Annotated in this window: 236 protein-coding genes, 3 other RNA genes, 2 pseudogenes, 7 riboswitches and 2 other annotated features (2 of these 250 only partly in view); of the genes and pseudogenes, 49 read left to right on the top strand and 192 right to left on the bottom strand. The window is 35.2% G+C overall.

Features of this window, described 5'->3' with window-relative positions:
- The 12 genes and pseudogenes from ACQVV1_RS13725 to ACQVV1_RS13670 all read right to left on the bottom strand — a co-directional run.
- A protein-coding gene (locus tag ACQVV1_RS13725; protein WP_000198173.1) for a DUF3964 family protein crosses the window boundary here: on the bottom strand, positions 1–159 show its beginning. The gene continues 177 nt to the left of window position 1, outside the view; the window shows 159 of its 336 coding nt (coding positions 1–159); the start codon lies at positions 157–159; its stop codon lies off the left edge, out of view.
- 49 nt (positions 160–208) lie between these two features.
- Positions 209–1522 carry a flagellar hook protein FlgE gene (gene flgE, locus ACQVV1_RS13720; RefSeq protein ID WP_147808374.1) on the bottom strand — a complete coding sequence of 438 codons (1314 nt, stop codon included), beginning with the start codon at positions 1520–1522 and terminating at the stop codon, positions 209–211.
- A gap of 21 nt (positions 1523–1543) precedes the next feature.
- Complete coding sequence (locus tag ACQVV1_RS13715; RefSeq protein WP_001143481.1) at positions 1544–2116, bottom strand: flagellar hook assembly protein FlgD; 573 nt, start codon at positions 2114–2116, stop codon at positions 1544–1546.
- A 3-nt stretch (positions 2117–2119) separates the two neighbouring features.
- Positions 2120–3235 (bottom strand): flagellar hook-length control protein FliK, encoded by a 1116-nt coding sequence (locus ACQVV1_RS13710; protein WP_309259935.1) that lies wholly within the window; start codon positions 3233–3235, stop codon positions 2120–2122.
- A gap of 10 nt (positions 3236–3245) precedes the next feature.
- The gene (locus ACQVV1_RS13705) at positions 3246–3656 is read right to left on the bottom strand and encodes a cytoplasmic protein (RefSeq protein WP_070168636.1); all 411 of its coding nucleotides are present in this window, start codon (positions 3654–3656) and stop codon (positions 3246–3248) included.
- A gap of 116 nt (positions 3657–3772) precedes the next feature.
- Positions 3773–5077, bottom strand: a complete 1305-nt coding sequence (gene fliI, locus ACQVV1_RS13700) for a flagellar protein export ATPase FliI (protein WP_097949030.1) — start codon at positions 5075–5077, stop codon at positions 3773–3775.
- Positions 5074–5763, bottom strand: coding sequence for a FliH/SctL family protein (locus tag ACQVV1_RS13695; RefSeq protein WP_431168984.1), 690 nt, complete (start codon positions 5761–5763; stop codon positions 5074–5076). The genes fliI and ACQVV1_RS13695 overlap by 4 nt, the downstream gene beginning before the upstream one ends.
- A pseudogene (locus ACQVV1_RS13690) lies at positions 5750–6226 on the bottom strand (FliG C-terminal domain-containing protein); the annotation flags it as partial. The pseudogene ACQVV1_RS13690 and the gene ACQVV1_RS13695, both read right to left, overlap by 14 nt.
- Positions 6227–6329: 103 nt before the next feature.
- The gene (locus tag ACQVV1_RS13685) at positions 6330–7193 is read right to left on the bottom strand and encodes a flagellar hook-associated protein 3 (RefSeq protein WP_001266426.1); all 864 of its coding nucleotides are present in this window, start codon (positions 7191–7193) and stop codon (positions 6330–6332) included.
- Positions 7194–7234: 41 nt separating this feature from the next.
- Positions 7235–8533 carry a flagellar hook-associated protein FlgK gene (gene flgK, locus ACQVV1_RS13680; RefSeq protein WP_431168983.1) on the bottom strand — a complete coding sequence of 433 codons (1299 nt, stop codon included), beginning with the start codon at positions 8531–8533 and terminating at the stop codon, positions 7235–7237.
- A 17-nt stretch (positions 8534–8550) separates the two neighbouring features.
- Complete coding sequence (locus tag ACQVV1_RS13675; RefSeq protein ID WP_431168982.1) at positions 8551–9003, bottom strand: hypothetical protein; 453 nt, start codon at positions 9001–9003, stop codon at positions 8551–8553.
- A gap of 16 nt (positions 9004–9019) precedes the next feature.
- The gene (locus ACQVV1_RS13670) at positions 9020–9484 is read right to left on the bottom strand and encodes a YaaR family protein (protein ID WP_000946323.1); all 465 of its coding nucleotides are present in this window, start codon (positions 9482–9484) and stop codon (positions 9020–9022) included.
- Between the two features lie 143 nt (positions 9485–9627).
- On the opposite strand from ACQVV1_RS13670, the gene ACQVV1_RS13665 reads away from it, so the two are divergent.
- Both ACQVV1_RS13665 and cheR read left to right on the top strand, forming a co-directional pair.
- Positions 9628–10125, top strand: a complete 498-nt coding sequence (locus tag ACQVV1_RS13665) for a flagellar motor switch protein FliG (protein ID WP_098201784.1) — start codon at positions 9628–9630, stop codon at positions 10123–10125.
- A 39-nt stretch (positions 10126–10164) separates the two neighbouring features.
- Entirely contained in the window at positions 10165–10947 is a 783-nt protein-coding gene (cheR, locus tag ACQVV1_RS13660) for a protein-glutamate O-methyltransferase CheR (protein WP_431168981.1), read from the top strand.
- A 33-nt stretch (positions 10948–10980) separates the two neighbouring features.
- Here the strand turns inward: cheR and ACQVV1_RS13655 are convergent, their stop codons facing one another.
- From ACQVV1_RS13655 to ACQVV1_RS13625, 7 genes are all read right to left on the bottom strand, one after another.
- The gene (locus ACQVV1_RS13655) at positions 10981–11697 is read right to left on the bottom strand and encodes a hypothetical protein (RefSeq protein WP_242251272.1); all 717 of its coding nucleotides are present in this window, start codon (positions 11695–11697) and stop codon (positions 10981–10983) included.
- A 27-nt stretch (positions 11698–11724) separates the two neighbouring features.
- Positions 11725–13086, bottom strand: a complete 1362-nt coding sequence (locus ACQVV1_RS13650; RefSeq protein ID WP_431168980.1) for a transglycosylase — start codon at positions 13084–13086, stop codon at positions 11725–11727.
- Positions 13087–13115: 29 nt separating this feature from the next.
- Positions 13116–14759 (bottom strand): flagellar motor switch protein, encoded by a 1644-nt coding sequence (locus ACQVV1_RS13645; protein WP_431168979.1) that lies wholly within the window; start codon positions 14757–14759, stop codon positions 13116–13118.
- A 173-nt stretch (positions 14760–14932) separates the two neighbouring features.
- On the bottom strand, positions 14933–16936 hold the full coding sequence (locus ACQVV1_RS13640; RefSeq protein WP_431168978.1) for a chemotaxis protein CheW: 2004 nt from the start codon (positions 16934–16936) through the stop codon (positions 14933–14935).
- A gap of 129 nt (positions 16937–17065) precedes the next feature.
- Positions 17066–17434 (bottom strand): response regulator, encoded by a 369-nt coding sequence (locus ACQVV1_RS13635; RefSeq protein WP_000940570.1) that lies wholly within the window; start codon positions 17432–17434, stop codon positions 17066–17068.
- Between the two features lie 150 nt (positions 17435–17584).
- Positions 17585–18262, bottom strand: a complete 678-nt coding sequence (locus ACQVV1_RS13630) for an OmpA family protein (protein ID WP_431168977.1) — start codon at positions 18260–18262, stop codon at positions 17585–17587.
- A 22-nt stretch (positions 18263–18284) separates the two neighbouring features.
- A complete protein-coding gene (locus tag ACQVV1_RS13625; protein WP_431168976.1) occupies positions 18285–19118 on the bottom strand; it encodes a flagellar motor protein MotP in 834 nt (277 codons plus the stop codon).
- A 172-nt stretch (positions 19119–19290) separates the two neighbouring features.
- On the opposite strand from ACQVV1_RS13625, the gene ACQVV1_RS13620 reads away from it, so the two are divergent.
- Positions 19291–19893: an HD domain-containing protein gene (locus ACQVV1_RS13620; protein ID WP_309259927.1), complete on the top strand. Its 603-nt coding sequence runs from the start codon at positions 19291–19293 to the stop codon at positions 19891–19893.
- Between the two features lie 27 nt (positions 19894–19920).
- On the opposite strand, the gene hfq is transcribed toward ACQVV1_RS13620, so the two are convergent.
- Together hfq and ACQVV1_RS13610 are read right to left on the bottom strand one after the other, a co-directional pair.
- Complete coding sequence (hfq, locus tag ACQVV1_RS13615) at positions 19921–20109, bottom strand: RNA chaperone Hfq (protein ID WP_000400657.1); 189 nt, start codon at positions 20107–20109, stop codon at positions 19921–19923.
- A gap of 55 nt (positions 20110–20164) precedes the next feature.
- The gene (locus tag ACQVV1_RS13610) at positions 20165–20383 is read right to left on the bottom strand and encodes an aspartyl-phosphate phosphatase Spo0E family protein (protein WP_002096752.1); all 219 of its coding nucleotides are present in this window, start codon (positions 20381–20383) and stop codon (positions 20165–20167) included.
- Positions 20384–20622: 239 nt separating this feature from the next.
- Between ACQVV1_RS13610 and ACQVV1_RS13605 the strand changes: the two genes are divergently transcribed.
- The 6 genes from ACQVV1_RS13605 to ACQVV1_RS13580 all read left to right on the top strand — a co-directional run bounded on the left by ACQVV1_RS13605 (position 20623) and on the right by ACQVV1_RS13580 (position 25268).
- A complete protein-coding gene (locus ACQVV1_RS13605; protein ID WP_000120179.1) occupies positions 20623–20742 on the top strand; it encodes a YjcZ family sporulation protein in 120 nt (39 codons plus the stop codon).
- 166 nt (positions 20743–20908) lie between these two features.
- Complete coding sequence (locus ACQVV1_RS13600) at positions 20909–21376, top strand: VOC family protein (protein WP_431168975.1); 468 nt, start codon at positions 20909–20911, stop codon at positions 21374–21376.
- Positions 21377–21383: 7 nt separating this feature from the next.
- The gene (locus ACQVV1_RS13595; protein WP_431168974.1) at positions 21384–22598 is read left to right on the top strand and encodes an MFS transporter; all 1215 of its coding nucleotides are present in this window, start codon (positions 21384–21386) and stop codon (positions 22596–22598) included.
- A gap of 128 nt (positions 22599–22726) precedes the next feature.
- Positions 22727–23176, top strand: coding sequence for an ArsR/SmtB family transcription factor (locus tag ACQVV1_RS13590; RefSeq protein ID WP_063224090.1), 450 nt, complete (start codon positions 22727–22729; stop codon positions 23174–23176).
- Positions 23177–23195: 19 nt separating this feature from the next.
- Positions 23196–24416, top strand: coding sequence for an MFS transporter (locus ACQVV1_RS13585; protein ID WP_431168973.1), 1221 nt, complete (start codon positions 23196–23198; stop codon positions 24414–24416).
- Positions 24417–24542: 126 nt separating this feature from the next.
- Positions 24543–25268: a sulfite exporter TauE/SafE family protein gene (locus tag ACQVV1_RS13580; RefSeq protein WP_431168972.1), complete on the top strand. Its 726-nt coding sequence runs from the start codon at positions 24543–24545 to the stop codon at positions 25266–25268.
- Between the two features lie 88 nt (positions 25269–25356).
- Here ACQVV1_RS13580 and nfsA read toward each other — a convergent pair whose 3' ends face one another.
- The 3 genes from nfsA to ACQVV1_RS13565 form a co-directional block, all read right to left on the bottom strand.
- Entirely contained in the window at positions 25357–26091 is a 735-nt protein-coding gene (gene nfsA / locus ACQVV1_RS13575; protein ID WP_048561285.1) for an oxygen-insensitive NADPH nitroreductase, read from the bottom strand.
- A 254-nt stretch (positions 26092–26345) separates the two neighbouring features.
- Positions 26346–26663: a magnetosome magnetite crystal formation protein family gene (locus ACQVV1_RS13570; protein ID WP_000678041.1), complete on the bottom strand. Its 318-nt coding sequence runs from the start codon at positions 26661–26663 to the stop codon at positions 26346–26348.
- 149 nt (positions 26664–26812) lie between these two features.
- The gene (locus ACQVV1_RS13565; protein WP_431168971.1) at positions 26813–27391 is read right to left on the bottom strand and encodes a YdcF family protein; all 579 of its coding nucleotides are present in this window, start codon (positions 27389–27391) and stop codon (positions 26813–26815) included.
- Positions 27392–27551: 160 nt separating this feature from the next.
- Between ACQVV1_RS13565 and ACQVV1_RS13560 the strand changes: the two genes are divergently transcribed.
- The gene (locus ACQVV1_RS13560; protein WP_063224094.1) at positions 27552–28217 is read left to right on the top strand and encodes a DUF421 domain-containing protein; all 666 of its coding nucleotides are present in this window, start codon (positions 27552–27554) and stop codon (positions 28215–28217) included.
- 35 nt (positions 28218–28252) lie between these two features.
- Here ACQVV1_RS13560 and ACQVV1_RS13555 read toward each other — a convergent pair whose 3' ends face one another.
- From ACQVV1_RS13555 to ACQVV1_RS13545, 3 genes are all read right to left on the bottom strand, one after another.
- The gene (locus tag ACQVV1_RS13555) at positions 28253–29608 is read right to left on the bottom strand and encodes an MATE family efflux transporter (protein ID WP_431168970.1); all 1356 of its coding nucleotides are present in this window, start codon (positions 29606–29608) and stop codon (positions 28253–28255) included.
- Positions 29609–29746: 138 nt separating this feature from the next.
- Positions 29747–30577 carry a MerR family transcriptional regulator gene (locus ACQVV1_RS13550; protein WP_431168969.1) on the bottom strand — a complete coding sequence of 277 codons (831 nt, stop codon included), beginning with the start codon at positions 30575–30577 and terminating at the stop codon, positions 29747–29749.
- A 97-nt stretch (positions 30578–30674) separates the two neighbouring features.
- Complete coding sequence (locus ACQVV1_RS13545; protein ID WP_431168968.1) at positions 30675–32348, bottom strand: ribonuclease J; 1674 nt, start codon at positions 32346–32348, stop codon at positions 30675–30677.
- Between the two features lie 331 nt (positions 32349–32679).
- Between ACQVV1_RS13545 and ACQVV1_RS13540 the strand changes: the two genes are divergently transcribed.
- A complete protein-coding gene (locus ACQVV1_RS13540; RefSeq protein ID WP_060630255.1) occupies positions 32680–33843 on the top strand; it encodes a cation:proton antiporter in 1164 nt (387 codons plus the stop codon).
- 63 nt (positions 33844–33906) lie between these two features.
- On the opposite strand, the gene ACQVV1_RS13535 is transcribed toward ACQVV1_RS13540, so the two are convergent.
- The 8 genes from ACQVV1_RS13535 to ACQVV1_RS13500 form a co-directional block, all read right to left on the bottom strand.
- Positions 33907–34185, bottom strand: a complete 279-nt coding sequence (locus tag ACQVV1_RS13535) for a DUF3986 family protein (protein WP_431168967.1) — start codon at positions 34183–34185, stop codon at positions 33907–33909.
- 81 nt (positions 34186–34266) lie between these two features.
- A complete protein-coding gene (locus tag ACQVV1_RS13530) occupies positions 34267–35616 on the bottom strand; it encodes an aspartate aminotransferase family protein (protein ID WP_431168966.1) in 1350 nt (449 codons plus the stop codon).
- Between the two features lie 178 nt (positions 35617–35794).
- On the bottom strand, positions 35795–37345 hold the full coding sequence (locus ACQVV1_RS13525; protein WP_217994233.1) for a solute symporter family protein: 1551 nt from the start codon (positions 37343–37345) through the stop codon (positions 35795–35797).
- A gap of 2 nt (positions 37346–37347) precedes the next feature.
- Positions 37348–37689, bottom strand: a complete 342-nt coding sequence (locus ACQVV1_RS13520) for a DUF485 domain-containing protein (RefSeq protein WP_431168965.1) — start codon at positions 37687–37689, stop codon at positions 37348–37350.
- Positions 37690–37935: 246 nt separating this feature from the next.
- The gene (locus ACQVV1_RS13515) at positions 37936–38565 is read right to left on the bottom strand and encodes a sterol desaturase family protein (protein ID WP_242251252.1); all 630 of its coding nucleotides are present in this window, start codon (positions 38563–38565) and stop codon (positions 37936–37938) included.
- Positions 38566–38648: 83 nt separating this feature from the next.
- Entirely contained in the window at positions 38649–38942 is a 294-nt protein-coding gene (locus ACQVV1_RS13510) for a hypothetical protein (protein WP_063224103.1), read from the bottom strand.
- A gap of 19 nt (positions 38943–38961) precedes the next feature.
- Positions 38962–39594 carry a LysE family transporter gene (locus ACQVV1_RS13505; RefSeq protein ID WP_137051569.1) on the bottom strand — a complete coding sequence of 211 codons (633 nt, stop codon included), beginning with the start codon at positions 39592–39594 and terminating at the stop codon, positions 38962–38964.
- Positions 39595–39732: 138 nt separating this feature from the next.
- Positions 39733–40461 (bottom strand): YqcI/YcgG family protein, encoded by a 729-nt coding sequence (locus ACQVV1_RS13500; protein ID WP_431168964.1) that lies wholly within the window; start codon positions 40459–40461, stop codon positions 39733–39735.
- A 261-nt stretch (positions 40462–40722) separates the two neighbouring features.
- Between ACQVV1_RS13500 and cspB the strand changes: the two genes are divergently transcribed.
- Both cspB and ACQVV1_RS13490 read left to right on the top strand, forming a co-directional pair.
- Positions 40723–40920, top strand: a complete 198-nt coding sequence (cspB, locus tag ACQVV1_RS13495; RefSeq protein WP_001161725.1) for a cold shock-like protein CspB — start codon at positions 40723–40725, stop codon at positions 40918–40920.
- A gap of 119 nt (positions 40921–41039) precedes the next feature.
- Positions 41040–41288, top strand: a complete 249-nt coding sequence (locus tag ACQVV1_RS13490) for a DUF2564 family protein (RefSeq protein ID WP_000534400.1) — start codon at positions 41040–41042, stop codon at positions 41286–41288.
- Positions 41289–41322: 34 nt separating this feature from the next.
- Here the strand turns inward: ACQVV1_RS13490 and ACQVV1_RS13485 are convergent, their stop codons facing one another.
- From ACQVV1_RS13485 to ACQVV1_RS13475, 3 genes are all read right to left on the bottom strand, one after another.
- The gene (locus ACQVV1_RS13485) at positions 41323–41499 is read right to left on the bottom strand and encodes a zinc-finger domain-containing protein (RefSeq protein ID WP_000358801.1); all 177 of its coding nucleotides are present in this window, start codon (positions 41497–41499) and stop codon (positions 41323–41325) included.
- 12 nt (positions 41500–41511) lie between these two features.
- Positions 41512–42171, bottom strand: a complete 660-nt coding sequence (locus ACQVV1_RS13480) for a ribonuclease H family protein (protein ID WP_060630245.1) — start codon at positions 42169–42171, stop codon at positions 41512–41514.
- Between the two features lie 151 nt (positions 42172–42322).
- On the bottom strand, positions 42323–42808 hold the full coding sequence (locus ACQVV1_RS13475) for a QueT transporter family protein (RefSeq protein ID WP_063224105.1): 486 nt from the start codon (positions 42806–42808) through the stop codon (positions 42323–42325).
- A gap of 6 nt (positions 42809–42814) precedes the next feature.
- Positions 42815–42859, bottom strand: a riboswitch (PreQ1 riboswitch).
- Between the two features lie 132 nt (positions 42860–42991).
- Between ACQVV1_RS13475 and ACQVV1_RS13470 the strand changes: the two genes are divergently transcribed.
- The 3 genes from ACQVV1_RS13470 to ACQVV1_RS13460 all read left to right on the top strand — a co-directional run bounded on the left by ACQVV1_RS13470 (position 42992) and on the right by ACQVV1_RS13460 (position 45239).
- The gene (locus tag ACQVV1_RS13470) at positions 42992–43864 is read left to right on the top strand and encodes an aldose 1-epimerase family protein (RefSeq protein ID WP_242251249.1); all 873 of its coding nucleotides are present in this window, start codon (positions 42992–42994) and stop codon (positions 43862–43864) included.
- A 69-nt stretch (positions 43865–43933) separates the two neighbouring features.
- A complete protein-coding gene (locus tag ACQVV1_RS13465) occupies positions 43934–44320 on the top strand; it encodes a reverse transcriptase-like protein (RefSeq protein ID WP_431168963.1) in 387 nt (128 codons plus the stop codon).
- A gap of 13 nt (positions 44321–44333) precedes the next feature.
- Entirely contained in the window at positions 44334–45239 is a 906-nt protein-coding gene (locus tag ACQVV1_RS13460; protein WP_431168962.1) for a DMT family transporter, read from the top strand.
- Between the two features lie 2 nt (positions 45240–45241).
- On the opposite strand, the gene ACQVV1_RS13455 is transcribed toward ACQVV1_RS13460, so the two are convergent.
- Entirely contained in the window at positions 45242–45502 is a 261-nt protein-coding gene (locus ACQVV1_RS13455; protein ID WP_063224108.1) for a DUF6123 family protein, read from the bottom strand.
- A 181-nt stretch (positions 45503–45683) separates the two neighbouring features.
- On the opposite strand from ACQVV1_RS13455, the gene ACQVV1_RS13450 reads away from it, so the two are divergent.
- The gene (locus ACQVV1_RS13450; RefSeq protein WP_242251248.1) at positions 45684–46244 is read left to right on the top strand and encodes a cysteine hydrolase family protein; all 561 of its coding nucleotides are present in this window, start codon (positions 45684–45686) and stop codon (positions 46242–46244) included.
- Between the two features lie 34 nt (positions 46245–46278).
- On the opposite strand, the gene ACQVV1_RS13445 is transcribed toward ACQVV1_RS13450, so the two are convergent.
- On the bottom strand, positions 46279–47139 hold the full coding sequence (locus ACQVV1_RS13445) for a GNAT family N-acetyltransferase (RefSeq protein WP_242251247.1): 861 nt from the start codon (positions 47137–47139) through the stop codon (positions 46279–46281).
- 122 nt (positions 47140–47261) lie between these two features.
- Between ACQVV1_RS13445 and ACQVV1_RS13440 the strand changes: the two genes are divergently transcribed.
- On the top strand, positions 47262–62315 hold the full coding sequence (locus ACQVV1_RS13440; RefSeq protein WP_431168961.1) for a DUF7507 domain-containing protein: 15054 nt from the start codon (positions 47262–47264) through the stop codon (positions 62313–62315).
- A 111-nt stretch (positions 62316–62426) separates the two neighbouring features.
- Here ACQVV1_RS13440 and ACQVV1_RS13435 read toward each other — a convergent pair whose 3' ends face one another.
- The 15 genes from ACQVV1_RS13435 to ACQVV1_RS13365 form a co-directional block, all read right to left on the bottom strand.
- Positions 62427–63974 carry a glycoside hydrolase family protein gene (locus ACQVV1_RS13435; RefSeq protein ID WP_142332834.1) on the bottom strand — a complete coding sequence of 516 codons (1548 nt, stop codon included), beginning with the start codon at positions 63972–63974 and terminating at the stop codon, positions 62427–62429.
- Positions 63975–64066: 92 nt separating this feature from the next.
- Complete coding sequence (locus ACQVV1_RS13430) at positions 64067–65119, bottom strand: glycosyltransferase family 4 protein (protein WP_242251245.1); 1053 nt, start codon at positions 65117–65119, stop codon at positions 64067–64069.
- Positions 65116–65916 carry a glycosyltransferase family 2 protein gene (locus tag ACQVV1_RS13425; RefSeq protein WP_242251244.1) on the bottom strand — a complete coding sequence of 267 codons (801 nt, stop codon included), beginning with the start codon at positions 65914–65916 and terminating at the stop codon, positions 65116–65118. The genes ACQVV1_RS13430 and ACQVV1_RS13425 overlap by 4 nt, the downstream gene beginning before the upstream one ends.
- Positions 65891–67093, bottom strand: coding sequence for an O-antigen ligase family protein (locus ACQVV1_RS13420; RefSeq protein WP_431168960.1), 1203 nt, complete (start codon positions 67091–67093; stop codon positions 65891–65893). The genes ACQVV1_RS13425 and ACQVV1_RS13420 overlap by 26 nt, the downstream gene beginning before the upstream one ends.
- Before the next feature lie 3 nt (positions 67094–67096).
- Complete coding sequence (locus ACQVV1_RS13415; protein ID WP_431168959.1) at positions 67097–68533, bottom strand: oligosaccharide flippase family protein; 1437 nt, start codon at positions 68531–68533, stop codon at positions 67097–67099.
- A 38-nt stretch (positions 68534–68571) separates the two neighbouring features.
- Positions 68572–69210 carry a sugar transferase gene (locus tag ACQVV1_RS13410; RefSeq protein WP_098556792.1) on the bottom strand — a complete coding sequence of 213 codons (639 nt, stop codon included), beginning with the start codon at positions 69208–69210 and terminating at the stop codon, positions 68572–68574.
- Positions 69211–69228: 18 nt separating this feature from the next.
- Positions 69229–69849 (bottom strand): CpsD/CapB family tyrosine-protein kinase, encoded by a 621-nt coding sequence (locus ACQVV1_RS13405; RefSeq protein WP_431168958.1) that lies wholly within the window; start codon positions 69847–69849, stop codon positions 69229–69231.
- Complete coding sequence (locus tag ACQVV1_RS13400; RefSeq protein WP_431168957.1) at positions 69836–70579, bottom strand: YveK family protein; 744 nt, start codon at positions 70577–70579, stop codon at positions 69836–69838. Before ACQVV1_RS13400 ends, ACQVV1_RS13405 begins: the two co-directional genes overlap by 14 nt.
- Positions 70580–71773 carry an acyltransferase family protein gene (locus ACQVV1_RS13395; RefSeq protein WP_098556798.1) on the bottom strand — a complete coding sequence of 398 codons (1194 nt, stop codon included), beginning with the start codon at positions 71771–71773 and terminating at the stop codon, positions 70580–70582.
- Positions 71774–72100: 327 nt separating this feature from the next.
- Complete coding sequence (locus ACQVV1_RS13390) at positions 72101–72241, bottom strand: FbpB family small basic protein (RefSeq protein WP_001228048.1); 141 nt, start codon at positions 72239–72241, stop codon at positions 72101–72103.
- Between the two features lie 357 nt (positions 72242–72598).
- Positions 72599–73465 carry a 5'-3' exonuclease gene (locus ACQVV1_RS13385; protein ID WP_060630229.1) on the bottom strand — a complete coding sequence of 289 codons (867 nt, stop codon included), beginning with the start codon at positions 73463–73465 and terminating at the stop codon, positions 72599–72601.
- A 132-nt stretch (positions 73466–73597) separates the two neighbouring features.
- Entirely contained in the window at positions 73598–74323 is a 726-nt protein-coding gene (locus ACQVV1_RS13380; RefSeq protein ID WP_098555657.1) for a P-type ATPase actuator domain-containing protein, read from the bottom strand.
- Between the two features lie 343 nt (positions 74324–74666).
- A riboswitch (M-box (ykoK) riboswitch) is annotated at positions 74667–74832 on the bottom strand.
- Positions 74833–75014: 182 nt separating this feature from the next.
- Complete coding sequence (locus tag ACQVV1_RS13375) at positions 75015–75401, bottom strand: DUF350 domain-containing protein (protein WP_242251236.1); 387 nt, start codon at positions 75399–75401, stop codon at positions 75015–75017.
- The gene (locus ACQVV1_RS13370; protein WP_242251235.1) at positions 75398–76633 is read right to left on the bottom strand and encodes a glutathionylspermidine synthase family protein; all 1236 of its coding nucleotides are present in this window, start codon (positions 76631–76633) and stop codon (positions 75398–75400) included. The genes ACQVV1_RS13375 and ACQVV1_RS13370 overlap by 4 nt, the downstream gene beginning before the upstream one ends.
- Before the next feature lie 3 nt (positions 76634–76636).
- Positions 76637–76948, bottom strand: coding sequence for a hypothetical protein (locus tag ACQVV1_RS13365; protein ID WP_000169030.1), 312 nt, complete (start codon positions 76946–76948; stop codon positions 76637–76639).
- An 83-nt stretch (positions 76949–77031) separates the two neighbouring features.
- On the opposite strand from ACQVV1_RS13365, the gene ACQVV1_RS13360 reads away from it, so the two are divergent.
- On the top strand, positions 77032–77481 hold the full coding sequence (locus tag ACQVV1_RS13360; protein WP_242251234.1) for a hypothetical protein: 450 nt from the start codon (positions 77032–77034) through the stop codon (positions 77479–77481).
- 54 nt (positions 77482–77535) lie between these two features.
- Here ACQVV1_RS13360 and ssrS (ACQVV1_RS13355) read toward each other — a convergent pair.
- The 5 genes from ssrS (ACQVV1_RS13355) to ACQVV1_RS13335 all read right to left on the bottom strand — a co-directional run bounded on the left by ssrS (ACQVV1_RS13355) (position 77536) and on the right by ACQVV1_RS13335 (position 79637).
- A non-coding RNA gene (gene ssrS, locus ACQVV1_RS13355) (6S RNA) lies at positions 77536–77719 on the bottom strand.
- Between the two features lie 21 nt (positions 77720–77740).
- Positions 77741–77923, bottom strand: a non-coding RNA gene (ssrS, locus tag ACQVV1_RS13350) — 6S RNA.
- 116 nt (positions 77924–78039) lie between these two features.
- A complete protein-coding gene (locus tag ACQVV1_RS13345; RefSeq protein WP_242251233.1) occupies positions 78040–78873 on the bottom strand; it encodes a sulfurtransferase in 834 nt (277 codons plus the stop codon).
- A gap of 2 nt (positions 78874–78875) precedes the next feature.
- Positions 78876–79148, bottom strand: coding sequence for a YpbS family protein (locus ACQVV1_RS13340; RefSeq protein ID WP_000451820.1), 273 nt, complete (start codon positions 79146–79148; stop codon positions 78876–78878).
- Positions 79149–79178: 30 nt separating this feature from the next.
- Positions 79179–79637 carry a GNAT family N-acetyltransferase gene (locus ACQVV1_RS13335; protein ID WP_242251232.1) on the bottom strand — a complete coding sequence of 153 codons (459 nt, stop codon included), beginning with the start codon at positions 79635–79637 and terminating at the stop codon, positions 79179–79181.
- Between the two features lie 71 nt (positions 79638–79708).
- On the opposite strand from ACQVV1_RS13335, the gene ACQVV1_RS13330 reads away from it, so the two are divergent.
- Positions 79709–79963: a DUF3931 domain-containing protein gene (locus ACQVV1_RS13330; RefSeq protein WP_000369740.1), complete on the top strand. Its 255-nt coding sequence runs from the start codon at positions 79709–79711 to the stop codon at positions 79961–79963.
- A gap of 3 nt (positions 79964–79966) precedes the next feature.
- Here the strand turns inward: ACQVV1_RS13330 and ACQVV1_RS13325 are convergent, their stop codons facing one another.
- Positions 79967–83626: a dynamin family protein gene (locus ACQVV1_RS13325; RefSeq protein ID WP_431168956.1), complete on the bottom strand. Its 3660-nt coding sequence runs from the start codon at positions 83624–83626 to the stop codon at positions 79967–79969.
- Positions 83627–84174: 548 nt separating this feature from the next.
- Between ACQVV1_RS13325 and ACQVV1_RS13320 the strand changes: the two genes are divergently transcribed.
- Positions 84175–85338: a DUF418 domain-containing protein gene (locus ACQVV1_RS13320; RefSeq protein WP_242251229.1), complete on the top strand. Its 1164-nt coding sequence runs from the start codon at positions 84175–84177 to the stop codon at positions 85336–85338.
- A gap of 379 nt (positions 85339–85717) precedes the next feature.
- On the opposite strand, the gene ACQVV1_RS13315 is transcribed toward ACQVV1_RS13320, so the two are convergent.
- The 14 genes from ACQVV1_RS13315 to ACQVV1_RS13250 form a co-directional block, all read right to left on the bottom strand.
- The gene (locus ACQVV1_RS13315) at positions 85718–86416 is read right to left on the bottom strand and encodes a YwqG family protein (protein WP_431168955.1); all 699 of its coding nucleotides are present in this window, start codon (positions 86414–86416) and stop codon (positions 85718–85720) included.
- A gap of 444 nt (positions 86417–86860) precedes the next feature.
- The gene (pbuX, locus tag ACQVV1_RS13310; RefSeq protein ID WP_242251227.1) at positions 86861–88183 is read right to left on the bottom strand and encodes a xanthine permease PbuX; all 1323 of its coding nucleotides are present in this window, start codon (positions 88181–88183) and stop codon (positions 86861–86863) included.
- A gap of 3 nt (positions 88184–88186) precedes the next feature.
- Positions 88187–88780, bottom strand: a complete 594-nt coding sequence (locus ACQVV1_RS13305) for a xanthine phosphoribosyltransferase (RefSeq protein ID WP_044584263.1) — start codon at positions 88778–88780, stop codon at positions 88187–88189.
- Between the two features lie 108 nt (positions 88781–88888).
- Positions 88889–88990: riboswitch (purine riboswitch) on the bottom strand.
- Between the two features lie 116 nt (positions 88991–89106).
- Entirely contained in the window at positions 89107–89853 is a 747-nt protein-coding gene (locus ACQVV1_RS13300) for a type I methionyl aminopeptidase (protein WP_242251226.1), read from the bottom strand.
- Positions 89854–90002: 149 nt separating this feature from the next.
- Positions 90003–90476 (bottom strand): GNAT family N-acetyltransferase, encoded by a 474-nt coding sequence (locus tag ACQVV1_RS13295; protein WP_431168954.1) that lies wholly within the window; start codon positions 90474–90476, stop codon positions 90003–90005.
- 45 nt (positions 90477–90521) lie between these two features.
- Positions 90522–92039, bottom strand: coding sequence for a carboxypeptidase M32 (gene ypwA / locus ACQVV1_RS13290; RefSeq protein WP_242251224.1), 1518 nt, complete (start codon positions 92037–92039; stop codon positions 90522–90524).
- A 100-nt stretch (positions 92040–92139) separates the two neighbouring features.
- On the bottom strand, positions 92140–94077 hold the full coding sequence (locus ACQVV1_RS13285) for an ATP-dependent DNA helicase (RefSeq protein ID WP_000493699.1): 1938 nt from the start codon (positions 94075–94077) through the stop codon (positions 92140–92142).
- Positions 94078–94215: 138 nt separating this feature from the next.
- The gene (locus ACQVV1_RS13280) at positions 94216–94398 is read right to left on the bottom strand and encodes a DUF3921 family protein (RefSeq protein ID WP_098555647.1); all 183 of its coding nucleotides are present in this window, start codon (positions 94396–94398) and stop codon (positions 94216–94218) included.
- Positions 94399–94459: 61 nt separating this feature from the next.
- Complete coding sequence (locus ACQVV1_RS13275; RefSeq protein ID WP_000521229.1) at positions 94460–95599, bottom strand: THUMP domain-containing class I SAM-dependent RNA methyltransferase; 1140 nt, start codon at positions 95597–95599, stop codon at positions 94460–94462.
- A gap of 180 nt (positions 95600–95779) precedes the next feature.
- An RNA gene (rnpB, locus tag ACQVV1_RS13270) (RNase P RNA component class B) lies at positions 95780–96170 on the bottom strand.
- Positions 96171–96257: 87 nt separating this feature from the next.
- Positions 96258–96593, bottom strand: a complete 336-nt coding sequence (gene gpsB, locus ACQVV1_RS13265) for a cell division regulator GpsB (RefSeq protein ID WP_063224127.1) — start codon at positions 96591–96593, stop codon at positions 96258–96260.
- A gap of 97 nt (positions 96594–96690) precedes the next feature.
- The gene (locus tag ACQVV1_RS13260; RefSeq protein WP_431168953.1) at positions 96691–97245 is read right to left on the bottom strand and encodes an SLOG family protein; all 555 of its coding nucleotides are present in this window, start codon (positions 97243–97245) and stop codon (positions 96691–96693) included.
- 55 nt (positions 97246–97300) lie between these two features.
- Positions 97301–97723, bottom strand: a complete 423-nt coding sequence (locus ACQVV1_RS13255) for a CotD family spore coat protein (protein WP_431168952.1) — start codon at positions 97721–97723, stop codon at positions 97301–97303.
- Positions 97724–97879: 156 nt separating this feature from the next.
- The gene (locus ACQVV1_RS13250; protein WP_242251220.1) at positions 97880–98380 is read right to left on the bottom strand and encodes a YppG family protein; all 501 of its coding nucleotides are present in this window, start codon (positions 98378–98380) and stop codon (positions 97880–97882) included.
- Between the two features lie 177 nt (positions 98381–98557).
- Here ACQVV1_RS13250 and ACQVV1_RS13245 point away from each other — a divergent pair, with 177 nt between their 5' ends.
- Positions 98558–98749 carry a YppF family protein gene (locus ACQVV1_RS13245; protein ID WP_000242661.1) on the top strand — a complete coding sequence of 64 codons (192 nt, stop codon included), beginning with the start codon at positions 98558–98560 and terminating at the stop codon, positions 98747–98749.
- Between the two features lie 26 nt (positions 98750–98775).
- Here the strand turns inward: ACQVV1_RS13245 and ACQVV1_RS13240 are convergent, their stop codons facing one another.
- Positions 98776–99120, bottom strand: coding sequence for a YppE family protein (locus ACQVV1_RS13240; protein WP_097949079.1), 345 nt, complete (start codon positions 99118–99120; stop codon positions 98776–98778).
- A 15-nt stretch (positions 99121–99135) separates the two neighbouring features.
- On the bottom strand, positions 99136–99378 hold the full coding sequence (locus tag ACQVV1_RS13235; protein ID WP_001252039.1) for a hypothetical protein: 243 nt from the start codon (positions 99376–99378) through the stop codon (positions 99136–99138).
- A gap of 85 nt (positions 99379–99463) precedes the next feature.
- Here ACQVV1_RS13235 and ACQVV1_RS13230 point away from each other — a divergent pair, with 85 nt between their 5' ends.
- Positions 99464–99640: a hypothetical protein gene (locus ACQVV1_RS13230; protein WP_002020884.1), complete on the top strand. Its 177-nt coding sequence runs from the start codon at positions 99464–99466 to the stop codon at positions 99638–99640.
- A gap of 205 nt (positions 99641–99845) precedes the next feature.
- Here ACQVV1_RS13230 and ACQVV1_RS13225 read toward each other — a convergent pair whose 3' ends face one another.
- Positions 99846–100871, bottom strand: coding sequence for a DUF2515 domain-containing protein (locus tag ACQVV1_RS13225; protein WP_431168951.1), 1026 nt, complete (start codon positions 100869–100871; stop codon positions 99846–99848).
- Positions 100872–100974: 103 nt separating this feature from the next.
- Between ACQVV1_RS13225 and recU the strand changes: the two genes are divergently transcribed.
- Positions 100975–101577: a Holliday junction resolvase RecU gene (gene recU, locus ACQVV1_RS13220; protein WP_242251218.1), complete on the top strand. Its 603-nt coding sequence runs from the start codon at positions 100975–100977 to the stop codon at positions 101575–101577.
- Positions 101578–101642: 65 nt separating this feature from the next.
- Complete coding sequence (locus ACQVV1_RS13215; RefSeq protein WP_431168950.1) at positions 101643–104369, top strand: PBP1A family penicillin-binding protein; 2727 nt, start codon at positions 101643–101645, stop codon at positions 104367–104369.
- 23 nt (positions 104370–104392) lie between these two features.
- On the opposite strand, the gene ACQVV1_RS13210 is transcribed toward ACQVV1_RS13215, so the two are convergent.
- The 10 genes from ACQVV1_RS13210 to panB form a co-directional block, all read right to left on the bottom strand.
- Positions 104393–104911, bottom strand: a complete 519-nt coding sequence (locus tag ACQVV1_RS13210; RefSeq protein ID WP_063224134.1) for a YpoC family protein — start codon at positions 104909–104911, stop codon at positions 104393–104395.
- 3 nt (positions 104912–104914) lie between these two features.
- Positions 104915–105562 (bottom strand): endonuclease III, encoded by a 648-nt coding sequence (gene nth / locus ACQVV1_RS13205; protein WP_063224135.1) that lies wholly within the window; start codon positions 105560–105562, stop codon positions 104915–104917.
- 15 nt (positions 105563–105577) lie between these two features.
- Entirely contained in the window at positions 105578–106285 is a 708-nt protein-coding gene (dnaD, locus tag ACQVV1_RS13200) for a DNA replication protein DnaD (protein ID WP_060630206.1), read from the bottom strand.
- A gap of 122 nt (positions 106286–106407) precedes the next feature.
- Positions 106408–107595, bottom strand: coding sequence for an aspartate transaminase AspB (aspB, locus tag ACQVV1_RS13195; RefSeq protein WP_431168949.1), 1188 nt, complete (start codon positions 107593–107595; stop codon positions 106408–106410).
- A gap of 18 nt (positions 107596–107613) precedes the next feature.
- The gene (locus ACQVV1_RS13190; RefSeq protein ID WP_242251907.1) at positions 107614–108117 is read right to left on the bottom strand and encodes a cell wall elongation regulator TseB-like domain-containing protein; all 504 of its coding nucleotides are present in this window, start codon (positions 108115–108117) and stop codon (positions 107614–107616) included.
- A gap of 7 nt (positions 108118–108124) precedes the next feature.
- Positions 108125–108295, bottom strand: a complete 171-nt coding sequence (locus tag ACQVV1_RS13185) for a YpmA family protein (protein WP_000358352.1) — start codon at positions 108293–108295, stop codon at positions 108125–108127.
- A gap of 250 nt (positions 108296–108545) precedes the next feature.
- Positions 108546–111350 (bottom strand): ATP-dependent DNA helicase DinG, encoded by a 2805-nt coding sequence (gene dinG / locus ACQVV1_RS13180; protein WP_431168948.1) that lies wholly within the window; start codon positions 111348–111350, stop codon positions 108546–108548.
- Between the two features lie 128 nt (positions 111351–111478).
- A complete protein-coding gene (panD, locus tag ACQVV1_RS13175; protein ID WP_431168947.1) occupies positions 111479–111862 on the bottom strand; it encodes an aspartate 1-decarboxylase in 384 nt (127 codons plus the stop codon).
- 12 nt (positions 111863–111874) lie between these two features.
- Positions 111875–112723, bottom strand: coding sequence for a pantoate--beta-alanine ligase (gene panC, locus ACQVV1_RS13170; RefSeq protein WP_309259916.1), 849 nt, complete (start codon positions 112721–112723; stop codon positions 111875–111877).
- Positions 112723–113559: a 3-methyl-2-oxobutanoate hydroxymethyltransferase gene (panB, locus tag ACQVV1_RS13165; protein ID WP_242251211.1), complete on the bottom strand. Its 837-nt coding sequence runs from the start codon at positions 113557–113559 to the stop codon at positions 112723–112725. The genes panC and panB overlap by 1 nt, the downstream gene beginning before the upstream one ends.
- A gap of 451 nt (positions 113560–114010) precedes the next feature.
- On the opposite strand from panB, the gene ACQVV1_RS13160 reads away from it, so the two are divergent.
- A complete protein-coding gene (locus ACQVV1_RS13160; protein WP_431168946.1) occupies positions 114011–114355 on the top strand; it encodes a cupredoxin domain-containing protein in 345 nt (114 codons plus the stop codon).
- Positions 114356–114458: 103 nt separating this feature from the next.
- Here the strand turns inward: ACQVV1_RS13160 and ACQVV1_RS13155 are convergent, their stop codons facing one another.
- Genes ACQVV1_RS13155 through ACQVV1_RS13125 form a run of 7 tightly spaced genes read right to left on the bottom strand, consistent with a single transcriptional unit; the run spans position 114459 to position 120013 of the window.
- Positions 114459–115439: a biotin--[acetyl-CoA-carboxylase] ligase gene (locus ACQVV1_RS13155; protein ID WP_431168945.1), complete on the bottom strand. Its 981-nt coding sequence runs from the start codon at positions 115437–115439 to the stop codon at positions 114459–114461.
- Entirely contained in the window at positions 115424–116617 is a 1194-nt protein-coding gene (locus ACQVV1_RS13150) for a CCA tRNA nucleotidyltransferase (RefSeq protein WP_431168944.1), read from the bottom strand. The genes ACQVV1_RS13155 and ACQVV1_RS13150 overlap by 16 nt, the downstream gene beginning before the upstream one ends.
- Positions 116604–117749: an N-acetyl-alpha-D-glucosaminyl L-malate synthase BshA gene (gene bshA / locus ACQVV1_RS13145; RefSeq protein ID WP_063224145.1), complete on the bottom strand. Its 1146-nt coding sequence runs from the start codon at positions 117747–117749 to the stop codon at positions 116604–116606. The genes ACQVV1_RS13150 and bshA overlap by 14 nt, the downstream gene beginning before the upstream one ends.
- Positions 117746–118450, bottom strand: a complete 705-nt coding sequence (gene bshB1, locus ACQVV1_RS13140; RefSeq protein WP_063224146.1) for a bacillithiol biosynthesis deacetylase BshB1 — start codon at positions 118448–118450, stop codon at positions 117746–117748. Before bshB1 ends, bshA begins: the two co-directional genes overlap by 4 nt.
- 11 nt (positions 118451–118461) lie before the next feature.
- The gene (gene mgsA, locus ACQVV1_RS13135; RefSeq protein WP_000684766.1) at positions 118462–118857 is read right to left on the bottom strand and encodes a methylglyoxal synthase; all 396 of its coding nucleotides are present in this window, start codon (positions 118855–118857) and stop codon (positions 118462–118464) included.
- 14 nt (positions 118858–118871) lie between these two features.
- Positions 118872–119672, bottom strand: coding sequence for a dihydrodipicolinate reductase (gene dapB, locus ACQVV1_RS13130; protein ID WP_431168943.1), 801 nt, complete (start codon positions 119670–119672; stop codon positions 118872–118874).
- A complete protein-coding gene (locus tag ACQVV1_RS13125) occupies positions 119672–120013 on the bottom strand; it encodes a nucleotide pyrophosphohydrolase (RefSeq protein ID WP_002108639.1) in 342 nt (113 codons plus the stop codon). The genes dapB and ACQVV1_RS13125 overlap by 1 nt, the downstream gene beginning before the upstream one ends.
- Positions 120014–120366: 353 nt before the next feature.
- Here ACQVV1_RS13125 and ACQVV1_RS13120 point away from each other — a divergent pair, with 353 nt between their 5' ends.
- Positions 120367–121248: a YitT family protein gene (locus tag ACQVV1_RS13120; RefSeq protein ID WP_063224148.1), complete on the top strand. Its 882-nt coding sequence runs from the start codon at positions 120367–120369 to the stop codon at positions 121246–121248.
- Between the two features lie 28 nt (positions 121249–121276).
- On the opposite strand, the gene ACQVV1_RS13115 is transcribed toward ACQVV1_RS13120, so the two are convergent.
- The 29 genes from ACQVV1_RS13115 to ACQVV1_RS12975 form a co-directional block, all read right to left on the bottom strand.
- Positions 121277–121918: a uracil-DNA glycosylase gene (locus ACQVV1_RS13115; RefSeq protein ID WP_242251207.1), complete on the bottom strand. Its 642-nt coding sequence runs from the start codon at positions 121916–121918 to the stop codon at positions 121277–121279.
- A 100-nt stretch (positions 121919–122018) separates the two neighbouring features.
- Positions 122019–122699 carry a zinc metallopeptidase gene (locus tag ACQVV1_RS13110; protein ID WP_033659816.1) on the bottom strand — a complete coding sequence of 227 codons (681 nt, stop codon included), beginning with the start codon at positions 122697–122699 and terminating at the stop codon, positions 122019–122021.
- Between the two features lie 112 nt (positions 122700–122811).
- On the bottom strand, positions 122812–123600 hold the full coding sequence (ypjB, locus tag ACQVV1_RS13105) for a sporulation protein YpjB (RefSeq protein ID WP_063224150.1): 789 nt from the start codon (positions 123598–123600) through the stop codon (positions 122812–122814).
- A gap of 108 nt (positions 123601–123708) precedes the next feature.
- Positions 123709–124395 carry a lipoprotein intramolecular transacylase Lit gene (gene lit, locus ACQVV1_RS13100; RefSeq protein ID WP_431168942.1) on the bottom strand — a complete coding sequence of 229 codons (687 nt, stop codon included), beginning with the start codon at positions 124393–124395 and terminating at the stop codon, positions 123709–123711.
- Between the two features lie 25 nt (positions 124396–124420).
- Entirely contained in the window at positions 124421–125011 is a 591-nt protein-coding gene (gene lhaT, locus ACQVV1_RS13095; RefSeq protein WP_242251203.1) for a lipoprotein heptaprenylglyceryl N-acetyltransferase LhaT, read from the bottom strand.
- A gap of 106 nt (positions 125012–125117) precedes the next feature.
- Entirely contained in the window at positions 125118–125885 is a 768-nt protein-coding gene (gene qcrC, locus ACQVV1_RS13090; protein WP_431168941.1) for a menaquinol-cytochrome c reductase cytochrome b/c subunit, read from the bottom strand.
- 43 nt (positions 125886–125928) lie between these two features.
- Positions 125929–126603 (bottom strand): menaquinol-cytochrome c reductase cytochrome b subunit, encoded by a 675-nt coding sequence (gene qcrB, locus ACQVV1_RS13085; RefSeq protein WP_000932700.1) that lies wholly within the window; start codon positions 126601–126603, stop codon positions 125929–125931.
- The gene (gene qcrA / locus ACQVV1_RS13080) at positions 126604–127116 is read right to left on the bottom strand and encodes a menaquinol-cytochrome c reductase iron-sulfur subunit (RefSeq protein ID WP_063224154.1); all 513 of its coding nucleotides are present in this window, start codon (positions 127114–127116) and stop codon (positions 126604–126606) included.
- Positions 127117–127259: 143 nt separating this feature from the next.
- Positions 127260–127733 carry a YpiF family protein gene (locus tag ACQVV1_RS13075; RefSeq protein ID WP_142332904.1) on the bottom strand — a complete coding sequence of 158 codons (474 nt, stop codon included), beginning with the start codon at positions 127731–127733 and terminating at the stop codon, positions 127260–127262.
- Between the two features lie 135 nt (positions 127734–127868).
- Entirely contained in the window at positions 127869–128405 is a 537-nt protein-coding gene (locus ACQVV1_RS13070) for a ReoY family proteolytic degradation factor (protein WP_001095923.1), read from the bottom strand.
- 73 nt (positions 128406–128478) lie between these two features.
- Positions 128479–129741, bottom strand: coding sequence for a tetratricopeptide repeat protein (locus ACQVV1_RS13065; RefSeq protein ID WP_431168940.1), 1263 nt, complete (start codon positions 129739–129741; stop codon positions 128479–128481).
- 448 nt (positions 129742–130189) lie between these two features.
- A complete protein-coding gene (gene hisC, locus ACQVV1_RS13060) occupies positions 130190–131302 on the bottom strand; it encodes a histidinol-phosphate transaminase (protein WP_309259915.1) in 1113 nt (370 codons plus the stop codon).
- Positions 131303–131422: 120 nt separating this feature from the next.
- On the bottom strand, positions 131423–132508 hold the full coding sequence (aroB, locus tag ACQVV1_RS13055; RefSeq protein WP_242251195.1) for a 3-dehydroquinate synthase: 1086 nt from the start codon (positions 132506–132508) through the stop codon (positions 131423–131425).
- The gene (aroC, locus tag ACQVV1_RS13050) at positions 132508–133680 is read right to left on the bottom strand and encodes a chorismate synthase (RefSeq protein WP_242251193.1); all 1173 of its coding nucleotides are present in this window, start codon (positions 133678–133680) and stop codon (positions 132508–132510) included. Before aroC ends, aroB begins: the two co-directional genes overlap by 1 nt.
- Positions 133681–133953: 273 nt before the next feature.
- Positions 133954–134400, bottom strand: coding sequence for a nucleoside-diphosphate kinase (gene ndk / locus ACQVV1_RS13045; protein ID WP_000415885.1), 447 nt, complete (start codon positions 134398–134400; stop codon positions 133954–133956).
- 124 nt (positions 134401–134524) lie between these two features.
- Positions 134525–135487, bottom strand: coding sequence for a heptaprenyl diphosphate synthase component II (hepT, locus tag ACQVV1_RS13040; protein WP_431168939.1), 963 nt, complete (start codon positions 135485–135487; stop codon positions 134525–134527).
- Between the two features lie 38 nt (positions 135488–135525).
- The gene (gene menG / locus ACQVV1_RS13035; RefSeq protein ID WP_098557342.1) at positions 135526–136239 is read right to left on the bottom strand and encodes a 2-heptaprenyl-1,4-naphthoquinone methyltransferase; all 714 of its coding nucleotides are present in this window, start codon (positions 136237–136239) and stop codon (positions 135526–135528) included.
- Positions 136240–136268: 29 nt separating this feature from the next.
- On the bottom strand, positions 136269–137018 hold the full coding sequence (locus tag ACQVV1_RS13030; RefSeq protein WP_431168938.1) for a heptaprenyl diphosphate synthase component 1: 750 nt from the start codon (positions 137016–137018) through the stop codon (positions 136269–136271).
- Between the two features lie 214 nt (positions 137019–137232).
- Positions 137233–137802: a GTP cyclohydrolase I FolE gene (gene folE / locus ACQVV1_RS13025; protein ID WP_001151478.1), complete on the bottom strand. Its 570-nt coding sequence runs from the start codon at positions 137800–137802 to the stop codon at positions 137233–137235.
- Between the two features lie 120 nt (positions 137803–137922).
- Positions 137923–138195: an HU family DNA-binding protein gene (locus tag ACQVV1_RS13020; protein ID WP_001043860.1), complete on the bottom strand. Its 273-nt coding sequence runs from the start codon at positions 138193–138195 to the stop codon at positions 137923–137925.
- Between the two features lie 299 nt (positions 138196–138494).
- Positions 138495–139973, bottom strand: a complete 1479-nt coding sequence (spoIVA, locus tag ACQVV1_RS13015) for a stage IV sporulation protein A (protein WP_000416522.1) — start codon at positions 139971–139973, stop codon at positions 138495–138497.
- A 242-nt stretch (positions 139974–140215) separates the two neighbouring features.
- Positions 140216–140929: a YphF family lipoprotein gene (locus ACQVV1_RS13010; protein ID WP_242251186.1), complete on the bottom strand. Its 714-nt coding sequence runs from the start codon at positions 140927–140929 to the stop codon at positions 140216–140218.
- A gap of 63 nt (positions 140930–140992) precedes the next feature.
- The gene (locus tag ACQVV1_RS13005; RefSeq protein WP_001288995.1) at positions 140993–141196 is read right to left on the bottom strand and encodes a DUF2768 domain-containing protein; all 204 of its coding nucleotides are present in this window, start codon (positions 141194–141196) and stop codon (positions 140993–140995) included.
- A 266-nt stretch (positions 141197–141462) separates the two neighbouring features.
- On the bottom strand, positions 141463–141714 hold the full coding sequence (locus tag ACQVV1_RS13000; protein ID WP_000369753.1) for a stage VI sporulation protein F: 252 nt from the start codon (positions 141712–141714) through the stop codon (positions 141463–141465).
- A gap of 115 nt (positions 141715–141829) precedes the next feature.
- Positions 141830–142852, bottom strand: coding sequence for an NAD(P)H-dependent glycerol-3-phosphate dehydrogenase (locus tag ACQVV1_RS12995; protein WP_063224163.1), 1023 nt, complete (start codon positions 142850–142852; stop codon positions 141830–141832).
- A gap of 18 nt (positions 142853–142870) precedes the next feature.
- A complete protein-coding gene (der, locus tag ACQVV1_RS12990; protein ID WP_060630177.1) occupies positions 142871–144181 on the bottom strand; it encodes a ribosome biogenesis GTPase Der in 1311 nt (436 codons plus the stop codon).
- 124 nt (positions 144182–144305) lie between these two features.
- Positions 144306–144491 (bottom strand): capping complex subunit for YIEGIA, encoded by a 186-nt coding sequence (locus tag ACQVV1_RS12985; protein WP_060630176.1) that lies wholly within the window; start codon positions 144489–144491, stop codon positions 144306–144308.
- Complete coding sequence (locus ACQVV1_RS12980; protein ID WP_063224164.1) at positions 144488–145381, bottom strand: YIEGIA family protein; 894 nt, start codon at positions 145379–145381, stop codon at positions 144488–144490. The genes ACQVV1_RS12985 and ACQVV1_RS12980 overlap by 4 nt, the downstream gene beginning before the upstream one ends.
- Positions 145374–145985, bottom strand: coding sequence for a YphA family membrane protein (locus ACQVV1_RS12975; RefSeq protein WP_309259911.1), 612 nt, complete (start codon positions 145983–145985; stop codon positions 145374–145376). Before ACQVV1_RS12975 ends, ACQVV1_RS12980 begins: the two co-directional genes overlap by 8 nt.
- A 116-nt stretch (positions 145986–146101) precedes the next feature.
- Between ACQVV1_RS12975 and ACQVV1_RS12970 the strand changes: the two genes are divergently transcribed.
- A complete protein-coding gene (locus ACQVV1_RS12970; protein WP_000513900.1) occupies positions 146102–146236 on the top strand; it encodes a YpzI family protein in 135 nt (44 codons plus the stop codon).
- Between the two features lie 330 nt (positions 146237–146566).
- On the opposite strand, the gene ACQVV1_RS12965 is transcribed toward ACQVV1_RS12970, so the two are convergent.
- The 4 genes from ACQVV1_RS12965 to ACQVV1_RS12950 all read right to left on the bottom strand — a co-directional run bounded on the left by ACQVV1_RS12965 (position 146567) and on the right by ACQVV1_RS12950 (position 150091).
- Complete coding sequence (locus tag ACQVV1_RS12965) at positions 146567–147616, bottom strand: type 2 isopentenyl-diphosphate Delta-isomerase (RefSeq protein ID WP_309259910.1); 1050 nt, start codon at positions 147614–147616, stop codon at positions 146567–146569.
- 12 nt (positions 147617–147628) lie between these two features.
- Positions 147629–148777, bottom strand: a complete 1149-nt coding sequence (rpsA, locus tag ACQVV1_RS12960) for a 30S ribosomal protein S1 (protein ID WP_063224167.1) — start codon at positions 148775–148777, stop codon at positions 147629–147631.
- 334 nt (positions 148778–149111) lie between these two features.
- Positions 149112–149789, bottom strand: a complete 678-nt coding sequence (gene cmk / locus ACQVV1_RS12955) for a (d)CMP kinase (RefSeq protein WP_063224168.1) — start codon at positions 149787–149789, stop codon at positions 149112–149114.
- A gap of 128 nt (positions 149790–149917) precedes the next feature.
- A complete protein-coding gene (locus tag ACQVV1_RS12950) occupies positions 149918–150091 on the bottom strand; it encodes a YpfB family protein (protein ID WP_242251183.1) in 174 nt (57 codons plus the stop codon).
- Between the two features lie 180 nt (positions 150092–150271).
- Here ACQVV1_RS12950 and ansA point away from each other — a divergent pair, with 180 nt between their 5' ends.
- Entirely contained in the window at positions 150272–151246 is a 975-nt protein-coding gene (gene ansA, locus ACQVV1_RS12945; RefSeq protein ID WP_080468634.1) for an asparaginase, read from the top strand.
- Between the two features lie 37 nt (positions 151247–151283).
- On the opposite strand, the gene ACQVV1_RS12940 is transcribed toward ansA, so the two are convergent.
- The 12 genes from ACQVV1_RS12940 to ACQVV1_RS12885 form a co-directional block, all read right to left on the bottom strand.
- A complete protein-coding gene (locus ACQVV1_RS12940; RefSeq protein WP_431168937.1) occupies positions 151284–152270 on the bottom strand; it encodes a YpdA family putative bacillithiol disulfide reductase in 987 nt (328 codons plus the stop codon).
- A 108-nt stretch (positions 152271–152378) separates the two neighbouring features.
- Entirely contained in the window at positions 152379–152909 is a 531-nt protein-coding gene (locus tag ACQVV1_RS12935; protein ID WP_001240646.1) for a peptidoglycan recognition protein family protein, read from the bottom strand.
- A gap of 79 nt (positions 152910–152988) precedes the next feature.
- Positions 152989–153225, bottom strand: coding sequence for a DUF3961 domain-containing protein (locus ACQVV1_RS12930; protein WP_001983018.1), 237 nt, complete (start codon positions 153223–153225; stop codon positions 152989–152991).
- A 92-nt stretch (positions 153226–153317) separates the two neighbouring features.
- Positions 153318–153527, bottom strand: coding sequence for a hypothetical protein (locus tag ACQVV1_RS12925; protein WP_431168936.1), 210 nt, complete (start codon positions 153525–153527; stop codon positions 153318–153320).
- Between the two features lie 80 nt (positions 153528–153607).
- Positions 153608–154894 (bottom strand): NAD-specific glutamate dehydrogenase, encoded by a 1287-nt coding sequence (gene gudB, locus ACQVV1_RS12920; RefSeq protein WP_000225171.1) that lies wholly within the window; start codon positions 154892–154894, stop codon positions 153608–153610.
- Between the two features lie 353 nt (positions 154895–155247).
- Positions 155248–155856 (bottom strand): genetic competence negative regulator, encoded by a 609-nt coding sequence (locus ACQVV1_RS12915; protein WP_060630167.1) that lies wholly within the window; start codon positions 155854–155856, stop codon positions 155248–155250.
- 77 nt (positions 155857–155933) lie between these two features.
- The gene (locus ACQVV1_RS12910; protein WP_242251180.1) at positions 155934–156809 is read right to left on the bottom strand and encodes a MerR family transcriptional regulator; all 876 of its coding nucleotides are present in this window, start codon (positions 156807–156809) and stop codon (positions 155934–155936) included.
- On the bottom strand, positions 156809–157585 hold the full coding sequence (locus tag ACQVV1_RS12905) for a metallophosphoesterase (RefSeq protein WP_060630165.1): 777 nt from the start codon (positions 157583–157585) through the stop codon (positions 156809–156811). The genes ACQVV1_RS12910 and ACQVV1_RS12905 overlap by 1 nt, the downstream gene beginning before the upstream one ends.
- Before the next feature lie 58 nt (positions 157586–157643).
- Complete coding sequence (locus ACQVV1_RS12900; protein ID WP_063224172.1) at positions 157644–158123, bottom strand: LysM peptidoglycan-binding domain-containing protein; 480 nt, start codon at positions 158121–158123, stop codon at positions 157644–157646.
- 22 nt (positions 158124–158145) lie between these two features.
- On the bottom strand, positions 158146–158709 hold the full coding sequence (locus ACQVV1_RS12895; protein WP_061677819.1) for a CPBP family intramembrane glutamic endopeptidase: 564 nt from the start codon (positions 158707–158709) through the stop codon (positions 158146–158148).
- A complete protein-coding gene (locus ACQVV1_RS12890; RefSeq protein ID WP_242251178.1) occupies positions 158709–160238 on the bottom strand; it encodes a RecQ family ATP-dependent DNA helicase in 1530 nt (509 codons plus the stop codon). The genes ACQVV1_RS12895 and ACQVV1_RS12890 overlap by 1 nt, the downstream gene beginning before the upstream one ends.
- Entirely contained in the window at positions 160228–161289 is a 1062-nt protein-coding gene (locus tag ACQVV1_RS12885; RefSeq protein ID WP_242251177.1) for a YpbB family protein, read from the bottom strand. The genes ACQVV1_RS12890 and ACQVV1_RS12885 overlap by 11 nt, the downstream gene beginning before the upstream one ends.
- Before the next feature lie 280 nt (positions 161290–161569).
- Here ACQVV1_RS12885 and ACQVV1_RS12880 point away from each other — a divergent pair, with 280 nt between their 5' ends.
- Positions 161570–161818: a ferredoxin gene (locus ACQVV1_RS12880; RefSeq protein ID WP_001151996.1), complete on the top strand. Its 249-nt coding sequence runs from the start codon at positions 161570–161572 to the stop codon at positions 161816–161818.
- 196 nt (positions 161819–162014) lie between these two features.
- Here ACQVV1_RS12880 and ACQVV1_RS12875 read toward each other — a convergent pair whose 3' ends face one another.
- Positions 162015–162593 carry an ECF transporter S component gene (locus ACQVV1_RS12875; protein ID WP_242251176.1) on the bottom strand — a complete coding sequence of 193 codons (579 nt, stop codon included), beginning with the start codon at positions 162591–162593 and terminating at the stop codon, positions 162015–162017.
- A 162-nt stretch (positions 162594–162755) separates the two neighbouring features.
- Positions 162756–162895: riboswitch (FMN riboswitch) on the bottom strand.
- A 245-nt stretch (positions 162896–163140) separates the two neighbouring features.
- Here ACQVV1_RS12875 and ACQVV1_RS12870 point away from each other — a divergent pair.
- Complete coding sequence (locus ACQVV1_RS12870) at positions 163141–163827, top strand: hypothetical protein (RefSeq protein WP_060630159.1); 687 nt, start codon at positions 163141–163143, stop codon at positions 163825–163827.
- A 29-nt stretch (positions 163828–163856) separates the two neighbouring features.
- Here ACQVV1_RS12870 and ACQVV1_RS12865 read toward each other — a convergent pair whose 3' ends face one another.
- The 14 genes from ACQVV1_RS12865 to ACQVV1_RS12800 all read right to left on the bottom strand — a co-directional run bounded on the left by ACQVV1_RS12865 (position 163857) and on the right by ACQVV1_RS12800 (position 176971).
- A complete protein-coding gene (locus tag ACQVV1_RS12865) occupies positions 163857–164471 on the bottom strand; it encodes a peptidoglycan DD-metalloendopeptidase family protein (protein WP_242251175.1) in 615 nt (204 codons plus the stop codon).
- 85 nt (positions 164472–164556) lie between these two features.
- Entirely contained in the window at positions 164557–165138 is a 582-nt protein-coding gene (locus ACQVV1_RS12860) for a cob(I)yrinic acid a,c-diamide adenosyltransferase (protein ID WP_242251174.1), read from the bottom strand.
- A gap of 132 nt (positions 165139–165270) precedes the next feature.
- Positions 165271–167046 (bottom strand): sensor histidine kinase ResE, encoded by a 1776-nt coding sequence (gene resE / locus ACQVV1_RS12855; RefSeq protein WP_080468676.1) that lies wholly within the window; start codon positions 167044–167046, stop codon positions 165271–165273.
- Entirely contained in the window at positions 167046–167762 is a 717-nt protein-coding gene (resD, locus tag ACQVV1_RS12850; RefSeq protein ID WP_002017976.1) for a DNA-binding response regulator ResD, read from the bottom strand. Before resD ends, resE begins: the two co-directional genes overlap by 1 nt.
- Before the next feature lie 302 nt (positions 167763–168064).
- On the bottom strand, positions 168065–169222 hold the full coding sequence (gene resC / locus ACQVV1_RS12845; protein WP_242251173.1) for a cytochrome c biogenesis protein ResC: 1158 nt from the start codon (positions 169220–169222) through the stop codon (positions 168065–168067).
- A 14-nt stretch (positions 169223–169236) separates the two neighbouring features.
- Positions 169237–170862 (bottom strand): cytochrome c biogenesis protein ResB, encoded by a 1626-nt coding sequence (resB, locus tag ACQVV1_RS12840; RefSeq protein ID WP_242251172.1) that lies wholly within the window; start codon positions 170860–170862, stop codon positions 169237–169239.
- A gap of 121 nt (positions 170863–170983) precedes the next feature.
- Entirely contained in the window at positions 170984–171505 is a 522-nt protein-coding gene (gene resA / locus ACQVV1_RS12835) for a thiol-disulfide oxidoreductase ResA (protein ID WP_063224408.1), read from the bottom strand.
- A gap of 93 nt (positions 171506–171598) precedes the next feature.
- The gene (gene rluB / locus ACQVV1_RS12830) at positions 171599–172327 is read right to left on the bottom strand and encodes a 23S rRNA pseudouridine(2605) synthase RluB (protein WP_063224409.1); all 729 of its coding nucleotides are present in this window, start codon (positions 172325–172327) and stop codon (positions 171599–171601) included.
- 289 nt (positions 172328–172616) lie between these two features.
- Entirely contained in the window at positions 172617–173147 is a 531-nt protein-coding gene (gene spmB, locus ACQVV1_RS12825; RefSeq protein WP_098557124.1) for a spore maturation protein SpmB, read from the bottom strand.
- Positions 173144–173740 carry a spore maturation protein SpmA gene (gene spmA, locus ACQVV1_RS12820; protein ID WP_000247806.1) on the bottom strand — a complete coding sequence of 199 codons (597 nt, stop codon included), beginning with the start codon at positions 173738–173740 and terminating at the stop codon, positions 173144–173146. Before spmA ends, spmB begins: the two co-directional genes overlap by 4 nt.
- Entirely contained in the window at positions 173733–174857 is a 1125-nt protein-coding gene (gene dacB, locus ACQVV1_RS12815) for a D-alanyl-D-alanine carboxypeptidase DacB (protein ID WP_063224411.1), read from the bottom strand. Before dacB ends, spmA begins: the two co-directional genes overlap by 8 nt.
- A 190-nt stretch (positions 174858–175047) precedes the next feature.
- On the bottom strand, positions 175048–175962 hold the full coding sequence (locus tag ACQVV1_RS12810; protein ID WP_242251170.1) for a superoxide dismutase: 915 nt from the start codon (positions 175960–175962) through the stop codon (positions 175048–175050).
- A gap of 105 nt (positions 175963–176067) precedes the next feature.
- Positions 176068–176559 (bottom strand): YpuI family protein, encoded by a 492-nt coding sequence (locus ACQVV1_RS12805; RefSeq protein WP_063224413.1) that lies wholly within the window; start codon positions 176557–176559, stop codon positions 176068–176070.
- Positions 176560–176581: 22 nt separating this feature from the next.
- A complete protein-coding gene (locus tag ACQVV1_RS12800; protein WP_063224414.1) occupies positions 176582–176971 on the bottom strand; it encodes a hypothetical protein in 390 nt (129 codons plus the stop codon).
- Positions 176972–177157: 186 nt separating this feature from the next.
- Between ACQVV1_RS12800 and mprF the strand changes: the two genes are divergently transcribed.
- Positions 177158–179743, top strand: coding sequence for a bifunctional lysylphosphatidylglycerol flippase/synthetase MprF (gene mprF / locus ACQVV1_RS12795; protein WP_242251168.1), 2586 nt, complete (start codon positions 177158–177160; stop codon positions 179741–179743).
- A gap of 4 nt (positions 179744–179747) precedes the next feature.
- Here the strand turns inward: mprF and ACQVV1_RS12790 are convergent, their stop codons facing one another.
- A complete protein-coding gene (locus ACQVV1_RS12790) occupies positions 179748–180536 on the bottom strand; it encodes a DUF8832 domain-containing protein (RefSeq protein ID WP_199677584.1) in 789 nt (262 codons plus the stop codon).
- A 175-nt stretch (positions 180537–180711) separates the two neighbouring features.
- Here ACQVV1_RS12790 and deoD point away from each other — a divergent pair, with 175 nt between their 5' ends.
- The 4 genes from deoD (at position 180712) to ACQVV1_RS12770 (ending at position 184339) form a co-directional block, all read left to right on the top strand.
- Positions 180712–181419, top strand: a complete 708-nt coding sequence (gene deoD, locus ACQVV1_RS12785; protein WP_000110707.1) for a purine-nucleoside phosphorylase — start codon at positions 180712–180714, stop codon at positions 181417–181419.
- A gap of 156 nt (positions 181420–181575) precedes the next feature.
- Complete coding sequence (locus ACQVV1_RS12780; RefSeq protein ID WP_063224417.1) at positions 181576–183387, top strand: sensor histidine kinase; 1812 nt, start codon at positions 181576–181578, stop codon at positions 183385–183387.
- Positions 183388–183494: 107 nt separating this feature from the next.
- Positions 183495–184025, top strand: coding sequence for a tyrosine-type recombinase/integrase (locus ACQVV1_RS12775; RefSeq protein ID WP_000806236.1), 531 nt, complete (start codon positions 183495–183497; stop codon positions 184023–184025).
- Between the two features lie 119 nt (positions 184026–184144).
- Entirely contained in the window at positions 184145–184339 is a 195-nt protein-coding gene (locus ACQVV1_RS12770) for a DUF3924 domain-containing protein (RefSeq protein WP_001094861.1), read from the top strand.
- Between the two features lie 293 nt (positions 184340–184632).
- Here ACQVV1_RS12770 and ACQVV1_RS12765 read toward each other — a convergent pair whose 3' ends face one another.
- Positions 184633–185478, bottom strand: coding sequence for a DUF72 domain-containing protein (locus tag ACQVV1_RS12765; protein ID WP_242251167.1), 846 nt, complete (start codon positions 185476–185478; stop codon positions 184633–184635).
- A gap of 160 nt (positions 185479–185638) precedes the next feature.
- On the opposite strand from ACQVV1_RS12765, the gene ACQVV1_RS12760 reads away from it, so the two are divergent.
- The 3 genes and pseudogenes from ACQVV1_RS12760 (at position 185639) to ACQVV1_RS12750 (ending at position 188927) form a co-directional block, all read left to right on the top strand.
- Complete coding sequence (locus ACQVV1_RS12760) at positions 185639–186910, top strand: ATP-binding protein (RefSeq protein WP_242251166.1); 1272 nt, start codon at positions 185639–185641, stop codon at positions 186908–186910.
- A gap of 206 nt (positions 186911–187116) precedes the next feature.
- A pseudogene (locus ACQVV1_RS12755) lies at positions 187117–188303 on the top strand (Gly-Xaa-Xaa repeat protein).
- 195 nt (positions 188304–188498) lie between these two features.
- Positions 188499–188927 carry a hypothetical protein gene (locus ACQVV1_RS12750; RefSeq protein WP_242251164.1) on the top strand — a complete coding sequence of 143 codons (429 nt, stop codon included), beginning with the start codon at positions 188499–188501 and terminating at the stop codon, positions 188925–188927.
- Between the two features lie 124 nt (positions 188928–189051).
- Here ACQVV1_RS12750 and ACQVV1_RS12745 read toward each other — a convergent pair whose 3' ends face one another.
- Positions 189052–191094 (bottom strand): transglycosylase domain-containing protein, encoded by a 2043-nt coding sequence (locus ACQVV1_RS12745; RefSeq protein WP_242251163.1) that lies wholly within the window; start codon positions 191092–191094, stop codon positions 189052–189054.
- Between the two features lie 312 nt (positions 191095–191406).
- Here ACQVV1_RS12745 and ACQVV1_RS12740 point away from each other — a divergent pair, with 312 nt between their 5' ends.
- The 3 genes from ACQVV1_RS12740 (at position 191407) to ACQVV1_RS12730 (ending at position 193955) form a co-directional block, all read left to right on the top strand.
- The gene (locus tag ACQVV1_RS12740) at positions 191407–192027 is read left to right on the top strand and encodes a DUF47 domain-containing protein (protein WP_063224422.1); all 621 of its coding nucleotides are present in this window, start codon (positions 191407–191409) and stop codon (positions 192025–192027) included.
- 11 nt (positions 192028–192038) lie between these two features.
- Positions 192039–193037, top strand: a complete 999-nt coding sequence (locus ACQVV1_RS12735; RefSeq protein WP_063224423.1) for an inorganic phosphate transporter — start codon at positions 192039–192041, stop codon at positions 193035–193037.
- 117 nt (positions 193038–193154) lie between these two features.
- Entirely contained in the window at positions 193155–193955 is an 801-nt protein-coding gene (locus ACQVV1_RS12730; protein WP_060630138.1) for a sulfite exporter TauE/SafE family protein, read from the top strand.
- Between the two features lie 293 nt (positions 193956–194248).
- Here ACQVV1_RS12730 and ACQVV1_RS12725 read toward each other — a convergent pair whose 3' ends face one another.
- Positions 194249–194476, bottom strand: coding sequence for a hypothetical protein (locus ACQVV1_RS12725; RefSeq protein ID WP_000882907.1), 228 nt, complete (start codon positions 194474–194476; stop codon positions 194249–194251).
- Positions 194477–194646: 170 nt separating this feature from the next.
- Between ACQVV1_RS12725 and ACQVV1_RS12720 the strand changes: the two genes are divergently transcribed.
- Positions 194647–195159: a Crp/Fnr family transcriptional regulator gene (locus tag ACQVV1_RS12720; RefSeq protein ID WP_242251162.1), complete on the top strand. Its 513-nt coding sequence runs from the start codon at positions 194647–194649 to the stop codon at positions 195157–195159.
- Between the two features lie 30 nt (positions 195160–195189).
- Here the strand turns inward: ACQVV1_RS12720 and hmpA are convergent, their stop codons facing one another.
- The 3 genes from hmpA to ACQVV1_RS12705 all read right to left on the bottom strand — a co-directional run bounded on the left by hmpA (position 195190) and on the right by ACQVV1_RS12705 (position 198288).
- Positions 195190–196398, bottom strand: a complete 1209-nt coding sequence (hmpA, locus tag ACQVV1_RS12715; RefSeq protein WP_242251161.1) for an NO-inducible flavohemoprotein — start codon at positions 196396–196398, stop codon at positions 195190–195192.
- 159 nt (positions 196399–196557) lie between these two features.
- Complete coding sequence (locus ACQVV1_RS12710; RefSeq protein ID WP_242251160.1) at positions 196558–197076, bottom strand: hypothetical protein; 519 nt, start codon at positions 197074–197076, stop codon at positions 196558–196560.
- Between the two features lie 114 nt (positions 197077–197190).
- Positions 197191–198288 (bottom strand): site-2 protease family protein, encoded by a 1098-nt coding sequence (locus ACQVV1_RS12705; protein ID WP_063224427.1) that lies wholly within the window; start codon positions 198286–198288, stop codon positions 197191–197193.
- A gap of 151 nt (positions 198289–198439) precedes the next feature.
- Between ACQVV1_RS12705 and ACQVV1_RS12700 the strand changes: the two genes are divergently transcribed.
- Positions 198440–198637, top strand: a complete 198-nt coding sequence (locus ACQVV1_RS12700) for a hypothetical protein (protein ID WP_060630134.1) — start codon at positions 198440–198442, stop codon at positions 198635–198637.
- Between the two features lie 104 nt (positions 198638–198741).
- Here ACQVV1_RS12700 and ACQVV1_RS12695 read toward each other — a convergent pair whose 3' ends face one another.
- Positions 198742–199593, bottom strand: a complete 852-nt coding sequence (locus ACQVV1_RS12695; RefSeq protein WP_242251159.1) for a YhfM domain-containing protein — start codon at positions 199591–199593, stop codon at positions 198742–198744.
- A gap of 107 nt (positions 199594–199700) precedes the next feature.
- Between ACQVV1_RS12695 and ACQVV1_RS12690 the strand changes: the two genes are divergently transcribed.
- Positions 199701–200477 carry a class I SAM-dependent methyltransferase gene (locus ACQVV1_RS12690; protein WP_431168935.1) on the top strand — a complete coding sequence of 259 codons (777 nt, stop codon included), beginning with the start codon at positions 199701–199703 and terminating at the stop codon, positions 200475–200477.
- 39 nt (positions 200478–200516) lie between these two features.
- Here ACQVV1_RS12690 and ACQVV1_RS12685 read toward each other — a convergent pair whose 3' ends face one another.
- Complete coding sequence (locus ACQVV1_RS12685) at positions 200517–200726, bottom strand: hypothetical protein (protein WP_000880630.1); 210 nt, start codon at positions 200724–200726, stop codon at positions 200517–200519.
- A gap of 282 nt (positions 200727–201008) precedes the next feature.
- Positions 201009–201267: a binding site (T-box leader), on the top strand.
- Positions 201268–201323: 56 nt separating this feature from the next.
- On the opposite strand from ACQVV1_RS12685, the gene brnQ3 reads away from it, so the two are divergent.
- Complete coding sequence (gene brnQ3, locus ACQVV1_RS12680; protein WP_431168934.1) at positions 201324–202679, top strand: branched-chain amino acid transport system II carrier protein BrnQ3; 1356 nt, start codon at positions 201324–201326, stop codon at positions 202677–202679.
- 24 nt (positions 202680–202703) lie between these two features.
- Here brnQ3 and ACQVV1_RS12675 read toward each other — a convergent pair whose 3' ends face one another.
- From ACQVV1_RS12675 to gltP, 9 genes are all read right to left on the bottom strand, one after another.
- Positions 202704–203042, bottom strand: coding sequence for a DUF3992 domain-containing protein (locus ACQVV1_RS12675; RefSeq protein WP_242251901.1), 339 nt, complete (start codon positions 203040–203042; stop codon positions 202704–202706).
- A 58-nt stretch (positions 203043–203100) separates the two neighbouring features.
- Positions 203101–203733: a response regulator gene (locus ACQVV1_RS12670; RefSeq protein WP_074542367.1), complete on the bottom strand. Its 633-nt coding sequence runs from the start codon at positions 203731–203733 to the stop codon at positions 203101–203103.
- Positions 203730–204785 carry a sensor histidine kinase gene (locus ACQVV1_RS12665; RefSeq protein ID WP_101165975.1) on the bottom strand — a complete coding sequence of 352 codons (1056 nt, stop codon included), beginning with the start codon at positions 204783–204785 and terminating at the stop codon, positions 203730–203732. Before ACQVV1_RS12665 ends, ACQVV1_RS12670 begins: the two co-directional genes overlap by 4 nt.
- Positions 204785–205525 carry a cell wall-active antibiotics response protein LiaF gene (gene liaF / locus ACQVV1_RS12660; RefSeq protein ID WP_060630129.1) on the bottom strand — a complete coding sequence of 247 codons (741 nt, stop codon included), beginning with the start codon at positions 205523–205525 and terminating at the stop codon, positions 204785–204787. Before liaF ends, ACQVV1_RS12665 begins: the two co-directional genes overlap by 1 nt.
- A gap of 106 nt (positions 205526–205631) precedes the next feature.
- Positions 205632–206294, bottom strand: coding sequence for a PspA/IM30 family protein (locus tag ACQVV1_RS12655; RefSeq protein ID WP_242251153.1), 663 nt, complete (start codon positions 206292–206294; stop codon positions 205632–205634).
- Between the two features lie 46 nt (positions 206295–206340).
- Complete coding sequence (locus ACQVV1_RS12650; RefSeq protein ID WP_431168933.1) at positions 206341–206697, bottom strand: lmo0954 family membrane protein; 357 nt, start codon at positions 206695–206697, stop codon at positions 206341–206343.
- A gap of 229 nt (positions 206698–206926) precedes the next feature.
- Complete coding sequence (locus ACQVV1_RS12645) at positions 206927–208243, bottom strand: Na+/H+ antiporter NhaC family protein (RefSeq protein WP_242251151.1); 1317 nt, start codon at positions 208241–208243, stop codon at positions 206927–206929.
- A gap of 95 nt (positions 208244–208338) precedes the next feature.
- A riboswitch (SAM riboswitch) is annotated at positions 208339–208444 on the bottom strand.
- 120 nt (positions 208445–208564) lie between these two features.
- Positions 208565–209083 (bottom strand): ribonuclease FAU-1 family protein, encoded by a 519-nt coding sequence (locus tag ACQVV1_RS12640; protein ID WP_242251149.1) that lies wholly within the window; start codon positions 209081–209083, stop codon positions 208565–208567.
- 66 nt (positions 209084–209149) lie between these two features.
- On the bottom strand, positions 209150–210421 hold the full coding sequence (gltP, locus tag ACQVV1_RS12635; RefSeq protein ID WP_242251147.1) for a glutamate/aspartate:proton symporter GltP: 1272 nt from the start codon (positions 210419–210421) through the stop codon (positions 209150–209152).
- Positions 210422–210915: 494 nt separating this feature from the next.
- On the opposite strand from gltP, the gene ACQVV1_RS12630 reads away from it, so the two are divergent.
- Positions 210916–212196: a murein hydrolase activator EnvC family protein gene (locus ACQVV1_RS12630; RefSeq protein WP_242251145.1), complete on the top strand. Its 1281-nt coding sequence runs from the start codon at positions 210916–210918 to the stop codon at positions 212194–212196.
- A gap of 254 nt (positions 212197–212450) precedes the next feature.
- On the opposite strand, the gene ACQVV1_RS12625 is transcribed toward ACQVV1_RS12630, so the two are convergent.
- The 12 genes from ACQVV1_RS12625 to ACQVV1_RS12570 all read right to left on the bottom strand — a co-directional run bounded on the left by ACQVV1_RS12625 (position 212451) and on the right by ACQVV1_RS12570 (position 223612).
- Positions 212451–213803 (bottom strand): sodium-dependent transporter, encoded by a 1353-nt coding sequence (locus ACQVV1_RS12625; protein ID WP_431168932.1) that lies wholly within the window; start codon positions 213801–213803, stop codon positions 212451–212453.
- 112 nt (positions 213804–213915) lie between these two features.
- Positions 213916–214164, bottom strand: a binding site (T-box leader).
- A gap of 61 nt (positions 214165–214225) precedes the next feature.
- Positions 214226–214843, bottom strand: a complete 618-nt coding sequence (locus tag ACQVV1_RS12620; RefSeq protein WP_431168931.1) for an NAD(P)-binding protein — start codon at positions 214841–214843, stop codon at positions 214226–214228.
- On the bottom strand, positions 214818–215573 hold the full coding sequence (locus ACQVV1_RS12615; RefSeq protein WP_309259890.1) for a sirohydrochlorin chelatase: 756 nt from the start codon (positions 215571–215573) through the stop codon (positions 214818–214820). Before ACQVV1_RS12615 ends, ACQVV1_RS12620 begins: the two co-directional genes overlap by 26 nt.
- Before the next feature lies 1 nt (position 215574).
- Entirely contained in the window at positions 215575–216351 is a 777-nt protein-coding gene (gene cobA / locus ACQVV1_RS12610; RefSeq protein ID WP_309259889.1) for a uroporphyrinogen-III C-methyltransferase, read from the bottom strand.
- A gap of 86 nt (positions 216352–216437) precedes the next feature.
- Positions 216438–216638, bottom strand: coding sequence for a DUF3906 family protein (locus tag ACQVV1_RS12605; RefSeq protein WP_242251140.1), 201 nt, complete (start codon positions 216636–216638; stop codon positions 216438–216440).
- A gap of 10 nt (positions 216639–216648) precedes the next feature.
- Positions 216649–218271 carry a nitrite/sulfite reductase gene (locus ACQVV1_RS12600; protein WP_242251139.1) on the bottom strand — a complete coding sequence of 541 codons (1623 nt, stop codon included), beginning with the start codon at positions 218269–218271 and terminating at the stop codon, positions 216649–216651.
- A 145-nt stretch (positions 218272–218416) separates the two neighbouring features.
- Complete coding sequence (gene cysC, locus ACQVV1_RS12595) at positions 218417–219028, bottom strand: adenylyl-sulfate kinase (RefSeq protein WP_242251137.1); 612 nt, start codon at positions 219026–219028, stop codon at positions 218417–218419.
- A 12-nt stretch (positions 219029–219040) separates the two neighbouring features.
- Complete coding sequence (gene sat / locus ACQVV1_RS12590) at positions 219041–220177, bottom strand: sulfate adenylyltransferase (protein ID WP_242251136.1); 1137 nt, start codon at positions 220175–220177, stop codon at positions 219041–219043.
- 38 nt (positions 220178–220215) lie between these two features.
- Entirely contained in the window at positions 220216–220920 is a 705-nt protein-coding gene (locus tag ACQVV1_RS12585) for a phosphoadenylyl-sulfate reductase (RefSeq protein ID WP_242251135.1), read from the bottom strand.
- A gap of 87 nt (positions 220921–221007) precedes the next feature.
- Positions 221008–221151: a YezD family protein gene (locus ACQVV1_RS12580; protein WP_063224446.1), complete on the bottom strand. Its 144-nt coding sequence runs from the start codon at positions 221149–221151 to the stop codon at positions 221008–221010.
- A 72-nt stretch (positions 221152–221223) separates the two neighbouring features.
- Positions 221224–221332: riboswitch (SAM riboswitch) on the bottom strand.
- A gap of 116 nt (positions 221333–221448) precedes the next feature.
- Entirely contained in the window at positions 221449–222765 is a 1317-nt protein-coding gene (lysA, locus tag ACQVV1_RS12575; protein ID WP_063224447.1) for a diaminopimelate decarboxylase, read from the bottom strand.
- A gap of 180 nt (positions 222766–222945) precedes the next feature.
- Positions 222946–223127, bottom strand: a riboswitch (Lysine riboswitch).
- 89 nt (positions 223128–223216) lie between these two features.
- Entirely contained in the window at positions 223217–223612 is a 396-nt protein-coding gene (locus tag ACQVV1_RS12570) for a DUF3888 domain-containing protein (protein ID WP_431168930.1), read from the bottom strand.
- 254 nt (positions 223613–223866) lie between these two features.
- Here ACQVV1_RS12570 and ACQVV1_RS12565 point away from each other — a divergent pair, with 254 nt between their 5' ends.
- Both ACQVV1_RS12565 and pssA read left to right on the top strand, forming a co-directional pair.
- Complete coding sequence (locus ACQVV1_RS12565) at positions 223867–225753, top strand: LTA synthase family protein (RefSeq protein WP_431168929.1); 1887 nt, start codon at positions 223867–223869, stop codon at positions 225751–225753.
- Between the two features lie 181 nt (positions 225754–225934).
- Complete coding sequence (gene pssA / locus ACQVV1_RS12560; protein WP_000285422.1) at positions 225935–226636, top strand: CDP-diacylglycerol--serine O-phosphatidyltransferase; 702 nt, start codon at positions 225935–225937, stop codon at positions 226634–226636.
- A 30-nt stretch (positions 226637–226666) separates the two neighbouring features.
- On the opposite strand, the gene ACQVV1_RS12555 is transcribed toward pssA, so the two are convergent.
- The 7 genes from ACQVV1_RS12555 to hisA all read right to left on the bottom strand — a co-directional run.
- Positions 226667–227638, bottom strand: a complete 972-nt coding sequence (locus tag ACQVV1_RS12555) for an NAD(P)-dependent oxidoreductase (RefSeq protein WP_431168928.1) — start codon at positions 227636–227638, stop codon at positions 226667–226669.
- A 144-nt stretch (positions 227639–227782) separates the two neighbouring features.
- A complete protein-coding gene (locus ACQVV1_RS12550; protein ID WP_212957325.1) occupies positions 227783–227950 on the bottom strand; it encodes a YozQ family protein in 168 nt (55 codons plus the stop codon).
- A gap of 68 nt (positions 227951–228018) precedes the next feature.
- Entirely contained in the window at positions 228019–229038 is a 1020-nt protein-coding gene (locus ACQVV1_RS12545; protein WP_431168927.1) for a histidinol phosphate phosphatase domain-containing protein, read from the bottom strand.
- Positions 229039–229051: 13 nt separating this feature from the next.
- Entirely contained in the window at positions 229052–229375 is a 324-nt protein-coding gene (hisE, locus tag ACQVV1_RS12540; RefSeq protein ID WP_242251127.1) for a phosphoribosyl-ATP diphosphatase, read from the bottom strand.
- Between the two features lie 10 nt (positions 229376–229385).
- The gene (gene hisI, locus ACQVV1_RS12535) at positions 229386–229691 is read right to left on the bottom strand and encodes a phosphoribosyl-AMP cyclohydrolase (protein ID WP_242251125.1); all 306 of its coding nucleotides are present in this window, start codon (positions 229689–229691) and stop codon (positions 229386–229388) included.
- The gene (gene hisF / locus ACQVV1_RS12530) at positions 229688–230446 is read right to left on the bottom strand and encodes an imidazoleglycerol phosphate synthase cyclase subunit (RefSeq protein ID WP_431168926.1); all 759 of its coding nucleotides are present in this window, start codon (positions 230444–230446) and stop codon (positions 229688–229690) included. Before hisF ends, hisI begins: the two co-directional genes overlap by 4 nt.
- Positions 230440–230686, bottom strand: the end of a protein-coding gene (gene hisA, locus ACQVV1_RS12525) for a 1-(5-phosphoribosyl)-5-[(5-phosphoribosylamino)methylideneamino]imidazole-4-carboxamide isomerase (protein WP_242251121.1). 473 nt of this gene lie beyond the right edge of the window; 247 of the gene's 720 nt are visible here — the last part of the coding sequence; its start codon lies off the right edge, out of view — the gene reads right to left on this strand; it ends in the stop codon at positions 230440–230442. The genes hisF and hisA overlap by 7 nt, the downstream gene beginning before the upstream one ends.

The raw sequence follows: 230686 nt of genomic DNA, 5'->3' as shown, positions 1-230686 counted from the left end.
CGATTGCTTTTCACCAAATGAATATGCAGGTACTTGCTTAATTTCAAATTGATCCGGTAAATATATATGCTCTTCTCGTTCCATTTTTAACACTTGCTCTGCAAGTTCACGTTTATTTTCGAAAAAAGGCAATTGTAAAATTCGTTCTTGTCTTGTCATACGAATAGAAAACCCTTTCTACTACATTACAAATTTTCTTTATTATATATTATCGAATTAAGTTTACAACTTCATTTAATACTTCATCTGACACTTTAATTACTTTCGCATTTCCTTGGAAGCCGCGTTGATAAAGCATTAAATCAACGAATTCTACAGATAAATCTACGTTTGAACTTTCTTTTGCTGACCCTCGTACATTCCCTGCACCATTCTCACCAGCAACACCTACCCCTGGAATACCCGCTGATGGTGTCGCAACATAATTTCCATTCCCAGTTTTCATTAATCCACCTGAATTCGGGAATGTAGCTACAGCTAGTTGTCCTACAACTTTCATACTACCATCCGAATATTTCATCATAACGAAACCACCGTCTGAAATAGAATAGTCATTTGCAATTGCAGCTGGGCGCCCCGTTACTTCTGTGGTAGAAATAGTTTTCCCTGTCGGATAATTTGTTAATCCGCTTAAATCAAGTGTTAAACCACCACCAAAAGGAATTTGAACAGATCCACCTTTAGTAATTTCACCAGTTACTGGATCTTTTTGTACAGCCTCATCTGTCTCCTTTAAATTTCCTAATGTATCAAATTTAAGATTTTTTTCGCCCGTCATACCTTCGACAGGCTTAAATTCTTTTTCGTTTTTAGAATCATTCCTTACAGAAACTGTATATGTATATTCGCCTGGCACTGGCTTTTCAACTTCTTTACCATCTACAGTCTCTTTTGTAGTCTTTTGTTTAATATTTACACGCAACGTTAACGAGTTCCCTTCCGCATCAAAAACTGTGAATTCGTGAGATAATGCATTTTGGTTTCTAGGAAGGTTTCCGCCTATTGTCGCTTTATCTGTTTGAATCCCACCAACAGCTGATCCCATTGGAATATGAATTGGGCTTGGTCGTGAAGAAAAATCTACTTCTTGTGTTCCTGTTTTTACACCATAACCCAGTACATACTGTCCACCTGTATTTGTAACATAGCTATCTTTCGATACACTAAAAGAGCCTTTTCTCGTATACTCTACATTTCCAGCATTACGATCACCAACTAAAAACAAACCGTTTCCTTCTATCGCTGTCTCCATCTTATCACTAGTTAAAGTAATAGAACCATCACTAAAATCTGTAGATGTCCCACTGAACTTTACACCGTTACCAATACTCTTTGGATTCGTACCAGCATAGGCACCATCACCACGTGAACCAACCGTATTATTATATAGCAAATCATCAAAAATAGCCTTTTGCTTTTTATATCCAACTGTTTGTGCATTTGCAATATTATTTGAAGTAACACTTAATGCATTTTGTGCTGCATTCATCCCTGTAATACTTGTATATAACGCTTTAATCATAAACTTTGTACACTCCTTTTATTAATCTGGCTTAACCTCTTCATTTTTTTCTATATCATCTTTCTTCTCATCTTCCGGATTAGTTTCTGTTATCGGTTTATCAGAAACCCTTTCTATGAAACGAAGTGAGACAACTTGATTATCAACAATAAGTTGCACATCGTTATTTTCAGCAAGTCGAACTGTTTCCACTTGACCAGTCACTTGCTTTCCATTATTGCTAACACCTCTAACGTACTTTCCTAAAAACTTCATCCCTCCATCAAGAGCCGTCGAATACATCGTTGATTGCAGTTTATCTACTGCTTTCGTCATATTCTGTACTTGCTCCATAAGCGATAGCTGTGCTGTTTGGTTCATCATTTGGTTCATATCCATCGCATTAAACGGGTCTTGATGTTGAAAGCTTGCTAAGAAAAGTTTCAGGAAATCATCTTTATCCATAATACCGGGTGTTTTTTGAGTACTTGCTGATACTCCGTTTGCTTGTTGAGCTGTCGACTGTGCACCAGTAACAGATGCGTTTTTTGTTTGTGCTCCTGCTTGTAACGGAATATGATTTGTACTCGTTGTATTTAATCCAACTGTTGGCACACTTTATTCCTCCAATAATCCCGCAAATTCTTTTGCATGTTGTTTTTCATGTTTCGTACTTGCTAATTTTTGTTTTTGTCTTTGCTCTTGTTCTCGTTGTTCTTTTCGATTTTCATCTTTATCTGAATAGCTAATTTGAATATTGATTTCTTTTTCTTTTAACTTCAGTCTCAATTCATCGAAAATGATTTCAACACGTTTTTTCGCATCGTGTTTTTCCATTTCCACATGAACATCAATTTGATCTCCATGTTTTTTCATAAACACTGTTAATGTACCAAGTTTTTCTGGATTTAACTGGAACAAAACACGCTCTTGTTTCACTACAAACTTTTGCAGTGCTTCTACTTGTGCTTCCATTTTCTTTCCTAAGTCAGGCAATGAAACTTTCTCAGCGCCACTATTGGATTTTCCTACTTGCTCGGTACTCGTTGCTTTATTTAATAACTCCGCACCCGCAGAACTTGCATCGTTGAATACATCACCTTCTGGCAACTCTACCTTTACATCATCGCCCTCAGCTTTCGGAAGATCTCCATCTAATTCTTTGGACTCTTCTTGTTTCTTTGCAATATTACAAGTTTCTGTTTCTACCACTTTCAATACTTGCATCGTTTGCTCTGGCATCGTCACTTTATCTAACACCATTTGCATTGTATCTTCTAAACATATAGCATTTTTGATATTCATATTTGAAAGGAGCTCTTGTAACTGTTGTAATTCAGCTGCAGGTAATTCGTTAAGTTTTATATTTCCATATTCTTTATACAGCTCTTGTATTTTTTGTATGTATTGATATAACAATTCTGGCTGCACACGTAATTGTTCAATTGCAACCATTTGCTCAGATACAGCTAATAACAACTGTTCTGTCTCTTTTTTTTCTTCTTTCTTTACAATTGGCTCTTCTTTCGTTACTGATTGTTTAGAAAGAATATATTCTTTTTTTTCTTCTTTTGGTGCTTCTTCTTGTTTCATTTTCTCCGTTTTCGGCTGCTTTTTATTTTCCATTCTCATCGTACGATCGAATGAAGAATCTTCACTTTTTGATTGTACTTCTAGCCCTTTTTCTTTTTGCGGAGGTAAACTTTGTTGCACCGGTAATACAGACTGTATCACTATATTCACCTCATCCATTCATACACATTTTCAAATCAAGAAGCATTTTTTCTTCCTGCTTTTCTCGTACTTTAGCAAGCTTTCTACAACCTTCTTGATACATCTCATCAATGACACGTTCTTTTTCTTTTACTTGTTCTAAAAGGCTTTCATTTTTTTGAATAAAATCTTCCGTTTTTTTAATTTTCCGATTCCATTCTTCTATTCTTTCAGGTGAAAACGTATGTGAGGAAAGCATACCTGCCATTATACGTTGCCCAGTTTGTACGACTTTACTACGCGATTTTACTACATATAAATCATATTCTTTTTTTTGTTCTATTTTTCTTTTTTCAGCTGTTAATTCATACACTTCTTTCAAAATCTGTTCTTTTTCTTGATTTATTTGCAATTTTATCGTGTCGTACTGCTGCTTATCCACCTGTTTTAATAGCCCCTTCCTATTATAACGCTCTCTTTTTCTATTATATAGTTTTTTTCCAAAAAAATCTGTGAAATATTAAAAAACAAAAAAATAAGACCTCTTGGGCAGAGGTCTTATACGATATGGTGCATTGCTTCAACAATATCATCAAATTGGAAACTATCAGATCGACCTTGTTTTAAAAACGTATTTATACCTTCTACTTTGTTTTTACATTCAAAAATATAAGCATTTTCTGCATTTTCTTGAATCGTCCCTAATTTAAAATACAATTCATTTTCTTTATAAACAGATAAGATTTTTCTCATTTCATTTGCAAGTTGCCAATGGTTAGATGACACGATTTCTTCCATAATCCTACTTACTGAATCTAACACTGAAATGGCAGGGTAATGACTGAGCGTTGCAAGTTCACGTTTTAATACAATATGTCCATCTAAAATACCACGTGCTAAATCTGGTACAGGGCCGTTTAAATCGTCTCCATCAACGAGTACGGTATAGATACCTGTTATAGATCCCTTTTGCGTTTTCCCGGAGCGCTCTAACAGCTTCTTCATATAACTTTCCATTAAGAGTGTTTTACCACCGATCGGCAACTCTTTAACTGCAATATCAACACTTCTACGTGCATCAGCAAAACGAGTAACAGAGTCCATCATAAGTAGTACGTTATTGCCTTGGTCTCGGAAATATTCAGCAATAGATGTTGCAAGCTTAGCTGCACGAAGTTGCATAAGATGACTTTCATCTGACGTCGCTACAACAACGACGCTTTTCTTCATGCCTTCCTCGCCCAATTCTTTTCGAATAAAGTCCTTTACTTCTCGGCCACGCTCTCCCACTAAACTAATAACGTTTATATCAGCTTTTGCATTTTTAGCAATCATTCCGAGTAAAGTAGATTTACCAACACCTGATCCAGCAAAAATACCAATCTTTTGACCGATACCAATTGTTAGCATAGAATCAATAGATTTAATTCCCGTTTCAAATACGTCAGTAATCTCTTCACGTTCAAATGCATGAATAGGCGGAGCATCTAACTTTATTTTTTGCAATGGCATGTTTTCAGCGTTCTCATTTAACACTTCACCATTTGCGCTTAACACTTTTCCGAGCAAATGATTACCACGAGGTATAACAACATCTTCTGCAATTAATGTAACTGAATCTCCGTAACATACTTTTTCTGTCTGTTCAAATGGGAGTAACATATTGTTTTCTTTTTCAATTGCAATTACTTCACATAAGACGCTATGTTCTCCAACGAGGCAAACATCACCGATTTTCGCCTTTGGTCCTTTCGCTACGAAAAACTGCTCTTGCACACTATGAACTTTACCGACTTTCGTATAAAACGGTGTTTCAATAAATGTATTCCACTTTTGGTTTTCATTCATTAACAGTCGATTCATACATTTTGCCCCTCAAACAACTTCTCTTCTTCCCATTTCTGGCGAAGTTTCGCGAATACGGGTGCAAATTTAAATTCAAAGAACTCTTTCTCTTCTTCTAGAACAAATTCACCAAACTGTAAGGAGAAATCATATTTCCATTCTACTAATTGTAGCAACCAATATTCTTTCGTATTTTCCTTCTCTTCTTGAATACGTTCAAATGTTTCGGGATGTACGGTAATGACTAACTTTTCAAACGAAGTAGGCAACGTTTGAACGATACCAGTTAAAATGGGTAACACATCAAGCAATCGTGAATCTACCGCTTGATTTACAATTTTTTCCGCTAGATGGAAAGATTGATTCCATAATAACTCTGTCCATTCATATGCTGTTTCTTGTTGTTCTTTTTGAAACTGCATACGTGCTGCTTCCATCTGTTCCATTTGTTCATGAATATGCATTTGAAATTTCTCTTTATCTTGCAATAGCTGTTGACGCTCTCTTTCTAGCGTTTGCTGTTCTTTCCTTAGTTGATTCATTTCCATATGTAACGATTCTTGTTGCGCGCGAAGTTCTGCATGATCAACTTGTAATTCTTCCTCTTTTATATGAACTGCGGCTGGCTTTGGGAATTGTAATTCATACGTTTCTTCAGAAAAAGAAACAGAATTCTTCGGAATTCTGTTTTTAAATAAGGACATCATCTTCACCTCTTTGAACGATAATTCTTCCTTCTTTCTCTAGCTTTTTCACTGTACCTGTAATCGTTTGCTGTGCCTTTTCAGCATCCGTCATCTTAAGCGGTCCTAAACCATCTAATTCTTCTAGAATCATCTCTTTACGGTTTGAAGACATACATGTAAATAATTTCTCTTTAATTTCTTCTTTTGCAATTTTAAGTGCTTTCGCAATAACACCGTTATCTGTAATTTCTTCTAATACACGACGAAGTGCAAGAGCTTCAAGTCCGAGTAAGTCTTCAAATACAAACATGTTTTCTTTAATTTTCTCAGATAGCTCATAATCCATTTCATCCAGCTTTTGAAAGACTGTTTTTTCAACACCTCGTGAAACATTATTTAAAATGTTTACTATTGTTTTCAAGCCATCTGTTTTATTAATTGCATTAAATGCCATATTATTTAATTTTGATTTTAATAATTCAACAAAGTTAGAAGTATCGATCATATTATTTCCGAGATTCCAAATCTGTTGTCTACCGCCAATACCTGTTATCGTTCCTGCCATATTTCTCACTCCTTATTCTTTACATGTAGTCTAAAATACTCGTTTTACTCATCGTACTAACCGCTTTAAGCGTAGCTTCATACGTCGCATTAATATACGCTAAGTCAGAAATCGCTACCGCTAAATCAACATCTTCAATTTCTTTACGATTTTCTTGAAGTGCTAGATTTTGTTCACTTAAAATTGTTTTAAACGTCTCCATTGTGTTCATTGTCGAACCAACTTCAGTTGTGCGATTAATGATGCCATCTAAGTTTTTCTTATTTTCTCCTAATAACGGCTGTAATGCTTTTTGGTCACCCTTTTGCATCGCTTCACTCATCTGTTTTAACGTTTTTATAACAGGGGATAATAATGCTTCGCCGTTACGAAATGCTTTTAATTCATAACCGTCATTGAGTTGCCAGTTCACATCATTTTGTCCACCTTGATACGTACCATCTTCTGTAAATGGTGGCTTCTCTGCACTATCACCACCGAAAATATAACGACCTTGCTCTTTCGTATTCGCTAAATATACAACTTGTTTTAAAATTTGATCAATCTCTGCACCGATGGCCTTTAATTCTTTTTCACTATTCGTTCCATTTAACGCTTGTACTGTTAATTGATCTGCTCTTGTTAAAGATTTAAAAACACCTTGTAAAGTATTTTCAGTTTGTGTTAATACATTTTTCGAATCCGCTAAATCTTTTTGCATTTGTTCAATATTCGCCAATGAATGCTGAATCGCAAATGACTTACTTGCTGCAAGTGGATCTTCACTCATAAAAAGGTTTTTCTTCCCTGAAGTTACTTGATTTCGGTGGTATTGTTGTTGCACATTCAAATCCATTAACTGATTCTTTGCCCAGCTTGCATTTTGAAATGTAGATACTCTCATTTCTATCTCCTCCTTATATATTTCCAATCAATTACTATCACTTATCGAATAATCGAAAATAAACTATCAAACACTTCATTCATCGTAGTAATAGCTTTAGAGTTTGCAACGAAATATTTTTGGAAGGCCATTAAATTAACCATTTCCTCTTCCATATTAACGCCTTCAACACCCATCTTTTCTTGCTGAATCCCCTCTAATAAATCTCCATGAATTTTTTGATAAGCATTCACTGCACTTTTATCAGATGCAACACCAACTACGAATTGGTCTAATGCTTGTTTATAAGAAAGACCTTCTTTATAATTCCCATCTGTAATTGCTGCTAGTTTATTTGCTGTTTCAGCTGATATTTTCATTTTCGAAACATCTTTTGCAAATTCAGGGTTTAATTTCATATCTTTCGCTTGATCTCCAACGAAGAAATCTTTCCCCATTACTGTGTTCACTTCATTCTTTACAGAACTCATTAGTTCTTCAAGGTTTTTCTTATAACTAGCAATCTTCGCTTTTGTATCGATCGCTGATTGGATTGCTCCACTAGTTAAAGGAATTTCCGAACCGTAAATTTCAGCAGTCATTGGTTCTTTTTCTTTATTTAATTGAAGTGGATATGTATCTTGTCCATTTACTGTTAAAACACCATTCATTCTAACACTCGCGATATTAGGATTCATAGATTCATAAGACACTTCTATATTTGCATACTTAGACATTTCTGTAATGATACGATCACGTTCATCTAAAAGTTGATTCGGCACTTGTGTACCTGCTTGTCCAATTTTTTTATTCGCTTCCGCTAAACTACCAGCAAGACGATTAAATTCATTGACATGCGCTTCAATATCTTCTGTCGTTTGTGCTTCTGCTGTATCTAAGCCTTTCGCTAGACGATTTACTTGACTTGTAAACTTCCCAGTTTCAGAAATTAATGTATCATAGTAATTTGGTTGTTCTGGATTTTTTGCAACTTCACGAAAGGCATTAAAGAAGCCATCCATTAAACTAGATAATGAATTCTTTCCTGTCGTTCCAACCATAGATTCTACACGTGATAAAGTCGAATTCATGTAGTTATAGTATGAGAGTTGGGATAATTGATCGTTAAACTGTTTCGTCTTCACTTCATCTGTAATACGGTCAACACCTAACGTTTGTACACCGTAACCTATTTTTTGTTCCGGTGAATAGCCATGACTTGCTCCAGCCGATCCGTAATTCACCATTTGACGCACATAACCAGGCGTATGAATGTTAGATAAATTTTGTTTCGTCGTTTGTAATCCCATTTGTGCCGCTAACAAACCCGATAGCGGCGTATTATAATCAGATAGTCTCATTATGTTTCACTTCCCCTTTACAATAGTTCGTTCATAAAGATTTGTGAATTATTGTTTCGCTCTAAATTATATTCAGAAACGGAATCCACAATACTTTCTGTAGTTTTTAATAGTACGTTTAAGTAATATTGATTTTTCAAAAGAATCATTTTTACATTCTCTTCTAATTCAGCTACATTTTTTTGTAATTCTTCCATTTTTCCAATTTCTTCATGAGAAAAATACGAAAATAACGCACTTACGCGAAATGATTCCACGCCCTGTTCTTTACAAAACTGAACAACCATTTCTTCAAATGAACTTGATAACTTTTTTAAACCATCAATATACTGCAATTGCTCTACTTGTAACTTTTGAACTGCATTTACATTTTTATGCTTCAAATTCTCATATATTTGTTCACCGAGCGTTTGAATATTTTCATATGCTTTTTGAATAATAACGAGCTTTTCATATAATTGTATGTACATATAGCTTCCTTCCCTTTTACAAGACTAAATTTACAATTAAACCGTGGATTTCTCCAATCTGATTTAACATTTCTAAATGTCCCGTTTTCGTATTAATTAAATTCATAACATCTTCTAACTCATTTAATCCCATTTCCGCCTGTTTCACAATCGTCATTTTCTGTGAATATCCGTAACGCGGATGACGAGACATAACATCTTTATATTGCAATACATTATCTACGTAAAAATTCAAAAATGATTTTACTGTATTTTTGTATTCCATTACATTATCAAGCGTTAATTCCATTTCAATTTTCTCTTTAATTTCTCCAATGTTATCGACAAATGCTTCCATTTGTTCTAGCAATTTATCTTTTTTCGGATCTGCATGCAAATTATCCGAAAATGCAAGTCCTGTCCTGACATTTGCTTCTTTCGGCATTTGAGTAGCAGGCGGTATATGCGATAAAATTGGATTATGCGAGATCGAACGCAGCATATATATCACCTATTTATTTTTTTATTTCTTCCTAAACTTAATCGTAAAATCCAGTTATTTATAATTATACTCTGAACACTAATATTTTGCAGTTATTTTTTATAAAAGATATGTTACAATTTAGCATGAGGTGGCACAAATCTATGAATATTTTTCTTTGTGGTTCAAATCAATTAACAGCATTAGATCAGGAAGAAATAAAAAAATTTTTAACTGACTATGCTCACAAACATAAAATTTACATATTATGTTATAAATCTATTGAAAATGAGATTCTTCGTTTTTTCATTGAAAACGAAAGGCTCGCTCAAAATTTATGCCTTTACACGCTACAGCCGTTACAAGTATTAACAGATGAATTTCAAGAGGTCGTTGATTACTTAAAAAGACACGGAGCCGAGTATGTCGCTTTTGATCATCCTTCCGACTCCATTTACCGATCAGATTATATGTTTTTTGTAAAACAAATAATCGAAGATACCGATTTAGTTCTCTGTTTTTATAATGGGGACAAGCATACATCTGTCATTCCCGTTGACATTGCAAAAGATGCAGGAATTGATGCTGTTATTTATGATTTACCAGGTTTACATGAAAAACAGATGAAAAAAAACTTTGAACAAAAAATCCGTATGATGTAAAGGGGGAGGCACAATATCGTTATTGTGCCTATTATAAATATGATAATTGAACAAGATTATGATCATTTTATCGCGAGTTTTAAACAACAATTCAATATGGATATCGCTTCATATAAACAAGATAGAATGCGTCGTAGGATCGATGCTTTTATTTCGAGAAAGGGCTTTGTGAACTACACTAGTTTTTTAAATAATTTACGTACCGATCAAAATTTATTTTTAAGTTTTATCGACTATATTACAATTAACGTTTCGGAGTTTTTTAGAAATAAAGAACGTTGGCAAACGTTAGAAACGAAAGCACTACCAAAATTACTCGAACAAAATAACGGAAAATTAAAAGTATGGAGTGCCGCTTGCGCTGCTGGTGAGGAACCATATACACTCTCTTTAATCTTATCGAAACATTTATCTCCATTTCGTTTTGAAATCCAGGCAACAGACCTTGATTTTCACATTTTAGAAACTGCAAAACGCGGTCAATATACAGAACGTTCTTTAAAAGAATTACCTATCGATTTGAAAGAGCGTCATTTCACAAAAGAGAATGAAATATATTCATTACATCAAAACATTAAACAAAACGTGACGTTCAAACAGCACGATCTTTTAATGCAGTCGTTTGATACAAATTATGACTTAATCATTTGTCGTAATGTAATGATTTACTTTACTGAAGAAGCAAGGGTAAAACTTTATGAAAAATTTAGTCGCGCTTTACGAAAAGGCGGCGTATTATTTGTTGGTAGTACTGAACAAATTTTAACACCTGAACGTTATAATCTTCAGCGATTTGATACATTCTTTTACGAAAAAATATAAAAGAGGTCGTCACAATGTAAAGTGACGACCTTTTTATATAACTCGAATTAAAATAATAGCAACAATCCATGCAAAGAGAAAAAGAAACGTCATAGACCATTTATGTTCTTGCATCGTATGTTTCAAAGCCTGTGATAATTGTGTCATATTCATTTCTGCAAGTGCTCTCCATACGCTTACATCCCGCTCTTTAGCAGTGCGATCTGTAACGCTAATTAAAATGGTTTCGTTAGACAATTTCGTTATATAAGCAGTAATAACCGTTACCATTAAATTTATATTTCCTTCTGACGAATCACTTTCTACTCTAGAAATAAGTGCACTTACATCTAATAACGGAATATGTACCTTTCTACCAAATGATAGTTGTACTTCTGCGAAATCATACGTTCCATCTAACAAAGGAAGTTCTTTTATATGCGCTTGCTTAACAAGTCCTTGCAAGCTTCTCATTACTTGTTCAAATATTTTATCTGTTTGCTTTCCTTCTCCAGATAACGTATGTAACTTTTTAAAGAGTTGCAATACTGTATCCATCTCTTTAGAAAGCATTTCCTTCATAACCTTTCCATCACCTAAACTTGCAAGCAAAATACCTATTTCATTATTTTTCGTAATAATTTTAGACTGTCCAGTAAACACTAAATTACTACGCTTTCGTTCTTTCTGAATTTCATGTTCCGAAATAGCTGCAGGCTGTTTTAATGGTTGTAGCGTCTTATCTTCAATTGTCGTACGTTTAATTTCCATTTAAGCGCCTCCACTACTATGAAATACTTAGCCCCATTCTTTATTACTCTTTAAAACTAAAAATAGTACGAATAAACCTGACATGATAGTAAATACATTAGAAGCTTCTATTCCCTGTTCACTTTTTGCTTCCTTCTTCTCTTCTGGCTCTTCTTTTTTTTCTTTCTTTTTAGAAACGACTTGATTGTTATTTTTATTATCTTTATCTTTTTGAGCCTTCGCTTTATTTACTTCCTTGTTTTCTGTGAGAGGCTCTTTTATAAAATAAGTAATTTTATCTTTCTCTATCAATGGTTCTTTTATAAGATCATTTACTTTCTCTTCTTTTTTTGGAATTTGAACAACTGGCGGTTTTTCTTCCAGAAGCGGGATTTCTACTTTCGAGTCTTCCTGCTTCTCAGTTTCTTTCTCATCCGTTTCTTTCTTATCCTCTAATTTATCTTCATTCTCTCGTTCTTCTATCTTTTTATCATCTTCTGTTTTTTGCTCCAAAACAGAAACGATATACTCACTTTCCTCAACCAGTTTATTGCCGGCCGCATCCACTATCTCTACAAGTAATTCGTATGAGCCAATTGGCAACGCATCCGTTATTTCAAATACCTTTTGCCAATCCATATCGCGCTTATTGTAATCTAATAAAAATGTAGTCTCTTTATTTTCTTTCCCCTTTAATGTCACGCGGACCTCTTTCACAACTGTTTCTTTGTCTGCCGCCTTCACTCGCACACGTATAGAATCACCTTGTTTCCGTTCAATTACCTTCTCTTTCGCTTCCTCAATAGTAACTTTATGTAACTTCGGCAATTCTTTATCTATAGTTGGTGTTTCATTATTTATACGAATAAGCGGGACTTTCACTTCATTTTCAGTGAGTTCTTCTTTCTCATTTTCTTTATAGCTTTGAATGATCTGCAAGTTCCAATCACCTTGCAAATCAAAAGTTTCGACCTTGTAGTTAGCAATCCATCGCTTTGTTTCCTCTTCATACTTAAACGCTAGCATTCTTTCTTGTTCATACTGATCGCCGTTTTTTGGCAAGCGCAAAATACCTTTTATACTTTGAACATTTTGCTCTTTCGGCTCTACAATAACCAGCACTTCTTCGCCAACTTTTAATTCCGGCTTATTTACTGTAATAACCCCTTGATCCGTCTCTATCTTTTTTTCGACCTCTTGTTCATTTGCTACTTCTTGTTGTTCCTCTTTACCTTGATTCACTTCCACTTGCTCTGGCCGCTCTTGCACTTCTTTGTTTTCTTCTTGCATATTCACTTCATTTATTTTTTGAGCTGGCTCAATTTGTTCTTCCGCCTGAATTTGCAGAGGGACGAACAGACACATATGTATGAATAACCAGCTCATTAGAAAAAACTTTACGTTTTTCATTTACTAATTCAAACTCCTATTTTAACGACTTATAGCGATTTCGTCACTTTTACTCCGAAAAATCCATCTACATTTACAAGTTCACCATACGCCACTAATACATCATTTACATAAATACGAATTGGTTCGTCAATATCCTCATCTAGTACAACTGCTTCATTCTCTTGTAAACTTAAAATATCTTGAATTGTTTTCACTGTGCTTCCAAATACAAATTTCACGTTCATCTCTACATTTTGTAGGATGGATGTGTCCATATATACTGGTTCCATTTGTTTTACTTCTTTAAATTCAATAGGTTGCACAACAGGTTCTATAATTTTTTCTTCTTCAATTTCTTCCGTAACAATCTCTTCTTCCTCTTCCACCATTGGATATAGAAGTCTTCTTACCATTTCTTTCGCTTCTGAAATCGGTAAAATTTGATACATTTTCGATTGAAGCAGGTCGCCAATTTCAAGGTTGAACGTAATTTGAACGAGTTCGTCCACTTTCATTGACTCTCCCAAATATTCCATTTCTTCTTTTAACGTTACGAATTTAACATTTGGTGGTGTCATGTCCATTTTTTCTTGAAACATTTCTGACATCGCCGTTGCAGCATGTCCCATCATTTGGTTCATGATTTCTTTAATACCGCTCAGTTCTAATTCACTAAGCTCCTTCTCTGGATCAACTTCCCCTGTTCCCATCATCATTAAATCTACCATTGTTAAAGCGACATCTTTCGTAAATACGAATACATTCTCATTCTTTAGTCCTTCAACAAAATCAACATTTAAAATAACAAACGGGACTGGTACTCCGTCATAATGACGAACATTGATTGATTCTACATTGGGCGTACTAATTGTAACTGGCTGATTTAATAGTGTTGACAATACTGTTGAAGCGGAACCAATTGAAATATTTGCAATTTCACCAAGGACATCTTTCTCTTCTTGAGTTAAATGCTCTTTTTCAACTTGTTCTTCTACAATCTCAGTTTCCACTACTTCTGCTGGCTCATCTTTTTCTTCTACTCCACCAGATAATTGCATTAATTTATTTACCATTTGTTTCGCATGTTCAACTGAAACAATTTGCACAAGTTTAGAGTTTACAAGATTATCTATCTTTAAATCAAACGATACTTTAACAATCGTTTGATTCCCATCAATCTCAGAAATTTTCTCCATTTCTTCTGATAACTTTACAACTTTAATTGTCGGCGGAGACATATCTACTGTATCTTGAAAGAATTCTGACATAGATGTAGCTGCGAACCCCATCATTTGATTCATTGCTTCTTGTACAGCACTTAGCTCTAATTCACCAAGTTCTTTTCCGTCTTCCACTTCACCTGTTCCCATCATCATTAAATCAGCAATGGATAATGCAACATCTTGCTTAAGGACAAGAAGGTTTTCCATATCTAATCCTTTTGTAAAATGAATGTTTAATACAACGTGTGGAACTTCGACGTCGCTTGAATCATATAAATCTACCAATTCTATGCGAGGAGCAGTAATGCTTACTTGCCTATTTAAGATTGTTGATAATACAGTCGAAGCTGAACCAAATGATATATTTGCAATTTCGCCAAGAATATCGCATTCTTGAGGCGTTAAATGCTCATTTTCTTTTTCTAGCACAATTGTGCTCGTATCCCCTTTTGTGTGTTGCTCAGGCATTTTCTCTGCCTCCTCATTTCTGTTTTTCTATCAAATGATATAAACTCTCATTTTATTTTAACAAACTTATTATATAAAACGTTAATATGTATTTATTCCCATTTTCAAATTAGTAACGATTAACCAAAAAGCTCCCCAATTGTATACAAGTGGGGAGCTTTCCTTCATTCCTATTATAAACCTTCTGGGTTTAAAATGAGGACCACTCGTCCATCACCGAGAATTGTCGCACCAGAGAAATAATTAGAACTCTCTGCAAAGAAGTCACCTAATGACTTTAGGACTATTTCTCTTTGACCGATAATTGTGTTTACAATAAGTCCATAGCTGCGATGTGTATTACGAACAATTAACACAGGAACCATTTGACCATCATATGACGCAAACGCCTCATCTACTGTTTTCTCACCAAATACAGTACTTAAATGCTTCACTTCAATAATTTGATTACGGTAATTTAACACATCTTTTCCTTGTAAGGATTGGATGTCTTCTCTCTTAATCCGAATTGCTTCAACAATATTACCAAGAGGGAAAGCATAACGTTTATCATTCGTTTGAACAAGCATAGATTGAATAATGGACAACGTTAATGGCAGTTCAATTCTAAATGTACTACCTTTTCCTTCTTCAGAATCAATAATTAAATGTCCACCTAAACTATGAATCGTATGTTTAACTACATCTAATCCAACGCCACGCCCAGAAAGATCTGATACAACTTCAGCTGTACTAAATCCTGGTTGGAAGATTAAATCAAATACTTCACGGTCCGTTAATTTATTTGCCTCAGATTCTGTTACAACACCATTTTTAATCGCTTTTTCTAATACTTTTCCTTTATGAATACCGTTTCCGTCATCCGTAATTTGAATTACGACATGATTTCCACTATGGAACGCTTCTAATTTAATCGTACCTGTCTCATTTTTACCTGCATCACGACGTTGTTCAACAGTCTCAACACCGTGATCAATTGCATTACGGATTAAATGAACGAGTGGATCACCGATTTCATCAATAACAATTTTATCAACTTCAGTATCTTCACCTGTAATTTGTAAATCGATTTTTTTCCCTAAATCTTTCGCTAACATACGTACCATACGTGGGAAACGATTGAAGACCGTTTCAATTGGTACCATACGCATGTTTAGTAGTACATTTTGAATATCTTTTGAAATATCGCCTAATCGATTTAAATGCTCAATTAACTCCTTATTTTGAATCCTTTGTGCCAATTCATCAATGCGCCCACGTTCGATTACACTTTCTTCAAACATATTCATTAATCTTTCGATTTTCTCTAATTGGACACGAATTGAACGATTCTCCACTTTAGCATTTTTCGTCTTCGCATTGCTTTTAGCTGATGTAGCACTAGCAGGTTTCTTCGATATTTCTTTAGTTGATTCCACCTGCGTAGCCACTTGTTTAACTTCTTGTACCACTTCTTGTGTAGCCAACTCTTCCGAAACTACTTCTTTTGATGTATGCCCTTGCTTCACTTCTACTTTCTCAATTTCAGAAACATGAAGCACTACTTGTTTTAATTCTTCTTCACTTTGATCAGTATCCATAAATACTGTGAACTCAAACCCGAAAGCATCTGCTTCAATTTCTTCAATACTTGGAACTGTTTTTTGTACATTACCTACATTTTGCAGTGCTTCAATACACATAATTGCGCGTACTGCTTTTAAAATAGCTTGTTGCTCAACAGTTATATGCACTTCATGTGAAACTGCATCATCATTATTTATAAGTTCTTGCTCAATATATTCCACAGGAGTTTCTACATTGCCATTCAATAATGCTTCTAATTTCTGCTTAGTTGTAATCACATCAATATTGCCCATTCCGCCTTGTTGCACATCTGCAACCATCTTCTCTAAATTATCAATGCACTCAAAAATCACATCAATAATCTCCGCATGTACAACTATATTCCCATGACGAATTTCATCTAAAACGTTTTCCATTTTATGCGTTAAATCCGCCATTTCCGTAAATTCCATACTCGCTGACATACCTTTAAATGTATGGGCTGAACGGAATATTTCTCCCACAACATCCATATCGGCAGGATTTTGTTCTAAAGTTAGCACATTTTCATTTAGCGATTGTAAATGTTCTTCTGATTCCTCAAAAAATATATTTAATAGATCTGTTTGCATTTTAATCCCCTACCTGTCTAACAAACATTTCATTTATGTATAACAATTTAGTGTTTTAAAACAAGAAAAAAGGGGGCCACACGCATATCCGCTATCAATGTTTAGATTCCTTGTGGCACCCCTTCTATATTAGCTGTTTGCTACTTTTGTTAAAGCTTCAATTACTCGATCCGCTTGGAATGGCTTTACAATAAAGTCTTTTGCTCCACCCTTAATTGCATCTAATACCATACCTTGTTGTCCCATTGCAGAACAAATAACAACTTTTGCACTTGAATCAATTTTAATAATTTCTTTTAATGCTTCAAGTCCGTCCATTTCTGGCATAGTAATATCTAATGTTACAATATCTGGTTGAAGTTCTTTAAACTTCTGAATTGCTTCTACTCCATTCTCTGCTTCACCAATAATTTCAAATTCAGAATTACTTTTTAATAAGTTTTTAATCATCGTTCGCATAAACATCGCATCATCTACAACTAAAATTTTATGTGCCATTCTTTTTAATTCTCTCCTTCTATGTATAAGTATATCTTAATATTTCATCTTATCATTCTCACTCATTATACAAAATAAAATGATAAAATTTAATATTTTTTAAAAAGAATTTTCGTATTTTTATTATTTTATTATTAAAATGATAATATACTATTCTTTTATGTAAATGACAACGCGACGGTTTTTCTCCCAATTTTGCGGTGTATCATTTGGTACAACTGGCTTTGTGTCTGCATATCCTACCGCAGCTAGCCTTTTATCATCCACATTATACACTTCGATTAAGTGGTGAATCATATTTGCTGCTCTTGCTGAAGACAACTCCCAGTTAGAAGGGAATTTGTCATTATGAATAGGTCTACTATCTGTATGCCCTTCCACAACAATCGGATTTGGTACGGATTGGAAAAACCCAACTAATTGACTTATTATCTCTTTCGCTTCTGGTTTAACGTTCGCGTCACCCGTATCAAATATTAAATTATCTACTATAACGACGCTTACTCCCGTATCCTCTCGATATACATTCACTTGACTAATACCGTTATTATCTACATATGCTTTTAACTTTTTATATAATTCGTCCATTCTCTTTTTAGAGACCATTTTTTCATCATTTTTTTCATGTGAAATATCTGGTATTGTATTTTCCATTACTTTTGCATCTACTTGCTCCACATCACTAAACTTTTCAAGCATCTTCGACAATTTTACTGCATCCTGCTTTGATGTAGCAACTAGTAATACAAAGAAAGTTAATAATAACATCGTTAAATCTGTAAAAGTTGTCATCCAACGAGGCGATCCCCTTTGCGGTCGTTTTATCATCACCTTACCACTCCTTGAAATATTAGGCTGCTCGTTTTACTTTTTTTATCTTTGTTTCGTATACGTATGTATCCAGTTTTAACTTTAATTTAGAAGGAATTTGTCCACGATACAATTCTGAAATTGCTTCAATAACAAACTTCTTCTCTGTATATAAATCCTCAATACCACGATACACTTTTTCAGCAAGAGGGATTGCAATCATATTTGCAAGTACTGATCCATATAATGTCGTTAACATGGCAACTGCCATCCCTGTACCAATTTGCGATGTATCTTGCAAGTTTTGAAGCATAATGATAAGACCGATTAAAGTCCCTATCATGCCCCAAGCTGGAGCGAAATCGCCAATTTTATCTAATAACACTGCTCCTTTTCTTAACTCATATACTTCTGTTTCAATATCTTTCATTAATACTTCTTTTAATTCATCTTCATCGTAACCACTTAACATTAATCGAATTCCTTTTTGAATAAAAGGATTGTCTACTTGCTCTCCATCAACTTCTAAAGAAAGCAGGCCATGTTTTTTAGACTTTTTCGAAAAATCAACGAACAAATCCGTTAACTGTTCTAAATCTGCTTCTCTTCTATGTAAAACAGTAAAAATACTTTTCGTGTATTTTTTTATTTCTCCAAATCGATATGCCACAACAATTGTCGCTGTTGTTCCCCCTATGACAATTAAAATAGATGAAACATCTAAAAAGTTTTTAAAAGCTTTTATTCCACCGCCACCAATCATAATTGCCGCTATCACTATAGCAAAACCTACTATAATGCCAACTGGGCTAGAAATGTCAAACTTCCTTTTTCTTCTTTGTGGTCTAGCTAATCCTTGATTTTCGTCTCCCATATTCCTGCCCTTCCCTTTTCATTTTTATAAAACATTTTTTTATTTTAATAATGCGTTTTCACATATAATATGTATTATACGCTTATCATCTATTTATCGCAATATACTCATAGAATTGACACATTTTATTTCCATATTAGAATTACAGTATAGAAATATGAGGAGGATCACGATGGAACATAACATTTTACAAGTCATTGCACTAGCAGAAAAACTAAAGTATGAAATGCGACATAGCTGGCTTTCTAATGGCCGTCAAGAAAGTGTTGCTGAACATACGTGGCGCATGTCTCTAATGGCCATTTTAGTTGAGCCTTATTTAGATCAAAAAGTAAATATTGAAAAATTACTTAAAATGGTTATTATTCACGACCTAGTCGAGGCAGAAGCTGGTGATATTCCTGCTTTTGATACAATGAATAGTCATGAACTACAATTACAAAAACAAATAAATGAGCAAGAAGCCATTTTAAATATTAAACGCACATTACAAGGTTCTCTCGGTGAGGAATTATATGATTTATGGATGGAGTTTGAAGCGAAAGAAACGTACGAAGCAAAAGTTGCTAACGCACTTGATAAACTTGAGGTGAAAATTCAGCATAACGAAGCTGATATTGATACGTGGCTACCAATTGAGCATAAAATGACATTCCAAGTAGCAAAGCATACAAACTTTGATTCTTTCCTATCTAAATTACAAAAACTCATCGAGCAAGATGGAGAAAAGAAATTACTAGCTGCCGGCATTGACGTTGAAGCTTGCAAAAGATAATGAAATAAGACACTCAATATGAGTGTCTTATTTCATTATTGTTGATACAGCCTGCTTGTAAATAAGTTGTTGTTTTCCATCAACTAACATTAAAACAGTAAATTTGTCTATCGCAACAATTTCTCCTATTATTCTAACGCCACTCTTTAAAAAGATTGTAACAATACCTTTTTCTTCTTTTATTTGTTTATACAGCTCTTCTTGTAAATGTTCCAAATACTGTTCTCTCCTTCTTTTATGAAATATCTTAATATAAAAAACTACAAATTATTTATTTATGTACTTTATCTTTTACATTCATAAACTTATTAATTAGTATATCTAAATCTCGGCTAAATAACAAAACTTTATCATGATCCAACCCGTGTCTAGCAACAAGTTGAATTAGCTCTTTCTTTTTGTTTTCTATTTTATTATGTAATTTTCCCATCTCCATCTCTTTACTAAAACTCCCTTTTCCCATAATATTACTTGTAAAATTATAGTACAAATCCTCTCATAAAAAAATATAAAAATGGTTTTTTTTACAATTTTTATGTTTTTTTATGAACAAATTGCAAAATATATAACGATTCATTCATACATCCCTAGCTCAATATACACTTAAAATGACCACACAGGCGTTTGTCTAATTACAAAAGAGACTGGCTCCTTTTCCACACAAAAAACATACTGTATACAGTAGTCCATGAATTATATAGATTAACTTATTTAAAAGGAGGAAAACATATGAGCTATGGTGGAAGTTGCGCTGGTTTCGGCGGTGGATTTGCTTTGCTAATCGTACTATTCATCCTTCTAATCATCATCGGATGTAGCTGTTGGGGTGGCGGCGGATACGGATACTAATATATCCTATCCTTAACAAATGAATGAAAAACTATACGAAAACAGCTCAGATTTGAGCTGTTTTTTCATACTTTCGTATGAATTTATATCCCTCTTATTTGTGATTTCAACTAACAAAATATCGTTTACTATGGAATAAGAAACATTTTTATTAAGGAGGATTACCATGATTAAAGGTCTTTACGAAGCGCATTTACCCGTCCGTAACTTAGAGAAATCAATATCTTTTTATGAATCACTTGGACTGAAACTATATAAAAGAGGAGATGATATTGCTTTCTTTTGGATTAAAGAAAATGAAAGTTGGCTCGGTCTTTGGGAAGGCACAGAATACAAAGTGAATTATCACCCCTCTTTACGACACATAGCCTTTCAAGTAAGCTTACATGATTTAGAAAATGCGATACACTGGTTAAATCAAAAAGGAATTTCAGCACGAAAAGACTTTGGAATGGAACCAATTGAACCAATTGTTTTTCCAGAATTAGCACATGCCGCTGTATACTTTAACGATCCTGATGGAAATAGTTTAGAATTGATTACACAATTACCTGTTGGACTTTCTACAGAAGAGAAAGTGTATGTAAGCGAATGGAAAAAACAAGTTCAAGCATCATCATTACATAAAGATTAATCCTTTTATGTCAGTTTCTTATTCCGCACTACTTAAAACAAATAATAACTTCAAAAAACTATTTTACGGTCAAACATTAAGTGTACTTGGGGATTGGTTTCACACGGTAGCTTTATTAACATTCGTCTATAGCATAACGGAATCTCCGTTTATGATCGCACTTACTTTTATAAGTAAAGGTTTACCCCAGCTTCTTCTTAGCTCTTTCATTGGCGGAATTGTAGATCGTTTTTCTAAAAAGAATATTATGATTTTTACCGATATTTTACGAGGCATGCTCGTCCTCACTTACTTATTTGCACCATATAAAATTGAGATTATTTTCATTGCTAATATATGTTTATCTGTACTTTCTTGTTTATTTGAGCCGGCTAAACAAGCAACTTTAAAGAATATCATACACCAAAATCATTTCGTAACTGCGAACTCTCTTTCTAGTACAATGAATGGTTTTATGTCTATTATGGGGGCTTCTTTAGGCGGAATAGTTGCACATTCTTTCCATATTGAGTTTGCTTTTTTAATGAACAGCCTGTCGTACTTTATTTCAGCCTATTTTATTTATAATATGAGTATTCCTGCTCATGATACTTGTAACAAGAACAAAGCATTGTTCACTGATATAAAAGATGGTTATACATACATATTACAAACAAAAATCATTTTAACATTAATTCTTGTCGGCATTTCATGGGGCATTATTGGAGGTGCTTATCAGCTGCTTTTAACAATCTATGCTGAAAAAATTTTCCACACTAACATTGGAGTTTTATATTCGGTTCAGGGGGCGGGGCTTATCATCGGCAGCCTCCTCGTTAATCTTTATATATCTCATAATAAAGAGAAAATGAAAAAAGCATTTGGTTGGGCCTATTTCCTACAGGGAATTTTCTTTCTCGGATTCATTTTATCTGATCAACTTATTATCGGTATCACTACATTGCTCTGTATGCGCATAGCAGGAGGCATCATCGTTCCACTTGATACGACATTACTTCAAACTTACACGCACGAAAATATGATTGGTAAAGTTTTTTCATGTCATTACTCAATTTATGGTTCGCTTATACAGTTATCTATGTTCATTACAGGGTGGCTATTAGAAATCCTTTCTCCTCAAATGATTGGTAGTTTTCTAGCTATATGTTGTATTTTAGTTAGTTTTATATGGCTGTTTTTATTTTATCGCGGGGAATTTAATGAGGAATCTACCTCCAATTAATAGCATGTTTATGTACATGCTATTTTTATTTATGTCGAAATATAAAGGAAAAAGATGATTTATTTCCCTTACGTTCTAATTTTTTAGAATGTACAATAAATTTAGATTATAAGAAAGGGGATGCCATAATGTTTGACGATAGACTTACTATTTCAGCTGAGCAGCAGAAGCTCATTTCTAATGCAACTCGTATTCAAATCCTTCACCTTTTAAAAGACGAAGCACTCACTGCAAAACAAGTAGCTACTAAACTAAACAAAACTGCTGGAAGCGTACATTATCACGTTCAAATTTTATACGATGGAGGGTTGCTTGAATTAGTAGAAACGAAGGAAAAACGAGGGATTATTGAAAAATATTATAAAGCAAAAGCAGCTCACTTCTATATTGAAGAGAGCGGCACAGAAGGAACGAATACAGGTAGTCATATTGTATCTCATCTATTTTTAACTCCGGAGGAATTACAACAGCTGACTTGGGAGATTACACAAGTTTTATTACGCTGGGAAAACAAAACCGCTCGTCAATCAAACTCTGAAGAAGAATATGCTATTTCCTGCAAGATTAAAAAACAATGAAAGAAAGGGCCATTTGTTCATGAAAAATAAATTATTATTATTGTCAGGAACAGGAATTTCTCGTTTAGGTGATTTTATGTATCTTATCGCTCTAAACTTAATAGTGTTAAATAGCACAAACTCCCCTGCTGCTGTAGCAGGATTATGGATTGTAGGTCCAATTGCCACCGTTGTTACAAAAATATGGTCTGGTAGCATAGTAGATCGATTAAACAAACGGGCCATTATGCTCATCACAGATATAATTCGAGCAGCTCTCATTGGGTGTATTCCACTATTTGATTCTATTTGGGCCATTTATATTTTTATCTTTTTGACTCGTATTGCTACATCATTTTTCGATCCAGCTTCATTTTCTTATAAAACAATGCTCATACGAGCTGAAGAACGCGCTCAATTCAACGCTTGGAATAACTTTTGTACAAGCGGGGCTTTTATTATCGGTCCAGCCCTTGCTGGAATACTTCTCACCACGTACTCAGCATCCTTTGTTATTTACTGCAACTCACTTTCCTTTCTACTTTCTACCATTCTCATTTACTTCTTGCCGAACATTACATTACAAACAAAACAAAACGAAGAAGTTGCAAATACTTTCGGACAAACATTACGAAGTGATTGGAAACAAGTTTTTTCATTCGCTCGAACTGAAACTTACATCATTCTCATATTCGTTTTATTTCAAGCGACTATGCTTGTTTCTATGGCGCTCGATTCACAAGAAGTTGTATTCACAAATCAAGTACTGTCTTTATCCGATATGGAATATAGCATGCTTGTTAGTATAACTGGTGCTGCTTATATTTTCGGTTCATTTCTTGTTTCTCTCTTTGCCAAACGATTACCAATTCAACATTGTATCGGACTCGGTATAATTTTCACAGCAATAGGTTATGTAATTTTTTCCTTTTCAAATTCATTTATAGTTGCAGCAGGCGGTTTCATTTTACTTGGCATTTCTTCATCATTTGCTGGTACTGGCTTTATCACATTTTATCAAAATAACATCCCTGTACATATGATAGGACGTATCGATAGCGTGTTTGATTCCATAAAAAATTTCATCCAAATCTTTTTCGTTTTAGCAATTGGGGCATCCGCACAATTTCTTTCTGTTCAAATTACTGTAATAAGTAGCTCGTTACTCATTCTTTTCCTTTCCTGTTTATTAGCACTCCGAGTAATGACTCCTTCACGTGAAAAGTATTTTAAAGCTACAGAATCGTCATTAGAATATTAACTGCAACATAAAAAGCGGCTATTTTGCCGCTTTTTTTCCGTATTAAAGGATAGTAAGCCCCCCACTGATTAAAGTTTCTCTTTATGTTAAAATATGCATTGGATCTGATTATGTAGGAGGGCTATTTTGGAGATTATATTCATTTTTATATGTATTATATTAGTAGCTTCTATTTTACAAACAAGTACAGGTTTTGGCTTTTCTATTATGGCAACCCCTTTCTTACTCATGTTATTTCTACCACAAGAAGCTATACAAATAAATATCATTTTATCATTAATTATTTCCATATCACTCATTTGGGAAATAAGAATGGACATTGATTTTATTCTACTGAAAAGGTTAATTTTCGGAAGTATAGTTGGTGTACCTTTTGGTATTTTCATTTTCATTACCATTAACATCAACACATTTAAATTAGCAATTAGCATCCTGCTCTTACTATTAACGTTGATGCTAATATGCAACCTTAAGATTAAATCAACAAAATCTAGAGATTTCTTAGTGGGCGGATTATCCGGTCTTTTAACGACAAGTATCGGTATGCCAGGACCACCCCTGTTACTGTACTTTACAGGAACCGATACGAAAAAAGAGAAATTGAGAGCAACTACTTTAGCTTTTTATCTATTTATATATTTCATTAGCCTACTAACTCAAATACTCTTTACTGGTACAAACAAAACAATTTGGGAATCAAGTTTTTACGCTATTCCAATCGTATTTCTAGGTTTGTATATAGGCCAAATTATTTTCAAATGGCTTAATCAACGGATTTTCAAAATATTTACGTATATCCTTTTGAGTTGCACAGGTATGTATCTTCTTATTGAAAGTTTGCATTTGTTATAAATAAGTTTTTCAGGATAAAAAGATTAAAGCTTTCTTCATATTTTCTCCTCCAAAAAAGGCAAACCTGCATTCAGGTCTGCCTTTTTACTCATTTCTTATTAAGTCCTTTTTCACTTAAAAACTCTTTCATATGCATTCTTTTTTCTTTGGACATAAATGAGCTCATTGATTCCGTCCATGCTACACTTTTCTTGTTTGATGATCTTTCTTTATAATACGCACTCATCGTTTCATCGTATTCATTTAATAATTCATCATATTTCTTTTCATCATATCCATTTTCATGAAGGATTGCTGCTACTGGTAAACGCGGTTTCACTCCATGATCTTCATCTGGTACACCGACTGTCATTCCGAATACAGGATATACTTTATCTGGTAAATGAAGCAATTCACTCACTTCTCTCGGATTATTACGAATACCACCAATATAACAAATGCCGTATCCTAACGATTCTGCTGCTAACGCTAAGTTTTGCGCAAAGAGTGAAGTATCTACCGTTGCTACGATAAAGTCTTCTACTCCTTCATGCTTTATCTCTGTGCTATGTTTTTCACATGCCATTTCAAGTCGTTTTAAATCTGCACAACAAACAAAGAATGCTGCGCAGTCTTTCACGTGACGATTTCCAGATAGCTCTGCTAATTTAGCCTTTAGGTTTTGATCTGTTACATATATAACAGAATAGGCTTGTACAAAATGTGAGGAAGCCGCATGCTGCGCAGCTTGCACCATTCTTTCTACTACATCTTTCGGAATTGATTCTTCTTTATATTTACGAACTGAAACGTGTTGCTCCATCTTATGTATGATCTCATTCATGAAAATCACTCCTTTTTTCTCTTCATAATGAAAAATTAACACATCTTTTTCAATATTCACAACTTATAAGCACAAAAAGAGCAATTCTTTTTAAATTGCTCTTTTTTAAAACGTTTATCAATACGGTAAATGAAATTATATCAACGGTTCCTTACACTATATCAACGATTTTTCGAATATATCAACGATTCGACAAGGGATATCGACTTACCGACAAATAACGACAGATTCACATCATATTATTTCTTATCTTATTACGCCGTTTTCAAAACTTTAATACCTTTTACGATATTCCAAATAAAGTAGTAAATTCCTACAAGAATGAACACTGCATATGTGATCATCATTCCAATTCCAGCACCGTCAGATTGATTGAATCCTAAACCGTATATTCCTGATATCGCTAATCCTCCGAATAAAATTGCGTACGGGAAAATATGTGACCAAAATGCTTTTTTCGCGTGGTATTTCACTTCATCCTCTGCAACGAAGTACACGATAATTGGAAGTAAAAATGGTGCAAAAAAGATACTAAAGTAACATAGTGAAGATAATATATTATTTCCTTTCATCCGATTCACCTCTAAATAGTTTTTGTTATCTTCATTATGTCAGGAATCTATTCCAGAAACTATCGCTTTACCTTTCATGAACATGACATATGTGTAAGATTTCCCTCAAAAATAATCCCGCCTGGACTTCCAGACGGGATTACTTTTCTCTATATTCGATTCATAAACCAATATTGCGTAATGGCTAAATACTCTCGTATATTCGATGAAATGACAATTCGCCTCGGCGTTTCGGCTGATAGCCCTTCTAATTGTAAACCTTGTTTTGCTGCTATTTTTTTCGCTCTAAACATATGGAAATCGTTTGTTACGATCATTCCTTTTTTCATATTGTCCGGAATTAAAGGTTTTGAGTATTTAATGTTCTCATCTGTACTCGTTGACTTATCTTCCATTATAATGCGTTCTTCTGCAATTTTTAGTTTCATTAATCCATTTTTCATTGCTAATGCTTCTGAAATATCTTCTCCTTTTCCTTTCCCTCCAGACACAATAGCGATTGTTTTCTCATGTGATTTTAAATACTCAGCTGCTTTATCAATACGGTATTGCAATGAGTAAGATGGTTTCGTCCCGTTTACCTTCGAGCCTAACACAATTATATAATCCGCATCGTAGGTGGCATTCATATGCCCATGCTTATAAATGTTATATTGTAAGAATCCCGCATAAACAGCGCAAACCATTATGATTGCTATAATATATTTAATTATTTTCTTCTTTTTCATATCTGTATACTCCTATGTTTTTTGCTTCTTTCATCATAATATCCATTTATTTGTTTGTATACAGACAAATTCCAATTCACCCTAATTTATCCTCTAGAAAGTAATATTTATATTCCTTTCGGGAACAGTAAGTACAACTTTGCACGAAGGAGTGTCCCTATTGCTTCTCTTTTTATGTAACGTATCATTCTTTTTTATCTTATTTTTATTATCACTTAAGATGCTCGGTAAATCTGCTTTAGCACAACTAACTCCTCATGATTTTGGTGCTATTATCTTTTTATCTTATTTAGCTTTTCAAGCCATACCAGTCTCTGGTGCTTTGCAAGCTTTTCTCGGTATGGTCGTTATTACATGTTTGCATTTAATCCTTACAAAATTAAGCCTATTCAACAAACTAAATCGTTTTATTCTTGGACACCCTATCATTTTAATTAAACATGGTGACATTATTTTTGAGAACCTACAAAAAAGTAGATATCCCATTGCTGAACTACTTTCTAACCTTCGCGTTGCAGGATACCCGAGTGTTCACGAAATTGAATATGCTATTTTAGAAGCAAATGGAGCCATTAGTATTTTGCCAAAGCGTGAACTTGTACCATTAACTCCAAAAGATTTGAACATAGATGTTAAATATGCTGGATTACCAATTGCCCTTATCGTTGATTCACAAATTCAATACGATAACTTAAAGTTAATTCATAAGGACAAACAGTGGTTATATAAAGAGTTAAAAGAAAAAGGAATTACAAATATTAAAAACGTTGCCTTTGCTTCTGTTCAAGAAATAGATGGATCTTTTGCAATTAGTTTAAAAGAATAGAAAATCCCCTTAATTGCTTAAGGGGATTTTCTTCATTATATTACTCCCTTCTCTCCCGCCATGTTTAATGGAACAGGATGTTTCATACGATTCATCGTAAATAGAATAATCGCTGTTATTACTTCCGCTACTGGCATAACGAGCCAAATTCCGTTTATCCCAAATACCTTTGGCATAATCCATAACAATGGAATAACAAATAGTAACCCTCGGCTCATTATAATAAGCGCGGATTTTTTCGTTTGTCGCACTGATTGGAAGTACTCTCCATACACAATGTTATAGCCTAAAAATACGTATTGGATAAAGAACAAACTAATACCTGTTAATGTTAACTCCAATAATTCTGGAGATTGGACATCAAATAGACCAATGATATATTTCCCGAAGAATAATCCGACAATTATCGCAACGCCCCCAAGTACAACTGCAATTTTCACAGCAAACTGTAATCCTTCACGCAATCTTTCTGATAAATTTGCACCGTAATGGAAACTAGCAATTGGTTGCAATGCAGCACCTACACCGAAGAATAATAGTAATGTCATCGCATGAATGCTATTGACCATCGCATAGGAAGCTACTCCTACTTCTCCTGCATATTGGACGAATGCTATATTAAAACCAATCGTTACGATTGCCACCGTACTTTCTGTTATAAAGCTCGGAAAACCTATTATCATAATTTGTTTAATCGTATCCCATTCAAAATGGAATTTCGTCCACTTTAAAATACTACTTTTTCTAAAGAAATGAGTTAATAATACAAGGAAACCGATCGCTGCCGAAAGAATAGTTGCTGAAGCAGCACCTGTTACGCCCCATCCAAAAATAAAAATAAAGATATAGTCAAACATTATGTTTAATACAGCCGTTACAACAAGACCTGCCATTGCTAAATTAGGATTTCCATCATTTCGTATAAATGTACTTAAAATATTTTCTAAAACGTATATCATCCCAAATGTTAATAACACGTGTAAATAGTCTAACGCATACGGTAAAATCACTTCATTCGCACCGAATAAGTATGCTAAATCTTCTATTCTCCATAAACAAATCGCTGCTAAAATACCTACGATAATGACTGCTACCGTCATAGATTGAGTAAAAATAGACCTTGCTCTTTCTATTTTATTTTCACCTAGTGCAATAGAATATAACGTTGCCCCGCCCATTCCAATCCATAATGAAATAGAGAAGAAAATTGAAAACGCTGGAATAGCCACGTTTACTCCTGCTAAACCGTTTGCTCCAACTCCCCTACTAATCATAACCGCGTCAATTACAATATTAACTGACATTAATACCATCCCGAGAACAGCTGGTATTAAATAAGAAATAAATAAACTTTTAATTGGTTTTTCTCTTAATTTTTCTGTTACTTCCATACTAGTATGCTCCTTTTTTCAACGCTCTGTTCACAGTTTAAACCTTAAAGTAACTTGAAGGTCAAGAGAGAATTAAAAAATAGGTAACTGAATTATACTAATGAATGTAAATTTGTAATTAGTTCAAAGGTTTTCACCTTATTTTTTCACTACAGGAATTTGAATTTCTGTTACTTGCTCATCTGAATTTTCTGTTACAGACCAGTCAATTAATGCAATCTCAATCGCATCTCCACTTACTTCATATCCTTCTTGATCAATGTATTTCATTAACTTCTTATATGTTTCATCAGTTTCTTCATATGGTCCGTGGTGATATACACAAGCAAATATACCTTCTTTAATTTCATCTGAACTATGTACTTGAAAAGGCATGTAATCCAAAAGAATAAAAACGCTACTATATGCCTGAAACTCATTTTGCATTAATCCTTTTTTTGCAACGGTTACACCGATATCTCCAGAAAATAAGCTATCATCCATTTGCCTCATATTTTTTTGCAACGAATGAATATAGTACTCAAACATATCATCCGTCGTATTTGGGGCAACTGCGATTGCTGTAATTTTTCGCTGCGGTATCTCTTTAATTACCATTTGTTCAGCTTTTGCTTTTGTTGCTTCCTTAATTAAATGAATTCTATGCTCCATTTTCGCCAAAGCATACTCAATCTCTCTTTGTTTTTTTAACATCATTTCTTGTTGTTTTTCCAGTAAATTGAGTGCGTATGCTGGGTTTCTTTCATCAATATATTTCTTAATTTCCTTTAATGGAATATTTAATTGACGTAAAAATTTAATCGTATCTAATAGTGAGAACTGATCGATTGTGTAATAGCGATAATTCGTTTGCGGGTCCACAATGGACGGATGAAAAATTCCTTTTTCATCATAATAACGTAAAGTAGATTCCGCTATATTATGCATTTTTGCCATTTCTCCAATTGTAAAACGTTTATTTAATAACATCTTTTATTCCCTTCCAATTTCTATTTATTTCATTATATGTTCATTTTGTCTTCAAAACAAAAAAGAATTCCCATACGAGAATTCTTTTTATTCATTATTAAACCTCTATTATTATAGGAAGAATCATCGGCTTTCTTTTCGTATTCGTATATATATACTTCCCTAAAGCTTCTCTTACTTCTCTTTTCAAAATACCCCAGCTATTCACTTTCTCTTTCTTTAAATTATTAATCGTACTAACAGCTAATTTATTTAATTCCTTCAAAAATTCTTCTGAATCACGAACATATACAAATCCACGAGAAATAATATCAGGACCTGAAATTATTTCTCCATCCACTTTATTAAAAGTAATAACTATTACGAGCATTCCATCTTCTGAAAGTTGTTTACGATCACGTAATAAGGCATTACCAACATCACCAATTCCTAATCCATCTACATATATATTTCCTGCCTGTATTTTTCTAGATTGAATTGCCACTTCATTATTTATATCTACAACATCCCCATTACGAACGATAAATATATTTTCTTTTTCAACACCAATTGATTCTGCTAATAAACTATGGTGATGTAGCATTCTGAACTCTCCATGAATGGGAATAAAATATTTCGGCTTCATTAATGTGAGCATTAATTTCAGTTCTTCTTGATACGCATGACCAGATACATGGACTCCAGTAGAACTACCGGATCCATAAATCACTTTGGCTCCTAAAGCAAATAGATTATCAATAATTCTCGAAACGTTACGTTCATTTCCTGGAATAGGAGTCGCGGCTATAATAACCGTATCTTCTGGTAATACATCAACTTGTCTATAGTTTCCACTTGCTAAACGCGCTAAAGCTGCCATTGGTTCTCCTTGGCTTCCTGTACAAAGTATTGCGACCTGCATTGGATCTAAACGATTTACCTCACTCGCTTCAATTAACATACCGTCTGGAATATGTAAATACCCTTTCTCTAGAGCAACTTCTACTACATTTACCATACTTCTACCGAGCAAAGCCAGTTTTCGATTTGTTCTTATACAAGCTTCAACTATTTGCTGAACGCGATTCACATTAGAAGCAAATGTAGAAATAATTACTTTTCGATTTGCTTTCATAAATATTTCCTCTATCCGTTCCCCTACCGATCTCTCTGATGGAGTAAAGCCTGGTCGTTCTGCATTTGTACTTTCAGATAGTAAAGCTAGTACACCTTCACTACCTATTTTAGCCATTTTATGAATATCAGGATGTTGATTATTTACTGGTGTTAAATCAAATTTAAAATCACCTGTATGTACTACAGTACCTTCTGGTGTATGGAAAGCAATACCGAGACAATCTGGAATACTATGATTCGTTTTAAAAAAAGTCGTCTTAATAGAACCAAAATCAATTTCTGATTCTGAATGAATAACGATTAATGCTGTATCATCTTGAAGATTATGTTCCTTTAATTTAATTCCAATTAAACCTAGCGTTAACTTCGTTGCATAGATTGGTACGTTTAGTTGTTTTAAAAAATATGGTATTCCGCCAATATGGTCCTCATGCCCATGTGTCACTACTAACCCGCGAATTTTTTCTTTATTCTCTTGCAAGTATGTGACGTCTGGAATTATTAAATCGATTCCTAATAAACTTTCATCTGGAAATTTAGATCCGCAATCAATAACGACAATATCATTTTCATATTGAATAGCATACATATTTTTCCCTATTTCATTTACTCCACCTAAAGCAACAATAGACAAGTTATTTTTTAATGACTTCAAATTATAAGTCCTCCCTTTCACAGTTATAATTCGTGAAATCGTATTTAGGCTTTATTATTTGTAATGGAAAAGAACTTCATACTATTTCATAAATATAAAATTCACACGCTACTCTTATACCTATATCCCCAATAGCACAGCTTCTTCCTCAAAAAGCTCCCATTTTTTCATTGATTTTTTGTAAAATCTATTATATATTAATTACAGGTTCAAATTACGAGTTCAAAAGAACTTGTAACAAGACCCTTTGTTTAATGGGTTTTACATATTTTCATTAGGCAAATTCCGAGAAATCGTATGATAAAAATAAAAATGATGAGGAGAGGATCCGATGGAATTCGAATTTTTCTTTCAAATTGCACTTATTTTATTAAGTACAAAGCTTGCTGGTGATCTTAGTGTTAGATTAGGTCAACCTTCTGTACTAGGTAAATTAATTGTCGGTATCGTTATCGGTCCAGCTGTATTAGGGTGGATTGAAAATTCAGAGCTTCTAACACAATTAAGTAATGTCGGTGTTATTCTTTTAATGTTTATGGCAGGACTTGAAACAGACTTAGAAGAATTAAACGCAAATCGTAATTCTTCTTTAGCTGTTGCACTTGGAGGTATTATTCTTCCATTCGTAGGTGGTTACGTTTCTGGTCTTGTTATGGGAATGGAACAAGGAAATGCTGTATTTTTAGGATTACTTCTATGTGCGACAAGTGTTAGTATTTCAGTTCAAACACTTCGCGATTTAGGCAAGATGAAAACACGTGAAAGTACAACGATGCTTGGCGCGGCTGTATTTGATGACATTCTTGTCGTTATTTTATTAGCATTTGCAATGAGCTTCTTAGGTACAGACGATGTTAACTTAACAATGGTTATCTTGAAGAAAGTTGTATTCTTCGCTTCTATTATTTTAATCGGATGGAAAGGTGTTCCTGCGATCATGCGCTGGTTATCACCACTACGCGTATCTGAGTCTATCGTGAGTGCGGCTCTTATCATCTGTTTCTCATTCGCATATTTCGGCGAACTATTAGGAATTGCTGGTATTATCGGTGCTTTCGCAGCTGGTATCGCTATTTCTCAAACGAACTACAAACATGAAGTAGAAAAGAAAGTAGAACCAATCGCTTACGCTATGTTCGTTCCCGTGTTCTTCGTAAGTATCGGTATGAATATTACATTTGACGGTATTGGCAATCAAATTTGGTTCATCTTAGCATTAACAATAATCGCTGTATTAACGAAACTAATTGGTTGTGGATTTGGTGCACGAATGACTGGATTTGACGCTAAGTCTTCTGCAATTATCGGTGCTGGAATGGTTTCTCGTGGTGAAGTTGCACTTATCATCGCAGGAACAGGACTTTCTTCAGGTCTACTAGCACAAGATTACTTTACAGCTATCGTTATTGTCGTTATTTTAACTACAATGATTACACCACCAATGTTAAAATACACTTTTGGTGCAAAAGATAAAGCAATGAAAGCAAGTAAATAAGTTTCATAAAATAAAAAGGAGATTGCTATCTTATAAGATAGCAATCTCCTTTTTATTTTATCTTTAAACAATCCCGTTCTTTTTTAACCAGTTTTCAAAAATAGTTCGTGCTTCTTCATCATCAATATCATTACGAAATGAGTACACCATAATTCCATAATCATCTATATATTCACCTAGCTTCATTTCCTCCACTTTCTTATAAAAATCGTCTACCTCATAATACGGAATATAAGCATCCCAAACTGGTTCATGTATTCTTTTGTACGCTGTCAGTTCCAAATCATATCCATCTTCATAATATCCGATGTGATAATGTTGATTAGGATCATATTTTGTCATAAAATTCCCCTCCCTAAAAAGAATTATCATATTTCACATAATAAATAAAAGCGAGCTGTATATTACAGCTCGCTCGATTCATTAAATACGTTCCATCGCTGTCTTCAACGTTCCAACTACGAAAGCAATTTCTTCACTTGAAATAACAAGCGGTGGTGCTAATGTTAAAACGTTATTATATCCTGCTGTTGTCATACCATTTCGTCCTATAATTAACCCTTTTTCTTTACAAGCATTTACAACACTTGCTATTTTGTCGTTATCAATTGGCTCTTTCGTCTCTTTATCGTTTACTAGTTCAATTCCAACTAGTAGACCTTTTCCTCTAATATCGCCAACAAGTCGATGCTCTCCAATTTCTTCTTTTAATTGCTCTAGTAAAAGCGAGCCCATTTGTGCAGATCGCCCAATTAAATTTTCATTTTCCATAATCTCTAAGTTTTTAAGTGCTAATGCACAAGCTGCTGGGTTCCCACCAAAAGTATTAATATGACGGAAAAATTCATATTCTCCCTTGCCTTTAAATGCTTCATATATTTCTTTTTTCACAGCTGTCGCTGATAACGGTAAATATGCGCTTGTAATCCCTTTTGCCATTGTAATAATATCTGGCTTCACATCATAATTCATAAATCCAAATGCTTTTCCTGTACGTCCAAAACCGCAAATCACTTCATCACTAATAAGTAGTGCGCCGTGTTTTTGACACGTTTCATGAACAGCTTTCATATAGTCTTGTGGGGGCATTAAAATGCCCCCACCCGTAATAATTGGTTCCATAATAAAGGCTGCAATCGTTTCACTTAATTCCCATGTCATGACACGGTCTACTTCTTTTACACATTCTACATCATAAATGTTCTCTCTTTCTATTCCAGGCATACGATAACAATCTGGCGGCGTTACATGTAAAAATCCTGAAGCAAATGGCTCATATTGATATCTACGCTGTGCTTGTCCCGTCGCTGCCATCGTTGCCATTGTATTTCCATGATATCCGCGGTAACGTGACATAAATTTATAACGATGCGGTTCACCTTTTTGTGCATAGTATTGCCTTGCTATTTTAAAAGCTGTTTCGTTCGCTTCTGAACCACTATTAGAGAAGAAAATAACATACTCTCCTCCAAGCCACTCATTTAATTTTTCTGCAAGCTTTATAGCCGGTTCATGCGATTGTGACATCGGAAAGTATGATAATGTTTGTAATTGCTTATATGCCGCCTCTGCAAGTTCTTTTCTTCCATATCCACTATTCACACACCAAAGACCACTCATTCCATCTAAATATCTTTTCCCCTGTATATCTTCAACCCAGCACCCTTCTGCTTTTGCCCCTACCATTGTACTATTTGGACTAAAGGGACGCATTCCGTGCCAAACATATTGCTCGTCTTTTGCTAATAACTCATCAGTCTGTTTCGTTTTCATCATTTCTTCCACCTTCCATAACAACTTATTTCTCACAAAAGCTGCACTGGTGCCATGATGATTTAAATTTCTCCCTGCTTATTTTCATTCCACAAAATTAAGACAAAATCCTACTAACAATACAGTAATATTTACAAGAAAAAGGAGCTTTTCTTATCTATCGAAAAGCTCCTCTTTTTTAATGCGAGGATGCATCGCTAATACCATGACCAGTATTAGATTTCACAAGAATTTCATCAAATTTCGCTGCATCTTCTTTCTTACTAGATAAAACGGTTCCTAAATATGCTGCCAGGAATCCGAGCGGGATCGAAATAATTCCAGGTGTCGTATATGGGAATATCGCTTCCCCAACAAATATAGCTTTTCCAGCTACAGGGTTCCAAACATTTGGACTTAACGCTACAAGAACAATAGCTGATACAAGACCAACAATCATACCAGAGATGGCACCTGTTGTATTGAAGCGTTTCCAATATATTGTGAATAATATAACTGGTAGATTTGCACTCGCTGCAACTGCAAATGCTAACGAAACTAAAAATGCTACATTTAATGTTTGGGCAAATAACGCTAGTATAATAGACAATACCGCTACTCCAATAGACGCATAACGAGCCATGGATACTTGCTCTTTTTCCGTTGATTTTCCTTTACGAAGAATCTCATTATAAAAATCATGTGCGAATGCTGATGCTGCTGTTAATACAAGTCCTGCCACTACAGCTAAAATTGTTGCAAAGGCAATGGCTGATACGAAAGCAAATAAGAAATCTCCACCTAACGCTTTAGCTAATAAAGGTGCTGCCATATTACCAGCAGGGTTTGCTTTAATAATCGCCTCATTTCCTACAAACGCCGCTGCTCCAAACCCTAAGAAAATTGTCATAATATAAAATGCACCAATTAACCACGTAGCGTATACAACAGATTGACGTGCTGTTTTTGCATCACGTACTGTAAAAAAGCGAACAAGAATATGTGGTAATCCTGCAGTACCAAGGACTAGTCCTAAATTTAAAGAAAGCGTATCAAGACCATCTTTATACTTTACTCCTGGATTTAAAAACGAATCTTTTAACGGCGTAGCTGTTTTCATTTGAGCGAACATTTCAGTCACACTGAAATTAAATTTGGAAAAAACAATAACAGAAATAATAAATGTACCAGCCATAAGTAGTACAGCCTTTACAATTTGAACCCAGCTCGTAGCTGTCATTCCTCCAAAAATAACATACACAGTCATAAGTGTGCCGACGATTAATACAGATGTTGTATATTCAATACCTAATAATAGTTTAATAAGTGCACCCGCACCAACTAATTGTGCAATCATATAAAAAATTGAAATCGTCATCGTATTAAGCGCTGCAACTCCACGTACTTTTTTTGCATCAAAACGTGCCGCAATCATATCCGCTAACGTGTACTTCCCTAAATTTCTAAGCGGTTCTGCGACAAGGTATAGAACAACTAAATAAGCAACTAAAAAGCCGATACTATAAAAGAATCCATCAAACCCAGTTAACGCTATCGCTCCAGCTATACCAAGAAATGACGCAGCAGACATATAATCTCCCGCAATGGCCAGCCCATTTTGCCAACCAGTTAACCCCCCTCCAGCTGTATAAAATTCGCTCGCATTTTTCGTTTTTTTCGATGCAAAATAGGTTATGACTAGCGTACCAAGGACAATAATTAAAAATAGTGCAAACGCAGTCGTATTCAAGTTCAGCCCCTCCCTTTTTGCATATCTTGTAGAATTTTTTGCGAGATTTCATCAAAGGATTCCGCCTTTTTGCTATAAATCATACATAAAGCCCACGTCATAATAAATTGCGCAAACGCAAATACCCACGCCCACGTAACATCACCAAATGCCAGTGTATTGAGCACCTTTGAATACGATGTTAAAATAGGTAACGCAATAAAAAAACTTAAGAAGAAAATACTCATCGGAACGATAAACTTCTTTTTCGTATTTAATAGCAATTGAAATTCTTCTGACTGAACAACTTCGGTATAATTCACCTCATTTTGTAACTTACGTGCTGAAGTATCATCTCGTTTCATTCTCCGATCCCCTCTCTTACTAGAAATACATTTCCCTCTTGTATACCTAAAGACTAAATTTTATAAATATTCAGAAACTTATTTTCATTTTAGACAATCCATACATTCCTGCAAAGATTTTTCGATAGACATTTTTCGGCAAATTCCCCTAAGTTTTTAATATACTATCTCAACATAAACTTTTTGGCTTTTCAATCCACACTAATCAAGCTTTTATTCTCGTTAAAACAAAAACAGAAGTAGAGCTTATTGCACCACTTCTGTTTTTTTCTCTTTTTCTAAATTACGAGCTGTTTCGCTTAATTCAACGTCTTTCCCATCTTTAAGCGTTCCAAATATGAAATCGAATACTGGATTCGAGACACCGAACCAAAACTTTTCATTTTTATAATGGTGTAATATGTGCTGTTTTTTGAGCCATCTTCCAAACTTAGTAACGGGACGAATCGGCTTATGTGCAATATAATGTTTCCATTCATAAACAAGAAGCATGATAATCATTCCGATTCCGAATGAAAGTGTAACAGTAACACTTTTTGTTATAGCGTATGATATAAGTAAATATACAGTAAAGCTAGGTATACTAAACCATACAGGCAAAAATAAAAGTTTTAAATCATCTGGATACACGTGATGATCATAATGTAATCTTCTTAACATTTTTAATAAAAATACGTTTTTAGGTGGCTTTAAGTGAAATAAAAACCGATGTGTCATATATTCGTTAAGCGTATAAAAAACAATCCCAAACAAACACGCTAACATACCGATCCATGTGAAAAATTGCATTTTTAAAATAATGATAAAAACAAATAGGATACTATACATAATAACGATATCATGTTGTAAAAAGAACTCTTTCCCCACTCTCTTCATCTTCCTTCCCCCTTTTCCAAAAAAACAGTCGCAACATATCGTTACGACTATTTCTTCTATTTTCTATTCTTATTCTATTCACTTTACAAATTTGCCTGTTGCTCTATTGTCGAGAAAAAATTATTCGATCCAAATATATTTTGCTTTGGAATAATATGTTCCACCGCAAACACTGTTACTTCTCCTCTTTGTACCTCTCCAATAATGAGCCCAAATACTTCATGATTTACCGCAAACGTTGGTTGCTTTGTTTGTAGTAATCTTGCTGCATTATAAAATACCGCTTCATATAGTGGATTCCTATTAGTAATTTCTTTTCGAATTTTTGGTGCTAACGTAATAATAATTTCTTTTCCGTTAATAGTGGTTCGATACATAAAAATCTCCCCTTCAATCTTATGTGAACAACTGTAAAGCTTTGTATGCAAAATGGATAGAATATCCTACTAAAATAATACCTGCTCCGGCTGTTATATAGCCGAGTGCTTTTTGCTTTAATAAAGTTCTGCCAAAATGGACAGAAAAAGCAATATTTAAATTCCACAAAATAATACCAACGATAATACAAAGACTGTACAAAAAGGCTTCTTGTTTCGTTACCTTCGTAAGCAATGAGCTAAGTGTACTTCCGTATATACCAAACCAAAAAACAAGATTCAATGGATTGGATATCGCAATTAAAAAACCTGCCATAAACGATTGTTTAAGACCACCTACCTCTTCCTTTTTATATTCCATATTCGAGTGGGAAATTCCTTGTTTTACACTTTGAAATCCTAAATGAAATAATAAGAAAAAACCTGTGCAATACATAAAAGCTTGTACATATGTATACATAAACACAGAAGATAAACCGAAGTAGATGAGAAGCATAAACAAAATGTCTGCAGTCATGCCACCAATTCCAACAATCCAGGCATGCCAAAAACCTCGTTCAATTCCTCGTTTTAACATTTCAATATTAATCGGACCGACTGGCGCCGCTAATGAAATACCTAATACAATTTGTTGTATAATCGCTCCAAACATCGTTCTATCCTTTCTACTTCCTTTACTATTAAGTAATGATGTAATGATTAAAAATAGACTAGCTTTCATCAAAATATTCACTACTAAAATACCCTTTTTCATCCAAAATATGCAAAAGAGCCATTCAGATGATGGCTCTTACTTTTCTATCTTATGAAAAAAAGGACATTTTCCTTTTATCGGCTCTACATCGTCTCCTATAAAGTATTGTTTCCATTCCCGATGTTCGTGATCACCATAATGACTAATGTTAGGATGTTTCGGCAGCTGATCCCACTTTTCAACTCGATCTCGGACCGTTTGTCTTGAATATGCTCCTTTAGGACGGTCGCCTTCTAATCCATCAAAAATGGTACGTGGCTGAAACCCAATAACAAGAGAATTTCCTAAATGCCTAGTTTTTCGTTGTTTATAAGCTGGCGCATTTCCAAATGCGAATATCGGTTCCCTGCCAAATGAAAATTCCCATAAGTAATGATCTGGGTCTTCAGGAATTTGCTTCGGCCATGTTTGATTATCGTTTTCATGTAAATATTGTAGTACTTTCCAAAAGTAATCACGATAATATTCGATTGATTGTTCCTCACATTCCGGTTCCACAAAAAGAAAAAAGCCTCTTCTTACAATTGGGCGTTCTTTCATTAACTCTAAAAAAGATAACATTGTATGCGGCAAATGACTCCAATCATTATGAGAGAGAAAGGAATAACGAAGTTCATTCTTTTTCAAAGCAGTTAAACCAAAAAAACATGGAAAAGTTGGTTCTAATACGATGTTTGAAAAATTTTCAAATTCTTTCGCAACCCAATTCGGTATATCCGTTCTCATTCTCATTCCGTCATTATCTAATAAATAAGACTCATTCATTCTTTCACCCCATTATGTATAGCATTCAATTAAGGCTATTACATACTCGGCCTGTCCTATACCTATTTAAAATTCGGCTGAAAATTATTTAAAAATACAAAAAAATAAAATCGCTTACTTGACTAAATTCTCCCAATTCGTGTATATTTAAATTAATCATTTAGCAGAATATTCAAGATTATAGCATTTTTAGTTTATCTTATCTTTTCAAATGGATTTCACTAAATGAAAAAAGCAAATGTTTTTAGGAGGAATTGTAACATGCAAGGAAAAGTAAAATGGTTTAACAACGAAAAAGGTTTTGGATTTATCGAAATTGAAGGCGCTGACGATGTATTCGTACATTTCTCTGCTATTCAAGGAGACGGCTACAAAGCTTTAGAAGAAGGTCAAGAAGTATCTTTCGATATCACTGAAGGAAACCGTGGACCTCAAGCTGCTAACGTAGTAAAACTTTAATCCAACATTTGACAGGAGGTTACCTTACTTGGTAACCTCCTTTGTTATTCCTTTGTATATTTCCGTTTTACAGAGCAAAAACTATGTGAAATGCGCAATATACAAAGGAGGCAGTAAAAATGGGATCAGAAGTAAATGATTTTGAAGAAGTGAAATTCCGTGTAGAAACGGCACAAAAGATGGTGGGTTCAGCAACAATTTCAATGGATCCAGACACTTTAGAGCATGCCACAACTGCTGTAGAAGCAGCTCGCTCTCAGCTTGAAATTATGAAATCTGTTGCAGTAGATTTAGATGAGCCGTTTCTAATGAATGAGGAAAAAAAATTAAGCAAATGCGAGCAGCAATTAAACGAAGCAAAGCACTAAAAAAACATCCAGAGAATGTTCTCTGGATGTTTTTTCATGACAACTGTTCCCCATACTTTTTCAATGTTTCTCCAACTGTACATTGCCTAATACAAAATGAATGAGCATAATATTTACTATTTGTCTTTCGATTATGTTCTCGCAAAAAACACCCTTCACAATACGTTTCTAATAAGTCATTTACCTCTGTAATGAGTTGCTTTTTATCCACCGTTGCACCTCTCTATTCGGTTATTTCTTTATGACTATCAATGACTGTTCCTTCTAATGCTTGCGTTGCTAATTGATGTGCTTCTTTATTTTGTTTTCTAGATATTGGCTCGCATACAAGTTTTAATTTCATTTGCTTCGCTTTTTGTTCAATTTGGTCTAAATAATGATTTAAATGCTCATCATAGCAAGGCCATTCTCCAGCCAATTGTTGCAATACCACTTGAGAATCCCCGCGAAGTGTAACTGCTTCATACTTGATCCCTAATTCCTCTAGTATATTCATACCGTATAATAATGACGCATATTCGGCTTCATTATTATCATATATACCTTCTATATATGCATTGCGGCGAATTCGGTAGTTTTTATTTCCTTTTTTATAGTACACACATATACCTACTCCAGCTTCTTTCGTCTGCACATCATAACCACCATCAAAATAAACGAGTATTTCTTGGGGCTCATCCTCCACTTGCTTACTCAGTTTTTTCATCTCTTTTAATGACCATTCTGCATCCATTTCATCGTAAAATAATAATTCTTTTACTCTTCCTGTTTTCTCAAAATCCTCTGCAAATTGCAGTACATCTTCTATGTTCATATAATCTGTCGTTAATTCCGTCTGCAAACCGCGCTTTGTTTTATACAACCAATGAATTTTATATTTCATACTACATTCCCCTTATGTAAGACTTCTTATATGTATCCAGCTAATGAAAGCCTCACTTTATTTTATTATATTTTATCAAGAGTCTCTGAATTATATTCAATATTATCACATGCAAAAAGAGCTATCCCTTTAGGAATAGCTCTTTCATCTATTACATAAATCTTTCAAATTGTACTCGCTTATTAATCCAGTACATTACAGGCATACCAATGGCCATTACAACAAATTCACCGGCGGCACATGTTAACCAAGTCAACATAAATGGTAAATCAAATGCAAGATGAAGTTCAATTGCAATCATAAACATTGTAATTGTAAAGATAACTGTATTAAAAATCATACGAGCCCAAACACCTTTAATGAATCGCATAGAAATAATGGTTGCAACTAGTGCAAGAATAGATTGCCCTACTCCAAATACTAAATCGTAAGCGATCATAGGTGAGAAAAAGAGATTCGTTAAAAATACACCTAATACAATTCCGTAAATTGCTTTCTTATTAAATACAACGAGATGATTAAACATCTCTGAAATACGAAACTGTACACTCGTAAAGCCAAATGGCTGAATAAGCATAGAAACAGCAATATATAATGCCGCTAAAATACCATTACCGACTAATGTTCTAATATTCATGACAAAATCTCCTTAGTTTTTTTACGTGGGATGGTTTCGAACCACGTTATTCGTTTTTTAAGCAACAAGATTATATTTTACGCGGTAGCCCCCCTTTCGTCAATAGATTCCTATCATGAACTACCTTTTTTCTTTTAGACAACGTATAATGAAATATATGAAAGATTTAGGAGGTTTTACTTCATGACTGCAACAATTCAAAATGAAAACGTGATCGTTACCATCTCTGACAAAGGTGCAGAATTACAAAGCGTTCGCTTAAAAGCAGACAATACAGAATACTTATGGCAAGGTGATTCTACTTATTGGGGACGCCGTGCACCAATTTTATTCCCAATTGTCGGCCGATTAGTAGATAATACATACTACGTAGATGGTAAACCTTATTCTTTAACACAACACGGCTTCGCTCGTGATCTTACATTCTCTGTAAAAGAACAAAGTGAAACGAAAATCACTTATATCGTTACTAGTAATGAAGAAACATTAAAAAAATACCCATACGAATTTGAATTACTCGTGTCTTATGAACTAGAGGGACAAATCGTTCATGTAACATATGAAGTGAATAACCCCACTTCAAAAGAAATATTCTTCTCAATCGGAGCACATCCTGGTTTCAACTTCCCGTTATTAGAGGGCGAATCATTTACAGATTATTATTTATCATTTAATAGTTCTGAACGCTTAGAAACAAGTGTATTAGAAGGACCTTACCTTTCAAGTAAAAAGCAATTAATCGCTGAAAATACGAATGAATTACCACTTACATACGATTTATTTAAAAATGATGCGCTTATTTTTGAAAATATGAATACGGATGAAATCTCTATTCGTTCTCATAAACATAATAAATTTGTAAAAGTAGAATTTGACGGATTCCCATTTGTCGGCGTATGGACACCAGGCGAGAATGCACCTTTCCTATGTATCGAACCTTGGTACGGTATTGCTGATGAAGTAAATCCAGCAAAAGATTTCAAGGAAAAAAAAGGAATTCAATCTTTGCAAGCGAATGAAACATTTACATGTCGTTATAGCATTACAATTGGCTAATTACTCTATCCCCTACTTCAAAGAAATATATAAGTAGGGGATCATCTTATAATTTGGAGGTTTCTCATTTTGATTGAAGTATATATTGATGGTGCATCAAAAGGAAATCCTGGTCCTTCTGGTGCAGGAGTATTTATTAAAGGGGTTCAACCAGCTGTACAATTATCATTACCCCTCGGGACAATGTCCAATCATGAAGCAGAATACCGCGCTTTACTTGCGGCATTAAAATATTGCACGGAGCATAATTATAACATTGTCTCTTTTCGTACAGATTCGCAACTTGTCGAGCGAGCTGTTGAAAAAGAATACGCAAAAAATAAAATGTTTGCACCACTATTAGAGGAAGCACTGCAGTACATAAAAAGTTTCGATCTCTTTTTTATTAAGTGGATTCCAAGTAGTCAAAATAAAGTCGCTGATGAGTTAGCTAGAAAAGCTATCTTACAAAATTAACGGGGGTATGAGTGTGAAAAAAGATTGGATTGCTCCTCTTGCTTTATTATTTGTCTCTTTTATTTGGGGAGCTACATTTGTCGTCGTTCAAAATGCTATGTCTTTCGTTGGTCCATTTACTTTTAATGGTATTCGCTTTTTATTCGCCGGAATTATTTTATTATTCGTTCAAATGATTTTCTCAAAAAAAGCTTCAAAACACGATATAAAACAGAGTAGTCTCGCGGGATTAATCGTTGGATTCTTTTTATGCGTTGGCTATGTATTACAAACATTCGGCTTACTTTATACAACTTCTTCAAAAGCAGGTTTCTTAACAGGGCTTAGTATCGTTATGGTACCAATTTTGTCTTTTATCTTTTTAAAACAAAAAGCTACCATTTTTATCGTAATGGGCATTGCTGTAGCAACAGCAGGTTTATACTTATTAACGGCTGGTGATTCTTTTCAATTAAATATTGGAGATATACTCGTTCTCGGTTGTGCAGTTGCTTTCGCTGCTCATATTCTTGTTAACGGCTTCTTTTCTAAAAAAATATCACCTTTATTGTTAAGTACGTCGCAAGTATTAGCTGTCGGTATGTTTTCTTCTATTTGCGCCTTTCTGTTTGAAGATTGGGAAAAATTATTTTCAGTAGCACTATGGACGAATTCTTCCTTTTTATTTGCTCTATTCCTAACTTCCCTATTCGCGACATCCATTGCTTTTTTCATCCAAACATTAGCACAAAAACATACATCTCCAACGAGAGTAGCCATTATTTTCGCAATGGAGCCCGTTTTTGCTGCCTTAACAGGCGTTCTCGTTGCAAACGAACAACTGTCTATTTCTGCTATTATCGGATGCCTATGTATTTTCCTAGGCATGGTTTTTGTTGAATTACCTTCCAAAACAAAAAAAGAAGCGCAGGCTGCGTGAAGTTACGCTTGTAACTTCCGCATAAAAGCCTTAGCGCTTTTTTTATCTGTAATTTCTTCCTCTTTCAATCGTTCTAATAACGCAACAAAATAACTGCCATCAAACTGAAATTGATGTTTAATTGTCGCTTCTATCGCTGCGTTAACAATTCCATCAGATGCACCAGTATATCCTTGTCCGAACATAATAAACCCTTGTGCTTCCTCTGATAATTTAAATCCTTTCGTATGTAAGAATGAAAGATAATCTTCTACTGTTTGCATGATATTCCCACCTACTCAAAAATTCTCCACTTCTTATCATACATGTTTTTACACGCTATGAGAATGAAATTTATTTGACAACTTTGTAAATCAGTCTTTACTTCATTAATAATGGAGGATTTCCTTATAATATGGAGGAATATGTACAGTGGAACTTATTTCATATTAAAGGGGAGACACGATGAAACAAGCACTATTAATCATTGATGCTCAGCAAGAATTAATGGATGGAAATGAAAAAGAAAATGAAGTTTTTCGTAAAAAAGATCTATTATCTACAATAAATACAGCCGTACAGAAAGCACTAGATGCAAATGCCCTTGTTGTTTTCGTAAGAGATATCGATGTTGCTTCTGGTAGCGGAGAAGGATTTGAAGTACATAATCAAATTCAAGTGCCTCAGTCTGCAATCCTTATTAATAAAGCAGCAACAAATTCATTCTATGGTACTTCTTTACTTGAAACTTTAAAAGAAGAAAAAATTAACCATATCGTTATCGGTGGATGTAAAACAGAACATTGCATCGACACCGCTGTTAGGACCGCAACTGTACAAGGCTTTGACGTTACATTAATTAAAAACGGTCATTCCACAACTGATTCTAATGTGTTGACTGCAGAGCAAATTATTGGTCATCACAATAAAATTCTACACGGCCATTATAATGTTGACCATTTTTCTATGGTGAGAGATGTCGAGGAAGATCTCTTTCAGCCAACTCACAATCAGTATCGTGATTAACGAAAAAGAATCCTTCGTTCAGAAGGATTCTTTTTCATCCAAAAATTTGCGCTGCAATGCTATATAACTCATTATTCCTTTTTAATAATTGATTGCTATTTTTCATCATTATTGGTGGTGTATTTACCTTTTGAAAACCAGCAATCTCTAACTCTTTCAGAAAACCGTCCTTTCCTTTTGGTACATCCATTCTTAATCTCCCATCATGCCCTCTTGCTAAAGCATGTACTATTCTCATTGCCATTGCATCATTTTTAGCAACGATCGGTCCTATTATTTTATTTTCTGGCGTTTGTATACTTATACCGTATCCTACTACATTTTCTTTTGTATCCTTTACAACGACACACTGTTCACTTTGCATAATTCTTTGTTTTAAAAACTCGTTTCGACTTATTCCAAATGCGCCTTCATCTATTTTTATTATCCTTTCTAAATCCTCCTCTTTATAACCCATCATATATTCTTCATCTTCTGCACATTTATAATTTGTATTGTACGAGTTACATATGTATTTAGAAACATAACTTACTACCCTAAATCCTAATTTTTTATATAAAGGCTTTCCCTCATCTGTAGCAATCAGCATAATTGAAGTTTGAGCTGATACGCTATTCATGCAAGAACTCGTTATCGCCTTTCCAATCCCTCTTCCCTTATAATCCGGATGTACAATTACCATTCCTATTGACGCTAACGCCTCTCCGTATAATATAATTGCAGCGCTTGCAATAAGTTTTTTTCTCTCATTCCATACGCCATATACAATACCTGAGTTAAAAATCGTTTCAACTTCTTCTCTGTTATAATCCCAACCAATATAAGAAGATAACGCAACAATATCATTTATATCTTCTTTTCTAAGACGCTCCACTCTTATTTTCAATCCAATCATTCTCCAACCCCTTATCTAGACATTTAAATCATTATTACTAAATCAACTCGTACATGTTTCCCTTTATTTATCACATACATATCCTATTTTGACCAAGACTATATTGTAAATGAGGTGACAACATGCCCATTACGAATCGATTTTCTACCACCACAAACGGCGCACTCGCTATTACAGGAAATACTTTAGGCTTAAGTAAAATTAGTAATCAAAATCGTGCTGGTACAATCGGGGCAATTGGTGCATTCGCAACTACGAATACCGCTTTACAAGTACCTACTTTTCCTGCTGGGACAACGTTAAACTATACACAAAATAGTTCTACCGCTATTTTAAATATCCCTGCTGGTAGTACGATTCTTTACGCAGAACTCATTTGGGGTGGCAACTACTTATCTCGTGATCAAAACATTACGAATGTTTTAGGAAACCCTGTTTCTTTTACAACACCTGTTTCAACATACTCAATTACTCCTTCTGCTGTTACTGCTTCCAATCAAACATTCGTTTCCGGATCCGTCACATTTGGATTCTATACACGTTCTGCAGATGTAACATCTCTCGTTCAAGCTGGAGGATCTGGCTCTTATACAACCGGCTCTGTCCCTGGACTTGTAGACCCTATAGATGCTTCTAACGGAACAATTAATTCGGCTGGATGGACACTTATCGTCGCTTACCAAAATGGAACATTACCTGCAAGAAACTTAACGATTTATGTAGCAGGTAACCGTGTTTCTGCAGAAACTGGTAGTGCCGATGTATCTGTCTCAGGTTTTTTAACACCTTCAGGGGGACCTGTAAGCGGGAGATTATTTTTAAGTTCTACTGAAGGGGATGCTGATTTAACTGGAGATCAAGCTTTATTTGGACCAAATTTCAGTTCATTAAACGCTTTATCTGGGCCAAATAATGCTATAAATAATTTCTTCGGTTCTCAAGTTAATAATGCTGCTGGAAATTTAGATACAACTGGAACATTTGGAACGCGAAACCAAAGCGCTTCTACAAGTACAAATATATCCGCAGGAAGACAAGGCTGGGACATTACTTCCATTGATATTTCTCCTTATTTAACAAACTCCCAAGTGTCCGCCGCAATCCGTTTAACAACTAACGGAGATGCGTATATGTTGAATACAGTCGGTTTACAAATCAACATAAATTCACCTAATATACAAGCAACGAAAAGCGTAAATAAAAGTGTTGCGGCAATTGGAGACGTTCTCACTTATACAGTTACTATCCCTAACACCGGACTGCTTCCTGCCAATAACGTTATTTTTACAGACATTCTCCCTAACGGTACTTCCTTTATACCTGGCACTGTAACAGTAGATAATGTCCCGCAAACAAACGCAAATCCGGCCGCTGGTATATCTCTCGGAACCATTAATAATGGTGCTTCTCGTACAGTAACTTTCCAAGCAACTGTCGTTTCTCTTCCAAGTCAAAATCCTATCTCTAACACTGCTAATATTACATTTCAATATACACCAATCGCCGGAGGAACAACTTTTAATGGTCTTGCAACAAGCAACTCTGCTGGAACACAAGTTAACCTCGCAGATATTAATGGCACAAAATCAGTTAACAAACTTTTTACCGATATTGGTGAAACGTTAACTTATAGTATCGCCTTAGCTAATATAGGAAATATCGCTGCAACTAACGTTATATATACGGATCCGATTCCTAGCGGGACTACTTTCATTCCGGGGAGTGTAACTGTTAACGGAGTTACTCAGGCTGGAGCAAATCCCGCTACTGGTATATCAATTGGAGCTATTGCTGCTAATTCTACGACTACTGTTTCATTTCAAGTACTCGTTCCTTCTATTCCCCAAACAAATCCAATATTAAATAGTGGAACAATAACATATCAATACATTCCTGTACCAAATCAACCGGCAGTATGTGGGACTGATACGACCAATATCGTATCTACTCAAGTGAATAACGCTACTGTAACTATGGCAAAAGCAGTAGATAAAAATTTCGCAGATATTGGTGATACACTAACCTACACCGTTTCCTTTACAAGTACAGGTAATACGAATGCGAACAACGTTATTTTTACAGATGCTATTCCTACCGGAACAACTTTTGTCCTTAACAGTTTAACAATAGATGGCACGACACAAGTGGGCGCAAATCCCGCTAACGGCGTGAACATTGGATCCATCCCAACTGGCACAACAAAAAATGTTTCATTTCAAGTAGTTGTAAATACAATACCCGCGCTAAATGTCGTATCTAATGGATCAAGCGCTTCTTATCAGTACACTGTCAATCCAAGCCAATCACCCGTTACAAAAAACATTTCTTCTAATCTCGTTTCCACTCAAATTAACAATGCGAATGTAGCATTAACAAAATCAACAAACAAACAATTTGCCACAATTGGTGAAACGATAAGTTATACAATTCTTATTACAAACAGCGGAAATACAGCTGCAACTAACGTGCAACTAACAGATCCACTGCCAAATGGAACGATTCTAACACCAGGTTCTGTAACACTCAATGGCGTTTTACAAAATGTAGACTCTCTCGTCGCTTTACCTATTGGCACAATTCCTGGTGGAGCTACTTTTACCCTTTCTTTCCAAGTAACAGTCATCAATATTACCGCCCAAAATCCTATCATTAATAATGCTTTCGCCTCTTATCTATATACTGTAAATCCAAGTCTGCCACCAACTTCAAAAACAGCAAATTCTAATTCTGTTACATCAACAATTAGACTAGCAAATCTTCATGCCAATAAATCTGTAAGTCAAACGTTTGCGGAAGTTGGGGATGTATTAACTTATACCTTTTCTCTTACAAACGATGGAAATGTTGCGGCGAACAATGTAGTACTATCTGATTCAATTGCGAATGGTACTGCCTTTGTACCAAACAGTGTTATGATTAACAATGTTACTCAACCAGACGTTACACCAGCTAGCATCAATATCGGTAGTATCACTGCGGGTACTACAATTACAGCTTCATTCGAAGTATTAATAACTAGTATTCCAAACCCAAATCCTATTTCAAATAGTGCTTCTATTTCCTATAACTTTATCGTTGATCCAAACGCTTCACCTGTAAGTAAGAACACAACTTCAACCACTACATTTACTCAAGTAAATGACGCAAATGTTATTTCAGCAAAAACAGTGGATCGAGCATTTGCTACTGTTGGGGATGTATTAACTTATACCATTCTTTTAACGAATGCAGGAAGTGTTACTGCTGATAACCCAACTTTCGTAGATACAAATCCAGATGGAACTACCTTTATTCCAAACACTTTCCTTATTAACGGTGTACTCCAAAATAATGCAGATCCGAACATTGGCGTTCCATTACCTTCCATTCCTGCTAACGGTGAAATTACTGTTTCTTATCAAGTAACTGTCACCTCTTTACCAGACCAAAACCCAACAATAAATTCATCTAGTACACAATATAGCTTTATTCTAAATCCAGGCGATCCACCAACTATAGAAACATCTTTAAGTAACACTGTAAGTACACAAATTAATGTAGCAAATGTAATTATTTTCAAAGATGTAGATTTAACTATCGCCGATGTTGGGCAACCAATCACATATACAATTGCCTTAGCTAACCCTGGAAATACTCCAGCAAATAATATTGTTGTTACTGATATACTCCCTCCCGGTACGACTCTCGTACCAAATAGTATTTTTATAGGTGGTGCTTTACAGCTAGGTGCGGATCCAAGTGTTGGTCTTCAAGTTGGTACGATTCCAGCAGGCGGAATTACAACAATTGTTTTCCAAATTAGTGCAAACAGTTTACCTTCACCAAATCCAGTTCAAAACAGTGCTGCACTTCAATATAGCTTTATCGCTGATCTAAATTTACCTGCTGTTGTTAGGAACGCTATTAGCAATATCGTAGCTACACAAATTAATACTGCTAATATTGTCGCTACGAAACTAACAAGCACAAATTTTGCTGATGTTGGCGATGTCATAACTTATGCAACGATTTTAACGAATAATGGCAATATCCCTGCCTCTAATGTAACGTTTACAGATATCATTCCAGCTGGTACCATTTTCCTTCCTAATACTGTAACGATTAACGGTGTCCCTATAGCTAATGCAAATCCTGCTAACGGCATTTTAATTGGTACAATTGGAGTGAATTCATCACGTACTGTTGCATTCCAGGTTTTTGTACCAACTATTCCTAGTGCAAATCCGCTTACGAATCAATCGAACACTACATTCCAATACACGTACGATCCATCCAAACCAGTTGTAACGCAGATGGTGGCCTCTAACACTGTACAGACAACTATTAATAATGCAACGATTATCGCTGCAAAATCTGCAGATAAACAGTTTGCTAACGTAAATGATATTATTTCGTACACGACTACTTTAACGAATAATGGGAACACCCTTGCATCAAATATAGTATTTACAGATGCCATTCCAAGCGGGACGTCTTTTATTCCAAATAGTGTAACAGTAAATGGTACTAAACTCTCTAATGCAAATCCAGCAAATGGCATAGCAATTGATCCGATAAATCCTAATACAAATACAACAATCTCATTTCAAGTAATCGTAAATTCCATTCCTAGTCCAAATCCAATCCCGAACCAAAGCAATACAACGTACCAATATGTCGTAAATCCTAACTTACCTCCAGCATCCGCCAATACGCTAAGTAACGTAATAACAACTCAAATTAATAACGCTACTATTATCGCTACGAAGTCAGTGAATACACCGACAGCTGCAATTGGAGATATCGTTACTTATACGATTGCCATTACGAACACAGGAAATATCCCTGCTAGTGCTACAGTTTTAACAGATGGACTTGGACCAGGTGCATCCTTCATACCGAATTCCGTTACGATAAATAACGTTTCCCAACCTGGATTAGATCCCTCATTAGGTATTCATTTAGACGATTTTTCACCAGGAGGCACTACTTTCATTACATTCCAAGTGAAAATCCTAGCTATTCCACCTAGTGGAACTTTAACGAATAATGCTCTTGTAAACTACGAATATGCAGTGAATCCAAACCAAACACCAGCTGTTGGTAGTACAATTACGAATACGACGGTTACTCCAATTATTGATGCTACTTTAGTTTTAAATAAAAATGCGAGTACAACTTTCGCTACGATTGGTGATACGATTACATTCACTTCATCTGTTACAAACACAGGAAATACTACTGCAAACAACATTGTTTTTACAGATACAATTCCAAACGGTACTGCCTTTGTCCCAAATAGCTTTAAGATAAATGGTGTAACCATCCCGAATGCAAATCCACAAAACGGTATCAATATTGGTAACTTGAATGCAAACGCATCAGTTACACTCAGCTTTCAAGTAAACATTACAACGCTTCCAAACCCTAATCCAATTCTTAACCAATCATCGCTTCAATATAGCTTTATTGTTGATATAAATGAACCGCCTGTTTCACGAACAGTTCAATCCAATAGAACTTTTACACAAGTAAATACCGCTTCCGTTATCGCAGCAAAAACTGCAAGCAGTGCATTTGCCGCCGTTGGCGATACAATTACGTATACAACTACTCTCACTAATGGCGGAAATACTACCGCAAACACACCTGTTTTTATCGATATATTACCACCTGAACTTTCATTCGTTCCTGATAGTGTACAAATTAATACCATCCCACAACTTGGATTTAGGCCCGATAACGGTGTTCCTTTAGACTCAATTCCAGTTGGAGGAACGACAACAATTAGCTTTCAAGCTATCGTTGGCTCAATACCAGCTACAAATCCAACATTGAACCAATCTAGCACAACATACTCTATCATTGTTGATCCTACCCAGCCGCCGGTGACAGAAACAGCTACAAGTAATCCAACTTTAGTTCAAATTAACGAAGCAATCATTCAAGCAACGAAAAGTGTGGACCGTATCTTTTCTGACGTCGCACCTGGAAATTCATTTTTAACGTATACTGTTTTATTAGAAAATATAGGGAACACGATTGCTACTAATATCATTTTTACAGATCCGATTCCAAATAATACAGTATTTATAGAGGATAGCGTTCGAGTAGGCGGAGTTTTATTACCTGGAGTAAATCCAGCGACCGGGATACCAATTGGGGATATTATTGCAGGAGATTTTATAAACGTTACCTTTCTTGTGCAAGTCGTTAGCATTCCAAATCCGATTTTTACAATCGGACCTGGAGGACCAAACTCACCAGTTGTAAACGACGCTTCTATTGATTATCAATTTATGACAGGACCTAATTTACCACTTGTTTCACGAAATACGACATCTAATTCTGTTTCGACACAAATAAATTCTGGGGAAATTGTGGCAATCAAATCTGTAGATAAAAATTTCGCAACGATTGGCGATACAATTTCTTATACAATTACATTAAATAACCCGGGAAATGTCACTTCACAAAATATAATTTTCACAGATATTTTACCTGAAGGAACAACATTTATTTCCGGAACTTTGACAAATGATTCTGGTACACAGCAAATTGGAAATCCAGCTAACGGCATTCAGATTGAAAATATAAATCCAAGTGGAACGGCCGTTATTACTCTTAATGTACTTGTTACAAACATTCCAAGTATAAATCCGATTTCTAATTTTAGTTCTGTACAATTTGCACATGTGGTCGATCCTAGCCAACCTGTCGTAACACAAACGAATGTATCTAATACCGTTTCGACAACCATTAATAGCGCAATATTAAATACGACAAAAACTGTTGATAAATCTATCATTTCTGTTGGAGATACGATTACGTATACAACTACTATTACAAATACAGGAAATACAACGGCAACAAATATAACATTTACGAGCGCAATTCCAGCTAGCACTACCTTTATACCAAACTCAGTCACAATAAATGGAGTTCAACAATCTGGTGCACAACCAGCACTTGGAGTAAATATACCAAATATCGCTCCTGGTGAAACAGTAACCGTTACTTTCCAAGTAAATGCTCTTTCTGTTCCCCCTTCAAGCTCGATTATGGGTAACGATACGATTTTATATTCTTATACTGTCGATCCAAACGGAGCTCCTGCGACAACTTCTACTTCAACGAATATTGTTACCAACCCTGTATTAGATGCTATGATTACGATGATTAAATCAGTCGATCAAACGCTTGTAACACTAGGTGATACCATTACCTATACGACAATTTTAACGAATAGTGGTAATACAAACGCTACAGATATTACTTTCACAGACCTTATACCAGATGGAACAACATTTATTACTGATAGCGTTACAATAGATGGCATCACGCAAATTGGTCTTAATCCTAATACAGGTATAACGATTGGATCAATTGCTCCTAACAGCTCAATATCTATAGCATTTCAAGTTACCGCTACTTCGACTCCTGTTCAAAATCCTATCACAAACACTGCTACTGCTTCCTACACATTCATTGCCGATCCAAATGCACCTATTGTTTCAAGAACTGTTACTTCAAACACAGTGTTTACTACAATTAATACCGCTACCATTCTTTCATTAAAACAAGTCGATAAATCCTTTAGTCGTATTGGAGACACACTCACCTATACTGTCGCTTTAACAAACAATGGAAATTCATCCGCACAAAATGTTATATTCACCGATACTGTGCCGAGCGGAACTACATTTATTGCAAACACGTTTTCTATTAATGGAATTCTTCAAAGTGGTGCAAATCCTGTGAACGGTGTAAATATCGGATCTATAACAGCTGGGACTACAGTAAATGTTTCATTCCAAGTTACTGTAACGTCATTACCAACCGAAAACCCAATTGTAAATTTCTCATCGACATCATATCAATTAGTCTCACCACCTGATGCAGAAACTTCAATTAGTAATCCTGTTTCAACACAAATTAAAGAAGCAATACTATCCATGACAAAAAATGAAAGTATCTCTTTTGCAGATATCGGGCAAACTGCTTTTTACACTACTTCTATTTCAAATATAGGGAATACAGATGCAGCCAACATTGTATTCATAGATGTATTACCAAGTGGAATCATTTTTGTTCCTAACACATTAACGGTCGATGGTATTTTACAACCTGACGCGAATCCGAATACAGGTGTATTACTTGCAACACTTCCACCAAATGAAATATATAGTATCGTCTTTCAAGTTACAGTGAACAGCATTCCCCCTATTAATCCAGCACCGAATACAGCATCAACGACATATGAGTTTACTGTTGATCCTGTTAACCCTCCCGTATCAAGCGCGGCTACTTCCAACACTACGCTTCTTCAAATAAACAACGCAAATATTATAAGTACAAAAACAGCAAATCTTACTTTTGCGGATGTTGGTAATACAATAACATTTACACTTAACCTCCCGAATACAGGGAATGTGGCTGCAACTGATGTTGCCGTTATCGATATACTTGATAGCAATTTAACTTTTGTTCCAAACAGTTTCACAGTTAATGGGCAAACCATTCCAAATGCTGATTTATCTACTGGTGTAAATATCGGTTCAATTAACGGTGGTACTGCGGCAATTGTCACATTCCAAGCTACCGTTACAACCCTCCCAATCAACAACCCTATTTCTAATTCAGCTCTTACCACTTATCGTTATATTGTTGATCCAGACCAGCCACCTATTACAACTTCCAATCAATCTAATACAACGACAACACAAATTAATAGTGCTATTCTTACTGCACAAAAAAGCACAAATGTATCTACGGTAGATATCGGGCAAGATATTGTCTACTCCGTTACAATTACAAATAGCGGAAATGTTAGTGCAACGAATGTTATTTTTACCGACGTTATTCCAGCCGGAACTTCCTTTGAAACAAATAGCTTTACACTTAATGGAACTATTATCGAAAATGCAAACATCATTACAGGCGTCCCAATTGGTGATATCGCGCCAAACGAATCTGCCATTGTAGAATTTCATATTACTTCAAATGAAATCCCGGCTATTAATCCAATTACCAATCAAGCTAGCGTTAGCTTTCAACATATCGTCAATCCAGCTAATCCTCCTGTTTCAAAAAACATTACTTCTAATAGCGTTATAACAAAAATTGAAAGTGCTATTTTAAACACGATTAAAATAGGAGATAAAGCATTTGCAACGATTGGTGATACAATTACGTATACAACGACTATTACAAATACAGGAAATATTCCAGCTAACAACGTTGTTTTCTCAGATCCTTTACCATCATGGACACAATTTGTTGCAGGATCAGTTGTTGTTGATGGCACTCCGTTACTATCAGCTTCTATCATTGACGGTGTTGGTATAAATACAATTAGCCCAAATCAAACTGTAACAATCATATTCCAAGTTCAAATCGTAAGCAATCCAACAACATTCACTCCTGAACTCCAAAACTTAGGTTTTGTTAACTTCCAATATAACGTAGGCAATACATTACAGGCTCAACCTGGCAATGTGGAAACGAACGTCTTCGTTACTTCTATTAATTCAGCAATACTTTCAGCTGTAAAAACTGCTAGTACAGCCTTTGCGAATATTGGAGACACGATCACTTATACAGTTTTAATTCAAAATAGCGGCAATACGAACGCTACGAATGTAAATTTCTCAGACCTAATTCCAGCAGGAACGACCTTTATTGAAAATAGTTTTGCTGTAAATGGAAGTACCATTCCAGGTGCAAGTCCAAATAACGGAGTTAATATCGGAACCGTTAGTACGAACAGTACCTTAACCGTTACTTTCCAAGTCATAGTTACATCTACTCCGCCTTCAAACCCAATTACAAACGTTGCATCTATTCAATTCGCATTCATCGTTGATCCGGCAGCTCCTCCTGTTACAGGCACAGTAACTTCTAATAGTGCTTCTACACAAATTAATAACGCTACTGTTACAACGCTTTTAGAAGCAAATCGAACAATCGTATCTATTGGAGATATAATTACGTACACTGCAACATTAACAAACACTGGAAACTTCCCTGCAAACTCGGTATTACTCATTAACGGCGTTCCTGAAGGGGCATTATTTTTTCCAAATAGTGTCACGCTTAACGGGATTTCACTTCCAGATGCAAGTCCAACTCTCGGTATTCCAGTTGGTATTATCGCACCAGGTGATTCTGCTACGATTACGTTCCAATTTCTTGCAAGCTCTATTCCACCGCAAGGAGCAATTATAAATCAAGCACTTACAAGTTACACATATATTGTTGATCCAAGTCAACCTCCAGTTACAGCAACATCTTCATCTAATACAGTTACTACAGCTGTCGTTGATGCATCACTATCTGTAATTAAAAACACAGATTCCCTCGTACAATCTACAGGCGGTACAATCACTTACACTGTAGTCGTTCAAAACAACGGTAATACAGCTGCAAATACAGTTACTTTAACAGATTTGGTCCCAGAAGGAACTGCATTTATTCCGAATAGCGTGACTATTAATAACGTCTCAATTCCAGGCGCCGATCCAAACGTAGGAATACCCTTAAACTCCATCGCGCCGTCAGAAATCGTCACCGTCACATTCCAAGTTATCGTTCAATCTATTCCAAGCGTGAATCCAATTTCTAATATAGCCCGTATTGACTATACTTTTATCGCCGATCCAACTGCTCCTATCGTCTCTCGAACAATTACTTCGAATCCAGCTTTCACACAAATTTCAGATGCGAATGTTCTTTCTTTAAAAGCCGTCAATACACAACAAGCAACAACTGGCGACATTTTAACCTACACGATAACACTAGAAAATACCGGAAATATTCCAGCTACAACTCTCATATTTTCAGATACTATTCCAGAAGGGACTACATTCGTAGAAAATAGTTTTACACTTAACGGAACAGCTATACTGGGTGCAAATCCAAATGTAGGTGTTACTTTGCCTAACCTAGCAGAAAACACTACTCACCTTATTGCGTTCCAAATTCTTATTAACGATCCATTCTCGCAAGAATCGATTACAAATCAATCTAATACAACATATACAATTCAACCAGACCCAGGGCAACCGCCTATTACGGAAACATCTACAAGTAATATTGTCATTACAAATTTCGTGCAAGCACAATTGACAATTACAAAAACGTCCAATCCAATAACTGTAAATATTGGCGGAACTATACTTTATATTTCTGAAGTGAAAAATAGCGGCAATGTTGACGCAATAAATATTATTTTTACAGATTCGATTCCAGCTGGGACTACATTCGTTCCCGACAGTGTCACAATTAACGGTGTACTTCAGCCTGATGCAAATCCAGAAAACGGAATACCAATTGGAACGATTCCATCAAACAGTTCCAAAACAATACTATTTCAAGTACAAACAAATAATCCACCTACTGAAACCGAAATTGTAAATCAATCTTCAGCAACTTACCAATATGTAAGTATTCCTACCGCTCCACCAGTGAATCGCTCTGCAAATTCTAACATTGTTACAACATCACTTCAAAATGCAAATATTATTTCTGCTAAAAGCGCAGATGTAACTTTCGTATCCATCGGACAATTTATTACCTACACAAATACACTACAAAATGTAGGAACTGTTCCAGCTAACAATACGGTGTTCATTGACAACATTCCAGAAGGGACTATATTCATTGAAGATAGCTTATCAATAAATAATGTCATTCAGCCTGGCGCGAATCCCGAAAACGGAGTAACTCTCGGCACGATACAACCAAATGAAACAGTCACTATTTCATTCCAAGTACAACTTATAAGTATACCTCCAGGTAATACAGTCATTAACATTTCAGACACTTCGTATGAATACCAAATTGACCCTAGTTCCCCTATTATTCAGCGTAGATCATTATCAAATGCAGTAAATATTGAAGTACGGACGGCAAATGTTAGTGCAATTAAATCTGCTAACAGATCCATTACACGCATCGGTCAAATCATCACATATACAGTCGCAGTTACAAATGCTGGTACAGTACCTATTACAAATACTCTCCTAATTGACGCAATCGCTGCTGGCACCACATTCGTTCCAAATAGCATTCTTGTAGATGGCATACCAAGACCTAACGAAAATCCAATTACCGGAATCACCCTAGATATTATCCTTCCAAACAATACGATTATCGTTACGTTCCAAGTAAATGTAGTCTCTACACCTTCTCAAAATAACATTAATAATATCGCCGTCATTCACTATGAGTATCAACCAGACCCAAGCTTACCACCAATTTCAGAAACGACCTCTTCCAATACTACAAATATACAATTTATTGATGTTATTCTTATCGCTACAAAATCCGCTAATACAGTATTAGCTAATATTGATGAAACCATTGAATATACAGTACTCATTCAAAATAACGGATCCACTATAACTAACTCCATCTTTTTTACAGATACGATAGAAGATGGAACAGTCTTTATTCCGGGAAGTGTAATAGTTAACAACACTGTACTTCCTGCAGCAGATCCAAATATCGGTTTTTCTATTCCTAATATTGCGTCAAGTCAAGCGACTACAATAACATTCCAAGTTTCCGTTACGAATTTACCTGCTGTCAATCCAACACCTAATACTGCAAACATCGTCTACGACTTTATTTTCAATCCTGACTTTGCACCAATTCAAAAATCTACTACTTCCAATACTACTTTCGTTCAAATTAATGATGCTGATATCGTTTCACTGAAAACTGTTGATTTGACTTCTGTAACAATTGGTGACATTTTAGCTTATACAACAACTTTAACGAATACAGGGAATACTGATGCTACTGCTGTTGTATTTACAGACAATATCCCTGATGGAACAACCTTTATAGACGGTAGCGTTTTAGTAAATAACATTCCGCAGCTTAATGCCAATCCAAGTAATGGTATACTTGTAGGAACGATTGCTCCTAACGTTACGATCCCAGTCACATTTTCCGTTACTGTGGTAGCTCTTCCAGCTAGCGGCCATGTTCAAAATCAAGCAACTTCTCGTTATACAATAAATGATGAAGAACAAATATCAACTAGTAATATTACCTTCACTGAAGTTATTTCTGCAAATGTAATTGCAACAAAAACAACGCCTATCCAATATGCTGACCTACAAACTATCATCCCTTATACAATTTCCATCACAAACAATGGGAATATACAAGTGGAAAACATTATCGTTACAGATATCATCCCAGCAAATACGGGCTTTATAGAGAATAGTGTTATTGTGAATGGAAACGCTCGTCCAAATGACGATCCACTTAGCGGTATACCAATTGATAACATTCCGCCTAATACGACAGCCACTATTCTATTCCAAGTACGGGTTACTTTGATTCCGCAAACAAATCCAATCTCTAACACGAGCACAATTGAATACCAATACACGGTACCAGATCAACCACCTATTACCGAAACTATTATTTCATCAGCTGCTTTAACAGAAATTAATCATGCGAATTTGAATAGTAATAAAGCTGTTGACCTTGCATTTGCAACGGTCGGTGATACGTTAACGTATACGATTACACTTAATCAAACTGGTAATGTTGCAGCAAATGATGTAATCATTCAAGATATTATTCCTCAAGGTACTACGTTTATAGAAAATAGCGTTATTGTAAACGGAGAAACTCTTCCTGGAGTGAATCCAGTAAGCGGCATACCAATTGGTACTATAATTGTAGGTGGAGACGCTATCGCTTCATTCCAAGTAACTGTGACTTCTATTCCAATACAAAACGAACTCAACAACCAAGCAATCACTACTTTTAAATATATAGTCAACCCAAATAATGTACCTGTTACAAATACGACTACAACAAATACAGTCACAACAACCGTCCAAAATGATAATGTCATTGCCATAAAAGCTGTTGATTTCACGAGTGCCTTACCTGGTCAAACTTTAACGTACACCATTACTATTACTAATAGTGGTAATATCACTATTGAAGATCTTCTTCTAGTAGACACGGCACCTGTAGATACGACATTCGTTATTGGTAGTGTTACGATTAACGGAATCAATCAGCCTAATGCGAATCCTGAAAATGGTATTACGTTAGGAACTCTTGCTCCAAATGAATCTGTTATTATTACATTCCAAGTGACAATATCTTCTTCTACTCTTCAATCTACAATCAATAACGATGCTACTATTTCCTATACGCCTATTATCGGTCCAATCGAACCACCTATTACGATTACAAGACAAATAAATACCGTTACAAAGCAAACAAATACTGTTACAACGACAGTAGTTGATCCGATGGTTAGTATTGAAAAAACAGCCGATAAATCTATCATAGCGACAGGAGATACCATAACTTTCACATTAGAAGTGATAAATCATTCACCAATTCCTACAATCAGTACTTCCGTCCTAGATATAATTCCAGCTGGTACAACATTTATAGAAAATAGCGTAACAATTAACGGGACTCCGGTTCCAAATATCCGGCCAGACACTGGTATTAATATTGGCGCTTTACCTGCAGATACAGTAGCAACGATAACATTTAAAGTTCTCGTCACTTCTATTCCTTCAAACAGTACAATTATAAATTCTGCAACAGTTACTGCTGCTTTCCAATTGACACCACAGGATCCAATTATTACTTTTATTGTTAATTCAAATATTGTTCGTATACCAGTTCAATTTGTTACTGCAACAGTCACGAAAAACGCTTCTGTCAGCTCGGCTTATTTAAACCAATATTTTGATTATACAGTGCGTATTACGAATACTTCTGCTATTTCACTTTCAAATGTTTCTTTACAAGATACTATTCCAGCAGGCTTACAATTTATGAACGGCACTGTCTCCATTAATGGGGAACGTTCTCCACTAGCAAATCCAAATATCGGTTTCCTAGTCGCTACTAATTTGGAACCAAACGAAACTATTATTGTGTTATTCACAGTACAAGTGATAAGTCCACCTGTTAATAGTGAGTTTAAAAATACGACCAATATTTCGTTACAACTTCAAGTTTCACCTATTGACCCACCAATTACAGTAACCGTCACAAGTAACGAAAATATTGTCACCTTTGTTCCAGAAAATCCAGATGAAACACTTCCAAATTTTAATTGCTTCTTTGACGGTGAACGCTTCATACGCATTACTCCTGGAAATGTACGAAATTACCTTTGGACTTGGATTTGGTGGAGTTAAATGAAACAAAAAGAGATTGTAGTTTGGTTTCAACCAAACTACAATCTCTTTTTCATTACCTTTATCGCACTACGTTGTAACTCGTCCAATGATATACAATTAAGCATCATCTCAAGTTATTTTCGTCGTAACAAGTTGGCCAGCCTCATTTATAGTGACTTTCCATTTCGCTCCACTAGCAGTCTTCATAACGATACCTTTACTTGCTTCTATTTCAATATCTCCAAACATTCTTCCGCCAGTTGTTGCTAACCAAGCATTCCCATTTTCCATAGAAGACCTTGCAAACATACGATTAATCCGAAAACGCTTATGGTCTTGAGAATAACCACTCAATGTAATTCTAACTTTATATAACTGACTCGCTTTCATATTCGATATAATTGTATCGCCTACATTTAAAGGAACATCCGATGCAACAACCCAATTTCCAGTTGCACTTAATGCATATTCAATTTTGATTTTCTTCGGACTCTCTCCCCATCCAAAATACATTCCAAAACAATTCAACATTTTGATTGGATTCTTCGTAAAATCTAGTTCAATGACAACTGGATTACTATCAGGAACATCAATATAGTTTACACTTTGTTCATCTATTAAATTAAAACAATTTGCGAGGTTTCCCCCGTATGGTACTTTCCCACTTACTTGCTTAATCGTATACTTCTGCTGAGCATTTACTAAAATATCATCTTGATTCCCTATTAAATGTGGTTTATTTAACGTAATCGGTAACTGAATTCGAAGAGATTCTTCATAGGTAGACTTGCAAACATTGTATTGCCCTTTATCTACAATAGTTGTAGAAAGTAAATTTGAAAAAAGATAGTTACGATGCGAATTAGAAGAAAATTCAATGACAATCTGTTCACTACTCATCCGGTACGTATCCCAAATCATACAATCAAATGTATTATAGGCACCCGTACAACGAATGACTTTTTTCGTTTGCTGTCTACATTGCACTTGAATATCATGAAACGTATTGCCTGAACTTTCATTTGGTAAATCACTGTTTCCATCAACTTCTATCCCATACTGACATCCATCAATAAATATAGATTGAAATACATTTGCGTTAATCCAGCAAGGTGTATTTATATCATCTATATATTCTGTCTTCAAATGTATTGCAGTTTGAAAGTTTTTAATTTGAATAAAGTTAACTTGAAAGAAACTAATATAATCCCATGCTTTTTGACAATAAAAGTATATAGCCTTACCTTTATATGACGACGTTGTATTTATTATATTTATATTAGATATAAGAGAGTGATTAGGAACTTCTATTTGTTGTGAACCGGAAACATAAATAACAGCAGATTGAAACACTGGATTTATAACTTGAACTGTACCACCTGTTATAGACGCATTTTGTTGCAGTTCAAACGCATTAAAATCCCCATCAATTTGCAGCGTAACAGTAGGATCTAACTCTAATCTTACGTTTGATTTAATAACAATCGGCTTTACAATTTTGTACGTATTTACCCCTGTAATTCTAACCGTCGAAATTCGATTCGCTACACAATAATTTATAGCTTGCTGAATTGCTAATGAACTATCATTTCCCGAGTTCGGAACTGCACCAAAACAATCAATATGAACACTATTTTCTGGTGCACAATCTCCTTGTGATAAAATATACTCTGACAAAACAAATTCACTCCTCATATTACCTTTTTCATATAATATGTGAGTTGTCCCTTAAAAGTTTCTATAATAAAAAAAACAAACGACTTCTACCGTCATTTGTTTAATTCATATATATCTTTCGTTTCTTCTATCATTTTAGTTAATGAGAAATACCTCTCTGCTTTCTCTCTTGCTTTCAACCTAATATCATTCACCTTTTCTTCATTCCCTTGTAGTTCCTCAAGCGCACTTGCAAATTCAGATTCGCAATATTCATGTATCAAAACACCTGATTTCCCATTTATTACCGCTTCATTTATCCCGCCAACATCTATTGAAACAATCGGTGTTCCTGTAGCCATTGCTTCAATTACTACCATTGGAAACACTTCACGAAAAGATAATAAAAGTAAGGCATCCATATTTCCTATAAATCCGTGCGGATCGGAAATATTCCCCAACATCTTTACACTTTGCTGCAATCCATATTTTTCTATTTCTTTCATAATAGATTCTTTCTCTGGTCCATCACCAGCAATATAAAACTTAAAATCATTTCTCTCTTTCAACACATTTGCAATTTTTACAAATAGTTGATGGTTTTTCTCTTTGGATAATCTAGCTAATATCCCTACATTATAAGTAGATTCTTTCTTTTTCTGCTGGAATAAAAACTTTTCTATATCCACACCATTATAAATTGTCTTTATTTTCTCTTCAGCTACATACATTGAAATTAAGTTATTTTTTTCAAACTCACTTACTGTAATAATATTGTTCACATATTTATTCATGAAATAACGAAAAAGAGTTGGCATTTTCTTTTCTAATATCGTTACATTATGTTTCGTATAAACGACTTTTATCTTTCTTCTCACAGACTTTTGAAGTAGAAAAGCATATAATACCATTCGCAAACTATTTGCATGAATAAGTTCTATCTTTCTTTTACAAATTTCTTTTCGTAAGTAATGAATATTTCTCAAATGATTCCATCGGCTAAGTAACATGAAATTTTCTTTTTTAGTAAGAGATTCATATAGTTCTCCATCACCTGCAGCTGTATAAACCGTAAAGTTCTCATAGCGTAAATTGCTTTCCAATTTACAGAAATAACTCTCGGCTCCACCAGTTATTAATTTATCTGTCATCAACAGTATATTCATATTTGCGTCTTCCCAACTACATTGATTTTATTTTTTCTATAGGCATGATAAGCATACTTACTAAAATAAAAAAAGGTTTGAAATGAATTAAGTGGTTTTTGTTTTCTTAATAAATTCCAATATCGGAAAGCCGCTCTTATTTTATTTCTCGAAACAGAATTTTCAACAATCCTATATTTTGCTAATACTTGTTGTATCCCCCTTGCTTCATATCCTTCACTTAACAAGTTCAACCATAATGCAGTATCTTCAGGTTGCATACTAGGCATTTCAATATAAGAAATTTTCTCCCTATCAAGCATTACTGTTAAACAGCCGATAATTGTATTTCCCGCTAAATAATGATAATCCATAAATTCTGGTACATTCACTTCTCGATTTAGTTCATTACTGTTTTCATCTATTAAACTATACGATGTATACGAAAAGTCCACATCCATTTCTTCCATAAATAACAATTGCGTCTTCAATTTATGTGGCAACCATATATCATCGCTATCTAAAAAAGCAATATACCTTCCTCTCGCCTCTTCAATCGCTAAATTCCGAGCTTTCGCAGCACCAACATTTTCTTTTAATGATAATATCCTAATACGCGAGTCCCCTTCTATTATCTCTTTAATTTTTGTAGCAGATTGGTCAGTTGAAGCGTCATCAACGATAATCATTTCCCAATTTTCATATGATTGATTCTGTACAGATAAAATCGTCTCACCTATAAATCGTATACTATTATAAGAAGGTGTTATTATGGAGACATGAGGCGTCTTATTATGCGCTAATAGACATTTTACCATCTATCTTTCCCCTTCCTTCATATATTGAAATGTACTTCATAACAATTGCTAAAAATAAAAAGAACGCTTCGTTAATAATGAGTGACAATGACATCATCTGAAATAAAAATGCAATCATAGTTAATAAAAGATACGGTTTTTCGCGGAACAAAGTATACTGCGTTAACTTGGACATTAATATGATTAAAAACGCGCTATATAAAAGAAAACCAATTGTACCTGATTCAGACAAAATTTCTAAAAATGTATTGTGCACATATAATTTTTCATTAAATTGAAACTCATAATAATTCGAAAAATTAAACGCACCGATTCCGATATATGGATTGGATACATAATATTTAAAAGCAGCTTCCCATAATGTAAATCTGCCACTTCCATTATCGTGCGAAAAATCAGAAATTCTTTTATTCAATATGTCATCCAATTGACCACCCATTACACTATTCGATAAACTAAAAATTACTACACTAAACAATAGTAAACTCACCATTATTTTTATTTTTTTTGCAAAACTAGATGTACATACATATACAAAAACGACAAGCACAAGTGCTAATATACCTCCTCTTGAAAAAGTTAATAAACTCGTCGTAACACATAAAATCAATCCTATAATGTTCGTCATATTATGTAAATTTGTCATATAATACATAAAAAATATTGTATTATAAAAAATAAAAATGTTAGGATCATCTAGCAATCCAATTAATCTTGGATATCCTCTATCAACTAATAGTCCAGCAAAAATTTCTCTCTCTTCTCCACCGTATAATCCAAAGTGCTGTAAACCGACTATATAAAGTATTAGGCTTACAATATTAAATAATAATCCAACATAGACAATAGATGATTCAAGTGTTGCTATTTCAACATTTCCTAATAAATTTCTCATTATAAAATAGCACCCTAAAACAAGTAGCACGCCAAAAATCATACGAATACTAGCATTTAAATATATAGAAAGAATTCCACTCAAACAATAGATGAAATAAAATAGTAAAAATACAACTTCATGAAAATATAGCTTTTGAATATGAAAGTTTTTAATTGTTAAACAAAAATATATGACTAAAAAAATCATATATATCTTCAACGAAAATCCAATATATATGTTGTATTTACTTAACATAACAAATAATATTAGAAGCATAATCCATTTCATCGATATTTTCATAGGCTATATCCCCTGTTTCGTAATATAATCCTTTTTGCGTGTTTTTCTTATAAATGACAGAAGAAGTTTTTTCAGCTCATAATCATATAGGAATATACCAACTACTACGATTAACGTATTAAGAATGAGCGCAATTAAATGATATGTATGCAATATATATTGCACTCCAATAAAAGTTACGCCAAAATAAATTGTATAAGGTATGACAATTTGGAATACAATTTTTTTCTTCACTACACTTACCGCTATATACCCAACTAGAGCCACAATTTCAAATAAAACCATAGCATAAGCTGCTCCTATCACTCCACCAATACTACTAAAGCTATAAAGCATAACCCCACCTATCACTAACGCTATACATTGCACAACAGTTCTTTTATTTTGACGTCCTCTCGTTGTTAAGCCGTCAGCTATAGCAATATTTAAACTTTGCAGCACAATGAGAAATGATAATATTTGGAGTGGCTCTACTGCATCACTCCACTCCTCATGAAAAAATATAGAAATAAAGTATGGCGCTAAATAATATAAACCTATCGTCATACATATTCCCACAATTCCCATTGCTTTTATTTGAAGTAAGTTTAATTTCGTATGCTCTTCTAAATTATTCTGGTTATAATGCTTAAAGAGAACTGGAAAAAATGCACCTGCAATCACCCCTGGTACTTGATATAAAGCTGCTGGCATCCGGTACGCCACTGCAAAAACACCGATCATACTTAATGGTAATGTATAGTTGAGCAAGATAGGCGCTAATTGTGGCGTACTCATTATTAAAAAACCGCTAATAATAAACGGAGTTAATTGCCAAAATAATGCTTTATGAATTACGACCTTCATATTCATACTCGTCTTTTTTCTCATGATATATATGCTGAATACACCACCAATCATATAACCAAAAGCATATAAACGAGCTGTTACATACACCGGTAACTCTCCGAAAATACAAAAACATGTAATTATGATAACAACTGACGCTGATACAACTTTAATAAGTGCTATATACTTCATACGTTCCGTCAGTTGAAAATAGGCAATCCCTATATTTTGCCAAGTTAATCCTATTAACATAAAAAACATTACGTTTATCATCATATAAATTAAATTTCTATCCGCATACATATAATGAACAGCAATATAACCGATTATGGAAATGAAAATAAGTAGAATCATCCTTATTTTTATATACGACGATAAAATTGTCTCTAAGTCTACGCCATCTTTTGCTCCTTCTCGAAGAAACGTATTCGTAAGTCCTAAATCTGTAAAAAATAACATAACAAACGTCACTGCTATGGCAACACTAAACATTCCATAATGTTGTGCATTAAAAAAATTTGCTAAAGCAATTAAACTCACAGCCTGAAGCAGATTAGCTAAAATCGTGCTATAAAATAGATGAATAATATTATTTAGAATAGATCTACCCATACCAGTTCTCCTTTGCGAGCAACCTACTTACATATTATTTATCTTGCACCGTTACCGTTCAATACAATTAAAACAGTTTTACATAAAATACGAATGTCCATCCGAATCGTTTTCATTTCAATATACTCCATGTCCAATTTCAATTTTTCTTTCGGATCAAGATTATACCCTCCATTTATTTGTGCCCATCCTGTTAACCCTGGCTTCACGATTAAACGATCCTTGAATTCTGGAATATACGTATCAAATTGTTTATAAAAATACGCTCTCTCTGGTCTAGGTCCAACAAAGGACATATCACCTTTTAAAATATTTAAAAGTTGCGGTAACTCATCAATTCTCGTTTTTCTTATAAATGATCCAACTTTAGTAATTCTTGGATCATTTTCATTTGCCCATTGCGGTCCATTTATTTCAGCATCTTTTACCATCGATCTTAATTTAAATACATTAAATTTCCTCCCGTTTATCCCTAAACGTTCTTGAAAATAGATTGGAGCTCCTGCTGTTTCGAAAGCAATCATAATACAAAAGAACAACATAATTGGTATCGTTACTAGTAACAATATGAGTGAAAATATAATATCAAACAAGCGCTTTATACTTCGATTCAACATACTGGTCTTTGCTTGAGCTGGAATCGTATACAACTTGGCTTGGTTTGTTTCACGAATCATAGATCGTTACCCCCACATTCAAGAATATAAAACTATACCTATTAATTCACATTCTTTCCTCTTTATGTCCGCTATTACTTTTTGCACAGTACGCAGGGAATCTTTTCTCTTTTTAACTGCTAAGACCACTCCATCGCATTTCCCTGTAATAATGTGCGTGGCAGGAAGCTCAAATACTTCAGAGGAATACAAGAAAATGTAATCAAAATCTTCTTTCCACCTCTCAATTGCACGATCAAATTCATCCATAGCAACTAAAGTCGTTCCGGTGTGTACTGTTTTTTTTGCAGGAATACAATATAAGTATTTAGATAAATTACTAGAAAAGGATTCGTAACTACAGGTGGAATCGCTTATTATATCATTCACTGTTTTCGTATGATTGCTTTGTAATAGTAGATGTAGTTTAGGATCAGAAAAATTCACGTCGATAAGTAACACCTTTTTTTTCATTTCCGCAAATACTAGCCCCATATTTACTATAAGCGAAGCAACAACACCTCTATCCTTCGTTGAACTAACTGTGAACACTTGTTTTCCCGATTTTTTCAACTCGTGATACACAGTATAAAACTGCTCTTTCATTAGAGCATCATGCGGATTAAATGGCAGCTGTTTCTTTGTCTTAAACATCGACATGTTCACCTCGATATATAGATGATTGCGGATCAACTTCTGTAGATTTCTTTTTTCTTTTCGGTTTCATATTTATGTGACCAATAACAGAGACTTTTGTTATTTTTTCTAAATCCTGTTCCTCGTATATACGTTCATCAAAATAATCTCGAAATACCGCTAAACCTACCCCAAGAAAAAAACTAACAATTAAAGAGATAGGAATGATAAGTTGAAATTTCGGAAACAACTTTTCAGCTTTTTCTTGTAACTCAGGATCAGTTAATATTTTTATCCCCTGTACATTCGTATACTGTTGAAAGCTTTTTTGAGATTGTTCTGCCAATGACTTTACAATTTCCTTCACGATTTTAGGGTCCGAATCTTTTACTGTAACAGTAACAATTTGTGAATTGTCCATATTCACCACTGAAATTTTTTGTGCTAACTCATAACTTGATTGCTCTAATTTCAAAGTTTTTTTGACTGTTGAAATAATAAGCGGACTTTTTAAAATATCAACATACGAAGTTACGAGCTGCTTATTTTCTTGTGTTTTATTCACTGCATTTTCCTTATTAAACCCATCTAAATTTCCAACAAGAATTTGCGTTGAATATTGATATGAAGGCTTTAATACATACATAGAGATCAAAATTAAAGAGATAGTTAAACAACACATCGTCAAAATGATTGTTACTATCCTTCTTTTCAATAACTGTTGAAAATCTTTCATACTAATTTCTTGCTTCAATTATTTCACCGCCTTTGTTTGAATGGCATCCTGCAACTCACTTTCTACAGATAGTCCTTTCTTTTCTAAATTCGATTGCTTTGTTACATACTTTCCGATCCTGAATGCAAATTTTTCTACAAACAAATAAGAAATCATCGCAAGTATGAACGAAAGAATAAGCGAAAAAATTAAAACAAGAGATAACGGGAATATTTCATGGAGCATGTACATAAGGGAAAATAAAGATATGATATGGTATAAATAAAGACTGTAAGAAATCTTCCCCAAATATAACAAGTATTTATTACGCAGCAAGGATGACAAAGTTGATACTGACAAACTTAATATGACAAATAAACACGCACTTATCGCTACTACGTAGTCTCGAAATATAAAATTATTGAGCAATTTAATTTCTCCAATAAGCCCTTCATACATATAAAGTAAAATCGCAAATAAAAACCATGCAATTTTCTCATTTTTAGTACGATTACTATAAAAAACTATTAAATTATTTTTATACTTCGCAACTAGTGCTCCTAGTAAAAACAGCACCGTGTAATGTGGCGTTAATACATAGCTTGTTAATGTTAAACTCGAGCGAAATAAAAATAATATCACGACAGAGCATATACTAAAACTAAACAATGATAATAATGAATACATCAACGTTTTTCGTAAACAAACCATTAAAACTAACGGGAATATTATTGATATTCGCATTTCATGGACAAGTGACCAAATTACGCCGTTATATGCATCTGTATTATATTTCCCAACCAATAAAATATGTTGCGCTATTAGGCTTAAAGAACCTTCAATCGTCCATGAGCGATTAAACCATTCACTTAAATTAGAAATACCATATTTACTCATTGTAGTTTGGCATAAAATAGCTATAATTATTGCTACGATATATGGAATATATATTCTGCATATACGCTTTACAACAAATGACCTATAGCTATCGTAGTTTTTTTGAATGGATGTATACAAAACAAATCCACTCAAAACAAAAAAGATAATAACAGATTCGTTACCACTACTAAAAATTAGACGAGCAGGCGTTTCTTTTAATAGATAAATAACAAATGGTTTATTATCTTCATAGCTATAATTTTGAAATACTGAAAAAATCATTAAATGATGGCCAATCATTACTACCAATGAAGAAATCCCTCTAATTGAATCCAGTTCTTCATACCTATCCATCGCTTTACATCAACTCCTACTGAAATGATAATAATCATTTCGAAGCGACACCATTATTCATATTCCTCTCCTTTCTTTTCATTCCAATTTTCATTTTAAAGCGATTTTATAGCATAAATTTGAATGTATTGTAACATTTTTTGTAATATTATGAATAGCGAATCTTAAAAATTGGCATATACCAATTTCAACCTCGAAAAATGAGTAATATTGATAGAAAAACACTATAAAAATATCTTGCATATTTACATAAATCAAGAGAGGAATAACGTTTTTTCAATATAAAATAAAAAAGATAGCCTTGTAAGGCTATCTTTTTTATTTTATTTAATTACTGGCACCACTATATGCTACATGTCGTTTCTCAATTCGTTCCTCAATTTCTTTCATATTTTCTTTATTATTTAATAGTGATTGTTTATTTTCAATTAATAATTGTTTAAAAGACTTTCTCACTTTTTTTCTCATTTTCATTGTCCTCCTTGGGGGATGGTTTATATAAAAGATAAAGAATTATCTGGTTGTTCTTATAATAATTGATTGTTGTGAATTCTATTTGAACTTCATATGAAAATTCCACTTATTTTCTGACAACTTTGTGAACACGAAAAAAAAGATCCTCCTACAATCATTTTGAAGTCGATTCATTTGATTATATAAATTGCTAACTTCATCATCTTATATCGATTTATCTTGTCGAAATATTTATATATTTCAAGCTAAGTCCCCTATACTTTCACTTACTAACATACTGTTTTCGAAACAAAAAAGAAGGTGTCACCTAGTCAACGTTCGACTCATGCAACATCCCTCTTACCAAACTATTTACAGCATATTGATTAATATTTCAGGTCTCCCCCAATTCATTTCTTCACATACGAATCGTAGTTTTTCTTCGTTCATTGTGTGTAATCCTTCTTCTAATGAACATGAAATAGGAACTTCACAATGAATTTGTGCTAATTGTAATGAAATATTTAAATTCTCTAAATCACTTTCAATCTTCGTACGCTGTGCTTTCGTTAACGATGATACATTTTCTAGTACGGTTGCTACTGTCCCATGCTCTTGAATAAGCTTGTACGCTGTTTTTTCACCAATACCTTTTACACCTGGATAATTATCACTCGTATCGCCCATGAAAGCTTTCGCATGCACGATTTGCCAAGGTTCTACACCTTTTTCTTCCATAATTTTCTCTGGTGTGTAATATTCGTAATTTCCAATTCCTTTGCGCAAAAGCATAACTGTAACGTTCTTATCGACAAGCTGAAGTAAATCCGTATCACCTGTTAAAATATAAACTTCCGCTTCATTACAATATTGTTTTGCAAGCGTACCGATACAATCATCCGCTTCATACCCTTTCATACCGATGACTGGAATTGATAATTTCGCAGTCATTTCTTGTACTAAATCAAATTGCGGAATTAATTCTTCAGGCGGCGCTGCACGATTCGCTTTATAATTTGAGAACGATTCTGTTCTAAATGTCGTACTTCCCATATCCCAGCATGTTACGATGTGTGTCGGTTCAATTGCTTGCATAGCTGTTAATAAATGTTTCATATAACCATGAATCCCGTTTGTAGGGGTACCATCTTGTCGTTTCATAAATTGTCCGTAGACACTTGTTGCATAAAAAGCACGAAATAATAGTGCCATACCATCAACTAATAATACTTTTTTCATAATCCCTCTCCTACTAAAAAAAAATAATAACCCCACGTCATCACGTAAGGTTATATAAATAGATTACCATTCTACGTTTTTTCAACTTTGTCTATTATACATTGTTTTTGTATATTTAGCATCATTTACACATTAAGACGTTCTACTACAACAAGTATGAAGAATTCCTGAATACGTATTTTTCCCAGTTGAAACAACTACAGCCTTTGCATTTCCACCAACAATATACGTCCCTTTGAAACATACGTTTTCAAGTTCAAGTGGATTATAATCTTTCATTCGTTTTAAAGGAATAAATCGTTTGCGCTCAAGATGATAGCAGCTTTCAAATTTTTCAATACTTACATCGTTTCCTGTTAGCACAGCTTCATTTACTAATAAATCATTCGCATAAATGATACGTACATCTGCTGGTACTGTATCACCTTCTGAAAGAAAAATCATATCGCCAGGAACAAGCTCTTGTACTGGCAAATTCATCATTTTCAATTCACCATTTAAACCTGTTATACTAGAACATTCTACTCGAGACACAGTAATTTTCTCACATTGTAATCCATCACGCACATGTTGTTTTGACAGACCTGGGATCATTCCAGTTAGCTTCATCATTACTTCCGCAATACGCGCTCTTTTTGAAGTTAATTCATTTCGGCCGTATAATTGAATACGTTTTTGTGCCTCTTTCATAGATAATCCGTCTCTTGTTGTTTTAAAATACGCAAATACAGATTTTACATCTCTCGTTGCGATTTCAATTAATAAATCTTTATTTTTTTGAAGCATTGTTTGTTCTTTCATTGATTTTTTACTTAATTTATATGACGTGTTACCCACAGTTTTGTTTGCATATAACATATTATCGTCTCCTCCATTACAACATAGGAAGAAACGCTTTGTTTCTCAATTTATCCACTTTACTGTGAAAGTGTCTAGCGCTTAAACATACATATAAACGCTACATGATGATAAATATAGAGGGAGGAACAAGTCGTTTCCTGCCTACATCATATATTTTTGATTTGAAGTATATGGGTAACGGAACCGAGTCAGAATTTGACATGCTCCTCACCTCCTCGTTTAATTTTATAGTTTATACTATGAAATTACTCATAGCTTGGTAACAAAAAGACCCTTACTCCGAAAAGAGTAAAGGCCATTACATACACAAATAAACGATTCCTAATACAATTAGAAATCTACGGACCTCTCCCTCGCCGAGTTTTAGCACTGTATAGCATAGGTACGTTACCAGCTACGTTAAGAAAAACCTTAATTCGATCATTCCTGTTGACCCATTGGCGTCTCTCGACATTTTTGGGCAGTAGCATTTCTCTATACAGGAGCCTCACCTAACAGAGACTTATTTTATTACATAGAAAATGTTACTCTTATTTAAAATAGATGTCAACACTTTGAATGGAATCTTTTCCTTATTAAAACAACTCCCTCTCATATACACACTATTTCTCTTTCTACTCATTAAATGAATCAAACACACATTTCAAAATTAGTAAAAATAAAAACCTTACGTTTAAACGTAAGGTTTTTAATAAGTTATACAACCAGCAATTACAATCCCAATTGAAAGCGATAAAAACATAAGAAAAAGACCGACTGCTTGATTATCTTCTTCGAGACTTTTATTTATATTAAAGCGTGGTGTAAGCAACTCAGCTAAATAAAAGACGATAATTTGAGCAAAAATCCCAACTGCTCCCCACGAAACCATATCAAGAAGTGAAATGGAATTTGCTGCTGTCGAATATAATACAATAGCTAACCCAAGTAATCGCCCTCCAAGTACATAGCTTACCGCCTTATTTCCTTGGGCCATTAGCTTAAATTCTTTTACTTTCGTTGTCACTTCCATTAGAAAAAGACCAATGCATAAAAGGCCAAGTGTTACTGCTAAATATAATAAAAAATTAATCATATACTTTCCTCCTTTTTTATACCTACTGGTAAATAGTACGATTCATTCCCCGTAATTTTTTCCCCTGCACGAATACCGATACTACTCGCTTTTCCGGCAATTAAAAACGAACCAAACACATACGACAGTTTCTCCATCCCTTTTTCTGTTTCCAAGGATACGACTGGCAGTATTGTATACTTTTGAAAAATCGGCAGTGACGCCTTATACGTTTGATATGCATTTTGAAGCATAATATGTTCGTCCTTATCACGAATGGTAATTGTGTCTCCTTCTCTACCAAATGAAGGCTTTTGAACGAAAGAATCTTTTCCTAAAAATAAATCTGGTTCTAAGTATGTAGGTAACATATATTCTTTAATCCACTGTTGTTCCTCATTTGTATAAAAGGCCTCTTCTTCTGCTAATCCCCAAATAAGACACTGAACTGATTTAGGCTGAAGTAAAAATGCTGACAATGGATTGATTATAAAAAGCTTTCCGGCTTTTACAAGTTCCAACAGTTCCACACCTACCAAATCTCCTGTTTCAGGATCTTGATCCTCAATTAAATCTTCTATCGGATATGTTTGGCGATATAACACATCAATCTGTACCCCATCCCTATCCACTAAAGCATCTTTTGTAATTCTAAGTTCTGACATTGGCACCACTTTATTTTCAACATGGCATAATTGACTCAAATACACAGTCGTATTCCAATCCTCAACATGTTCATGATGTGCTGTAAAAACAACATTTGGGTTGTCTATTCCCTTTGTCGCTTCCGTAACGGCTTTTGTAACACCAGAAGATAGTAGCCGTTCTTGATCCGAGTTTGGATCATCATAGCCTAGTTGCTCGCAAACTTTCCCATTCATTTGAAAGCATTCCATAATAAAAGTTGGTGTATCACTATTAAATTCGAGCATTTTAATTTGGTTACCATCTGTTAAAACGAAATCAAACCGCGAAATAACAGATTCAGGATATAATCCTTTCATTCTAATGAACGATAAGCTTGCAGGAGGAAACCCGAGTTCAATAAGCTGTTCGTCGCTTAAATTGCGCAGAAGTCTAGCAGTCTTAAAAAATATTTTCCCCATTCGTTCAGTTGCTAACTGTAATTGTTTCATAGTCTCGTTTGTTATAGAGAAAACATGAAACAAACTATATTCACATTCATATAAATCCGACCAAAAATTCGGATATTTCGAATAAAATTCTTTTCGATCCCTTATGTATTGCGACATATTTTAGCCCCCAAATCCTCCCTTTGAACCGCTTCCAATTCCACCTTTAAATTCCGCAGACGATTGATAAGATTTAAACGCCGATGAATTTTTGAAAGTGGATTTATTTTGATAGTATCTTCCACCATAGAAGTAATGCCCACGATATCCTGAACTACTATCATCACACTGCCATACCCCAAGTTCATCATCCCAATCCCAATCTGAACAACTATTATCATTCGGTTTTGGGGGAAGATCTTGCGCGCAGCCAAATAAAGTGCCAGTCATTAAAGACGTTACGACACCACCTACTAGCCATTTCGTTTTTGTCACCTTCGCACTCCCCTTTTTAAATTCTATTCCTATTATATAGGATAGCATGATAAAGTAGAAGAAAAAGGAAGAAGAGGGATAAAATGCGCTTAGAATATCGACTTAATGATGAAACGAAAGAGTATCCTGCTTTATGGAACTACGCAAATATTTCTAATTCTGAAATCATCGCACGCATGACTTGTGAATATTTTATAAAAGATAAAAATACATATGTTGTTACTGCAACTTCTGTAGATCCAGACGGAACAGCAGTTATATATATTCAAAAAGAAGAGTTTGCAAATGACCCTTCAGACCCGACATACTCCCACATCGGTTTTGAAGTTAGAGAACTAAGTGAAACGAGTTCAAGCATAATAGATAGTAAAGATGTATGGAACTATGAAGAGATTTTGCCATCTCTTCATTCAGATATTATCTATATTCAGCGCGACGGCATGCATATGGAGTTTACTTTAGATTCAAGAGAGATTGATGAAGACAGAAAGTGCTATATTTATTATGGAAACTTTACAGGTGAATCGAGATAACATGAATATATGTATGCAACAAAAAAACCTTACGTATAAAACGTAAGGTTTTTATTTAGCCCCACATATGCCGTTCTCTCTAGATGTCCATAAACCTGCTCTCACAGGTGGATGCTCTCACAAATGTTTGTAACTTCCTTCTTAAAAAGATGGCATGTTAGCTACATTTAAATATCGAACTTCCATATTAAACTTATTGGTTTAAGACATGCATAAGCTACGTACACCGTAGGAATTTTATATAATGTTAGTTGAAATAAGACCCCCGCACGTGCCGCTCCTCGTAAATGTCCAAAAACCCGCTACTCGCAGGTGGATGCCCTCACAGTTACCGTACATCTTCCTCCACAAGGAAGGCTTGATGATGGTCGCTAAATATTGAGCTTCCGTATAACTAACATCGGTTTTAGACATAAATAAGTTACGTACACCGCAGGATGTATTATTTACTTGTCGTTATATTATCACATTGTTTCCAATGTGTAAAATACAAAGTTTTTCGAGCAATCTCTTGCTTGTGTCCTTATTTTAATACAAATTATTTTTGCATGCAAGTGATTAATCTTCTTCTTTTGCAATTTGATTTTCTGGATAAGAAATCCAATCACTCCAGCTACCTGCATACAATTTAACATTTTGAAATCCAGCTAATTTTAATGCAAGGATATTTGGACATGCCGTAACACCAGAACCACAATATACAATTGTTTCCTTATCTTTCGAAAGATTTTGGAATCGTTCTTGTTGCTGAGCTTCATTCTTAAATTGTCCTGATTGTACAATTCCATCCTTCCAAAAATAGTTTACAGCTGTCGGAATATGTCCTGCTTTTGGATCAACAAGTTCCTCTATACCAGCATAACGTTTTGGTTCTCTAGAATCAATTAACGTAACATCTGCACCTGCATGAATATTCTCTCTAACCGTTTCCATCGTTACAAGCATATGATCTTGTATATTGGCTTTGAATGTTTTTCGTATAGCAACCGGAATTTCCGTTGTTATCGGTAGTCCATTCTCTTTCCAAGCTGGAAATCCGCCATCTAATATATATACTTTCTCATGTCCTACATAGTTTAATAACCACCATACACGAGAAGCATTTGCACCCGCTTGACTGTCATATGCAATTACTGTCGTATGTTCATCAATACCAGCTTGCGAAAGCTTGTCTGCAAACTCCTTAATGTTTGGCAACGGATGACGACCACCATGTTCTGTTATTGGACTTGATAAATCTAAATTTAAATCTAAATATAACGCATGAGGAATATGTTCTTCCTCATACTTTTCTCTACCCCAATTAGGATTCGCTAAATCAAAACGACAATCGATTATACGGACATTCTCATCTTCTATATGCTCACGTAACCATTCGACTGTAACTATCATCTTTAACGACCTTCTTTCTCTTGCAAACGACTTACATACTCCATAACCATTTCTTCTGTAACATATTTACGCTGTAGTGTAACACCATTTTTTGCAAGATCATTAATTTGCTTTGTTACAACATTAATGACATCAACCGAAAATTCTTTCCCATTTGACGCAAGAGATACGGCTGCTTCAATAGCTGCTTCACGCTGCGCATCTAATTGTAAACATGCTTTTACACTTTCATTTTGTTTACGAGAATGTGCTGTAATTGCTTTATGTACTTCCATCTTCTCTTCCCCCTAAATAAGTTATACGTTCTAATTCAATTCCATTGCAAGTCGAATCATATCTCGGCATACAATCCCATTTTCAATAATCTCTTCTTCATAATGCTTCGAAAAGTAATCAAAATCAATAGAAAAAATACGAAATCCACATTTTTGATAGAAAGCAAGTTGTGAAACACTAGAATTGCCTGTACCAACTTCAAGTTGTGACATACCATGTTCCTTAGCTGTTTCTACCGCATGCTTTAATAATTTCTTTCCAATACCTTTTCCTTGCATATGCTCTGCAACCGCAATATTCATAATTTCCATCGTCTTCGGTCTTGTTTCCAAAAGAACATATACACCGATAACACTCTCCTCTTGCTTAGCTACATATGTTAACCCTCTTTGTACATATGTATCAATTTGCTGGTCGCTTGGATCAGCAAGCAATAATAAAGGCTTCGGTATTGCTTCTTTCGAAATATACTCTATTACTACACCCATAAAAATTCCCCCTTCTCTATTGTTCTAAACCCTCCTTGTCTACCATAAGTAATAGAAAGGAGGGATTCATCATGGACAACAATGAGAAAAAATGCAACGTCATCTCTATTGATGGAAAGAAGAAGAAAAGCGACACGTATTCCTATCCAAAATTAGTAGTAGAAAACAAAACATATGAATTTTCTTCATTCGTCTTATGCGGTGAAACACCAGACGGCAGACGACTCGTTCTTACTCATATGATTTCTACCGATGAATTTGCTGGGTTTGTCAAATCTTTAGATACGGTACTACAAAAGAAAATTGAACGAATCTTTTTCTCATAACGACTATATCACATAAATTTCTTTTTCAATCTCTACTAACTGCTTTTGCAATTGTTCTTTACTTTGTTCATATAGTGATACATCAATTGTTTCAGCCAATGCAAATAATACACTTTCATAATAGTTCATCACATCTTGCTGCATCACTTTTTGGAATAGGTTCCATTTCAAATCCCACTCTTGCTTATAATGATGAACAAATAAATCTTTTTCATCAGCTACATAGTTTGATACGAATGGTTCTAATACAGCTTTAGCCTCTTCTTGCATGAAAGCTTTATCATTTTTTTCAAAAAAGCTTTTTTCATTTTTAAAATGTGCCAGTGCTTTTTTGAAATCTTTTATTTCAACTGAAGGGAACGGTTCTTTATGTGTAATATCTTTATATTCATAATCCACTGTTCCACTCATAGAAATTGATTCATTTTCTACTTTACAGTTCACCACAATTTCATTCTTTGCACGCTTCATCGCTTCATCTATCCATTTTTCAAGGCGTAACGACGTCGCACGCATTTCTTGTAATAAATCATGCTGAATAAATGCTACTAATTCCATAACGCACTGCTGCAACTGCACTTTCACATTTCCATCCGTTCGAAGCGATGCTGGATTAATAAATTCAGTAAACACATCGTTATAGCGTAGGAATAGACGTTGGTGTACATAATAAAGCAATTCTTTCACTTCATTTTGCATCGCCTGTTCTTCAGCAAGCACACTATATGATGAAATAATATGAAGTAGTTGATCACGCTCTGCTTCATATTTTTTCGTTTGCTTCTCTTTCTCTTCATTCCCCTGCTTTGCACCATTTATCATATTTACTAAAAGCTGATCTGCTCCCTGCAACGCACCATATAAAGCATGAACAGATACGAGCATTAAATCTCTCATCATAAAGGATGTAAATGATTCCTCAAACTTAGCAATCCCAGAGTTTTGTAAAATACCGTACTTCTCTTTTTCAATATTCTTTCCTTGTTTCTCTTCAAGCGCACATAAACTTGAAATTGCAAATAAACGCGGATTTCTAATACCGTATTGCAGTAGCTGGTCTGCGATATAACCTTTTACCATTTCAAGCTCATCTTCAGACTCTGCTAAATCGGCCGCATTAATTAAGAAGAACATTTTATCAAGAGCAAAAGTATCCTTTACACGACCAAGCTGAATTAAAAATTCACGGTCAGCACGAGAGAACACATGGTTATAATACGTTACAAATAAAATAGCATCTGCGTTTTTAATATACTGGAATGCAACGTCTGTATGGCGGGCGTTAATAGAATCTGCTCCAGGTGTATCTACAAGCGCTACTCCTTGCCTTGTTAAAGCACAATCATAATAAAGCTCCATATACTCAACAAAACACGATTTTTCTTCATTCGCTACATAATCAGAAAACTCTTCTAATGTAACTTGTACTTGCTTCCCTAAATATGCAGAAACCGTATCATACCCTTTTTGTACCGCTCGTAAAAAGCTAAATGTTGTTTTTTGCTTCCCAGTTGGTGAAGGATATTTCATAACTTTATCAATTTGTGCTAACGCTTCATCTAACGTCGTAATCTCATAATGAAACAGCTTGTAAACAGCTTTCATATCCTCTAATAGAGCTTGCTTTGATTTAAATTGAACCATTACTGTTCCATGTGGTTTTTCCTCTGTAACAGGCAAAATTTGATTAATCGTTGCCGTCGTCGGATTTGGTGATACTGGAAGTACCTTCTCACCAAGCAATGCATTGGCAAATGATGATTTCCCAGCACTAAAAGCTCCGAATAACGCTACTGTAAATTGTTTCGTTTCCACACGACGCCTTTTCTCTATTACCTCTTGCTGTACATGTTTCAGTGTAGACAATGGTTCTAATATCGTTTCAGCTTTCTTCACTTTCTCTAATATACGCTGAATATTTAAAGCTGCCGTTCCTTTTATCTCTTCTTCATGAGCTACTACGTTATCATTTACAATTTCCTGCTCTTGTAATGTGAATTTTTCACTAACAATTTGTTTTTCACTTTGCAATATGTCCTCTATTTGCAATCCTTCTGGCGTAGCAACACGCTCGTGCCAAATATTTTGCAAATAACTTTCATATGTCTCCAAATTGTTACTGTATTGTAATTTCGTTTCTTTTGCCGTTTGCAACATCGTATATGTTTCAATCTCTTCTTCAATACGAGCAACTGCTTCTTTCACCTTTTGCTTTAAAACGACCGCACTTTTATCAAAAATTTGCTGTGCTTTTATAAAATAACGCTTCTTTAGTTCATTCGCTACATCCGCTGTATAAAGAAGTAAGTAATCACCAGTAAAACCTGCGCCTTGTTTAATTACTTCAGCCAACATTTCTGGTCCGAAAGCAATTTCTAAAGCATATATGTCTTTCCCAATTTCCTCTGTGAACAATCCTTCTTCTTTTAAGAAGGCAACAATAAATTCTTTCACATGAAAATCAAGTTGCGTTTCAACAGTCTTTTGTAAAGCAGAATAAAAAGCATCAACACGTCTCTGTTTTTCTTGCTCCGTCTTTCCTTTCGCAAATAGCAAACCGACCTTAAATTTTGTTAATTTCGTTTCTAAATACGCATTTGCCAATTCTCTCATTTCAAATGGCATTAAATACGCGTTATCTAATATAGCTTGTAAACCTTTTATAAATTCATTTCTCACATGAGATTCTTTACCGGCCTCACGATTTTTATTTTCCGTTAGCCCTTCTTTTTTTTCAACTACTTCTGCAATGGAAAGTGGTGATGCCAACTCTTCCTCATATTTCAAAAGAGCTTTTTCATTTTCAGAAAGAATAAACGAGAAATGTTCCCCCATTAAATATTCTGTTTCTCTTTCCATTCCATCTCTTACATACTGCTCTTTTTCTTTCATAATAGAAGTAATTAATGTTTCTAAGCTTTCAATTTCATTATGTGGATGGTTCATCATTCGTAACGACGTATAATAAACGCCATCTACTTCAATATCCCAGTTAGAGAACGATTGTTGTACACTATCTTTATAATCCTCAAACGATAATTCATTTTCTTTATGTTTATCTATTTGATTTACAACGAGATAAACCGTTTTATTACGTTGTTTCAATTCTTTAACGAATTGCAAATTCACTTCCGATTGAACGTGATTGTAATCCATCATATAAAAAATCACATCTGCTAGATGCAGCGTTGATTCTGTCGCTAGTTGATGGGCATCATCTGTTGAATCAATCCCTGGTGTATCAACTAACATAACACCCTCAGGAATTGGCGCATCATTCCGATAAATATGAACACCAATTACCTCATCGCCATCTTTACAAATTTGCTTTAATTCTTCTGCTGAATATGCACCGTCATATTCGTACTGCTCTCCAGATTTAACTGTTACAACAACACGATCCATTCCTTTTTCAATTTTAACGACGTTAGCGCTTGTCGGAATTGGACTTGTCGGTAACAACTGCGCTTTATATAGATGATTCATCATCGTTGATTTTCCTGCAGAGAAGTGACCGCAGAACGCTATCATAAGCTGCTCTCGTTTATATTTTTGAATCACTTCAAACAACTTTAAGCTATTTTCTGCATCGCCGTGTTTTTGCCACTCTTCATAAAAACAAACAAGTTTTTTCATACCGTTTGTCTGTACTATGTTTGTCATCCCCTTGTTCCCCTTTATCCAAGATGTATATACTTTTCCCCGCTATTTGCGAGCTCATAATCAGTGAGAGATACACCTACCCATTGATTACAGTTTCACTTTACTATCATACTAAATTTTCAGCATATTCTCATTAAAAATAAAAAATCCCTTTCATTCTTTTTACAAATGAAAGGGATTTTATGTCATATTACTCATTTTGCTGTTCCTACTCCATTTAAAACATACTTTGCAATAACTGCATATACAGCAACTGTACCTGCTACTAATGCATATACCATACTCATGCACCAACCTTTTTTGATAATGATTATCACTTTTGAATACATTTTATCATTAAAGAGAATCATTATCAACAATTTTCATAAAGAAAGCCCCTTATAAGAAGGAGCTTCACTGCCTGTTTTGAAGAAGGTTAAAACTTGTTGTGCATTCTTATTATATCTCATCTTACATAACTTAATAGTTAAAAAAAATGGAAATCCACCCTCCCCCCCCATCTTACATTTTGTATAATAAAAGGGAATTACTTAACAAGGAGGAAAATAATGACACAAAATATTTCACAAGGCGAGAGGATACACTCCATCGATATTATTAGAGGAATAGCGGTACTTGGTATTTTTCTTGTTAACTGGCCTGTTATCGCCGGGATTGACTCACGTGATCTTTCAGGAGTTTATGAGGGGCTAGATAGCTATATCCGTCTATTCTACGATATGTTTATTCAAACAAAGTTTTATACTATCTTTTCGTTTTTATTCGGTCTAGGCTTTTACATTTTTATGACTCGTGCTGAAGCGAAAACAGATCGACCAAAAACTTTATTTGTTCGTCGCTTACTTATTTTATTATTATTTGGTTTCTTACATTACGTTCTTTTATGGGACGGAGACATTTTACATAGTTATGCAATCGCTGGATTTTTCTTATTTTTATTTTATAAGAGAGAACCTCGTACCATTTTAATATGGGCCATCGTTTTATTAAGTATTTTTCAATTTCTTATGCTAATTGCTAGCATTGGTATTGCCTTTATGCCAAAGGAGGAACTTGGGTTATCCTTACCAATCATGCCACTTGAAGACTGGGTTTCACAAATACAAAATCGTTTCCATGCATTTTATGCTAATGGAATAGGGCTAAATATTTCAATGCTACCAGAAACACTCGGATTATTTTTACTCGGTTTATATGCTGGTAAAAAAGACATTTTCCGTCGTACGAAAGAGTTAGACCCAAAACTAAAAAAATGGCAAATCATTATGTTCGTTTTAACATTACCGTTTTGGTTTTTTATGGTTCGTTATTTCTTATCAACATCGTCATATGAACCACTTTATATGCAAGGACTTGCAATGTTTAGCGGGAAAACATTATTCATATTCTACATTTTCACGCTCATGCGTTTATTACGAAAAGAAAGATGGCAAACATTATTACGTCCATTCCAGTACGTTGGTCGAATGGCGTTAACAAATTACATCTCGCATACAATTGTTACATTACTTGTATTCGGACTACTGTTTAAAAATTATTATCCTGCTCCATTATGGGTAGGACCACTATTCTGCATCGGTTTCTACACGTTACAAATCTTTATTAGCCGCTGGTGGCTGTCACGTTATCAATACGGGCCACTTGAATATATATGGCGCCTTGGTACGTATGGAAAAATGATGCCACTTAAAAAGAAAAGCAAGGTCTCGTAACGAGACCTTGCTTTTTTATGCTTCTCTTACCGCACTTTGTATCGAGTGTTCTAGTTGCAACATTTGAAGTAGCACTAACTAAACTGTTTTATTTGATGTAAGGGGGCAAAATGTAACTGTGGAAATATTAAAAGAGACTAGAGAAGAAATAACATGATAGATTATTACAAATAAAAAAAGAACTTTATTCAAGTTCTTTTAATCTACGATACAGGGCGGCTTAACTCAAACCTGTAATTTGGCATATCTCTTCAATGGAAATCCTCTCGTTTCTTTTAATCCATTAAAGCATGTAGCTATAGGCATACCGTCAACATTTTAATGAAATTATATGCTAAGCAAGATTTGACATGAGAGAACATCACTTTAAATTCTATTCCTACAAGAAATCACAATGTGCGATCCAATCATTTGTTTTACTATTTTTAGCAAAATAAATTCCGCCGCCATGAATAATCTTTAAATGTGCTTTTGGATCGTCTGTTATTTGAAAAATAAATTCATAATCCGCGGGCCATTGGATACCTGATTGGGCAAAGCAAGCATAGCCTCCTAATTTGTGTATGTAATGATTTTCTTCAAAAATGTCCTCGTAGTAGTCAATCTCAATTGTATTTTCAAGTTCAATAATTTTATCTTGCACGTTGTGGGGGAAATCTTCCGTATCCCATTGTGGAAACTCATCAGCTACTAACTTTGGTATTAAGGGGAAAGGTTTTAGACTTGGAAACGTAAGTGACATTTCATTCGGTACTAGTTCTTCTAAAGAATCATATTCCCTAACACAAAAATTCCCTGATAAGTTGGACAAATCTTTAACAAAGTTTGGAGAAAGAAGTACTGCGATTGCTTTCATATCTTTTACTGCTTCTGGAACAAAAGGTATTTGAGTTAAATTAAGCATCATAATCGCATACATTTTATCTTGATAGCGATCGATTGGGTAAGTTTCATTTGGTAATGAATAGGGAATCTTTCCAATCCAACTTTCATTTATAGATAAATCAGGTCTTTTTCCGCCTGTTTGAAAGATAGTTGCTCTTTTTCTTAAGATATTCTTTATTTGATCTATTTCCAAAATATTTCTCCTCTTAAATATATATTTTTGTTTCTCTTTATTTTAACGGGTAATTATATTGTAACAATAATGTATGTTATTTTATAACGATTCTTTTGAAAAGTATTGTTAAGCAGCAATTTCACTTCTCTTCTTGTGGTTTTACTGTCGATCTAAAACAAATTTGTACTGTTTATAAAAAATCGTACCGTTGTGAGTAAAGTTTAACCCTTTGTACAAAAGTTGCACCATTTTTCATCATCGGGTAAAACTCCTGAAGTAATGAAGCTTTAGAATTAAAAGGAACTCTAGAAATCGAGACATTATAAATTTATTAAACTAGCTCAATAATAAAAACGATGAGTTCAATTTGACTGGTGTTTTAAAAATAACCACAAATTAAAAACCTATCTCAAATGAGATAGGCCTAATTACATACAATTCATATCGTATCCTAATTGCTTTTTACGCTTCTCTTACCGCACTTTGTATCGGAACTGGTTCATCCTTTACTTTCACTTTACGCTGCGGCGCCATATTAAATACGATATTTAATAGTACTGCTGACGCACTTCCAAGTACGATTCCGTTATCTGTTAAAATACGAATACTTTCTGGAAGTTGTGAGAATAATGTAGGAACGACAGTAACTCCTAGTCCGATTCCAACAGAACATGCAACGATTAATAAGTTTTCTTGTTTTCCAAAATCAACACTGCTTAACATTTTAATACCATAAGCCATAACCATACCGAACATCGCTAGCATTGCACCGCCAAGTACTGATTTCGGAATGATTGTTGTAATAGCTGCGATTTTAGGAATGAATCCAAGAACGATTAACATACCACCACAAGTGTAAATAATAACGCGATTTCTTACTCCAGTTAATTGAACAAGTCCTACGTTTTGAGAGTATGTTGTATATGGAAATGCGTTAAAAATACCACCTAACACCATCGCCAATCCTTCTGCGCGATAGCCTTTTGTTAATTCTTTTTCACCGATCTTTTTATTGCAAATATCAGATAACGCAAAGTATACACCCGTTGCTTCTACAATCCCTACGCAAGCAACAAGAACCATCGTAATAATTGGCGTTAATTCAAATGTTGGTGTACCGAAGTAAAACGGCTGAATACCGTGGAACCAATCCGCTTCTCCAACTGCTTGCAAGCTTACTTTCCCCATAAATGCTGCAACGATTGTACCGAACAATAGACCTAGTAAAATAGAGATTGAACGAATAAATCCGTCAAAGAAACGATACATAATGATGATAAATAGTAACACACCAAATGCTAATGCTAAATTTTCAAGACTACCGAAATCCTTACTTCCTACTCCACCAGCCATATCATTAATAGCGGCAGGAACAAGTGTAACTCCAATTACTGTAACGACAGATCCTGTTACAACAGGTGGAAACAGCTTTACAAGCTTTCCAAATAATTTCGCAAAAATAACAACGAATAACCCCGCAGCAATAATTGCCCCATAAATAGAAGACACGCCGTATTGTTTCCCGATTGCAATCATCGGTCCAACTGCTGTAAATGTACAACCAAGTACAACTGGAAGCCCAATACCGAAAAAGCGATTTGATAATGCTTGTAAAATTGTCGCAACGCCGCACATTAATAAATCAATTGAGACTAAATACGTTAACTCTTTTTGATTTAAACCAAGTCCACCGCCCACAATAAGCGGAACGATAATTGCACCAGCATACATAGCAAGCATATGCTGCATACCAAGCGATGCAATTTTAAATGGATGTTGCTTCATCGTTTACTTCACCTCCGCAGTTTCTTGCTGTACAAATGTAACTGTGCCGTTATCAAGTGATGCAATTTCTGCTAGTGATTCAACACGAACGCCTTGTTCACGAAGCTTCTTTCCTCCATCTTGAAATGCTTTTTCAATAACAATACCAATTCCTGCAATGCTTGCTCCAGCTTGCTCGACTAAACTCATTAAACCTAAAGCAGCCTGACCGTTTGCTAAAAAGTCATCGATAATTAAAACGCGATCACTTTCATCGATATGATTTCGAGATAATGAAATTTCATTCGTTTCTTGTTTTGTAAATGAATATACGTTTGCAACGTACATATTATCTTGTAACGTTAACGATTTACGTTTTCTTGCAAAGATTACTTTTACACCAAGCTCTAATGCAGCCATAACTGCTGGTGCAATGCCTGAAGATTCAATCGTCACGATTTTTGTAATGTTCTCTTCTTTAAAACGTTTAGCAAATTCTTTTCCGATTTCTTGCATAAGTACTGGATCAATTTGATGATTTAAAAAAGCATCTACCTTTAATACGTCACCAGATAAAACCTTTCCTTCGTTCAAAATCTTTTCTTGTAATACTTTCATGTTTGTTCCCCCTCTTATGCAATAAAAAAACTCCAAAAGCCGCCATCACTCGTTACAAGTGAGAGACGCGCTTTTGGAGTTTCGCAAAAAAAGAATGCTAAACAAGCAAATATATTCGTCCTCACTCATAGTCAAAGTATTTACGGTACTTCGGTAGAAACTTGCAGGCCATATCCCCGCGATTATATGAGTGTAGCTAACTATTTATTTTATAGATGGATTATAACGCATTTTTTATACTTTGAAAAGTATTTATTAACAAAACACGTACAAATTTTATAAAATCATTATTTTTGTTCGAGTTTTGCAAACTCTTTCATTCCCAATTATAACTTCGTTAAAATGATTGGTCCATCTTTTGTAATCGCAATTGTATGCTCATATTGAGCTGATAATTTCCCGTCCATCGTTCTCGCGGTCCATCCATTTAAATCTACTTTCGAATATCGCATACCTACATTGACAATCGGCTCAATCGTAATTACCATTCCTTCTTGTAACTCAGGCCCTTGTCCTTGCTTCCCAAAATGAAAAACTGCTGGTTCTTCATGAATCTCTTTACCGATTCCATGTCCCGTAAAGTCTCTTGCGACAGAAAAACCTTCATTTGCTACATAACTTTCAATTGCATAGCCAACATCTCCTACATGATTACCGATTATCGCCTGATCAATCCCTTTATACAAAGCATTCTCAGCTACTAACAACAACTTTTCTGCTTCATCAGAAACTTTTCCAATTCTATACGACCAAGCAGAATCCGAAAGACCACCATTTAAGTTTACTACCATATCAATTGTTACAATATCACCCTCAGTTAAAGGAATATCGGCCGGAAACCCATGACACATTTCATCGTTTACAGATGCACATATCGCATATGGATACCCGTTGTAACCTTTCTGCTCAGATGTTGCACCATGCTGTTCTAAATATGCTTCAACAAACGTATTAATTTCTTTTGTCGTAATACCCGGTTTCATTATTTTCGCAATTTCTCTATGACATGAAGCAAGTAATTTTCCAGATTCATGCATCAAATCTATTTCATTTTTCGTTTTAATTGTAATCATACTACCTCTACCTTTCCTTGCTAAAACTGCTATTTGCTACTAAATTTCTATCATACACATACTCTTCCAAAATTTCAAAACTTCTAATTACAAAAAGTATTATTTATTTCTGCATCAAAATAAAAAACAAAAGGAAATCCTTCTGTTTCTTAATCATTTTTACATAAATAACTCATTTTCAAAAACTCAAAACAACTACCATTTGTTTTCTGTATAAACGTCCCAACTGCTTCAAATCCTGCTCTTTTATACACTTTAATCGCTCTCTCATTAAATGTCGCTACTGATAATGTTATATAATTGCAACCATATTTTTCTTTACTAAAATCTATTCCAGCATTTACAAACTGTAAACCAAATCCACTTCCAGTTATATCAGGTCTCATTCCAAGCCCTATATCAACCGTTTGATTATTTACGTTACTAAAACTTAAGAAACCAATGAGAGTGCCATTTTCCTTTACAGAAAAAGTATGATTTCCTCTACTCTCCTCATGTAAAAACTCAGCTAAATCTTCTTCATCTGCTTCTATATCGTAAAAGGAATATTCCCCTTCATAATGCCAGTTATATGCAATTCCCTCCGCTTCTTTTTGCGTCATTACTGTATATGTATAAATCATTCTTCTACCCCCTATAAAAAAGAGCTGCAAGTAAGCAGCTCTTTTTTATAACTCATAGATTTCTTTATACTTCGCTTCTAAATAATCTGCTAAGTAGTTTGCATTTAATCCTTCGCCTGTCACATCTTCTAAAATTTCAAGTGGCTTTTTCGTTTTACCGTATTGGTGAATATTTTGTGTTAACCATTCACGAATTGGTGTTACGTTTCCTTCTTCTAACAATGCATCAAAGTTCGGAATGTCTTTTAACATTCTTTCCTTAAATTGCGCTGCATACATATAACCAAGCGCATAAGATGGGAAGTATCCAAATGAACCTCCAGCCCAGTGAACATCTTGCAATACACCTTGTGCATCGTTTGCCGGACGAATTCCTAAATATGCTTCCATCTTATCATTCCAAGCCGCTGGCAAATCCTTCACTTGTAATGTACCATCAAATAATTCTTTCTCAAGTTCATAACGAACCATGACGTGAAGCGGATATGTAAGCTCATCTGCTTCTATACGAATGAACGATGGCTTCGATTCGTTAATCGCATCATAAAACTCATCTACTGATATATCATTGAATTGACCATCGCTATACTCTTTTAATACATCATAATTTTTCTTCCAGAATGATTTATTACGACCGATAAAGTTCTCAAAGAATAATGATTGTGACTCATGAATACCCATAGATGTTCCACTACATAGCGGTGTACCTTCAAATTTTTCTGCAATATTTTGTTCATATACAGCATGACCACATTCATGTATTGTTCCAAACACAGCCATACGGAAATCTTTTTCATCATAGCGTGTCGTAATACGAACATCCCCTCTATTTAATGTAATCTCGAATGGATGTACCGTTTCATCAAGACGACCTGCTTCAAAGTCATAATTCAATTGCTTTAATAGCTCTAATGTAAAGTTCTTTTGTTTTTCTTTTGAAAAATGTTCTGATAAAGCACTTGTCTTTAATCTCTTTTGCGACTCCGATATTTCTTTTACAAGCGGAACGATACGTTCACGAAGTTGACCAAATACGTGATCTAACACTTCTACTGTAATACCCGGCTCATACATATCTAATAATGTATTATATTTATATGTTTCGTAACCCCAATATGTAATAAATTTCTTTTTAAATTCAACAATTTTTTCTAAATACGGACGGAACATTTCGAAATCAGATTTTTCGCGAGCTTCTTCCCACACACTTTCCGCTTTCGCTTCTAATTTCACATACGCTTCATATTCCGCTTGTGGAATTTTCTTATTTCTATCATATTCTTTACGACACTCTTCAACCATTTTCTTCGTCGTTTCAGAAAGTTTGTCTTCACGTATTAAATTTTCAAGTTCTGTTAAATAATTTCCCATCTCATCTGAAGTCGACATGGCAAACACTTCTGATGAAAGCATACCAATTACTTCTGAACGCTGGTCTACACCTTTTTTAGGCGCACCTGTTCTCAAGTCCCAAAACATTAAGCTTAATGCTTCCCCATAATTCTGTATCTTCTTCACATATGTTAAAAATTGTTTTTCTACTTCATATGTAGCTACTGTCATTGTATAAAAACCTCCTTTTTCTACCTCAAACTTAATTCGACATAGAAATCTAAATTCCTTTTATAATAAAAAAAAGCTTGGCAAGCGCCAAGCTTTTTCCTTACAATTCTTTACCTTCTACTGGTAGTACGTTTTTCACCGCTTCTACCACTTTCTCATCTTCTGTATCAGATAAGAAGATTGATATAGCACCTTTATCGTCGCTCGTACGAATTAAACGTCCAATCCCTTGACGAAGACGTAAAATCATATATGGTACATCTACATCCCAGAATGGATCATTTACATGTTTACGCTTCGCTTCAAACACAGGATCGTTTGGAGGGAATGGTAATGACCAAATAATAACATGTGATAATGATGAACCAGGAATATCTAAACCTTCCCATAAGTGAACGGCACAAAGCACAGTCTCTTCTTCATTTTGGAAACGAGAAACTAACTGACTAATTTCTTGATCTCCTTCATATAGGAACGGAACTGACATTTGTTCTTTACTTACATATTCTTTAAACGCTGCAAGCTCTTGTGTTGTACGGAATAATACAAGTGTACGTCCATTTGTCTTTTGTATATTTTCAAGTGTATATTGACACTTTCTTTCCCATTCATTTTCTTTCGTATGCGATAGTAGGTTTACTGCCATTTGCTCCTCATAATCAAACGGTGAGGCAACTGAGAATGATAAGTAATCTTTTACCCCTAGACTATTTGCCGTAAATGCGAATGAATCGTTGTTAGATAGTGTAGCAGAAGAGAAAATATATGGAATCTTCTTCGAGAATACTTTCTCTTGTAATACTTCTTCAACAGCACGTGGCATAATCACTAACGTGAAGGCTCCATCACCTTCTTCACCCCATGTAATTACATTTTTCTCGTGCATAAACAGACGAAGTGAATGTTCTAATACATCTAAATGTTCATCAACAATATTTAAATCATACGTGTTTACTGTATGCATTTCACTTTCAAATACTAATGCGTCTCCGACTTCACCGATTTTTGCATAAAGTCGCTTCGCTTCAGCAGTTACTTTTTCTGTCACAGTAATTTCTAAGCGATCAGAACCGGCGATTTCCTTTTTATTCTCTTGTAACACATCAAAAAATCGCTCTGTTTGCCAAATTGTTTCTTCTACTAAATGTGCAAACTCCTCGCGAATATCGTTTTGCAACAATCTCGTTAAAAGTTGCTCCATCATCGTTTGCTTTAAACGATATGTTAAAGCTTTTTGAGCTGCATATTCTACAAGATGTCCTTCATCGAATACAACGCAGCTACTTTCTGGTAATAACGGAATTTGTCCTTCACGCTTACGAGCATCGTACGTCCAAATATGATCCATATAGAAATCTTGAGAACAAATAATTAAATCTGCTGCTTTACGATAATGCTCACGAGAAAGAGTCTGCCCACAACGGTGACGTGAATCACAAGTGAAGCAATCTTGGAAGTAATCCCAATTTACTTTTGACCATTCTTCGTCATTTAAAAGTGGAAATTCTTTTCTGTCACCATAGTGAGTAAAGTTTTGCATCGTACCATGATCGAATACAAACTGTGGTAATTCGTAATATACGTCTTCAATTACTTCTGGAGCTCGTCCACTCATAACATCTTCAAGTTTACGTAAGCATAAATAATTATCCATTGATTTTGCAAGCCTTACATCAACAGATAGCCCTAACGCTTCAGATAACTTAGCAATGTCCCCTTCTTCTTTTACAAGCTGCTCAATTAACGTTTCATCTGCACAAGCGATAATAGCTGGTTTTCCAGTATAACGCGCATAGCAAATTGCATATAGAAGATATACAATTGTTTTCCCTGTTCCTACACCCGCTTCCGCGAACATTACTTTCTTTTCTTGGAAAGCACGCTCTAATTGAAACGCCATAAAAATTTGTTCATCACGCTCTTCAAAGCCTTTTTCCGGAAGGATGTCGTAAAATACATCTCCAATCCACTCATTCAACTTATCATAAAAATTGTCTTGTTTTCCTACTTCAAATGGTAATCTCTTCTCAGTAAACATCCTTAGCCTCCAACCAAAAAGTTTTTCTATAAAAAGATATAGCAACTGCTACTCATATGTGTGCAGCCACTTTCCCCTGTTGCCATACATAGAAATACACGAAAAAAAATTTTCCTTTCGAAAAAGGAAAATTTTCTTCTATATTAATGACTTTAAATACCGTTTATCAATCGCTGTTTCATGTGAAAGAGCTGACAAATATTCTTCTTGTGCTTTTTGTATTTCATCTACAATCACACTTTGACTATCCACTTCTTTTCCGAGCTCATCATACGTACGGTGAATAGCCTTTTGAATCATTGATAATTGGAAACTATCCATATTAGTTCCTCCTTTACGCATTACATAATAGCCAGTATATGCGTGCTGGAGGAGTTTTATACTATGAATTACGCGGTGGACGTTTTCCAAAGTACTGGTAGTAATCTGTACGGATAAATCCATTAAACAGCTTACGTTTCTTCGAAGCATCTTTTCCATAGCACTTCTCAAATGCTTCGTAACTTGTTAATACATATGCTGACCATGTATCTAATGGGCGGAATACTTGTCCCATTTCTTTATACAATTGTTCAACAAGTGCTTTTTCACTTAAACGTTCTCCGTATGGAGGATTCGTTACAACGTAGCCATAATCCTCTTTTGTTGTGAAATCTTTTACTTGCATTTGTTTAAATGTAATTAAATCACCTAAACCTACTTCTTCTGCGTTATCTTGAGCAACTCGAATCATACGATGATCAATATCTGATCCGATGATTTGCAGTGGTTGATTATAGTTCGCTAAATCTTCAGCTTCTTGACGAGCTTCACGCCAGTTTTGTTTACCTACCCAGCCCCACTCATCTGATGCGAAGCCACGGTTAAATCCTGGTGCGATATTTTGTCCAATTAATGCTGCTTCAATCGGAATTGTACCTGATCCACAGAAAGGATCCACGAAAGGACGATCTGGCTTCCAGTTTGTTAATTTAATTAAAGACGCAGCTAATGTTTCTTTTAAAGGAGCTTCCCCTTGATCCATACGGTATCCACGTTTATGAAGTCCAACACCGCTTGCATCAATTGTTAATGTTGCAATATCCTTAAGCATTGCAATCTCAATACGGAATAACGGACCATCTTCTTCAAACCAAGTTGTACGTTTATATGTTGTTTTTAATTTTTCAACGACAGCCTTTTTAACGATACGTTGGCAATCCGAAACACTGAATAATTCAGATTTTAAAGATTTACCGATAACAGGGAACTCACCGTTCTCTGGAATATAATCTCCCCAGTTTAATGCTTTCGTTTTCTCAAACAGCTCATCAAATGTTGTCGCTTTAAATTCGCCAACTTTAATTTTCACACGGTCCGCAGTACGTAACCATAAATTCGTGCGACAAATCGCCTTTTCATCTGCTTCAAATGTTACTTTGCTGTTTTCTACTTGGCACTCATAACCAAGATCACGAACTTCTCGAGCAACTAACGCTTCAATACCCATTGCCGCTGTTGCGATTAAAGTAACTTTTCCCATTTGCATTCACCTCTTATGTATAGTCAAACAATAATTAATAACAATTTCCCTTATTAATTATTACATTTTACGAAAAATTTTCTCATTAACCATTTTAACTCATAATTTATAACTTCATACAAATAAAAAGCCCTCCTCTAACAAAGGAGAGCTGAGTTATTTCATAGTTGGTTCATAACGTTCTGTAAGCCATGTTCTGTTCCTTTGTACTGCAAACGGCCCACGCCTCGTACTCCGGTGGCAATCATCTATCTACAGGTTATACAACCTGTCCTTTCCCATCGTTCATTTCCTTGGAAAAGATTCCCCTACCATTATTTGGGTTTCTCGCTCGTGGGGTTTACCTCGTTCCACTCCTATCATTTCTTCAAGGACTTCGTCACTGTGGCACTTTAAAGGTAGTCAAACCATATCCGAAAGGACTTAGGTTTTTTCCCTGCCGTTAAACCAGCCTTACAGCCAGAATACCCTAGCTTATGAATTGGCTAGGCACGAACACTACAGCCATCTCAGGCCGTGCGAGCATGGACTTTCCTCTACAACGTTGGCGTTGCAGCGATTACCCAAACGTTATGACATCCATTAGTATAGTGGAAACAAAAAGATTTTGCAATGTTTTTTTCTATGTAAAATGCTTTTACCTTTTTATCACCAAAAATTATTCGTATAACTTACTTCCAAATACAGCTTTTTCTAAATTAGATAGACGTTTTAAAATGTCCGTATTCGTGTTGTTATATACTGGTTGTGCAACTGGTGTTTGTACAGGTTGTTGTGGAGCTTGCGTTGCTACTAGTTTTTGTTCTTCTAGTTCACGCTTTAAACGAGCATTTTGTTGCTTTAATTGATCAAACTCCTTGTGGAAAGCCTCATAGTCTTTAATGATCATATCAAGAAACTTGTCTACTTCTTCTTGTTGATAACCTCTCATACCTGTTTTAAATTCTTTTTCTAAAATATCTTTTGCTGTTAATTTAATTTTATCCGAAATCATTTTCTTCACCTCAAATTTTTGCCAAAACTTTCATTAACTAAATTTTTTCAGAAACAATGCTTTTTGTCAATCATATATACGAGTACTATATTACATATTACTCAGCATTATTCCATTGTTCCTCTTCTATTATATCTTGTAAATCGGAAAAAAGAATAAAATAACTGTGATAATTTTCTATTTCTCCTTTTTTCTTTGCTGCTTCTACAATATATTTAGGACTCCCTGGTTTTTCTTCATCATATACAGCTAAAAGAGCATCACTTTTTTCAATAAAAAATTGATTTTTTAATTTAAATTGCTCTGGGCTTTCATACTTCCGTTTCGTAATACTATCAATATGATCTGCTTGAGAGAGAATAAATTCGTAATACTCACGGTTATCTTCCTTCCAGTTTTCTTTTTGTTCTAAAAACGGAGTGAATACCGCTAATTTTAAATTTGGGTATTCTACTTGTATTTCAAAAACAACCTCAGCAGCCCATAATTCTACACCTAACTGGCCGCTTATTATAACCCACTCTAAACCATCTTCTACAAAAGCAGTTAATTTACGACGCAGCGCCTTTTTTATACATTCTACTCCTGGATGATCATTTTTAAATATGCCAAGTTCAAATGGCTTATATCCTGTTACTACAATAACTTTCATATCAACACTCCAATTACAAAAAAGAACTAGCATTTCGCTAGTTCTAACATATCATTTACTTTTTAAATATTCCACCAACGTTTGGTCCGATATTTGGACCTACTGGTGATACGTTGTTTGGTCCAAATGGTGATACATTCGGTCCTGGTCCAAACGGTGATACATTCGGTCCTGGTCCGAATGGAGATATTTGATGGCCGTGGTGATGATGACCATGGCCACATGGTCCACATCCGCCACCAAATCCTGGATCAATTGGGTCTACAACATTTACATTCGAGTTTGTTTGCGGGAAGAAGTTTTGGTTTTTAATTTGTTGATGATGTACATGTGTTGTATGTGTTGGGAAAATGTGTGGCACCACCGTTGTTGAAAAAGAGTGTGTTACGCATTGTTTCGTCGGATGAACGACAGGAGCAGTTGTACAAATAGGTCCTACAGGCTTATGCCCTCCAAAACAAGGATGACAATGATGCATAGTTTTTTCTCTCCTCTCTCGTTAAAAAAATCTGATTACACTTTACAGTATGAGAAAAGAGGGAAAGCCGCTTGTTATATATACCCATTTACTCCAAGGAAATTTGTCTAGCCCCTACTTCATATAAGATACTTTTTTATAGACAACTCTCCAAAATTACTTACCAAAAAATCCTCCAACTTGCTTTACAATACCTGTCACTTGATTCATCGCATTCATCATTTGTCCAGCTGTATTCATCATTTTATTTACATCATAGTTACCATCTGACGTTTTAAATTGGGAAACAAAACTAGAAAATTGGCTTGGTTGCTGTTGTTGCTTTTGTTTATTCTGCGTCGGGTACGGTTGTTTTGGTGGATAAAACATCGCTTGTTGATTTCCATAGGGAGATGGTGGTGGCATATGGTATTGGGAATTCATATAAGGTTGCTGTTGTTGATCCATATAATGCTGCTGTTGATTCATGTAGGGTTGCTGCTGTTGTTGCGGTTGATTCATAAACGACACTTCAAATGGTTGGTAATAATTTTGATTTCCATAATGAGGCTCGAAAGGATACATATTATACCGTAAATATGTATCCGTATTATATTGGTACATATTTTGCTGTGCATATGGATTCGTTTGCTGATATACGTTAGGTTGTTGAAACATGCATTCTCTCCTCCTTCACATAAGTTTCTACATATATAATATGTACCTGCAAAATAATTTGTGTGACGAAGTATCTGTCTATTTTTGTCGGAAGTTTAAATTTTTAAAAAATTAAAAAAGAAAACCCTTCCATGCTATGATAATGAAGAAGAAGATTCTCATGGGGGAGGAATCAACATGGTATTAGGGGATTTAAAACAAGCGTTTTCTCAAAAAAAGGGGTATTACACAGAGAATGTAAATGAATTGTTAGACTTTGCGAGACATTGGTATCTCGAAGGAAAAATATGTATTTCAGATTACCGAACGTTAATAAAAGAATTAGAAATAAACGGTGCAACAAAACCTACAACAATGACAGAAGCATAAAAAAAACAAGAGGGTTTCCCCTCTTGTTACTTACATTGCTCAATTATATTTTGCAAAGTATACGAAATGGCTTGATGTGTTTCAAAGAATCGCTTACCTTTTCCTTTATTTACAAAACATTGCAACACATTTGTTTGTAAATTATCGTACACTTGATCAATTTGCTGTACATGTATATACTTCGGTTTTTCTTCCTTAATCCATTTATACGCTAATTCTTTCCACACTTTTAATTCCTCATCTACCATATCTACAAATGGTTTCATATCCTTATAAAAATCATATTCAATCATTTCTCTTTTTTTCACATTCGCTTCATTATTATGCTGCATAAGTTTTTCCGAAGACTGTATTAATGCTTCATACTTCATTTTATTCCCACCTTATTATGCACTCACTACGACGTTTTGAAATGCCTTCACCCAATTCCCTTTTTCTTCGTGATGCACTAATTTATTTTCCATATGCTCAATATGCATTTCTGTTATTTCTATCTTGTTGCATATTTTTTCACTCTTATCCTTCAATGCATGATTCATTCTAATCCCTATATTCATTTCCAGCAAATCGAGAGAACTTAACATTTGATCCATCGTTTTCATTACATCTTCCTTCTGAACCATCGCCATATACAAAACGCCCCCTTCTTTGCTTTTCCTTTGTCATGTAATTTCGCCGAATGATTTCCCACTCCTGCCCACATGACAAAACTAGTTGTTATTCGTCAAAGAAATCATTTTGTATGTCATTTATAGAAATGGTAACAATACAAAAAGGAGGTGTATGAAGATGACAAAGAACAAAAATGAAAAAAAGAAAAAACAAAACAAACAAAATAAACCCGAAACTGGCAATCCAAAGTTAGATGGTCCAAACTTCCCTGCTACATAAAGTAAAATTTTAATCAGTGGGGTCTGTTCATCCCCGACTGATTATCAACCCTCACCAATCGGGCTTTTACAAAAAGCTAATTTCTGAAGCATCCTTAATCTCTTATATTGATTAAGTTTTGAGATTAAATTTTTAGCACAAATGGCAGGATTACTTCACATTAAGAAGTCCCGTCTTCATAAATGAAGACGGGACTTCTTTTTTATTATATCACGAACTCTTCCATCCTTTTAACAAAACGATTTACAATAGAAGCAACATAGATTTGCCCTCTCTTTCTTTTATACCATTCTGTTATATCAACTTCACCCTTATACTCTTCTGGTAAAAATAGCTCATTTATTTCTGTATCTCTACAAAACCAATCTCTCATACTTAACCCCTTATGTGCAACAACAGGATAAACCTCTCTAAGGACTGGCGTACAAGATTTTCTAGCTACTCTTACATAATATTCATAATCTGCTCTTGACCCTGTGTGTGTAGTTTGCAATGCAAACCTATGGAATAACCTTTTATAATCTGGATGAAACAGTAACTCCGCTAATTTCTTCCCTAGTTCTATACGCTTTTGTAACGTTTCAAATTGATAAACTGAAAAACCATACATATTCCCTTCAACGGTTGGAAAAATAACGGCACTAATATGAAGCATTTCTTGCAATTTAAAAAGTGCTGTATGGAATACATGTTTTTTAAAATATGCATTCTCAATAACTGGTTTTTGAATTTTATTTTGCTCATTTATAATAAGCGCAGTCATGAGCCTGTTTATATCTTTTTTCTCCCAAAAATATATCCATTCTTTTTCCATAAAAATTGATACGTTGAAATATTGTAACAAATAGAATAGTGGCACCTGCCTCCTCTTACTTTCTTCGTATAACAACAGCTGAGGAAATGCATCTAAAAAAATAATCCAATTCGCTTCTTCATACGTCAGAAACAAATGTTTTTTTACTTTTTGAGGTAAAACAGTAGCATAATACCTCCCTTCTAAATCAGTCATATTCCATCCCGCATTTCTCGAGACCATACTCGCTAAGAAGGCCCACCTGATTTCACTATTTCTTACATAATATTCTTGATAAGACTGTGTTCGAGAAATGTTGTCCATATTAGCTATTTCTATTTCCCTCTTAATGTTGTAAACGATTGTTTTTTCTTCTTCTGTACAGGCGATATTTTTACGATATTGTTTAATTTTTTCATAATCATTCCATGTAAACATGAATAAGTCATCATACCTTTCTTCAAAAAGGTCACATCTTTTTTCATTTTTTGTTATAATCACCTTTGTAAGTAATTCTTAACAAGTTGGGAGTGGACACAATATGACCATTCGTTACCCAAATGGAAAACGGTTCAATCAAGCTTCACAACCTCATAAAACACCAATTAAAAAACATACTTATAGTAATAGAGGTATGTCCCTTGAAGAGGAATTGAATGAAACAAATGAATATTACTTAACCCATAATATTGCATGTGTACATAAAAAACCTACACCTCTTCAAATTGTAAAAGTAGATTACCCCGCTCGAAGTGCTGCAGTGGTAAAAGAAGCGTATTTTAAACAACCTTCTACAACAGATTACAACGGTGTATATAAAGGGAAATACATCGATTTTGAAGCGAAAGAAACAAAAAATAAAACCAGTTTTCCACTTCAAAACTTCCACCTTCATCAAATTGAACATATGAAGCAAGTAATAGCTCATAATGGAATTGCATTTGTTATTATTAAATTTACACTTTTTGATGAATTTTATTTATTAGATGCAAAACATATTATTGCGTTTTGGAATCGTCAAAATACTGGTGGACGGAAATCGATTACGAAAGAAGAAATAGAAGAGCATGGATCTTTATTATCATGCGGTTATCACCCTCGGATTGATTATATCCGTGTACTAGACACGGTTTATTTTTCGTGATAGAGTCATCACTAAGGCTCTTTTTTCGACTTTTGGGGAGAGAATGAAAGGTAGGAGAAAGTATAATGTCAGATAATTATCGTTCTCGTACAGAACGAAATCATGTAAAAAATCAAAATCAACAGCAAGAAACAAATAAAGAAAAAAAACCAAAGAAAAAAGGCTCCTTTTTTAAAAAATTCCTTATAGGTTGTCTACTTCTTGGTATCGTTGGTCTTGTTGCTGGCGTTTCCGCTTTCTTTGTTATGGTGAAGGACGCTCCAAAATTAGACAAATCAAAACTTGTCAATCCTTTATCAACAAAGTTTCTTGATAAAGATGGGAACTTTTTCTATGAATACGGTGCTGAAAAACGAACCCACGTTACGTATGATCAAATTCCAAAAGTAGTTGAAAATGCATTCCTTGCAACTGAGGATTCACGTTTCTATGACCATAATGGAATTGATTTTAAACGAACTACAAAAGCAGTTATGGAAAACGTCACTGGAGGTTTCGGATCTCAAGGTGGTAGTACGATTACACAACAAGTAGTCAAAAACTATTTTCTAACGATGGACAAAACTGCAAAGAGAAAAGTGCAAGAATGGTACCTATCTTACAAATTAGAGCAACAATACTCTAAACATGAAATCTTAGAAATGTACTTAAATAAGATTAACTTAGGTAACCGTTCGTACGGTATTTCAACAGCAGCAAAAAAATATTATAACAAAGATTTAAAAGACTTACAGTTACATGAAGCTGCGATGCTCGCTGGTTTACCCCAAGGTCCTAATATTTATGATCCAACAAAAAAAGACAACGTTGAACGAGCTACACAACGTCGTAACGTCGTATTATCATTAATGAATCGACATGGTTATATAACAAAAGACGAAATGAATAACGCAATAAAAATCCCTGTAACTGAAGGTCTTCAACCGTCTTCAGAAGTAACCGAGATGAAGTATCAAGCATTTTTAGATGCTGTTGTAACAGAAATTGAAAAAGAATATCCTGATATAAATATTGGTTCAGATGGTTTAACAATTCATACAACACTTGATCAAGATGCTCAAGAGTACGCTGAAAAAATTATGGATGGCAACCTTATTAAGTATCCCAGCGACCAATTCCAAGGATCATTCGTATTTATGGATACAAAGTCTGGAGAAGTTCGAGCAATTGGGGCTGGGCGCAAAGACAGTAAGTCTACTTTCAAAGGTCATAATATGGCAACTGATTTAAAACGCCAAGTTGGTTCAACCATGAAACCAATTTTCGACTATGGTCCAGCATTCGAGAATTTACAATGGTCTACATACCATCAATTAAACGACTCAGAGTATACGTATTCCAATGGAAAGAAAATACGAAATGCCACAAAGAGTTACAAAGGTGACGTTTCACTACGTGAAGCTTTGAAAAAATCATTAAACATCCCAGCTTTAAAGACAGCTCAAGCGGTTGGACTACCGAAGTCACAAGCGTTTGCTGAAGGCTTAGGTATGACCTTTAAAGACGGCAAAGTATATGAATCAACAGCAATCGGTAGTAACGATAGTTCTCCATTACAATTAGCAGGTGCATATGCAGCCTTTGGTAATGATGGTAACTATAATAAACCGCACTTCGTAAAAGAAGTCATCTTCCCCGACGGGACAAAGAAAAGTTTTAAACCGAAAGAACAACGAGTGATGCAAGACTACACAGCTTACATGGTTACTGACGTTCTTCGTGACGTAGTAAAACCTGGTTCTGGTGGTACAGGTCCAACAGCATACGTTTCTGGTTTTGACGTAGCTGGTAAAACAGGGACACAAAACTTTGATGAAGACGTTCTTAAAAAATATGATATTCCAGCTGATGCAAACAGAGATAGCTGGTTCGCTGGATATACACCGCAGTATACAATGGCAGTATGGACTGGTTACGAAAAGGATGGTCCAGAAAATTACATTGGCGATCGCTCTACTAGAATTGCACAACAAATGTTCCAAGTAATGATGAGCAAATTCGCTACAGATAACTCCCGTTTTGAGCGTCCTTCTTCTGTACAAGAAATAAACGGAGAGTTATATGTAAAAGGTGCGAAAAAAGATGCAATTAAACAAATTAAAGTAGATGCACCTAGTGGTCTTAATGTCAATTTCGATGGTGCTAGCACAGTTACACTAAACTGGTCTGGACCAGCAGAGGTTGATGCATATGCAGCAAGCTATAAAGCGACAGACGGTTCAAGTGGTAGTTTATCAATAAAAGGTACAACAGCTACTCTTGGCGGTATTAAACCAGGCGTTACTTACAGCTTCTCTGTAGTAGCGAAAAAAGGTACTGGAACAAGCCCTGCAGTTGGTGCATCCTTCACTGCGCCTGGAGGAACTCCAGACGCGAAGAAAGCTGACGAAGAGGCTAAGAAGAAGGCTGACGAAGAAGCTAAGAAAAAAGCTGATGAGGAAGCACAGAAAAAAGCTAATGAAGATAAACTAAAACAAGACGAGGCTAAGAAAATAGCTGATGAAGAAGCTAAGAAAAAGGCTGACGAAGAGGCTAGAAAAAAGGCTGATGAAGAAGCTAAGAAAAAGGCTGATGAAGAAGCTAAGCAGAAAGCTGACGAAGAGGCTAGAAAAAAGGCTGATGAAGAAGCTAAGAAAAAGGCTGATGAAGAAGCTAAGAAAAAGGCTGATGAAGAAGCTAAGAAAAAGGCTGATGAGGAACGCAAACAACAAGAACAGCAACAACAGCAACAGGATACTGGAGGAGATACTACTCCTCACGCAGACGGAAATGTTGTTACAACAGAGTCTTAATAACAAAAAAGAAGTCCTTTCTCTTAACGAGAAAAGGACTTCTTTTTTGTTATCATTTTCTTTACATATAGCTTTTCTATTTCAATATACAACTGTGCTAACTGAATATAAGAATGATAATTATTTGGTTTCTTTATAATGAACGAATACCGCTCCATAAAATTAACTGGTTGTACTTCCAATTTACTCGTGTAATCTTCCATTTCATCCAAACTATGAACAGGTTGCTCATTTAACCAATATACAATTGATAACAAATGCGCTGCAAAAAGAATCATCGGACCTTCAGCTTCTTGTTTCTTTCTGTTTCGAAATAATGCGGCAATGTCTTCATGCTTATTTTTCCATACATTCAACATTACCGGAATACTATTTTCAATTTCATTCCACGGCTCATATTGTCTTTCAATATCAAATATAAAGTAAGTACATTGTATGATTTCTTCAAAAGACTGTTCTGTATGATACTCAATTGAATTTATACTTTCTTTAAAAAATGGTAAGTACCGAAATTCTCTCGGTACTTCTATAACTCGCTCCATCCTTTATTTCCCCTTCATCCGCTTCTTTCCTTCTCGACACACTTCTAGCAATCGACACTCTTCACACTGTGGTCGCTGTGCTTTACAGTGATAACGTCCAAAGAAAATCAAACGGTGATGTGTAACGCCCCATTCATCCATCGGAATTTTCTTCATTAATGTTTTTTCGACTTCTAATACAGAGTCTTTCCATCTACAAATCGCTAATCGTTTGCTCACCCGCTCTACATGCGTATCGACAGCAATTGCCGGTATTCCAAAAGCTACCGATACTACAACATTCGCTGTCTTCCGTCCTACACCTGGTAACTTCGTAAGCTCATCTCGATCTTTCGGCACTTCCCCATTGTAATCATCTAATAACATTCGGCACAATTTTTGAATGTTTTTCGCTTTATTTCTATACAATCCAATAGAACGTATATCTTGTTGTAACTCTTCTAGAGAAACACTTAAATAATCTTCTGGTGTTTTATATTTTCGAAATAAATTTTTCGTCACTTTATTTACAAGTGCATCTGTACATTGTGCAGATAATGCTACCGCTATTACTAGTTCAAACGGATTATCATGAATTAATTCACAATGTGCTTCTGGGTACATGTCCGCCATTGTGTCTAAACAATAGCGGATTTGCGTTTTATTTAACATATACTTCCTCCTACATTACTGCTCCAACCAATTATAAAAAGGCACTTTTCCAGTAAATTTCGTCTCTTGTTTTGTCGTTTGCTGTGTTCGTTGTTGATTTGCTCTAAATTTTCGTCCTTGATTTTGGGCTTGATCTACTGTTTTAATACCATTCTTTTTCCACTCAAATAAAATGCGATCAATATATCGGAAATTAAGCTTACCACTCATTACAGCTTCCCTGAGGGCCGCTTGAATTAAATTCGGATGATGTTGATCTTGATCTTCCCACATCCCCAACGTTTCACATTCAAATGGAGAAAGTGGTCTTCCAAATTCTTTTTCAAATACTGTATATAAATTTACTTGCAGTTGTTTTATTTCTTTTTGTTCTTCCTCTATTGATTCATTCATTAAGAAATGCAATATTTTTTCCCATAGTGGTTGTAAAGAATAACTTTCACACATCATCGCTTCTGATCTTTGTCCACCTTCTAGTGATAAAAAACCTTTTTGAATCAATGTCTGAATCACTTCCATACATTTCATTTCAGTAATCGTCATCCGTTCTGAAATCTCTGACGGAGTCGGAAACGAATTGCCCGATTCTAAAAACGTGTGTACATGAAGTACAACCATAAATTCCGTTTCATTTAACCCTAATTTTTTATAATGCATCATAAGTAATTTTGGAATTGCAATGCTTCCCTGTTCAAACCACTGTAACATCATTTTCTTTTTCATCACCAAACACCTCGCTCTCTAGTATAACACACCTTTCGCTAATTCTTTTTGCCACAATTCGTCAAAAAAAACCTTCCTATCATGTAGGAAGGTTTTTTGTATTGCGTTAATAAAATATACAATTAAGCTTGCACTTTACTTTTCATAAACGTATGAATGCGTTCTAATGCTTTCTCTACTTGTTCAAGAGATGTCGCATATGACAAACGAACGTTGTTTGGAGCACCAAATCCTGTACCTGGTACAAGAGCCACTTTTTCCTCTTCTAATAGAGCTTTTGCCCAATCATCAACAGTTTCATATCCTGATAAAGCTACCGCTTCTTTTACATTAGGGAATAAGTAAAATGCACCTTGTGGTTTAATGCAAGTAAAGCCAGGAATTTGAATTAATTTATCATAAATAATGTTTAATCTCTCTTCGAATGCTTGACGCATTGTTTCTACAGGTTCTTGTGAGCCTGCATATGCCGCGATTGCGCCGTATTGAGCGATTGAAGTAGGGTTTGACGTACTATGACTTGCTAAGTTCGTCATCGCTTTAATAAGCTGCTTATTTCCTGCTGCATATCCAATACGCCATCCCGTCATAGAATGAGATTTAGATACACCATTAATAATAAGTGTTTGTTCTTTTAATGCATTAGAAAGCTGGGCAATTGAAGTATATTCTGCTCCACCATAAATTAATTTTTCATAAATTTCATCTGAAACGATTAAAATATCATGTTCTAAACACACTTCTCCAAGCTGTTGTAATTCTTCTTCGCTGTAAATCATTCCTGTTGGATTGCTCGGTGAATTAATAATAACTGCTTTCGTTTTCTCTGTAATTGCCTCACGCAGCTGCTTTGCTGTAATCTTGTACTCATTGTCTTCCATGCCTTCTACATAAACTGGCTTACCTCCAGCGAGTTTTACTTGTTCAGGATAACTTACCCAGTAAGGCGTTGGGATGATAACTTCATCTCCTTCATCAAGTAACACTTGGAATAATGTATATAATGCATGCTTTGCGCCGTTACATACAATAATTTCAGACGGATTATACGCAATTCCTTGATCGCGAGTAAACTTCTTCACAATTTCTTGTTTTAACGCTTGTAATCCACCTGTTGGTGTATACTTCGTATGTCCTTCTAACATCGCTTTATGTGCGGCATCCATAATATGTTCTGGCGTATTAAAGTCAGGTTCTCCTGCTCCTAATCCAATTACATCATGACCTTCTGCTTTTAATGCTTGTGCCTTTGCTGTAATTTCTAAAGTTGCAGATGGTGTTAAAGCAGCTACTCGCTTTGCTAATTTCATTTGTAGTTCCCCCTACATCTATTTTTCAATGCTATATCGTTTTAAAAACTGACCATCTTGAAATGCAAGATTGTAGTAACTATAACGATTGTCATCATCAATATATGTAACTTCCCATAGTGGTATATTGTTTTCAACGCCTAATTTTACTTTTAAAATTTCTTTAGGCTTACTTTTGGGCTCTTTACTGTCATCTCCGACTTGTTCAATCGTTCTTTGTAAAGCCTCTTTTTCAGAAATACCTTCACTCTTTTTCCTTACTATTGTTTCCCCTTTTTTCTCAGGCACCCAAACGATAAGTTGTTCTCCTTTTTCATCTGTACCTTGTACGACTGTATATGAAGATTCTCCGTTATAATAATCAACAGATTTTACTTTTGTAAGCTTTGCCTTTTCTTTCGCAATTTCTACAGATTTTGCCTCTTTAGGAAGTTTCTTTTCCATTGCTTTATTATAAACATACGCCCCATACATTCCGCTAGCAACGATTACGATAATGATTGTAAAGATCCACTTTTTCATTTTATCACTACGTTCTGTAAATCGTAAATACAGCTGTTTCTTTATCTTTTTCGTCTAATGCTAATCCGAACATGAGGTCCTGCTCTTTTAACGTACGATTCAAGCTATCAACAATTTTATACAAGTCAGACGAATATTTAATACGCGTCGTTGATAGGACTTCGATTTTCTTATCCATGAAAAAACTCCTCCGTTACACAAAAATTTCTAATTATAGAAGAACGCAATGCGGTTACAATAAGAGTACATTCTTTACAACCCCTGCTTCATCACCCATCTATTATAGCAGGACATGTACAGCAAAAAAAGGTTTCAAGTCGAAAACCAATACATTTTGTATACAAGAAGTAAGAAAAATAAAATTCCTCCTACCCACATTTTTTACGCCTGAAGATTAAATGTACTTCAGGCGTATTTTTCTTCCAATTTTATTCAGTTGGCCGTTCCTTTAATTGTTCTAACAATTCTTCTAAAGAGCCTTCATAGAGCGGGACAGTTGGAATTGATTGCAAAAAATGTTTCCCATAGGAAGAGCTTGTCAAACGACGATCTAATACAAATACTGTTCCAGTATCTGTACTCGTTCTAATGAGACGACCAAACCCTTGTTTGAAACGCAGTATCGCTTGCGGGAGTGCTAACTTAGCGAATACGTCCTCTCCTTGATTTTTTAACCATTCTCCTTTTGCTTCTATCATCGGTTGATGAGGAGGCGTAAAGGGAAGCCGGACAATTACAAGACAACTAAGGGCATCTCCAGGTATATCGATCCCTTCCCAAAAACTACTTGTTCCTAACAAAATTGATTTGTCGAACTCTTGAAACTTACGAATGAGACGACTTCGGCTCTTATTATTCACACTTTGCGTTAATAATAAATACCCTTCTAACTCCTCGTCATTTTTCAAATTCGTATACGCTTCTTTCAACATCTCATACGAGGTGAATAAAACGAGCATTCTACCTTTTGTAGCTTTCGCTATTTTTGCAATATGTGCTGACACAGATTCAATATATTCTTCATTACTTGCTTTCTTAATAAAAGGCACATCAGTTGAAACCATTAATTTCATTTGTTCTTCAAAATGGAATGGTGACGGAACCTGTAATGTATTAGGAGCAAAATCATGCAAACCTAGCTCTTCTTTTATATAGGCAAATGAATCGTTTACTGTTAACGTTGCTGATGTGAAAATAACACTCTTTTTCTGTGTTAAAAATTCATCAGCAAACCTTTCACCAATATGAACAGGTTGCCCATATAAAACAGTTGAATGAATAGTTCCCTTCGTTTCAGTCTCCATCCATGTCACATATGAATTTTTTTCTAAAATGAGTAATTGTAAAGCTTGTGCCATCTTTCTCAACAACTCAATTAAATGCATAAATTCACCAGTAACAACATGCATTTCCCATTCTATTTTACTTTGCAATATATCAACTTGCTTCTCAAGTGTAGTCAATAATTTTCTTATATCATATACAAAACGATTTGTTAACTCGGTAATGCTATCCCATAACTTACCTTTCTCTACTTCTGTGTTATATCGATAAATAAGTGGCATATTGCTTATCCCTTGTTCCTGCTTTGTTTGTTTAAAGATGAACGCACGTAACATTTGGAATAGCTCATCCGCATCAAATTTCAATTCCTTCAAACTATGACTCACCATCCGGAAAGTCGAACGAGAGGCTTGTTCTGATTTTTTCATCATTTTATATACCTTAGAAAGTATATCATCTGTTTCTAGCGTACCCAGACGAGATAAAACTAGTTGGAAATACATACAGGAGAACTGTTCACCTAATGTTCTACTCGCCGCTTCCTCGATATGATGAGCCTCATCAAAAATAATATGTTCACATGAAGCAAACAATGGTTCTTCACTTGAAAAATCTTGAAATAATAACGCATGATTTGTAATAACGATATCTGCAAATAACGCTTTATTCTTTGCTCGTTGATAAAAACAACGACTAAACCAGTTGCTTTGCATCCCGCCTGGACTATGTACATCACTACAAATACGGTTCCAAAGTAACTTTCCGCCCTCAGGAATATTTAATTCATCCCGATCGCCAGTTTCCGTTTGCAATAACCATACTAAAATTTTTGCCTTTGTGAGCGCCATATCATAATTTTTCTCTTCCTCTTGCAAAGCATATTCAAATTTATGTAGGCAAAGATAATGCTTTCTTCCTTTCAAAAGAGCTACTTCAAATGAAAATGGCATTATTTTCTGTAATAATGGAATTTCTTTTTCTAGTATTTGTTGTTGCAGTTGTACGGTTTGGGTACTTATGATGACAGGTTCTTCTTTTTTCTTTGCAAAATAAATACTTGGAAGTAAATATGCAAGAGTCTTCCCTGTTCCTGTTCCTGCTTCAATTAGGGAAAACCTAGAATCTCTTAGTGCTGTATATATTTCCTTCATCATAATTTGTTGGCTTTCTCTTTTTTCAAACTTTGGCATATTCAATGCAAGTTTATCGATTGTCTTATGCAAAAAAGCATCAAATTTAGATGAACATGTTTCACTGAGATTTAAAGAATAATTCCGTTTTCGAAGCGCAATATTTCGATACACTTCATACCCCTCTGCCGCTTTTTTACCATGCATCATTTTCTTTAAAATATTTTCAGAAAGTACATCCGCAATATCACTTTGAAAAACATCGCTCAATTCATAAAGCGATTGCAAGGTGACAAGTGGTAACTTTTCAATTTCATTTAAAAATTGTAAAAATAATTCCGCTGTAGCAAGAGCATCACTATCCGCACGATGCGGTTGATCGTGCTCTAGTTCATGTTGTTTAGCTAAATCACGTAATTTATAACTATCAGCCGTCGGCAATAGAATTTGTGCCAACTCAACTGTATCAACTTTTGGACAATGTACTTCTGTATATCCAGCCTGCCTTAATTCTTCCGTTAAAAAATTCCAATCAAAGTGAACGTTATGTGCAACGAAAGCTGCACCTTGTAATAGCTCAACAACCATCGGGGCTACATCTTGAAATAACGGGGCTTGCTTAACCATACCCTCATCAATCCCTGTTAGTTCTGTAATAAATGGTGGAATCTCTCTCTTCGGATTAATAAAAGATGAAAAAATCTCCAATATCTCTCCATCTTCCACTACAACAGCTGCAATTTGGGTAATTTTATCCTTCCCATCCTTCCAGGAGTTCCCTGTCGTCTCTAAATCCACAACGACATAACGCTTACTCATATATGTAACACCTCAATTTCTTACCTATCAAACACAAAATTATATAATGTTACTATACCACGTTTTATCTCATCTTAATGAAAAGATGCACAAAAAAGCTATCTCTGTAATAGAGATAGCCTTCCTACTTATAATATCGTACCCGCTTTTTCAGCACCTAACATTTCAATAATTTGATTATCATCGTCTAATACTGCAATTTTCGGCTCTTGTTTATGAATATTTTCTTCTGCCACTAAACCGTAGCAAATAATAATAACTTTATCCCCTGGCTGTACCAGCCTTGCAGCTGCACCATTTAAACAAACAACACCGCTACCGCGTTCTCCTTTAATAACATATGTCTCTAAGCGAGCACCATTATTGTTATTTACAATTTGTACTTTTTCATTTTCTACAATATTTACTGCATTCATTAAATCTTCATCAATTGTAATACTACCTACATAATTTAAATTTGCTTCTGTTACTGTTGCGCGATGTAACTTCGCTCTCATCATTGTGCGAAACATAGATGCTCCCCCTTAGTTCACCTTTAATGTTATATTGTCAATTAATCGTACATTATCAAATTTGACTGCAATTGCTAAAATAATTCGTCCTTCAATTTTATCCATTACTTGTAATGAAGGATAGGCATATAAATCAGCATAATCTACGGTGCCTTTCGTATACGTCTCAATATACTCTTTCACAAGAGTTGTAATGATTTCTGAATTACGTTCGCCTGCCTCAATTCTTTCTTTCGCTATACATAGACTGCGGTATAAATGAGGAGCCTCTTCACGCTCCTCTTGTGATAAATACACGTTACGAGAACTTTTCGCTAATCCATCTTCTTCCCTTACAATATCAACTGGTACAATAGTAACCGGAATATTAAAATCAGCGACAAATCCTTCAATGACAGCAACTTGCTGTGCATCTTTCATACCGAAATAAGCGCGTGTTGGTAATGTAATATTAAATAGTTTCATTAGTACAGTCGCAACACCAGCGAAATGACCTGGTCTTTGTTTACCGCATAATACATCAGTACGCTTCACAACTTCTACCGTTGTCGTTTGTTCTACTGGATACATTTCTTCTACGCTCGGATAAAATAAATAATCTACACCGTTTTCTTTTGCTACATTTTCATCTCTATCAATATCACGAGGGTATCGATCTAAATCTTCATTCGGCCCAAACTGTAGCGGATTGACAAACACGCTTAAAACTACAATTTCATTTTCTTCTCTTGCCTTACGTAATAAAGTCGCATGCCCTTCATGTAAATAACCCATTGTTGGAACAAAACCAATACTTTTTCCACTTGCATGCAGTTCGTTTGTAATTCGCTGCATCTCTTGTACTGTCGTTACGATTTTCATTATTGTTTTCCTCCGTATAACGCTAAGCATTCTTCCTCTTTCATTGTGAACGAATGTTTTTCTTCAGGAAATTGCCTTGTCTTTACTTCAGCAACATATTGAGAAATCCCACGTACAATTACTTCTTGAACAGACGTATATTGCTTCACAAATTTCGGAACACGATTTACCCCATATGAGATAAGATCATGATAAACAAGCACTTGCCCATCTACTTTTTGTCCTGCGCCAATCCCGATTGTTGGAATTGTTAATTGCTCTGAAATAAGTTCTGCTAACTGCATTGGCACACACTCTAACACGAGTGCAATCGCACCAGCTTCCTCACATTTCTTCGCATCTTCTATTAATTTTTTTGCACTTTCAGCGTCTTTTCCTTGTACTTTATATCCACCTAGCACTCCTACAGATTGAGGAGTTAAACCTAAATGCGCCACGACAGGAATTCCCGCATTCGTCAAATAGTGAATAGTCGATATCACTTCTCCCGCACCTTCTACCTTCAGTGCATGGGCACCACTCTCTTGAACGATGCGGCGTGCATTCACCATCGTATCTTGTAACGACACATGATACGACATAAATGGCATATCAGTTACAATAAACGTCTCTTTTGCTCCGCGGCGTACAGCTTTCGTATGATGAATCATATCCTCTACTGTTACAGGTACTGTTGAATCGTAGCCAAGTACAACCATCCCGAGAGAATCTCCAACTAGAATCATATCAACTTCAGCTTCTTCTGCTAATTTTGCAGATGGATAATCATACGCCGTTAGCATTGTAATCGGCTCACCTTGCTCTTTCATTTTCAAAAAATCTGTTTTTGTTTTCAAAAACTACTCCTCCTTTATGCAGGAGAGAGGAGATGGCCGAAATCATATAAAAAACCCCTCTGGCCATAAAAGGGCAGAAGGGTTGTGTGTTAGTCGGCATTATTCATCCCTCTGTCCCAGTCCGTTATTGGATCAAGGCAGAATCCAAGTTATTATTTTTCGTATTGCTTCGAATCATGGTGCAGTTCGCTCTGATACTGCCCACATTCGAACTAATTATAGCAAACTCCGAAAAGAAATTACTACATTTTTTTGAAAAAATAATTTTTATCCTCATTACGGTATGTGAAATTTTAAACATAAATCAACCACAGAACGATAAACAACTTTTTAAATACATAGTATAACTCTTAAAATAATGATGCAGGTTAATTGAGGAAACATACTTACAAAAGGAGAATTGCGAATGTCTATAAACAAATGGTTATTTTGATTCATCGGTTTGCTTGTGATGAGTGTAGGGATGATAACTTTTAGCTCCTTCCATGCATATGCCTCAGTTAACGCCGTAACACAACCTATCGATTCAACGAAAGTAATTGAGGTCGAACTAAACGATGATTACTTTCGTCCAAACGTCATCACGATTCCAATTAAAGAGTCAACAACATTGTTATTAAAAAACAAAGGTAAGAATGAACATACCTTTACAGTAAAAAAACTCGATATTGATGTCGTAGTCGAGTCGGGAAAAGAAAAAAGCATTACTGTAAAACCTAAAAGTACCGGTACATATGAATTAATATGTCGGTACCATCTCCTGAAAGGAATGGAGGGCAAAGTAATCGTCAAATAACAAGTATAGGCAACCAGACGATATTCAAAAATTGATTATTGTATTACAAACTCAGCTCAAAAATATTGTAATAAAAAAAGAAGTTCCAAAAGAGGAACTTCTTTTACTTAATTTCGATATCCGCAGAATGAATGTGATGTACTTTTCCTTCATGGTCCTCTAGAAGTAATACACCCTCTTCTGTAATTCCTTTTGCTAGCCCTGTAATCGACTGTCGCATCGTTCGAGCGGTAATTTCTTTCCCTATGCTCACAGCGTAGCTTTCCCAAAGGATTTTAATGACAGAGAAACCATTTTGTAAATACTCTTCATATAATTTTTCTAGTTGTAAAAAGATTTGTTGCATAAGCTCTGCACGAACAATTGGCTTACCTGCTTCAATCACCAAAGAAGTAGCAATATGCTGAATTTCCTCATCAAAATGTTCTTGTTTTTGATTCGCATTAATACCAATGCCCATAATGACAGCATTGATTTTATCAGGATCCGCCTGCATTTCTGTTAATATACCTACAGCCTTTTTCCCTTGAATTAAAATATCATTTGGCCATTTTATTCCTACGTTTACACCTGTGCACTTTTCAATTGCTTGCGCAACGCTAACAGCCGCTAACAAAGTAAGTTGTGGTGCATGATGAACTGGGATTGACGGACGTAAAATAATACTCATCCAAATTCCTGTCCCTTTTGGTGAATGCCATTTTCTACTTAAACGACCTCTACCCGCTGTTTGTTCTTCTGCCACAACAATTGTTCCTTCTTCTACACCTTCATAAGCAAGTTTTGCTGCAATATGCTGCGTAGATTCAACAGACTCTTCAAAATACACTGTTCTACCAATATGTTTCGTTTGTAATCCTAACTGAATTTCATTCGCAGTCACTTTGTCCGGCTTACTCGCAATTCGATAGCCTAATCGACGTACAGCTTCAAGTTCGTAGCCCTCATTACGAAGGTCCTCCATATGTTTCCACACAGCGGTTCTCGAGCAACCAAGTTTATCACTAATCGTTTGGCCAGATACAAACTCGCCATCCGCTTCAGAAAAAACTTGCAATAACTGCTTTCTTATAGTAGATTGCATTCTTGCAGCCACTCCCTTATACACTCTTTCTCATTAACTACGTTTCCTTGTACGATTGCTTCTTCAATCTTTTGAATCATTTCAGCAACCCACGGACCTGGCTTTTTATTTGCCCAGCTTAATAAATCATTCCCAGTCACATTCATTTCTTGACGACTCTTTATTGGCAATGATTGAAACAATGTTTGTACTCGTTTAACAGATGTACGGTCATAACTTTCAATCATCGCTTCATATACTCTTTCAGCCATTTCAGCGATATGAATTCCCGTTTTATAGAGAAGGACCGTATCCCACTCCTTCTCTTTTCTCGTACGGATTGCCAATAAAACTGCAACAATATCTTTTATTTTTTTATTCGAAAACTTCCATTGACGTAAAAATACCGATGGATGCTCTTCTCCGATACAATATAAGAAAAATGCCCATGCCTCGATATCCGTCTCAAAAGAATCCCATTCATACTGCGTAGCTTTTAACAGTCTCTCCTCTGACATTTGTAAATATGGTAGATGAGAAAATAGCTTCGTTTCTACTAATTCCTGTAAGCCCTTCACGCAATATGTACCCGTTAACAGTTTCTCAAACTCCACTGTAATTCGTTCAATCGCTATATGTTCTAGTAAATGTCCATATGTTTCAATTGCTTGCTTCGTTTTTGTTTCTAAAGAAAATCCTAACGTACTTACAAACCGAATACCACGCATCATTCGTAAGGCATCTTCTTGAAAACGATCAGCAGCATTTCCAACTGTCACAATTTCTCTCTTTTGAATCGCTTCCTGTCCGGCAAATAAGTCCACCATTTCGCCTTCTTCTGTCATAGCAATTGCATTCATTGTAAAATCACGACGTTTTAAATCCTCTTCTAATGAACGAACAAATTGAACACTACTAGGTCTTCGAAAATCTTCATATTCGCTTTCTGTTCGAAAAGTGGTTACCTCATAAGGCTCACCATTTTCTACAACAATTACAGTTCCATGCTCAAGACCGACAGGCACATGTCTTGGAAATATAGCCATCACTTCTTCTGGTAAAGCAGATGTCGCAATATCAATATCTCCAATTGGCCTATCGATAATGAGATCTCTTACACTCCCACCAACAAAGTAAGCCTCATGTCCTTGTTGCTTTAATGTCTCAATAATAGAACTAGCTTTTTTAAATCTTTCCATTTTTGTCATCCCTTAGCACATCATAGTAAATCGTTTCATATTGTGAGACGATTTTTTCCGAGCGGAACTGCTCGTAAACACTTTCTCTTGCTCGTTCTCCCATATTACGGTGAAGTTCCTCATTCTTTAATAGCTGAATGGCTTGGTTGGCCACTCCCGTTGCATCGCCAAATTCACATAAATACCCTGTTTCACCATGTTGAATGACTTCTGGAATACCTCCAACCCTTGTTCCAATACAAGGTACACCACACGCCATCGCTTCTAATAAAACAAGACCAAAACTTTCCTTCTCCGATAGAAGCAACATTAAATCACTCATCGCAAGTAGTTCTGCAACATTATCTTGCTTTCCTAGGAATAAGACGCGATCTTCAATATGTAAATTCTTCACTAACTGTAAAATCGTACAAAACTCTGGTCCATCCCCAACAAGAAGCAACTTCGCATCTACTTCTTGAACAATTTTAGCGAATGCATGAACAACATCCTGTACACGTTTCACCTTCCGGAAATTTGAAATGTGAATAATTATCTTTTCACTCTCACTAATACCGTATTCTTTCTTTAATTGAGACATATCACGCTTGAAATATACACGTTCGTCTATAAAGTTATATACAGTTTGAATTTCTTTATTTGGTTTTACAAGCTCATGCGTTTCGTTAATTAATGAATGCGAGACAGCAGTAACAACATCAGACTGCTCAATACCAAAACGAATCAAATTATTTAACGAAGGGTCGGAACCTAACACAGTAATATCTGTTCCATGCAAGGTTGTAACAATTTTAATACGCTCTCCAATCATTTGTTTCGCTAAATAAGCACAAATTGCATGCGGGATTGCGTAATGCACATGTAAAATATCAAGGTTTTCTCGTTGTGCAACCTCTGCCATTTTACTTGCTAACGCTAAATCGTACGGTGGATATTGAAATACAGAGTATTGATTTACCGTCACTTCATGAAAATAAATGTTTGGATACACTTTATTTAACCGGAATGGTAAACCCGATGTAATAAAATGAATTTCATGCCCGCGTTCCGCCAATTGCTTTCCTAATTCTGTTCCAACAACTCCAGAACCACCTACAGAAGGATAACATGTAATACCTATTTTTAATTTCATTTACATCCCCCTATTAAATCAGCATGTAATAAAACCGGTTTCTTACTCATAAACCCTTCGGCATACAAGGCCCCAACTTCTTTCCCAAACATCTTCTCACGAGCAACCACAGTTTCAACATAACCTTCTGTTAATGGCGTTTTCACACCATCACTCCCTGTTGAAAACTGACTTTCATACGCTTCTAATGCTTCCACTTTGATAGAAAGGTACTCACTAATATCTATACAAAAATTCGGCTTATGAAAACCATTAATCATATAATTATAAAAAGACTCCACACGATGTGGTGGAAGTTCTGGCATATATTTACGAATCCCAGCTGAAAAAATAGCCTCTTCCACAAGCTTTGCACAATTGGCATGGTCTGGATGACGATCTTCATAATACGGCGCAAAAACTAGTTTTGGTTTATATGTACGGATCACCTTTACAATTTCACGTATATATTCTTCTCTCATATACAAACCACGGTCTGGCATCGCTAAATTCAGTCTCGTTTTTACTCCCATTATACGAGCAGCGACCTTTGCTTCTTCTTTTCTCAACTCTATCGTTCCATTAGAAGAAAGATCAGCTTCTGTTAAATCACAAATACCTACTTCATACCCTTGCTTCGTATATTTAGCAATGGTACCAGCCATGCCGATTTCAACATCATCGGCATGGGCACCAAACGCTAATATATGTAATCCACTCATAATTGTTCCCCTCATTTTCTAAACTTGCGGTAATCTAAATCTCCTCGCTCTAATGCATGCATTAACATTTCAGCACTTGCCATATTCGTTGCAAGTGGAATCGCATATACATCACATAAACGAAGTAATGCATTTACATCTGGCTCATGCGGCTGAGCAGTTAGTGGATCTCGGAAGAAAATCACCATGTCCATATCGTTTTTTGCAATCATGGCACCGATTTCTTGATCGCCACCAAGAGGACCCGACTGATATCTTGTTACAACTAAGCCAGTTGCCTCCATAATACGAAGTCCTGTCGTTCCTGTTGCAAATAATTCATGCTGTTCAAAAATCGGTTTATATGCATACGCAAACGAAACCATATCATTTTTCTTTTTGTCATGTGCGATTAAGGCAATTTTCATCCGTTGTCTCCCCTTTAGTCGATAATATTTTCTAAACCGTACACAAGATGATCTAGATTCATTACTGTATCAATTGATAGTTTTACACCTGACATAAATGATGCACGATTGAATGAATCATGGCGAACTGTTAACATTTGTCCGTCTCCACCAAACATTACTTCTTGATGTGCAATAAGTCCTGGTAATCGCACGCTATGAATGTGAATACCATCTACATTTGCACCACGAGCACCTTCTAGTTGCTCTACTTCGTTTGGATGACCTTGCTGCTTTGATTCACGATTTTGACGGATTAATTCTACTGTTTTTACTGCTGTACCAGATGGTGCATCTAATTTTTGATCATGATGCAATTCAATTACTTCAACATCTTGGAAGTACTTCGCTGCCATTTGTGAGAATTTCATCATAAGAACTGCACCCATTGCAAAGTTTGGAGCGATAATTGTTCCTACTGCCTTTTCTTTTGCATTCTCTGTTAATTGCTTTAGTTCTTCTTCTGTAAATCCAGTTGTACCAATAACAGAACGAAGTCCACGCTCAACTGCAAGTGTAACGTGTTGTTTCCCAACTTCTGGCGTTGTTAAATCTAACAACACATCTGCTTCTACTTCATCTAAACAAGTATGTAAATCAGCGTAAATAGGTGCATCCAGCGCTGGCATGCCAGGTAAATCAGAGATTTTCTCTCCACCATGCTTATAATCCACTGCTGCTACTAAATTAAAATGTTCCGTTCTTTCCATAAGAAGGACTGCTTCATGTCCCATACGTCCTCTTGGTCCAGCGATAATTACTTTAATTTCTTTCATTATTCTTTCTCTCCCTCATCAATACGTGTCCAGCGATCTTTATCACGTGTATTAAATTTATTCATTACAATGTTATGTGCTGTTTCTAAATCAATATTTAAACTATTTGCCATACAAATCATAACAAATAATACATCTCCAAGCTCTTCTTCAATACTACGTTCTTTTTCAGTTGTTTTCTTCGGTTTCTCACCATAATAATGATTAACCTCTCTTGCAAGCTCCCCCATTTCTTCCGTTAAACGAGCCATCATTGCAAGTGGACTGAAATAACCTTCTTTAAACTGACCAATATATGCATCTACTTCTTTCTGCATATCCTTCATCGTTTTCGCTTCCATACAATTCACCTCTAATCCTTCCTCTTTCATGTTAGCCAATTCATCGCGATTTGACAAATATTATTCCCCGCCAAACACCTATTTGCGACCCTTTTTTGGATAGACTATAATAAAGTGAAACTTCTTTTGCATGCTTTTCGCAAAAGATCAGCCCGAACCAATCGGGTTCCTACGGCTGGTTTGTACTTCTTCAGAGCTTTATCTCCTACCAGCCGTTGGAACGGGGTAAAGTGAAACTTTCTTTTGCGATTTTACAACCTTCACTATTTTTACTAACAACTAGAAATTACTTATCATTATGTTTTACCGTTTCAGCGGAGCAATGCCATTTACATAATTAGGGGGATTTCTATATGACATCAAATTTGAAGATTCGAAATATCATTTTTATTTTAATCGGTTCCGCTATTTTTTCTTTCGGTATTGTGAATATCAATATTGAAAATCACCTTGCAGAAGGTGGATTTACCGGTATTACACTATTATTATATTTTCTATTTAAGTTTGATCCTTCTTACTCAAACTTAATTTTAAATATCCCTATATTTATTATTGGTTGGAAGTTACTTGGAAGAACGACATTTTTATATACACTAATCGGCACCTTTAGCGTATCTTTATTTCTATGGATTTTTCAGCGTTACGAAGTTCTCAACTTACATTTAAACTTACAAAATGATATGACACTCGCGGCTTTATTCGCCGGGGCATTTATAGGTATCGGGCTTGGGATCATATTTAAATATGGCGGGACTACTGGCGGTGTAGATATTATTGCGAGACTCGCTCATAAATATGTTGGCTGGAGTATGGGGAAAACGATGTTTATGTTTGATGCTATCGTCATTATCGTCTCTATTCTTACCTATTTATCATACCGCGAGGGCATGTATACATTAGTTGCTGTTTTTATTGGGGCGAAAGTCATTGATTTTATGCAAGAAGGAGCCTATGCGGCGAAAGGAGCAACTATTATATCAGATAAAAACGATGAAATTGCTGCCAAAATTTTATCTGATATGGAACGTGGAGCAACCTTTTTAAAAGCTGTTGGCTCATATACAAAAGTGGAACGGAACGTATTGTATTGCGTTGTTGCTAAAAATGAAATCGTGAAATTAAAAAATATTATTACCTCTGTAGATCCTCATGCATTTGTTGCTGTTAGTGATGTACATGATGTAGTTGGTGAAGGTTTTACATTAGATGAAAATAAAAATCCGTTACATAAATAAATGCAACTAGAAAAGCTCTTTAGCTTTTCTAGTTTTTTATTACATATTTTTTAAGACTCTCTAAATCCTCATAAATAAGTTCCAATAAACTCCGGTTATAAAAAATTGAAGCAGGATGAAAAGTCGGAAAAATATGATATTCTTTCTCTGACCATGTAAACTCTGCACTTTTCATATCCTTTAATTTTTGAATGGGCTGTTTTAATAATTGTCCATGCACATCTGTAATTTTTTTATTTTTTCCTGTTAAACGTTGAAGGCCGATATTTCCAAGCGTGACGATAAGCTTCGGGTTTATTTTCTCTAATTCATAATCTAACAAAGGTGCATGAGCAAGTATTTCTCCTTGATTTGGCGTTCTATTATACTTTTTCTGTATGATTTCACCATTTCGTTCTTTTTTCTCTCGCCACTTATATGGTCTACTTCGAACAGCGCTCGTAATATATACTTCTTCCCTTGTAACATCAATCCGTTCTAAAAAACCCATTAATTGTTTTCCCGCTCTCCCGCTAAAAGGAATACCATTATGAATTTCTGTTTCACCAGGCGCTTCTCCTAACAACATAAATTTCGGATTTTCAGGACCTTGTCCACTTAAAAAACCTTCTAGCTGATAAGAAGCACTCTGTTCTTTCACTTGTTTTACTAGATGACTTGGATATTTCATTTCCCCCACCACCTTTCCGCATTACTTCTATTATTCCTATTTGCAATACATTATATAATTCAATCCACAAAACAAAAAAGACTATCAAAATTGATAGTCTTTAGTCGTCGCTACGCTGCATACCAGTGTACATTAATACGAGACGTAATAATTCAAATACCGCTACAGCTGCAGCTGCTACATATGTTAATGCTGCCGCATTTAATACTTTACGAGCTTGGCCATATTCATCTGTTGATACAATTCCTAACGCTTCAATTTGTTGCATCGCACGCTTTGATGCATCAAACTCAACTGGTAATGTAACAAGTTGGAACACAACACCTGCTGCCATTAAGATAATACCTAATAACAATAAGTTAGACATGGATGCAAAGGCACCAATCATAATAAATATCCAAGAAATATTCGAGCCAAAGTTTGCAACTGGCACTAACGAATGACGAATACGCATAAAGTTATAATCTTTTGCATCTTGAATTGCGTGTCCTACTTCGTGTGCTGCAACTGCTGTACCGGCAACTGAATGACCGTAATAGTTATCTGTTGATAAGCGAACTGTTTTTGCAGTTGGATCATAATGGTCTGATAAATGACCTGGTGTTTCTTCTACAGCTACGTTGTATAATCCATTTTCATCCAAAATTTTCCGAGCCACTTCTGCTCCTGTCATACCTGATGTTGAATAAACTTGTGAATACTTGCTATAGGCACTACGTACTTTTGACTGTGCATACAACGGTATGATCAAAATGATCGCGAAGTAAATTAAATAAAACATCATGAATCTCTGAACCTCCATTGAAGTTTTAATTATAGTACTTCTCATTCTATTTTCTTCTGCCATCATTGTCAATGAATAAACCTTACAATCCGCATCTTTGTTTATTACATTATCTATTCTTAGAATGGACATTACTTTTTCTCTTTTCTCTCTCTCCTTTATACTTTCTCCATCCAACATAAGTTAATGTGAATAAAATAAGACCTCCAGTAATTGTCATAAACCAAATGAGAGAGGGGGCAATTTCATCTTTTTTTACTGTGTGAAATATTTTTTGCAAATCCCCTTTAATGATTCCTAATTGCATTTGCCCGCCTTTCGTTTTTAACATAACGTTACGAAATTCATCCAAATAAGATAAATGGGCATTTACACGTTGCACTTCGTTTTCTGGCAAGGCGATCATTAGGCTTGGATAAATAATATTAAATTCATGTAAAAATGTGTTTAACGTTTGTTGAAACTGTCCTGTATCTTCTTTTTTCATCGCTTTTTCCATTTGAGAAAAGGCATCCATTACTTTTCTTTCTCTTTCCATCCAAAGTGGTTGATACTTCGATACTTGCGCATCAATAGCGAGCTGCAAGGCTAACACATTATCAATTTTAACTTGTTTACTTACATCTTCTTCTGCGAGAGCTTGTTTCGCCTTGTCGTAAGCTAAAGAAATAACTCTAACTTGATCTGGCGTTACTTCTTGCTTTTTTTCATTCCCCTTTATTACAAACTGCTCCGAGAAATGTTGTAATACTTGTACTGCTTTTTCATCTTCATTACGCTTCACTAATTGTAATGAGTCATCTAACAACCCTGTTAGTTCACTCCACTCTTCAGCATATATACGTAACGGAAACATTATAATTAGAAATGCAATCAGTCCAATTAATGTTCTCTTCATCACGGTCCCCCCTATAACTACTAGTACAAAATATGTTAATGTGGACAAGAATAGAACAGAACTGGACCGAAAAATATATTATCGTTTTACAAACAAAAAAAATTCTCTTTAAGCAGAGAATTTTTCATTTGACATCCTTTTCTTTTTTACAAAGTATCTATACAAACTGTAACAAAGTATGCTACCAAATAAAATGAATAATAAAATAGCACACGCAGCATGCATAAAGAATTCTTCTGGTAACATTAATATAATTGGATCCGTTTCAATATCAAACATCCAATAATCATTACTGAATAAAAGCTTGTGGAATATCACAAAACTCTTTTCAAAATTAATAGCAATCGGCAACATGAGCGCTATCGGAAAGATAATTGTTAAAATCGATCCGTGCAGTAAAAACTTTTCATTTTTCTTTTTTAATAAATACATGCCGCCTATCATTGCAATCATAATTGTCGCATACATTACATATTGAATCTTTACTAAAATATTTTTCACATCTACAAAATGAATACGGCCATTTGTAGACATATCTAGTGTTGGCAACTGCAATGATCCATCAAAAAATGGCGATAAATATGTGATAAGCACATCATAATTTCTTTTAATATCATCTTTCGTCATATCCGCTAAATCTGGAATGTTTAAAAAATCAATTTCAAAATAATATAGCCATTTTCCGTATACAACCGCCGTTGTTGCGAGTGCAAATATAGAAAATGCTATGCTATATGAAACAACTATCATAATTAATCGATCCAATATTTTTATACCACTCTTATTTTTCTTCATTTTCTCCCCCTAAATGTCCTAACTATCATAAAGAAAACTGTTTTCGGTTCTCACGTAAGCAATAATAATATGTAATACATAGCACAACAATACTTAGCCAGAACGTAAAATAACCAATTTCTCCTACGAACAAATGCATAATTCCATATCTCGGCATTTGCCAAAATAAATAATCAATTGCATCATTATGCAATGTCCATATAGCTGCTACCGCAAAATGCCATTTTTTTATACGGTAAAACGGTGCATATAACAATCCCTGTACTGCCATCGCAAAATGCGAAAGCATTAGCATATACCCGATAAGACCAATAGGACCTTTTACATAGATCATAACCCCATTTACAACAACAGCCCATATTCCATATTTTATTAAAGTAACAATCGCTAGTGCCTCTATTAATCCCCAATTTCTCTTTATTAAAAAAGCAATTAAAACAAAGACAAAAAAGAGACTCGCCATAGGGCTATCAGGTACAAACGGCCAAAATATAGGGGAAGTTTCTTTTAATTGATTTCCATACCATATAAATCCGTAAATTGTACCTAATATGTTAACAACTAATAAAAGTAATAATACGGAGCGTTGTCTTAACATTGCATACAAGTAAACCAAGCTGTATGTCCAACACCTTTCTTTCATCAAACTCTACTCTATTATATAGTAAACTTTCTTTCATCAAAATAAAAAGCTGACTACAAATTTTGTAGTCAGCTTTTTATTATTTTTTATTATACTTTGCAACAAATTCCGAAAGCTTCTTCAGCTCCTCATCCGTACCTTTAAATATACCTTTTGGCATTGAACCTTTTCCATCTTTCGCAATTTTAGCAATTTCTTCTGGCTTTAAAGTTAAGTTTTGCAGTGCTGGTGCTGCTGCCCCGCCCTGCAAATTGTCACCGTGACATGTTAAACAAGTGTTCTTTTGCATTACTTTATAGCCATCATCATTTTTATCGACTGGTGCTGTCTTTACAATTGCTCCTTGTTTTTTTGCAGCTTCCCAATCGTGATGCGCTACAGATTCCCAAGTTAAAAAGATAATCGATGCAATCGATAAAAGCATAAATCCAGTTGCTACTGGACGCTTCAATGGGCGTCTTTCTGGGCCACGATCAAGAAATGGAGCTAAAAGTAATGCACCAAACGCAATCCCAGGCATAATAAACGCTCCTATTACAGTAAATGAACCGGAAGCATAAGAGTACTTTAATAACTGATACAAGAATAAGAAATACCAATCTGGAAGTGGTATATACCCAGCATCAGTTGGATCCGCCATTCTCTCAAGCGGTGACGGATGCGCCACTGTTAAACATAAATAACCGATTAAAAAAACTGCACCTACCATCCATTCTTTTAACAAGAAGTTCGGCCAAAACGCTTCTGTTTTCCCCGGGTATTCAGAATAGTCTTTTGGAATATTTGGTTTCCGAGCTACCGGTACCCGAGAATCTCCTACAAACTTCATCCCTTTGCCGCGATGCATAATCTCCCTCCTTTAGTTCTTTCCCCTTTAATTTAGCAATCTCTTATAGCGGACCGGAAATACCTTGTTTGCGAATCATGATGAAGTGGAAGGCCATTAAACCTAGAAGTGCTGCTGGTAAGAAGAAGACGTGAATAGCAAAGAAGCGAGTTAATGTTTGAGCGCCAACAATTTCGGAATGACCAGCGAGTAATGTTTTAATATAAGGACCAATGAGCGGCGTTTGCTCTGCAATTTGAATCCCTACTTTCGTAGCAAATAACGCTTTCATATCCCACGGTAATAAATATCCGGTAAAACCAAGACCTAACATAACAAAGAAAATAAGAACACCAACAATCCAGTTTAACTCACGAGGTTTTTTATACGCACCCTGGAAGAAAACTCTAAGTGTATGTAAAAACATCATTACAATGACGAGACTAGCACCCCAGTGGTGCATACCACGAACAATTTGTCCGTACGCAACTTCATTTTGTAAATAATAAACCGATTCCCAAGCATTTTTAATATCAGGCACATAATACATTGTCAAAAACATTCCAGATAAAATTTGAATTACAGTAACAAAAAAGGTAAGTCCTCCAAAGCAATAAACGAATGCAGAGAAGTGATGTGCCGGGTTTACATGTTCAGGTACTTCATGATCAGCGATATCACGCCATATTGGTGTAATATCTAACCTTTCATCTACCCAATCATAAATTTTATTTAGCATCTACTTCGCACCCCCTTTTGGCTTCGCTTTTCCTAAATACAGCGTTCCATCTTTCACTTTAGATTCGTATACATCCAGTGGAGCAAGGGGCGGTGTGCCTTTAATGTTCATCCCGTCCTTTGTATAACGGCCCCCGTGACATGGACAAAAGAATTGATTCGGATGTGCTTTGTCCGAATTCCAGTTAACTGTACATCCTAAATGTTTACATACTGGAGAGAACGCAACAATGTCTCCGCTTTCATCTTTATGAACCCAAGCTGATTTTGGCTCTTCAGACTTGTACCAACCATCAACCTGCTTCACCTTAAAGTCGAAACGTTTCGGCTCTGTTGTAATATCCTTTACTTGTGCAACAGCAACCATATCCGTTCCCGCTTCTTTTCTTAACACCGGATCAAGCGCAAATCGCGTCATCGGCATTAAAATACCCGCTGCCATAAAGCCTCCCACCCCTGTAAGGGTGTAATTTAAAAACTGTCTTCTTGACACACGATGTTCGTTCTCGCTCACGAAAATTTCCCCCCTCTATCAGAAATTGTCCCCTCGTGATAAATTATATAAAAAATAAAAACTAGGACACTATCATGATATAATACGCTCATGCACAGGTCAATATCATACTACTCATAATAATAAGAACTTTCTGTTTATTATCACTTTCCCCATTTTTCTTCTAACATCACCATTATATTTTTTATATGTGCATGAATAACTTCTCTTTTCGCTTGATCACTAAATTGCTCTAAAGCTAACGAAGGAAACCAAAATAAATCTCCCTGTAATTCTTGCATATCTTCTTTCCATGAAAAATCACTTGTAACATAAGCAATATGCTTAAAACCTTGCTTTTGTAAATGATTTGTCCATTCTTGCAAACGACCTTTTTCATTTTTTTGACTTTCTACTAAATACGTAAATGCAGGTAGTAAAAGCACCCTTCCTTTATATTCTCTTTCCAACTCCATACTCAACAATTCGATAAATTCACCTTGTTCTACTACCATTTTCATTTCTTTCGCTGCCGAAATTGATAAAAGTGGTATAACACCTGTATCTACATATTCTCTTGCTTGCTCAAACTGTTCCACATCTTTTACAATCCATTTCAAATTTCTTCCCTCCCTCATCTACAAATGACAGAACTTTCACTTTATATATATTAAACCATACTAAAAGAGGTAAAAAAAGAAAAACTACCTATATTAAGGTAGTTTTTCTTAAAAAGTCTGAAATTTGTAAAATTTTATGAATCCAAATGAATTCTATAACATCTTTAACTCCGCTGTTAACCTATGAAACGCTTCCTTATCTTGCTTATCCAGCGCTTCATCAATTTGTTTCAAAAGACGTTCTCTTCTAAAAGAAAATACACTTTCTTCTAAAAATCTTTCTGCAAGTAAACGATCTTTTTCATTTACTTCAATATGCTTTGGTAAATACGGGTTTTCTTCTAATACAGCTACATAATTAGCATTTTGAAATGATGATTTAAAATTGAGTTGAATATAAATGTCCTCATCTCGATTTAAACGAATATCATGAAACGATTTTTCAGCATCTGTTGTCATAACATTTTGTTTAAAAAAGTGAAACGGTGTATCTTTTACACAATTCGCGGACATCACTAAGCCACGCGGACAATATTTTGCATGCTCTACGAAGTGGACTTTATGCATCAATTGGTCGTGACTCATTAAATAATTCAAAATCCATACACATTCACGCTGTTTCAGTTGGTAATTATTCAAAAACCATTTTACAAAATCCTTCTTCTCGTTTACAGAAACAGGGGTATTCATAGCAATTAAGTCCCTCCTCTGTCTTTCTCTTTTCTTTTTAGATTCAAGAAGCGGCATTCAGTTTCCTTCCAACTTATGAAAAATCCTCTAAATTATATAACAATTCTTCAATATGAATTTGTGTCGGGTCTAGTTGTATTAACTGAGTAAATACTTCTTTCGCCTCTTTTCGCATACCTTCTTCCAATAAGAAATAACCGTACTCTTCCAAGAAGTCTGGATGATTCTTAAAAGAAGTATATGCACTTTCATAGTGTTTTAATGCATCAGAATACATTTCTAATTGTTTTTTTGCAAACGCAAGATCCCAAAGTAGTTGTGTATCTGGTTCTCCGCTATCGATAGCCCGCTCTACAACTGCGATTAGCTCTTCATACTTTTCTTGTTCCTTTAAGATATACGCATATTTTAATGTTGCACCTAAATGTCCTGGATCTAACTCAAGCGCTTTTTGAAGCACTTCCTCTGCTTCCGCTATTTTTCCTAATTTCGCCGCAATGTTCGCTAATTCTACATAAAATGGTACAGAAAGCTCATCTACTTTAATTCCTTCTTGAAGTGTTTCATAGCTTTCTTGAAGCATTCCTTCTTTTTCATAGCTTTTCGCTAAATACATGTAAAGCGATGCATATTCAGGATCTAATTCTTTTAGTTCTTGCCAAGCACCAATTGCTCTTTGGTATTCTTCACCTTGGTATAATGTGAAGGCATATCCAAATAATGAATGGATATCTTTTTGTTCCTCTAAACCTGCTTCGTAGTAAGAGATCGCTTCTTCCCAATTTCCAATCGCACTTAACGTTTCTGCGAGACGAAGTGCAATGACAACACCACCCATTACTTTATGTTCCGCTAATAGCGACTGATAATGAGTGATTGCCTTTTGTTCTTCACCTTTACTACTATATAACTCTGCTAATCCAAACGTAATAACAGGCTCGTCAGGCATCATTTCTTTCGCCTTTAATAGTTTTTGTTCTGCTACATCATCGAAACCTTGCATTTGGAATAAATCCGCAACAAGTAATAACGATTGAACATATAAATCATCATTTTCTGGAATATCATGAAGCACTTCAATCGCTTCATCTTCTTTGTCTAGATCAATATATAATTCTGCTAAAAATACAGTGAATTCACTTTCTTCTGGATACAATAAACGCAAGTCTTCTGTAATAGCTAACGCTTCATCTGTAAATCCAAGTGTATGATAATAACGAGCAATATCATACTTCTCTTCATCATTCGCAATTTTTAATTGCTCTGTTAATAATTGTAATCCCTTTTCGGCTTCACCATTTTCAATATATGAAACAGCTTGTTCAAACTTTTGCATAAACGTCTCCTTTAATTCTAAAAAATATTCTTTTCTGTTCATTTATCACTCTATTTGCCGGGCAGTAAGACCCCCACCTCAAATTTCAGCGAAGGCAAAGAAGTTAGATGGGGATCGGGCTACCCGTAAAAGCCCGATTGGTGTGGACTGATAATCAGTGGGAGATGAACATCCCCACTGATTAAAGTTTCACTTTATCATAAGCAACTAGGTGTAAGAACGCAACCTTAAGAAGAAGTATGCTTCTTCTTGTACTTTCACTTATCGCGGTTCGAATATGACACCGATACCGCATTACTACTTTCTATTGTACCGTTTTCTTTCGTTACCGTGCAAATAACTTCCCTTATTAATTATTGCCCCGCACGGATTAAGATTTACTGACCTTCTTAACCTCAATCTTTATTTAAATAAAAAAGGCCCCTATAATAGGAGCCTTCACAAACTCTTAAGAGTATGTTTCTTCTTTCTTTACTTGCTCTTTTACAAGCTCTTTCAATAATTCTATAATTTCATCATTCTCTTCTTTCAAACCAACAGTAATACGAATACCATCATGTATACCAAATGCAGCACCAGAACGAACAATATATCCTTTCTTCATTAATCGTTCGAAAGCCTCATTACCAGGAATACCGAGTTTTAAGAAAATGAAATTTGTTTGAGATGGATAATAGAATACGTTATACTCCTTACAAAATGCGTAATATTGATATAATCCTTCTTCATTCTTTTTCACACAGTCTTGTAAAAATGCTTGATCTTCTAATGCAGCAAGTGCTACAGATTGCGCTACAGTCGATGTATTAAATGGTAACCTTGCTACTTCTAGCTGCCCGATTAACTCCGCATTACCAACCGCATATCCGATACGGAAAGCAGCTAAACCATATGCTTTTGAAAATGTACGTAATACCATAAGATTTTCATACTTTTCAAGAAGTGGTAATGTTTGCGGATAGTCTTCTGCTCCCGCATATTCATAATATGCTTCGTCCATAATAACAAGCGCTGACTTAGGAACTGATTCTAAAAATGAAAGTAATTTTTGTTTTTCTACATATGTACCTGTTGGATTATTCGGGTTACAGATCCATACAATCTTCGTTTTATCATCTACTTGCTGTAACATCGCATCTAGATCGTGAATGCCATCTTTAAGTGGTACTTCACGAACTTCTGCTCCTTCAATAACAGCATGGTGATGGTATTGCGAGAATGTTGGATTCGCCATTACAACATTTGTTCCTTCGTGTAGTAATGCACGACTAATCATTTGAATGACTTCATCTAATCCACTACCAAATAACAGTTGTTCCGCTTTAACACCTAAATGTTTTGCTACTTGTGTCCGAAGTTCAAAGGCATATCCATCTGGATAAAGAGCGTATTGACTCGCTAAAGAAGTTAATGCTTCTGTTACGCGCGCTGAGCAACCGAATGGATTTTCGTTCGATGCTAATTTCACAATTTTTGATAACCCATATTCCCTTTTTACTTCTTCAATATTTTTCCCAGGTACATATGCTCTCAAAGTTAACAATTGCTCTTTCACTCTCATTTTTCTTCCCCCAGTCATTTTATTCAATTCGATTACAATACAGTTATAATTCCTCATTGTAATCGTTTATCATTACCGTCACTATTACGAGAACACCTCTAAACAAGCACTTCGCACTTCTTAAACCATATCCTTTTGAAATGCCTCTAACGCAATATGAACAGTCTCATCTGGAATAGATACGACATTCACTACCCCATATTCCTGCATTAACACCATATGAATTGCTCCAGCATTTGCTTTCTTATCTTGTTTCATCAATTGAACGAGACGCTCTACATTCAAATCACTTGGCATTTTTGGATAGCCGTACTTTAAGAACCACTGCTTCATCTCTTCATAAAAAAGATCAACCTTATACACTTGCTCACTTAAAAACAAGGCAAATAACATTCCAACCGCTACTCCGTCACCGTGAGTAATGTTTCCATATCCTAGTTCTTTTTCAAGAGCATGGCCTAACGTATGCCCAAAGTTCAAATGAGCACGTACACCTTTTTCTGTTTCATCTTGTGCTACAATGTTTGCCTTTACAGGAATCGCCTTCGTTAATATATGGATTAATTTCTCATCACGAAGATCTGCTAATGTTTGCACTTCCTCTTTTAGCCAATGATACAGCTTTACATCACCAATAAGAGCATGTTTGATCACTTCTGCATAACCTGAACGCCACTCTTTCTCAGGAAGAGACTGTAAAAACGGCGTATGATATACAACCGCTTCAGGTTGATGGAATGCCCCTATCATATTTTTACCTAACGGATGATTAATCGCTACTTTTCCACCTACTGCACTATCGTGAGCTAATAAAGTCGTTGGAACTTGAATAAAGCGGATTCCACGCATAAACGACGCGGCAACAAAACCAGCTAAATCTCCAATCATCCCGCCGCCAAGTGCAATAATTAAAGAATTTCTATCTAATTTATTTTCAAGAGCTGACGTATGAGCCGCATAGAAATTTTCAAAAGACTTCTCTTTCTCGCCACTCGGTACAACGAATGAAAATACTTTTTGCTCTATTTGCAACGCATCTACAACTGTCTGTAAATGTAAAGATGCAACAGCTTCATCTGAAATGATCATAATGTTTGATACAGATGGCTGTATGTTTTGAATAATTGTTGTCAAATGTGACAACGATTCTTTTCCTACATGCACATCATATTCTTTTGATTTCGTTTGAATATGTATGTTTCCCATTAAAATCCCCTCGCATATTCATTATGTTTCTCAATATTTTCACGAATAAGGTCCATACGATCTAATCCGAATTGTTCTATTAAAGCTGTAGCTAATTCCCAAGCTACAACCGCTTCTGCAACGACACTAGCTGCTGGAACAGCACAACTATCTGAACGTTCAATACTTGCTGTAAAAGGCTCTTTCGTATCAATATCGACACTTTGAAGAGGTTTATATAGTGTAGGTATCGGTTTCATCACACCGCGCACAACAATTGGCATACCAGTCGTCATACCGCCTTCTAATCCACCTGCATTATTTGTTCTTCGTGTATATCCACGCTCTTCATTCCAAAGAATTTCATCATGAACTTCGCTACCCGGTCTATGTGCTGCTTCAAAACCAATTCCAATCTCAACACCTTTAAAGGCATTAATGCTCATAATTGCGGCTGCTAATTTTGCATCCAGTTTTCGATCATAATGCACATAGCTCCCTACTCCAATTGGCATGCCTTCCACAATTACTTCAACAATGCCACCGATTGAATCACCATTTGCTTTCGCATCATCAATTGCTTTAATCATTTGATTACCAGCTTCTTCATCTAAACAACGTACAGGTGATGCTTCTGTAATGCTTTTTACTTCTTCAATTGAACGATACGTAGTCTCCTTAGCCTGTACACCGCCAATTTCAATTACATGGCCCGCTACTGTAATACCAAGTTCCGCTAACACTTTTTTTGCAACCGCACCAGCAGCAACACGTACTGTCGTTTCACGAGCTGAAGAGCGTTCCAGTACATTTCTCATATCTCTATGCCCATATTTAATCGCACCATTTAAATCAGCATGTCCAGGTCTTGGTTTTGTTACTTTCCTTTTCATTTCTTTTTCTTCTTGTTCCGTTAACGGCTCTGCACCCATAATTTTTGTCCAATGTGCAAAATCACGGTTTTCAACAACAAGTGCAATTGGAGAACCTAATGTCTCTCCATGTCTAACACCACTTACAATTTGCGCTTGATCCGTTTCAATTTGCATGCGTCTACCACGCCCATATCCCTTTTGCCTTCTAGCTAACTCTTCATTTATATCATCCGCTACTAAAGGTAGTCCTGCTGGTACACCTTCTATAATCGTTGTAAGTTGTGGACCATGAGATTCACCAGCTGTAATATATCGCATACGTTATTCCTCTTTTCGTATATGTATTTATCTCGCTATATTAAGCAATGATATTATCTTTCATTACTCTAAAAATATGAAAGAAACTATATAATTGATCAGCCATTCGCTTATTCTCCGATAGGCCTTTTACTTTACATATCAATATATCATAACGGCTCTAACTTCGTAACTAATTGAAATAAAAAAAGCGCAAGAAGAATACCCCTATTCTTCTTGCGCTTTTTACTATTATCACAGTGATTAAAGCGTTTACAAATTATTTCAAAATAATTAGTAAATCCATTCATTCATTAATTTTGAGTAGTCAACTAATTCTTCTTCTTTAAAGAAAATAGCAATCTCGCGCTCTGCACTTTCTAACGAATCAGAACCATGGATAATGTTTTTCGCAACAGTTACACCGAAATCTCCACGAATTGTTCCAGGAGCTGCTTCATGTGGTCTTGTTTTACCCATCATGTTACGAGCTGTATCTACTACACCTTCACCTTGCCATACCATTGCAAATACAGGGCCTGATGTAATAAAGTCTACTAATTCACCAAAGAAAGGTTTTTCTGTGTGCTCAGCATAGTGTTGTCCAGCAATTTCCGGAGTAACTTGCATTAATTTTGCACCAACTAATTGAAAGCCCTTCTTCTCAAAACGAGCTACAATTTCCCCAATGAAGGCACGTTGTACACCGTCTGGTTTAACCATTAGAAATGTTTTTTCCATAAAAAATCTCTCCACTTCTGAATTATGTATGTAATTGTATATCCCCACACACATATTAACACCCTTATCACAATTGTGCAATAGTTTTGAAATAGAGAGATTATTTTATTTTTTAGAAAAAACACTAAAATTTTCGTTTTCCAATATACTTTGCTACATTTTGTAATGCATACTTCGCTTGTCCACGTGGGAGTGGTTTTATAATTTCTAATGCTTTATGTAAATAACGTTCACTAAACGTAAATGCTTTATCAATAGCATCACTATTCTTTACAGCCTCAATAATTTCTTTCATTTCATCTGCTTGTGTATTTTCGTGTACAGATCTGATTTTCTTACGAAGCACTGGATCTTCCATAGCGTATAGGGCAGGAAGCGTAATATTTCCTTGCAACAAATCTCCGCCAGCAGGTTTCCCAAGCTTCTCTTCTGTGGAAACGAAATCTAGAATGTCATCAATAATTTGGTACGACATTCCTACAAAATACCCATACCAAAATAGTCGATTTACCGTATCACGACTAGCGCCAGCTGCAATTGCTCCTAATTGACAACTCGCAGCAATTAATAACGCTGTTTTTCGCTTTATCCTTCTTAAATACGTTCTTAAGTTTTGATCATAGTTATATTTATCTTTAATTTGTTCTATTTCACCTTTACAAACTTCTAAAATGGTATGCGATAGCGCCTGATGCGCCTCCGGAATTTCGATATTTGTTATACATTCAAGAGACTTAGCGAATAGATAATCGCCTGTATACATTGCAATACGATCTCCCCATTTCGCATTCACAGTTGCGCTACCACGTCGTAAAAATGCAGCATCAATAACATCATCGTGAACAAGAGAAGCCATATGAATAAGTTCTAACGCAACAGCTACATGCTTAATTGCATCTAACTTATAATCTCCAAATTTCCCCGCAAGCAACACAAATACAGGACGAATTCGCTTCCCACCAGCTTCAATAAGTTGTAATGCCGCCTCTTCTACTAATGGCTGTTCAGAAGCAACTGTTCTTTTTAATTCTTTTTCTATCACATTAATATCCGATCGTAAAAAAGAGTACATAAGTTGTAACTTCATATTGTTCACCTTAACCTAAAACTTCTTTTTTCTTTTTTCTATTTTGATTCTGGTTTCATACCTAAATGCATCGCTGCTACCCCAAAAGTAAACGGCTTCACTTGTACACGTTCAAGTCCAGCTTTTTCGAACATCTTAGCCAATTCTTTCATACCAGGGAATGTACTAGCAGATTCTTGTAGCCATGAATATTCTTTATAACTTTTCGCAAATAACTTTCCAAATAACGGCATGATATATTTAAAGTATAAAGTATACCCTTGTCGAAAACCAATCATTGTTGGTTGAGATGTTTCCAAACAAATTACTTTTCCACCTGGTTTTACTACACGTGTCATTTCTTTTAATACGTGCATATAATCCGGTACGTTACGTAAACCAAACCCAATCGTTACATAATCAAATGTGTTATCTTCAAATGGAAGTTCCATTGCATTCCCATGTAGAAGTTCTACTTGTTTTAATTGTAACGTTTCTACCTTTTGCTTACCGACAGATAACATATTTTCACTGAAGTCTAAACCAACAACCTTGCCCTGCTCACCTACCGCTCCAGCTAGCGCAATTGTCCAGTCCGCTGTCCCGCAGCATACATCAAGCGCTTTACTACCTGGTTTTACATCCATAATACGCATCGTCTCTTTACGCCACGCTTTATGTCTTTGAAAACTAATTACAGAATTCATTACATCATATTTATCAGAGATTTTCTCAAATACATCATGTACTCTTTCTTCTTTTGATTGTTGCATGCTCGTACCTTCTTCCAATGTAAAATTGCTTATGTCTTCGATTTATCTCTTAACACAGAGTTTATTTCGCTTATATCTGTGTGATTTTCTAAAAATTGATTTTCTTTCTTTCTCAATTCCAACTTCCATCCATTAATAACTGTTTCTGCATCCGCTTTATCGTTCGAAATCCCTTGAACTGCTTGAAAAACAGGTGAATGTTGTTTATCAGCATGTAGTTCACATTCTTTTTGAAGACGATTTTTTCCTAGTACATACGTTATAAACGGCTTCCAATGCGATAAATGAAAATGATCACATGTTTTTTGCAAGAGTGCAGACTCAATTGTTACTACACTTTCCATTATGTCATCCATCGTTTTATGCGCTTTTTGATATAACATTATTTTGTGTTCATTAATTTCTTTAATTCCTTCAGCAAGCGCACGAATTAAAACAATATCACGATTCATAGACAATAAGTAATAATATAACCCGCTATAGTAATCACCAGCAAGTACTGTTAGCTGACGACGTTTATGCGATTCATTTGCTTCTTCTCCTGCTTTATTTGATACTCTTTCATGTGTATCAAGCGCAATTTGCACAAGCATAATCGTTACTACATAATGCTCAATTTGTTCTATATGTAAATTTGCACTTTTTAAAGCACCGTATAACAATGCTATTTTTTCTTCATCAATAAATGGTTCTTCAATATAGTTTATAAAATAAGGATGGCGTAATTTCTCCATCAATTTCTCTCTTATACCCGCATACCCTCCGTAGATGTCACACACAAAAATCACCCTTGTTTTCTAATTCATAAAACTTATTATAACACATACATTCTATTTTCTATAACCAAAACTTGGCTACTCTTTCCAAACTTCCACCGAACTAAATAACATCTTCTATTCTTTTAAGTAGTCTTTCTATTCTCACTCTGCCTTACTAAAACTATATCATTTATTTACATAAAAAAAAAAAAGAAAAGCAGTTTCCCACTTTTCTTTACTTCGTTTTAATAAAAGATAAAATTTCACTACGTGCTGCAGCATCATTTTCTAGCACACCACGTACTGCTGTTGTTACTGTTTTCGCACCTGGCTTTTTCACACCACGCATCGTCATACACATATGTTCCGCTTCTACTACTACCATTACACCATGCGGCTCTAGTACTTCCATAATAGAGTTCGCTACTGTTGATGTAATACGTTCTTGCAGTTGTGGACGACGTGCAATTGTATCTACAGTACGAGCTAATTTACTTAATCCTGTCACTTTTCCGCCTTGCGGAATATATGCAACGTGAGCAACTCCATAGAATGGAACTAAATGATGCTCACACATCGAATAAAACGGTATATCTTTTACTAATACAAGCTCCTCGTGATCTTCTCCGAACACTTTATGCAAATGTTCTTTCGGATCTTCGTGCATACCCGCGAACACTTCTGCGTACATTTTTGCAACACGCTTTGGTGTATCAAGTACTCCCTCACGATTTGGATCATCTCCGATTGCCTCTAAAATAAGGCGTACTGCATGTTCAATTTGTTCTAAATTAACTTTTGCCATCCGCTAGCCCTCCCGAAAACCTAAAAGTGATACGAACACATTCTAGCATATTTATGTTTTTAAAAGCAAAAAGAAGAGTTCCCAAAAAGGAAACTCTTCTTCCCTGTTAATATGTAAGGATTATTTAACCGCATCTTTTAACGCTTTACCAGGTTTGAATGCAGGTACTTTACTTGCAGCGATTTCAATCTCCTCACCTGTTTGTGGGTTACGACCTTTACGAGCCGCACGCTCACGAACTTCGAAGTTACCGAATCCGATCAGTTGTACTTTATCACCTTGTTTTAAAGCTTCTAAGATAGAATCAAAAACAGCGTCTACTGCTTTTGTTGCGTCCTTTTTAGAAAGGGAACTTGCTTCTGCAACAGCATTGATTAAATCTGTCTTGTTCATGCCATTCACCTCCTCCCAAAGATAAGACTGTATAATGATCATAAAATGAGTCTTACTTTCATTTGTAGGCAATTTTTGCAAATTCTATACTACAAAGATGTAGATAAATCATTATCAACGCCTATATTATACGATTCTCCTTTATAATTCAATATTTTTAAGGAAATTGTTACTCTTAAAATGTGAAAATCTGATGAAACTTGACAATTTACAACAATATATTAGATAATGACTGTTTATTTCTCTATTCTATACGCGAAAATCAAAAAAATCCCTCTACGATGAGAGGGATTTTTTTCTTATAATATAATCGCAATTAATCCGCCAGATCCTTCATTAATAATTCTTTCTAGCGTTTCTTTTAATTTATATCTCGCATTTTCTGGCATTAAAGATAGTTTCGCTTGAATACCTTCTCGAACAATAGAGCTAAGCGAACGTCCAAATATATCAGAATTCCAAATTGATAATGGGTCATCTTCAAAATCTTGCATTAAGTAACGAACTAGTTCTTCACTTTGCTTTTCCGTACCAATGATTGGCTCAAACGTAGACTCCACATCTACTTTAATCATATGAATAGACGGAGCTACAGCTTTTAATTTCACACCAAACCTTGAACCGTGACGAATAATTTCTGGCTCATCTAAGCTCATATCAGCTAACGCAGGCGCCGCTACACCATATCCTGTTTGCTTTACCATACGCAGGGCATCCGCCACTTGATCGTATTCTACTTTCGCATGAGACAAATCGAGCATAAGTTTCAATAAATGATCTTTCCCTCGAATTTCTACCCCTACTACTTCTTTTAAAATTTGATCATATAATTCATCTGGTGCATATAAATCAATCTCCGCTACACCTTGCCCCATATCAATGCCAGCTAGGCTCGCTCGATCAATAAATTCATACTGACTAAACTGCCAAACAACACGGTCCACATCACGAAGACGTTTTATATCCTTGACAGTCTCCTGAACAGCTTCTTGATAACTTTGGCGTAACCAATGCCCTTCATTTAGCACCATTACCCAGCTCGGAAGATTAACATTCACTTCTAAAACAGGGAATTCAAATAACGCCTCTCGAAGCACATTGTACACGTCTGTTTCTCTTAAACTTTCAACACTCATTGCAATGACTGGGATATCATATTCTTCAGATAAACTTTGGCGCAATTGCTCTGTATCTGGATGATACGGCTGTACAGTATTAATGATCATAATGAAAGGTTTTCCTACCTCTTTTAACTCATTTACTACGCGTTCTTCTGCCTCTATATAATCTCTTCTTGGAATTTCACCAATCGTTCCATCTGTTGTAATCACAACACCAATTGTTGAATGTTCCTGAATTACTTTACGTGTTCCGATTTCTGCAGCTTCATGGAACGGAATAGGTTCTTCATACCAAGGAGTATTAATCATGCGAGGGCCATTCTCATCTTCATAGCCTTTTGCTCCCGGAACCGTATATCCGACGCAATCTACCAATCGAATATTCACTTCAAGACCTTCATCTACTTCGATAGAAACCGCTTGGTTTGGAACAAACTTCGGTTCCGTCGTCATGATTGTACGTCCAGCAGCACTTTGAGGCAGTTCATCCTGCGCCCTTTGACGGTCAGACTCATTCTCAATATTAGGAATAACTACAAGTTCCATAAATTTTTTAATGAATGTTGATTTTCCTGTTCGAACAGCTCCTACAACTCCAAAATAAATATCACCGCCTGTGCGTTCCGCAATATCTTTAAAAATATCTACCTTTTCCAAGTGATTCCCTCCCTCAAAATTTTTGGGAATAATTCCACGTTTATAGTCAACTAATACCTTCTCTAACGTTGCCTATAATATCTGATATAATATAATGGTATTCTAGAAGTTCGGACAATATATCATATAATTTTGTCCAATTTCATATGACTATTTAAAAATATCGTTTGTTTGCATCACAAGTTGTATAACATAAAAAACCTTTCTTCTAGAACTTATTCGCTAAAAGAAAGGTTCATGACTTATGATTTAAAAAAAATTGGTTCTCCGTCTTTTACCGTATACGGTAGAGAATAGGCAGGAACAAATGGAGAATCTTTCGATAGTATATTCCGGATATCTTCTCCCTCCTTAAATTGGCCTTCATTTTGTTTTAATGCTTCATATAGATCCATTCTATAGTCAACAAAAACTTCCCCTTTTTCATTGATTACTAAAGGCAACCCTTTACCAGAATACGGACTTGTTACTTGTGGTATATCTTTATATCCTAGTTTTTTGAAATCTAATTCATAGACACCATCTGAAATTACTTTTTTAAAAGGTGGATATTGATGGTCATCACGGTACATTTTAAGTTTCAATGTTAATTCCTGAATTTGCTCAGCCATCCTTACATCAATTAACTTTACAGTTGGATTCGTTTCAACATCTATTAATACGTACTGATATACTCCACCACTTTCATATGCATTCCCCGGTGCTTCTTGTATGTAACGCGGAGCAATCTTTTGAAAATCGATTGGATACTTTTGATAAATAGGCGTACTCATATCCCGCGTCTTAATTGGCAATATCCCCTCATTTTGTTCTTTAAATGTCGCAACAGCTTTTTGAACGACTTGTAGCTGATCTTCATAAGGAACAGCATTTTGTTTCATATTTTCTTTCGGATACAAACACCCTGTTAAAAGGCTCATACAACAAAATATTAAAATAATATGGACTTTTTTCACTAGCAATCACCTTTTCATACTAATATAGCTTGCTTCGTATGTAGCATTTTCGGACCATCCTCTTTACTGCTGTACAGGTCCACTAAATACAACAAGAAAAATAACAATTCCTGAAACAATCATAAGGGTGTACGCTACTAACGCTGTAATCCCTTTCAAAAATTTATTCTTTATTTTATATCTGCTTAGTAAAATAAAACTTACTGCAAAAAACATAAATCCAATTGCCCCTAAAGCAAACCACATTTTTATAAGCCCTTCCGACATATACACACCCCTTTTCATTATCTATTTTTATACTATTTTAACAAATTAAAATCTTTAAACAAATAAAAAAAGAACATTTTACTACGAATTTGCTAATATGTAACTTTAATCAACAGGATTTCCACATTTTCCATTAATGTATATAAAAATAAAAACCGAAACGAGTGTATCCCTCGCTTCGGTTGACCAAATATGCCCAAAACAGCTCTATTCCCATACTTTCATGGCTATCATATGCAATCTACAAACTCTTTGTTTCTCATAATTTATTTTTTAAACATTTTGCTTAACGAACCAAAATCTGCCGGCATATTATTGTTAATAATCGCTTTTACAATTTGATCCTCTTGTTCTTTCGGCACTTCACGTCCTGCCATAAGAGCCACTTGATGAATCAATTGACGAAGTACAGTCTCATCACGTAAATTCGCATTTTGTACAGATGATGCTAATTTAAAAATATCTTCTTTATTCACTTTCGCTTCTTTTTCAATGTTATTAAAAATGTTATTATCCATTCTTTTCACCCTCTCCTCAAGTTACTCTTCATCCTATGCAAAAATAAAAAAATGGTGAAAAGACCCAAAAAAATAAAAAGCGCCAGAAGTACAATTGTACTTCTGGCGCTCTTCTTTAAAGTAAGTCAGGTATAGCTTCCACTTCATGTTTTCGAACACGCCCCATTAATGAGCCTACCGCATCTTTTACGTTATTCCCATTGAACAGTACGTCATATAAAGCAGCTGTAATCGGCATTTCAACTTCCATTTTCTCTGCTAATTCATGAGCAGCTTTCGTTGTTCTTACACCTTCTACAACCATACCCATACTTTCTAACACTTCTTCTAAAGAGTGTCCTTTTCCAAGCATATTTCCAGCGCGCCAATTGCGGCTATGAACACTTGTACACGTTACAATTAAGTCTCCCATTCCAGTTAGACCAGCAAACGTTAACGGATTTCCGCCCATTTTTCTTCCTAAACGAGCAATCTCCGTTAAACCGCGTGTCATTAATGCTGCTTTTGCATTATCACCTAATCCAAGTCCATCAGTTATTCCAGCAGCTAATGCGATAATATTTTTTAACGCACCGCCAAGCTCAACTCCAACGATATCTGGATTTGTGTATACACGGAAGTAGCTATTCATAAACAAGTCTTGTACTTCCTCAGCCGCTTCCATACGCTTTGCTGCAGACGTAACAGTTGTCTCTTGGCGTAAGCCGACTTCTTCAGCATGACTCGGTCCAGACAGTACAACAACATCTTTAATTAAGTTCTCTGGAATTTCTTCCTCAATCACTTCCGAAATACGTTTTGACGTACCAGGTTCAATTCCTTTACTTGCATGAATCCAAGTAGTCGGACCTGCTACATATTTCTTCATATCTTGTAGCACTTCTCTATACGCTTTTGTTGGTACTACAAGAAGTACTACATTTACATCTACTAATGCTTCTTCTAAAGAAGAGTAGGCTACGATTGTGCTTGGCAATGTAATGCCTGGGAGATATCGACTGTTCTCATGTTTCGTATTAATCTCATCCATAAGTTCAGTACGATGTCCCCAAATACGTACATCATGTCCATTGTCAGCTAATACCATCGCTAACGCTGTTCCCCAACTACCTGCTCCTACTACTGTGATTTTTGTCATAAAATCACATCCTCTCCATTAGTCTCTTGCTCTAGCGATAATGTGAATCGGCGTTCCTACAAAACCGAACGCTTCACGTAAACGATTCTTTAAGAAGCGCTCATATGAAAAGTGCATTAATTCTGTATCGTTTACAAACACAACAAATGTTGGTGGTTTTACCGCAACTTGTGTTGCATAGAAGATTTTCAGACGGCTACCATTATGAGTCGGCGTTGGATTCATCGCTACCGCATCCATAATTACATCATTTAATACGTTCGTTTGAATACGGATACTATGACTTTCATTTACTTCATTAATAACTGGTAATAATGTTTGTGTACGTTTTTTCGTTTTCGCAGATAAGAATACAATCGGCGCATACTCTAAAAATTGGAAATGAGCGCGAATGTTTTCTTCAAATGCTTTCATTGTTTTTTCATCTTTTTTCACGGCATCCCATTTGTTTACGACGATAATAACAGCACGTCCTGAATCATGAGCATATCCAGCGATTTTTTTATCTTGTTCAATAATTCCTTCTTCTCCGTCTAAAACGACTAAAACAACGTCAGAACGTTCAATCGCTCTAAGTGCACGAAGTACACTATATTTTTCTGTGCTTTCGTATACTTTCCCTTTTTTACGCATACCAGCTGTATCGATGATTACATAATCTTGACCATCTTTGCTATATGGTGTATCAACCGCATCACGTGTCGTTCCCGCTATATTACTTACAATTACACGTTCTTGACCAAGAAGTGCGTTTACAAGTGATGATTTCCCTACGTTTGGACGTCCAATTAAAGAGAAACGGATTGTTTCATCGTCATACGCTTCTTCTTCAATCTTTGGAAAATGCTTTGCAGCTTCATCTAACAAATCACCAAGTCCTAAACCGTGTGTACCTGAAATCGGGAATGGCTCGCCAAATCCTAATGCATAGAAATCATAAATATCACTACGCATCTCTGGATTATCAACCTTATTTACCGCAAGTACAATTGGTTTTTTAGAGCGGTATAAAATTTTAGCAACTTCTTCATCTGCTGCAGTTACACCATCTCGACCATTCGTCATAAAAATGATAACATCTGCTTCATCAATCGCTACTTCCGCCTGTTGACGAATTTGTGTCAAAAATGGCTCGTCTCCAATATCAATTCCACCTGTATCAATAATGTTAAATTCATGATTTAACCATTCTCCCGCACTATAAATACGGTCTCGCGTTATACCTGGTATATCTTCTACAATTGAAACTCTTTCTCCAACAATTCTATTGAAAATAGTAGATTTTCCTACGTTCGGGCGGCCTACTATTGCTATTACTGGTTTCGGCATATACTTTCATCCTTTCAACTTACATCTGTTTATTATGTAAAAAACCCTTCTTTGTGCAAGAAGGGATTTGCATTCCAGAATAATTCTCAACGTATCAAAACACCTCGTATTATACCACACGTTGCTAATGTTTCACAATAATATATACATTCTCTTGTAAGCGATGCGCAATACCATCTAAAATAGCCTCTAAATTATTTGCAACAAATTCTAGTTCCTCTGTCGTCTCACAAGTAAACAAAGGAGCACCACCTCCAAATTTCTCTGGTTTCGTTGTAATAACTGCGAGAATAACGCTTTCTAACATCATCTCTTATCTCCCCTTCCTTTCGGGGCTTCCGATGACATATGAACGGCACTTTCTAACGTCGGCACATTCCCTATGACACCTATCGCTTTCTCTGCATCTTGATCTTGTGGCAAGACAAATATCCCAACTCTTCCATCCTCTAAATCACGCTTTGCTAACGGTACAAGCGCTGGTGTACCAGAATCTCTATATATCCCTAAAGCAACAGAAACATCGTGCAAAATAGCTTGTCGTTGCCCTAAATTTGCAATTGTAACCATCGCATCAATTGACTTCGGCTTTAGAATAAAACCCATTCCATATTTCATAATTTCCTCTTGTCTTGCTGGCAATCCAATATTCATAATGTAAATATTATCAATATATAGTCCCGCCCCTTCAAAACGAAGCGGAACATGCTCGATTTCAACAAGATCATGTAACCTCTTACCAGACATTAATTTTTTCGCGATAAAAAATGCGATTAGAGCCATAATTACTCCAGCAACCCATGAACGGAATCCTATATACGCAAACGTCGTTGCAAACGACGTTAACATCGCCAAATAGTTACGACTTTCAAAAACTAATGCAATTCCTTCAATGTATGTATTTCCACGTGGTACGAGCTCATATCCATCTAATTGTTGGAGTGTATTTCTTTCCATATTACGCACATCACGAAACTGTGTTGCCGCTAACGTAAGAAACGTAATAGCAGAAAAATCTTTTTTCAAAATTGACGGGATTGCAATTGCTCCTAAGGCCGCTGCAATTAACCCCATCGCAATGTGAATAATTTTCCCATGGAGCCTCGTCGGATATTGCCGCGTATCTGTCCGGAGCATTAGCAATCTTGTTACTGTCCCCGCTATTACGCCGCATAAAATGGCCGGTGTATATTCAGTCATGTATTACCCTCGCCTTCCTTTTACGTGTTTTTCTCTTGAACTGCTCCATATATACTGATGCTTTTGCCATCCAAAACAAAATTACCATGAAAAATGTAGAAACGGCGACGATATCAAAAAACGCTAAACTACCATAATCGTAAGGAAAATGTAGCTTTCGAAAAATAAGCGTCACTAACAATTCTCCCTGCAACATTCCTATATAAAGAGAACATAATCGTAATATGCGATCCTCGTGTAATAAAACCGATGCATACACAAGAGCACCACTTAACAAAAACAACCTGTCCACCACAATCCAAATCGGATCATATACTTCTAACAAATGAAAACTTGTATATAACATTGCAATAATAAGCGCCGAAAGTAAGCTATATAATTTTTTCCAAATAGAATATAGTGTGATTCCTATAAAAGCAACAACAGAAAGTAAAAGTGCATTTACTGATACCGTGAATGAAGCAATCGTTACATGTAACGGAGAGCAAATAATAAAAATCAATATACAGGCGCTTATCTTCCACCGAATAGAGTCCTTTTTCATAAAAAAAGTTACGATAATCCACCCTATCCAAGCTACAAAATAAAAAGTACTCCCTTCCATCATTTCACCTCCTATGTTTTCCATTATGGGAACTTTTTATGAAAGTTAATCCACTTTCTTCGCGCATAGTTTTTTCATAATACAGCAACACTTTTAATAAGGAGGTGCAATTCATTATGGGTAAAGATCGTCAAGAACGAAAACTAAGAGAATCACGCCGCGTTGAATCTGACCGTGACCAATCATTACAATATCCGGGTGCTACTGGGCTCGATACGCCAGAGCAAGCTCGAAAACAAAATCAGCACTAATGAATACAAAAAGACGGTTTCGATATTGTACGAAACCGTCTTTTACATAATTATTTTAATAATTTTTATTTATATCAAAATAATATTTCATTTACGAATCTTCCACTGATTAATTTTCTCCTCCACTTATTTCCCTTGGCCAAATTAAACCTTATCCAATAATCCAGTAATACATTATCTACATTTTCCAGTCGTAACTTTTATAATTCAACATTTATACATCTATATTATTTAATTTTATTTTTATTTTGATAGAATATTAATTCCATTCCTCACTTTATATTACTAAAAAAGAACAGCAAATAAAAAAACAACCAAACGGTTGATTTTTTATCTTCTACTATAATGCGTCGTATCAATACCACGCTGCGTTAACCAATGGTATGTTTCGCCCTTTACAACAAGAGGTACAGATTGTAACTCTTTTATCGTCTTCGCACCAAGAGCAGTCATAATAAATTTCAAATCTGTATGTAATAGATCAATTTCATCTACTAACTTCTCGATACCATCTTGCATTAAAATGCGTAAAAAGTATCCAGCAAACGCAGTTGTATTCGCCCCTAATGCGATTGCTTTCGCTACGTCAAGCGCTGTTTGTATACCCCCAGATGCAATAAAAGAGAGGTTATTATTTGTAGAGGTTGCTTCAATAATCGAGGTTGCTGTTTGTATGCCCCAGTTATTAAAATAAGAAAGCATTCGCTGTCTTCTTTCATTTTCAACAGCAGCAAAATTCGTACCACCTTGTCCACCAATATCAATTGCCGTTACACCTATGCTCGCTAACTGTTGTACCGTTTCCTTACTCATCCCAAATCCAACTTCTTTTACAATGACAGGAACTTTACTCTTTAAAACAATTTTCTCAATGCGTTGAAGTACACCAGTAAAGTCACGGTCTCCTTCTGGCATTGTTAACTCCTGTATAACATTTAAATGAATTTGCAATGCATTCGCTTCAATCATATCAATAGCACGCTTTGCCTGTTCGATAGTTGCCTCACTACCTAAATTAGCAAAGAAAGTACCATTTGGGTTTACCTTCCTGATAATCTTAAAAGATGCAGCCTCACTTTCATCTTTTAACGCCGCCATTTGCGAACCTACAGCCATAGCAAGATTATGATGTTTCGCTACATATGCTAATTGCTCATTAATATGTAATGTTCTCTCTCCGCCACCACCAGTCATCGCATTGATAAAAATCGGCGAACTTAGTGAAAGTTCGCCGATTTTTGTTCCACATGTTATTGTGTCATAACTTGAATTTGGCAAGCTTTGATGCACAAAGTCAATATCATGAAAGCCATGCGTACGAGACTGACCAGTAGAAAGAGCGTATTCAATATGATCTAATTTACGTTTTGCCCTTACCACTTGTACCCCTCTTTATTTCTTTAATTTTTTCAGTTGTTCACCAATAATATCACTTAATTGGAAAGTAGCAGAATCAGCATTTGGTTCATACTGACTGTAATCTTCAGTTACATTATTTTCTTCAAGCGCTTCTTTTATACTTAAAGAAATACGTTTCTCTGCTACATGGACTTCAAGTACTTTCACTTTTACTTCCTGTCCCATTTCCAATGCTTCATTTGGATTTTTCACATGACGATTTGCAATTTGAGATACGTGCACAAGACCTTCAACACCAGGTAAAATTTCAACAAATGCACCGAATGTAACAAGGCGTTTTACTACTCCCTCACGAATATCTCCAGCTTTTATTTCACCAGCAACATTTTCCCAAGGTCCCGGTTGAGCTGCTTTAATTGATAAAGAAATACGTTGTGTATCAGCATCAACTGATAACACCTTTACTTTTACCTTTTGACCTTGCTCTAATACTTCAGAAGGTTGCTCTACACGTTCGTGTGAAATTTGTGAAATATGAACTAAACCGTCCACACCACCAACGTTAACGAAAGCACCAAAATCCGTTAATCGTTGCACTGTTCCTTCAACAACGTCTCCTTCTTTTAATGAAGAAATTGCTTCTTTCTTCTTAGAATCTAGTTCTAATTCTACTACTGCTTTATGCGAAAGAATTACACGATTTTTTTCGCGGTCTAATTCAACAATTTTCACAGCTAATGTTTTGCCTTTATAGTCAGTAAAATCTTCTACATAATGTACTTCTACAAGTGAAGCTGGGATGAACCCACGAACACCAAGGTCCACAACTAATCCACCATTCACGATATCTTTTACAGTAACATCAAATACATGACCAGAAGTAAATTTCTCTTGTAATTCTACCCATGCTTTTTCTGCATCAACAGCACGTTTAGATAAGACAAGATCATCCTCTTCTAATTTAATAATTTTTAATTCTAGTATTTGATCTAATTCTACCACATCGCTTGCTTTTTCAATATGAACGTTAGCTAATTCACTAATTGGAATTACGCCATCTGTTTTGTATCCAACATTTACAAGCACTTGTTTCTCTTCAACTTTCGTTACAGAACCTGTAACAACGTCACCAACTTGTAATTCTTTTGAATCCATAACTTCTTCATTCATTTTCTCTACCATGGAAATACCTCCCTACAGAATTGACAAAGCATTTTTTTATGTATATACGAAATGAAAACAAATGTTTTCATTTGCATGTTTAAGAATTTATCATCACATACTCAGTTTTCATACATTTCCCCAGAAAATATATTAAACCTATATAAATAGTATACAGCAAAATCATCTTGAAGAAAGTATGTTTTGAAATATAATAGCGAATATATTCTGAAAGTTTTATCTCTCTTTTACTAACTTCTTACAAATCCGATCATTTGTCAAGGAAAGAGCTTCACAATTCACGTATACTTTACATTTCTATACAAACAAAAAAGAAAGAGGCTATCCCCTTTCTTTATTTCGCAAACACTCCTGAAACAATGCCCATAATTTTTTGGACAACTTCTTCAATTGATAAAGAAGTTGTGTCTAATTCCAATGCATCATCAGCTTTTTTCAGAGGAGAAACTTCGCGTTCTGAATCTAATTTATCACGCTGAGCAATTTCTTCTTTTAACTGCTCTAAATTAGAATCGAAACCTTTATTTATATTTTCTAAATGTCTTCTTTCTGCTCTTTCTTCAACAGAAGCAAGCATAAAGATCTTCACTTCAGCATCTGGTAACACATGTGTACCAATATCACGGCCATCCATTACAACGCCGCCTTTTTCCGCTAGCTCTTGTTGACGACGTACCATTTCTTCACGAACAAGGCGATGTTTCGCCACAATAGATACTCGATTCGTCACCTCTGGTGTACGAATTACTTCAGAAACATCTTGTCCATTTAAAAATACAAGTTGTGTATTTTCTCCTTGCTGAAATTCAATATTTACATTCTTTACAACTTCCATTAACTGCTCTTCATTTTCAATATCCACTTTTTGCTCAAGGGCTGCATATGTAATTGTACGATACATTGCCCCTGTATCAATATAAACGTAAGAAAGTTTCTTCGCTACAACTTTTGCGACTGTACTTTTTCCAGCAGCTGCTGGACCATCTATAGCAATTGAAATTCGTTTATCCATTGTAACACCTCATTTTTTCACTTATAAAACAAAACGAAAAGCAGGTATTATCCTGCTTCTTCTCATTTGCTTCACGTCATTAAATCCTCAATTATTGTAGCATACTCCTTCCTAGAAGAAAATGAAAACTACCTATTCACCTGTAAGATTTCTGTTTCGTTTTTTACCGTGACACCTTCATAATAAACAATTTTAGATAAATATTTCACTGATGACTTATGTATAAAGAACAATTGCACAACACAAAGACAAATAAATTGTATTATTAATATACGAATAAAAATTTTCTCCACCTTTTTCAACGTAATTGCTCCCTTCTATCCTATATTTATATATTTAGTTTCACGATTTTATACATCATATATATAGCAGTTAATTTTATTGTCATTTTCGAGGCATACTTTTATACATTTCCATTGTCGAATTTACTCAAAACATGTTATGTTCTAAATGTATTTTTCAATTTGAAAGGGGTATAAGCATTGAAAAGAATCCTAGTTTTACACACAGGTGGAACAATTGCAATGGAGGAAGATAAAGAAACTGGAGTCGTACAACCAGGTGAAAAAAATCCTCTTTTAAAATTTATTCCTGATTTAGAAGGCGATGTTGATTTAATCGTTGAAGATGTGTTCCATCTACCATCTCCTCATATGACACCGAGCGAAATGTTACAATTACAAGTCATCATTGATGAAAGAGTAAAACAAGAAAACATTCATGGCGTAGTCATTACGCATGGTACGGATACATTAGAAGAAACAGCCTATTTCCTAGATTTAACAGTACAAGCAACTATTCCGATCGTTGTGACTGGCGCAATGCGTTCTAGCAATGAATTAGGTGCTGATGGTCTATATAACTTCTTATCAGCTGTAAAAGTCGCTAGCAGTAGTGAAGCTGCAGAAAAGGGTGTTCTAGTCGTATTAAACGACGAAATTCATTGCGCTACAAATGTAACGAAAACACATACAAGTAATGTAGCAACATTCCAAAGTCCACAGTATGGACCAATTGGTATGGTAACAAAACGTGGTGTTGTATTCCACCATGCTTTAGTACATCACGAAACATATTCCGTAAATAAGGTTTCTAAAAACGTAGTCGTTCTAAAAGCATACGCGGGTATGGACGATACATTATTAGCAGCCATTGAAACCCTTCCGGTAGACGGGATTGTTATCGAAGCACTTGGACAAGGTAATTTACCTCCAAGAACACTTCCTAGTCTAGAACGATTAATAAACAAAGGAATTCCTGTCGTATTAGTTTCCCGCTGTTTCAACGGTATCGTTCAAGATGTATACTCATATGAAGGCGGCGGCAAACAATTAAAAGATATGGGTATTGTATTCACATACGGTTTAAATGCTCAAAAAGCACGTATTAAATTATTAGTTGCATTAGAGAATACAACTTCTCATGAAGCAATCCAAAATATGTTTATGCACAATTAAAAAAGAAGCTGTCGAAGTTTATTTCGACAGCTTCTTTTTACATTTCTCTTGTTACAATGGTTTGCGCAATCACATTTCCATGAAATCTACCGTTCTCGATAAATATTTCATTCGCATTATTTCCAGCAGCAATTACACCTGCAATGAAAATATTTTCAGCGTTCGTTTCCATTGTATCCTCTGCATGAATTGGACGTCCTGTTTCTTCATCAATCCGAACACCCATCTTCGTTAAGAAACTATGATCAGGGTGGTAACCGGTCATCGCAAATACAAAATCATTTCGGATTGTTTTTTCCTCACCATCAACTGTATACGTTAATGTATGTTCAGTAATTTCTTTCACATGAGCCCCGAAATGCATTTGAATTGTGCCGTTTCGTACTAATGCCTCAAACTCCGGCAAAATCCACGGCTTTATGCTTGTTGAATACTCACTTCCGCGATATAGTACCGTTACACGCCCACCCGCTTTAACAAGTTCTAACGCGGCATCTACACTCGAGTTTTTCCCACCTATAACTACTACATCTCGGTCAAAATAAGGATGCCCCTCTTTAAAATAGTGAGATACTTTCTTCAGTTCCTCACCTGGAACATTCATATAATTTGGATTGTCATAATATCCAGTTGCTACAACAACGTATTTCGCTATATACATTTCTTTACTTCCGTCACGTTTTGTCGTCTCAACCTTAAAGACTTCTCCATCTTTTTGAACTTTCTCTACTCGTTCAAAAGCATTTACACGTACAGATTTACGCTTTACTACTTCACGATAATACGCAAGCGCTTGATTTCGAACTGGCTTACGGTTTTCTGTAATAAAAGCTACTTCACCAATTTCTAATTTTTCACTAGAAGAGAAAAATGTTTGATGAGTTGGATAATTATAAATGGCATTTACAATGTTTCCTTTTTCAATTACTAACGGATTTATATTTATCCCTACCTTTTGCAATGAAATTGCTGCTGCTAATCCGCACGGACCGCCTCCGATTATAATAACTGTTTCTTTCTGCATACTCGTCCACTCCTAGTCTTCTACCTCTGCACTATTTATAAAAACAAGAAAAAACCTACTTACAGCAGTAGGCACCTATCTTTATTGTATTCATTTTTCATATATTTGTCATCTAAACGAAACGTACATCCGATAGACATCTGCTAAAAACTGCTGAAATTTAATACCTTGTTTCCCTAATACATTTTCAGGATCAATCTTTCTAGCTGGGTCAAGTGTTTTATGTGATACGATATCTTTTTTCGGATTCAAGCCGAAGTTTTGACATAAATACGCATGATACCACGTAAAACGTGTATATGCTTCCCAAAAGTTAACATCACCGCCATAACAAAGTTCCACTCCAATAGCAGCCTTATTTGCATCATAACCATATAAGTCATTATCTGTCGGCACACCATATCGAACATGATAAGCAACTTCACTTATAGGAATAATTTCTAATATTGTTTTGTCATCTATAAATGTATGTGCCGAGGCTTTCGGTTGTATCTCATTAAAATAATCCCGATTCCCTATCGCATTGCTACCAGGATTCCCCGTATCATGACTTACAATAAACCTTACTTTAGAGAGAGGAATTCCCGGTCGTGAACTTCCATATCCAATATAATTACGCTCTATAGGAAACATCGCCATTACTACCAACTCCCGCTTCAGAAGATTACCTTACTTCCTTATATATGTATTCGGTAGCAATGTCCTTATCGCATATTTCTTACGCGAAGAGAAAATCGAAAATATTTGATGTGAACACCATAAATAATAAAATACTTACAGCCACTCCATAAAAACCGTAAAACCAAACACAATCTTCTTTCGTATCTAAACCGAAAAATTTATTTACTGATTGTAATAATGTGCCACGCTTACTTTGCTTGTTTCGTAATACTTCCACTCGTTCTACAACATCCGCTGGCATCATAAATCTTTGGTCTACTGTCATTTTCATCATTTATCTCTCCTTAAAATCATTTCCGTTTTGTTTATCTAAGGAGAGTATAGCACGTTTGTTCGTGTAGAACAAGCGTTCTTTTTATTTTTATTTTATTTTTCAGCAAGCCAAGTAAGAATTGAGATTACAACGGCGATAATCGGTCCTACTACAACCAAACCAAATATTAAAAACAGTAGCCCTTCCCCGAACACCCGAACGATACTTGTTTTTGGGGCTTTCATCGTTCTTGCGAGCTCTCCCTCTAACCCCTTAACCTTTTCTTCTAATTGTTCTACTCGTTCCATTATTTTATTTTCCATATACAACACCTCAATTTAATACTTCAACAAAAAAAAACGTGATTCCTTCCAAAGGAATCACGTTTTCTCACGCTATAATATTATACCCAACCTCTGAAGCGACTTGCTTCAGCCATTTTACGAACACCGACCATGTACGCTGCTAAGCGCATGTTCACTTTACGAACTTGTGCTGTTTCATAAATAGAATCAAATGATCTTACCATTACTTTTTCTAAACGTTGTTCTACTTCTTCTTCAGTCCAGTAGTAACCTTGGTTATTTTGTACCCACTCAAAGTAAGATACTGTTACACCACCAGCACTTGCTAATACGTCTGGAACAAGTAAAATTCCGCGATCTGTTAAGATTTTAGTTGCTTCTAATGTTGTTGGACCGTTTGCAGCTTCAACAACGATTTTCGCTTTAATATTATTAGCATTTTCTTCTGTAATTTGGTTCTCAATTGCAGCTGGAACTAAAATATCGCAATCAAGTTCTAACAATTCTTTATTTGAAATTGTATTATTAAATAATTTTGTTACTGTACCGAAGCTATCACGACGGTCTAATAAATAATCAATATCTAATCCGTTTGGATCATGCAACGCACCGTAAGCATCTGAGATTGCAATAACTTTCGCACCTGCATCATGCATAAATTTAGCTAAGAAACTACCAGCATTACCGAATCCTTGAACAACAACGCGCGCACCTTTAATATCAATGTCGCGTTTTTTTGCAGCTTCGCGAATACAAATTGTAACACCTTTCGCCGTTGCTGTTTCACGTCCATGTGATCCACCTAATACAAGTGGCTTACCTGTAATAAATCCTGGTGAATTAAATTCATCAATACGGCTATACTCATCCATCATCCATGCCATAATTTGAGAGTTTGTGAATACATCTGGAGCTGGAATATCTTTCGTCGGTCCTACGATTTGGCTAATTGCTCGTACATAACCGCGGCTTAATCTTTCTAACTCACGGAATGACATTTCACGTGGGTCACAGATAATTCCACCTTTACCTCCGCCATATGGTAAATCAACAATACCACATTTTAAACTCATCCAGATTGAAAGTGCTTTCACTTCATTTTCTGTTACATTCGGATGGAAGCGAATTCCACCTTTCGTTGGACCAACAGCATCATTATGTTGTGCACGATATCCTGTAAATATTTTAACAGTCCCGTCATCCATACGAACTGGTATTTTCACTGTCATCATACGAATTGGTTCTTTTAATAATTCATATACTTCGTTTGGATAACCCAATTTTTCTAATGCTTCACTAATAACAATTTGTGTCGAATTCAATAGTTCAAAATGTTGTTCCCTTTGTTGTTGTGTTTTTGTTTGAGTTCCCTTTTCGGCTACCATAGTAAGTAAACCCCCTGTAATTTCACTTGTTTAGTAAACCTTCATTGCCTAGTATACACCGTTAAATTTGGAATGCAATAGAAAACGCTAACAAATATATACAAACTATTTTCTATTGCAAGCGTTTTCACTATTATTATAGTCCTTTTATTGCTTTTAGAAAAGTAAAATACTTAAATATTTAAATATTTTTCATTTTACTTAAATGCAATACCTTGAAAAGATATATATTTAAGTACAATAAAGAATGCTCAAATATTTATGATTCCCTCTATACCGTGGATCGTTTTAAAATTTCCAAATCAATATTTTAAGTTTTCCAAGTAAAAAAACAAAACCTTAGCTATGTTATATTAGCTAAGGTTTTGTTTTTTTACAAAGTAATTGTGTATTTGTTCAATTGCTTGAGAAGACATTAATTCTTTACCATACTCCATTAAACGATAAATAGTTGCTGTAGACGGATTACCATATTCCGCTAAAATAGCTATAAAATCTGCCTTCAGCAATTGTATTTGCTCCTCTTCTTCCATCCAAAGATAGAAACGCCCATCCCACGTATATAATTTCCCGCCAGTTACATCAAGGTTATATAAACGATTCGACAGGTTAATTACGTCATCTAGTGTAGCAAACTCATAAAGGATATGCTCACTTTCATCTAAAGTCACTTGCATTTCAATAAACTCGTCACGGAACTCATCATCTGTATCCGCTTCTTGATGTTCTTTCGTTACAATTACGACCATTCCTTGCGCTTGTAGAGAAAATACTTCAACTGCAATCGGACCATCCGCTTCAAATCCTAATTCTTTATTTGCTTCTTGCATCATATCACGAAATAATTGCTGTACTTTCGGTGCATTTCTCCACAAATCTTCTTTCGTTAATCCTCGCTCAGTTAAATCATCAAATGTTAAGAAAATTTTTATCTTATTGTAATTTAATCGTTCCAGCCTCATCTCATACCCTCCCTACGCAACCAATGAATATAATTTTTATTATATGAAATAGAAAATAGATGGTTCTTTTCGAACAACTATTCTAACATTTTTAACCAATCATCCCATTCTTCTTTCGTATCACCAATTAGGCTTGTTTGAATGTTCAACTGATCTCGAGCACCTATTTCTCCTATAACCCCAACAGAAAGGTTCTCATTTTTTTCTTGCAACACATTCACGTAGTTCATTGCGTTCTTAAGTTCTCGTCCGTCATCAAAAGAGATTACTACATATTTAGGTCTTATTTGCTCAACAGCTAACGAAATACTATCTTCCGCTAAGCTTACCCTAATATATATCACCTCATATCCTTTTAATCGTAAATACGTTGAGAAAACAAACCCTCTCAACATATTACTTTCTAACACGACAACTTTGTGTATAGAAGAAAACGATGATGCATTATGATACACCATCCCTAGACGCGTTTGTAAAAATGATACGACATATTGGAATTGCACCATTGTAACTTCATTATTTTTTTTTAACATTAACAATTTATTTGACACTTGAAGAACAATATTTGCGATAACTTTTTCTGTTGCATAAATACTAAAAGCCTCGTTTAACAATGCAGAAGTTGTAATTTCATCAAATTTTAACAAAGCTTGTAGTAAATCGTCCACTAAAACAACTTCTCTATCGTAATGTATTTCATTTTGAACATTACTTCGCAAACGATTCCCTTCTAATAATTGAACTGCTTGTCCAATCATCATGCCGGAAGAAACCTTGTCCATTAACCATTTCAAAATTTGAATATGCTCTTCTGTATATAATCGATGCCCCGCATGATTCCGCTTGGGGGCAATCATTTGATATCGTCTTTCCCATGCACGAAGTGTGCTCGGCTGAATTCCAATTATATTCGAAACAGCTTTTATGTTATATTTTCCGTTTAGAGTTGGCATCATCTCCCTCCGCATAACGTAATAATATGTGTTTGAGCAGGTGCTCGGAAGCGAAGTGGAATCAACGTTGTTCCATACCCATTACTAACAAAAAGAGTCACATTTGAATGCTTATATACGCCACCTTTTAAATATTTTTTAGATGGGAATAATCGGATTTGCCCTCCATGTGTATGTCCACTTAACACAAGTGAAATTTGTTCTTTTCCAGACATTTTATTTATTATATCAGGATTGTGGCTAATTAATATGCGAAAACCATCTTCTTTACAATCAGCCAACGCTAAATCTAAACGATCACGTTCCAAACCAACATCATCTACACCGAGTAAGCAAATTTTCTCTCCTAATTCAGACTCAAATACAACTCTTGTATTATCTAAAACTTTCACATTATTTTCTAATAACAAAGCATCTAACTCGTGATATTCAATCTCATAATCATTATTTCCCCATACAAAATATACAGGAGCTATCGTTCTTAACTTTTGTATATTTGCAGAGATTTTTGATAAAGGGACACCTCTTTCCGCTAAATCACCACCAATAATTACAAGATCTACTCTTCCTTTTACTTGTTCAATTAACGAATTTGAAATGATCCTTCTATGAATATCAGATATAAAAAATACATTTACTTTTTGAAAACTTTTCGGAAATTCTTCAAATGTTAAAGTATGTTCTAGCACCGTATCACGCATTGCTTCTGTATACATTACAAGAAGAAATATAATACCAATACATATGAGAGTACTTAATAAGATAATCCATATCATATATTTTTTACTCCCCTCCTCATAAAGATAATCCTCAGTTTTTATAGTAAGTATTCCACTAACTCTCTTGCTTTGTGGACTTATCTTTTATTGGAATTTTTAATTCTTGACCTACATTCACTTCATTTCCTTGTAAATCATTATACTTTTTAATCACTTCGATCCCAGTTTCATCTGAAAAATATTGCTTTGCTATACTTTCTAAAGTTTCTCCCTCTTTCACCGTATGCGTGACGACTTTCTCAGATGGTGCCTCGGACTCAGATTTAGCTGAATCAAAGAAAATGACCTCAAATGCACTTTTTCCAGCGTTATTACCATCGCTTTTCACCTGAATATATTTATCTGTATACCATAAGATACTAATTGGTAGTAATATGAATAAAAATGTTAAAACTCGGACGAAAATATGATTCATTTTAAACTTTTGTTTTTTCTCTTTATTTCTATGAATTTCACTACGCGGCGGTAAACCTTCTTTTTCTTCCACTCGCTCAACTTCTAATTCCTCTTCAAAATCAGGAATTCGTTTTCTCATGTTGTTCACCACCACCTTCCATTTATTTTCTTAATTGGAGTCCCATTATAAAATCAACAAGAAAGTGTGCAAAGATTGTTATAAACAAATTTCCTGTCCATTCAAATACATAACCAAAGACAAAACTAATGAAACAGACGAAACAAAACAAAAATGGCTTTTTTATATACCGAATATGTAACACTGCAAATACTAAACTGGCTATTACAATTCCAAAGTGCGTCTGCACTACACCTCTAAATAAAAATTCTTCTGCAAAGCCGATAATGAACGTAATAACGAGTAGATGCATAACTGACATCCCTTGAAACATCCTATCGTTAATACCACCATCATCAAACCAAGACTCTGGAAATACTCGCATTGCAACATAATCTAATAACACAATACCAATCGCTAACAAGCCACCTATTATAAGTATAGACACCGGTTCCCATTTCCACAGACTATACACCGATTTTATATCTCGGAATAGTATATATGCTAGTAAACAACCAATACCGATAATAATGAACTGTGTAATATACAGATTCAGCCTTATTTCTTTCGGACTCATATCTTCAATATTATGCCTTTGAATGTTCATCATTCCCCCATCTTCTCTAGACCGAAAAGCTTTTGTAACTCTGTTTCCCAATTATAGTCGAAATCCAATTGTTGCGCTTGTCTTTTTTTATAATCTGTTTTTGTAATATGACAATAGTCGCAGCAATTCTTTAACTCGCCCTCTTTTCTATAACCGAACTGTTGCAGCAAATATTCACGTCTACATTCTTTCACTTGTATCCATGATTTCATGTTTTCTAGCTCACTATATTTATTACGTAGCCTTATTTCTACTTCAGCTATTAATCTGTTCATAATTTCATCTGACAAGCTCTCTAATATTAATTTTCGCTGTTGTATGATTCCAAGCCGTTCAAGATGATAGCGGATGAAACGCCAATATTGTTCATTAAATCTTGCTGCATTATAACAAATTTCTTCTACCTCTTCTATTGGTAATTCTTTCGTTTGAAACATTCTTTCTTGCAGTAAAGAAAATAAAAATTGTATTTGTGACTGACTTGGCAATTCATCTTCAATTATTGAAATTGGTAAATCGTGATCTAACGGACTACATAGTAAGATAGCTATACTCGGTTCACCATCTCTTCCCGCTCTTCCGATTTCTTGTAAATAAGAAGCGATATTAGTCGGGTAATGGAAATGAATAATATATCTCGTATTCGACTTATTTACTCCCATACCAAAAGCACTTGTACATATTACAAGCTGCAACTGGTCATTCATAAACTGCTGTTGAATTAACATACGCTCTTCATGTTCCATACCACCATGATAGAAAGCGACACCAGTAACGCCTTTTCCTCTTAAATATTCCGTTAAACGTTCTGTCCACGCTCGGCTTGAACAATATACAATCCCTGGGCCTTGTAAATACATTACCTGGTCCAAAAGCGCTTCTTTCTTCTCTTCTATCGTCGTAACAAATTGTACTTCCATTGCAATATTTGGACGATCAATAGAGTATACATGCTGCATCACATTCTCCAAATTTAAACTCTCTGCTATATCTCGGAGTACATCTTTCGTCGCTGTTGCCGTTAATGCTAGCACCGTAGGAGACCCGATATTCTCAATGACTACATTTAGTTTTTTATAATCTGGTCTAAAATCATAACCCCATTGCGAAATACAATGAGCTTCATCCACAACAAATAATGAAATATGAACTTTCTTCAATTCTCTTATTAACAATTCCGATTGCAACATCTCTGGTGAAACAAAAATAAATTTATATGAAGCTAATCTTTTCATCGCTTCTCTTTTTTCATGTAATGTCCGAAAACTATTAAATGCTATCACTCGGTTTTTCACAACATATTTTAATTGTGTAACCTGATCTTCCATCAAAGATAATAATGGTGATACAACAAGTACTGTCCCTTCTTGCATTAGCCCTGGAAGTTGATAACACATAGACTTCCCTCTTCCGGTCGGAAGCATCGCTATAACATCTTTTCCTTCCAATAAATCTGTAATTACCCCTTTTTGACCTGGACGAAATTCAGAATATCCAAACCACCTATATAAATATTCCTCAAGCTTCATTTATACCCTCCATCCGCGCCAATACAAGACGAACTTCAAAATAAGAGATATCCTCTCCAACCGCTTGTTTCAACTCACGTAACTTACGTGTTTGTAATGCATCAATTACTTCTGTTACTTTATCTATTTTGTCTTTTTCCATAAACATCTCGATAGAAAAATCTCTTTCTCTCAAAGCAATTTCAACAAAATGATCTTCTATCGTTGCAACCTTTAGATTTCTAATTGTCGCTATTTCTTCTAATGAGCGCCCTTGCCTCCAAAAATTATATGTTTTTTTCGTTGATAAACTAAATAATTCAGCTCTCTCATTCGGATAAGAGATAATTTCAGCTAATAACGGAAATTCATTTTCTTTATCGCGAACTTCTTGTATAAGGAGATGAATTGCACCCCAAAATAAAAAGTACACCCTAAATATATCTTGTTTCGTAATTTCAGCTAACTGCTGCAATGTACAACCGATACGTTCATATCCTGTTAATCTATATGTTACAATCGTCGCTTCTACCACATCACATTTCCCTAAAAGATTATGTATTTCTTTCCATAATCTTTTAGCCAATTCATTTCGCCTATACGGCATACCTGTTAAAAAGCGTTTCACCCACATCATTATTTCTGTATCTTGTTGAATAGGAATAAATTTCGTATTATTCTGTTGTAAATTAGATATAGTTTGAATAATTAAAGATAATCTTTTCCAAAATGTTTCACCTAATTCACCATAGTGCAAACCATGTAAATGCGCTGGAAAAGCATACACTCCCTCCCATGTATGCAACTGCATTTTACCTTTAGGTGTTAACAAATATGTATTCTCATGTATTTCTTGAATCAAATCTGCTTGCAACAACTTTGCAACTTCACGATCATATTCAATTCTATTTAATGATTTATATATCCCAAACAAAAAAGAAATTCGGAACATATTTCCATCTTGTAATGTTTGCGAAGATCGTTTTCCCTTTAATAAATAATAAATAGAAGAAACGGTCCTTTCACCATTCAATTGTTTTAAACAATACAATAAAGTATATTGTAGTTGCATTACCGCTTCCACCTTTCAATCTAACTTAATTGCTTTTTGGTATAATTACACTAACTTATCATATCGGCACTATATACTTGTATATATTCTATTGTACCAAACGAAATAACATTTACGTATTTTGAAAATCTTATGACATAATACAAAAATTAGTTGACACCCTAATTGATAAGCATTATCATTATAATTTTATGTTGAAAAGTTTTAAAAACCGTTTTACAATAAGGTTATAATTTTTATGGCGAGCTTTTCACATACATATTATCAGGAGGGAAAAAAGATGGCAAAATATACAATCGTTGATAAAGATACTTGTATTGCATGTGGTGCTTGTGGCGCTGCTGCACCAGACATTTATGACTATGATGATGAAGGTATTGCATTCGTAACATTAGACGATAACCAAGGTATCGTTGAGATTCCAGATGTATTACTTGAAGATATGATGGATGCATTCGAAGGTTGTCCAACTGACTCAATTAAAGTTGCTGACGAATCATTTGACGGCGATGCTTTAAAATTCGAATAGTCTTTTATTAACTTCAAAAAATGTCCCTCATTAATATGAGGGACATTTTTTGTTTTCATGATACTTATAAAAAAAACATTAGTAGTTCCATACTACTAATGGTTTTTTTGCCTCGCTATTTGCCGGGCAGCCCGATTGGTGAGGGCTAATAATCAGTGGGGGATGCCCCCCACTGATTGAAGTTTCACTTTATATTTTATGCATTTTTCATTTTTGCAAACATCCATACTTTCAGGCGTGAGAATAACGCTACAAATACAATTGTCACAACAATCCCTTTAATCAAATTAAACGGTAAGATTGCCGTTACAACCGTTGTTCTTATAGCCTCACTAGACATAGCTGGCGAATTTAAAAACCAAGTGTAAGCTGGGAATATGATGATGTAATTTAATATACTCATAATAAGCGCCATTGTAATTGTCCCTAGCATTAATCCTGTCGTTAAGCTCTTAACAGTACGATACTTCCTAAATAAGAAAGCTGCTGGTCCAATAAATAAACATCCTGCAATAAAGTTAGCTATTTCTCCAACTGGTACTCCCGTTAAACTTCCTTGAATCCCATAATGTAAAATATTCTTTATCGCCTCTACAATTACTCCCGCAATTGGTCCGAAGATAATCGCTGCAATTAGAGCCGGTACATCACTAAAATCAATTTTTAAGAATGGCGGAAGCCCTGGGAACGGGAAATCCAACATCATCAGTAAATATGCAATACTACTTAGCATCGCTACACTCACCATCTGCACTACACTGTTTTTTTGTTTCATCTTTCTCTCTCCTTTTCCATCGATCATCTCATGGAAAGTGGAAAGGTTCTGCTATGCCTACTTTTTCATAGAACGAAAAAACCCTTTGTGTTTTACACAAAGGGAGAATTTAAGGCACATCAAACAGACGTTCAAATCCATATCTTTTTTGAACGCTTGAACCTCCATCTTCTCCCATCCAGACTATACTGTCGGCTTTGGAATCACACCAAATCCTGCCTTAACGGCTCGCGGGCTTAGAACAAAATCACATATAGTTCATCACCGCCGGTCGGGATTTTCACCCTGCCCCGAAGATAGACCGATATTCTATTTTCCACTTCATTATACAACAACATGATTGGATTGTGAACAAAAAAATCGTAACTTATTAAAAATAAGTTATTGATTTTACATAATCAAAACCATTCATTATATTTTACAATACACCCCATATTTTTTAGCATTCGGCATTTCTCCTATAAATCCCCTAGTCATATATAATTAAAAGTGATAAGATGTTGAATTGTTAAGATAAGAACATTTTCTGGATTATGGAGGAAATGTCATGAAGAAAGAAAAGAGACACTCTATTCGAGAAACAATGAAAAAAAACTTAAGAAAAGAATACTTTTACTTAAAAAAAGAATTACTTTTCTACTGTCCAATTGATTTAGGCACATTCTCAAGCGAGACATACTATGCTACTTTCGACGAAGATGGCATCAGTATTTATCAGTATGATAAAAAAACAGAGAGTAAATTAAAATTATGTGAGCGTCATCCGTGGAAAAGTTGGAATAAAGTGAAGGTGGATCATTATTTAACAACTTCTCAATTTATTTTTCAAGGGAAGCGAAACTGGATATTATCCCTTTTCCAAAAAGGAAAAGAAGCTCAAAAAATAATCGAAGAGCATACATCTTTACAAACTGAAGTTGTTTCCCGCTCTTTCTTAAAAAAGCTTCCAGGTTTCCGTTCTAATGCACCGTTGAATAAATACATTGGCAGCATTTGCTACACTGCACTTATTGCATTTTTATTAAAATGGATGATTCCATTTCAAGCACCACAAATCGCCCTGTACTCCATTTCAATTGGTTGTATGCTCCTTGGTCTACTTTGTTTGACAATCGGTTTAATTGAACCGACTATTGTACTTTTTCGAACAAACGAAAAAACCAGAACAAAAGTATTTTACTTATATAGCTACTTAGCTATTTCTGGATTTATATGTGTCTTTATTTTTTGGTAAAAAAAGAGCTAGTTAAACTAGCTCTTTTTTTACTTTACGTATAATTGTTGATTTGGATAAATCAGCTCTTGCTGCAGCCCATTTTTTTCTTTAATTTCCTTAACAGACATGCTAAATTTCCGTGCAATGCTAACTAAAGTGTCCCCTTTTTGAACGACATATAACGAGGAAGAAACGACTTCGTTTCTTTGTTCATGTAAAACAAGCAATGGATTCATCGCATTCTTTTTTGCCATCGTCCATCTTCCTTGATGAACTTCTAAATGTAAGTGTGCACCTCGAGATTCTCCTGTATTCCCTACTTCTCCAATTATTTCTCCTTTTGAAATATAATCCCCTTGAACTACATATCTCTTATTTAAATGTGCATACACAGCCTCATATTCTCCATGTTTAATAAATACAACATTTCCATAACTACTTGAATAATAAGACTTTGTTACCTTACCATCTTGAATAGCTGCCACCGCCGAGCCGATCGGTGCCGCTATATCTATACCGTAGTGTTTTCCATGCCTTGTCCCAAAATAATCACTTATCTGCCCTTCAACAGGCCATGTCCACCGGTTTCCCTCTGCGTACACATGTAATTGAGATAAAAACAATATAGTCAATAACATGACGCCGTATTTTAAACCTTTCATATACATCCTCCGTTTTCTAATTACCACCATACCTTCTCTATTTTGGTATATTACAGAAAAAAGTATACAAAAAAAAGAAAGTGGATTACTCCACTTCCTTCTCTTTCTTATCACGAAAAACGATTGCACTGCGATTATACTCCACATCTTTTACTTGTACTCGAGCGTTTATTACTCTAGCTACTGCAAACAAATAATCAGATAATCTATTTACATACTTTAGAACAACTTCGTTTATTTCCCCTTCTTTTTGTAAGGACACTATACATCGTTCTGCTCGCCTTACAACTGTACGTGCAATATGAATAGCAGCTGCCGACTCGCTTCCACCTGGTAAAATAAAGCGTTCTAACGGCGGTGCTTCTTCTATATACGAATCAATCCTTTTTTCTAAGCATTCGACCATTTCGATTTTTACTTTATAAGGAATTTTCCCCGCTACTATCGCCAAGTCTCCTCCGCAATCAAATAGTTCGTGTTGAATATTTTCAAGTTCATTGTAAATATCTCCAAAAGACTCGCCTTGAAGCTTAGTCATCGCATATCCAATATGAGAATTCGCCTCATCTATCGTGCCATATGCTTCCACTCGGATATCATCTTTATCCACTCTGCCGCCTATTACACCTGTTGTCCCTTTATCTCCTGTTTTTGTGTATAATTTCATTGCTTTACGACACCCCTCTTATTCTTCATTCAACTACGATAAAAAAAGTTCTACTATTATTTATTTAATTGATTTTACAAAAAAATAAAAAACAGTAGAACTTTATTCATTATCAACTTTAAAAACGCATATCTAAATTATACGATTTGGTAAATATACAGAGAATGTAGTTCCCTCTCCAACAACACTTGAAACAGTAATTTTCCCATCATGGCCTTGCACAATATTTTTTGCAATCGCAAGCCCGAGTCCTGTTCCACCTTTTTTCCCACGTGTTCTTGCTTTATCAGCTTTGTAGAAACGATCAAATAAAAATGGAATATCTTCTTCTGGAATGCCAGCGCCCGAATCTTGCACTTCAAAAATAAGACCATTATTTTTCGTATCAATTACAAGCGTTACATGTCCACCTGCATTTGTATGACGAATTGCGTTATCAATTAAATTTGTCAATACTTGTTCCATACGATCTGCATCAAACGGGTATCGCTCTATTGGATTTTGGAAATCAACCGTTAATGCAACTTCTTTATCCTTTGCAATACCTTGGAATTTACGACCTATTTTTTCAACGAAAGGATGAATATCAACTTCACCTATATGTAACTCTACATTACCACTTTCCATACGCGCTAAATCTAATAATTCATTTACAAGTTTACCTAAACGAACAGATTCATCATAAATGATTTGAACAAACTCATTAATTTCTTCTTTCGTTTGCACAATATCATCTAAAATTGCTTCACTATACCCTTGAAGCATGACCATCGGTGTACGAAGTTCATGTGATACGTTCGCAATAAAGTCTTGACGCATCTTCTCCAGACGGCGTTCTTCCGTCATATCACGCAATACAGCTACCGCCCCGCGAATTTTCGTTTGATTGTAAAGCGGAGTCATAAGAACTACATAGTTACCTTTTTGTAAATTAATTTCAACCACTTGTTGTTGTTCGCTTTCTACAACTAGATGGAATAGTTCAACAAGTTCAGAAGGAAGCTTTTTACTTAACTCTACTTCTTTCTCTTCTTGCCAAACTTGCAAGAAATGTTCCGCTGGCGGATTGATTACAACGACTTCACCTTCTTGATTTAACGTAATAACCCCATCTGCCATACTACTTAAAATACTAGCTAACTGTTCTTTCTCTTGCTGCAAGGCATTCATATTAAACTTCAACTGTTTTCCCATTTGATTTAAGGCCGTTGCAAGCTCACCAATCTCGTCCTGAGATACCATAGGAGCTTTCGCATCAAACTTCCCACGCGAAACCTCAAAAGCAACCTCACGCATTTTACGGAGTGGTGCTGTAATTCGAGTAGATAAGAAGAATGCAAAGAAAGTTGTTAATATAATTGCAATCCCTGCTGATAAGAATATAAAATCAGTCGTTCTCTCCATACCTTGTATCGGAACTTGTAAAGATTCGTATACAAACACTGCACTTTGATTTTTGGAGTGTACTGGTTTTCCGACAATCATAATATCATTTTCAGTATTTTTATTCTTTCTACTATTAGAAGCTTTTCTAATGTTATTCTTAATTTCTTTTTTGTCTGTAAAAACAGCCGCTAATTCTTTATCTTCTTTTAAGTCATCCATTGTAAGAGTGACTAATCCTTCTTGTTTCGGTGAAGATGAAATTTCCTTACCATCTTCTACAATAATAATCCTTGAAAGTGGATCAGAGAATTTGTACGCGATATTCTCAATCGTTTTTACATCGGCACCTTCTTCAATTAACTCTGAAACACTTGTTGCAACTTTTTGAAGCCTAGCTTCACTCATATCAACATAATATGTTCTAAAAAACTGTGAAAGTAAAATCGCAACAAATCCAAGTACAAACGAAACGAGAAGTAATATGGTCATCCATAACTTCCCTACTACACTTCTCCAAAGCATCAGTCGTTCACAACCTCAAACTTGTAACCTACGCCCCAAACGGTAACAATCATCTTCGCAGCATCTGGTGATTTTTTGCTTAACTTCTCACGTAAACGCTTTACATGCGTATCAACTGTACGTAAATCTCCGAAGAATTCATATTGCCATACTTCTTTTAACAATTGCTCACGATCAAATACTTTATCAGGAGCTTTCGCTAAGAATAATAGTAATTCGTACTCTTTCGGTGTTAAGTTCACTTCATTACCATCTGCTGTAACACGATGTGCATCATTATCAATTGTTAAATGAGGGAACACAGTAACATCTTTTGTCGTTGTATCTTGTGTAAAGAATGTTGTTGGTACAGAACGGCGTAAGACCGCTTTCACACGAAGCACTACTTCACGTGGGCTAAATGGTTTCACAATATAATCATCAGTTCCTACCTCAAACCCTTGTACTCGGTTTACTTCTTCACCCTTTGCTGTCAACATAATAATTGGCGTCGCTTTCTTCTCACGAACCCCTTTACATACTTCAATACCATCTTTACCAGGCATCATAAGATCTAATAGGATTAAATCATAATCATTTTGTAACGCCATTTCTAAAGCTGTATCACCATTATCTGCTTCATCAATTGTGTATTGTTCTCTCTCTAAATACATTTTCAACAAACGACGAATACGATCCTCATCGTCTACAATTAAAATTCTTGATTCATTTTCCATTTTTACCCGTTGCGTACTTTTACCACAACGGTTCACACCTACCCTTCTACACTATTATGTTGCGCTATTCTCGTTTATTTAAGCAATCCTCTAACTGTTTCACTTCCCATATTATGCTTCACAAGAATAATAAAGTTTGTTCAATTTTTTTCCAAAACTATGTATTTTTTTTGAACAGTATATAATGTCCTCGACATCATTTTACAAAATCAACCGCTACTTTGTCATGTTTTTCTCAAAAAAGAAGAAAAATTGACAAAAATAAAATAGGAAAGTGACATTCACTCTCCTATTTTATTTCTCTATGCATATGAATGTAAACCCGCGATAATTAAATTTACTACAATAAAGTTGAACATAATGATTGCAAAACCAATTACCGCTAACCACGCTGACTTCTCTCCGTGCCATCCTTTTGATAGGCGTAAATGTAATACCGCAGCATAAAAGAGCCAAGTAATAAGCGCCCAAACCTCTTTTGGATCCCAGCCCCAAAAACGTGTCCAAGCTATTTGTGCCCAAATCATCGCAAAAATTAATGCACCTAATGTAAAAACTGGGAATCCAATTGCAATAGAACGATATCCGATTTCATCTAGTAAATCACTATTCGTATTCTTTACTAGCGGTTGAAGTGCTGCTGATACTCGTTTCCTTAAAACAAGTCTTAATACAATATAAAGTAATGTTCCAACTAACACTGACCAAATTACAGTATTTAATTTTTTTGCATTTACAATCGCTGGAACTTCAACTGTCGGTTCTAATTTATTTTCTGTCAGCAACTTCCCTTCATGCGGTCCAACTAAAGCCGGAAGATTGTACTTCATTTCCACTTGCTGTTCATTTTTATCAATCCATTGAAACTTCGCTTCATATTTCATACTAGAAAATACCGTTGTTACTCCAATAAATCCAACTGTACAAACAAGCGTGAACACTACTGTTTCTAACCAAAATGTACGTTTACTTTTCACTGATTGATCTACATTTTTCAATAAATACATAACGCCCGTAATAAAACTAATCGCTAAAATTGCTTGTCCTGCAGCCGCAGTCGTCACGTGAATATGTAACCAATTACTTTTCAAAGATGGAATAAGCGGCGATATTTCCCTCGGAAACATACTCGCGTAGGCAATTAATAAAATCGCAACTGGTAATGCAAAGAGTCCAATTATACTTACGCGGTACATAAAATACATGACAATAAATGCTCCGACTAGCATCATGCCGAAAAACGTACCGAATTCAAAAAAGTTACTAACTGGTGCATGTCCTGATGCAATCCATCTTGTAACAAAATATACTGTTTGTGCAATAAACCCTAAAATTGTAATCATTATTCCTACATTTGCCCATTTATGACCCTTTTCTTTAATTGCTCCCCCGAAAAATAGAGTTGCAATTAAATATAAAATAAATGCGGTAAAGAGAAAGTTACTACTTATTTGCACCATATCGTTTCCCCACCTTAACTAATTTTTTTATCAACTACTTTATCGTTTGGTTGCGGAATTGCTGTACCTTCTAGTACTCTTTCAATATCTTTCTTTAAACCGAACCAATTTTTATTCGTATGTCCTGCAATCCACCATTCATCATTAACGCGTTGTATCCAAATACGGCGATGATTCCAATACATTCCTTGAATGACACCAACCATAAATATAAATCCTCCAATACCGAGAATCCAAAGCGTTAAATCTTTCCTTACAGTAAGTGCTGTTGCATTTTGCATTTCAACACCTGCGAATGACATTTTATACTTATTGTTCCCATCAGGTTCTATATTTTGCTGAATACCAACAAAACTCACTTCACCATCTGGTGTTTCAGGCGTAAACATTTTAAAGACGAATGCAGGATTGTTTGGTAATTTCGTTTTTGTGTTCGGTCTTCCACTCTCGTCAAAATAAAAATCAGGAAAATAGCTTAATAGTTCTAGAGAATAACCATTTCCTAAATCATATTTTTCTGTAGGATTCGTTAAATCAACTTTAATTGGTCCCAACTTTTGATTGTTTTCTTTATTTTGCAAATGGAAGGACATGCTTTTAAATTCACTTTCTTTATAATCCACTTGATAAATAGCAAATTGATCAAATTTCAGCGGTTCATTCACTCGAATTTCCGCTTTTTTTACCTTTTCCAATTTCGGTTTTTGTCCTGCTATATTTTCGCCGACCGCTTTATATAATACAGCATTCGTTTGGAAGTTTTTCGCAATCATTTTATCACCTACACGGTCAATTGCTTCATCAAAAACTTCCTTGTCCTTACTTTTATCATAAACTTCCTTTATAAACTTCTCATTTTTCAAATAGTATTGGCCATCCGTCCCTGGTATTTCTTTCGTTTCACCATCGCGTAACCAAAGCGCTTCGTCTACGTACATACTCGGTAAAAACCGAAGCATTGCACCGAATAAAAAGATAATAAGACCGATATGATTCACATATGGACCCCAACGCGAGAAACGTCCCTTTTCTGCTAAAACGTTTCCCTCTTCCACTTTCACATTATAGTTCGTTTTCTTTAAATTCATTTGGATTCTTTCCAAATCACCATCTTGCGGTGTACCAATGCCGTATAATCTTTGTCTCTTTAAAAAGCTAGGGTGTCTTTTCACCCCTTGTTTTTTTAAAGCTTTATAAAGCGGAATAACACGATCTAAGCTACATATCACAAGCGAAATACCAATTGAAGCAATTAACATCATATACCACCATGAACCGTATAAATTATTAAATCCTAATTGATAGTATAATTGTCCTAAAAATCCGTATTCTTGTTTATAATATTCAGCTGGTGCAACCCCTGGAGTTATGTACATTTCTTGCGGAAAAATAGTTCCAATCGCTGATGCAGCTAAAGTGATCACAATGAGCCATACACCCACTTTTACAGAAGAGAAAAAGCTCCAAATTTTATCGACGATCGTTTTTGTTTGCGTGAGAGATCTACGAGCACTCCCCTCATAGCGCATATCCAATAGTTTTATATTTTCATTACTTTCAAATGGTTTCCCACAAGCTTCACAAAAAACAGTTCCTATCGGATTCACATGTCCACATTCACACTTAATTTCTTTCAACACTCTCACCGCCCCTGTATCTATATGTACCATTGTATATTCTAACCTCAAGTTACCGCAATACTCAGAATTTTTAAACCAGAGGCGCTATAGGCAAGCACCTCTTATGTAAAGGCTTTCTTTATTACGGAGTAATTTTCTTTAAATATCCTTCTAGCTGTTCTTTCGTTTGTTCACCTATAATTTGCTCCACTACGTTTCCATCTTTATCAATCAAAAAGCTTGTCGGTAACGGTCCTACTCCATATGTCCCTATGATTTTTGTTCCTTTATCAATAGCAACTGGAAATTTCAAATCATATTGTTTTACAAAGTTCTTAACAGCAATTTCTGTTTCATCTGCATCTAACGCAATAATTTCAACGCCTTTTTCTTTATACTTTGGATATAGTTCATTCATATAAGGCATTTCTTTCTCACAAGGTTTACACCAAGTGCCCCAAAAGTTTAAAAATACACCTTTTCCCTTTAAATCTTTTAATTCAATTTTCTTTCCTTCTAAATCCGTCACAACAAAGTTAGGTGCTTCTTTTCCAATTTGCATTTTCTCTTTATCAGCAAAAAAACCTTGATAAAGTGTAAATCCTACAGCACCGCTTAAAATGAGCAGAATAATAACGCGAAATAATAAGCGATTTTTTTTCATATTGTCTCCCCTCTCTTCGACGAGTGATGAATATATGTATTTTTAATAAATCACCAGCGGAACATTCCACTGGTGAAAGTTTCACAATATCGATTAGCGAGGCTTTGTAGAAGCCAATGCACGTAATTGTTTCACCTCATGTGGTGTCAATTCTCTTGCATCACCAGGTCTCAGGCTTCCTACTTCTAAGAAAGCATAGCGTTCACGCTTTAGTTTCACTACTTTACAATCTAAAGCTTCAAACATACGACGTACTTGACGGTTACGTCCTTCATGAATTGTTAATTGTACAATCGCCATTTCCTTACGCTTGTCCCAAGAAATAATCTTCACACGAGCTGGTGCTGTTTTTCCGTCTTCTAGTGCAACACCACGTTCTAACATGCGAATTTTCTCACCTGTTAGTGGACCTTTTATTTTTGCAACATATGTTTTTTCAACTTTATATCTAGGGTGCATTAATACGTTTGCAAAGTCCCCATCGTTTGTCATTAATAATACGCCAGACGTATCATAATCTAAGCGTCCGATTGGGAATAAACGTTGTGTAATCTCTGGGAAAAAGTCTGTTACAACATTTCTTCCTTTATCATCTGATACACTTGAAATTACGCCAGTTGGTTTATATAGTAAAAAATAAACAGGTTCTTCTTTTTCAAGAGGGATGTTATTTACTTCTACTTTATCTTGAGGAGTTACTTTCGTTCCTAACTCCTTCACTATTTTTCCATTAACTTTCACTTTTCCTTGCTGAATTAATTCCTCAGCCTTTCTTCTCGATGCAATACCTGCTTGCGCAATCACTTTTTGTAATCGTTCCATTTCTTTTTTTCACCTCGAATTTATCTTACCTTACATTAGAAAGACTTGGCAACCGCATACGCTTGACGGCTTTTCGCTTCATCTTACTTAAACAACATAGCGATGATAATAAACATATAAAGGTCAAATCATGTTTTTACCTTTTATTATTGTCCATTTTTTTCATATTTCTCACAATAAAAGTTCATCATTTTGTCAAAAATACCGCATAAAAAAACCACTATTAAGCAGCACCTTAATAGTGGTCGTATACATATTATAAGCGAAATAGCATAAAAAATGAATAGTATTACTTAAACATTAAAGAAACAAACACAATTGAACAAATAATTCCAATCAAATCGGCAAAAAGTCCTACTTTTAATGCATCTCCCATTTTTCTAATTCCAACAGCTCCAAAGTATACTGTTAAAATGTAAAAAGTCGTATCTGTACTCCCTTGCATCGTAGAAGCCAATCTTCCAATAAACGAGTCTGGCCCATATGTGGCAATTAAATCGGTCGTTATACTTAAACCAGCAGAGCCTGAAATAGGGCGTATAAGTGCTAGTGGAACAATTTCTGCTGGGACATGAATTAAATCTAATATCGGCTTCATTACTGATATCATTGCATCTAATGCACCTGAAGCCCGAAATATAGAAATAGATACGAGCATTCCAACCATAAACGGTAAAATAGAGATCGCAATTTGAATCCCTTCTTTTCCTCCCTCAACGAAAGATTCATACGTCGGAACTTTCTTTATCGTTCCATATAAAAGGATAAAACCGATTACACAAGGGATTACCCATAATGATATCGTATTGACAATACTCATTTTTTCCGCCCCTTCCTACTCCTTCTTCGGTAAAAATAGCGATCAATCCAAATCGCTCCGATCATAGAGAGTACTTGTGCAATGAATGTTACCCCAACAATTTCAGTAGGATTCGCTGATTCATACGTCATTCGAATCGAAATGACAGTAGTAGGAATTAAAGTAATCGCTGATGTATTTAACGCGAGAAAAGTCACCATAGAACGGCTCGCCGAATCCTTCCCTCCGTTTAACTCTTTCAATTGTTCCATCGCTTTAATACCAAGAGGGGTCGCTGCATTACCTAATCCAAAAAAGTTTGCCATCATATTCGATAAAATAAATCCCATTGACGGATGATCTTTCGGTATTTCTGGAAACAACCTTTTTACTATCGGCATAAAAAGTGACACTAACTTTTTTAGCAATCCTGCTTCCTCTGCAATTTTCATTAAGCCGAGCCAAAATACTAAAACACTAATAAGTCCTATACAAATTGTTACTGCATCTTTTGCCCCGTCAAATACGGCTTTATTTATTGCTTCCATCGTTCCATTTATCATGGCATATACAATCCCTATGACCGCCATCGCTACCCATACGAGATTAACCATCGCTCCCAACACCTATCATATGAGAAAAAATTTCTTTCACATTATTCCAGTACATTCCCGTTGTAGCTACTAACTTTCGTTTACTATAAAATAAATTCCGTTCTCCAACTTTCTCATTGCCAACATAAATTTCTGTCTTTCCAACCTTTACGCCATCTTTAAGTTTTGCACTTTTATCGAGTTCAACTTTTAATACGACATTCTTTCTTTCCTGCTCAGTTAAAGGCACCGCAAAATTATTTTTCGTGTAAACATGATTGGCATATTTCTTTTCAGTAATTTCAGCAAGAGCTCCTTGTCCTACAACGTTCGTTTGCTTGAAACGATCAAAACCTTTATCAAATAAATTCATATGATCATCCCAATCACTAGAAGCGCTCAAAGTTACGACAATTAAATCTAGTCCATCTTTTGTTGCTGTTGTAACAAGCGTCCGTCCTGCTTTCTTCGTAAATCCTGTTTTTCCTCCTGTTGCAAATTCATAATAAGACGTCACAAGTTTATGTTTGTTTTTCCACGGATAATCCCACGAATCTGATTTATACGTTTTTGTCCCAAAAATCTTCTTAAAGGTTTCGTTCCCCATTGCATACTTCGTTAAAAGTGCCATATCATAGGCCGACGAATAATGGGATCCATCTCCATCCAAACCATGTGGGTTTGAAAAGTGAGTATCTTTCATTCCAATTTGTTTCGCCTTTTCATTCATTAAATATACAAACCCTTCTATACTCCCTCCTACATTTTCAGCAATTACTTGTGCTGCATCATTACCAGATCTAAGCATGAGTCCGTATACTAAATCCTCTAACTTTACTTTCTGTCCAGGCTTCAAATAAATTGCTGATCCTTCTACTCTCACTGCTTCATTACTAACCGAGACCATTTCTTTCATTTTTCCTGATTCAGCAGCTAACAAGGCAGTCATAATTTTTGTTATACTAGCAATTTTTTGCGGCTCATGTTCTGCTTTTCCGTATAATACACGTCCAGAATGTTGCTCCATTAATACAGCATTACGAGCACTGACATTGCTGTTCATCTTTGCATATGTAGGAATTGGCATAACGCTTACATACATAATAAGAAGCGTAATGATTACACAAATTCGTCTCATATTTCCCCCCACGTCCTTTTGGCACTTTTTGTACAAGTGTATGCTTGGCCTTTTAAAATATGAACGAAATCTCCTTCTCTTCTCAATAAAGCAAAACTTTAATTAGTTAGGGATTTTCTCATCTTCCACTGATTAATAGTCCTTAATATTCGGGCGTTTACAGGATAAAAAAGACGCATACAATATGCGTCTAATACGGTGTCCATTCAATTTGTTTTGCACTTACAAATCTTTTTTCTACATCAGGCCAATTTACAACATGCCACCAGTTTTTAATATATTCATCTTTACGATTTTGATATTGTAAATAATACGCATGTTCCCACACGTCTAGTACAAGGAGCGGTATCGTATCCCATTGTGTAAATAATTGATGAAGTGTACTCTGCAAAATTTCTAACCTTCCAGATCGTGGCACCCAAACGAGAATCGCCCATCCTGACCCTTCCACTTTAGAAGCTGCTTCAGTAAAATGTTTTTGAAAACGTAAAAAGCTCCCAAAATCTTGTTCAATCTGTTGTGAAAAAGCCCCCCTTGGACTTCCGCCACCATCTTTTTTCATGTTATTCCAAAATATTGTGTGCAGGTAATGACCCGATCCATGAAAAGCCGCTTCTCTTTCCCAATGCTTAATCAAATCAAATTGATTCGTTTTTCTCGCTTCTTCCATCTTCTTCTCCGCTTTATTTAACCCTTCTACGTAACTACGATGATGTTTATCATGGTGTAACATCATAATTTCTCTAGAAATATACGGTTCTAACGCATTATATGGATACGGTAATGGCGGAAGTGTATGCCCTCCAATTGGAACAGCTCGTTCACTATCCCCTCTTTCATATAATTCATATTCCTCTTCACCCTGTACAAATACTTCCTGCAAATGATGCTGAATATGTTCTACATCATCACTTATTTCATACATAAACTCTGCATCTGTGTCGTACTCATGTTCTTTCATACGGTCTAATAACGTTTGAATTTTATAAGCAAGCATATGGACATCATACACTTCCATTGCACGGCTATCTAATACGTGAAGAACACTTTCACACCAGCTTTCTACTTCATGAAAGTAATCTGTAAATACACCTTGCTGACTCATGTTACACCTCCTTAATGCTATCCCCTTAAATATATTCAAAGGAAATCCCTTATATAACTGTACAAAAGGAAAAGAAGCTAAGTCCCCTTAGCTTCTTTTTCGCAATTAATATTTGTGTAACATCTTTGTTTGGTAATCCGTCTCATAATATTCTAGTTCTTCACGCATCAATTGAAATTTACCTTCTAAATTCTTCATTACTTGCTCTATAGATGCAGGTGGCGTTTGTTGAAACACGATGGAGTTTTTCCCTGTATAGGCAGACCGACTATTTTCATACCAATGATCACTCTTTGGTGAAAAAAACTCTGCAATTACTTGATGATAAATTTTATATAAAATTTTTTCAGCTGCTGTTTTTCGAAATGGCTGGCTATTCAACAAAACAAAACATGCATCATGTCCTTCTTCACAAAAAACAAGAAGACGCCTTATTGATGCTAATAACCCTTTATAATATTGCTCGTTCCCTGCCGGTGCCTCTTCTAATAAAGAAGGCAACGTATGATAATTTACATAATTGGTTATCAAAGTAATAACATCTTCTAAAAACATAGAAACTTGTTCTGTTTGATTTTCAACCATCAGATTAGACATTTTTTCCCTCTCCTTTGCCATTTCACGCTATTTCTACTCTTTTATTTTTATGTAATTCAGCCAATATTTCTTGTACTTTCACCACTGTTCCCTCATCAAAATATTGTCGGAATTCTTCTATAGTATTTAAATATAAGCGTTTTCGCATGCGATGCTCATTCTCTTTCACTAAACAACATATCGCTACAATATCCCGCAAATATATGTCTTGTTCTTCTACTTTACATACTGGATTTCCTTCAAAAGGAGTAATTTCTAGTAAAACTTCTTCAAAATATCGAACGTATAAAACAGAAAAAGTTCTCTCTTTATCATTTAATATATATGTCACTTCAGATCTATTAAAAAAATCTTCTGATGTATTAGGTTTTGCTTTCTCTAACTCATATCCCGCATAACCTATTATAATCATCTACTTCCCCTCTCTTCCTTCTTTCATTTCATTTTAACTTAATTTTCTGACAAACGAAATACTCTTTCAAATATAATCCTTATAAAAAATAGCTTCCCCATACAGGAATTTACCTTTTTATTTTTCTTGAAGTTTGTCATAATAATATTATTGTCTCAGTTTTCTTATACAAGGAGAGTTGTATTTATGTCGTTTTCATGGAAACGTTTCTTACAAATCGGGAAAATTATCTTCCCATTTGTTGTATTAACAATTGTATTCTTTCAAGCAAAAAAAGAATTAGCAGGCATTTCTTTTTTAGAAGCAATCGATACAATTAAAAACATTCCCACCGGAGGAGTCTTTTTAGCAATTACACTTGGCGCATTTGCCGTATCGACAATGTTCTTTTATGACTATGTTATGCTTCGTTATTTAAAAGCTGATATACCAGTCCAAAAGATTTTCCGCATCTCATGGATTGCTAATACTTTAAATGGCTTTATCGGATTTGGTGGTCTCGTTGGAGCTGGTGTACGCACAATGCTTTATCGTCCATACATAAAAGAAAATGGCAAACTTATTAAAAGTATCGCCTGGATGACAACTGCTTTTATTAACGGATTAGCCATTCTCTCATTCCTCGGCCTGATTGGAATATTAGACACAAGTTTTATTTTGCATGAAAAACCGTGGCTATGGCCTGTTCTTATCTTTTTCGCTCTTTTCGTCCCTATATATATTGGCTTTTCTAAACTAAAAAATAGAAAAACAAAGCAAACTGAAGGACAAGAAGAAGAAGGAGAAGAGAAAAACCCAACTGTTTTATACTCATTAGTTTCATTAGTTGAGTGGGTATCTGCTGGTATTGTTATGTACGTCATATTAATATTATTTGGTATCGACATCGAATTTCAAAAGTTTTTAGGTGTGTATGTAATCGCTGCTTTAGCTGGCGTTGTTAGTCTTGTGCCTGGTGGACTTGGTTCATTTGATCTTGTTTTTTTAACTGGACTCGGACAGTACGGCATTGATACAGGTGTATTACTACCTGCTATGTTATTATATCGCCTCGTCTATTACATTTTACCTTTCTGCCTTGGCCTTATTTTTGCAGCTTTTGAAATGACAGGTGTAGCCATTAAAAAGTTTGAAGATAAACCTTTTATTGCGCCTGCATTAGAAACAACTGGTGTTATATGGACTTTGCAGCGTGACTTTCTAGGAAAGCTTGGTTCATGGGCATCTGCTGCTTTAACAGTATTTGCTGGACTAATGGTTATTTTATCGACCATTCTACCGACAAGTATAAACAGAGCACACGCCTTACATATTCTAGCTCCAAAACATCTTATTCAATTTTCTTTTAGCTTATCACTAACATTCGGTATTCTCCTCCTAATCCTTTCACGTGGGATATATTATGGAACAAAACGCTCTTATTATATGACGATTGTTTCTTTAATTGGAGCGGCTATCTTTAATACACTAAAAGGAATTGATATTGAAGAAACGTTTATTTTATTAATCGTACTCGCGGTATTATATATGCTTCGAAAAAGATTTGTGCGCGAGAAAATGGAAGTCTCACTTTCTGATATGGTAAAAGTTTTTATATTCTTACTTGTAACGTTATATTTATATAAAAACTTAGGTATTTTATTTGCAGGTGCAAAAGAAGCTTTCAAACCTGATTTTGTCGTTCGTAATATTACGCAAGTGAAACGAAGTGCATTAGCAGCTGCCTTTTTCGTTCCTACCTTTTTACTGATTGGCTCACTCATTGCCAATCGTTATCGAAATGAATTTCCCGGGCAACCAGCTAATGACAAAAGGTTACAAAACTTTTTAGATGAACATAATGGAAATGTACTTAGTCATTTAGGATTTTTGGGTGATAAGCAATTCTTCTTCAGTAGTGACGGGAAAGCACTCCTTCTCTTCTCCATAACTGGAAAACGTCTTGTTGTATTAGGCGATCCAATTGGTGACCCGTCCTCCTATCGTACTGTGTTACAAGAGTTTTTAGCTGAAGCTGATCGATTTGGATACATTTGTGTATTTTATCAAATCGAAAGTAAATGGATGAGTTTATATCATGATTTTGGTTATAACTTCTTTAAACTTGGTGAAGAAGCTGTCGTTGATTTAAATACATTTACAATAACAGGAAAGAAACGTGCTGGTATGCGAGCGACTTTCAATCGTTTTGAAAGAGAAGGCTATACATTCTCTATTCATCAGCCGCCATTCTCAGACGAGTTATTTGAAGAGTTACGGAAAGTTTCTGATGCATGGCTCGGTGGAAAAAAAGAGAAAGGTTTTTCACTCGGATACTTCGATCGTGAATATATTAGCCGTGCTCCTATCGCTACATTATCTGATGCGGATGGAAAGATTATCGCATTCACAACCTTTATGCCCGTATATCAAGACGGATCATTATCTGTTGATTTAATGCGATATTATCCAGATGCACCTAGCGGCATTATGGATGCAATTTTCATCCACTTATTCCAGTGGGCAAAAGAAAATGAATATCATTCCTTTAATATTGGTATGGCACCACTTTCAAATGTAGGTTTATCAACACAATCTTTCTGGTCTGAACGGGTTGCTGCTGCCATCTTTAATAATGTTCGATATACGTATAGTTTCAGCGGGTTACGACATTTTAAAGAAAAATATAAACCAGCATGGAGCGGTAAATATTTGGCATTTAGAAAGAATCATTCTTTACCACTTACAATGCTCTCTGTTACAAAATTAATAGGAAAAAGAAAAAACAGCTAAAGATCTAGCTGTTTTTTCTTTTTTGAACTTGTACAATAAATTCTTTTTCATATTTCTTACCATTTATATAGAAATCCCCCCATATTTTATACGTTCCTTCACTAGGAAATGTAATACGATATTGTAATTGCTCATCTGTATCAACAGGTATTGCGTATAAAAAATTTTCCCTCGTTTCGTCCACGATATAGAGCGCCTCTACTTCTCCCCTCTCTGAATGTAATTTCAATTTTTCACCCTTTTTCGCTTGGAATTGAAATGTTAACGTCGCTGGTTCATTTGGATGCAAGGCACCAAATAAAAGAGAAACTTCATACTCCCCTATTTTTTTTGTAAGTACACTATCGATTGGAAATTTTACTTTTTTCTTATTTTTCTCGTCCATTTCTTTCCCAAAATCTTTCTTCGCAAATGATTGCACAGACTTATTTTTGTCTTCATATAAAAATATTGTATACCCTTCATCTTTCGCTATTTTAGAAGATACCTTATATGATCCATTCCCTGCGAATGTAGGTTTCATTTGTTGTACATGTTTTAATTGTCCGTCTACAATAATTGCCCGAATTTGATCATTCACACCACGAACTTCATTATTTTTATTATTTAATAATTGAAACGAAATATTTACCTTCTCATTTCCTTTTCCATTTGACACATCCCATTTTACTTCCTGAACATCACCTACAGTCTCTGTAGTTTCCTGATACTTTTTTATGTAAAATCCTCCTACTACAATAAATAGTAAAGCAACAAGTCCAATGACAAGATTTTTCAAAACATCACCTACCATATTTATTGTCTCTGTTCATACAAAACTTCTTACATATATATTCTAGATTATGATTTATGAAATCCTCCTGCTTTGCACATATTATAAATAATAAAAAGATTTTAATTGAAAGGATTCGTAGTGTATAATGCAAATGATATTGATTTCTATCAATACATTATAAGGAGGACTTTTCATGAGTGTACATATCGAAGCAAAACAAGGCGAAATTGCTGAATCTATTCTATTACCAGGTGATCCATTACGTGCAAAATATATTGCTGAAACATTTCTAGAGGACGTTACTTGCTATAATAACGTGCGTGGTATGTTAGGTTTCACTGGAACTTATAAAGGAAAACGTGTATCTGTTCAAGGTACAGGTATGGGTGTTCCTTCTATTTCTATTTATGTAAACGAATTGATCCAAAGCTACGGAGTTAAAAATTTAATTCGCGTTGGAACTTGCGGTGCCATTCAAAAAGACGTAAAAGTACGTGACGTTATTATTGCAATGACAGCTTGTACGGATTCTAATATGAACCGTTTAACATTCCCTGGTTTTGATTTTGCACCAGCTGCAAACTTCGACCTTTTAAAGAAAGCTTACGATGCTGGAACTGAAAAAGGCTTACACGTTCGTGTTGGTAACGTTTTAACAGCAGATGTATTTTACCGTGAAAGCATGGACATGGTTAAAAAACTTGGAGATTACGGTGTACTAGCAGTAGAAATGGAAACAACTGCTCTTTACACATTAGCAGCGAAATACGGTGTAAATGCGTTATCTGTATTAACAGTAAGCGATCATATCTTCACTGGTGAGGAAACTACATCAGAAGAGCGTCAAACTACATTTAACGAAATGATTGAAATCGCTTTAGATGCAGCAATTCAACAATAATACATTAAAGAACTCGTCATACGTCTGTCGAGTTCTTTTTATGTGACTTTTTATTAAAAACTACTTTCGGAAGAGACAGATTTTCTCCTCTACTTTTTTGTAACGTTTGTTATAATAAAGTAATCATTTACAGTATTTCTCACAAGAGGTGACGCAGTGAAAAACAGAAGTATCGTCTTTAAACTATTTTTATTAACATCAACATTATTTACAATCATATTCCTCCTTTTTTTCCTAGGACAATCTCTATTTTTAGAGAAATTTTATATTAATAAAAAAGTAAAAACAGTTCAAACTGCTTTTGAGAAGTTCGTAGATACGTACGAAAAAAGTGGGAAAAGTTATGAAGAAATTCGAAAACTAAAACAAGAATTTCATGATAAAACAAATGCTGACATGCAATTTTTAAATACGAATGGCATTATTAAAAGCGACAACAATTACTACATTGATGTATTTAACCCTAAAAATAATGAAACATATTCCATTCCGCTCAATAATCTTTTAACACCCGAAGAATATAAGAAATTCGAAAACTTAGGATTGAAAAAAGACGATGTGATAAACGTCGTCGGTTTGCTACAAAACAAAACAATAACACCAATAAAATTGACAACAAATTATAATCGATGGCAAAACGAATATACCAATTCAGATTTTTCATCTATTAATGGTAACCCTTCTAAAAATAGACTTACAAACCGATACAAAACTGTTACTCAAATTGAGTTTACTGGTACTATATCTAAGTTACAGCTTCCATCGAAAGCCGAGGTTCGTCTTGCAAATGATATTGAAACATTACAAGCCGTTCAATATTTTGCAGAGCTTATTAGAAATGGCACTGCTAACTCGCAGCAATTAAACACTTATATAATAGATAGCGGAGAGAATATAAAGAATAGTATCTTTGTAAAACCTATTATCGAAAATGGAGAGATTAAAGAATATGCTTTTGCGATAGCATCCTTGCAACCTGTTAATGAAGCGATGCTCGTTTTGAAAGATTATTATGTCTATGCCTTAATCATCGTATTTCTCGTAATTATTTTGTTATCCTTCTACTACTCAAAAATCATTGTGAAACCATTAATTAAAATTAATCGCGTTACAAAGAAAATGGCCAATTTTGATTTTAGCGAGAAATTACCTGTAACAGCAGATGATGAAATTGGCGGACTTTCCGGTAGTATTAATACGTTGTCTGTAAATTTAAAAGATCGAATCGATCGATTAAATGTTGCCAATACAAAATTACAACAAGATATTGAACGTGAACGTCAATTAGAGAAAACGCGAAAAGAATTCATTTCTGGTGTATCACACGAATTAAAAACACCGCTCAGTGTAATTAGAAGTTTCGCAGAAGGAATTAAAGATGGTGTTAGTAAAGATACGACGTATTACACAGATGTTATTTTAGAAGAAACAGAAAACATGAACAGACTTATTGTTGAAATGTTAGAATTAGCAAAATTAGAATCAGGTACGTACAAACTAGATATGACGACATTTTCAATCGGTGAATTAATTCAACAAGTCTATACAAAGTTATTATTTAGCATGGAGGAAAAACATTTACAAGTGAATATAGATGTAGACCCTTCTATATTTGTGAAAGCGAATCGTAGTCGTATTGAGCAAGTGGTTGTGAACTTACTTAGCAATGCAATTCGCTATACGCCAGATGGAGAAAAAATACAAGTCTCGGTTATGGCAATGGAAGATACAGTAAAAGTCGAAATCGAAAACACAGGAAACCCTATTCCAGAAGAAAGTCTTGAAAAAATTTGGGATCGTTTCTACCGTTTAGATGCATCTCGTAGCCGTCATACTGGTGGTACTGGTCTCGGTTTATCTATTGTAAAAAACATTTTAGATCTCCACCATGCCGAATACGGCGTATATAACACGACTAATAGTGTTATATTCTACTTTAATTTACAAAAAGTAAAAGAAGTCAAATAATTTGTCTTAATTTCACTAGGAGTTCACATGAAATTCACACTCTCCCTTTATAGTAAGAAACAAGTTAATCCTTTCCTTTACACATATAAAAGAGGAGAGTGCGTGAAATGAAACAAGCAGGACAACCTATTCAAAATGAAAAACAATTAGAAACTATCAAAAATATACTTTTACAATCTTCGAAACGTGATGGCTTATTATTCGTATTAGCTGTAAATTCTGGCTTAAAAGTAAGTGAAATCTTACAATTAAAAGTTAGTGATGTAATCGATGAAAATGAAAATGTTCGCCATTCCATTTTATTTTACAATGAAAAAGTAAAGAAACATAAATGGTTTGCTGTAAATGAAGACTTACAGCACGCGATCGAAGACTACATGAAAGAACGTAAAACTTGGAAACGTAATGAACCGTTATTAAAGTCTCAAAAGGGAACAAAATCTATTACGAGACAACATGCATGGTACATTTTAAACAAAGCTGCAAAAGAAGTTGGATTAGAAGGGATTAGCTCACATACACTTCGAAAAACTTGGGGATATTGTGCATACAAATCAGGTGTTGATATCGCATTTTTACAACACTTCTTTGACCATAGTACTCCATCTAAAACTTTAAAGTATATCGGTATTGCTTAATAACTCTTATACATAAAAAAGGTTACCATTTATAAATGGTAACCTTTTTTATGTTTCACACTCTCTTTGCTTGTCTCTCCTATATTGTAGTGGTACTCTAATAGTAAGGGGGAGAAATTATGAACACATTAACAATTGAATTACCGAAAGAAACGGCTGAAAAACTTGATTTATTAAAACAAGCTTATGAAAAGAAAACAGGTGCTTCTATTTCTGAAAGTACTCTTGTTCAAACACTTATCTCAAAAGAATTTATCCAAGCGATAACTCCTTTTGATTTACAACAATTCGTCACTGGAAAAGAACAGCATTAATTGCTGTTCTTTTTTTATACTTTATCAGGGGGCTGCTGGAAATCTACCTCGAAACAATTCTTTACTTCAGCCAAACTTCTATTAGGGATCTCCCTACCGTTACTATCTCATAAAAAGTTTTTTATTTATTTTTCGGAAAACTATTGACAATGATAATGATAACCATTATCATTTATTACGAAGCCAACAATTGATGAATCAACCAAACGCTCAGTAACATTGTTACCCCTCTTTTTCATATAGAAAGGCACTGTACATTCCCCCTGTTTGTACAGTGCCTTTCTTGTTTATTATCATTCAAACAAATTTAATTGCTCAGGCTTTGGCTCACCATATGTAATGTTCATCATTTTCATAAGCTGTTTCGCATTATCAGCTGCATCTCCGCCTGAATTATTATTAAATAGTATATATATGTCCTTTGTCTTCTTTTTTAATTGTTCTAGTCTTTCTACCCATTCTTCTAATTCTTTATTATTGTAGCGATATAAACAGCGAACCGCTCTCCAATTTTCTCCTTTATCAAGCCACCCATGAACATTCCGGCCATGAAAACGTATTAACACCATCTCTGCATTCGTTACTTCTAATATGAGCGGTACCGAACCCATCCCTGCCTGTGGCTCATCACAAATTGTATGAATCCATTTCTCCTGTTCCAAAAACTGTAACGTCTTATCTCTCATTTCTGGATAAAACCATGTTTGATTTCGAAATTCTATCGCACACGGCAAACCTTCCATTTTTTCTTTCGTATATCGAAGAAAATCCACATTTTTCTTTTTACAATCAAACCATGGTGGATATTGAAATAAAATCGTTTTTAATTTATCAGCTTCTATTAAAGGAAGAATAGATTGTTTGTACACATCAAACATCTCATCAATCGTAGAAAAAGGGATTTTACCTTTCATATGTCCTGTCATTCCTTGATATGCTTTTACAATAAAAGAAAAATCTTTCGGTGTTTCCATTGCCCATTTTGTATAGTTTCGTGCAGGTTGCATCGCATAAAATGAACTATCCACTTCGACTATAGGAAAATACTCACTATATGTTCGTAATTTATTTCTATTTTCATAGGGGTCTATATATAAAGAATCATGATCTCCCCAGCCTGTCACTCCAATGAAAAGCAAAATATATTCCTCCCTTTTAACTTCACCTTCTATTCAGTCTACTCACTTCCTGAACACTTCGACCAATCAATTTCATTAAGTAGTCCCTTCTTTAAGAGTATCCGTATAAAAATATGATATACTAGATGGAAGAATTTTTAAATTGAGGGGTTATTTATTTATGCTTCCAAACGATGATATTGTATCTCACGAAAATCGAATAGAAGAACTAGAAAATAAAGTACGTTTTTATGAAGAACTTGTGAATCAATTACCACATCATTTCACATATAAAAATCCACATATTGGTTTACAAATAAAGAAAACAAGATCGACTCATTCCATTCAAAACATACAAAAAGAGAATAAAGAGGCTGATTTTCAACTTACTTGCGACTCACTATTTTTATTTAAACAACTTGAAACATACTTTGTTCATATTTTTGATGCTTTTTCACATCATGTAACCTTTGTTGATAATAAAGGAAATATAACTTTATGTAATCAAGCTGCAGCAGATGATTTTGGTGTAGTACGAAATGATATAATTGGAAAACCAATTCAACAATTACTAAAATTGCCTGAAGAAAAAATTAAAGCTCTTGAAACATTAAGAACGGGCACTGAAATATATAATGAAGAAGTTTTAGACAAAAACTATGGCATTTTAAATAACCGAATTATTCGTGATTATAACGGAGAGATTTTTAGAGTTATTAGTGTCTTTCATTATTTAAACACAGAACGTGATGCAGAAAAATTTTCGTTAGCAGGGCGAATCGCAGCTGGTATTGCACATGAAGTACGTAATCCTCTTACAACCGTACGAGGGTATTTACAATTTTTACAAGAAACTGTTTCTCCATCTAATAAAGAACTATTTAAAAACTTACTTATTCCTGAATTAGATCGCGCAAATAGTATCATTACAAAATTTTTATCTATTTCAAAAACACGTGAATTTAAAAGAGAACCCTTTCCAATTAATACATTTTTACGTGAGTATATTCAACAGTTACTAGCTAGCGAAGTCTTTTTACATAACATTTCAATTGATTATAATTTTTCTACCGAATTAGATGATATTTTAGTTCATATTGATCGTCATGAACTTGTGCAAGTTTTTTTAAACTTATTCCAAAACGCTGTCGATGCTCAAGGAGAAAAAAAACTTTCTATCCAAATCACTAGTTACCGCCTAGATAATTTTGTTCGTATTACTTTCACTGATAATGGGACTGGTATTCCACCAGCGATTCAAGAATATATCTTTGATCCATTCTTCTCAACAAAAGATTCCGGCACAGGTTTGGGCTTGTCAGTAACGAAAAAAATTATTCAAAATCATAACGGTACATTAAAAATGACTAGTAATGAAGATGGTACTACTTTTACTATTTCAATTCCAACCTTACCTAAAACAGCCCTTGAAAGATTAAATCAATACAAATAAAATCCAATCTACTAACTGCATGTCAATTGTTAAATCCCTCAACAATTGACATGCAGTTTTTTATGTTGAACTTTTCTTCTTTACATTATATAAAACCTTCTCTATATCTTATTTATTTTTTGTTAGATGGGCCAATTTCTTATTTTTTTAGAAATGGTAGTTTGTCCATCACGGATTTAGTATAAATTTCATTTTAATATATAGTAATGACTATTGATTCTATGAAAGAAAGGAATGAACAGATGAACAATAAAAATAAAGGAAAAGTATTTTATGGTAATGATTGTTGCGAAGTCAGAGCTTGCAGTCATATTAACATCTCTAAGTCCGAACTTACAGAATTTGTTAGACTTCTTCAAGCTCTTGGCCAAGCTATTCAAGCTGTCTTTCAAAACCCTTCTCAAAATAATATCGATAACTTGATCGCTGCCCTAAATAACTTACAAAAATTCCTCAATTGCTTAGATTTATCTCCAGCACAAAAACAAATTGGAAATTCTATTATTGCTAATCTATTAACTATTTTAAGAACAACACCTTTCTCATGCGGAGCATTGTACGTTGAGCTACAAAGCCTGCTTAATTATATATTGTATATCGCTAAGTTATTCAAAGTAGATTGTTGTACGATCGACAAACTAGTTAGACTTATAACAGAGATCCAAACTATTCTAGTTCAATACGGATCAGGTTGCCTTGGAGGCGGAGGAGCAACAGGGGCTACTGGTGCTACAGGGGCTACCGGACCTCTCGAGGACCGGCGGGTGCTCAAGGTGCTACTGGGCCTCAAGGACCAGCTGGTGCTCAAGGTGCTACTGGACCTCAAGGGCCTCAAGGCGCACAAGGACCAGCTGGTGTTCAAGGTGCTACTGGACCTCAAGGGCCTCAAGGTATTCAAGGACCGGCCGGCGCAACAGGCGCTACTGGTGCTACTGGTGCTACTGGTGCTCAAGGACCGGCTGGTGCTACTGGTGCAACAGGACCAGCGGGTACTCCAATTCCTGTAACTATCGCGGCAATCGGAAACTCAAACCCACAAACTATATTACCTGGAACAAACATCCAATTTAATCAAGTTTTCGAAATAAATAACATTAATTTTAATGACACTGCAGATACTTTAACAATTTTAGAAACAGGCGTATATGATATTAGTTTCTCAGCATCTACAACTTTCCCAGGATCTTCACCATTTGGATTCGGTATTTCATTCAATGGCCAACCACCTACTCGTAATTTCTCAACTAACGTTATCGGTAGTGCTGTTTCTTTCTCTACAATCGTTACTTTACAAGCTGGTACAACGATTTCTATACAGCCTACAGCAAACACTATTTCTATTCCTAATACAGGCGATACAACTGCAACACTATCAGTATTCCGAATTTACTAATTTTCACTCAATAAGTATTTTTATAATAATATGTATTGTTTAACCGTGCATTAAATCTCTCTTTATATAGAAAGGAGCACTTATTTGGGAGGATAAGTGCTCCTTCTTTACGTTTCTTTACCTCAAATTTACTCTATCTTAATCCTCATTTTGTATGATAAATAGTGAAGTCAAAGATATGAAAGAGGGATGAAAATGAGAGTTATGTCACTAATACGCATTTGGTTTGCTCTTATGGTATGCATTATTTTATGTGTAGGATTTTTTTTAACTCTAAAATATTCCACTATATCAAAAGCAGAGAGAAAAACTGTTCCATACAAACTTTTGTATACAAAACAAAGCAACATCCCTTATTCCAATGCTACAAAGAATGAAAAAAAAGTTATAAAAGGAATGCTTATTACGCAAGCTTCTAGTTCCGAATCCTTACTTCAAATTGCTGAAACAATTAAAGATCAGTATAAAAATAAAGAAATTGATGAAATCATGCTTTCTATCCATAATGAAAATAATGGTAATTATGAGGAAGAATTACCTTACGAACCTATTAGTAAAGGAAAAATAATCGTCACATACGATTCCGAATCCCTTGGCAGTACGAATATTATACTTAACGAGTAATATTATATATCTCAAGGGATATGGATTAATAGCTAATTAAGATAGACAAAAATCTCTACCGATTAAAATTTCATTTTGTTTTCATACAAAAAAAGAGGCGAATTTCTTTATTCGCCTCTTTCTTTTACCAAAATGAAGGAATCCATTCTTTCACTTTATCAAGCCACTCTTGTTGCTCTTGTTTTCGTTGTTGTTCCTCTTCTTTCCTTCTCTTCTCTTCTTCTTTTCTTCGTTTTTCCTCTTCTATTGTAGTCAATTGTTTTTTATAATCAGCCTCAGATATAAGCGATAACTGGAATGCTTTTTGAGTTGGATTTGCGTTCGCTTTTTTCATAATATCCCGGAACATTGTCGTCGTAATTTGACTCCCGCCCGGAACATAATGATCGCTATCTGTTTTATCATATCCTACCCAAATTGCACCTACCAAATCTGGTGTGTACCCAACAAACCATGAATCCTTTGCACCGGTGCTCGGGCCATTTACAATTTGAGTAGTTCCTGTCTTACCTGCCGTATCAACATTAGTAACTTTCGCCTTTTCGCCCGTCCCCTTTTCGACAACACCTTTTAATAAATATGTCATCTTTTGAGAAATTTTCTCGCTCGTCACTCGTGTCTCTTTCTTATACCACTTGCCAAGCGTTTCACCTTCAGCATTTTGTATCTCTCTAATTGCATGAGCTTCCACTTGGACACCGTCATTTGCAAATGTACTGTATGCTTGAGCCATTACAAATGGAGATGTCCCCACATGCATACCGCCTAAAGCAATCGGATACGTACGATCTTCTGGCACTAATGGAATACCAAATCGCTCTAAAGATTTCAATCCTTTATCTAATCCAATTTGCTCTAATAGCCAAACAGCTGAAACATTGTACGACTTTGCCACTGCTTCATACATTGTCACATCACCGTGAAAAGTATGATCGCTATTTTGCGGTTTATATTCTTTAATATTAAATGGTTCATCTTTTAATATGTCGTATACTTCATACCCTTGCTCTAACGCTGGTACATATACAGCCAGAGGCTTTAACGTTGAGCCAGGTTGTCTTTTTAATTGGGTTGCATGGTTAAACTGTAAAAACTGATATGGCCCTCTCCCTCCAACTAAAGCTGGTACACCACCTGTTTTTGGATTCATAAGAACTACACCTGTTTGCATAAGTTGATCTGAGCCACTATCTTTGAAATAACTATTATTATTCACAACATCTTCTACAGCCTGTTGTTTTTTCGGATCAAGCTCTGTATAAATACGATAGCCACCTGCTAAAATTTCATTTTGTGTTAATTCGTACTTATCCATCGCTTCTCTAACAATATAGTCTACATATTGAGAGTATTTCCCCTTGTATTTATCATCAACACCACGTTTTAACACAAGACCGCTCTCTTTTTCTTTATTATACTGTTCGTCAGAAATATACCCTTGCTCTTTCATTAAACTTAATACAACATTACGTCTTTCGATGGATTTATTAAAGTTTTTATAAGGTGAATACGCAGATGGTGCTTTAATTAATCCTGCAATCGTTGCAGCCTCTGAAATTGTTAAATCTTTTACATCTTTATCAAAATAAGATTTAGCTGCCCTTTTTATACCCCAAGCACCTTCACCAAAATAAATTTGATTCATATACATTTCGATAATTTCATCTTTCGTATACGTACGTTCTATTTTTTTTGTTAAAAAATATTCCTTTATTTTGCGTGAAAACGTGCGGTCTTGCGTTAGAAATACATTTTTCGCAAGTTGTTGTGTAATTGTACTTCCACCTGCTACAACTTCTCCTGCTGTAATATTTTTAAAAACTGCACTTATAATTCCACTATAGTAAATACCGTGATGGTTAAAAAACTCCTTATCTTCTACTGCAACAATTGCCTGAACCATAACATCAGGAATATCTTTCCTTTTCACACCTTCTGTTTTAGAAGAAGCTAATTTAGTCGCAACTTCATTATTTGCATCATAAATTAAGGTCGGTTGCGGAACAGCTTGTTTTAATTCAGTTATGTCTTGAATGGAAATTATTATATTTATAGCAATAAATAGAGTAGCGAGTAAACTTCCTAATACAATTAATGAATTACGAAGTTTCTTCCTCTTGTTGAACCACTCCTGCATTTTTTTTAAGTGAGTGTTCTTCAATTTCATTCGTTCACTTCCTTCGTTTGTTTACACTCTTCTTTTCAAAAGGAAGAATATACCTCCTTTTAAATTTATTATAATAACGTAGTCTTTCCTATAGTGTAAAGCTTTTCTTTCACATTCATACTTTTTGCAAGAAAAGGACATTCTACAAGTAAGATATTCATTATTGATTATTAATATTATTAATACAACAATGAGAGTTATGTTAAGTTTTTGTAAACTTTTCGATAAAATGTTTTAAAAAACGACAGTTTTTTGTTAGAATTGACTAGCCAATATATTTTACATATATTACTTTTGTGGGGGTAACTAATAATGGTCTTTAAATCAAAAAAAGATAAATTTTCTGAAATGTTAATGAATGTTTCTGAAAATTTAAAAGAAGGCGCGCAGTTTTTCGTGGAGTATAAAATTAAAAATGCTAGCGATTTAAAAGAGTTTTCTATGCGCATGAAAGAGTATGAGTCAAAAGGTGACTCATTTATTCACGAAATCATAATGGAGCTAAACAAAGCGTTTATTACTCCTATTGAACGTGAGGACATCCTACAGCTTGCAATGAGTATGGATGATGTATTAGACGGATTAGATCACAGTGCTGGTCTATTCGAAATGTATTCTATTACAGAAGCTGATGAATACATGATTAAGTTCGTAGAAGCAATTAATCAATGTGCCATTGAGATTGCAAACTCTGTTGAACTAATGTCTAAAAAGAAGTTAGTCGACATTCGTACGAACGCGATTAAGATTAAGGATTACGAATCACAATGTGATGATATTCGCCGTCATGCGATTAAGCACTTATTCTCTCGTGAAAAAGATCCGATTAAGATTATTCAATACAAAGAGATTTACGAAGAGCTTGAAGAAGTAGCGGATAGCTGCCAAAGCGTTGCAAACGTATTAGAAACAATTATTATGAAGAACGCGTAAGGAGTTTGATCATGGATACACTCTTGATACTGACCGTTTTAGTAGTCATTTGCGCTTTAGCTTTTGACTTTATCAATGGATTTCACGATACAGCAAACGCTATTGCAACGGCTGTTTCAACGAAAGCTCTAAAGCCTAGACATGCAATTATTATGGCAGCTATTATGAACTTTTTAGGTGCGATGACATTTACAGGTGTAGCAAAAACGATTACAAAAGATATCGTTGACCCATTTGCCTTGCAAAATGGTTCTCTTGTAATTTTAGCTGCTTTACTTGCGGCAATAGCATGGAATTTAATCACTTGGTACTACGGTATTCCAAGTAGTTCTTCGCATGCAATTATTGGCTCAATCGCAGGTGCAGCTATCGCTGCTGCCGGTATTAGCTCATTAAACCTTAAAGGGTTTATCAAAATTCTTGAAGCTTTAATCATTTCACCGATTATCGCTTTTGTTATTGGTTATATCGTATACAGTATTTTTAAAGTAGTCTTTAAAAACTTTAATTTAACGAAAACGAACAAAAACTTCCGTATATTCCAGATTTTCACTGCTGCATTACAAGCTTATACGCATGGTACGAATGATGCGCAAAAAGCAATGGGAATCATTACGATGGCTCTTATGGCCAATAACTATCATACTTCTAGCGACATCCCGTTCTGGGTACAATTATCTTGTGCAATTGCAATGGGGCTTGGTACTTCTGTCGGCGGATGGAAAATCATTAAAACTGTCGGTGGACAAATTATGAAAATTCGTCCTGTAAATGGTGTAGCAGCCGATTTATCATCATCACTTGTTATTTTCGGTGCAACATTCATTCACTTACCAGTTAGTACAACGCACGTTATCTCTTCTTCTATTTTAGGGGTTGGTGCTTCTCATCGTGTGAAAGGTGTAAAATGGGGAACTGCAAAACGTATGTTAATTACATGGGTTATTACACTTCCTATTTCAGCTTCTTTAGCTGCTCTATTTTACACTTTATTACACTTTATCTTTTAATAAAAAGTCGTCTTCCTTATTTTTCTAGGAAGACGACTTTTTTGTGAACAAACCTTTTTCTTATTAAAAAGCGTGTATAATAATTAGTGGTTAAGTTATATAGAGGAGTTGGCAATTTTGGAATACATCATGTTACTTTTCATCGGGCTAATCGCCGGAACAGTCGGGAGTCTAGTCGGACTTGGTGGCGGAATTATTATCGTTCCGTTATTAATCGGATTACACAGCCTATCACCACAACTTGCAGTAGGAACTTCAATGGTAACAGTCGTTTTTACAGGACTATCTTCCACCCTTACTTATATGAAGCATAAACGAGTAGATTACAAAAGTGGACTTATTTTATTTATTGGGAGTGGCCCTGGTGGTATCATCGGCTCGTGGGCAAATAAATTTTTAAATCAAGATACATTTTCTTTATATTTTGGGATTTTCCTTATTTTTGTCTCCATTCTTCTTATGTTACGAGACAAATTAAAACCCCTTTCTTTATCAAATATGACTGTAATTAAGCGTTCTTTTACAGATAACGAAGGGAACACTGTACACTATCAATTCCCACCGCTTCTCGCTATCTTTATCGCCTTTATAGTTGGATTTATATCTGGTTTATTTGGAATTGGTGGCGGTGCCTTACTTGTTCCTGCAATGATGCTACTTTTTGCATTCCCAGCACATATTGCTGTAGCAACTTCGATGTTTATTGTATTTCTATCAGCAATTGTAAGTTCCGCAACTCACATCTCCCTTGGAAATGTCAGCTGGATTTACGCATTAATTCTTATTCCTGGTGCATGGATTGGCGGGAAAATCGGGGCTTATATTAATACAAAACTAAGTGGTAAGGCCGTAATTAATTTATTACGTATCACATTAATGATTCTTGGAACTAGATTAATCATTACTTCTTTTTTATAACGCGTTCTTTTTAGAATGCGTTTTTCTTATACGCATGAATATAAAAAACTTCCTAAGAGAACAAATAAAATTAAACAAACACATAATAACATATAATTGGAAATATGTAATTTCTTCAAGTTGACCACTCCTATAACTGCGACTGTTATCTTTATGATAGCGAAAAAATAATTCACTTGCAGTTACAAAGTGCTAACAATGCAAAATCATTTATTACAAATTTTATCCTTATATTTCATTTCTTTGTATATTCTATCGGTTTAATAAAAAAAGATGTCATATTGACATCTTTTTTAATGAAGAAGTGACCATCCCATAAAATCCTCATGTACTTGGCACGCCCTCTTATCGTTTCGATCATATAATTCAGCATAACTATCTGTTTCTTCATCATAAGCCATCGTATAAATAATTTGGCCGTCTACTTCAACGGATAACACGACTCCACCTTTCATCTCTTCTACATGAATGATAGCATTCGCCGGAATTCTCATATCCGTCATTTTTATCGCATCTAACAATATACTAAACCCCCTACAGCGTATTCATTGCTAGTACTATTACACACTAAATAGTATACTACTGTAATAGCATATATTTCGTCAATGAAATTGCAGTTTAAATAGTATATTGTCTTTATACTTATACGCTAAAATAGAAGATATTGAAATGTTTAAATGGGGGGCTAACATTGATTCTACATAAGGGAGACGTACTATTCCGTCAAGGCGAGGATGGTCCTTTGTATTTTATAAAAACAGGTTTATTAAAAGTAGTAAGAATAGAAGAAGATGGAACACCGTTTTTATTCAACATTATCGTTCCAGGTGAAACAATACCTCACCATTCTTTAATTTCACCGAAGGAATATCACGGTACAGCAATCGCTTTAATGAAAACAGAAGTTGAACCTATACTTAGCAATGAATGGTACGATCAACTCCAGGCAAATCCTGCATCCTATGCAAATATCGCTATGCAATTACAATCAAAATTAAGAATGATGCAACAGCGTATCGATCAATTGACAACCGTTTCTCCGAAAGAACGTCTTCATCGTTTACAAGAGTGGTTCACACTATATTTAGGTGACATTCCAATATATGAAATATTAACACAAACCGAAATTGGTCAACTCATAGGTATACGCCGCGAGACAGTAAATCGACTATTACGAGAACAAACAAAAAACGAGGTGAAATAACCCCTCGTTTTTTTCTTATTCAAGCTCACTCTATTGTAAGCTTGCTGCTGGACCAAAAAATTCATAATGAATATGCTCTTGTTTCACACCTAAATCAGTTAGTGCAGCATTTATATGCTTCATAAATGCTACTGGACCACAGAAATAAAACTCTGCTTCAATTGTCGGAATAATAGTTTGTAACCATTCTCTTTCAATGAAACCTTCTTTATCAAAGTTCTTCATTTCCAAATCTTTTTCAGTTGGTGCAGAATAACAAGTATATGCTTTAACTTGTTCGTATTCATTATCTACTGCCTCAACGTGTTCTTTCATTGCATGTGTATTACTATTTAGCGCTGCATGAACAAAATATACATTACGTTTTGAGTCTTGTTCAATTAACGTATTTAGCATACTCATCATTGGTGTAATACCTACTCCACCACTAATTAGTACAACTGGTAATGTTGAATCCATATTTAATACGAAATCTCCTGCTGGTGCACTTACTGGTAACATATCTCCTTCTTCTACATGATCATGTAAGTAGTTAGATACTTTACCGTCCGGTGTATCTACACCTTTTTCTTTCTTTACACTAATACGATAATATTCTTTTCCAGGAGCATCCGATAAGCTATATTGACGATTATGTGTATATGTTTCGCCTTCAATATTTATTTGAATCGTTACATATTGTCCTGGGATGAATGAAGAAACTTTCCCTCCATCTTCAGGTTTTAAATAAAATGACGTAATAACATCGCTTTCCTTCACTTTTTTAACAACTACAAAGTTACGGAAATCTTTCCATCCGCCTTCTTTATGCGCAGCTTCCTCATACATCTCTGCTTCAATGCTAATGAATGCATCAGCAATGACACCATAAGCTTCTCCCCATGCGTTTAAAACTTCATCAGGTGCACCTGCGACCTCTTTAATTGCACGTAGTAAACATGTACCTACAATTGGATAATGTTCCGCTTTAATACCTAAACTTCTATGCTTATGACCTATTTGTTTTACAACTGGAATAATAACTTCTAAATTATCAATGTAAGTTGCAGCTGCATAAACAGCATTCGCTAACGCTTGTTGTTGTCTTCCTTTTTTCTGATTCGTATGGTTGAAAATATTCAATAACTCCGGATGTTCCGAAAATAAAATTTGATAAAATCTCGTTGTAATTTCAACGCCTTTTTCTTGTAATAATGGTACTGTTGACTTTACGATTTCGATTGTTTTTTCACTTAACATTGTATCCCACTCCTCTATTTCCTTAACTGTTTTTAGTTTAACTGAATTGTATAATACAGATTGTGATTTTAATCACTATTAACACGGTGTTTTTGTGAAAAATATATGAACATTGCGCTTACAAAAGAAAATAAGCCAACTAGAATGCTAGCTAGCTTATTATTTGGACTGTATAGCTTGTTCAATTACCCTTATATCTTTCCCATCTCCAAATTCTGTATACCCCCAGATATTCGTTTCACCTTTATATTTATTTACGATAATATCTAAGTCATGATATACACGATGAGCATACACTACATACTCAATATTTTGAAGTTCTACACCTTTTTTTACAATTTCATAACTTCTATTTACATCGCGTTTTATCTTATCATTTTTTATTTCTGTATGTATATTTTTTAAGGATGATTCTTGTTGTTGGAACCATTTCTTAAATTGGTTCCAGTCCCCATCTGTATAATTCTCTGCCTTACCATAATTTAAGAAATTATTATAACTTTCATGTGTCATACGAATAAAATCAAGCACTTTTGTCTCTTCTTGCACATCTTCTATTTCAGCTGTTGTACTTACCCCAGCGGGCTTATTCGCATAATGTAATAACACCTTCATAAGACTATAGCTCGCAATGATCATTACGATAATAATCCCGAATACACTTAACAATTTCTTCATATACAGAACTCCTTCTCTACTAAAGATATTACAATGTAACACTATACTTGTAACATTCTCTCGTAGAAATATAATTCCTGTATAAATCCTTCCTATCATTTCGACAATATTCTTCTATACATTTCTCGTTGGCAAATGTTCTTGTAAAACAATATATCCTTCATAAGCTGTGTAACCGAGTATAGCCATTAATCCGATATAACAAGCAAATACTGTCCATTTTGTTTTCATATCCACTTTATAATAGTTTTCCTGTTGTCTCTTTTCTGTCTCCCATTCCTTTAATTTTCTTTCTGACATTTCAAATGCTTCTCTTATATGAATTGTATGTGTTTCTTTTTCATCTTCATATGGGACGTAATCCAGTGGCTCAAACTTTGGTAAAAGATACTCTAACACTTCAATCTTTTGAAATTCTCCTGTTTTTAATTCTTTCTCTCTTTCTTTTTGCCTTAATACATTTATTTCATGTTGCATCATATATATATTTCGATGTACTGCACCAGTTTCTTTTAACTCCTCTTCAAGCCTCGCAACATATTCTTTCATTCCATCAATTCTATATCCTAATCCCTTAATTGGCTCATCTCTTTTTATTACTCTATACAATTCCATACAGCCGATAATAAAAATAAATCCTCCCAAAATACTTTTAAAATAAATTGAATAGCCAAGTAGCAAAACAAGCCCTGCTCCCCAAATTTTCGTACTTACAACTGAAATAATCCGTCCTCCATCTAACGGAGAAACTGGAATTAAATTAAAAAAATTAATCATGCTTCCAAGTAAAATAATGAGCGCCCAAAATGGCTCTTTCGTTATCATGTAAAGCGGAATAGCTGGTAAAAATGAAAGTAATCCAAAAAGAGGTCCCATATAGGCAATATACGCTTCATCTTTTGCATTTTTCGGCATCTCTTTCATTCCAATAAGAGCCCCCATAAACGGGATAAAGATCGCAGGCGATGTTGGTATTCCTTTTCTTCTTGCCGCCCATAAATGGCCCATTTCATGAACAAACAACAAATAAATGAGTGCTACACCAAATTTCCAACCATAAAGAACCGCGTATGCTCCAAGTGATAGAAACATACTAAATACCGTTGAAAACTTTGCTAATTTAAAAATTGCAAATACCCACTTTAACTTAGAAAGTAAAAATAGCCCCATTGCAACAATAATTCCCCATAATCCTTTTTTATTATTTTTCATATTCCTCTCCTTTATCTCTCATTCATGAATCATTTTCATTCATCAAAATTTATTGTTTTCTCTATTATGACATATTTTTTTCTATTGTTAGAAACAATGTTTATTTAATCCATTTTTAGACAAAAATATAAATAAAAGGAGGTGCATATAAATGAACTTACAATCTCTCATAATAGGTGTTCTATCGTTTTTAGCTTCAACTCTTATTTTTTATACCGTTAGTTACGTATTATTATTAGATTTGTTGCCCAATCATGTCTTTATCACTCTTATCATCCTTTCCGCTCTTATGATTTCTTTTCTTATTACGCGAAAATCAATGAATGAGCCATCTGCAAAAGCAAAGTAATAGAGAGGGGGTTTTCCCTCTCTATTATCATTTCCTAGGAAAGGCCATATAGACTTTACAAATTACATTCATCCCAATCCGTCAGGGCTAATTAAAGTTTCACCTTATCTTTGTAAATTCATTTTTTCACCATACTCTTTAACAATTTGAATGATATTTTGAAAAACACCTATTTTTTCTTTTTTACTATTTAATATTTTCAAATCATAATTTTCATAATATGTTTCTAATGACTTTAATTGTGATTCTGAAGCATCTTTTACCGGAACAGTAGCATGCAATTCATACTGTTTATACCCTTCCTTTACCTTTTCACCTGAAATTTTTTCACTTTCTTTTTTTCCAATTAATTTTTGAACTTTTTCTGGGAAAATGACTTGCAAATAATATTCTTGTTCCTTCTCTAACTTGTTGTATAATGATTGTGAAATCGTATACCGTACCGTATAATTCACTTTTTGATCGCCTGCTTTAATATGGAACGCGGTAATCTGCAAATCTTTTTTTGTTACTTCCGTTAAAGGACCTACCTGTACCTCATCTTCTTTTTGTTCTGAAACATTTGGAAATATAGCTAAAAGCTTTTCCGTATCTTTTTTATTCAGCATATACATAGCTTTCTTATGTTGTACCCATCCTCGTCTGTCTTCCCCTCTTAGCCATGCATAATATGTTTCTTTTTTTCCATCTCTACTAATTTGTATTTCATATTCAGGTTCACCGAAGCTACCTGTTATTTCTTGTTTCTCAGCTTTATCCATAATGTCTATTACTACCTTAGCTTCTGATTCCTGTAACTTTTTCTCTGTATGTTTTTTTTGTATAACGGTTACCCCTATTGTTTCTTTCACTTCATTCACCGTCTCTTCCACTTTTTTTGTTTCTTTTTTTTGCTCAACTTGACTACAAGATGCTAGTAACATAGCAAATAACAACAATACATATTTCCTTTTCAACTTAATCCTCCTTTTACAATAAGAAATTCTTATAATCTTCATATAAAAAACAAAAACGTGACACACTATAAAATACGCTATACTAAGCATTGAAAGGAGGGTTTTTCATGTCCATTAATTTTCACGATGCAAATAATAAATACACATACGCACAGCGAAACGCCCATATTTCTTGGGGGGAAATGATAAAAAGCATTACAAATATACAAAACAAGCAAATAATTGATATCGGCTGTGGTGGCGGGATTTATACGAAAGAACTTGCTCTTATGGGAGCAAAAAGTATTGTTGGGCTTGATTTTTCAAAAGAAATATTACAGGCTGCAAAAGAAAATTGTAGCGGATTTTCAAACATTTCATTCATTCACGGTGATGCACATGGCATTCCATATCCTAACGATACATTCGACATTGTTATTTCGCGCGCAGTTATTCATCATTTACAAGACATTCCTACATTTCTACGTGAAGCTTCTCGTATATTAAAGAAAAACGGTGTACTTATTGTACAAGACCGAACTATTGAAGATTGTACAATTCCTGGAAGCCCCGAACACATCCGTGGATATTTTTTCTCTACCTTTCCAAAGCTCATTGAAATAGAAGCAAAAAGACGTCCAAAAACCACCACGATACAACAAGAATTACAAAAATATTTTCTTCACGTGTTCCCCACTCAAACACAATGGGAAGTACGAAAAATACATGATTCTGTAGAAGCATTGCTACAAGATTTATCACCTCGAACAGGTCGATCCATTCTATACGAATTAACAGATCACGAACTTTCTCAACTTCTACAACAAGTACAGACTGCATTACAAAACACCTCTCCTATTATCGAAAGAGATCGGTGGACAATTTGGAGCGCCATGAAATTGTAAGGAAGGAAGCCTCACAAAATAATGTGAGGCTTCCTTCTTTCATAATCTAATTTTGCAACACTCTTGATATCCTCCACTTCTGGCCTGTGCACTTCCACACTTCGGACATACTAAATATCTAGACTGATTTGTCAACAAACTACCTTTTTGAAAGAGTAAAACTTCTGCTTGTTTAAACGAACGCGAATAATATAACCACATAAAACCAATTATAGCAATAATGCCAAATAATACTCCCATCGCAAGCATTCCAGTCACCTCTTTTGGTTTGTTCTTTCCAGCAAGTGGATTGTTGTATTATTCTCTGTAAATTCAAACAATACCTTCTTTACTCCTATAAATATCAACTTTCTCCACAAATTTTACAATTCTCTACAAATTTTTACTCCCGTTTTACAATCTAACTTACATCAGCCCTTCACTTCAAAACAAAGCATATTACTTTTGATATTTCCCATATAAATATATCTTTTTAAAAAAATATTGACTTTCGCAAAAAAACATGTAACAATACTGTCAGAATACTTGAATAAAAATTCATTGACGAGAACGAGTACGTTATAGGACTGTCCCCCAGAGAGTTGGCGATTTGCTGAAAGCCAACGTTCAGTGCATAGCCGAAAATCATCTCCGAGAAGTAGAACCGAATGCTGTAGTAAGTTCTTACCGGCTGTCCCCCGTTACAAGGAACACGTATCATGTTGTACGTTGTAAAGCCGTATACATATAGAATCATTTCTACATGTATAAATTAGGGTGGTATCGCGGGTAAATATAACTCGTCCCTTTCTTTAGGGGCGAGTTTTTTGTGTTCTTACAAATGAATTTAAAAAAGGAGGAAAAACAGTGAACACTGTATCAAAAACACATATTTTTTTCACAGGTCTTATGCTATTTTCTTTATTTTTTGGGGCAGGTAATTTAATTTTCCCTCCCATACTTGGACAAAATGCAGGTGAAAACTTTTGGCCAGCAATGATTGGATTTTTACTAACAGGAGTCGGTTTACCATTATTAACTGTTATTGCAATTTCTTTATCAGGAAACGGTATGCAACAACTAGCAAGTCATGTTCATCCATTATTCGGAATATTCTTTACGGTAGTTGTATACATTGCAATCGGTCCTTCTATGGGAATTCCACGCGTTGCAAATGTCGCTTATGAAATGGGTGTTAGTTCTTTCTTACCAGAAACAATTCGCTCTAGTAACCTAGCACTATTTTTATATACCGTCATCTTCTTTGCTATCGTATTTTGGCTTAGTTTAAATCCATCTAAACTTGTCGATCGCATTGGAAATATATTAACACCTATTTTATTACTCTCTATTTTCTTATTATTTGTTAAAAGTGTATTTACACCACTTGGGCAATCAGGACCAGCAATGCAAGAGTATCAAACTTCTCCAATCTTCAAAGGCTTTATGGAAGGATACTTAACAATGGATACCATTTCAGCACTTGCATTTGGAATTATCGTTGTAAATGCCATTCGCTCTAAAGGTGTGAAAGATCGTAAGTCCATTGCCATCGCAACAGCGAAAGCAGGACTTATTGCCGCTACCGGTCTCGTACTTGTATATGGTGCACTTGGCTGGCTCGGTGCAACTAGCGTCTCACTCGGATACGCAAAGAATGGGGGACAACTACTTACTGTAATCGTACAACAATTATTCGGTCCATACGGCTTACTTCTACTAGCTCTGATTGTTACACTCGCTTGTTTAACGACATGTGTTGGACTCGTATCTGCATGTAGTCAATATTTCTCAACATTATTTACAAAATTTTCATACAAAATGTTTGCAAGTATCATTTGCGCTTTAGGGTTACTAGTTGCTAACTTAGGTTTAACAAAAATCATTGCCATCTCTGTTCCAATTTTACTTGTTGTATATCCAATTGCAATCGTACTCGTTCTACTATCGTTACTGCATAAATACTTCGGCGGATATCGCTCTGTTTATGTAGGTGCTTTAATTGGTGCAGCCGTAGTGAGCGTATTTGATGGATTAAAACAAGGTGGTATTTCAATTTCATATATCACACCATATTTTGAATTTATCCCTTTATATAATGAAGGAATTGGCTGGCTAATACCAGCATCAGCCGGAGCTCTTATCGGCTTTACAATCGCTAAGCTAAGCGGTGCGAAAAGAGTACCCTTACTTACCGAATCTCATGAAGTAAAAGCATCCTAAAAAAACTCCCGAAAGGGAGTTTTTTTACTTTTGATAAGCAGTATGATTAAAACTACTTATTTTATATGCTTTCGTATAATAGTCGATATTTGTATCCACTGTTTCTACTTTGACAACATCGTAGCAATCTTCTTGCTTTACTAAAAATAAATAGTACTCTTCTGTCGCCTCAACAATTGCAATTTTATCTGTTTCAACATTATATTGTTCACAAAGTACTTGTAATGCGTTCACATAATCCCCTAATTTTTTAGACTTATCCATACCAAATATAGTTTGAACTAACATATACATTCTCCCCTTTGTATGTACTGTTAACAACTTAACGATAACGCTTACATTTATTGTCGTCAATAAAAAGATTTAGTGCAAACTAATAATCAGTGGGAATAACCCCCCCACTGATTAAAGTTTCACTTTATCATTTCGTCAATTGATGTCTAAACGCATAAATAACCGCCTGTGTCCGGTCACTTACATTTAGCTTATTTAATATATTACTCACATGCGTCTTTACTGTTTTGAGGGCAATAAACAATTCATCTGCAATCTCTTGATTACTTTTCCCCTCTGCAATTAATAACAAAATTTCAGACTCTCTTTCTGTTAACTCCTCATGCAAAGGTTGTTCTTTCTTCTGACGCATACGAGACATCATTTTACCAGTAACTTTTGGCTCTAATACTGTTTCTCCATCATAAGTAGCCCGTACAGCGTCCGCTATATCACTCGCTCTTGATGTTTTTAATAAATAACTTGTCGCTCCGGCCTCAATAACAGGATACAATTTCTCATCATCTAAAAAGCTCGTTACAACTACAATTTTCGCTTCTGGCCATTCCTGAATAATAGCACGTGTTGCTTCAACCCCATCCATCTCATCCATTACAAGGTCCATCAAAATAATATCCGGTCTTAATTGCAATGCTAACTCTGAACCTCTTCTTCCATTTTCAGCTTCTCCGACTACTTCAATATCTGGCTGCGTTGATAAATATGCTGATACACCCATTCGAACCATTTCATGATCATCTACTAGTAATACTTTTATCATGACTCTCCCCCTCTCTCAATCATAATCGGTACTTTCACTTCAATTTGTGTACCTTTATTTGGAAAACTAAGCACTTTTAATGTACCACCAATTTCATGAACTCGCTCTTGCATTGATCTTAAACCATATGAACCGGCCTTATTAACTCCAACTTTAAAACCGACACCATCATCAATTATCTTCAATATTGCATATTGTTCAATTTTGCGTAAACGTACTTCCGTTTTCTTTGCCTTCGCATGCCGTAATGTATTAGACAGCGCCTCTTGGACAATACGGAATAAGTGATCTTCTACACCTTTTTTTAATTGAATTGGTTCAATTAACCATTCAATTTTCATATGTTGCTTTCTAGACAGTTCTGTTAATAATTCTTCTATACCCTCTGTTAATTTCTTACCTTCTAACTGCACTGGGCGTAAATGAAGAAGCAACGCTCTCATTTCTGACTGTGCATTTACAACCATATTCTCAACGAGTTGCAACTGCTTTTTCGTCGTTTCTGGAAATTCAGCTACTTGTTCATTAATAGCCGACATCATCATCGACATTGCAAAAAGCTGCTGACTTACAGAATCATGCAGCTCCCTCGCCAATCGATGCCTTTCTTGGGAAATCGCTTCTTGTCTCATCTCTTCATTCCAATGAGCTCGTTCATTCGTTACCTTTTGAAAGAGTCCAGCTTGCTCCTCTAATCGACGAGCCAGAACGATTACTTTTCGTTCCACTTCATGAAATTCATCATCTGCAGTAAACGAAACATCGCTCGGAAAATTCCCTCGCTCTACTTCAAATAGAAAAGTATTTAATCCTTGTATGCGCTGCTCTATATAGTAACCGATTGCATATCCTACAATCCCCCCGATAAGTAAACTTGTAGTCATAATAAACAAGCCAATTGGAACAGAAGCGATGGATTCCTTCCATAATAAATCATACACTTGTTGTTCGCTTTTCCATACATATACAATTGTACAAATAAGTGCGATACTAACAGAGGACAACATAGAATAACGAATATACATCCACGAAATATTTTTTTGTTTCTTCATTATACTTTCCTCACTTCCGTATCGCCTACGACAAGCGAAGAAATAATTTTAATACGACGAGGAGCTTCTTTATACTGCTCTGTTCTAAATGTAACATTGCGATTAAAACCTGTCTCTTCATGTCCTGGCAAGAGCACACGTCCAACAATAACAGAGTGATTTAAAGACAGTTCAATATCATATGGCACATATAAACGAATATTTCCAACGATGCCTCGAATAACAATTACTGTCTCCCCTTCTGGAATCATAGCAGTTGTTAAATCTATTTCCACATCACAAGCACCATATTGAACATTTATATCCTCAAGTTCATAAATATGATCCATCATTCGTACATTACCTACAAACATATTTTTTACATATGGTTCTGTACGATATATTTGCTTCTCTTCATCTATAATCCCTTTTTCTTTAATTTCAACCTTCATTGCTTTTTGCTGATGTCCTTGTTGAATCAATTGATAACCAATTAAAGCTAAACAAGCAAATACGACAAGAACAAATGCCGCTGATGAAAATAAGAAGAATAAAAATACGATACCACCAACAAATAAAAATACATTTCCTCGTACATAACGATTCTTTTTACGATAATGCCTTCCAAACATAAGCATAATAAATGCAAAAATGAGACCACCTGGTTCAAAATGTCCAAGTATCATATCAAGAAAAAGACCGAATCCAAATATGATGAGGAGCATCCCCATTAATTGTGTTTTTGAAAAATGCTTCTTCATTTCAGCTCCCCCCTTCTTGTCACATATACATAGAAGAAAAGGCATTGCTTTCCAACACCTTTTCTCCTATCACTATATCATAAGCCTGTTTTATAATATACTACTATTATTTTGTTAACTCTTTCGTTAACGATACATCATTCTTTTCTTTCATTTCACGCTCAAGCTTTGCAATTTTCATATCAAATGTGTCACGTTCATGCTCTTCATTCATACGAGTTTCTAAGTCACGAATGTGATCTTCAATTTCTTCAAATCGTAAGAACGGATTATTTTCATCCATTTTATGCATAGCAGTATTCATACGACGATTTGCATGTGCCATATTTTCACGTGCCATTAGTTCCATACGCTTTGCGTGCATTTCTTTTAATTTATTTTTCATCTCAGAAAGACGACGCTCTAACTCATCGATTTGCTCTACAACACCTGCATACATTTCTTCTAATCGAGTTACTTGCCCTTCATAATAAGCTACCTCTTCTAACGCACGTTCGTGCAATTGGATTTCGCCTGCTTCTTGAGCGATGATAGCCTGCTTTGATCTTTTATTAACGAAATAACGCGCTTGCTCAAGCTCACGAGCAAAATTAGATTTTAATGTTTTATGACGCTGAATTAACTTCTCAATTTTTGTTATTTCACGCTCACTATCGCGTAAATATTGATTTAACATAGCAATTGGATTTTTTCTTTCTTTCTCATCTAACACATTATGAAAATCTGCTAAAATTGCATCGCGTACACGTCCGAATAAAGATTGTTTCATTATAATCTTCCTCTCTTCTACTTTATAAATTTGATTTATTTTAATATTAGTTTTTCATTAACTTGTTCCACTCATCTTCAAAGTTGCTATATGGTTTAGAACTTTCTGAAGCAGAATCAACAACTACATTTTTTTCTTTTTTCCACTCACGGTATCCGTAGTATAAAGCTACTAATGCTGCGATACCGATTAATGCTGGGGAGTGCGAAAGTGCAATAGATAAACCGATTAAACCTACAATACCCCAAGCTAACTTTCCAAAAAATGATTGTGCTCGCACAAATGATTTATAGCTCCAGTACACAACTCCTGCTCCGATTGCGAATCCTACAATACCAGCAAGACTACCAAGAGCAATTAAAGCCAAAATACCGGCCGCGATAAACGCTAGAAATTGTTTCATCTTGTGCTTGCCTCCCTTCGATTTGATACTCTTATCTTAACTATTTTTTCTTTTTTCCATAACGAGCTTAAGAACCGTTTTCGACTCAGACTTAAGACCGAGTTGCATTCAGCCTTTTGTAAAAACATACGGTAAGATAGGTTGATTCACTCTTTTATCGCACATAAAAAGCCGTACAGAGAACATTCTCTGTACGGCTTTCGTTACTATTCATAAACTTCATTTTTCATTATGCTGTTTTATGATACTCTTTCTTTCCCGCCACTTTAGAAAACCTCGGGAAACCAATTAATATAGAAATGATCCCACATACTCCAACTAAGATTGGATAAAATGCATATGGTAACAATTCAATCGGAGATAACGCTGCAAATCCTGCTGCCGTTAACATTTGCGCACCATACGGAATTAATCCTTGCACACAACATGAGAAAAGGTCTAATACACTCGCTGATTTACGAGGATCAATTTCATATTGATCTGCAATGTTTTTCGCAAGCGGACCTGTAAAGATAATAGAAATTGTATTATTCGCTGTACACATATTCGTCATACCTACTAAACCAGCGATACCGAACTCTGCTCCTTTTTTTGAACGAATGTTACGCGTTAAAATATTCATTAAATATTGAATGCCACCATTATATTGAATCAATTCGACCATACCGCCAATTAAAATAGCAAGTAATACTAACTCCATCATACCGCCCATTCCAGTCGTTACACTTTTAAAGAAACTCTCTAACGTATAACTTCCATCTAAAAGACCGATAACCCCAGATAGTACAGTTCCACCAGTTAACACGATAAGTACATTCCAACCAAGTAGCGCTGTAATAAGTACTCCTGCATACGGTAAAATCTTTATCCAGTCAAAGCTATGCGCTTTAATCTGCGTATCGCTTCCTAAAGTAATGATTACTAATAGTACAATTGTAATAATGGCTGCTGGTAATACAATTAAAAAGTTCGTTTTAAACTTATCTTTCATTTCTGTTCCTTGTGAACGTACAGCTGCGATTGTTGTATCTGAAATAAATGATAAATTATCACCAAACATCGCTCCACCAACAACAGTAGCCATCGTAAGTGCAATTGAGATATCAGTTTGACCACTAATACCTACAGCAATTGGTGCTAATGCGGCAATTGTTCCCATTGAAGTTCCCATCGCTAATGAAATAAATGCCCCTATAATAAAAATTCCAGCTACGATAAATCCTTGCGGTAAAATTGATAACGCTAAGTTAACTGTAGAATCAACGCCGCCCATCCCTTTTGCCGTTTCAGAAAATGCTCCTGCAAGTACAAAGATTAAAACCATAATCATAATATCTGGGTTCCCTGCACCTTTAGCAAATCGTTCTACTTTGATATTAAAGCTTTCTTTACGATTCATTGCTAAAGCGACTCCTACAGCAATTGATATTGCTACAAGTATCGGCAATTTATAGAAATCACCTGTAATAATTCCAGAACCAATAAATAGCGCCAAAAATATCCCAAGTGGTAATAATGCCAAACCATTTCCTCTCGTTTCTTTCAAAGTACCATCTCTCCCTAGTTTCAACCTTTTTTCTACTGAATAACAAAAGACCTCTTCCAACGAGAAGAGGTCTTATACATCTATAAGAAACACTCTTCTCATCTTTCAAGCATATGCTTGCTGGATTTGGCACAGCACTCTGAAATCGAGTCCGCTGCCGAGGCATCGTAGGGCCAGTCCCTCCGCCTCTCTTTATAAGAAGGTTTCATATTTATTTTTTAATAATAATTTCTTCCCTAACTTTACTCGCTTACAAAACAAAAGTCAATTATTTTTTGTATAGATTTTTTTGGTAATTATACAAAAATTTGAATACCACAATCATTTTAACTTTTTGATTTCTTCATCCAATATTGAAATCCAATAAAATTCATTATTTTTTATTGCCGCTATTATCCACTTCGTAGTGTACCAAGCTAACTCATACTCTCCTTTTGTAACATCACCACATTTATAAGCATCCTCTAACTCGTCTTCATCCAATATATACATCTTACCGTTCGGCAATAACACTACATCTAAATATAAATCATCAAAATACGGTAAACCACGGTCATCTATTTCATATTTTTTCGTCACATCAATGTAATATTGTATTAATTTTTTTTGATCATCTAACATAGCTGTAATCGCAAAGTTTTTCCCGTCTATGAAATATTGAATCCACATATACTGATCCCCTGCAATACAAAGTTCTTTACCATCATATTCTTTACAACTAGGTTCTCTCACCTTTTTTATTTCCAGTATTCCTAGTATTCCCTCTTCTATGTTCTTAACCGTATAATCTTTCTCTATTAGTCGCTTCCAGGAAGAACCGTCACCATATTTACGTTTCATTACGTCCGCTCTCCTTCTATATAGAAAAGCCCTCACATATTATGTGAGAGCTTTTTCAAATTATAATTAAGCTGCTTGCTTATTAGAAATTTCCTCTAAATAAGCTTGTCCTTTTTCAGCATCATACTGACCTTCCCACTTAGACATAACTACAGCTGCTAAAGAGTTACCTACAACGTTAACTGCTGTACGAGCCATATCTAAAATACGGTCAATACCGGCGATGAAGGCTAAACCTTCAGCTGGAATACCTACTGTACCAAGTGTCGCTAATAATACAACGAATGATACGCCCGGTACACCCGCGATACCTTTTGATGTAACCATTAATACAAGTAATAATGTAATTTGTTGAGAAATAGATAAATCAATACCGTACATTTGTGCTAAGAAAATAGCTGCAATTGCTTGATATAAAGTTGATCCATCTAAGTTAAATGAATAACCTGTCGGAATAACAAAAGATGTAATTGCTTTCGGACAACCGAACTTTTCCATTTTCTCCATGATTTTCGGTAAAACTGTTTCTGAACTTGCTGTTGAATACGCTAAGATCAGTTCGTCTTTTAAAATTTTAAAGAATTGGAAAATATTAATTCCAAATATTTTCGCTGTAAGTCCTAAGACAACTACTACGAAGAAAATCATTGCTCCGTATACTACAATTAGTAATTTCCCTAACGGAATTAATGAAGCTAAACCAAATGTAGAAACTGTAACACCAATTAATGCGAATACACCAAATGGCGCAAATTTCATAACTTGGTTCGTTACGTAAAACATTGCATCAGCTACACCTTGGAAAAATTGAAGAACCGGTCTTCCTCTTTCACCAATTGCCGCTACACCTAAACCAAATAGTACAGAGAAGAAGATAATAGCAAGCATATCTCCGTCAGCTAATGACTTCATAATGTTCGTTGGAACAATATTTACAAATGTATCTGCAAATGAATGACTTTGTACTTGCTCTGTCGTATGTGTATATTTCGAAATGTCTGTCTTTGTTAACTGCTCCATATTTACGCCTTTTCCTGGTTGGAAAATATTAGCAATTAATAAACCGACAATAATTGCAAGTGTTGTAATAATTTCAAAGTAAATAATTGTTTTACCGCCTAGTCGGCCTAATTTTTTAACATCACCAACACCAGCTACCCCAACAACAATACTTGCTACAACAATCGGTACAACGATCATTTTAATTAATCGGATGAAAATATCACCAATTGGTTGTAAATAGCTCACCACTGCCGGATTGCCAAAGAAAATCGCCCCAACTGCAATACCTAGCGCAAGACCAATTAATATTTGCCATGCAAGTCCTATTCTTTTCATACTTGTTGTAACCCCCTCTTCGATGTTTCACTCTATCTCTCATTCTATCTCTATAAAACTTGAAATTAAGAGTATTACATATTATTCGACAATTCACTACATTTTGTCCCTGTTAAAAATCATAAATCAAAATTTAAAATCTGACAACAAAATAACTTTGCTCGAATGCAAATAATTTTCTTGACAAAAACAAAACCCATGTCAGAAAACCTCACATGAGAACGATCCCTTACTAGTGTTTTATTGGGTTTCCATCTAATATTTCACTATATAAAACAAATCTATTTTTCCCTTTATTTTACAAAATAACTTAAAAATACATCCTTCTTACACAAATTTCAAAAATGCACCTAACATGAAATTTATCGTTGAAAGATGATAAATTCCGACAAAACTTAGCAATTTTATAAAATTTTCTTTACATTATGGTTACAACGATAGACACTCTTCTTCTTATGATATATAACATTCATAGGGAAAGGAGCCAGACAACCATGAAAAAGAAATTTGCAGCGTTCAGCGTTTTAGCAGCAGGAACAATTTTTGTTTCTCCGTTACTTTCACCCGCATACGCTGAAACGAATCAAGATAAATTATCTAATATTCAATCTGAATTAGAAGGAAAACAAAATGACTTACAAAATAAATCAGCCGAGAGAGAACAAATAGAAAAGGAAATTCAAGAATTACAAAAGAAAATCGACGATTTAACTACTTCTATTAATAAAAACGAGGCTGAATTAAACGATACAAAAAAAGAAATTGATAAAACACAACAAGTAATCGCTGAAAAAAAGAAACATATAGAGCAATTACAAACAAACATAGATACACGTCAGGAAGTTATTAAGCAACGTTTGCAATCTATGCAAGAAAAACCTCGTACAAATATCATTACAGAGGTATTAACAACTTCTACAAACATTGCTGATCTTGTTGATAATATGTACTCTGTAAGTTTAATTTTAAACAACGATACCGATATTGTGAAAAAACAAACAACTGACCAAAATGCTGTGACGAAAGAAAAAGAGGCTGTTGAGAAAAAAGAGCAACAACTAAAAGAAGCTGAACAGAAATTAGCTCAAAAACAACAAGAGTTGCAAACGAATCAGCAACAGCAGCAAACCTTTATTAACGATCTACATACGAAAGTAGCAAAAGTAGATTCAGAGATTGAAGGATTAGAAGAATCTAAAGGTATTTTAGAAAATCAGCGTCAAGCTGTTCAAAAAGCAATTGAAGAGGAAAAACGTGCCGAAGAGGCTCGTAAAGCTGAGGAAGCCCGCAAGGCAGAAGAAGCTCGTAAACAAGCTACTACATCTGCTCAAAAAGCTCAAGCAGCTCAAGCAGCTCCAACACCACACGATACAAATATTGGCGGCTTTATTAAGCCAGCAGCTGGATCAAAAACTTCTGGGTTTGGCGTGCGTTCTATAGATAACCATAAAGGAATCGATATCGCAGCTTCAGGAACCGTTCCGATTATTGCCGCTGCTGATGGCGTTGTTATTCGCTCAGAATTATCATCTAGTTATGGAAATGTTGTGTACTTATCTCACCGTATTAACGGAAAAACATACACAACAGTATATGCTCATATGAGTAGCCGTTCTGTATCAAATGGACAAACTGTAAAACAAGGAACTCAACTTGGATTTATGGGGAACACTGGTCAATCATACGGACAGCATTTACACTTCGAACTTCACCTTGGAGAATGGAATGTCGGCAAGACAAACGCAGTTGATCCATCTCCTTATATCGGATTATAGAAAAAAACTCGGTGCATACCGAGTTTTTTATTTACACTTCACACACTATAGGCATTCCACATAGACTACAACTAAATGCCTATATTCTACAGGGTGAATCATATGAATACACAATTACAGCAAAAAAATAGAAGAAGATAGAGAAACTTACATTGGCCGGCTATTTACATTTGGCGATTCAGCATTATTTTTAATCGGATCATTCCTCGTAGTCATCACAGCTTATAAAGCATATAATCGCTTATTAAATACACCTACAGCATAATAAATACGCCTATCGCATTTAAAAACACAATAATTACAGTTACTGGAATAACATAACGAAGCAAGAAGAACCAAATATTAAATAATGTTTTCCCTTTCGTTTCCGTAACTTCTAATTCTTTCATTAACATTTCTTTACTCATTTTATTTGGTACAAATAACGAAATAGCTAGTACTCCTAGCGGCAGCAATACGTTACTTACTGAGAAATCGACTAAGTCAAAGAATGTTTTCCCAAATATTTTCACGTCACTCATAACGCCAAACGATAATGCTGACGGGATTCCAACTGCAAAAATAAGAATACCGATTAATAATGATGCTGACGGACGCTTTTTCTCATTATCTTTCGCAACAGATGCTACTACAATTTCAAGCATAGAAATCGCAGATGTTAACGTTGCAAAGAAGAATAAAACTAAAAACATAATGAAGAAAAATTGTCCAAATGGTATTTTCGCAAATACTGCTGGAAGGACGATAAACAGTAATCCCGGTCCTTCAGTCGGCTTAACGCCTAATGCGAAAATCGCTGGGAAAATTGCTAATCCTGCAAGTACTGTAATAAAAACAGTTAAACTTACAATAGATGTTGCTGATTTAGCTAAATGTTCTTCTTTCTTCAAATACGAACTATACGTTACCATTACCGAGGCCCCTACTGTTAGCGAGAAGAAAGATTGTCCCATCGCATATAAAATCGTATCTGCTGTAAGCTTTGAAAAATCTGGTTTCAAGAAGAACTCTACTCCTGCAAAAGCACCATCAAGTGTTAATGCACGAACAATGATCGCAATAAATAAAATAAATAATAACGGCATCATATACTTACTTGCTTTTTCTATCCCTTTTTCTACACCTTTACTTACAACAAAAATAGTGCAAAGCATAAAGAGAAATTGCGCTCCAATCGCACTTGCTGGATTTGAAATCGTTTCACCAAACAATTTCCCATAATCAACAACACCATTCCAGAAGCTTCCTGTAACACTATAGTATAAGTACAGTAAAATCCATCCACCTACAACACTATAGAAAGAGAGTACACTAAAACAAGTTACAACTCCCATACGACCAATCCAAGGATACAATTTACTATTTGGTACGAGTACTTTATAAGCTGTAACTGCCTCTTTTTGCGTACTACGTCCAATAACAAATTCAGCTAAAAGAAGCGGCATACCTATAAATAAAGTTAATAGTAAAAATACAAGGAAGAATGCGCCTCCCCCGCCATTACCTGCAACATACGGAAATTTCCATATTGCACCAAGACCTACTGCGGCTCCGGCTGCTGCGAGTACAAAGCCTATTTTCGAAGTCCATTGCTGTGTTTCTTTCATCATAATTTCTCCTTTTCTGAATATTTAAACTTTTGTTAATTATACACTTTCATTTCATACTCGCACACCTCCTTTAGAAAATAAAAAAAGTCCCCTACACGCAAATATGCATGTAGAGGACGATATATGTAATGTTAATACCGTGGTACCACCTCAATTGGATTGATAAATCCCACTTGTTCAAGTACAGGAAAAACTCCGATACTCTATCCTTTTAACGGCGGAACCCGGGTTGCCTACTACAATGTTCAACATACCTCTCGCAAGCCCATTCTGTATATTTTATCGTACCGGGCTCACACCTTACCCCAGCTCTCTGAACGTATCAAATATACATACTCTTCTTGCTCATCGATTTCATCTATTGAAGTTACTTGTGATTATAAATTATATTTTTATAGTTGTAAAGTACAATTTATTCATTATCCTATATGAACTGTTCTCTCTAATTCTTGTAAAAACAATTCTCTTTTTTGTTCATTTTGAACATATATCGACTTTAATACCTCTTGCAACAATATATTTTTCTGCCTTTTCTCTATTTGTAATGCTTTCACTTTTACTCTAACTTCGTATAAAAAATCAAGATACGCTTCATACGCCTCATCATATTTATTTGCGATATCATCACGAATTTTTTTTGCAAGTTTCGGACTTGCCCCTCCGGTAGAAACAGCCACATTCAGTAACCCACGATGAATCGCTGCCGGAAAATGAACATTACCACTTTCCGGGTTCGTAATAACATTTACTAATTGATTCTCTGCGCTATCTTCAGCAATTTGTTCATTTAATACAGCATCACTACTCGCTGCAACAACTAAAAAGGCGTCTTTAATATCACTTTTTTCATACTCCCTTTGATACCAACGAATTTTCTTTTCTTCTACAAGTTTCACTAAATTCGCATCCAATTCAGGACTTATCACAACTATATCTGCACCTTGTTTTAGTAAAGGAATAATTTTAAATCCCGCGACTTTCCCTCCACCAATGACAACAACACGTTTCTTCTCAACTCGCACTGTAAGTGGATACATATTGATCTCCCTTCAATAATTTCTTCGTTTTCTGAATTAACATGTACTGAAACGCTCCATTCTTTCCTAAATACGGACTTATTTTTATCTCATCCAACTCATATTGGCGCACTTCTTTTTCAATATGTTTCATAAGTAAACCTGTAAATAATAAGTAAGGCAGCACAACGATGTTCTTTTCTTTTCGTTCTACAACTTCCTTTAACTTCTCCTCAAATTTTGGCTCTGCAGCCGCTAAATAACAAACTTCTACTTTTTTAATCTTCTCTTCCTTTTGAAATAAAGAAGCGATCCAGTTTATATCTCTTAATACTTCAGGATCACTACTCCCTCTTGCAACGAGAAGTAACGTCACTTCATTCTTATCTTCCTGTTCAATGCCACTTCCGCTATACACCGATTTAACAAGTGTTTCTGATACACCAAACGGGTTACCATAGGTCACTTTAACATTCGAAAATTGATTAGTTAACTTCTCCAATTCAAACGGGATATCTGTTTTCACATGACCTGCCGCTAATAAAAAAACTGGAATAACAATAACCTCTGTAGCACCACGCTTCACACATGTACGGAATCCTTCATCAATAGTTGGACTCGCTAACTCTAAAAAACAAACTTCTTGAATACTTGCCTCTACACGGTTCATGCATGACGTAATAAATGCAACCGCTTCTTCTTTAGCTGCTTTCAAGCGACTTCCATGACATATATATAAGACGGCTTTCATTTTATAACACTCCACTTACTTGATACGTACTTTCTGTCTGTTTCTCAAACCAATGGATTTTTTCTCTAAAACGGACGACTTCTCCAATTACAATCATGCTCGGATTTTGAATTTGTTCTTTTTTCGCAACATCTACAATTGTTCCTAATGTCCCTACAACTGTGCGCTGCATAGATGTGGTTCCACGCTCAATAATAGCAGCAGGCGTCCTTTTATCTTTTCCATGCTTCATCAGTTGTTCACATATGTAGGGTAAATTGCTAACCCCCATATATACAGCTAAAGTCTCTACACCTTTCGCTAAATTTTCCCACTTCACTTCCTCTTCAGCATCTTCTTTCCTATGCCCTGTCACAATAGCAAAACTCGCACTTGCATCACGATGCGTCACCGGAATACCAGCATATGCAGGTGCAGCTATTCCAGCTGAAATACCTGGGACAACTTCAAATGGTACACCTTGCTTTGCTAGCGCTTCCGCCTCTTCTCCTCCTCTACCAAATATAAATGGATCACCGCCCTTAAGCCTCGTTACAACTTTTCCTTTTTTCGCATATTTAATAAGAAACGTATTAATTGTCTCTTGCTTCATCGTGTGATAATTCGGGAGTTTCCCGCAATAAATCAAATCCGCTTCAGGCTTTGCGTATGATAGCAACTCTTTATTCACGAGACGGTCGTATAAAATAACATCTGCCTTCTCAATACACTTCAATCCTTTTACAGTAATTAAATCTGGATCACCAGGGCCTGCTCCAACGATATATACTTTTCCCATCATCTCTCCTCATTTCTACTATTAAAGTGAAACTTCCATCCTTATATATGAATGGAAGTTTTCATTTCTTCATATTTCAATGTTCCTTACTCGTGAATAACAAAGGCTGCGCTTTTTCGAATTTTCTTTTTTTCAAATAAAGCAATCTCCTTTACCTCTGGTAACGGTAAAAAATGTTTTTCAAGTTCAATCTCCGCCATCTTAAATGCATGTTCTTCACTTTCAGCAACAACAACAATTGGCACAATACTATTTACTAATACAGCTTCAAATCGATATAAATCCATATTGTCCCTCCTAAGACGCTATTACTTCTTCTAACACGTTATTTAACGCTATTTGTAATGTCTCTACACCCACACGGCCCACAAAATCATAAAATGTTTCAGCCGGTAATTTATTTTCTTTGAAATAACTTATAAATGATGCGAGTACATCAGGTAGATCCTCGCCATCTATTTTTCCTTTTAACTTTTGATTATAAGCACCGCCATCTAACAACGTTCCACCTACATATATTTCAAATGCTTCAACGATTCCTTTTTCCTTCGTTTTCATTTTCACACCTTGCAATCCTATGTCAGCGATTTGACGTTGACCACACGAATTCGGGCATCCTACCATATGAATACGAACCGGAACATCGAGTGCAATTTGTGTATCTAAGTATTCGGCAATTTTTCGCAATCTTTCTTTCGTTTCTACTAAAGCAAGATTACAATATTCAATACCAGTACAAGAAACCGCATGACCAATAAACGATTTTGGACTTGCTGATATTGCTTCAAACAACGGTTCATTTAGCAAACCAGTTACATTCTCTGGCAGAACATTCGGAATAATGAAGTTTTGCGAATTACATGTACGAATTTGTCCATTCCCATACTGTTTAGCAATTCTTGCAATTTCAAACATTTCTTCTGCATGTAGGCGTCCTACCGGCACATTAAAACCTACATATTTTAATCCCTCTTGTTTTTGATTTTGAACACCATAAAAGTATCCTGCATTCCAGCCTTTGACTGCACTTTCTCCTTTACTTTGCAATGGTCCTGTATACTCTATTAGTTTCTCTTTAAACTTCTCTGCTCCCCAGTCTGCAACAAGAAATTTCAAACGAGCTAAATGACGTTTTTCACGGTATCCAAAATCACGGAATATCGTAGCAATCCCAATCGCTACTGCCTTCACTTCTTCTGGTAAAACGAATACATCTAATTCATCAGCTAAATACGGACGAGCTGATAATCCACCGCCTACTTTTATATGAAAACCAACTTTTTTCACACCATCTATTTCTTTCGTAGCAGGTGTAAATGCAACACAGTTAATCTCTGCGTTAGCTGAGTTATAAATGTTAGAACTAATAGACATTTTAAATTTACGTGGTAAGTTAGAAAACTCTTCATTATGTTGGAAATAGTCATATACCTCTTTCACAATACCAGTTGTATCAAACAGTTCATTTGCATCAATGCCAGCAAGTGGATTCCCTGTAATATTACGCGTTATATCACCACACGCCCCAGCTGAAGATAACCCAACTCTTGCTAACCTTTTAAAAATATCTGGAATGTGCCCAATTTCCAACCAATGAAACTGAATCGCTTGTCTTGTCGTAATATCTATTACGTCGCGCCCATAATCCTCAGCGATAGAAGCAAGCACTTCTGCCTGTGCATTCGTAATAACCCCTGAAGGAATATTTACACGCATCATAAAATAACCAGCTTCTTTCGGTCTTTGTAAATACAACCCTGCCCATTTGAATGCGTCCCATTCTTCTTTCGGAATAGATTCGAAGCCATTCTCTGCATAGTAAGGAATATCATTAAAGATTTCCAATCCATCTTTTTTTAATTTATTTTTCTCAGTTTGATTTAATTTTTCATTGTTAGCCCATACTTTTTCATAACTCATTTTTTATCCCCCTATATAAAGTGAAACTTTAATCAGTGGGGAGTGTTCATCCTCCACTGATTATTAGTTGAATCAATCGGGCATTTACGGGCAGTTCATCTCCCACCTAACTTCTTTGCCCTAGCCAAATTTTGAGATGGGAGTTTTACTGCCCGGTAAATAGCGGGGTAAAACTACGCTCTTGTAAGTACTTCACGATTTGTTCTGCACATTCTTCAATAGAATACTTGTGCGTTTCTACGATTAATTCCGCTTTCTCTGGTTCCTCATACGGTGAATCGATACCTGTAAACTCTTTAATATCACCTTTTCTTGCTTTTTTATAAAGCCCTTTCGGATCACGTTTCTCACACTCTTCAATTGGACATTTTACAAATACTTCTATAAACTCATCGGCAGCTAATAGATCTCTTACTTGTTTTCGGTCTACTCGAAACGGTGAAATAAACGCTGTAAGAACAACAGTACCTTGATCTACAAATAGCTTCGCCACTTCGCCAATCCGTCTTATATTTTCCATACGATCACTTTCAGAAAAACCTAAGTCTTTATTTAAACCGTGGCGTATATTATCTCCATCAAGTACATAGTTTCCAATATTCTTTTCAAATAGTTTACGAGCAACCGCGTTCGCTACTGTAGATTTACCCGAAGCTGATAAACCAGTAAACCAAATCACAAAACTATGATGCCCATTCTTCACTCTTCTCTCATCTTTTGAAACAGAAGCTGTATGCCAAGTAATATTCGTGTCCATCTCATTCTCTCCCTATTCTGTTACTACTTCTTTTTTCAAACCTTTAATTAGTACTTCCACTACTTCTTTACGACTAAATGTACTTGGCGGAACTTCACCGTTTCTTAATAGTTCTCTTACTTTCGTACCCGATAAAATAACATGATCCTCTTTCCCGTGCGGGCATGTTTTCGTCGAAGCCATCGCTTCACATTTCGCACAGTAAAAACTATGTTCAAAAAATAACGGTGTAATCCCTAACTCTTCCACTGTAAAGTTTGTAAAAATTTCTTGCGCTTCATAAGTACCGTAATAATCTCCTACCCCTGCATGATCACGTCCTACAATAAAGTGAGTGCATCCAAAATTCTTTCTGACTAATGCATGAAATATCGCTTCCCTCGGTCCTGCGTAACGCATTGCTGCAGGAAATACACTTAAAAAGACACGATCTTTCGGATAATAGTTTTGAAGTAATACTTCGTAGCTTTCCATTCTTACATCAGCAGGAATATCGTCCGACTTCGTTTCTCCAACGAGCGGATTTAAAAAGAGGCCATCTACAATTTCAAGAGCAGATTTTTGAATATATTCATGGGCACGATGTACCGGATTTCTCGTTTGGAATCCGACTATCGTTTTCCAACCACGTTTTTTAAATTCTTCCCTCGTTTCAATTGGATCTAAATGATAAGAAGGAAACGGATTATTTTCAAAACGTTTTGTAAGAATAATAGTTCCTCCAACGTAAACGTTAGGTCTTTCGTATAATTTTTTCACTCCAGGATGAGCCTCATCCGTCGTTTTATACACTAATAACGCTTCTTTTTCCTTATCAGGCACAAAAACATCTTCTATTTGAATAACACCATATACATTTCCACCGTTAACAAGTTTTACTTCCTCTCCAGCTTTTAGAGTCTCTGCAACTTCTTCTGTGACTGGTAATGTAATTGGTATACTCCAAACGCTCCCATTTGCTAAACGAAGCGTTTCTACAACCGAATCATAATCTTTCTTTCCTAAAAAACCAGTAAGCGGGCTATATCCCCCTGTCGCTAATAGCTCTAAATCACTTAAAGCAATGTTATCTAGTTGAATTTCTTTTTCAATTTGTGATACGTCGTATGTCTCGTCTATTCGATTTATTAATTCGTTTACTGTACTCATTTTCTATACCCTCTCTTAGCTTTATTTTCAAATTCATCTTATTGGTAATGAAGGCCACATTCTGTTTTCACTTTCCCAGCCCATCTACCATCTCTCGAATCGCCACCCTCTCCTACAGGCAGCGTACACTTCTCACACCCAATACTTGGATATCCAATATCATGCAATGGGTTATACGGCAAGCTATGTTTGTATACATATCGCCATACCTCTTTCCACGTCCAATGAATGAGCGGACAAACTTTAATAGATTGAAAGCGATGATCGTGATTTATAAACCTTGTATGCTTACGGTTTTCTGATTGTTCCCTTCTCAATCCTGATATCCACGCTTTTTCATTTGCCAATGATTCTTCTAAAGGTAAAACTTTTCTAATCTTACAACAAAGATTGGGATTGTTTTCCCACAGCCTATCACCATGCAATTTTGCTTGTTCATCAAGTGTAAGTTTTGGCTGTTTTTCTATAATATTCAATGAAGGAAATCGTTCCCGCACTTTTTGAATTAATTCATACGTTTCTTGAAAATGTACGTTTGTATCCAAAAATACAACTTTAGCAGATGGATTTACTTGGTTTATAAGATGCAGTAATACCATACTTTCCACTCCAAAGCTACATGCGTATACAATTTCATCTTTATACTCTTTATAAGCCCAACTTAATACTGACAGCGCGCCTTTCGTTTCATCTTCTTCTGAAAATGAAACAGCATTTTCTTCCCACGTTTCATACGTCAACATGTTTTTTCCCCCTGTAAAAGCAAAAAGACGGTTTTAACCTAATAAAATAGGTTAAAACCGCCTCTAGTTTTTCTAGTCAGCGCTTTTTTACTTTAAACGTACTTTTTCACTTTTTTCTAATTGAATGACTTTTCCATCTTGCACAACAATTGTAATTGAACCATATTTCATATCAGCAAGCATCGCTTGAATTTTTTCAGATACTTCCTCATAATGTTCCCGTACACTCACGCGAACAGCCCCCCTTTTTATTCATAAAAAAAATCTTTCCCATTTCGAAAAGACTGTTCGGTAATATATTTTACCTTATCTTTCAAAATGGATTCCATTTTGCTGGATTTAGCACCTTGCTTTCTATAAGCAGGTTGCCGAGCTTCGTCGGGCCAGTTCCCTCCGCTTCTCTTGATAAGCTTTGTATTTGTATTTTATCACAATTCTGATTTTTTTCAATCCTAGTTTTCCGATATATTTTAATTATTTTATTTTATAAAAAAGGAATTGCCCATCCGAACAACTCCTTTTCCCCATTTAAACAAGTTCTTTAATACGTATGCGATCGTTCCCAATAATATTTTCATATGTTTCGCGCTCTACAACAATTTGCGATGTTCCACCTTTTGCAAAGACGACGGCTGGTCTTCGAATACGGTTATAATTATTTGCCATTGAATACCCATATGCTCCCGTACAAGAAACTGCTAATAAATCGGCAGAAGCAACTTTCGGTAGAGTAATGTCCCAAATCAACATATCTCCACTCTCACAGCACTTCCCAGCAATCGAAACGATTTCCTCATTCTCATCATTCCCTCGATTTGCTAACATAGCTTCATAACGAGCGTTATATAAAGCTGGTCTTAAATTATCAGTCATCCCACCATCCACTGATACATATTTCCGAATACCAGGAATGTCTTTCACAGATCCGACTGTATAAATTGTCGTTCCAGCATCGCCTACAATACTACGGCCTGGCTCAACCCATATTTCTGGCAATGGATAATTATATACTGTAAATTGTTCTCTCACTGCACTTGTTACAGCTCGCACATATGTCTCAAGAGTTAATGGTGTATCTGACTCTGTGTAGCGTATTCCGAATCCTCCGCCCACATTTAACACTTTTACTACATAGTTCGTTCGCTCTCTCACTTCTTCTAAAAATTGATGAAGAACTTCAATCGCTCGAACAAATCCAGCCGTTTCAAATATTTGCGATCCGATATGTGAATGAATTCCTAACACATTATAATTTGATTTTTGTAAAGCAAGTTCAATGGCTTGCATCGCTTGACCATTTGAAACGCCAAATCCAAATTTCGAATCATCTTGACCTGTTGTAATATATTCATGTGTGTGTGCCTCTACTCCAGGCGTTACACGGATTAATATGTTCACAAATTTCCCGTGTTGCACTGCTAAATCATGCAAAATTTCTAATTCCAAGAAATTATCTACGACAAAACAACCAATATTCGCCTGAAGAGCCATCACGATCTCTTCTTCTGTTTTATTATTGCCGTGAAAATGAATACGCGATGCCGGAAATCCTGCTTGAAGCGCAGTATATAATTCCCCTCCAGAAACAACGTCTAATGACATATTCTCTTCACGAGCTACTCGGCACATCTCCATGCACAAGAACGCCTTGCTTGCATATGCTACTTGATAAGAGAACCCACTTTCTTTAAAAGCACGATGAAACGCGCGGCACTTTCCTCGAATTGACTCTTCATCGTATACATAAAGCGGTGTTCCGTATTGTTTTGCTAGCTGCGTCGTATCGCACCCTCCAATTTCTAAGTGTCCTTGCCCATTGATTCGGCTTGTGCCGTGTAAATACATTTGAATTCCTCCCTTATTTCCTCTAAAACTCATAACCCCAATCTTCTATTCATTGCAGCACGCTTTTAGATAGACAAAAAACGCGCGGAACAATGTTCACACGCGTTTCTTATTAGGAAAAATATATATTGAAAAAATAAACGAGTTGTTATCTCCTCAAAATAAGAAACCGCATCAACATCTCCAAATAGCTCTCCATAAAATAAATCTTATGACAGTACTACATTTATTCAATGCAGTCCCAATATATGAATAAGATGGTTATTCTTATATTTCGGCAATAGTCCCTTTCAACCTATGATCACAGATTCCATTAAATCTCCCATAGCTTACTCTTTCCTATCGCGGCCTCTACCTTTGAGAGTAGATGAGGTAAGTCTATTTAATTTTCAAACATCTAATTGTTGCTATTAACAATACCAAAGGACCATTTTATTTGTCAAACAATTTTTTATATTGTTTTTTTACAGTCTAGTTTCGTATCATTCGGTAAGCGCTTTACTAAAATCTTTGTCACTTCCCATTCGCCTTCGTCGTTATTAAATGTAATCGTTACCTTCTCAAATGGTGGAGCAATTTTCCCAGCGACTCGTTCATACTTCGTTACTTCAATAGCCGCTTGAAATAAATATGTATCGCTATACACTTTTTTTAAACTAATAATTTTTGGACATTGATACGGCTTCAAGCTCCCATATTGTTTTTCAATTGCTTTATTTATTTTCGGAAATAAAACAGAATAAAGGGCATCTTCCATAAGAGGTGCATCATATTGGGCTACCGACACACTCGGTGAAGCAAAAAGTATAACACTACTGCATACTATACAATATAATAATTTTCGCATTATAACCTCCGTATTGTTACACGATTCTTTCTACGCACGATAATTATCATACATAGAAACTCCGTTTTATTGTCTCCTACTGCCCTTTTTCTACTCAATTATTATAAAAAAGCCCACAACTCTCTTTTATTTTCGTATAATGATACTCATAGTATAATAAACATAATAACAAAGGACTGTTCGTATATATAAAATGAGGCGCCACTCAAACCGGCTCACAAGAACTGTCATGCTTTTTAGGAGAGGAGTATATTATGCTACAACGTCTGTTTCCAAAACTGCGATTTGCACTCGTTGCAGTCGTTTTATTATGGATAAAAACATATATTGTGTACAAGCTAGCATTTGATATTAAAATTGATAATTTCTTTGAAGAGTTTATGCTTTTTATTAATCCACTGGCTGCGTTACTTTTATTTTTCGGTTTTGCTTTATTTGCATCTAAGCACCGAAACCGCATTATAATTGGAATCAGTTTTATACTATCATTCATTTTATTCGGAAATGCAATGTTCTATGGGTTTTATAACGATTTCGTTACATTCCCAGTATTATTCCAAACAAATAACATGGCTGATTTAGGGACAAGTATAAAAGAACTCTTTACGTATAAAACATTACTTTTATTTGCAGATGCGATTATTTTAATGTTTCTTTCGCGTAAATTCCCGGCATTTTGCGACAAGACGCCGCTTTCTCGCTCTGAGAAGCGAACTTTCTTTAGCGGTGTAACAGCTCTATTAGCACTACAGATTGTTGTTTCCGTTATTTATAAACCACAAATGTTCTCACGCTCATTTGACCGTCAAACTGTCGTGAAAAATTTAGGTTTATACACATATCATCTATTCGATATTACACTTCAATCGAAATCTTCAGCTGAACGTGTATTTGCAAGTGGGGACGGGTTCTCCGAAATTAAAAACTATACAGACTCAAAAGATAAACAAGTTGATAAGAACTTATTTGGAGCTGCCAAAGGTAAAAATGTAATTTTGATTTCAATGGAATCTACACAAAGTTTTGTTATTAATAAAAAAATAAATGGAAAAGAAATTACTCCATTTTTAAATGAATTTATTAAAGATAGTTTTTATTTCGATAACTTCTATCATCAAACAGGACAAGGTAAAACTTCTGATGCTGAATTTATCGTTGAAAATTCACTTTATCCGTTAGACCGCGGTTCTGTATTCTTTACTCATGCAACAAATGAATATACCGCTACACCAGAACAATTAAAGAAATACGGATATTCTTCTGCTGTCTTCCATTCAAACGATAAAACGTTTTGGAATCGTGATGTAATGTATCCTGCACTTGGATATGATCGTTACTTTAATTTAAATGATTACGTAGGCACAGAACAAATGTCTGTCGGTTGGGGGTTAAAAGATAAAGAGTTCTTTGAACAATCTATTCCACAACTAAAATCTTTACCACAACCGTTCTATACAAAATTCATTACTTTAACAAACCATTTTCCATTTCTTCTAAATCCAGAAGATCAATATGTTGATGAGTTTAATTCAGAAAGTGGTGTTGTAAACCGTTACTTCCCAACTGTTCGTTACACGGATGAAGCTCTTAAACTGTTTATTAAACAATTAAAAGAAGATGGGCTGTATGATAATTCAGTTATTATCATTTATGGAGACCATTACGGTATTTCTGAAAATCATAACGCAGCTATGGCTCAATTCCTTGGGAAAGACGCTATTACACCGTTTGATTCTATGCAATTACAACGCGTCCCTCTCATTATTCATGTACCTGGTCAAGAAGGAAAAGTCATTTCTAAAGTATCTGGTCAAATTGATATTAAACCAACGCTACTTCATTTACTTGGTATTAAAACAAATCAATCAGTTGAATTTGGAACTGACTTATTTATTAAAGAAGAAGACCCACTTATGGTAATGCGTGATGGTAGCTTCGTTTCAAAAGATTATGTTTATACAAAAAACATGTGCTATAAACGAGATACAGGTGAAAAGACGGACATTTCATTATGTCAACCAAATATTGAAAAAGCAAAAACTGAATTGAAACTCTCCGACAAACTCATTTATGGAGATTTATTACGTTTCGATCCTAACAATCGGTATAAAACCGGAACGATGACAACGAGATTTGAATAATACAAGAAGCAACTTTATAAAAGTTGCTTCTTTTTTTACTTATTTTTCAAATTATTCTTCTATGAAATCTTTCACAAATTGGGAATTTCTTTCGTATGAGGAAGAAATTTATGGTATGATAAAATAAGTAAACTTTCATACACTAATTAAGAATTTATTACAGAAAGCAAGGGATCAGATTTTGTATAGAGCAGCTATTCCAAACTTATTTACGCTCGGAAATTTATATAGTGGATTCTTGTCAATCGGCTATGCATCTTTAGGATATTATAAATCAGCTGCTATTTTAGTACTTATCGGGATGATGTTAGATAGTCTTGATGGGCGTGTTGCTCGTTTATTACGTGTTGATTCACAAATGGGAAAAGAGCTCGACTCACTTGCAGATGTCGTAACATTTGGTGCAGCACCTGCTGTTTTAATGTATTACACATCTTTCTCCAACTACGGAATCATCGGTCTATACATAGCGGGATTATTCCCTCTTTTCGGGGCATATCGTTTAGCACGATTTAATGTAACACCATCTTCTACTTCAATGAAATATTTCACTGGGGTACCGATTACAGCAGCGGGTGGGCTTGTTGCTTTCTTAACATTATTTTCACATACCATTCCAAAAATCGTTCTTATTACAGTATTTGTAACGTTCGCATTTTTAATGGTAAGCCGCATTCGTATCCCAAGTTTAAAAGATGTACCAATTCCACGATATAGCATCATTATTACACTATTTTTAGTTGGAATCATTATTACAATGTACCAAACAGGGTTCGGTAATTTTTCTGTTTTCTTATTCATTGCTATTCCACTATATATTTTGTATATGCTATCTCAATTTCTTAGACAAAGACCATCTAAAAGAGCAAATAAAGAAAAATAAAAAAACCTTCCGATTCCGGAAGGTTTCTTTTTATTTTGTAACCAATACTTTTTGATTTACAGGTGTTACAGGCTCTTCACCGTTTAATACGGCTAAAATATTTCTTACTGCCATTTCAGCCATCGCATCGCGCGTTTCAAATGTTGCATTTCCTACGTGAGGAGCAAGTACTACATTTTTTAATTCTTTTAGCTCTTCTGTAATTTTCGGTTCAAATTCAAACACGTCAAGAGCTGCCCCTTCAATTTCATTCGTTTTTAATGCTTGAGCAAGTGCCGCTTCATTCATAATTGGTCCACGTGAGGCATTTACAATGTACGCTGTTTTCTTCATCATTTTAAACTGCTTTTCATCAATCATATGATGCAATTTCGGATTATACGCACAGTTAATTGTAATAAAGTCTGCTGTTTGTAACAATTCTTCCAATGTTACATATGTTGCTTCCAGTTCACTTTCAGCTGTAGGTTTTCGATTTGGTCCTGTATATAAAACATTCATTCCGAACGCTTTCGCACGCTTTGCAACTGCCTTTCCGATTTCTCCAAGGCCAATAATTCCAATTGTTTTACCATGTACTTCGCGGCCTAAGAAAAATAATGGAGCCCATCCGTTAAATCCAGTTGTACGACATAGCGTATCACCTTCAGGAATTCTACGTGCAGCTGCTAAAAGAAGTGCAAATGTTAATTCTGCTGTCGCTTCAGTTGATACTTTCGGTGTATTCGTTACCGCAATCCCTTTTCCTCCGGCATACGAGTAATCAATATTATCGTAACCAGCACCGTAGTTTGCAACAATCTTCAAATTAGGTGCCGCATCAATCACTTCTTTTGTCACCTTTGTAGAAAGTAGGCTTAATAATGCATCTTTATCTTTTACACGCTCTGTTAATTCATCTAAAGAAATTAGCGCCTCTTTATCATACATTTCTACATCATGATCTTTTAATAATTCTAATCCGATTGCTGGAATTTCCCCTGCTACTAATATTTTTGCCACTACTAACACCTCTTCTATAGAAAATAAGATATCTCTTATATTTCATTGTAAGAAATCCACATATAAAAACCAAGGAATTTGATTATAGTTTTGAAAATCGACACTTTTCCATGAAAAAAGAGGAGATGTAACTCTCCCCTCTTCTTACGCTTTTTCCTGCGATGCTTTTCCGAGCTTCACATCAATCGTTCCTTCTGCAACTGTATCGCTAATTTGCTCCTCAATAACTGACTGAGCAGTATTCGTTGTTTCAGAAGTATACGCTTGTTGCTGTGCACCTTGTACATTTTGTTTATTTTGTTGTTTCGCCATTTCTTTCCCTCCTTTTTATTCTTTCTTATTTTGAACAAAAAGGAGGGTTTTCATCAAAAAATCGTAGTTCATTTTGAAATTGTTACTACTTCTTCCAGTAATCTCATCGTTCTTACTCTTTTCGTAAATGTAGCTAAGTGAGAAATATCATGATTACGTAATGTATTTATATTCTCTTCCACATATTTCCCTAAATCATTCGGATAATGAGCATCCGAGGAGAGAGTAATCGGAACACCATGCTTAGCTAATACTTGTAAATACAGCGGACTCGGGCACATTTCTCGCACAGGATAGCGATAGTACAATCCTGCATTTATTTCCGTTGCCGTATTTGTTTCTACTAATGCACACGCAATTTTCTTATAATAAGAAAGTTGTTCATTCTCATCTAACCGATAATTAAATACTTTTATGTTATCAAGATGAGCTATAATATCAAATAACTCAGAGCGAACCGCACTCTCTACAGTTTTGAAAAACGTATCATATAAAGCACATAATTCATGTTCCTCAAAATATTCTTGCGTATCTGGATTATCAAATCCCCATCCATTTAAAAAATGAACAGATCCAATTACATAATCAAAGTCTCCTAATGCCAGTAAAGATTGTAATTCTTGTTCACCACCAATAAAATAATCCGCTTCAATTCCAAGTTTAAGCGTAACCCCTCTTTTACTCCATCGTTCTTTCGCTTCTTCAATTGCTTTTGTAAAATCATGTAGTGACGCTACCCTTACTTGGTCTAACCATTCCTTCTGCAAACGTCCAAGCTTAGAATCACTAATATCGACATATCTTTCATAGTATTCTTTTGCTTCATAAAAACGGTATAAATGATCGACAATACCAACTTCTTTTATACCTTTTCGCAAAGCTTCTTCTAAATATAAATCAATCCATTTCGTTGTAAATGGCCCTTCCTTTACACGTCTTTGCAGGCGTTCTTGTGTTTTCACAAGCCATTCCATAGAATGTTTTTCTTCTTTAAGCGGTTCATAATGTTGTAGTGCTTCATTTATTTTAGCTAGCCACCCTATTGAATATGGCCCTTCTTCTAAATGAATGTGATAATCCACCTTCATCTACATTTCCCCCTTATAAAGTATCTATTTCTCTTCTGTCCCCTACTTTCGAAAGCTTTCCATTTCTTTCTATCACTTCCTTCATGATATCTTCTAATGATATATTTTTTTCAGCTAATAAAACGAAGCAGTGATACAATACATCAACCATTTCTTTCACTAACTCTTCTTTGTCATTATTTTTAGATGCGATGATTACTTCAGAACATTCCTCACCAATTTTCTTTAAAATTTTATCTTCTCCTTTTGAAAACAAGTAATTTGTATATGATTCAGGAAGTGGATTTTCCTTTCGTTCTTCAATTGTTTCAAATAGTAATTTAAAGGCATTTCCCATATGTATCCCCCTATATAATTTTGTAGTGAAAACATGTTTTTTCTCCCGTATGACAAGCAGGTCCTACTTGCTTTACGACAACAACGATTGAATCTTGATCACAATCTAAATAAAGAGATTGCACATATTGGACATTTCCTGATGTTTCTCCTTTATTCCACAAAGATTCTCTCGAGCGGGAATAAAACCATGTTCTTTTCGTTTCTAGCGTCTTTTCATACGCTTCTTCATTCATATAAGCTAGCATTAAAACTTCTTTCGTATCCTCTTCGATGACAACTACCGGTATTAATCCTTTTGAAAAGTTAGGTTTCATAACCGCACCTCAACATTTGCATTTTTTAATTTTCTCTTTACGTCCTGCACTGTCGCCTCACCATAATGAAAGATCGATGCCGCTAGTGCTGCGTCGACTGTTGTCTTTTGAAAGACTTCTATAATGTGATCAGCATGACCACATCCACCTGACGCGATGACTGGTACGGAAACGCTTTTTGAAATTTCTTCCGTTAAACGAAGGTCATATCCATTTTTCGTTCCATCTGCATCCATACTCGTTAATAGAATTTCACCTGCCCCGAGCATAACGACGCGCTTCGCCCATTCGATAGCATCCATTCCCGTATCAACTCTTCCGCCGTTCACATATACATTCCACTTATCTTCTGCTACTTTTCTAGCATCAATTGCTACGACAATACATTGTGAGCCAAAGTGTTCTGCCCCTTCTTCGATTAGCTTTGGATTTCGCACTGCCGCTGAGTTGATTGATACTTTATCTGCTCCAGCTCTTAGTAATTTGTACATATCTTTCACACTTGAAATCCCTCCTCCAACTGTAAGAGGAATAAATACTTTTGAAGCTGTTTTTTCTACAACGTCTATAATCGTTTTTCGACCTTCATGCGTTGCCGTAATATCTAAAAATACAATTTCATCTGCTCCCACATCATTATATAAGGCAGCTATTTCAACAGGATCACCGACGTCTTGTAATCCTATAAAATTTACACCCTTTACGACTCGCCCTTCTTTCACATCTAGACATGGAATAATGCGTTTCGCTAACATAACTTTGTTACCTGTAACACTTCTTCTAAATCAATCGTTTTCTCGTAAAGTGCCTTACCAATTATGACGCCGCATATATTCATATCATTTAATTTCTTCACATCTTGAATAGATGCCACTCCTCCAGAAGCAATGAGACGCAGACCTACGCTTTTTTGTAGTAACTCTAATTGCTCAAAATTCGGCCCTGCAAGTGTCCCGTCTTTCGAAATGTCCGTAAACACAATCGTTTGAACACCT

The organism is Bacillus basilensis (assembly GCF_050630465.1).
Taxonomy (GTDB): domain Bacteria; phylum Bacillota; class Bacilli; order Bacillales; family Bacillaceae_G; genus Bacillus_A; species Bacillus_A basilensis.
The sequence above is the reverse complement of the archived record's forward strand: the minus strand, read 5'-3'. Positions and strand labels throughout refer to the sequence as shown.

What these genes read in the sequence shown, in the direction of transcription:
- ACQVV1_RS13670 (WP_000946323.1), bottom strand. Translation starts at nt 9,484, where the DNA reads ATGCTGCGTTCGATCTCGCATAATCCAATTTTATCGCATATACCGCCT.
- ACQVV1_RS13655 (WP_242251272.1), bottom strand. Translation starts at nt 11,697, where the DNA reads ATGGAAATTAAACGTACGACAATTGAAGATAAGACGCTACAACCATTA.
- ACQVV1_RS12700 (WP_060630134.1), top strand. Translation starts at nt 198,440, where the DNA reads ATGAACTTACAATCTCTCATAATAGGTGTTCTATCGTTTTTAGCTTCA.
- spmA (WP_000247806.1), bottom strand. Translation starts at nt 173,740, where the DNA reads ATGGTTAATCTCGTATGGGTAGCGATGGCGGTCATAGGGATTGTATAT.
- ACQVV1_RS13665 (WP_098201784.1), top strand. Translation starts at nt 9,628, where the DNA reads ATGAATATTTTTCTTTGTGGTTCAAATCAATTAACAGCATTAGATCAG.
- ACQVV1_RS13430 (WP_242251245.1), bottom strand. Translation starts at nt 65,119, where the DNA reads ATGAATATACTGTTGATGACAGATAAATTAATAACTGGTGGAGCCGAG.
- ACQVV1_RS13115 (WP_242251207.1), bottom strand. Translation starts at nt 121,918, where the DNA reads ATGAAATATCCAAGTCATCTAGTAAAACAAGTGAAAGAACAGAGTGCT.
- ACQVV1_RS12770 (WP_001094861.1), top strand. Translation starts at nt 184,145, where the DNA reads ATGAACACATTAACAATTGAATTACCGAAAGAAACGGCTGAAAAACTT.
- ACQVV1_RS13595 (WP_431168974.1), top strand. Translation starts at nt 21,384, where the DNA reads ATGTCAGTTTCTTATTCCGCACTACTTAAAACAAATAATAACTTCAAA.
- ACQVV1_RS13625 (WP_431168976.1), bottom strand. Translation starts at nt 19,118, where the DNA reads ATGGGAGACGAAAATCAAGGATTAGCTAGACCACAAAGAAGAAAAAGG.
- ACQVV1_RS13620 (WP_309259927.1), top strand. Translation starts at nt 19,291, where the DNA reads ATGGAACATAACATTTTACAAGTCATTGCACTAGCAGAAAAACTAAAG.
- ACQVV1_RS13510 (WP_063224103.1), bottom strand. Translation starts at nt 38,942, where the DNA reads ATGTATCGAACCACTATTAACGGAAAAGAAATTATTATTACGTTAGCA.
- ACQVV1_RS12630 (WP_242251145.1), top strand. Translation starts at nt 210,916, where the DNA reads ATGAAAAAGAAATTTGCAGCGTTCAGCGTTTTAGCAGCAGGAACAATT.
- ACQVV1_RS13340 (WP_000451820.1), bottom strand. Translation starts at nt 79,148, where the DNA reads ATGGAAGTACATAAAGCAATTACAGCACATTCTCGTAAACAAAATGAA.
- ACQVV1_RS12750 (WP_242251164.1), top strand. Translation starts at nt 188,499, where the DNA reads ATGAGAGTTATGTCACTAATACGCATTTGGTTTGCTCTTATGGTATGC.
- ACQVV1_RS13480 (WP_060630245.1), bottom strand. Translation starts at nt 42,171, where the DNA reads ATGAAATATAAAATTCATTGGTTGTATAAAACAAAGCGCGGTTTGCAG.
- ACQVV1_RS12585 (WP_242251135.1), bottom strand. Translation starts at nt 220,920, where the DNA reads ATGTTGACGTATGAAACGTGGGAAGAAAATGCTGTTTCATTTTCAGAA.
- ACQVV1_RS12985 (WP_060630176.1), bottom strand. Translation starts at nt 144,491, where the DNA reads ATGATGTTAGAAAGCGTTATTCTCGCAGTTATTACAACGAAACCAGAG.
- ACQVV1_RS12875 (WP_242251176.1), bottom strand. Translation starts at nt 162,593, where the DNA reads ATGAAACAAAAAAACAGTGTAGTGCAGATGGTGAGTGTAGCGATGCTA.
- ACQVV1_RS13375 (WP_242251236.1), bottom strand. Translation starts at nt 75,401, where the DNA reads ATGATTAATTTTTTATTATATTTAGCAGTAACACTTGGCCTTTTATGC.
- ACQVV1_RS12550 (WP_212957325.1), bottom strand. Translation starts at nt 227,950, where the DNA reads ATGGCGAAACAACAAAATAAACAAAATGTACAAGGTGCACAGCAACAA.
- ACQVV1_RS13550 (WP_431168969.1), bottom strand. Translation starts at nt 30,577, where the DNA reads ATGTTATTAAATAAACGTTTTACAATTGGAGAAATGGCAAAAATGCAT.
- ACQVV1_RS13415 (WP_431168959.1), bottom strand. Translation starts at nt 68,533, where the DNA reads ATGGGTAGATCTATTCTAAATAATATTATTCATCTATTTTATAGCACG.
- ACQVV1_RS12620 (WP_431168931.1), bottom strand. Translation starts at nt 214,843, where the DNA reads ATGTATCCACTTACAGTGCGAGTTGAGAAGAAACGTGTTGTTGTCATT.
- gltP (WP_242251147.1), bottom strand. Translation starts at nt 210,421, where the DNA reads ATGAAAAGAATAGGACTTGCATGGCAAATATTAATTGGTCTTGCGCTA.
- ACQVV1_RS13360 (WP_242251234.1), top strand. Translation starts at nt 77,032, where the DNA reads ATGCGCTTAGAATATCGACTTAATGATGAAACGAAAGAGTATCCTGCT.
- ACQVV1_RS12690 (WP_431168935.1), top strand. Translation starts at nt 199,701, where the DNA reads ATGTCCATTAATTTTCACGATGCAAATAATAAATACACATACGCACAG.
- rpsA (WP_063224167.1), bottom strand. Translation starts at nt 148,777, where the DNA reads ATGGTAGAGAAAATGAATGAAGAAGTTATGGATTCAAAAGAATTACAA.
- ACQVV1_RS12640 (WP_242251149.1), bottom strand. Translation starts at nt 209,083, where the DNA reads ATGAAACGTAAATATGGTGACGGTTCTTCCTGGAAGCGACTAATAGAG.
- ACQVV1_RS13215 (WP_431168950.1), top strand. Translation starts at nt 101,643, where the DNA reads ATGTCAGATAATTATCGTTCTCGTACAGAACGAAATCATGTAAAAAAT.
- recU (WP_242251218.1), top strand. Translation starts at nt 100,975, where the DNA reads ATGACCATTCGTTACCCAAATGGAAAACGGTTCAATCAAGCTTCACAA.
- ACQVV1_RS13445 (WP_242251247.1), bottom strand. Translation starts at nt 47,139, where the DNA reads ATGATTGGATTGAAAATAAGAGTGGAGCGTCTTAGAAAAGAAGATATA.
- ACQVV1_RS13245 (WP_000242661.1), top strand. Translation starts at nt 98,558, where the DNA reads ATGGTATTAGGGGATTTAAAACAAGCGTTTTCTCAAAAAAAGGGGTAT.
- ACQVV1_RS13555 (WP_431168970.1), bottom strand. Translation starts at nt 29,608, where the DNA reads ATGGAAGTAACAGAAAAATTAAGAGAAAAACCAATTAAAAGTTTATTT.
- ACQVV1_RS13005 (WP_001288995.1), bottom strand. Translation starts at nt 141,196, where the DNA reads ATGTCGGAAGGGCTTATAAAAATGTGGTTTGCTTTAGGGGCAATTGGA.
- ACQVV1_RS12895 (WP_061677819.1), bottom strand. Translation starts at nt 158,709, where the DNA reads ATGAACATTCAAAGGCATAATATTGAAGATATGAGTCCGAAAGAAATA.
- ACQVV1_RS13330 (WP_000369740.1), top strand. Translation starts at nt 79,709, where the DNA reads ATGGACAACAATGAGAAAAAATGCAACGTCATCTCTATTGATGGAAAG.
- ACQVV1_RS13285 (WP_000493699.1), bottom strand. Translation starts at nt 94,077, where the DNA reads ATGTTTACTGAGAAGAGATTACCATTTGAAGTAGGAAAACAAGACAAT.
- lit (WP_431168942.1), bottom strand. Translation starts at nt 124,395, where the DNA reads ATGAAGAAAAATAAGAGTGGTATAAAAATATTGGATCGATTAATTATG.
- ypjB (WP_063224150.1), bottom strand. Translation starts at nt 123,600, where the DNA reads ATGAAGAGAACATTAATTGGACTGATTGCATTTCTAATTATAATGTTT.
- ACQVV1_RS13515 (WP_242251252.1), bottom strand. Translation starts at nt 38,565, where the DNA reads ATGAAGAGAGTGGGGAAAGAGTTCTTTTTACAACATGATATCGTTATT.
- ACQVV1_RS12710 (WP_242251160.1), bottom strand. Translation starts at nt 197,076, where the DNA reads ATGAAGAAATTGTTAAGTGTATTCGGGATTATTATCGTAATGATCATT.
- ACQVV1_RS12650 (WP_431168933.1), bottom strand. Translation starts at nt 206,697, where the DNA reads ATGAAACAATTTCTAGCGTTTATCGCGGCCGGTATTTTGGCTTTAATT.
- ACQVV1_RS12800 (WP_063224414.1), bottom strand. Translation starts at nt 176,971, where the DNA reads ATGATTATAATAGGTTATGCGGGATATGAGTTAGAGAAAGCAAAACCT.
- ACQVV1_RS13325 (WP_431168956.1), bottom strand. Translation starts at nt 83,626, where the DNA reads ATGACAAACATAGTACAGACAAACGGTATGAAAAAACTTGTTTGTTTT.
- spmB (WP_098557124.1), bottom strand. Translation starts at nt 173,147, where the DNA reads ATGAGTATTGTCAATACGATATCATTATGGGTAATCCCTTGTGTAATC.
- folE (WP_001151478.1), bottom strand. Translation starts at nt 137,802, where the DNA reads ATGGCAAAAGTTAATTTAGAACAAATTGAACATGCAGTACGCCTTATT.
- ACQVV1_RS13455 (WP_063224108.1), bottom strand. Translation starts at nt 45,502, where the DNA reads ATGCAAACAGTAGAAGATTATCTTTCATTCTTACATACGAAAGGATTT.
- ACQVV1_RS13020 (WP_001043860.1), bottom strand. Translation starts at nt 138,195, where the DNA reads ATGAACAAGACAGATTTAATCAATGCTGTTGCAGAAGCAAGTTCCCTT.
- ACQVV1_RS12570 (WP_431168930.1), bottom strand. Translation starts at nt 223,612, where the DNA reads ATGCGAAAATTATTATATTGTATAGTATGCAGTAGTGTTATACTTTTT.
- ACQVV1_RS12905 (WP_060630165.1), bottom strand. Translation starts at nt 157,585, where the DNA reads ATGATATGGATTATCTTATTAAGTACTCTCATATGTATTGGTATTATA.
- aroC (WP_242251193.1), bottom strand. Translation starts at nt 133,680, where the DNA reads ATGCGATATATTACAGCTGGTGAATCTCATGGTCCACAACTTACAACG.
- ACQVV1_RS13605 (WP_000120179.1), top strand. Translation starts at nt 20,623, where the DNA reads ATGAGCTATGGTGGAAGTTGCGCTGGTTTCGGCGGTGGATTTGCTTTG.
- ndk (WP_000415885.1), bottom strand. Translation starts at nt 134,400, where the DNA reads ATGGAAAAAACATTTCTAATGGTTAAACCAGACGGTGTACAACGTGCC.
- ypwA (WP_242251224.1), bottom strand. Translation starts at nt 92,039, where the DNA reads ATGACAGTAGCTACATATGAAGTAGAAAAACAATTTTTAACATATGTG.
- ACQVV1_RS12745 (WP_242251163.1), bottom strand. Translation starts at nt 191,094, where the DNA reads ATGAAATTGAAGAACACTCACTTAAAAAAAATGCAGGAGTGGTTCAAC.
- ACQVV1_RS13390 (WP_001228048.1), bottom strand. Translation starts at nt 72,241, where the DNA reads ATGAGAAAAAAAGTGAGAAAGTCTTTTAAACAATTATTAATTGAAAAT.
- ACQVV1_RS13490 (WP_000534400.1), top strand. Translation starts at nt 41,040, where the DNA reads ATGGGATCAGAAGTAAATGATTTTGAAGAAGTGAAATTCCGTGTAGAA.
- ACQVV1_RS13065 (WP_431168940.1), bottom strand. Translation starts at nt 129,741, where the DNA reads ATGCAAAAGTTTGAACAAGCTGTTTCATATATTGAAAATGGTGAAGCC.
- ACQVV1_RS13305 (WP_044584263.1), bottom strand. Translation starts at nt 88,780, where the DNA reads ATGAAAGTATTACAAGAAAAGATTTTGAACGAAGGAAAGGTTTTATCT.
- ACQVV1_RS13505 (WP_137051569.1), bottom strand. Translation starts at nt 39,594, where the DNA reads ATGTTTGGAGCGATTATACAACAAATTGTATTAGGTATTTCATTAGCG.
- hisI (WP_242251125.1), bottom strand. Translation starts at nt 229,691, where the DNA reads ATGAAACCTAACTTTTCAAAAGGATTAATACCGGTAGTTGTCATCGAA.
- resD (WP_002017976.1), bottom strand. Translation starts at nt 167,762, where the DNA reads ATGGAAAATGAATCAAGAATTTTAATTGTAGACGATGAGGATCGTATT.
- ACQVV1_RS13635 (WP_000940570.1), bottom strand. Translation starts at nt 17,434, where the DNA reads ATGGCACATAAAATTTTAGTTGTAGATGATGCGATGTTTATGCGAACG.
- ACQVV1_RS12565 (WP_431168929.1), top strand. Translation starts at nt 223,867, where the DNA reads ATGCTACAACGTCTGTTTCCAAAACTGCGATTTGCACTCGTTGCAGTC.
- ACQVV1_RS13640 (WP_431168978.1), bottom strand. Translation starts at nt 16,936, where the DNA reads ATGCAAACAGATCTATTAAATATATTTTTTGAGGAATCAGAAGAACAT.
- ACQVV1_RS13295 (WP_431168954.1), bottom strand. Translation starts at nt 90,476, where the DNA reads ATGATTTATACATATACAGTAATGACGCAAAAAGAAGCGGAGGGAATT.
- dapB (WP_431168943.1), bottom strand. Translation starts at nt 119,672, where the DNA reads ATGAAAGAAATTAAAGTAATTATCGCTGGACCAAGAGGACGTATGGGA.
- cheR (WP_431168981.1), top strand. Translation starts at nt 10,165, where the DNA reads ATGATAATTGAACAAGATTATGATCATTTTATCGCGAGTTTTAAACAA.
- ACQVV1_RS13275 (WP_000521229.1), bottom strand. Translation starts at nt 95,599, where the DNA reads ATGGGAAAAGTTACTTTAATCGCAACAGCGGCAATGGGTATTGAAGCG.
- flgK (WP_431168983.1), bottom strand. Translation starts at nt 8,533, where the DNA reads ATGAGACTATCTGATTATAATACGCCGCTATCGGGTTTGTTAGCGGCA.
- ACQVV1_RS13675 (WP_431168982.1), bottom strand. Translation starts at nt 9,003, where the DNA reads ATGTACATACAATTATATGAAAAGCTCGTTATTATTCAAAAAGCATAT.
- nfsA (WP_048561285.1), bottom strand. Translation starts at nt 26,091, where the DNA reads ATGAATGAGATCATACATAAGATGGAGCAACACGTTTCAGTTCGTAAA.
- ACQVV1_RS13520 (WP_431168965.1), bottom strand. Translation starts at nt 37,689, where the DNA reads ATGAAACGAGATGATACTTCAGCACGTAAGTTACAAAATGAGGTGAAT.
- sat (WP_242251136.1), bottom strand. Translation starts at nt 220,177, where the DNA reads ATGAGTACAGTAAACGAATTAATAAATCGAATAGACGAGACATACGAC.
- ACQVV1_RS13370 (WP_242251235.1), bottom strand. Translation starts at nt 76,633, where the DNA reads ATGTCGCAATACATAAGGGATCGAAAAGAATTTTATTCGAAATATCCG.
- ACQVV1_RS12665 (WP_101165975.1), bottom strand. Translation starts at nt 204,785, where the DNA reads ATGAAGAAACAAAAAAATATTTCGTGGATGTATATTCGTTATTCTATG.
- ACQVV1_RS13645 (WP_431168979.1), bottom strand. Translation starts at nt 14,759, where the DNA reads ATGCCTGAGCAACACACAAAAGGGGATACGAGCACAATTGTGCTAGAA.
- ACQVV1_RS12900 (WP_063224172.1), bottom strand. Translation starts at nt 158,123, where the DNA reads ATGAGAAAACGAATTCCTGATTTTGAAGAGGAATTAGAAGTTGAGCGA.
- ACQVV1_RS12995 (WP_063224163.1), bottom strand. Translation starts at nt 142,852, where the DNA reads ATGACAAAAATCACAGTAGTAGGAGCAGGTAGTTGGGGAACAGCGTTA.
- ACQVV1_RS13320 (WP_242251229.1), top strand. Translation starts at nt 84,175, where the DNA reads ATGACACAAAATATTTCACAAGGCGAGAGGATACACTCCATCGATATT.
- ACQVV1_RS13190 (WP_242251907.1), bottom strand. Translation starts at nt 108,117, where the DNA reads ATGAAAAAGTGGATCTTTACAATCATTATCGTAATCGTTGCTAGCGGA.
- ACQVV1_RS12910 (WP_242251180.1), bottom strand. Translation starts at nt 156,809, where the DNA reads ATGCCAACTCTAAACGGAAAATATAACATAAAAGCTGTTTCGAATATA.
- ACQVV1_RS12705 (WP_063224427.1), bottom strand. Translation starts at nt 198,288, where the DNA reads ATGAAAAATAATAAAAAAGGATTATGGGGAATTATTGTTGCAATGGGG.
- panD (WP_431168947.1), bottom strand. Translation starts at nt 111,862, where the DNA reads ATGTTTCGCACAATGATGAGAGCGAAGTTACATCGCGCAACAGTAACA.
- ACQVV1_RS12545 (WP_431168927.1), bottom strand. Translation starts at nt 229,038, where the DNA reads ATGAAGGTGGATTATCACATTCATTTAGAAGAAGGGCCATATTCAATA.
- ACQVV1_RS13110 (WP_033659816.1), bottom strand. Translation starts at nt 122,699, where the DNA reads ATGTTTTATTTAATTTACTTCGCGATCATTTTGATCATACCGTTGTAT.
- dinG (WP_431168948.1), bottom strand. Translation starts at nt 111,350, where the DNA reads ATGAGTAAGCGTTATGTCGTTGTGGATTTAGAGACGACAGGGAACTCC.
- ACQVV1_RS13695 (WP_431168984.1), bottom strand. Translation starts at nt 5,763, where the DNA reads ATGTCCTTATTTAAAAACAGAATTCCGAAGAATTCTGTTTCTTTTTCT.
- ACQVV1_RS12760 (WP_242251166.1), top strand. Translation starts at nt 185,639, where the DNA reads ATGCTTCCAAACGATGATATTGTATCTCACGAAAATCGAATAGAAGAA.
- ACQVV1_RS13125 (WP_002108639.1), bottom strand. Translation starts at nt 120,013, where the DNA reads ATGGAAGCGAAAACGATGAAGGATATGCAGAAAGAAGTAGATGCATAT.
- liaF (WP_060630129.1), bottom strand. Translation starts at nt 205,525, where the DNA reads ATGAAGAAGCATTTTTCAAAAACACAATTAATGGGGATGCTCCTCATC.
- resC (WP_242251173.1), bottom strand. Translation starts at nt 169,222, where the DNA reads ATGGTGCAAATAAGTAGTAACTTTCTCTTTACCGCATTTATTTTATAT.
- ACQVV1_RS13530 (WP_431168966.1), bottom strand. Translation starts at nt 35,616, where the DNA reads ATGAAAACGAAACAGACTGATGAGTTATTAGCAAAAGACGAGCAATAT.
- der (WP_060630177.1), bottom strand. Translation starts at nt 144,181, where the DNA reads ATGCCGAAACCAGTAATAGCAATAGTAGGCCGCCCGAACGTAGGAAAA.
- deoD (WP_000110707.1), top strand. Translation starts at nt 180,712, where the DNA reads ATGAGTGTACATATCGAAGCAAAACAAGGCGAAATTGCTGAATCTATT.
- dacB (WP_063224411.1), bottom strand. Translation starts at nt 174,857, where the DNA reads ATGAGACGAATTTGTGTAATCATTACGCTTCTTATTATGTATGTAAGC.
- hepT (WP_431168939.1), bottom strand. Translation starts at nt 135,487, where the DNA reads ATGAAGTTACAACTTATGTACTCTTTTTTACGATCGGATATTAATGTG.
- resA (WP_063224408.1), bottom strand. Translation starts at nt 171,505, where the DNA reads ATGAAAAAAAATCGCTTATTATTTCGCGTTATTATTCTGCTCATTTTA.
- hisF (WP_431168926.1), bottom strand. Translation starts at nt 230,446, where the DNA reads ATGTTAGCGAAACGCATTATTCCATGTCTAGATGTGAAAGAAGGGCGA.
- ACQVV1_RS12980 (WP_063224164.1), bottom strand. Translation starts at nt 145,381, where the DNA reads ATGACTGAATATACACCGGCCATTTTATGCGGCGTAATAGCGGGGACA.
- ACQVV1_RS13235 (WP_001252039.1), bottom strand. Translation starts at nt 99,378, where the DNA reads ATGGCGATGGTTCAGAAGGAAGATGTAATGAAAACGATGGATCAAATG.
- resE (WP_080468676.1), bottom strand. Translation starts at nt 167,046, where the DNA reads ATGCTTTGGAGAAGTGTAGTAGGGAAGTTATGGATGACCATATTACTT.
- ACQVV1_RS12810 (WP_242251170.1), bottom strand. Translation starts at nt 175,962, where the DNA reads ATGAGTCAGCAAGGTGTATTTACAGATTACTTTCATGAAGTAGAAAGC.
- gudB (WP_000225171.1), bottom strand. Translation starts at nt 154,894, where the DNA reads ATGGTAGCCGAAAAGGGAACTCAAACAAAAACACAACAACAAAGGGAA.
- fliI (WP_097949030.1), bottom strand. Translation starts at nt 5,077, where the DNA reads ATGAATCGACTGTTAATGAATGAAAACCAAAAGTGGAATACATTTATT.
- ACQVV1_RS13250 (WP_242251220.1), bottom strand. Translation starts at nt 98,380, where the DNA reads ATGTTTCAACAACCTAACGTATATCAGCAAACGAATCCATATGCACAG.
- ACQVV1_RS12860 (WP_242251174.1), bottom strand. Translation starts at nt 165,138, where the DNA reads ATGAAATTATACACAAAAACAGGAGATAAAGGGACAACAGGTGTAATA.
- aspB (WP_431168949.1), bottom strand. Translation starts at nt 107,595, where the DNA reads ATGAAATTAGCAAAGCGAGTAGCTGCTTTAACACCATCTGCAACTTTA.
- ACQVV1_RS13585 (WP_431168973.1), top strand. Translation starts at nt 23,196, where the DNA reads ATGAAAAATAAATTATTATTATTGTCAGGAACAGGAATTTCTCGTTTA.
- ACQVV1_RS12940 (WP_431168937.1), bottom strand. Translation starts at nt 152,270, where the DNA reads ATGCAGAAAGAAACAGTTATTATAATCGGAGGCGGTCCGTGCGGATTA.
- rluB (WP_063224409.1), bottom strand. Translation starts at nt 172,327, where the DNA reads ATGGAACGATTACAAAAAGTGATTGCGCAAGCAGGTATTGCATCGAGA.
- ACQVV1_RS12600 (WP_242251139.1), bottom strand. Translation starts at nt 218,271, where the DNA reads ATGAGTTATGAAAAAGTATGGGCTAACAATGAAAAATTAAATCAAACT.
- ACQVV1_RS13280 (WP_098555647.1), bottom strand. Translation starts at nt 94,398, where the DNA reads ATGGATAGTTTCCAATTATCAATGATTCAAAAGGCTATTCACCGTACG.
- ACQVV1_RS13385 (WP_060630229.1), bottom strand. Translation starts at nt 73,465, where the DNA reads ATGAAAAAAGTATTATTAGTTGATGGTATGGCACTATTATTTCGTGCT.
- ACQVV1_RS13425 (WP_242251244.1), bottom strand. Translation starts at nt 65,916, where the DNA reads ATGGTAAAATGTCTATTAGCGCATAATAAGACGCCTCATGTCTCCATA.
- ACQVV1_RS12805 (WP_063224413.1), bottom strand. Translation starts at nt 176,559, where the DNA reads ATGTCTAATCTGATGGTTGAAAATCAAACAGAACAAGTTTCTATGTTT.
- panC (WP_309259916.1), bottom strand. Translation starts at nt 112,723, where the DNA reads ATGAAAATCGTAACGACAGTACAAGAGATGCAGCGAATTACAAACGAA.
- ACQVV1_RS13685 (WP_001266426.1), bottom strand. Translation starts at nt 7,193, where the DNA reads ATGAGAGTATCTACATTTCAAAATGCAAGCTGGGCAAAGAATCAGTTA.
- ACQVV1_RS13535 (WP_431168967.1), bottom strand. Translation starts at nt 34,185, where the DNA reads ATGACAAAATATGATCCTAATCAACATTATCACATCGGATATTATGAA.
- ACQVV1_RS12615 (WP_309259890.1), bottom strand. Translation starts at nt 215,573, where the DNA reads ATGAAAGCCGTCTTATATATATGTCATGGAAGTCGCTTGAAAGCAGCT.
- ACQVV1_RS13150 (WP_431168944.1), bottom strand. Translation starts at nt 116,617, where the DNA reads ATGGAAAGATTTAAAAAAGCTAGTTCTATTATTGAGACATTAAAGCAA.
- ACQVV1_RS13500 (WP_431168964.1), bottom strand. Translation starts at nt 40,461, where the DNA reads ATGAATGAGTCTTATTTATTAGATAATGACGGAATGAGAATGAGAACG.
- ACQVV1_RS13075 (WP_142332904.1), bottom strand. Translation starts at nt 127,733, where the DNA reads ATGAGGGAGGGAAGAAATTTGAAATGGATTGTAAAAGATGTGGAACAG.
- mgsA (WP_000684766.1), bottom strand. Translation starts at nt 118,857, where the DNA reads ATGAAAATTGCCTTAATCGCACATGACAAAAAGAAAAATGATATGGTT.
- ACQVV1_RS13565 (WP_431168971.1), bottom strand. Translation starts at nt 27,391, where the DNA reads ATGAAAAAGAAGAAAATAATTAAATATATTATAGCAATCATAATGGTT.
- ACQVV1_RS12975 (WP_309259911.1), bottom strand. Translation starts at nt 145,985, where the DNA reads ATGGAAGGGAGTACTTTTTATTTTGTAGCTTGGATAGGGTGGATTATC.
- ACQVV1_RS12740 (WP_063224422.1), top strand. Translation starts at nt 191,407, where the DNA reads ATGGTCTTTAAATCAAAAAAAGATAAATTTTCTGAAATGTTAATGAAT.
- ACQVV1_RS13590 (WP_063224090.1), top strand. Translation starts at nt 22,727, where the DNA reads ATGTTTGACGATAGACTTACTATTTCAGCTGAGCAGCAGAAGCTCATT.
- ACQVV1_RS12655 (WP_242251153.1), bottom strand. Translation starts at nt 206,294, where the DNA reads ATGAAACAATCTTTATTCGGACGTGTACGCGATGCAATTTTAGCAGAT.
- hmpA (WP_242251161.1), bottom strand. Translation starts at nt 196,398, where the DNA reads ATGTTAAGTGAAAAAACAATCGAAATCGTAAAGTCAACAGTACCATTA.
- ACQVV1_RS12685 (WP_000880630.1), bottom strand. Translation starts at nt 200,726, where the DNA reads ATGCTTGCGATGGGAGTATTATTTGGCATTATTGCTATAATTGGTTTT.
- qcrC (WP_431168941.1), bottom strand. Translation starts at nt 125,885, where the DNA reads ATGCATCGCGGCAAAGGGATGAAGTTTGTAGGAGATTCTCGGGTACCG.
- hisE (WP_242251127.1), bottom strand. Translation starts at nt 229,375, where the DNA reads ATGGGAAATGCCTTTAAATTACTATTTGAAACAATTGAAGAACGAAAG.
- ACQVV1_RS12865 (WP_242251175.1), bottom strand. Translation starts at nt 164,471, where the DNA reads ATGAAAGGTTTAAAATACGGCGTCATGTTATTGACTATATTGTTTTTA.
- ACQVV1_RS13380 (WP_098555657.1), bottom strand. Translation starts at nt 74,323, where the DNA reads ATGTTATATGCAAACAAAACTGTGGGTAACACGTCATATAAATTAAGT.
- ACQVV1_RS13300 (WP_242251226.1), bottom strand. Translation starts at nt 89,853, where the DNA reads ATGATTACAATTAAAACGAAAAATGAAATAGATTTGATGCATGAATCT.
- ACQVV1_RS13155 (WP_431168945.1), bottom strand. Translation starts at nt 115,439, where the DNA reads ATGCAATCTACTATAAGAAAGCAGTTATTGCAAGTTTTTTCTGAAGCG.
- ACQVV1_RS12890 (WP_242251178.1), bottom strand. Translation starts at nt 160,238, where the DNA reads ATGAAGCTTGAGGAATATTTATATAGGTGGTTTGGATATTCTGAATTT.
- lysA (WP_063224447.1), bottom strand. Translation starts at nt 222,765, where the DNA reads ATGTATTTACACGGCACAAGCCGAATCAATGGGCAAGGACACTTAGAA.
- ACQVV1_RS13160 (WP_431168946.1), top strand. Translation starts at nt 114,011, where the DNA reads ATGAGTGTAGGGATGATAACTTTTAGCTCCTTCCATGCATATGCCTCA.
- ACQVV1_RS13000 (WP_000369753.1), bottom strand. Translation starts at nt 141,714, where the DNA reads ATGGATAATAACATTTTTAATAACATTGAAAAAGAAGCGAAAGTGAAT.
- ACQVV1_RS13600 (WP_431168975.1), top strand. Translation starts at nt 20,909, where the DNA reads ATGATTAAAGGTCTTTACGAAGCGCATTTACCCGTCCGTAACTTAGAG.
- ACQVV1_RS13120 (WP_063224148.1), top strand. Translation starts at nt 120,367, where the DNA reads ATGACATCAAATTTGAAGATTCGAAATATCATTTTTATTTTAATCGGT.
- ACQVV1_RS12885 (WP_242251177.1), bottom strand. Translation starts at nt 161,289, where the DNA reads ATGCAACTACAATATACTTTATTGTATTGTTTAAAACAATTGAATGGT.
- ACQVV1_RS12880 (WP_001151996.1), top strand. Translation starts at nt 161,570, where the DNA reads ATGGCAAAATATACAATCGTTGATAAAGATACTTGTATTGCATGTGGT.
- ACQVV1_RS13630 (WP_431168977.1), bottom strand. Translation starts at nt 18,262, where the DNA reads ATGATAAAACGACCGCAAAGGGGATCGCCTCGTTGGATGACAACTTTT.
- mprF (WP_242251168.1), top strand. Translation starts at nt 177,158, where the DNA reads ATGTCGTTTTCATGGAAACGTTTCTTACAAATCGGGAAAATTATCTTC.
- hisC (WP_309259915.1), bottom strand. Translation starts at nt 131,302, where the DNA reads ATGAGAGTGAAAGAGCAATTGTTAACTTTGAGAGCATATGTACCTGGG.
- ACQVV1_RS13345 (WP_242251233.1), bottom strand. Translation starts at nt 78,873, where the DNA reads ATGATAGTTACAGTCGAATGGTTACGTGAGCATATAGAAGATGAGAAT.
- ACQVV1_RS12605 (WP_242251140.1), bottom strand. Translation starts at nt 216,638, where the DNA reads ATGGATTTATATCGATTTGAAGCTGTATTAGTAAATAGTATTGTGCCA.
- nth (WP_063224135.1), bottom strand. Translation starts at nt 105,562, where the DNA reads ATGTTAAATAAAACGCAAATCCGCTATTGTTTAGACACAATGGCGGAC.
- ACQVV1_RS13335 (WP_242251232.1), bottom strand. Translation starts at nt 79,637, where the DNA reads ATGGGTGTAGTAATAGAGTATATTTCGAAAGAAGCAATACCGAAGCCT.
- ACQVV1_RS13405 (WP_431168958.1), bottom strand. Translation starts at nt 69,849, where the DNA reads ATGTCGATGTTTAAGACAAAGAAACAGCTGCCATTTAATCCGCATGAT.
- ACQVV1_RS13440 (WP_431168961.1), top strand. Translation starts at nt 47,262, where the DNA reads ATGCCCATTACGAATCGATTTTCTACCACCACAAACGGCGCACTCGCT.
- ACQVV1_RS13475 (WP_063224105.1), bottom strand. Translation starts at nt 42,808, where the DNA reads ATGAATATTAGAACATTAGTCGGTAATGGTATTTTAGCGGCATTATAT.
- ACQVV1_RS13070 (WP_001095923.1), bottom strand. Translation starts at nt 128,405, where the DNA reads ATGAATACCCCTGTTTCTGTAAACGAGAAGAAGGATTTTGTAAAATGG.
- ACQVV1_RS13240 (WP_097949079.1), bottom strand. Translation starts at nt 99,120, where the DNA reads ATGAAGTATGAAGCATTAATACAGTCTTCGGAAAAACTTATGCAGCAT.
- menG (WP_098557342.1), bottom strand. Translation starts at nt 136,239, where the DNA reads ATGCAACAATCAAAAGAAGAAAGAGTACATGATGTATTTGAGAAAATC.
- ACQVV1_RS12670 (WP_074542367.1), bottom strand. Translation starts at nt 203,733, where the DNA reads ATGATAAAAGTATTACTAGTAGATGATCATGAAATGGTTCGAATGGGT.
- ACQVV1_RS12870 (WP_060630159.1), top strand. Translation starts at nt 163,141, where the DNA reads ATGAAGAAAGAAAAGAGACACTCTATTCGAGAAACAATGAAAAAAAAC.
- aroB (WP_242251195.1), bottom strand. Translation starts at nt 132,508, where the DNA reads ATGGGAAACATACATATTCAAACGAAATCAAAAGAATATGATGTGCAT.
- ACQVV1_RS13225 (WP_431168951.1), bottom strand. Translation starts at nt 100,871, where the DNA reads ATGTTTACATGGAATGATTATGAAAAAATTAAACAATATCGTAAAAAT.
- ACQVV1_RS13450 (WP_242251248.1), top strand. Translation starts at nt 45,684, where the DNA reads ATGAAACAAGCACTATTAATCATTGATGCTCAGCAAGAATTAATGGAT.
- bshB1 (WP_063224146.1), bottom strand. Translation starts at nt 118,450, where the DNA reads ATGAGTGGATTACATATATTAGCGTTTGGTGCCCATGCCGATGATGTT.
- ACQVV1_RS12735 (WP_063224423.1), top strand. Translation starts at nt 192,039, where the DNA reads ATGGATACACTCTTGATACTGACCGTTTTAGTAGTCATTTGCGCTTTA.
- dnaD (WP_060630206.1), bottom strand. Translation starts at nt 106,285, where the DNA reads ATGAAAAAGAAAATGATGTTACAGTGGTTTGAACAGGGAAGCATTGCA.
- cysC (WP_242251137.1), bottom strand. Translation starts at nt 219,028, where the DNA reads ATGGACACGAATATTACTTGGCATACAGCTTCTGTTTCAAAAGATGAG.
- cspB (WP_001161725.1), top strand. Translation starts at nt 40,723, where the DNA reads ATGCAAGGAAAAGTAAAATGGTTTAACAACGAAAAAGGTTTTGGATTT.
- ACQVV1_RS13255 (WP_431168952.1), bottom strand. Translation starts at nt 97,723, where the DNA reads ATGCATCATTGTCATCCTTGTTTTGGAGGGCATAAGCCTGTAGGACCT.
- ACQVV1_RS13540 (WP_060630255.1), top strand. Translation starts at nt 32,680, where the DNA reads ATGGAATTCGAATTTTTCTTTCAAATTGCACTTATTTTATTAAGTACA.
- ACQVV1_RS13210 (WP_063224134.1), bottom strand. Translation starts at nt 104,911, where the DNA reads ATGGAGCGAGTTATAGAAGTACCGAGAGAATTTCGGTACTTACCATTT.
- ACQVV1_RS12790 (WP_199677584.1), bottom strand. Translation starts at nt 180,536, where the DNA reads ATGGTAGGTGATGTTTTGAAAAATCTTGTCATTGGACTTGTTGCTTTA.
- ACQVV1_RS12935 (WP_001240646.1), bottom strand. Translation starts at nt 152,909, where the DNA reads ATGGCGATGTTTCCTATAGAGCGTAATTATATTGGATATGGAAGTTCA.
- flgE (WP_147808374.1), bottom strand. Translation starts at nt 1,522, where the DNA reads ATGATTAAAGCGTTATATACAAGTATTACAGGGATGAATGCAGCACAA.
- ACQVV1_RS12775 (WP_000806236.1), top strand. Translation starts at nt 183,495, where the DNA reads ATGAAACAAGCAGGACAACCTATTCAAAATGAAAAACAATTAGAAACT.
- cobA (WP_309259889.1), bottom strand. Translation starts at nt 216,351, where the DNA reads ATGGGAAAAGTATATATCGTTGGAGCAGGCCCTGGTGATCCAGATTTA.
- ACQVV1_RS13650 (WP_431168980.1), bottom strand. Translation starts at nt 13,086, where the DNA reads ATGAAAAACGTAAAGTTTTTTCTAATGAGCTGGTTATTCATACATATG.
- ACQVV1_RS13420 (WP_431168960.1), bottom strand. Translation starts at nt 67,093, where the DNA reads ATGAAAATATCGATGAAATGGATTATGCTTCTAATATTATTTGTTATG.
- ACQVV1_RS13470 (WP_242251249.1), top strand. Translation starts at nt 42,992, where the DNA reads ATGACTGCAACAATTCAAAATGAAAACGTGATCGTTACCATCTCTGAC.
- ACQVV1_RS13570 (WP_000678041.1), bottom strand. Translation starts at nt 26,663, where the DNA reads ATGAAAGGAAATAATATATTATCTTCACTATGTTACTTTAGTATCTTT.
- ACQVV1_RS13260 (WP_431168953.1), bottom strand. Translation starts at nt 97,245, where the DNA reads ATGAAAGTTATTGTAGTAACAGGATATAAGCCATTTGAACTTGGCATA.
- qcrB (WP_000932700.1), bottom strand. Translation starts at nt 126,603, where the DNA reads ATGCTAAATAAAATTTATGATTGGGTAGATGAAAGGTTAGATATTACA.
- ACQVV1_RS12925 (WP_431168936.1), bottom strand. Translation starts at nt 153,527, where the DNA reads ATGGAAAATAAAATAATGGAACGAGTAGAACAATTAGAAGAAAAGGTT.
- ACQVV1_RS13410 (WP_098556792.1), bottom strand. Translation starts at nt 69,210, where the DNA reads ATGATTCGTGAAACAAACCAAGCCAAGTTGTATACGATTCCAGCTCAA.
- ACQVV1_RS12915 (WP_060630167.1), bottom strand. Translation starts at nt 155,856, where the DNA reads ATGAGGCTGGAACGATTAAATTACAATAAGATAAAAATTTTCTTAACA.
- gpsB (WP_063224127.1), bottom strand. Translation starts at nt 96,593, where the DNA reads ATGATTTCGGATAAAATTAAATTAACAGCAAAAGATATTTTAGAAAAA.
- ACQVV1_RS13185 (WP_000358352.1), bottom strand. Translation starts at nt 108,295, where the DNA reads ATGGATAAGAAAATCGAAGTCCTATCAACGACGCGTATTAAATATTCG.
- cmk (WP_063224168.1), bottom strand. Translation starts at nt 149,789, where the DNA reads ATGGATAAACGAATTTCAATTGCTATAGATGGTCCAGCAGCTGCTGGA.
- ACQVV1_RS12625 (WP_431168932.1), bottom strand. Translation starts at nt 213,803, where the DNA reads ATGAAAGAAACACAGCAATGGACTTCGAAAATAGGCTTTGTACTCGCA.
- ACQVV1_RS12970 (WP_000513900.1), top strand. Translation starts at nt 146,102, where the DNA reads ATGGGTAAAGATCGTCAAGAACGAAAACTAAGAGAATCACGCCGCGTT.
- ACQVV1_RS13395 (WP_098556798.1), bottom strand. Translation starts at nt 71,773, where the DNA reads ATGGATAGGTATGAAGAACTGGATTCAATTAGAGGGATTTCTTCATTG.
- pbuX (WP_242251227.1), bottom strand. Translation starts at nt 88,183, where the DNA reads ATGAAGCAACATCCATTTAAAATTGCATCGCTTGGTATGCAGCATATG.
- bshA (WP_063224145.1), bottom strand. Translation starts at nt 117,749, where the DNA reads ATGAAATTAAAAATAGGTATTACATGTTATCCTTCTGTAGGTGGTTCT.
- ACQVV1_RS12930 (WP_001983018.1), bottom strand. Translation starts at nt 153,225, where the DNA reads ATGATGAAAATGACAGTAGACCAAAGATTTATGATGCCAGCGGATGTT.